181 protein-coding genes, 6 tRNA genes and 6 pseudogenes are annotated in these 189,139 nt (G+C 38.9%); 69 read left to right on the top strand and 124 right to left on the bottom strand.

Annotated elements, in window-relative coordinates:
* Nucleotides 1-161 precede the first annotated feature (161 nt).
* Both ACWIUO_RS02055 and ACWIUO_RS02050 read right to left on the bottom strand, forming a co-directional pair.
* Complete coding sequence (locus ACWIUO_RS02055) at nt 162-2,840, bottom strand: hypothetical protein (protein WP_454176280.1); 2,679 nt, start codon at nt 2,838-2,840, stop codon at nt 162-164.
* A 54-nt stretch (nt 2,841-2,894) separates the two neighbouring features.
* Nucleotides 2,895-4,253: an MFS transporter gene (locus ACWIUO_RS02050; protein ID WP_454176279.1), complete on the bottom strand. Its 1,359-nt coding sequence runs from the start codon at nt 4,251-4,253 to the stop codon at nt 2,895-2,897.
* Nucleotides 4,254-4,370: 117 nt separating this feature from the next.
* Between ACWIUO_RS02050 and rdgB the strand changes: the two genes are divergently transcribed.
* Together rdgB and cutA are read left to right on the top strand one after the other, a co-directional pair.
* Nucleotides 4,371-5,012, top strand: a complete 642-nt coding sequence (gene rdgB, locus ACWIUO_RS02045) for an RdgB/HAM1 family non-canonical purine NTP pyrophosphatase (RefSeq protein WP_454176278.1) — start codon at nt 4,371-4,373, stop codon at nt 5,010-5,012.
* 304 nt (nt 5,013-5,316) lie between these two features.
* Entirely contained in the window at nt 5,317-5,667 is a 351-nt protein-coding gene (gene cutA, locus ACWIUO_RS02040) for a divalent-cation tolerance protein CutA (RefSeq protein WP_454176277.1), read from the top strand.
* 63 nt (nt 5,668-5,730) lie between these two features.
* On the opposite strand, the gene ACWIUO_RS02035 is transcribed toward cutA, so the two are convergent.
* Nucleotides 5,731-7,446 (bottom strand): nicotinate phosphoribosyltransferase, encoded by a 1,716-nt coding sequence (locus ACWIUO_RS02035; protein WP_454176276.1) that lies wholly within the window; start codon nt 7,444-7,446, stop codon nt 5,731-5,733.
* Nucleotides 7,447-7,767: 321 nt separating this feature from the next.
* Here ACWIUO_RS02035 and ACWIUO_RS02030 point away from each other — a divergent pair, with 321 nt between their 5' ends.
* The 5 genes from ACWIUO_RS02030 (at nt 7,768) to nspC (ending at nt 12,885) form a co-directional block, all read left to right on the top strand.
* A complete protein-coding gene (locus tag ACWIUO_RS02030) occupies nt 7,768-8,373 on the top strand; it encodes a superoxide dismutase family protein (protein ID WP_454176275.1) in 606 nt (201 codons plus the stop codon).
* Between the two features lie 33 nt (nt 8,374-8,406).
* Entirely contained in the window at nt 8,407-8,889 is a 483-nt protein-coding gene (locus ACWIUO_RS02025) for a MerR family transcriptional regulator (protein WP_454176274.1), read from the top strand.
* Between the two features lie 189 nt (nt 8,890-9,078).
* Nucleotides 9,079-10,284, top strand: coding sequence for an LL-diaminopimelate aminotransferase (locus ACWIUO_RS02020; protein WP_454176273.1), 1,206 nt, complete (start codon nt 9,079-9,081; stop codon nt 10,282-10,284).
* Nucleotides 10,285-10,476: 192 nt separating this feature from the next.
* On the top strand, nt 10,477-11,433 hold the full coding sequence (locus ACWIUO_RS02015) for a chemotaxis protein CheW (RefSeq protein ID WP_454176272.1): 957 nt from the start codon (nt 10,477-10,479) through the stop codon (nt 11,431-11,433).
* A 138-nt stretch (nt 11,434-11,571) separates the two neighbouring features.
* The gene (nspC, locus tag ACWIUO_RS02010) at nt 11,572-12,885 is read left to right on the top strand and encodes a carboxynorspermidine decarboxylase (protein WP_454176271.1); all 1,314 of its coding nucleotides are present in this window, start codon (nt 11,572-11,574) and stop codon (nt 12,883-12,885) included.
* A 570-nt stretch (nt 12,886-13,455) separates the two neighbouring features.
* Here nspC and ACWIUO_RS02005 read toward each other — a convergent pair.
* From ACWIUO_RS02005 to ACWIUO_RS01995, 3 genes are all read right to left on the bottom strand, one after another.
* Entirely contained in the window at nt 13,456-13,830 is a 375-nt protein-coding gene (locus tag ACWIUO_RS02005; protein WP_454176270.1) for a hypothetical protein, read from the bottom strand.
* 328 nt (nt 13,831-14,158) lie between these two features.
* Nucleotides 14,159-14,386, bottom strand: coding sequence for a hypothetical protein (locus tag ACWIUO_RS02000; RefSeq protein WP_454176269.1), 228 nt, complete (start codon nt 14,384-14,386; stop codon nt 14,159-14,161).
* A gap of 240 nt (nt 14,387-14,626) precedes the next feature.
* Complete coding sequence (locus tag ACWIUO_RS01995; RefSeq protein ID WP_454176268.1) at nt 14,627-16,648, bottom strand: Na/Pi cotransporter family protein; 2,022 nt, start codon at nt 16,646-16,648, stop codon at nt 14,627-14,629.
* Nucleotides 16,649-17,296: 648 nt separating this feature from the next.
* On the opposite strand from ACWIUO_RS01995, the gene ACWIUO_RS01990 reads away from it, so the two are divergent.
* Together ACWIUO_RS01990 and ACWIUO_RS01985 are read left to right on the top strand one after the other, a co-directional pair.
* Nucleotides 17,297-17,464: a dihydroneopterin aldolase gene (locus tag ACWIUO_RS01990; protein WP_454151236.1), complete on the top strand. Its 168-nt coding sequence runs from the start codon at nt 17,297-17,299 to the stop codon at nt 17,462-17,464.
* Nucleotides 17,465-17,476: 12 nt separating this feature from the next.
* Nucleotides 17,477-19,132 (top strand): disulfide bond formation protein B, encoded by a 1,656-nt coding sequence (locus tag ACWIUO_RS01985; protein WP_454176267.1) that lies wholly within the window; start codon nt 17,477-17,479, stop codon nt 19,130-19,132.
* 105 nt (nt 19,133-19,237) lie between these two features.
* On the opposite strand, the gene ACWIUO_RS01980 is transcribed toward ACWIUO_RS01985, so the two are convergent.
* The gene (locus tag ACWIUO_RS01980) at nt 19,238-19,384 is read right to left on the bottom strand and encodes a hypothetical protein (RefSeq protein WP_454176266.1); all 147 of its coding nucleotides are present in this window, start codon (nt 19,382-19,384) and stop codon (nt 19,238-19,240) included.
* 314 nt (nt 19,385-19,698) lie between these two features.
* Here ACWIUO_RS01980 and ACWIUO_RS01975 point away from each other — a divergent pair, with 314 nt between their 5' ends.
* The 4 genes from ACWIUO_RS01975 to ACWIUO_RS01960 all read left to right on the top strand — a co-directional run bounded on the left by ACWIUO_RS01975 (nt 19,699) and on the right by ACWIUO_RS01960 (nt 22,502).
* Nucleotides 19,699-20,328: a class II aldolase/adducin family protein gene (locus ACWIUO_RS01975; protein WP_454176265.1), complete on the top strand. Its 630-nt coding sequence runs from the start codon at nt 19,699-19,701 to the stop codon at nt 20,326-20,328.
* Nucleotides 20,329-20,520: 192 nt separating this feature from the next.
* Nucleotides 20,521-21,282, top strand: a complete 762-nt coding sequence (locus tag ACWIUO_RS01970; RefSeq protein WP_454176264.1) for a ThiF family adenylyltransferase — start codon at nt 20,521-20,523, stop codon at nt 21,280-21,282.
* Complete coding sequence (locus ACWIUO_RS01965) at nt 21,246-21,548, top strand: hypothetical protein (protein WP_454176263.1); 303 nt, start codon at nt 21,246-21,248, stop codon at nt 21,546-21,548. Before ACWIUO_RS01970 ends, ACWIUO_RS01965 begins: the two co-directional genes overlap by 37 nt.
* 3 nt (nt 21,549-21,551) lie before the next feature.
* Nucleotides 21,552-22,502: a carbon-nitrogen hydrolase gene (locus ACWIUO_RS01960; RefSeq protein ID WP_454176262.1), complete on the top strand. Its 951-nt coding sequence runs from the start codon at nt 21,552-21,554 to the stop codon at nt 22,500-22,502.
* Nucleotides 22,503-22,675: 173 nt separating this feature from the next.
* On the opposite strand, the gene ACWIUO_RS01955 is transcribed toward ACWIUO_RS01960, so the two are convergent.
* The gene (locus ACWIUO_RS01955) at nt 22,676-25,639 is read right to left on the bottom strand and encodes a TonB-dependent receptor plug domain-containing protein (RefSeq protein ID WP_454176261.1); all 2,964 of its coding nucleotides are present in this window, start codon (nt 25,637-25,639) and stop codon (nt 22,676-22,678) included.
* 474 nt (nt 25,640-26,113) lie between these two features.
* On the opposite strand from ACWIUO_RS01955, the gene ACWIUO_RS01950 reads away from it, so the two are divergent.
* Nucleotides 26,114-27,394: a pyridoxal phosphate-dependent aminotransferase gene (locus tag ACWIUO_RS01950; RefSeq protein WP_454176260.1), complete on the top strand. Its 1,281-nt coding sequence runs from the start codon at nt 26,114-26,116 to the stop codon at nt 27,392-27,394.
* 183 nt (nt 27,395-27,577) lie between these two features.
* A complete protein-coding gene (locus ACWIUO_RS01945) occupies nt 27,578-27,883 on the top strand; it encodes a hypothetical protein (RefSeq protein WP_454176259.1) in 306 nt (101 codons plus the stop codon).
* Here ACWIUO_RS01945 and ACWIUO_RS01940 read toward each other — a convergent pair.
* A complete protein-coding gene (locus tag ACWIUO_RS01940) occupies nt 27,880-28,122 on the bottom strand; it encodes a hypothetical protein (RefSeq protein WP_454176258.1) in 243 nt (80 codons plus the stop codon). The two genes, ACWIUO_RS01945 and ACWIUO_RS01940, sit on opposite strands and share 4 nt — an antisense overlap.
* 259 nt (nt 28,123-28,381) lie before the next feature.
* Here ACWIUO_RS01940 and ACWIUO_RS01935 point away from each other — a divergent pair, with 259 nt between their 5' ends.
* Nucleotides 28,382-28,507, top strand: a complete 126-nt coding sequence (locus ACWIUO_RS01935) for a hypothetical protein (RefSeq protein ID WP_454176257.1) — start codon at nt 28,382-28,384, stop codon at nt 28,505-28,507.
* Between the two features lie 158 nt (nt 28,508-28,665).
* Here the strand turns inward: ACWIUO_RS01935 and flhB are convergent, their stop codons facing one another.
* From flhB to ACWIUO_RS01880, 11 genes and pseudogenes are all read right to left on the bottom strand, one after another.
* Complete coding sequence (flhB, locus tag ACWIUO_RS01930) at nt 28,666-29,751, bottom strand: flagellar biosynthesis protein FlhB (protein ID WP_454176256.1); 1,086 nt, start codon at nt 29,749-29,751, stop codon at nt 28,666-28,668.
* A gap of 157 nt (nt 29,752-29,908) precedes the next feature.
* The gene (locus ACWIUO_RS01925; RefSeq protein WP_454176255.1) at nt 29,909-30,766 is read right to left on the bottom strand and encodes a DUF1796 family putative cysteine peptidase; all 858 of its coding nucleotides are present in this window, start codon (nt 30,764-30,766) and stop codon (nt 29,909-29,911) included.
* 100 nt (nt 30,767-30,866) lie between these two features.
* Nucleotides 30,867-31,097 (bottom strand): hypothetical protein, encoded by a 231-nt coding sequence (locus ACWIUO_RS01920; RefSeq protein WP_454176254.1) that lies wholly within the window; start codon nt 31,095-31,097, stop codon nt 30,867-30,869.
* A gap of 33 nt (nt 31,098-31,130) precedes the next feature.
* The gene (mqnE, locus tag ACWIUO_RS01915; RefSeq protein ID WP_454176253.1) at nt 31,131-32,273 is read right to left on the bottom strand and encodes an aminofutalosine synthase MqnE; all 1,143 of its coding nucleotides are present in this window, start codon (nt 32,271-32,273) and stop codon (nt 31,131-31,133) included.
* Between the two features lie 119 nt (nt 32,274-32,392).
* Nucleotides 32,393-33,259, bottom strand: coding sequence for an ankyrin repeat domain-containing protein (locus ACWIUO_RS01910; RefSeq protein ID WP_454176252.1), 867 nt, complete (start codon nt 33,257-33,259; stop codon nt 32,393-32,395).
* The gene (locus ACWIUO_RS01905; protein WP_454176251.1) at nt 33,256-33,480 is read right to left on the bottom strand and encodes a hypothetical protein; all 225 of its coding nucleotides are present in this window, start codon (nt 33,478-33,480) and stop codon (nt 33,256-33,258) included. Before ACWIUO_RS01905 ends, ACWIUO_RS01910 begins: the two co-directional genes overlap by 4 nt.
* On the bottom strand, nt 33,477-33,965 hold the full coding sequence (locus tag ACWIUO_RS01900; RefSeq protein WP_454176250.1) for an HIT family protein: 489 nt from the start codon (nt 33,963-33,965) through the stop codon (nt 33,477-33,479). The genes ACWIUO_RS01905 and ACWIUO_RS01900 overlap by 4 nt, the downstream gene beginning before the upstream one ends.
* A gap of 84 nt (nt 33,966-34,049) precedes the next feature.
* Nucleotides 34,050-35,519: a Mur ligase family protein gene (locus ACWIUO_RS01895; RefSeq protein ID WP_454176249.1), complete on the bottom strand. Its 1,470-nt coding sequence runs from the start codon at nt 35,517-35,519 to the stop codon at nt 34,050-34,052.
* Nucleotides 35,520-35,538: 19 nt separating this feature from the next.
* Nucleotides 35,539-36,027: an acylphosphatase gene (locus ACWIUO_RS01890; protein WP_454176284.1), complete on the bottom strand. Its 489-nt coding sequence runs from the start codon at nt 36,025-36,027 to the stop codon at nt 35,539-35,541.
* Nucleotides 36,013-36,798 (bottom strand): annotated as a pseudogene (locus ACWIUO_RS01885) (alpha/beta fold hydrolase); the annotation flags it as partial. The gene ACWIUO_RS01890 and the pseudogene ACWIUO_RS01885, both read right to left, overlap by 15 nt.
* Nucleotides 36,799-36,849: 51 nt before the next feature.
* Nucleotides 36,850-37,953: a D-alanine--D-alanine ligase gene (locus ACWIUO_RS01880; RefSeq protein ID WP_454176248.1), complete on the bottom strand. Its 1,104-nt coding sequence runs from the start codon at nt 37,951-37,953 to the stop codon at nt 36,850-36,852.
* Between the two features lie 586 nt (nt 37,954-38,539).
* Between ACWIUO_RS01880 and flgL the strand changes: the two genes are divergently transcribed.
* Entirely contained in the window at nt 38,540-41,083 is a 2,544-nt protein-coding gene (flgL, locus tag ACWIUO_RS01875) for a flagellar hook-associated protein FlgL (RefSeq protein ID WP_454176247.1), read from the top strand.
* Between the two features lie 367 nt (nt 41,084-41,450).
* Here the strand turns inward: flgL and ACWIUO_RS01870 are convergent, their stop codons facing one another.
* The 6 genes from ACWIUO_RS01870 to ACWIUO_RS01845 form a co-directional block, all read right to left on the bottom strand.
* Nucleotides 41,451-42,089 (bottom strand): UPF0323 family lipoprotein, encoded by a 639-nt coding sequence (locus ACWIUO_RS01870; RefSeq protein ID WP_454176246.1) that lies wholly within the window; start codon nt 42,087-42,089, stop codon nt 41,451-41,453.
* A gap of 28 nt (nt 42,090-42,117) precedes the next feature.
* Nucleotides 42,118-42,846, bottom strand: coding sequence for a hypothetical protein (locus ACWIUO_RS01865; RefSeq protein ID WP_454176245.1), 729 nt, complete (start codon nt 42,844-42,846; stop codon nt 42,118-42,120).
* Between the two features lie 193 nt (nt 42,847-43,039).
* Nucleotides 43,040-43,117, bottom strand: a tRNA-Met gene (locus tag ACWIUO_RS01860).
* Between the two features lie 169 nt (nt 43,118-43,286).
* On the bottom strand, nt 43,287-44,081 hold the full coding sequence (locus tag ACWIUO_RS01855) for a hypothetical protein (protein WP_454176244.1): 795 nt from the start codon (nt 44,079-44,081) through the stop codon (nt 43,287-43,289).
* A gap of 96 nt (nt 44,082-44,177) precedes the next feature.
* Nucleotides 44,178-44,816: a phosphoserine phosphatase SerB gene (gene serB / locus ACWIUO_RS01850; protein ID WP_454176243.1), complete on the bottom strand. Its 639-nt coding sequence runs from the start codon at nt 44,814-44,816 to the stop codon at nt 44,178-44,180.
* A 72-nt stretch (nt 44,817-44,888) separates the two neighbouring features.
* Complete coding sequence (locus ACWIUO_RS01845) at nt 44,889-45,419, bottom strand: peroxiredoxin (protein WP_454176242.1); 531 nt, start codon at nt 45,417-45,419, stop codon at nt 44,889-44,891.
* Between the two features lie 348 nt (nt 45,420-45,767).
* Here ACWIUO_RS01845 and ACWIUO_RS01840 point away from each other — a divergent pair, with 348 nt between their 5' ends.
* Nucleotides 45,768-45,899 carry a hypothetical protein gene (locus ACWIUO_RS01840; protein WP_454176241.1) on the top strand — a complete coding sequence of 44 codons (132 nt, stop codon included), beginning with the start codon at nt 45,768-45,770 and terminating at the stop codon, nt 45,897-45,899.
* Nucleotides 45,887-48,523 carry a hypothetical protein gene (locus ACWIUO_RS01835; protein ID WP_454176240.1) on the top strand — a complete coding sequence of 879 codons (2,637 nt, stop codon included), beginning with the start codon at nt 45,887-45,889 and terminating at the stop codon, nt 48,521-48,523. The genes ACWIUO_RS01840 and ACWIUO_RS01835 overlap by 13 nt, the downstream gene beginning before the upstream one ends.
* 151 nt (nt 48,524-48,674) lie before the next feature.
* Here ACWIUO_RS01835 and ACWIUO_RS01830 read toward each other — a convergent pair whose 3' ends face one another.
* Nucleotides 48,675-48,806, bottom strand: a complete 132-nt coding sequence (locus tag ACWIUO_RS01830; protein WP_454176239.1) for a hypothetical protein — start codon at nt 48,804-48,806, stop codon at nt 48,675-48,677.
* A 73-nt stretch (nt 48,807-48,879) separates the two neighbouring features.
* On the opposite strand from ACWIUO_RS01830, the gene ACWIUO_RS01825 reads away from it, so the two are divergent.
* Nucleotides 48,880-49,071 (top strand): hypothetical protein, encoded by a 192-nt coding sequence (locus tag ACWIUO_RS01825; RefSeq protein WP_454176238.1) that lies wholly within the window; start codon nt 48,880-48,882, stop codon nt 49,069-49,071.
* Nucleotides 49,072-49,320: 249 nt separating this feature from the next.
* On the opposite strand, the gene ACWIUO_RS01820 is transcribed toward ACWIUO_RS01825, so the two are convergent.
* The 8 genes from ACWIUO_RS01820 to metK all read right to left on the bottom strand — a co-directional run bounded on the left by ACWIUO_RS01820 (nt 49,321) and on the right by metK (nt 55,595).
* On the bottom strand, nt 49,321-49,599 hold the full coding sequence (locus tag ACWIUO_RS01820) for a hypothetical protein (protein WP_454176237.1): 279 nt from the start codon (nt 49,597-49,599) through the stop codon (nt 49,321-49,323).
* 66 nt (nt 49,600-49,665) lie between these two features.
* Nucleotides 49,666-49,917 carry a hypothetical protein gene (locus ACWIUO_RS01815; RefSeq protein WP_454176236.1) on the bottom strand — a complete coding sequence of 84 codons (252 nt, stop codon included), beginning with the start codon at nt 49,915-49,917 and terminating at the stop codon, nt 49,666-49,668.
* Nucleotides 49,893-50,054 (bottom strand): hypothetical protein, encoded by a 162-nt coding sequence (locus ACWIUO_RS01810; RefSeq protein WP_454176235.1) that lies wholly within the window; start codon nt 50,052-50,054, stop codon nt 49,893-49,895. The genes ACWIUO_RS01815 and ACWIUO_RS01810 overlap by 25 nt, the downstream gene beginning before the upstream one ends.
* Before the next feature lie 177 nt (nt 50,055-50,231).
* On the bottom strand, nt 50,232-51,443 hold the full coding sequence (locus ACWIUO_RS01805; RefSeq protein ID WP_454176234.1) for a glycosyltransferase family 2 protein: 1,212 nt from the start codon (nt 51,441-51,443) through the stop codon (nt 50,232-50,234).
* 27 nt (nt 51,444-51,470) lie between these two features.
* Complete coding sequence (locus tag ACWIUO_RS01800; RefSeq protein WP_454176233.1) at nt 51,471-51,779, bottom strand: hypothetical protein; 309 nt, start codon at nt 51,777-51,779, stop codon at nt 51,471-51,473.
* Nucleotides 51,776-52,816, bottom strand: coding sequence for a hypothetical protein (locus ACWIUO_RS01795; protein ID WP_454176232.1), 1,041 nt, complete (start codon nt 52,814-52,816; stop codon nt 51,776-51,778). Before ACWIUO_RS01795 ends, ACWIUO_RS01800 begins: the two co-directional genes overlap by 4 nt.
* 118 nt (nt 52,817-52,934) lie before the next feature.
* Nucleotides 52,935-54,125, bottom strand: coding sequence for a glucosyltransferase domain-containing protein (locus ACWIUO_RS01790; protein WP_454176231.1), 1,191 nt, complete (start codon nt 54,123-54,125; stop codon nt 52,935-52,937).
* 306 nt (nt 54,126-54,431) lie between these two features.
* The gene (gene metK, locus ACWIUO_RS01785) at nt 54,432-55,595 is read right to left on the bottom strand and encodes a methionine adenosyltransferase (protein WP_454176230.1); all 1,164 of its coding nucleotides are present in this window, start codon (nt 55,593-55,595) and stop codon (nt 54,432-54,434) included.
* A 322-nt stretch (nt 55,596-55,917) separates the two neighbouring features.
* On the opposite strand from metK, the gene ACWIUO_RS01780 reads away from it, so the two are divergent.
* The 6 genes from ACWIUO_RS01780 to ACWIUO_RS01755 all read left to right on the top strand — a co-directional run bounded on the left by ACWIUO_RS01780 (nt 55,918) and on the right by ACWIUO_RS01755 (nt 59,068).
* A complete protein-coding gene (locus ACWIUO_RS01780) occupies nt 55,918-56,841 on the top strand; it encodes a menaquinone biosynthesis family protein (RefSeq protein WP_454176229.1) in 924 nt (307 codons plus the stop codon).
* A gap of 185 nt (nt 56,842-57,026) precedes the next feature.
* The gene (locus ACWIUO_RS01775; RefSeq protein WP_454176228.1) at nt 57,027-57,191 is read left to right on the top strand and encodes a hypothetical protein; all 165 of its coding nucleotides are present in this window, start codon (nt 57,027-57,029) and stop codon (nt 57,189-57,191) included.
* A gap of 127 nt (nt 57,192-57,318) precedes the next feature.
* Entirely contained in the window at nt 57,319-58,071 is a 753-nt protein-coding gene (locus ACWIUO_RS01770) for an outer membrane beta-barrel protein (protein WP_454176227.1), read from the top strand.
* Complete coding sequence (locus ACWIUO_RS01765) at nt 58,068-58,268, top strand: hypothetical protein (protein ID WP_454176226.1); 201 nt, start codon at nt 58,068-58,070, stop codon at nt 58,266-58,268. Before ACWIUO_RS01770 ends, ACWIUO_RS01765 begins: the two co-directional genes overlap by 4 nt.
* 30 nt (nt 58,269-58,298) lie before the next feature.
* A complete protein-coding gene (locus tag ACWIUO_RS01760) occupies nt 58,299-58,577 on the top strand; it encodes a hypothetical protein (protein WP_454176225.1) in 279 nt (92 codons plus the stop codon).
* Nucleotides 58,578-58,732: 155 nt separating this feature from the next.
* Nucleotides 58,733-59,068 carry a hypothetical protein gene (locus tag ACWIUO_RS01755; protein WP_454176224.1) on the top strand — a complete coding sequence of 112 codons (336 nt, stop codon included), beginning with the start codon at nt 58,733-58,735 and terminating at the stop codon, nt 59,066-59,068.
* A 192-nt stretch (nt 59,069-59,260) separates the two neighbouring features.
* Here the strand turns inward: ACWIUO_RS01755 and ACWIUO_RS01750 are convergent, their stop codons facing one another.
* Nucleotides 59,261-59,467, bottom strand: a complete 207-nt coding sequence (locus ACWIUO_RS01750) for a hypothetical protein (RefSeq protein ID WP_454176223.1) — start codon at nt 59,465-59,467, stop codon at nt 59,261-59,263.
* 141 nt (nt 59,468-59,608) lie between these two features.
* Here ACWIUO_RS01750 and ACWIUO_RS01745 point away from each other — a divergent pair, with 141 nt between their 5' ends.
* A complete protein-coding gene (locus ACWIUO_RS01745) occupies nt 59,609-59,743 on the top strand; it encodes a hypothetical protein (RefSeq protein WP_454176222.1) in 135 nt (44 codons plus the stop codon).
* A 115-nt stretch (nt 59,744-59,858) separates the two neighbouring features.
* On the opposite strand, the gene ACWIUO_RS01740 is transcribed toward ACWIUO_RS01745, so the two are convergent.
* The 18 genes from ACWIUO_RS01740 to ACWIUO_RS01655 form a co-directional block, all read right to left on the bottom strand.
* A complete protein-coding gene (locus tag ACWIUO_RS01740) occupies nt 59,859-61,019 on the bottom strand; it encodes a cell envelope integrity protein TolA (RefSeq protein ID WP_454176221.1) in 1,161 nt (386 codons plus the stop codon).
* Between the two features lie 203 nt (nt 61,020-61,222).
* Entirely contained in the window at nt 61,223-63,304 is a 2,082-nt protein-coding gene (fusA, locus tag ACWIUO_RS01735) for an elongation factor G (RefSeq protein WP_454176220.1), read from the bottom strand.
* A gap of 40 nt (nt 63,305-63,344) precedes the next feature.
* Nucleotides 63,345-63,812 carry a 30S ribosomal protein S7 gene (gene rpsG / locus ACWIUO_RS01730; protein WP_023928651.1) on the bottom strand — a complete coding sequence of 156 codons (468 nt, stop codon included), beginning with the start codon at nt 63,810-63,812 and terminating at the stop codon, nt 63,345-63,347.
* Nucleotides 63,813-63,846: 34 nt separating this feature from the next.
* A complete protein-coding gene (gene rpsL, locus ACWIUO_RS01725) occupies nt 63,847-64,236 on the bottom strand; it encodes a 30S ribosomal protein S12 (RefSeq protein WP_454172921.1) in 390 nt (129 codons plus the stop codon).
* 102 nt (nt 64,237-64,338) lie between these two features.
* A complete protein-coding gene (locus ACWIUO_RS01720; RefSeq protein ID WP_454176219.1) occupies nt 64,339-73,068 on the bottom strand; it encodes a DNA-directed RNA polymerase subunit beta/beta' in 8,730 nt (2,909 codons plus the stop codon).
* Between the two features lie 358 nt (nt 73,069-73,426).
* Entirely contained in the window at nt 73,427-73,807 is a 381-nt protein-coding gene (rplL, locus tag ACWIUO_RS01715) for a 50S ribosomal protein L7/L12 (protein WP_454176218.1), read from the bottom strand.
* 21 nt (nt 73,808-73,828) lie between these two features.
* Entirely contained in the window at nt 73,829-74,311 is a 483-nt protein-coding gene (gene rplJ, locus ACWIUO_RS01710; RefSeq protein WP_454176217.1) for a 50S ribosomal protein L10, read from the bottom strand.
* 353 nt (nt 74,312-74,664) lie between these two features.
* The gene (gene rplA, locus ACWIUO_RS01705; RefSeq protein ID WP_454176216.1) at nt 74,665-75,363 is read right to left on the bottom strand and encodes a 50S ribosomal protein L1; all 699 of its coding nucleotides are present in this window, start codon (nt 75,361-75,363) and stop codon (nt 74,665-74,667) included.
* 29 nt (nt 75,364-75,392) lie between these two features.
* Nucleotides 75,393-75,818, bottom strand: coding sequence for a 50S ribosomal protein L11 (rplK, locus tag ACWIUO_RS01700; RefSeq protein ID WP_454176215.1), 426 nt, complete (start codon nt 75,816-75,818; stop codon nt 75,393-75,395).
* Between the two features lie 41 nt (nt 75,819-75,859).
* Nucleotides 75,860-76,390 carry a transcription termination/antitermination protein NusG gene (nusG, locus tag ACWIUO_RS01695; protein WP_454176214.1) on the bottom strand — a complete coding sequence of 177 codons (531 nt, stop codon included), beginning with the start codon at nt 76,388-76,390 and terminating at the stop codon, nt 75,860-75,862.
* Nucleotides 76,391-76,408: 18 nt separating this feature from the next.
* A complete protein-coding gene (gene secE, locus ACWIUO_RS01690; RefSeq protein ID WP_454176213.1) occupies nt 76,409-76,588 on the bottom strand; it encodes a preprotein translocase subunit SecE in 180 nt (59 codons plus the stop codon).
* A gap of 49 nt (nt 76,589-76,637) precedes the next feature.
* Nucleotides 76,638-76,713, bottom strand: a tRNA-Trp gene (locus ACWIUO_RS01685).
* Between the two features lie 65 nt (nt 76,714-76,778).
* Nucleotides 76,779-76,949 (bottom strand): 50S ribosomal protein L33, encoded by a 171-nt coding sequence (gene rpmG / locus ACWIUO_RS01680; protein WP_034561604.1) that lies wholly within the window; start codon nt 76,947-76,949, stop codon nt 76,779-76,781.
* Nucleotides 76,950-76,958: 9 nt separating this feature from the next.
* On the bottom strand, nt 76,959-78,158 hold the full coding sequence (gene tuf, locus ACWIUO_RS01675; RefSeq protein WP_454176212.1) for an elongation factor Tu: 1,200 nt from the start codon (nt 78,156-78,158) through the stop codon (nt 76,959-76,961).
* Between the two features lie 109 nt (nt 78,159-78,267).
* A tRNA-Thr gene (locus ACWIUO_RS01670) sits at nt 78,268-78,342 on the bottom strand.
* Between the two features lie 57 nt (nt 78,343-78,399).
* Nucleotides 78,400-78,476, bottom strand: a tRNA-Gly gene (locus ACWIUO_RS01665).
* Between the two features lie 48 nt (nt 78,477-78,524).
* Nucleotides 78,525-78,609 (bottom strand) — tRNA-Tyr (locus ACWIUO_RS01660).
* Nucleotides 78,610-78,673: 64 nt separating this feature from the next.
* Nucleotides 78,674-78,749: transfer RNA gene (locus ACWIUO_RS01655), tRNA-Thr, on the bottom strand.
* A 621-nt stretch (nt 78,750-79,370) separates the two neighbouring features.
* Between ACWIUO_RS01655 and ACWIUO_RS01650 the strand changes: the two genes are divergently transcribed.
* The 5 genes from ACWIUO_RS01650 (at nt 79,371) to lpxC (ending at nt 84,410) form a co-directional block, all read left to right on the top strand.
* Complete coding sequence (locus ACWIUO_RS01650) at nt 79,371-80,708, top strand: 3-isopropylmalate dehydratase large subunit (RefSeq protein ID WP_454176211.1); 1,338 nt, start codon at nt 79,371-79,373, stop codon at nt 80,706-80,708.
* 199 nt (nt 80,709-80,907) lie between these two features.
* Nucleotides 80,908-81,111 (top strand): hypothetical protein, encoded by a 204-nt coding sequence (locus ACWIUO_RS01645; RefSeq protein ID WP_454176210.1) that lies wholly within the window; start codon nt 80,908-80,910, stop codon nt 81,109-81,111.
* Between the two features lie 32 nt (nt 81,112-81,143).
* The gene (locus ACWIUO_RS01640; RefSeq protein ID WP_454176209.1) at nt 81,144-82,577 is read left to right on the top strand and encodes a M23 family metallopeptidase; all 1,434 of its coding nucleotides are present in this window, start codon (nt 81,144-81,146) and stop codon (nt 82,575-82,577) included.
* An 88-nt stretch (nt 82,578-82,665) separates the two neighbouring features.
* The gene (locus tag ACWIUO_RS01635; protein ID WP_454176208.1) at nt 82,666-83,358 is read left to right on the top strand and encodes a hypothetical protein; all 693 of its coding nucleotides are present in this window, start codon (nt 82,666-82,668) and stop codon (nt 83,356-83,358) included.
* Between the two features lie 158 nt (nt 83,359-83,516).
* Nucleotides 83,517-84,410 (top strand): UDP-3-O-acyl-N-acetylglucosamine deacetylase, encoded by an 894-nt coding sequence (gene lpxC / locus ACWIUO_RS01630; protein ID WP_454176207.1) that lies wholly within the window; start codon nt 83,517-83,519, stop codon nt 84,408-84,410.
* Nucleotides 84,411-84,595: 185 nt separating this feature from the next.
* On the opposite strand, the gene ACWIUO_RS01625 is transcribed toward lpxC, so the two are convergent.
* The 16 genes and pseudogenes from ACWIUO_RS01625 to ACWIUO_RS01550 all read right to left on the bottom strand — a co-directional run bounded on the left by ACWIUO_RS01625 (nt 84,596) and on the right by ACWIUO_RS01550 (nt 101,231).
* The gene (locus tag ACWIUO_RS01625) at nt 84,596-85,291 is read right to left on the bottom strand and encodes a tetratricopeptide repeat protein (protein WP_454176206.1); all 696 of its coding nucleotides are present in this window, start codon (nt 85,289-85,291) and stop codon (nt 84,596-84,598) included.
* 770 nt (nt 85,292-86,061) lie between these two features.
* The gene (locus tag ACWIUO_RS01620) at nt 86,062-86,196 is read right to left on the bottom strand and encodes a hypothetical protein (protein ID WP_454176205.1); all 135 of its coding nucleotides are present in this window, start codon (nt 86,194-86,196) and stop codon (nt 86,062-86,064) included.
* 4 nt (nt 86,197-86,200) lie between these two features.
* Nucleotides 86,201-88,684, bottom strand: coding sequence for a type I DNA topoisomerase (gene topA / locus ACWIUO_RS01615; protein ID WP_454176204.1), 2,484 nt, complete (start codon nt 88,682-88,684; stop codon nt 86,201-86,203).
* A 759-nt stretch (nt 88,685-89,443) separates the two neighbouring features.
* On the bottom strand, nt 89,444-89,584 hold the full coding sequence (locus ACWIUO_RS01610; RefSeq protein ID WP_454176203.1) for a hypothetical protein: 141 nt from the start codon (nt 89,582-89,584) through the stop codon (nt 89,444-89,446).
* Nucleotides 89,585-89,781: 197 nt separating this feature from the next.
* Nucleotides 89,782-91,203 carry a DUF2972 domain-containing protein gene (locus tag ACWIUO_RS01605; RefSeq protein ID WP_454176202.1) on the bottom strand — a complete coding sequence of 474 codons (1,422 nt, stop codon included), beginning with the start codon at nt 91,201-91,203 and terminating at the stop codon, nt 89,782-89,784.
* A complete protein-coding gene (locus tag ACWIUO_RS01600) occupies nt 91,196-91,744 on the bottom strand; it encodes an adenylyl-sulfate kinase (RefSeq protein WP_454176201.1) in 549 nt (182 codons plus the stop codon). The genes ACWIUO_RS01605 and ACWIUO_RS01600 overlap by 8 nt, the downstream gene beginning before the upstream one ends.
* Nucleotides 91,741-92,526 (bottom strand): phosphocholine cytidylyltransferase family protein, encoded by a 786-nt coding sequence (locus ACWIUO_RS01595; protein ID WP_454176200.1) that lies wholly within the window; start codon nt 92,524-92,526, stop codon nt 91,741-91,743. Before ACWIUO_RS01595 ends, ACWIUO_RS01600 begins: the two co-directional genes overlap by 4 nt.
* Before the next feature lie 203 nt (nt 92,527-92,729).
* Nucleotides 92,730-93,311, bottom strand: a pseudogene (locus ACWIUO_RS01590) (gamma-glutamyl-CDP-amidate hydrolase); the annotation flags it as partial.
* Nucleotides 93,302-95,677, bottom strand: coding sequence for a PEP-utilizing enzyme (locus tag ACWIUO_RS01585; RefSeq protein ID WP_454176199.1), 2,376 nt, complete (start codon nt 95,675-95,677; stop codon nt 93,302-93,304). The gene ACWIUO_RS01585 and the pseudogene ACWIUO_RS01590, both read right to left, overlap by 10 nt.
* A gap of 11 nt (nt 95,678-95,688) precedes the next feature.
* Nucleotides 95,689-95,814: a hypothetical protein gene (locus ACWIUO_RS01580; protein WP_454176198.1), complete on the bottom strand. Its 126-nt coding sequence runs from the start codon at nt 95,812-95,814 to the stop codon at nt 95,689-95,691.
* 39 nt (nt 95,815-95,853) lie between these two features.
* Nucleotides 95,854-96,654: a class I SAM-dependent methyltransferase gene (locus ACWIUO_RS01575; RefSeq protein ID WP_454176197.1), complete on the bottom strand. Its 801-nt coding sequence runs from the start codon at nt 96,652-96,654 to the stop codon at nt 95,854-95,856.
* Nucleotides 96,655-96,732: 78 nt separating this feature from the next.
* Nucleotides 96,733-97,531 (bottom strand): annotated as a pseudogene (locus ACWIUO_RS01570) (class I SAM-dependent methyltransferase).
* Between the two features lie 90 nt (nt 97,532-97,621).
* Nucleotides 97,622-99,040 carry a DUF2972 domain-containing protein gene (locus ACWIUO_RS01565; RefSeq protein ID WP_454176196.1) on the bottom strand — a complete coding sequence of 473 codons (1,419 nt, stop codon included), beginning with the start codon at nt 99,038-99,040 and terminating at the stop codon, nt 97,622-97,624.
* A gap of 53 nt (nt 99,041-99,093) precedes the next feature.
* On the bottom strand, nt 99,094-99,276 hold the full coding sequence (locus ACWIUO_RS01560) for a hypothetical protein (protein ID WP_454176195.1): 183 nt from the start codon (nt 99,274-99,276) through the stop codon (nt 99,094-99,096).
* A gap of 364 nt (nt 99,277-99,640) precedes the next feature.
* On the bottom strand, nt 99,641-100,354 hold the full coding sequence (locus ACWIUO_RS01555) for a CheB methylesterase domain-containing protein (RefSeq protein WP_454176194.1): 714 nt from the start codon (nt 100,352-100,354) through the stop codon (nt 99,641-99,643).
* A gap of 31 nt (nt 100,355-100,385) precedes the next feature.
* Nucleotides 100,386-101,231: a CheR family methyltransferase gene (locus ACWIUO_RS01550; RefSeq protein ID WP_454176193.1), complete on the bottom strand. Its 846-nt coding sequence runs from the start codon at nt 101,229-101,231 to the stop codon at nt 100,386-100,388.
* A gap of 151 nt (nt 101,232-101,382) precedes the next feature.
* On the opposite strand from ACWIUO_RS01550, the gene luxS reads away from it, so the two are divergent.
* The 4 genes from luxS (at nt 101,383) to ACWIUO_RS01530 (ending at nt 108,158) form a co-directional block, all read left to right on the top strand.
* Nucleotides 101,383-101,871 (top strand): S-ribosylhomocysteine lyase, encoded by a 489-nt coding sequence (gene luxS / locus ACWIUO_RS01545; protein ID WP_454176192.1) that lies wholly within the window; start codon nt 101,383-101,385, stop codon nt 101,869-101,871.
* Nucleotides 101,872-102,005: 134 nt separating this feature from the next.
* Entirely contained in the window at nt 102,006-103,661 is a 1,656-nt protein-coding gene (locus ACWIUO_RS01540; protein ID WP_454176191.1) for a TolC family protein, read from the top strand.
* Nucleotides 103,662-103,819: 158 nt separating this feature from the next.
* Nucleotides 103,820-106,027 (top strand): NADP-dependent isocitrate dehydrogenase, encoded by a 2,208-nt coding sequence (locus tag ACWIUO_RS01535; RefSeq protein ID WP_454176190.1) that lies wholly within the window; start codon nt 103,820-103,822, stop codon nt 106,025-106,027.
* Between the two features lie 238 nt (nt 106,028-106,265).
* Nucleotides 106,266-108,158 (top strand): DUF262 domain-containing protein, encoded by a 1,893-nt coding sequence (locus tag ACWIUO_RS01530; RefSeq protein WP_454176189.1) that lies wholly within the window; start codon nt 106,266-106,268, stop codon nt 108,156-108,158.
* Nucleotides 108,159-108,282: 124 nt separating this feature from the next.
* Here the strand turns inward: ACWIUO_RS01530 and ACWIUO_RS01525 are convergent, their stop codons facing one another.
* Both ACWIUO_RS01525 and ACWIUO_RS01520 read right to left on the bottom strand, forming a co-directional pair.
* Complete coding sequence (locus ACWIUO_RS01525; protein WP_454176188.1) at nt 108,283-108,459, bottom strand: hypothetical protein; 177 nt, start codon at nt 108,457-108,459, stop codon at nt 108,283-108,285.
* A complete protein-coding gene (locus ACWIUO_RS01520) occupies nt 108,452-108,904 on the bottom strand; it encodes a CoA-binding protein (protein WP_454176187.1) in 453 nt (150 codons plus the stop codon). The genes ACWIUO_RS01525 and ACWIUO_RS01520 overlap by 8 nt, the downstream gene beginning before the upstream one ends.
* A gap of 598 nt (nt 108,905-109,502) precedes the next feature.
* Here ACWIUO_RS01520 and ACWIUO_RS01515 point away from each other — a divergent pair.
* From ACWIUO_RS01515 to ACWIUO_RS01480, 8 genes are all read left to right on the top strand, one after another.
* On the top strand, nt 109,503-109,811 hold the full coding sequence (locus tag ACWIUO_RS01515) for an AIR synthase-related protein (RefSeq protein ID WP_454176186.1): 309 nt from the start codon (nt 109,503-109,505) through the stop codon (nt 109,809-109,811).
* A 101-nt stretch (nt 109,812-109,912) separates the two neighbouring features.
* Complete coding sequence (locus tag ACWIUO_RS01510; RefSeq protein WP_454176185.1) at nt 109,913-110,044, top strand: hypothetical protein; 132 nt, start codon at nt 109,913-109,915, stop codon at nt 110,042-110,044.
* 21 nt (nt 110,045-110,065) lie between these two features.
* Entirely contained in the window at nt 110,066-110,296 is a 231-nt protein-coding gene (locus ACWIUO_RS01505; protein WP_454176184.1) for a glycosyltransferase, read from the top strand.
* Nucleotides 110,247-111,272: a glycosyltransferase family 2 protein gene (locus tag ACWIUO_RS01500; RefSeq protein ID WP_454176183.1), complete on the top strand. Its 1,026-nt coding sequence runs from the start codon at nt 110,247-110,249 to the stop codon at nt 111,270-111,272. Before ACWIUO_RS01505 ends, ACWIUO_RS01500 begins: the two co-directional genes overlap by 50 nt.
* 1 nt (nt 111,273) lies before the next feature.
* Nucleotides 111,274-111,747, top strand: a complete 474-nt coding sequence (locus ACWIUO_RS01495; RefSeq protein ID WP_454176182.1) for a GtrA family protein — start codon at nt 111,274-111,276, stop codon at nt 111,745-111,747.
* Entirely contained in the window at nt 111,740-113,800 is a 2,061-nt protein-coding gene (locus ACWIUO_RS01490) for a hypothetical protein (protein ID WP_454176181.1), read from the top strand. The genes ACWIUO_RS01495 and ACWIUO_RS01490 overlap by 8 nt, the downstream gene beginning before the upstream one ends.
* Nucleotides 113,801-113,885: 85 nt before the next feature.
* Nucleotides 113,886-114,500 carry an SLAC1 family transporter gene (locus tag ACWIUO_RS01485; RefSeq protein ID WP_454176283.1) on the top strand — a complete coding sequence of 205 codons (615 nt, stop codon included), beginning with the start codon at nt 113,886-113,888 and terminating at the stop codon, nt 114,498-114,500.
* A gap of 309 nt (nt 114,501-114,809) precedes the next feature.
* Complete coding sequence (locus ACWIUO_RS01480) at nt 114,810-115,262, top strand: hypothetical protein (RefSeq protein WP_454176180.1); 453 nt, start codon at nt 114,810-114,812, stop codon at nt 115,260-115,262.
* A 347-nt stretch (nt 115,263-115,609) separates the two neighbouring features.
* Here the strand turns inward: ACWIUO_RS01480 and ACWIUO_RS01475 are convergent, their stop codons facing one another.
* The 3 genes from ACWIUO_RS01475 to ACWIUO_RS01465 are packed head-to-tail and all read right to left on the bottom strand — an operon-like array spanning nt 115,610 to nt 117,415.
* Nucleotides 115,610-116,182, bottom strand: coding sequence for a hypothetical protein (locus ACWIUO_RS01475; protein ID WP_454176179.1), 573 nt, complete (start codon nt 116,180-116,182; stop codon nt 115,610-115,612).
* 22 nt (nt 116,183-116,204) lie between these two features.
* Nucleotides 116,205-117,002, bottom strand: coding sequence for a T6SS effector amidase Tae4 family protein (locus tag ACWIUO_RS01470; protein ID WP_454176178.1), 798 nt, complete (start codon nt 117,000-117,002; stop codon nt 116,205-116,207).
* A 2-nt stretch (nt 117,003-117,004) separates the two neighbouring features.
* Entirely contained in the window at nt 117,005-117,415 is a 411-nt protein-coding gene (locus ACWIUO_RS01465) for a hypothetical protein (protein ID WP_454176177.1), read from the bottom strand.
* Nucleotides 117,416-117,656: 241 nt separating this feature from the next.
* On the opposite strand from ACWIUO_RS01465, the gene ACWIUO_RS01460 reads away from it, so the two are divergent.
* The 3 genes from ACWIUO_RS01460 to ACWIUO_RS01450 all read left to right on the top strand — a co-directional run bounded on the left by ACWIUO_RS01460 (nt 117,657) and on the right by ACWIUO_RS01450 (nt 123,630).
* Nucleotides 117,657-118,502, top strand: coding sequence for a fumarate hydratase (locus tag ACWIUO_RS01460; protein WP_454176176.1), 846 nt, complete (start codon nt 117,657-117,659; stop codon nt 118,500-118,502).
* Between the two features lie 10 nt (nt 118,503-118,512).
* Complete coding sequence (locus ACWIUO_RS01455; RefSeq protein ID WP_454176175.1) at nt 118,513-119,064, top strand: Fe-S-containing hydro-lyase; 552 nt, start codon at nt 118,513-118,515, stop codon at nt 119,062-119,064.
* A 600-nt stretch (nt 119,065-119,664) separates the two neighbouring features.
* Nucleotides 119,665-123,630 carry a type IIG restriction enzyme/methyltransferase gene (locus ACWIUO_RS01450; RefSeq protein ID WP_454176174.1) on the top strand — a complete coding sequence of 1,322 codons (3,966 nt, stop codon included), beginning with the start codon at nt 119,665-119,667 and terminating at the stop codon, nt 123,628-123,630.
* A 37-nt stretch (nt 123,631-123,667) separates the two neighbouring features.
* Here the strand turns inward: ACWIUO_RS01450 and ACWIUO_RS01445 are convergent, their stop codons facing one another.
* Nucleotides 123,668-123,931 (bottom strand): hypothetical protein, encoded by a 264-nt coding sequence (locus tag ACWIUO_RS01445; protein WP_454176173.1) that lies wholly within the window; start codon nt 123,929-123,931, stop codon nt 123,668-123,670.
* Nucleotides 123,874-124,026 (bottom strand): hypothetical protein, encoded by a 153-nt coding sequence (locus tag ACWIUO_RS01440; RefSeq protein ID WP_454176172.1) that lies wholly within the window; start codon nt 124,024-124,026, stop codon nt 123,874-123,876. Before ACWIUO_RS01440 ends, ACWIUO_RS01445 begins: the two co-directional genes overlap by 58 nt.
* Nucleotides 124,027-124,192: 166 nt before the next feature.
* Here ACWIUO_RS01440 and ACWIUO_RS01435 point away from each other — a divergent pair, with 166 nt between their 5' ends.
* From ACWIUO_RS01435 to ACWIUO_RS01420, 4 genes are all read left to right on the top strand, one after another.
* Nucleotides 124,193-124,885, top strand: a complete 693-nt coding sequence (locus ACWIUO_RS01435) for a hypothetical protein (protein ID WP_454176171.1) — start codon at nt 124,193-124,195, stop codon at nt 124,883-124,885.
* Complete coding sequence (locus tag ACWIUO_RS01430) at nt 124,885-125,592, top strand: hypothetical protein (protein ID WP_454176170.1); 708 nt, start codon at nt 124,885-124,887, stop codon at nt 125,590-125,592. The genes ACWIUO_RS01435 and ACWIUO_RS01430 overlap by 1 nt, the downstream gene beginning before the upstream one ends.
* Nucleotides 125,592-126,461: a hypothetical protein gene (locus tag ACWIUO_RS01425; RefSeq protein WP_454176169.1), complete on the top strand. Its 870-nt coding sequence runs from the start codon at nt 125,592-125,594 to the stop codon at nt 126,459-126,461. Before ACWIUO_RS01430 ends, ACWIUO_RS01425 begins: the two co-directional genes overlap by 1 nt.
* A gap of 233 nt (nt 126,462-126,694) precedes the next feature.
* Nucleotides 126,695-127,045 (top strand): Fur family transcriptional regulator, encoded by a 351-nt coding sequence (locus ACWIUO_RS01420; RefSeq protein WP_454176282.1) that lies wholly within the window; start codon nt 126,695-126,697, stop codon nt 127,043-127,045.
* Nucleotides 127,046-127,411: 366 nt separating this feature from the next.
* Here the strand turns inward: ACWIUO_RS01420 and mnmA are convergent, their stop codons facing one another.
* Complete coding sequence (mnmA, locus tag ACWIUO_RS01415) at nt 127,412-128,440, bottom strand: tRNA 2-thiouridine(34) synthase MnmA (protein ID WP_454176168.1); 1,029 nt, start codon at nt 128,438-128,440, stop codon at nt 127,412-127,414.
* Nucleotides 128,441-128,776: 336 nt separating this feature from the next.
* Between mnmA and ACWIUO_RS01410 the strand changes: the two genes are divergently transcribed.
* The gene (locus ACWIUO_RS01410) at nt 128,777-129,514 is read left to right on the top strand and encodes a hypothetical protein (RefSeq protein ID WP_454176167.1); all 738 of its coding nucleotides are present in this window, start codon (nt 128,777-128,779) and stop codon (nt 129,512-129,514) included.
* A gap of 73 nt (nt 129,515-129,587) precedes the next feature.
* On the opposite strand, the gene ACWIUO_RS01405 is transcribed toward ACWIUO_RS01410, so the two are convergent.
* From ACWIUO_RS01405 to ACWIUO_RS01395, 3 genes are all read right to left on the bottom strand, one after another.
* A complete protein-coding gene (locus ACWIUO_RS01405; RefSeq protein ID WP_454176166.1) occupies nt 129,588-131,954 on the bottom strand; it encodes a hypothetical protein in 2,367 nt (788 codons plus the stop codon).
* Between the two features lie 60 nt (nt 131,955-132,014).
* The gene (locus ACWIUO_RS01400) at nt 132,015-132,602 is read right to left on the bottom strand and encodes an outer membrane lipoprotein carrier protein LolA (RefSeq protein WP_454176165.1); all 588 of its coding nucleotides are present in this window, start codon (nt 132,600-132,602) and stop codon (nt 132,015-132,017) included.
* Nucleotides 132,603-132,684: 82 nt separating this feature from the next.
* Entirely contained in the window at nt 132,685-133,362 is a 678-nt protein-coding gene (locus ACWIUO_RS01395; RefSeq protein ID WP_454176164.1) for a 4'-phosphopantetheinyl transferase family protein, read from the bottom strand.
* 121 nt (nt 133,363-133,483) lie between these two features.
* Between ACWIUO_RS01395 and ACWIUO_RS01390 the strand changes: the two genes are divergently transcribed.
* The 9 genes and pseudogenes from ACWIUO_RS01390 (at nt 133,484) to ACWIUO_RS01350 (ending at nt 141,571) form a co-directional block, all read left to right on the top strand.
* On the top strand, nt 133,484-134,710 hold the full coding sequence (locus ACWIUO_RS01390) for an NAD(P)/FAD-dependent oxidoreductase (protein ID WP_454176163.1): 1,227 nt from the start codon (nt 133,484-133,486) through the stop codon (nt 134,708-134,710).
* A complete protein-coding gene (locus tag ACWIUO_RS01385) occupies nt 134,710-135,300 on the top strand; it encodes a hypothetical protein (RefSeq protein WP_454176162.1) in 591 nt (196 codons plus the stop codon). The genes ACWIUO_RS01390 and ACWIUO_RS01385 overlap by 1 nt, the downstream gene beginning before the upstream one ends.
* Nucleotides 135,293-136,504 (top strand): beta-ketoacyl synthase N-terminal-like domain-containing protein, encoded by a 1,212-nt coding sequence (locus tag ACWIUO_RS01380; protein WP_454176161.1) that lies wholly within the window; start codon nt 135,293-135,295, stop codon nt 136,502-136,504. The genes ACWIUO_RS01385 and ACWIUO_RS01380 overlap by 8 nt, the downstream gene beginning before the upstream one ends.
* 74 nt (nt 136,505-136,578) lie before the next feature.
* Nucleotides 136,579-137,184 carry an ApeP family dehydratase gene (locus ACWIUO_RS01375; RefSeq protein WP_454176160.1) on the top strand — a complete coding sequence of 202 codons (606 nt, stop codon included), beginning with the start codon at nt 136,579-136,581 and terminating at the stop codon, nt 137,182-137,184.
* 56 nt (nt 137,185-137,240) lie between these two features.
* Nucleotides 137,241-137,966, top strand: a complete 726-nt coding sequence (fabG, locus tag ACWIUO_RS01370; protein WP_454176159.1) for a 3-oxoacyl-ACP reductase FabG — start codon at nt 137,241-137,243, stop codon at nt 137,964-137,966.
* Nucleotides 137,963-139,222 carry a beta-ketoacyl-ACP synthase gene (locus tag ACWIUO_RS01365; protein WP_454176158.1) on the top strand — a complete coding sequence of 420 codons (1,260 nt, stop codon included), beginning with the start codon at nt 137,963-137,965 and terminating at the stop codon, nt 139,220-139,222. The genes fabG and ACWIUO_RS01365 overlap by 4 nt, the downstream gene beginning before the upstream one ends.
* 206 nt (nt 139,223-139,428) lie before the next feature.
* A pseudogene (locus ACWIUO_RS01360) lies at nt 139,429-139,616 on the top strand (IS1595 family transposase); the annotation flags it as partial.
* Nucleotides 139,617-139,918: 302 nt separating this feature from the next.
* A complete protein-coding gene (locus ACWIUO_RS01355) occupies nt 139,919-140,710 on the top strand; it encodes a radical SAM/SPASM domain-containing protein (protein WP_454176157.1) in 792 nt (263 codons plus the stop codon).
* A gap of 21 nt (nt 140,711-140,731) precedes the next feature.
* On the top strand, nt 140,732-141,571 hold the full coding sequence (locus ACWIUO_RS01350; RefSeq protein ID WP_454176156.1) for an FkbM family methyltransferase: 840 nt from the start codon (nt 140,732-140,734) through the stop codon (nt 141,569-141,571).
* Nucleotides 141,572-141,574: 3 nt separating this feature from the next.
* Here ACWIUO_RS01350 and ACWIUO_RS01345 read toward each other — a convergent pair whose 3' ends face one another.
* The 31 genes and pseudogenes from ACWIUO_RS01345 to rpmH all read right to left on the bottom strand — a co-directional run bounded on the left by ACWIUO_RS01345 (nt 141,575) and on the right by rpmH (nt 170,623).
* Nucleotides 141,575-142,306, bottom strand: coding sequence for a PIG-L deacetylase family protein (locus ACWIUO_RS01345; RefSeq protein ID WP_454176155.1), 732 nt, complete (start codon nt 142,304-142,306; stop codon nt 141,575-141,577).
* A gap of 2 nt (nt 142,307-142,308) precedes the next feature.
* Complete coding sequence (locus tag ACWIUO_RS01340) at nt 142,309-142,779, bottom strand: hypothetical protein (protein WP_454176154.1); 471 nt, start codon at nt 142,777-142,779, stop codon at nt 142,309-142,311.
* Nucleotides 142,736-143,155 carry a capsular polysaccharide synthesis protein gene (locus tag ACWIUO_RS01335; RefSeq protein ID WP_454176153.1) on the bottom strand — a complete coding sequence of 140 codons (420 nt, stop codon included), beginning with the start codon at nt 143,153-143,155 and terminating at the stop codon, nt 142,736-142,738. The genes ACWIUO_RS01340 and ACWIUO_RS01335 overlap by 44 nt, the downstream gene beginning before the upstream one ends.
* Nucleotides 143,156-143,164: 9 nt before the next feature.
* Complete coding sequence (locus ACWIUO_RS01330) at nt 143,165-143,968, bottom strand: capsular polysaccharide synthesis protein (protein WP_454176152.1); 804 nt, start codon at nt 143,966-143,968, stop codon at nt 143,165-143,167.
* A 37-nt stretch (nt 143,969-144,005) separates the two neighbouring features.
* Complete coding sequence (locus ACWIUO_RS01325) at nt 144,006-144,599, bottom strand: hypothetical protein (protein WP_454176151.1); 594 nt, start codon at nt 144,597-144,599, stop codon at nt 144,006-144,008.
* 3 nt (nt 144,600-144,602) lie between these two features.
* Nucleotides 144,603-144,896: a hypothetical protein gene (locus ACWIUO_RS01320; RefSeq protein ID WP_454176150.1), complete on the bottom strand. Its 294-nt coding sequence runs from the start codon at nt 144,894-144,896 to the stop codon at nt 144,603-144,605.
* Entirely contained in the window at nt 144,871-145,611 is a 741-nt protein-coding gene (locus ACWIUO_RS01315) for a TIGR04255 family protein (protein WP_454176149.1), read from the bottom strand. The genes ACWIUO_RS01320 and ACWIUO_RS01315 overlap by 26 nt, the downstream gene beginning before the upstream one ends.
* Nucleotides 145,612-145,689: 78 nt before the next feature.
* Nucleotides 145,690-146,316, bottom strand: a complete 627-nt coding sequence (locus ACWIUO_RS01310; RefSeq protein ID WP_454176148.1) for a hypothetical protein — start codon at nt 146,314-146,316, stop codon at nt 145,690-145,692.
* Complete coding sequence (locus ACWIUO_RS01305; RefSeq protein WP_454176147.1) at nt 146,279-146,695, bottom strand: hypothetical protein; 417 nt, start codon at nt 146,693-146,695, stop codon at nt 146,279-146,281. Before ACWIUO_RS01305 ends, ACWIUO_RS01310 begins: the two co-directional genes overlap by 38 nt.
* A gap of 69 nt (nt 146,696-146,764) precedes the next feature.
* On the bottom strand, nt 146,765-147,661 hold the full coding sequence (locus ACWIUO_RS01300) for an FkbM family methyltransferase (protein ID WP_454176146.1): 897 nt from the start codon (nt 147,659-147,661) through the stop codon (nt 146,765-146,767).
* Nucleotides 147,662-147,672: 11 nt separating this feature from the next.
* A complete protein-coding gene (locus tag ACWIUO_RS01295) occupies nt 147,673-149,088 on the bottom strand; it encodes a glycosyltransferase family 2 protein (protein ID WP_454176145.1) in 1,416 nt (471 codons plus the stop codon).
* A gap of 91 nt (nt 149,089-149,179) precedes the next feature.
* A complete protein-coding gene (locus tag ACWIUO_RS01290) occupies nt 149,180-149,830 on the bottom strand; it encodes a methyltransferase domain-containing protein (protein WP_454176144.1) in 651 nt (216 codons plus the stop codon).
* A 75-nt stretch (nt 149,831-149,905) separates the two neighbouring features.
* On the bottom strand, nt 149,906-151,792 hold the full coding sequence (locus ACWIUO_RS01285) for an aldo/keto reductase (RefSeq protein WP_454176143.1): 1,887 nt from the start codon (nt 151,790-151,792) through the stop codon (nt 149,906-149,908).
* A gap of 2 nt (nt 151,793-151,794) precedes the next feature.
* The gene (locus tag ACWIUO_RS01280) at nt 151,795-152,856 is read right to left on the bottom strand and encodes an aldo/keto reductase (protein ID WP_454176142.1); all 1,062 of its coding nucleotides are present in this window, start codon (nt 152,854-152,856) and stop codon (nt 151,795-151,797) included.
* 120 nt (nt 152,857-152,976) lie between these two features.
* Nucleotides 152,977-154,947: a glycosyltransferase family 2 protein gene (locus tag ACWIUO_RS01275; protein WP_454176141.1), complete on the bottom strand. Its 1,971-nt coding sequence runs from the start codon at nt 154,945-154,947 to the stop codon at nt 152,977-152,979.
* Nucleotides 154,944-156,554 carry a glycosyltransferase gene (locus ACWIUO_RS01270; RefSeq protein WP_454176140.1) on the bottom strand — a complete coding sequence of 537 codons (1,611 nt, stop codon included), beginning with the start codon at nt 156,552-156,554 and terminating at the stop codon, nt 154,944-154,946. Before ACWIUO_RS01270 ends, ACWIUO_RS01275 begins: the two co-directional genes overlap by 4 nt.
* A 61-nt stretch (nt 156,555-156,615) precedes the next feature.
* On the bottom strand, nt 156,616-157,089 hold the full coding sequence (locus ACWIUO_RS01265; protein WP_454176139.1) for a hypothetical protein: 474 nt from the start codon (nt 157,087-157,089) through the stop codon (nt 156,616-156,618).
* On the bottom strand, nt 157,086-158,624 hold the full coding sequence (locus tag ACWIUO_RS01260) for a hypothetical protein (protein ID WP_454176138.1): 1,539 nt from the start codon (nt 158,622-158,624) through the stop codon (nt 157,086-157,088). Before ACWIUO_RS01260 ends, ACWIUO_RS01265 begins: the two co-directional genes overlap by 4 nt.
* Entirely contained in the window at nt 158,621-159,745 is a 1,125-nt protein-coding gene (locus tag ACWIUO_RS01255; RefSeq protein ID WP_454176137.1) for a nucleotidyltransferase family protein, read from the bottom strand. The genes ACWIUO_RS01260 and ACWIUO_RS01255 overlap by 4 nt, the downstream gene beginning before the upstream one ends.
* 515 nt (nt 159,746-160,260) lie before the next feature.
* Nucleotides 160,261-161,256: a glycosyltransferase family 2 protein gene (locus tag ACWIUO_RS01250; RefSeq protein ID WP_454176136.1), complete on the bottom strand. Its 996-nt coding sequence runs from the start codon at nt 161,254-161,256 to the stop codon at nt 160,261-160,263.
* A 1-nt stretch (nt 161,257) separates the two neighbouring features.
* A complete protein-coding gene (locus ACWIUO_RS01245; RefSeq protein WP_454176135.1) occupies nt 161,258-162,316 on the bottom strand; it encodes a glycosyltransferase in 1,059 nt (352 codons plus the stop codon).
* Nucleotides 162,313-163,425 (bottom strand): glycosyltransferase family 2 protein, encoded by a 1,113-nt coding sequence (locus ACWIUO_RS01240; RefSeq protein ID WP_454176134.1) that lies wholly within the window; start codon nt 163,423-163,425, stop codon nt 162,313-162,315. Before ACWIUO_RS01240 ends, ACWIUO_RS01245 begins: the two co-directional genes overlap by 4 nt.
* Nucleotides 163,422-164,531: a UDP-galactopyranose/dTDP-fucopyranose mutase family protein gene (locus ACWIUO_RS01235; RefSeq protein ID WP_454176133.1), complete on the bottom strand. Its 1,110-nt coding sequence runs from the start codon at nt 164,529-164,531 to the stop codon at nt 163,422-163,424. Before ACWIUO_RS01235 ends, ACWIUO_RS01240 begins: the two co-directional genes overlap by 4 nt.
* Nucleotides 164,527-164,637, bottom strand: a pseudogene (locus tag ACWIUO_RS01230) (UDP-galactopyranose mutase); the annotation flags it as partial. The gene ACWIUO_RS01235 and the pseudogene ACWIUO_RS01230, both read right to left, overlap by 5 nt.
* Before the next feature lie 48 nt (nt 164,638-164,685).
* Nucleotides 164,686-164,961: pseudogene (locus ACWIUO_RS01225) on the bottom strand (FAD-dependent oxidoreductase); the annotation flags it as partial.
* A gap of 159 nt (nt 164,962-165,120) precedes the next feature.
* The gene (locus ACWIUO_RS01220) at nt 165,121-166,383 is read right to left on the bottom strand and encodes a replication-associated recombination protein A (protein ID WP_454176132.1); all 1,263 of its coding nucleotides are present in this window, start codon (nt 166,381-166,383) and stop codon (nt 165,121-165,123) included.
* 61 nt (nt 166,384-166,444) lie between these two features.
* On the bottom strand, nt 166,445-167,503 hold the full coding sequence (locus tag ACWIUO_RS01215; protein WP_454176131.1) for a Jag N-terminal domain-containing protein: 1,059 nt from the start codon (nt 167,501-167,503) through the stop codon (nt 166,445-166,447).
* Nucleotides 167,500-169,263 carry a membrane protein insertase YidC gene (yidC, locus tag ACWIUO_RS01210; RefSeq protein ID WP_454176130.1) on the bottom strand — a complete coding sequence of 588 codons (1,764 nt, stop codon included), beginning with the start codon at nt 169,261-169,263 and terminating at the stop codon, nt 167,500-167,502. Before yidC ends, ACWIUO_RS01215 begins: the two co-directional genes overlap by 4 nt.
* Nucleotides 169,264-169,293: 30 nt before the next feature.
* Entirely contained in the window at nt 169,294-169,809 is a 516-nt protein-coding gene (yidD, locus tag ACWIUO_RS01205; RefSeq protein ID WP_454176129.1) for a membrane protein insertion efficiency factor YidD, read from the bottom strand.
* The gene (gene rnpA / locus ACWIUO_RS01200) at nt 169,775-170,383 is read right to left on the bottom strand and encodes a ribonuclease P protein component (protein ID WP_454176128.1); all 609 of its coding nucleotides are present in this window, start codon (nt 170,381-170,383) and stop codon (nt 169,775-169,777) included. The genes yidD and rnpA overlap by 35 nt, the downstream gene beginning before the upstream one ends.
* 105 nt (nt 170,384-170,488) lie before the next feature.
* Nucleotides 170,489-170,623: a 50S ribosomal protein L34 gene (rpmH, locus tag ACWIUO_RS01195; RefSeq protein WP_034560283.1), complete on the bottom strand. Its 135-nt coding sequence runs from the start codon at nt 170,621-170,623 to the stop codon at nt 170,489-170,491.
* Between the two features lie 160 nt (nt 170,624-170,783).
* Between rpmH and ACWIUO_RS01190 the strand changes: the two genes are divergently transcribed.
* The 5 genes from ACWIUO_RS01190 (at nt 170,784) to ACWIUO_RS01170 (ending at nt 175,023) form a co-directional block, all read left to right on the top strand.
* A complete protein-coding gene (locus tag ACWIUO_RS01190) occupies nt 170,784-170,930 on the top strand; it encodes a hypothetical protein (RefSeq protein WP_454176127.1) in 147 nt (48 codons plus the stop codon).
* A complete protein-coding gene (gene gdhA / locus ACWIUO_RS01185) occupies nt 170,890-172,242 on the top strand; it encodes an NADP-specific glutamate dehydrogenase (protein WP_454176126.1) in 1,353 nt (450 codons plus the stop codon). The genes ACWIUO_RS01190 and gdhA overlap by 41 nt, the downstream gene beginning before the upstream one ends.
* A 129-nt stretch (nt 172,243-172,371) precedes the next feature.
* Complete coding sequence (locus ACWIUO_RS01180) at nt 172,372-173,037, top strand: hypothetical protein (protein WP_454176125.1); 666 nt, start codon at nt 172,372-172,374, stop codon at nt 173,035-173,037.
* 192 nt (nt 173,038-173,229) lie between these two features.
* Nucleotides 173,230-174,015 carry a sulfite exporter TauE/SafE family protein gene (locus tag ACWIUO_RS01175; RefSeq protein ID WP_454176281.1) on the top strand — a complete coding sequence of 262 codons (786 nt, stop codon included), beginning with the start codon at nt 173,230-173,232 and terminating at the stop codon, nt 174,013-174,015.
* Between the two features lie 45 nt (nt 174,016-174,060).
* Nucleotides 174,061-175,023, top strand: a complete 963-nt coding sequence (locus ACWIUO_RS01170; RefSeq protein ID WP_454176124.1) for a DMT family transporter — start codon at nt 174,061-174,063, stop codon at nt 175,021-175,023.
* Nucleotides 175,024-175,209: 186 nt separating this feature from the next.
* Here ACWIUO_RS01170 and ACWIUO_RS01165 read toward each other — a convergent pair whose 3' ends face one another.
* The 8 genes from ACWIUO_RS01165 to ACWIUO_RS01130 form a co-directional block, all read right to left on the bottom strand.
* Complete coding sequence (locus tag ACWIUO_RS01165; RefSeq protein ID WP_454176123.1) at nt 175,210-177,012, bottom strand: hypothetical protein; 1,803 nt, start codon at nt 177,010-177,012, stop codon at nt 175,210-175,212.
* 9 nt (nt 177,013-177,021) lie between these two features.
* Complete coding sequence (locus ACWIUO_RS01160; protein ID WP_454176122.1) at nt 177,022-177,444, bottom strand: hypothetical protein; 423 nt, start codon at nt 177,442-177,444, stop codon at nt 177,022-177,024.
* Nucleotides 177,445-177,471: 27 nt separating this feature from the next.
* Nucleotides 177,472-178,482, bottom strand: a complete 1,011-nt coding sequence (locus tag ACWIUO_RS01155; RefSeq protein ID WP_454176121.1) for an AAA family ATPase — start codon at nt 178,480-178,482, stop codon at nt 177,472-177,474.
* 20 nt (nt 178,483-178,502) lie between these two features.
* The gene (locus ACWIUO_RS01150) at nt 178,503-179,066 is read right to left on the bottom strand and encodes a hypothetical protein (protein WP_454176120.1); all 564 of its coding nucleotides are present in this window, start codon (nt 179,064-179,066) and stop codon (nt 178,503-178,505) included.
* Between the two features lie 208 nt (nt 179,067-179,274).
* A complete protein-coding gene (locus ACWIUO_RS01145; RefSeq protein WP_454176119.1) occupies nt 179,275-180,222 on the bottom strand; it encodes an ABC transporter ATP-binding protein in 948 nt (315 codons plus the stop codon).
* Nucleotides 180,219-181,340 (bottom strand): FecCD family ABC transporter permease, encoded by a 1,122-nt coding sequence (locus ACWIUO_RS01140; RefSeq protein WP_454176118.1) that lies wholly within the window; start codon nt 181,338-181,340, stop codon nt 180,219-180,221. Before ACWIUO_RS01140 ends, ACWIUO_RS01145 begins: the two co-directional genes overlap by 4 nt.
* A complete protein-coding gene (locus tag ACWIUO_RS01135; protein ID WP_454176117.1) occupies nt 181,337-182,545 on the bottom strand; it encodes an ABC transporter substrate-binding protein in 1,209 nt (402 codons plus the stop codon). Before ACWIUO_RS01135 ends, ACWIUO_RS01140 begins: the two co-directional genes overlap by 4 nt.
* Nucleotides 182,546-182,644: 99 nt before the next feature.
* Entirely contained in the window at nt 182,645-182,959 is a 315-nt protein-coding gene (locus tag ACWIUO_RS01130) for a hypothetical protein (protein WP_454176116.1), read from the bottom strand.
* Between the two features lie 108 nt (nt 182,960-183,067).
* Here ACWIUO_RS01130 and ACWIUO_RS01125 point away from each other — a divergent pair, with 108 nt between their 5' ends.
* Nucleotides 183,068-183,334: a hypothetical protein gene (locus tag ACWIUO_RS01125; protein WP_454176115.1), complete on the top strand. Its 267-nt coding sequence runs from the start codon at nt 183,068-183,070 to the stop codon at nt 183,332-183,334.
* Nucleotides 183,335-183,464: 130 nt separating this feature from the next.
* On the opposite strand, the gene ACWIUO_RS01120 is transcribed toward ACWIUO_RS01125, so the two are convergent.
* Both ACWIUO_RS01120 and ACWIUO_RS01115 read right to left on the bottom strand, forming a co-directional pair.
* Nucleotides 183,465-183,647 carry a hypothetical protein gene (locus ACWIUO_RS01120; protein ID WP_454176114.1) on the bottom strand — a complete coding sequence of 61 codons (183 nt, stop codon included), beginning with the start codon at nt 183,645-183,647 and terminating at the stop codon, nt 183,465-183,467.
* A 75-nt stretch (nt 183,648-183,722) separates the two neighbouring features.
* Complete coding sequence (locus ACWIUO_RS01115; RefSeq protein WP_454176113.1) at nt 183,723-185,303, bottom strand: hypothetical protein; 1,581 nt, start codon at nt 185,301-185,303, stop codon at nt 183,723-183,725.
* Between the two features lie 368 nt (nt 185,304-185,671).
* On the opposite strand from ACWIUO_RS01115, the gene ACWIUO_RS01110 reads away from it, so the two are divergent.
* On the top strand, nt 185,672-188,134 hold the full coding sequence (locus ACWIUO_RS01110; RefSeq protein ID WP_454176112.1) for a TonB-dependent receptor: 2,463 nt from the start codon (nt 185,672-185,674) through the stop codon (nt 188,132-188,134).
* 341 nt (nt 188,135-188,475) lie between these two features.
* On the opposite strand, the gene ACWIUO_RS01105 is transcribed toward ACWIUO_RS01110, so the two are convergent.
* Together ACWIUO_RS01105 and ACWIUO_RS01100 are read right to left on the bottom strand one after the other, a co-directional pair.
* On the bottom strand, nt 188,476-188,727 hold the full coding sequence (locus ACWIUO_RS01105; protein WP_454176111.1) for a hypothetical protein: 252 nt from the start codon (nt 188,725-188,727) through the stop codon (nt 188,476-188,478).
* A gap of 29 nt (nt 188,728-188,756) precedes the next feature.
* Nucleotides 188,757-188,900 (bottom strand): hypothetical protein, encoded by a 144-nt coding sequence (locus ACWIUO_RS01100; protein WP_454176110.1) that lies wholly within the window; start codon nt 188,898-188,900, stop codon nt 188,757-188,759.
* Here ACWIUO_RS01100 and ACWIUO_RS01095 point away from each other — a divergent pair.
* A complete protein-coding gene (locus ACWIUO_RS01095; protein ID WP_454176109.1) occupies nt 188,883-189,080 on the top strand; it encodes a hypothetical protein in 198 nt (65 codons plus the stop codon). The genes ACWIUO_RS01100 and ACWIUO_RS01095 overlap by 18 nt on opposite strands.
* Nucleotides 189,081-189,139 lie beyond the last annotated feature (59 nt).

The raw sequence follows: 189,139 nt of genomic DNA, 5'->3' as shown, positions 1-189,139 counted from the left end.
GCCTAAATCTCGCCTAAAATCTGCGTGCAATCAAAATCACCAAAAAAGTCCTGTGCGACTTTGTTTTTTAGCTCTTCTTCGGGTATGGTTAAATCATACATTTTTGTCCTTTTGTTGGTTGGTTGTTTTGTAGTTTAGATTTTGCCAAAATCTAATTTAAGTCATTCTAGCAAAAATTCGTATTCATAGATTTTGGGCTGTATTTTTGTGGCTAAATCATTTAGGGCTAGGCGCAAGTTTGCTAGTAAATCGTTATAATGAGAATCCTCGCTTTTTGCGTTTAGCTTGCCCTGCTTGCCGTTTTTAGATTCTGCCCGTCCTTGAAAATACTCTTTTATGTCATACAAACTTGCGTCATTTAGGTATTTCTCGCTAGATTTTGCCTGCGCGTGATAATATCGCCATAGCTCTAATCCTGCTTTGAAAACTGCTTGTGCCTCGCTTGAAAATATGATTTTTTCATTTGGGACAAAGCAGTCAAGAAGTGTCCCATTTTTGACTTTGCCCTCCATAAATCGCACCATAAAATCGCTTCTAAATGCTTCTTTTGCGCCGACTTCTTGCTCGCTAAATGGGATAAAGTGGTTTATGGATTTTAACCCACCCCCTTTATCCCCCTCCGCAAGGGAGGGGGAATTTTTGGTAGAATCTACACGCGCAAGGGAGGGGGAGATAGAGAAAGCCCCTCCCCTTGCGGGAGGGGTTTGGGGTGGGGTATTTATCGCAAGGGAGGGGGAGAGATTTGCGCTAATGCGATTTTGGGAGTGAAAGAGTGCGTAGACTAGGCAATCGTTGTGAAATTCTGTGTCCTGTCGCCATTTATTTTTGGGAAACAAAAATTGGTCTCTGTCATTTATCCACGATGATTTTATGACTTTACGCACGGCGAAATATACACAAAATGGAATCAAATTGTATTTTGTCATCGCAAAGCAATATCGCTCTTGTTGTTTTGATAAAAATGCTAATTGCGTGTTGTGCTGAAAATCTGGCGAAGCACTAACCATCAAGCCTATCGTATCGCTGATACTTTCAAATTTCACTATCCATTTATTTATGCTTTTTGGTAGATTTGCATAAAAATTCTTTTTGCCGATGCGTTTATTATTTTCATCAAAAATATTCACTTTGACTTTTTTAAATTCGATTTTTTCGCTTAGATTCCACACCAAAAATCCGATAGGAAAATCGCCATTTACATTATCAAAAGTCCAAGCTGGAATAATAAAACCCTTTAAAAATTTTGCCCTAAAAGTTTGGCGAAATTTTATAAAATTTGTAGAATTGACATATTTTAGCGTAGAAAAACTCCCCAAAATGCAGTTTGGAATCTCTTTATAAATTCGCATAAAAAACTGCGCAAAAAGCTCATTATTTGCCTTGCCTAACTCATCTTTATATCGCTCACAAATCATATTTTCTCGTGCGACTTTTGCTTTATTTTTACCCGTTCCTGCGGGAGTTTTGCCCGAAGTCGCCTCCGCATAGGGCGGGTTGATAAAAATCACTAGCTTTTGTCTTTTTGACTCATCTAGCAAAATCTCTTGCAATCGCTTAGGGAGTTTAGATTCTGCTAAAATCTTGCCGTTTTTATCTATCGTGTCAAAAAACTCATCATTTAAAAAATCAAATTGAAAAATATGATTTTCTAGCAGGGCTAATCTATCATCTCTATGCGCGGTAGAATCGCTTTTGTTTAGCTCTTTTATTATCAGCACATCGCTTAAATCAATCGTGCTAGCAAAAATATTTCGCGCATTGCTTAATCCTGCAAGTAGATTCCCCGTCCCTGCGGCACAATCCCAAATATAATACTGCTCTTGCCAATCCTCACCAAGCGCATCTGCTAAATATTCCTGCGCCTTTGCTACCCACACACGCGGGGTAAAAAACGCCCCCTTGCGCTCTCTAATATCTTCAGGCGAGAGTTTATCGCGCCGCTCATAGATTTTGTCCCAAAATTCCTCTTTTGGCGGGCGTTTGTAGCGATTCCAAAACCTTGTGTGGATTTTGTTGTCATCATCGATAAATGTGATATTTTGCGTATTCCAATCAAAAAGCCCTTTATCGATTTTTATGTTGTAGTGGAGTTTTTCTTTGTTGTCCTCTAGCCGTTTGGTTAGCAAGATTCGCAGATTTTCATTTATCGTTGTGTTGTCTTTGCTTAGACAATCAGCCAAGAAAAAATCACTCTCAACAGCGATTAGATTTTCTCTAGCTTTTTTCCACACGCTTGAGTTTAGGTTTATGGTGGGCAAGACGATTCTAGCCCATTGCAAATACACAGAATCAAAGTTTTCCAAATCGATTTCGATTGGGTTGTGCTTGCCTTTTGCTACGGAGTTTTTGATAAAATCTTGCAATTCTTTTGTATCTTTTGCATACTCAAAAATCACGCTTTTTTCCTGCAAAATCCCCCCTGCAATGTCTTGCATTCTAGCAAAATCTAAGCTCGCATAATCGCTAGGCGTGATAGAAGTCCAATCAAAATCATTTCTAGCGATAAAATCTTTGACATATTTGTAGGGCAAAAACGCGATTTTCTCCGCATCAAATGCGCAGATAAATTCTGGGATATTGTGGATTCTATGGAGTTGGTTTGCACCGATGGTTAAAATAAGCTGGATAAGGCTTTTTATAATGTCGCTATCATTGCCCCTCTTTGCCTCTGCCCACAGCGCGTAGATTTTGGGGAAAAGCGTGTGATAATCCTCGCTATCTGGCTCTTTTAGCGTGATTGCAAAATCGATTCTATCTAATGGCTCATAATCAAAATCACTAAAAAAGTCATTTGCTACGCGCTGTTTTAGGGATTCTTCTTGCAAATCTAGCGGATACATTTTTGCCCTTTTTGTGTTTTTTGTGCGTTTTAGATTTTCAAAATCAATCTAGCATTATCGTATGGATTGTGAATACAAAATACTATCAGCAAGCCCTTTTGCGTGGGCTTCATCTAGTATCTTTGCATCGTATTTGACAATGATAATCCCCTCGCTTTTGTTTGCGTAAGTTTCTATGATGCCCTCTTGCGCGCTTAGCCTAGCTAGGCTATCTAGGGGGTAGGATTCTAATTGTAAGTAGAGATTTTTTTGCTTTGTTGGATTATCTAGCCAATAAAGCGCAAAAAGCCACAAAACACATATTATCGCCACAGCTAGCCCAAGCTCTATTATCCCAAGCGCGTGGTATAAAATCCCCCCTAGCACTCCCCCCACAAATGAACCTATGTAATTAAATGTCGTAAAAACCCCTAGCGCACTTCCGCGATTATAGGCTTTGGCATACTTGCTTGTGAGGGATTGCATTATAGGCTCTAATGTCGCAAATCCTAAAAAAAACAGCACGATTCCACCGATAAATAACGCTAAGATTTTGCTATGCGCTCCATACGCGATAGCCACATAAGAGAGGGCAAAAAATGCGATACCATAGCCCATCACTAGCTTTGCTCTGCCGTATTTCTCTGCCAAAATGCTAGCAGGTGCAAGCGCAAATATGGCTAAAATCGCAGCGGGCGTGTAGATTTTCCACAAATCCTCTTTGCCCATCTGCGCGATAGAGGCTAGCTCCTCCACAAACACAAGCGGAATCACTACAAAAATAAGCGTCATAAATGCTTTTTGCAAAAATGAACTAAGATTCATAATGGCTAGATTTTTGTTTGTGAGAATCCGCTTGCTTGGGGATTGCTCGTAGGAATATATGATTTTAGGCGTATTTGGCACGCAAAATCCCAAAAGTAGCATAGATACAAAAGTCAAAACCGCCGTAATCGCAAAAAGCCACTCACAGCCAAAATGCCCGCCAATAAGCGGACCCAAAAGCATAGCCAAAATAAAACTTGCAAAGATTCCGCCGCCCATTATCGCCATAGCCTGCGTGCGCTTCTCTTCGCGCACAAAATCCGTAATCTGCGCACTCACCACACCGCCAATCGCCCCAGCCCCCTGCACAAGCCTCCCTATGATAAGCATCTCTATACTATTAGCCAACGCACAAATCACGCTCCCCACCAAAAAAATAAAAAGCCCAGCCATAACGACTTTTTTTCTATCGATTTTATCGCTTAAGATTCCAAATGGAGTTTGGAACAAAATTTGCGTAAGGTAAGCACCGCCAACTGCTAGCCCCAGTAGCAAAGCAGAGGTATCGCCAAAATCTTGGACATACAGCGCAATCACGGGCAACACAATAAAAAGCCCAAAAAATCGCAAGCAAACAACAAGGCTTAATGGCAAAATCGCTTTTAGCATAAGTTATCCTTAAAATGTGAGTATAAAAGGGGTAGGCATAAAAACTGCTAATTGTAGCAAAAAACAAAAATCATCACGCAAAATCATTTACGATTTAGCACAAAATGGGAGCAAAAAATGTTTAAATTTATAATCGCTAGCAACAATGAAGGCAAAATCCGCGAACTCCGCACAATGCTAAGTGGCTTTGGCGAAGTGATGAGCCAAAAGCAAGCGCACATTTCCCTAGAGCCAGCCGAAAATGGCAACTCTTTCAAGCAAAACGCGCTCATCAAAGCAAAAAGCATTTACAACACATTGCCCCAAGAGAAAAAAAATACCTTTATCGTAGCCGATGATAGCGGAATCTGCGTGGAGGCATTAGATGGAAAACCCGGGATTTTTAGTGCTAGATATGCTAGCCCAAATAGCAAAAAAAATGCAAACGATGAAGCAAATCGCTACAAACTAATCTCTGAACTAAAAAAACAAAAACTAGCAGAATCTAGCGCGAAATTTGTCGCTTGCGTAGCACTTGTAGGCGAGGGAGCGCACGGAGAGAGGGTGGAGTTTTGCGCTATGGGCGAGTGTGAGGGCAAAGTAATCGCTCAAGAGAGGGGCAAAAATGGCTTTGGATATGATAGCGTGTTTATCCCAAAAGGCTTTGATACCACGCTAGCAGAAGTCGCCCCAGAAGTCAAAAACACGCTATCGCATAGACGCAAGGCATTGGAGCAAATCAAAGAATTTTTGGAGCTTTTTGAACCGATGATAACTTAAAAATCGCTTGAAATTGGCTTGAAATTGGCTTTGAAGGTAACTTGAAAATGGCTTGAAAATGGCTTGAGAATAACTTAAGATTGGCTTAAAAAATATTGCCGTCATTGCGAGATTCTGCGATTTTGTAAAAATCGCAAAATCTCGCAATCCAAAATCGTGGCAATCTATGTTTTTTATCGCGGCTTTTTTTGGGATACTTCGCTAACTTTTATTTGCTTAGTATGACAAGTATTTATCGTTGTGAGCGCGTTTTCCAAAATCTACAAAATTCCCCACGCTTGCATACAAAAAATAAGGAAAAACAATGCAAAAAACACCAAATCTACCAAAATCTAGCAAAACCCCACCATTCATCGCTATCCAAACCACAACCCCCACCAAAAAAGAAGCCATAAAAATCGCAAAATACCTGCTAAAAAAGCGACTTTGTGCCTGCATACAAATCCGCAAAATCACAAGCCTCTATCAATGGCAACAACGAATTTGCAAAGACAAAGAATACCTTTTGCAAATAAAAGCACGCAAAAAAGACTTTGATGCGCTAGCATTTTATATCCATAAAATCCACTCATACAATATCCCCCAAATCATAGCCCTGCCGATAGAATCCATAAGCGAGCCTTATCAAAAATGGCTAGATGATAGCATAAAATAAGATTTGATTTTATCGCTAGATTTTGCGGTTTGATTTTTTAATGTATTTTTGCAAGCACAAAATCTAATGAGATTTTTTTGCCAAAAGTGCTTCGCGCAATGTGCGGAGTTTTTGGCTTAGTCGCACTTCGTATATGGGAGTTTGCGAAGTTTGTGGATTTTGCAGATTTCGTATTTTTTGCTGATTTTTTGAAGTCTCAAAATCTTGCGTGGCTTTGGTGTCTTTGTTAGGCGTTTGATTTTGGTTGTTTGGTTGGCATTGTGGATTTTGGATTTGTTTTAGATTTTCATTTAGTTTGCCAACCTCATCTTTTGTATATGCGCGGATTTGGCTTAGAGTGGGCTTTTTATACACACATACGCCGTTTTTAAAATACGGGATATGAAGCTCTTTTGAAATTAGATTTTTGCTTGCTAGATTTTCATCACTTTTGTCTAAATCCTCATCATACAAATACAGCTTATCAAACGCCGCCTTGCCACTTTTAGCGTCAAAAAATCGATATAGTTTTTTAAAATGTGGGAGGCTTATTTTGCTTGCTTCTTCGCTGATTTTTATCGTGGGGATTATCTCTTTTTGTCCATTTTTGTCTTGCTCTTTTGCTACGAGTTTATACACACAGCCAAGCACAGGCGCGCTTTTTGCCGTGATAAGTCGCTCTCCTACGCCAAATGCGTCAATGCACGCGCCATCTTGCAAAATCTGTTTGATTTTGATTTCATCTAGCGCACCGCTAGCCACGATTTTTGCCTCTTTTAGCCCCGCGCTATCAAGCCTTTTTCGTATCTCTTTTGATAGCGCGCACAAATCACCAGAATCAATCCTAACGCCATAATTTTTCGCGCTATTTTTTGTGGATTTTAGTAGCTCTTTTAGCGCGATTATGGCGTTTTGTATCCCGCTATGGAGGCTATCATAAGTATCGATTAGCAAAATCGCGTTGTTTGGATACATTTTGCAATATTGCCTAAACGCTTCTAGCTCACTCTCATAAGCCTGCACCCAGCTATGTGCCATAGTCCCTGCGACTTTTATGCCATAGATTTTGCCTGCTAGCGTGCAAGCGGTGGCTTCTACACCGCCGATATATGCAGCCCTAGCACCATTTAGCGCAGCATCGATTCCCTGCGCCCTACGCGAGCCAAACTCCAAAATCGCCCTTTGTTTGATTGCACCTTGCAAGTGCTTATTTTGAGTGTTTGGAGTGGTTTGCGCGGCGCGGACAATACGATTTGTCTTAGTAGCGATAAGGCTTTGATGATTTAGGGCTAGCAAGATAAAAGTCTCTAAAATCTGTGCTTCACTAGCCTTTGCCCTCACGGTCAAAATCGGCTCATTTGCAAACACCACTTCCCCTTCCCTCACGCCATAAATATCCCCGCTAAATTTAAACTCCGATAAATACGCCAAAAAATCGGGGCTAAATAGATTTTGCACGCGCAAAAACTCCAAATCCTGCTGACTAAATTGCAAGTTATTGATAAAATCCACAATGCTATCTTGCCCGCTTGCAATCACAAATCCGCCATTATCAGGCACAGAGCGAAAAAACACATCAAAATAACAAATGGTATCTTTTAAGCTAGATTTTCGGTAGCCATTGCTCATCAAAAATTCATAAAAATCGCACATTAGCGCAAGATTTTTTTCTCTAAAAATGGTTTTTGTGTAGTGATTTTGCGTGCTTTGTGGCAAGTCTTGTGCGGTGTTTTTTGAAGTGTTATTTGTGGGAAAATCTAAAAAAGAAGTTTGGGAGGAATCTTGCATTGTTTGCCCCATTTTATGCCTTTAGCGTTTGTATGCAGATATTTTGTGCGATATTTTTGCGCAAAATCTAAAATCTAAAAATCTAAAGCTAGCTTAAAATCTATAATAAAAATCCATAAAAAATGTAAAAATTGGCGTGTATTATAGCTAGATTTTTGCAAATTATATTTGCAAATTAGATTTAGATTTTGCATTAAGCCCTGCTACACATTTACAACATAATTTGCGATAAAATCTATGCCAAAATAACAAAATGTAACCAAAATCTTATAAAATCTTACGCGCATTATGCGTTTAGGCATTTGTGCGAAAATCTTAAAAAAAGGACTTCAAATGAAAAACACTACAAAAAAACTTAGCAAATCCCTACCAAAAATCCCAAAAACTGCTCATATCTCAAAAATCGCTTGTGGGATTTTGGGTAGCTGTGCGCTTGCAGGCTCACTGCTTCTAGCACAAGAAGCGTTTGACCCAAAAGCACAAAAAAAGCATCTAGTCATCACAATGGAGATTTTGGATAATAAAGGCAACAAAAATGCTGGCGAAGTAGTCGCCGTGCAAACTCCCTATGGCGTGGCTTTTTACCCCAATCTAAAAGGACTAAAATCAGGGATTCACGGATTTCATATCCACGAAAATCCAAGCTGTGGTAGCAACGAAAAAGGGCTAGGTATGCTAGCAGGTGGGCATTATGACCCAAAGAAAACAAACAAACATTCTTTTGCGTGGGAGGACAAAGGGCATAAAGGCGATTTGCCCGCGCTATATGTCGATAAAGACGGCACTGCGACAAACCCCGTGCTAGCACCCAAAATCAAAAATTTAAATGAAATCAAAAACCGCTCGCTTATGATTCATCTAGGCGGGGACAATCATAGCGACCACCCTGCGCCACTTGGCGGTGGTGGGGCAAGAATAGCGTGCGGAGTAATCAAATAAAATCAAAAACGCAAAAATCTAAAAAGGGACAATATGGCATACACCATCAAAGAAGTAGAGGAAAAAACGGGGATTTCAAGCCATACGCTACGATTTTGGGCTAAAAATCAGCTGTTTCCTTTTGTGGAGAGAGATAATAATAATGTCCGCTACTTTAGCGAGAGTGATTTGGGCTGGGTAGCGGTGGTGCATTGCCTAAGGCAAAGCGGGCTAAGCGTGGGGCAAATCAAAGAATATGTGGATTTATGCTTGCTAGGGGAGCGCACTTTTGAATCTAGGCTTGCTATTATCCAAAAACAGCGAGATGAGACGCAAAAAATCATCGCGCAATATCAAAAAGCACTTGATAAGCTAGAATCTAAAGTGGCGTTTTATGAAGATGCGATATATAAACGCGACAAAGACAAAATCCAAAGGCTAAATCCAAATCGCTTAAAAGGCTATTTTGAAAATCCGCAAAATAAACACTACAAAGGCGTAGGCGAAAATGCCGCCAAAAAGCTAGCAAGACACTAGCCAAGAATCTAACAAAGACGATAGCAAGACGCTAGCAAAATAGATTTTTTGCAAACAAACATTTTGCAAAATCAACCATAAAATCCACAAAAAATCCGCAAAATCTAAGCCCAAACGCCACAAAACAAAAAGCCAAAAACAATGCAAAAACGCAAAATCCAAACACCAAAACAAAACTAAGGAGAGAAAATGTTTGAAGAAATTGAATTTGATAGAATCAAACGATTGCCAAAATATGTCTTTGCAGCGATAAATGAAATCAAGCTAAAAATGCGACAAAATGGCGAAGATGTGATTGATTTTAGTATGGGCAATCCTGATGGGGCGACCCCGCAGCATATCATTGACAAACTTTGTGAAGCAGCAAATAAACCCAAAAATCACGGCTACTCTGCAAGCAAAGGAATCTACAAACTTCGCCTTGCTATAAGCGACACCTATAAGCGCAAATACGGGGTGAGTCTAGACCCAGAATCCCAAGTCTGCATAGCAATGGGTAGCAAAGAAGGCTTTGTGCATTTGGTGCAAGCTATCACAAATGTAGGCGACACAGCGATAGTAGCCGAGCCAGCGTATCCTATCCATTACTACGCTTTTATGCTTTCAGGCGCAAATGTAGCGACATTTGGGCTAAAATGGAATGATGACTATGAGCTAGATGAGGACGCATTTTTTGCATCGCTAAAAAAAGCACTAAAAAACACAATGCCAAAACCTAAATTTGTCGTAACCAATTTCCCACACAATCCCACGACTATTGTCGTGTATAAGAGCTTTTATGAAAAACTTGTAAAGCTAGCCAAAAAAGAGCGATTTTATATTATCAATGACATTGCGTATGCGGATTTGAGCTTTGGGGGGTATGTAGCACCGAGCATTTTTGAGGCAAAAGGCGCGATAGATGTGGCAGTTGAGACTTATACGCTATCTAAAAGCTACAATATGGCAGGGTGGCGTATCGGCTGTGTGGTGGGCAATACGAGGCTTGTAGGGGCGTTGCAAAAGATTAAGAGTTGGCTTGATTATGGAATCTACACGCCTATGCAAATCGCAGCGACAATCGCGCTAAATGGCGAGCAAGAATGCGTAAAAGAAATCGCTAGAAAATATGAGGAACGAATGGAAGTACTAATCGATAGCTTTGGAGCGGCAGGCTGGGAGATGACAAAGCCTAAGGCAAGTATGTTTATATGGGCTAGGATTCCACAAAAAGCGAGGCATTTAGGGAGTTTGGAGTTTTCTAAGCGATTGTTACAAGAGGCAAAAATCGCGGTAAGTCCGGGCATAGGATTTGGCAATCACGGCGATGAATATGTCCGCATAGCACTAATCGAAAATCGCAACAGAATCCGCCAAGCTGGCAAGAATCTAAAAGCGTTTTTGAAACAATTTTAGAGCATATTTGCGTTATTTTATGTGCTTTATGCTATGATAACAAAATCTAAAAATAGCCAATGCTAGCACGCCAAAATAAAAAATCTAGCAAATTTTGGCGATAATAAACCTCACACAAAACCACTCAAAGTAGCTTAAATACAGCTTAAAGGTAGCTTAAAAAGCAGCCTACAATGAGGAAAGGAATCTACAATGTCCAATCTTGCAAATGTCGATAAAATCACCAACCTACACAAAAATAACGAACTTCAGTTGCTTTGCTTTCGTATCGAAAAAGGCAGGGATTTATACGCGGTAAATGTATTTAAAATCCGCGAAGTTGTGAAATATCGTGGCGTGGTTACTATTGTTAGCCACGAGCCTAGCTCGCTTGTGGAGGGTTTGATTACGATTAGGGAGCTTACTATCCCGCTTATTGATATGCGCAAATGGTTTTTTTATGACGCCACCAATAAAACCAAAGATTTGCGCCCATATCGTATCAAGCAAGATGGGCAAGATGATATTGTGATGATTTGTGAGTTTTCGCGCTGGACGATAGGCGTGCGCGTATATGAAGCAGATAGAATCCTAAGCAAAAAATGGACAGAAATCGAGCAAAGCACAGGTGGGACTGCGGGCAATCCTAGCAACAAGCTAGTTTCGCGCACGCGCTATTTTGATGGGCGATTAGTCCAAGTGGTGGATATTGAAAAAATGCTTGTTGATGTATTCCCGTGGATAGACAAAGAAAAAGAGCAAGATTTAGAAAAAGTCAAAAAACTTCGCACGCACAAAGAGATTTTGCTAGCTGATGATAGCCCAAGCGTGCTAAAAACAATGCAAATAATCCTAGACAAAGTAGGCGTAATCCACCACGATTTCCCAAATGGCAGAAGGCTTTTGGATTATTTATTTGACCCAAGCACAAATGTCGAAAATATTGGAATGATTATCACGGATTTGGAGATGCCAGAGGCTAGCGGGTTTGAAGTCATAAAGCAAGTCAAAGAAAACTCTGCTACTTCAAAAATCCCTATCGTGGTAAATTCATCTATGAGTGGCTCAAGCAACGAGGATATGGCAATGTCGCTCAAAGCAAATGCGTTTATCTCAAAATCAAATCCGCTAGAAATAGAGCGAGCGATACAGGATTTGATGATAAAGTAGCAAAATCATTGTGAAAATTTTTGAGCGCAAAAAAGTCGCAAAAATTTGCGCTTGCAAAATCAAAATCTGCAAAATCCAAAAATGAATAAATAACCAAAAATAGCCAAAATAAAATCTAAAAAAAAGAGAATCCAAAAAATGCTAGATGAAAATTTTGATTATTTTGCCCTGCCCTCACCCTGCTATGTGCTAGAAAATGACAAACTAGAATCAAATCTTGCGATATTAGATTTTATCCAAAAGCAAAGCGGTGCAAAAATCTTGCTAGCACTAAAAGGCTATGCGTTTTGGCGGAAGTTTGAAAAACTACGCAAAGTCCTAGCAGGAAGCACGGCAAGCGGGATACACGAAGCTACGCTAGGGTTTGAAGAAATCGGCGGGCGCGAGAGTGGCAAAGAAATCTGCGTGTTTTCGCCCGCATATAAACCAAGCGAGATAAACGCCCTTTTATCAATCGCTACGCATATTATTTTCAACTCATTTTCTCAATGGCAGCGATACAAATCCACCATACAATCCAAAAATACAAAACTACAAAATCTAGGCTTAAGCCCCATAAGTGTGGGATTGCGACTAAACCCGCTTTTTAGCGAAGTAGAGCCTAAGATTTACAATCCGTGTGCGAGATATTCTAGGCTTGGGATTACGCCTAGCGAATTTGCAAAAGGGCTAGCAGAATTTGGGATAGATGGCAAGCTAGATGGGATAGATGGTTTGCATTTTCACACGCATTGCGAGCAGGGCGCAGACGCGCTAGAGCGGACGCTAAGACATATCGATAAACATTTCTCAAACGCTATCAAACAAATGAAATGGATAAATCTAGGTGGCGGACATCATATCACCAAAAAAGGCTATGACACAGATTTGCTTATCTCACTTATCAAAGATATAAAAGCTAAGTATGAAAATATCGAGGTTTTTTTAGAGCCCGGAGAAGCTGTGGGCTGGGAGTGTGGATTTTTGCTAGGCGAAGTGGTGGATATAGTGCATAATGAAAAGCAAATCGCTATTTTAGATGTGAGTGCTAGCGCGCATATGCCTGACTGCTTAGAGATGCCATATCGCCCCGCCGTGATAAAAATCTCTCGCAACGCAGAATCAAAATCTAAAAAAGTGCTATGCGAAGCGGACAAAGGCGAATGCCTTAGCGATATTGCCACGCAAAATGTCGCAAAACAGCACAACCAAACACAACAAAATATCGGTGGAAAATATGCCTATCGACTTGGCGGTCCTACTTGCTTGGCAGGGGATATTATCGGGGATTTTAGCTTTGATACGCCATTGCAGATAGGCGATAGAATCGCGCTTTTGGATATGCTTCACTACACGATTGTCAAAAACACGACTTTTAATGGCGTGCCCCTCCCCTCTCTAGGCGTGATAGAAAATGGTAAATTTACCCTGCTAAAATCCTTTGACTACAAAGACTACAAAGAGCGAAATTAAGGCAAAAATAACGCAAAATCAAAGTGAAATCAAAACGAAATTAAAGCAAAGTTGCAACAGAATTTAGATTTTATGTTGTTGTTGTGTTTTTTGCTAAATACTTCACTCTTTATAAAATCTAAATTTGACAAAGTTAAGTTACTATTGCAAGCAACGACTCTACCTCTGTCTTTGCGAGCAATTAGATTCTGCGTTTTTTGCAGAATCTAATGCGTGGCATTTTTGATTCTTTTTTAATTTTTATGCATGTCAAGCAAGAAGTTTTTTCTTGCTTGATTTCAAAATTTTATAGCGTTGCTACATTGCCTCGCCACAATATCAAAACACTATTTATTTCGGTAGTAAAAATATGTGAATATACACATACTAATAGCCCAAAAAATTGCCACAACAAAACTTGAAAATAGCAATTCTTTTGGGTTAGATATTTGAGATTCCATATAGCTTGTAATGCTTGCTATCGGCACATAAAAAAGGATATATGGTGCGACTAGCAGAAAGCAAAACATACACAAGAAGTAAAATATAAATACTTTAAATAATCTCATTTTCATCAATTAAACAATAATATTAGCGAATGCCTAATTTGCTACCAAGACCGCCAAATACAGCACCTCCAGCCGCACCCCATAAGCCATTGTTTATGGCATTATCCCAATTGATTGGTTGCTTATTCCACCAATCTGTCGCAATGGATTGCCCAGAACCCCAAGCAAACCCAGTCCCCATACCCCAAAAAATAGCAGGCCAAAATTCGCCTTTGGTTTCTTTTAGCTCTTCTTGAGATAAGACTTGCACATTTAGATTCTTAGCATTTTCGCCAAAAAGAAAGTTAGAATCCGCTTGCGTAAATGTTGATTCTACTTTAGAACCAACGCCATTTGCTGATAGCCCGCTAATGCCTAAAAAGGCACTCAATGTTAGTGTTGAAATGATTTTATTCATCTCAATACCTCCTTATTAAAAGATTTAGATTTTGCCACCTTTTTGCCGACTTATGTGAGAATCTATCTCAAGGTGGCGAGTCGATTATACAAAAAAAAAACAAGTCAAGTAAGTTGATTATGTTTTTCATAATTTCTTATTTTTTTTTGTGTGGATTTTTAGGAATAATGATTAGCGATTGTGCGTTTGTCATTGGTAAAAGATGGAAATTTTGTCATTGCAAGCAGTTTGAATTTTTTAGAATCAAACTGCGTAGCAATCTATCGTTATAAAATGTCAAAAACACGATTTTGACAAAAACTAATAAATATAGATTGCCACGCTTGTTTCATTCGCTCGCAATGGCGGAATGGTTGTTGTCATTGCCACGATTTTGCAACTTTTGACAAAGTCGTAAAATCTCGCAATGAAGGAATGTTTGTCGTATGACAAGAGGATAGATTGCTACGCTTAGCATAGCCACGCTCACAATGACAGAAGCAGAATCATTGCTCGCAATGACGATAAAAAGTTGAATTACCGCGCAAGTCCTGCGACTCGCTCGCAATGATCGCAAGCTTTTGCTTGCAATGACAAAGAAAATTTCGTCATTGCGAGCGAACGCTAGTTAAGCGTTAGCAATCTATCGTTATAAAATGTCAAAAACACGATTTTGACAAAAACTAATAAAATAGACTGCTACGCGGATTTTACACAAAATCTGCGTGGCAATGACAAAATCTACCCCCTTAAATCATTTACAACAAAAATCCAAATTTTGCAAATCTTGCTTATTTGTCCTTCTTATTTACAATTCTTATTTGCCTCTTTTTGTAGGCTGTTTTTTGGGAGGTTGGCTAGGTTTTTTAGTATGGTTTTTTGTCGCGCTAGGCTTTTTAGGTTTGTCCGTAGCACTCTTTTTGGTAGCATTATTTTTGCTAGAATGCTTGCTAGATTCATCGATTGCTTCTTTATCCACAGAGAGTTTTTTTAGGTATTTTTCATCTTCTGCGGGTTGCAACTTTTTCTTATCTTTTTTGCGCTTTTTGCCTATGTCGGTGTTTTTGGATAGCCCATAGATATGGTTTATCGCGCCGATTAGCTCTTTTGCGACATTGTTGATGAAAGAGAGGTCATTTAGCAGTGAAGTCCCATCTGCTGCATTTACCGCTTTTTTTGCGATTAGGGATTCGACAATGTCAAACGCCTCTCTATCTTGCATTTTAAAAAACTTCTTTTGCTCTTTTAGAAGTTTTTTCATATCTTTTCTATCCTCTTTGGGGGCTTTTTTGATGTATTCTATCATACGAAGCAGTTTCCCCAAATCAAGCCTCATATCATCATATTCTTTTTTTAGCGCGACATTGCTACCTGTGGAGTGTTTGCGCATATTTCGCTCTAGCAGTCCCACATTTTTGGTGGCTTCAGCGATTTTGCGTGAAGCGATTTGTATAGCGACAACGCGCTCAATATGCTCTTTATTTGTCGTAAAAACCTGCAACTTTGTCGAAAAATCCATAATCGCGTTAAACAAACTTTTTATCTGCGTGTTGTATAGCTCGCTTACATTTATGTCCTCTTTTAGCAAGTCTTTTTTCTTTACTAGGCTAGAAAATGCCGCAGTAGAGGAAATATCCTGCCTATGAAATCCAATCGCACGCGAAATAATCATATAGGCATTGTCATAAAGGTGCTTTACTTCGTTATTTAGCGCGCCCATCGCAGTGTCTGGGTAGGATAGCAAAATCTCGCTGATAAAAAGCGGAGTAGATACGGTTTGGGTTTTGGTATTGCTTTTTAGCAGTTTGGTAAGCAGTTTTGCCATAGCGGGGATAAAGCCGATTAAAAGCACGACTCCAAATAGATTAAATAGCGTGTGAAAAATCGCTAATCTAAGCAAGTAAGAATTGCCCTCTTCTAGTGTCTTGGCAAAGCCCATCGCATCGCCTAAAAAGTCATTTAGATTTTGAAATTGAAAGAAAAATACTGCCACAATTAGCACGGTAGTGAAATTAAACATACAATTTGCTAATGCTAATCTGCGTCCATCGACATTCGCGCTTAGAGAGGCTACAAGCGCAGTTATCACCCCTCCCACGCTCGTGCCTAGTGTCGCACTTAGCGCACCTGTGTAGCTGATTTGCTGCTCTAAAAATGCTGTGATGATGATGGCTAGGGTGGCGTGAGAGCTTTGGACAATCGAAGTGATAAGCGCGCCTAAAAGCAAAAATCCAAACACTTCTGCATAGCCTTCAAGCGTGTATTTAGACAAATCCATAACCCCGTGAAAGCTCTCAAACCCAGCCTTAATGTAAAACACACCCAAAAAGAAAAATCCAAGCCCAGCAAGGACTTTTCCTATGCCTTTGTAAGTTTTGGAGGCTTGAAAATTAAACAAAAGTCCGCCTACAATCAGAGGCAGGGCTAACGCAGAAATATTGATAGAAGAAGCCCCTACGATTAGCCACGAGCCAGCGGTGTTTCCTAGATTTGCCCCAAACATCACGCCGATACCTTGCGTAAGCCCGATAAGCGAAGCACTCACAAACGAAATCGCAAGCACAGAAACAAGGCTAGAGCTTTGCATAATAGTCGTAGCAACCGTGCCAAAAATAATGCTTTTTACGGCGTTGTTTGTGTATTTGGCTAGCACGCGCTCCAAAAATCCGCCAGAAAAAGCGCGGAATCCCTCTCCCAAAAAAAGCATACCAAATAGCAAAATCGCCACGCCCGCGCAAAGTTTGCCCACCTGCTCATTTACCGCCAAAGCATATATCACAAGTATCACAATCACTGCGAAATAATACTGCTTTATTACCCCTTGAAATCGTGCCAACATTTTCTTTTTCTCCTTTTTTGTAGCTTTTTGTCGCTATTATCACCGCGCTTTTTTGCTTATTTTTTGCACAAAATCCGCTAGATTTATGTGCTAGATTTTACAAATACTTTGCATTATATCGACTTTTGTATAAAGTATTTCTAATAAAATGCCATAAAAACTAGATATTTTACAAAGCGTTTTTGGGGCATAATTTTTAGATTTTGGGTTGCAAATTTATGTGCAAAAATTTATATGCAAGTTTATGTGCTAGATTTTGCAAAGATTCTAAAATCTAAAAAATATTTTGCTTAGATTTTGCTTTAAAATTTGCAAATGATTTTTGGATTGGCGTTTTTGGTGATTTGGGCAAAAATATAGATTTTGTGGATATTTTGCGAGGTTTTTACTAAGATTTTGCTACAAGATTTTGCACCAAAAAACAAAAAAAAAAAAAACGACAAAAAGAATCAAAAAGTGTAAATAATATTGCTATTTTTAGCTTTTTGTTGGATATACTAAAAGTGCATTTGATTTGATATATCCAATCATTTCATTAGCTTGCTTGCATTCATTATTAAAATGTAGTTGTGGATTCTTGCGTTGCTATGTGAAAAATGGTTGATTTGGATTCAGATGCAAAATCTATCCTATAAAAAAGGAGTTTGTATGGAGTTCCTAGAGTATCTCTTGGCATTCATAGCGGTTTTGCTGATTTGGTTTAAACCGCAAAAAGAACGATTGGCGTTTGGCATCATCGCTGGGGTGATTGCCTTTGATGTAGTGTTGTGGCTTGTGGCGTCTGCGGCGTCTTGGGTCCCAGGTATTACGCTGTAGTAGGAGGCTGTTATGAAAGAGTTATTTGATAAACTTCTCACAGAGAAGAACTTTAACATCGTAATGGCAACTGCCGTGCTACTTATTTTGGTAGTCCCTGTGGGTATGGCAAACCTCTACTTAGGCTTTGTCAAAGGAGAATCGCCCTGCTTGCTATGCGGACACGAGCGATTTGGTATGATTATCGTTGGGATTTTGGGGCTATTTATGGTGCGCTATGGCGTGAAAATCAAGTATATGGTAGCGGTGTTCCTCACAGGCTTTTGGTTTTTGTTTGAGGGCTTGCGACATATCGGTAACCACGCAGGACGCGATATAGGACAAGGCTTTGGCGAAGCTATGTTTGGCTTGCATACTTACACTTGGGCGTTTGTGGTGTATTGGGTTGTGATTTTGGCTATGGCTGTGATGATGCTCTTTATCCGCAAAGACAACGCGCTTGGCAAAGAGCTTCTAGATTCTGAAATTAAGATTAAAGAATTTAGCCAATATGGCAAAGCAGTGTATGCGCTCTCTGTGTTTATCGTATTTACCAATGTCGTGCAGTTTTTCATCACTAATGGACCACCTCCATTTGGCGGTCGAGGCGCACCTGCGGCTACTCGATTTACTTGGGATATTGGTTTGGCTTCTAAGTTTTGGGACCCTGTGCATTGGCACGAGAATTTCCGCCCGGGCAAGCTAAGCCTACTTGGTGGCAATCAAGGACCTAAGCCGTGGATTCCGGGTGCAAACGAAAATGAGGACTCAAACTATCCGTTTGATACTAATCCTGCTAATTCACCGATTTTAAGCCAAAATCAAACTCCACTTTCTGTGGTAGGCACAAAAGAGATTGGCATAATCCCTGAAAACTTCGCAGGCAAAAAAGGCTATGTCGGCGGTTTGGCGTATGATAAGAAAAACAACGAATTTGCCGTAGTCGGCACAGGTGGCTCTGTGTATTTCACTGATGATAATTTCAGCGAGTATAAAGAGTTTGCCGCTATCGACCAGCCAAACGGCACAGATGTCCCTATCACCGTTGATGCGACATTTTATGCACCGGGCAAACTCGTAGCCACTGCGTATAACAAAGCGATTTGGGGTGTAGAGCGTGTGGAAAGCCTAGATGAGACAGATAAACTTATCCAATGGGAGTTTTTACCACGCGTAGAGGGCAATTTGCTTCCAGCATTTGGCAAGAAAAATGAACTGCTCTACAAAAACACCAAAGGTTCGAGAATCAACATTGGCACAACAAGAGCGAAGAAAAACTATATCTTAAGCCTTGCTAAAGACCCAGATTCTCGATATGCGTATATGGTAACAGTCGCTGCCAAAAAAGCTCCAAATGTTGTGTTGCTCAAATATGACACCAAAGACAACACAATCAGCGAAGAGACGATTTTGGAATTTGGTAAAGGCTTAGAGCTAAAAGAGGGTGCGAAAGTAAGCAACTTCTACATTACAGGTGCGGACATTGTAAATGGCAAAATGCTTGCCGTGTCTAAAAACTACAATGCACTACTTGTAATCGACCTCGCTAGCAAGAGCATTACCGATGCTTATACACTCCCAAGCGTGGGTGATATAGGCGACATAGCTATCAAAGGCGATGAGCTCTACCTCCTCACACGCGAGGGCGGAGCAGACAAAGTCGCAGTGGTGAGAAACCCTCTAAAATAAGCCTAAATAGACTTATTTTAGATTTTGTAGCCTTTTATAATGCGACCTTTGCAAAAAAAATAGCTGCAAAAAATAACGCTAGATTTTGCTAGGCTAAAATCTTAATTAGATTTTAGATTTTGTGAAAAATATGCGTTTCGCGCTTTTTAGCTTTTTTAAGCAATAAAAGCGCGGATTTTGTAGCGGATTTTGCATCGGTTGCATTTTTGTCATAAATGGATTTTGCAAAAAAGCATTTATGACAAAATCCATTTATGACAACCTAGCCATTATTTCTTATCTATCAAAATATTCTACAAAAGACAACTTCACATAGCGATTTTTCTAATCTTTATAAGCTATAATACGACTTCGCATAAAAATCTAAAATCCGCAAAAATCATAAAAATCCAACAACAAAAACCAAAAAAAACCAAAAACCACAAAATCTAAAACATTACAAAACAAAAATCAACAAACAACGCATTATAAAACAAAACCCAAAAACCAAAATCAAAGAACAAAAAAGAACAAAAAATAACAAAATCCACCAAACCCACGAACAAGACTAAAATCTAGGAGAATTTATGAATATCCACATAAAACACACCGATACCAAAATCATAAATACGCTTTGCAAAGTCTCTACTTCGCTGTTTCAAAATGGGGTGTTTGGGATTTTTTATGGGAGTATTTCTGCTAGGCTTAGCAAGGAAAATTTCCTCATAAACCGCAAAGACGCCCTGCTAGATTCTATGGATTTGGATTCGTTTATGCTTTTGCACGACAAAGAGGACTACCGCTGGAAAGAAGCAAGCCTAGATAGCTATATTCACGCAAGCATTTATCGCAATTTTTTGGACGCACAATTTGTGATTTGTGCTTATGCGCCATTTGCGATTGCGTATTCGCTCAAGCGAAGCTCACTTGTGCCAAATGACTATCTAGGATACAAAGTGCTAGGCAAGCAATGTGCGATTTTAGATAGCAAGGATTATGATACATTTTATGAGAGGGCAGATGCGGATATTATCCGCTATTTTAAAACCAACAAAAGCAATTTTGTGATTGTGAAGGGGATTGGGATTTATGCTTATGGGAGAGATATAGGAGCGGTAGCAAAGCTAGTCGCCACCGCTGAACATAGCTGCAAAGTCGCTACTTTTAGCGAGGGCATAAAAGAACTCTACACTGATGAATCGCAATTTGAAGTTTGATTTTGCGATAAATTTATGACATAAGATTAGATTTTGTATTAGATTTTTTTGCATTAGATTTTGCGCTGTGTTTGTCGCAAAAATAGGGCATTTTTGCGCTATATGTGCTATAATCGCTACTTTTGTTTGCAAACTGCTTTTTTTTAAATCAAACATTAGCTTACTAGCTTACTTTAATTTTAAGGGGATAATATGACTTGCCCGATACCATTGCCATTAGAAGAGCAAATCATCTTGCAGGGTAGCACGACAAATAGATTTTCTCGCTCTAAGATTTTGTTTGGACAATATTATGAAAAAATCATAAATTCTCGCGTGTTGCTGCTTGGCACAGGCGGAGTGGGGGGATTTGTCCTAGATGCGCTATATCGCACGGGGTTAAAACATATCACTATCGTAGATAAAGACTGCTTTGATATAAGCAACCAAAATCGCCAAATCGGCTCTGAACGCGTGGGAGAGCCAAAAGTGCGCGTTTTGGAGCAAATGTATGAGGGCATAAAAGGCATACAAGAAACGCTAGATGAAAATCTAATCGAAGTGCTAGGGCTAAATAAGCAAATTATTGATTATGATTATGTAGTCGATGCGATTGATGATATAGATGCCAAAATCTTGCTTGCTAAGGCGTGCGAAAGATTGCCCTATGGGCGATATATATCCTCTATGGGCAGTGGCAAAAGGATAAATCCGCTAAATATCCGCGTAGGCAATATTTGGGCTACTCACGGGGATAAATTTGCTAGAAAATTTCGCCTGCTTCTAAAAAAAGCTGATTTTAGTGGGAATTTTAAAGTCGTATTTAGTATTGAGCACGCAAATTGCAACTTGCTAGGGAGTTTTGAGGGGGTAACGGCTAGTTTTGGATTGCAAATTGCAAGCGAGATTATCCAAGACATCATTATAAGGGAGAATCGATGTGTATCACAGCAACAAACACAAGACAACATTTAGGCAATAATGTGGATTTAGGTATGCTAGCTAAAAACTTAGATTTTGTAGATTTTGTAGATAGCATTTGTAGCCACAACGCTAAGCAATATAACTACGCAAAATCAAAATCCATAAAAGCAAAAGCAGTCTTTGATGATGAGGAAGAGGGGGGAGAGTGGAGCGATGATGAGCAGTGGGGGGAGGATTTTGATGATGATGAAATGGGCGGGTATGAGCAATATGATGATGATGACTATCAAAACCCCGATAGCGAATATGAGGAATAATCTATGCAAAAATCCCCGCAAAATCCTAGCCAAAAAGTCCTAGTAAGCGCGATTCAGCATAGTTTCAAAGGTAGCTATAAAGCCACGCAAGATTTTCTAGCACAAGAGATTTGCAAAATCGCTGATAATGCCAAAAACGCCAAAATAGATTCTAGCAAACACCACTCACACCAAAAGATTCCCCATATCATCGCTTTGCAAGAGCTGCATTCAAATCATTATTTTTGTCAAAGCGAAAATGTGGATATATTTGATTTGGCAGAATCTTTTGATGATGAAGTGGCGTTTTTTAGCGCGCTTGCTAGGCAAAATGAAGTCATTATCATCACTTCGCTGTTTGAAAAACGCGCAAAAGGGCTATATCACAACACCGCTGTGGTTTTTGAAAAAGATGGGCAAATCGCAGGAAAATATCGCAAAATGCACATACCCGATGACCCTAGCTTTTATGAGAAATTTTACTTTACGCAGGGGGATTTGGGGTTTGAGCCTATCAAGACAAGTGCGGGCAGAGTAGGCGTGCTAGTGTGCTGGGACCAGTGGTATCCTGAAGCGGCGCGGATAATGGCACTAAAAGGGGCTGATATGCTTTTTTATCCCACTGCGATTGGATATACCCCTAGCGATGATGCGCAAGAAAAGGCTAGGCAACTAGGGGCGTGGCAGATGATTCAAAGAGCGCATAGCATAGCAAACGCTCTGCCGACAATCGCTATAAATCGCGTGGGTTTTGAGCCTGATACAAGCGGTGTGGGCGAGGGGATAGAATTTTGGGGGCATAGCTTTATAAGCGGTGCGCAAGGCGAGATATTAGCCGAGCTAGACGACAAAGAGGGGATTTTAGAATGCGAGGTGGATTTGTCGCGCACCCAAGATGTCCGCAGAATCTGGCCATTTTTGCGCGATAGGCGAATCGATGCGTATAAGCCGATTTTGAAGCGATTTTGTGATTAGAGTTATAAATCTTGTGTGAGTGATTTTATAAAAGATTTTGCGATTAGTTTGCAAGCTAAATTTGTGTTTGGTAAATTTTAGAATCTATTTAGATTTTGCGTTTCTAAATGTCAAGCACAAAAAACGCCAAACGCAAGCCCAAACACATATTGCAAACACGCATTTTGTAAAATCTAAAACTTATACCCCACTTGTAGCCAAAACTGCCTGCCGACTTCATACACAGGCACTGCCGTAGTCCCCGCACTCGCACTATAAGACGCCGAAGCAATAGCAAGATTTTTAGCATCTAGCACATTATAAATATCCACATTTGCATACAAGGTATTATCTTTCCACACATTGACTTCAAAACCTAGCCGAATATCCCAAGTAAATGCCCCTTTTATACGAAGCGGGCGAAATGTATCCACATACACGCCATCTACTTTATCAGGTTGCGGTCGGCTATTATTCCCACCATAGCTTGCGGGCGTGCTCGCCATAGCAAGGTAGCTACTTCTATACCGAAAGAAGTTATTAAGTAGCCACTTTGTGCGTCCAATGCTAAAGCTATGCGTGGTATTTAGCCGTATCGTGTAAGGGCGGATAAAGTTCTCCGCAGGTTTATCTGCGTAGCGGATTATTTGCCCATTCCAGCTTATCCATTGATTTGCTAGCTCCAAATTTGTAAGCGTATCGGTATAATCCGTGTAGTTTCGCCTCACATTTGTCCAATCAAAAGCAAATAACGCATTATGCTTTATGCCTAAAATCTCTAGCGGTGCGTTATTTTGCAAAGTAATTGTGATGACATTTGTCGTGGATTTGCCCTCATTTGTGTATATGTAATAATTGCTTTGATACGCAGAATCTGCAGGCAATCCACTCACATTGCTCGTGCTTCTGCGCACTTCATCTTTGCCTAGACGATAGATATATTTTACCCCTAGTGTGAAATGCTGTATTTGTTGAGCCACTCCAGCCATAAACTCATCGACATAGGGGACTTTGAGTTGGTTAAATTTGGTTTGGTTTTGCCCCACTTGATATACGCAGTTGTAGCTATAATCAGCTGTTGTGGGGTCGCATACATTGCCTGTGGCAAAATGCTCCGCCAAAATATCATCAAAACTTTTATCAGGTCCGCTTCTTGTGATATATTTTAGCAATGTATTCATACCATCAGCGAGCGCGTAAGCAAAGATATTGCGCCCATAGTAGCGATTTGCCCCCGCTGTGATTTGTGTTTTAAATTCTGAAAGTGCGGGGGTAATGTAGTTTAGACTAAAACGCGGAGCAAAGGTAACCTTTCCCATATAGCTATCTGTATCGGTGCGTATGCCAAACCTAGCATTTAGCTCGCCTAGATTCCCTATGGGTAGATTTATATCATCTTCTACAAACACCGCTCCCAACACATTATCTAATCCCACTCCCCCTTTTAATAATGCCCTAGAGCCTGTTACCCATTGCCCATATTCCCAAGTCTGCGTGTTGTAGCCATTGACTTGTATTGTGCCATCGCTTATGCCAAAATCTTGCAATGAACTTACGCGGTAACTATCATATTGACTCTCCCCTTTTGAAGCATCAGCTGCAGCATACTTCCTACTAGCATTTGTATAGACATAAGTTGTTTTTGTGGTATCACACCATTCCATATCTGTATTTAAGCAAGATTGTTGCATTTGCGCATTCATAGGGCGTGGGGAATGTGAGCTAGCATAATATAATCTAGGATTAGAGTTTTGGACATATTGATAAGCGATTTCTGCACCAAGTGAAAATCTATGCGTGGTTTTTAGCACTTCAAATTCTCTAAAATCTTGCACGATTTTATTGTTTAGTGTGTGCTGTGTAGAGTGATATGGAGCGTGTCCCCCCTGCCTTACGCTCCCCCAAGTATAATCCCAATTTTTTGCCTCACTCATATACCAAAACTGATGATTTGTATAGCCTATTGTCTCTGTGGAATTTTGCATATATGAGTAGCTTAGTGTGTTTGTAAGTGTGCCTAAAGCATTATCCCAAGTTGTTTTGAGCCCTGCTTGATGTCCTCCCAAAATGGAAGTATAAAAATTATCCCTTGTCCCTGATATAAAATATGTATTATTTTGTGGTGCGTAAGAATAAGTAAATTCTGCCCTAACATTTGGGCTAAAATCATAATAGGCTTTGAAAAAATAGTTGTATGATTGGCGATTTTGATTTTGCTTTTTTGGCGTTATGCCACCCGCCTCTAAGTAGCTAAGAGAATTATACCAAAGCGGGATAAAACTAAGCGTGCTAGAAAAACTTGCTAGCACACCAAATCGCTCATTTATTTTAGATTCTACGCTTGCACGGATTAGGTGCTTGGTAAAAATGGGCTGATTTGATTCGCTACTAGAATTGATAAAATTTGAGAGTTGCGTATCTGTGGTCGCGTTTATATGGTAATTGGTAAGAGAGAATTTGCTAGGGTCGGCGTTGCCCTGCGTGAATTGATAAGAAAAATTTGCGCCGTATTTTTTGCTAGGACGCCGTGTGTTTGCCTCCACTACACCACCTGTGAAACCACCATAAGAAGCAGAAATATTAGAATCTTGCACTGTGATAGATTCTAGCAAACTCGTGTCGATATTTAGCCCTTGAGATTGTCCCTTTGCCCCACCATAATAGCCCGTAGTCCCCATAGGATTTATATCATTATTCATATTCATTCCATCAAGTTGGAAGTTGTTTTGATAATGCAATCCACCGCTAATGCTGATTTTCGCAGGGTCGATTTCACCCGGCGTGGTGCTTCGTTGCTGTGCTATGTCGTATTGGACATTTGGCAATATTCTTAAAATGCTTGTAATATCCCCATTGCCACTAGGGTTAGAATCTAGCATTTCGCGATTGATTTTGCCCGCACTGCTTTGGTAAGCTTGCAATTCTTTGTCGTGCGGGTCGCTAAACCCCTTTGCCACCACCTTGCCTAAATCCTTAGATTCTAGCCCATCGATATAGTCTTTTTTGGATTTTGCTCGCTCGCTAGATTCTTGTATCTGCGCTTGCGTAAAATCACAAAATGCTAGAAAAATACTCGCGCCACTTGTTAGGATTTTGCCTGTTATAGACATTTTTGCGTTTTTTCGCACGCTAGTCAATCTTTGTCCCTTATCATTCATTTTTTTTACCTTTAAAATATAGTTGATTTGTAAAAATTTTACTTTTGGATAATACAAAAAAAAAACAACCTGCAAAAAAGATAATGAGAAATCATTTTATCATAATGGTTTATATTTTGATAAAAGCTCGGTAAAATCGTGCTTTTATAGATTTTGTTATTTTTATCGACTTATAAAAACACGCTCAAAATGCGCACAAATGCACAAAGCAAAAAATGTAAAGAATCGTAACAAAAACAAAAAATGCTTCAAAAAACCAAAAAATCTTGCGCAAAAATACTTCCAAAAATGCGAAAAATATTTTTGATTTATGGGGATTTTGCTTCTTTTTGTCTTGCTTTTGATACAATTTAGCCAAAATTTTAGCACTCAAGCCACGAGATAAAATCTAAAATCTAAAAATTTATCAAAATTTTGTTAGATTTTTGTTTTTAGATTTTATCCATTTGCAAAACTTCACCCTAAGGAGCAACTATGAATCCCACTTATTCACGCAAAATCCAACACCTCCAAGAATCCGCTACGATTGCGATTTCAACCCTTGCAAGAGAGCTAAAAGCACAGGGCAAAAATATCCTTAGTTTTTCAGCAGGCGAGCCAGATTTTGACACGCCAAACGCCATCAAAGAAGAGGCAAAAAAAGCCCTTGATAGCGGATTTACCAAATACACTGCGGTGGCGGGAATCCCAGAGCTAAAAGATGCGATTGTAAAAAAGCTAAAAAAAGATAATGGTTTAGACTACACTCCAAAAGAGATTTTGGTAAGCAATGGCGCAAAACAATCGCTTTTTAATGTATTTCAAGCAATCATTGATGAGGGCGATGAAGTGATAATCCCCGCACCTTATTGGGTAACCTACCCCGAGCTAGTCGCATACAGCGGGGGCAAAAGCGTGATAATCAACACTGATTCTGCAAGCGGGCTAAAAATCACCCCCACACAGCTAAAAAACGCAATCACACCTAAGACAAAAGCCCTCGTGCTTACCACGCCATCAAACCCCACAGGTATGGTGTATTCACGCCGTGAGCTAGAGGAAATAAACGCGGTTTTAAAAGGCACAAATATTTGGATAATCGCTGATGAAATCTATGAAAAACTTATCTATGATGGGGAGTTTTGCTCGGTGGGCGCGATAGATTCTGCTAGCCTAGAGCGCACTATCACTATAAATGGGCTTAGTAAATCTGTGGCGATGACAGGCTGGCGTATGGGCTATCTAGCCTGCAAAGACGCAAAGCTAGTAAAAATGATGGATAATTTGCAAAGCCAATGCACTTCAAATATCAACTCCATAACCCAAAAAGCCGCCATAGTCGCGCTAAATGGCTCGGTGGATAAAGACATAGAGACAATGAGGGGGGCTTTTAAAAATCGCAGGGATATAGCCTGCGCGCGGATAGAAAAAATCGCAGGCTTAAGCGTGCTAAAACCGCAGGGCTCATTTTATCTTTTTATCGATATAAACGGCGTGGGAGCGACAAAGCCAAATCTAAAAATTAGCGGGGATTCTAATGCGGATTTTGGTGGGGACTCTAGCGGTGGTTTTGACAAAATGGCTGGGGATTTTGGTGGCAGTTTTGGCAAAGTGGATTCTATGGAGTTTTGCAAACAACTGCTAGAATCACAGGGCGTAGCACTTGTGCCCGGAAGCGCGTTTGGTGCGGAAGGATTTGTGCGAATGAGCTTTGCTTGCAAAGAAGAGCAAATTTTAGAGGGCTTGGAGCGGATAGAGAGATTTATCAATAGCTAAATTAAAATCAACAATAGTTTGAAATCAAAATGGAGGGTATTTTTTGTGAGGTTTTGCAAAGATATTTGTAGAAAATTTCGCAAAAATCTTTGCAAAAGGCTCCGCAGACACCTTTGTATAAAATTTCACTAAAGCATCTCTATTGTTGTCATATTGTGGGCTTTTTTTAAAGCAAAAATATCTTTGTTGCCATTTTTATCATACTTAATTTTCGCAAGAAACCGAAATATCTCAAGGCGTTTTATTCGTCATTGCGAGCAAGTCGCAAGACTTGCGTGGCAATCCACAAAAGAATTTTGTCATACTGAGGGCGTAGCCCGAAGTATCTCAAAATCTAAAAATGTAAGTAGAGATATTTTGCTCTCACGCGCTCAATATGACAAAGAAAATTCTGTCATTGTGAGATTTTGCGACTTTGTTAAAAGTTGCAAAATCGTGGCATCTATTTTTGCAAAATACCAAAAAAACACACTTTTGACAAAAAACTAACAAATAGATTGCCACGCGTTGCGTTGCAACGCTCGCAATGACAGGATTTTCGTTGCTATATTGCGACTTTCCATTATTATCATATTTAGGTTTCGCAAGTCGCCGAAGTATCCAAATGATTTTTGTTTTGTGCAAAATCGCGTTATGTTACAAAACTGCGTTTGTTTGCAGATTTTGTTTTTTTTTTTTTTTTGATACTTCGCGCACGCGCCCTTAGTATGACAATGGGTTGTCGTCATTACGAGATTCTAGGCTTTTGTAAAAAAAGGCTAGAATTGTGGCAATCTATGGTTTTTTAGATACTTCACTTGCTCTTAAAATATGGCAATGTTTTTTTTTTTTTTGATTTATAGATTGCCACGCAAAAACTCGCTTACGCTCATTTTTGCTCGCAATGACGATGAGGGGGCAAATTGCCACGCGGATTTTATGCAAAATCCACTTAAAATGATAGAGTTATCCACAACTACATCGTGCTAAATGAGGAAAATCTAACGCGTGCAATCTAGTGCTCAAAATGACAAGATTTACCTTGCCATACTAAGCAGGGCGCATAGCCTAAATCAAAATATCTCTAAACCTCAAAATGGGCATAAAAGATTTTTTGACTCTTCAAAAATCTAAATACAATAATGCTGTAAATAACCGAAATATTTCACCAACACTAAATATGACAAGGTAAAATCTAAAATATGGCAAAAATAGCATAAATTGCCACGCGTTTTTTGCCTAAAAAAATCCTAGCGACAACAAAAAAATATTCAACAAAAACTTAAAAACCCCTAAAATAACGGCTTTTTGCCCTTGATGGTGCGGAGGCGATTTACCTCGTATAGCACAGAGATTACCACTTCAAAAAATTCGCTAGGGATTTCCATATCTAGTGGGGCGTCTTTATAGAGGCTTCTAGCCAAAGGTGGATTTTCGATGATTTCTATGTCGTTTTGTCTAGCGATGTCTTTTATGCGGATTGCTAGGTGGTCTATGCCTTTTGCCACTACGCGTGGGGCTCGTTTTTCACTCGCCTCAAAGGCAAGTGCTACGGCATAATGCGTAGGATTTGTAACGACTACTTGGGCTTTTGGAATCGCGCTCATCATTTTATTCATCGCGTTTTTGCGCATAAGCTGGCGGATTCGCCCTTTTATTTCTGGATTCCCTTCGTGCTGGATAAACTCATCTTTGACTTCTTGTTTGCTCATTCTTAGGGATTTTATGTATTGCCTGCGTTTGAGTGCGTAGTCTGCTGCTGCCATCACTGCAAATACCAAAATCATAGTGCCGATTAAAATAAGGCATTTATTGCGCCACCAAAAAATCTGCTCTATCGCACCCAAATGCGACACCCCCTCTATCTCGTGCAAAAATAATAATAAAATAATCCCCCCAACGCCCAATGCCACAAGCACTTTTAGCGTGATAAGCGCGCCATTTGCAAGATTATGCAAAGAAAAAATGCGTTTAAATCCATTTATGGGATTTATCTTGCTAAGTTTTGGATAAATCGCTTTTATGCTTATCAAAAATCCAAATTGTGCGACATTGCCCAAGACACTTGCCACAAGTAGCACCAAAAATATAGGCAAAAGCATAATCCCCGTAGCACTCACTAGATTCCAAAAAATATTTACCACATCAGCCTTGCTTAAATCCGCTCCATTTGCCGCGCTTGGAAAATGCAGGGCATAAACATAAATCCCCTTAATCTTATCAAGCCAAAAAGGAAATAGCAAAAATAGCACGCCAAGCCCCACTAGCATCACCACAACACCGCTAACTTCAGGGCTTTTAGCGACATTGCCTTCTTCTTTGGCGCGAGAGATTTTGTGCTGGGAGGGGGCTTCTGTTTTTTCTTGTTCATCTGCCATTTTGTGCCTTTATGGTGGGCTTTTGGTGTGTTTAGATTTTGTTTGATTTTTTAGATTTTGGCTAAGTTTTGAGGAATTTTTGGCGAATTTTTTACAAATTTTTGGCGAATTAAATTTTGGCAAAAATATAAGCGATTATAACATAAACCAAAAATATTTAAGATTCTAATCGCAGTTGGCACATTATCCTATGCCACGCTAAAGTATTGCCTAAAAAATATTTTTTGCCATTTATGCTTGTATCATCGCAGGCAAAATCCACCACGCTAATTCGCTCATTGATTTGATAAATTTGTTTTTGCAAAATCTGTTTTGATAGATTTTGATTATGTCGTGCATTGATAATCACCACGCGGATTTTACTCTCTCTCTCTGGTTTGTCTCTAGCGTGTCGCAAATCTATATTTGTTTGTTGGGTTTTATGCCACAAATCAAAAAGAATGATACATTTTTTGCCAAAATCGGCTAGATTTTCTACGCTATCATTTCTAGCGCATACAAACGCCACGCACGCACAATCTAAGATTTTAGATTTTAGCTTTGCAAATCGTTTTTGCATTTTCTCTCTAAATATTGGCAAATACGATTCTAGGGGAGTGGATTTGGGGAAGCCGTGTATGCTTATCATACCTGCATTGCTAGCAGATACTATCCACCGCTCCTTGCCGTTTTTGGTATCTTGCCCCCTGTCCTCATAGCAACTAGCAAAAAAATCGCTAAACTCCACCTCAAAGCACCGATACGCCTCATCTAAACCATAGCTCATTATCCAATCAAGCGGGCAAGACATTTTGCGAAGTCCATAATTTCTCAAATGCAACGCTGGCTTGCAGGCTTCCCCTAGTGAGATAAACATATCTGCGTTAATGGTGTTTTTGGGATTTGAAAAGCGATGAGAAAGCATAAAAGGGATATTTCGCACTTTTTCGCGCAGATTTTTACTCCACGCTAGGCAGGCAAAAATCCTTGCTATTTTTAAGCCAATCTCTAAATAAAGCGGATAAGGACGCATCATTTGTGGATATATCTATCAAACTATTCGTTGATAATTCTAACAATATAAAGCAAAGAGCCAACAAGCCCTAATAACGCAAGCATTGCTACGCAGATTCCCATCATTTCATTTTCTCCAATTTTTTAAGATTTTTTTTAAAATATGTCCCAAAAACACATAGCACGATAACAAGCAACAACACACTAAGCCCAACACTTATGCCAAGCACCAAATCAAAATCCTTGTAGTGAATCGCAGCATAACCAAATATCGCAAATAGTGCTGTTATCAAACATATTATAACCGCTTGTAAAAAACTTAGCGTAGCTTTCACTTTGTCTTTTTTACTCAAAAACACTCCTCTTATTTTCGTAATATAAAAATCCTAGTAGCTTTGCAATTCATTGTAGAGGCTATCGCGCTCCACAGGGACAAATCCCGCGTCTTTGATTTGTGCTATCATATTTTCTTTGCTTATGCCTTGTTTAGATTTTGCGCCTGCGGCGGATTGTATGCTTTCATTTTGTATCGTCCCATCCATATCATCTGCGCCAAATTCTTGTGCGACAAGGGCTAGATTTGCCCCCAATGTCGCCCAATACGCCTTGATATGCGGGATATTGTGTAGCAAAATCCTAGCAATCGCCAAAGTCTTTAAAATCTCTTGCCCGCTAAGTGCTTGTGGCAGTTTTAGATAGTTGTTTTCGCGCTGATAAAGCAGGGGGATAAAAGCGTTAAATCCGCCATTTTTAGATTCTACGATTTGCGTGTCGCATTGGGTGTTTTTTAGTCGCAAGATATGGTCTATGCGGTGGATTCGCTCCTCTATATGCCCAAAAAGCATTGTGGCATTGCTCATCTTGCCTAAGCTATGCCAATACGCGTGAATCTCTAGCCAACGCGTGCTAGATACTTTGCCACTACATAGTTTTTTGCGCGATCGTTCATCAAAGATTTCAGCCCCGCCACCGGGCATAGAATCCACTCCCGCCTTTATCATATCTTCTAGCACTTCTTGATAATTTTTAGAAAATTTGCGACTTAAAAAATCCACTTCAGCTGCCGTCATAGCCTTTAGATGGATACTAGGGGCGGCTTTTTTTACTTCGCTAAAACACTCCATATACCATTGGTATGAATAATGCGGGCTATGGGCTGAAACGATATGCACTTCTTTTGCCCCACGCGATTGGCTAGCTAGCGTTTGTGCGACTACTTCTTCTATGGTCATTTGGTATGGATTTGGATTTTTTTTGCTCGCAGAAAAAGCGCAAAATTTACACACATCAGCGCAAATATTTGTAGGATTTATGTGGCGATTCATATTAAAAAACACTTTGTTGCCGTATTTTTTGGCACGGATAGAATGCGCTGCCTCCCCTAGCGTAAATAAATCGCATTCATACAAAGACACCAACTCTTCTGCGCTAAATTCTTTGCCTAATAAAACCTGCTCTAAAATGCGTAGCGGATTTGTCGCTGTTTTTGCTGTGTTCGCCGTTTTTGCTGTATCGTTTGTCGCACTCATTTAGATTCTCCCTTTAGATTCTGCTTTTAGATTCTCTCATTTAGATTCTTAATTTACGCGTTTGTTGCTTGGGCGTTTTTTATTCCTTTGTTGTTTGTCGGTTGTTTTTGGTTGTTTTGTTACCACACTTGCATTTGGGCTTTTGCACTTTGATAAAAATTCCCAGCCCTCCCCTCTATCTCATACTCAAGTCCAAATCCATACTTCACGCTAGCTACCCCACCACGATTTACAGAGACATTTTCATAGGATTCTTGGGATATAGGCAAGCTACCTATGCTTACCATCGAGCGAGGTGGAATCTTGCGCGAAAAGCTTTGCTCAGAAATAAGATTGCCTTTCATATATAGCGCGCCATAAGTTATGGTGATAAAAAAATCTGTTAGATTTTGGACATTTAGCCCGACACTACCAGAGCCTACGCGAAAAGGCGTGGTGGTAAGCAAAATATGCTTATTTTGTGCCTGCATACTTGGCACACTCACATTTGATAGCACATATCTTGCGGGCGTATCCCCTACATTATTTTGTATTTTTATGTCCGCCCCATAGCTTAAAAGTAGCGAAATCATCTGTGAGTTGCGCGAAGCTACGGCGTAATGAAGCGCGGTATTGCCACGAATAGAATCCCTAATATTTGGATTTGCCCCTGCTTTTAGCAAAATCTGCGTGAAGTTGTAGTTGTTAAACTGCACGACTTTATGCAATGCTGTCTCGCCGTGTGAGATGGCATTTACCCTAGCTCCGCGCTTTAATAAAAGATACAAAATATCCGTGTTGTTTTTGCGCGAAGCATCATAAAGTGGCGTGCTACCTCGAAGCCTGCTATTGACATTTGCACCCAAATCCACCCCCTTTCGCACATCAGAATAGCTATTTGAAAACAGCAAATAATCATATCGATTTGCACTAGCTATGCTTAAAACCCCGCTACTTAATACAAAACTACCAAAAATCCCCACAAAAACAAATCTAAAAAAATTCATACATTCTCCTTTATCACTATATGCTTTAAGTATCTCTCATATCGGTTTTTTGGATTCTGCATTAAAGTAATGATTTGAAAGTAATGATTTGCAAGTAATGGACTTGAAAATAATAGCTTTGAAAGCCATAGATTTGCGGGCAATGATTTTGCAGAATTTGCATTTGTAAAATTCCCATTTGCAAGCACCATATTTACAAAATCTTTTTGATTCTTAGTCATTTAAAATGCTTTTGGCTAAGGGATTTTATCTGCTGAAATGTCGCCCTAAAATCCACCCCAAAAGTGCGACATTCACTAATAGTCGTAAAAAAATTTGTATCGCCCATAAAACGCGGGATAAGGTGGATATGCAGATGCTCAGGGATACCAGCCCCAGCACTTTTGTTGATATTTATGCCCATATTTACACCCTGTGCGCCAAAATCCTCCAAAAGCGCGATACCCTTTTGGGTTAGGTTTTGTAAATGTAGCCAATCGCTTGATTCTAGCTGTGTGGGGGAGGCTTTGTGCTCGTGGGGGATTATGAGAAAATGCGCAGGCGTGTAAGGATAGCGATTCATCACGCAGTAGCAAACCTCATCTCGAAAAAACACAAAATTTTCCTCATCATCGCTCGGATTTAGGCTAATCGCGCAAAAAGGACAGCCCTTTTCATCAAAACTCTCAAAATATTTTGCCCTCCAAGGCGCGTAAATATGTTGCATTGTAAAATCCTTTTTTGAAGTTGTTGTTTAATATCGCAAAAATACAAAAACAGCGCATCACAATCAATGCAAAATCACAATCCCTCACACATAGCTAGGGGCATCATTTGCAAAATACACCAAATCGCCCTCCCCTACCATTCCTTTTAGCACATTTTCTAGCTGTGTTTTTTCTCGTAGCTGGACTTTGCGCGTATGGTGCAGATATGAGGCAATCAGCCTAGAATTTTGCTCTCCCGTAACAATAGCCAAATCAAACACAGAATCTATCGCTTTTGCTAGCTTTATATTTGATTCCTCATCGCTTTCGATTAGCCCGGGCGTTACGATGACTTTGCGCCCTTTATACTGTGAGCAAAGATAGATTCCCTCCAAAATCCCATTTAGATTTCCATTAAACCCATCATCAATGATTGTCTTGCCATTTGACATAGATAGATTTAGCCTATGCTCCACAGGTCGCAATGTCTTTACAAGTTTTTTTAGCGATTCTACAGGGATAGATAGCTCTCTTGCTAGCAAAATCGCAACAGCGATATTATCCACATTAAACCGCCCTAAAATCTGCGTTTTAAAGCCTACCCACTGCCCATCGATTTCTAGCTCAAATTTTGTATGCTCCAAAGTCGCTTCGATATTTTTGACTTTTGGCGGGTAGGTTTGCACTACGCGCTTTAGCCTAGAATCTAGCTTTGGCAATTCATTTTTTTGATAGACAAAAACTTTGCGCAATCGCTCTGATTGTAGCAACTCAAATTTGGTTTTTGCCACTTGCTCTATGGTTTTAAAATACTCAATATGAGCATTGCCTATCTCGCCTATGATTCCATATTGCGGGTTTAGCAAATTTGTGATTTGGGCTATATCGCCTTTTTGCCTAGCCCCCGCTTCTGCGATATATATATCTGTGCCAAAGGCTAGATTTTGGTTAATATCCATAACAATGCCCTTAAATGTATTGACACTTCTAGGCGTGGCGTAGGTGTTGTATTGGGATTGCAAGATTTGAAAAAGAAAATTTTTGATACTTGTCTTGCCAAAGCTAGCGGTTACCATCACGATTTTTAGCCCGCTCATCATTGAGAGTTTTTCTTTTGCCAAAGCGACAAAATTGCGCATAAGCACCGCTTCATACACTTCGCAAATCACAAACGCAAACACAAGCGGCATAAGCCACAAAACATATAAATCATCATTATAAAGCGCGAACAGCACTTCATTTAGCCCGATAAAAGCCGCCATAATGATAAACGAACGCCACACTCTGCGTGTGAAAACCACGCGCTTATCAAGCCTACTAGCCCAATAAATCAATGAAGGCAAATACACCACATACAAATATACATAAAAAATATATTTTTGCCCAAAATAAAAGCACACAAAAAATGCCAAAATAGGCACGATGAAATATGTAAAATGCCAGCTAAATCTATGATGCTTTGTAACCACGCGCCAAGGGCTATAGTTATACCATTGAAGCAATGAAATACAATAATAAAACACAGCTAGGGCAAACACCACTCGCGAAATAAAATCTAGTGTATCAAAAAGCATTTATTCTCCTAATTTAGAGTTATCTTAAAATCACAAAATCTTGTAATGTCTCTTGCAAAGTATTTGGCTTTGTCATCTTTCTAGATTTGGCACTATTGCTAGATTCCCCATTCTTGCTAGATTCTACATTATTGCTAGATTTTGTATCGCTTATGTTTTGTGCCAAGTCAATCGCATTTTGACAAGCCAAAAAATCTAAAATCTTTTTTTCTTTCTCTTCCCACGCCACTATGTCTATGTGGTTTATGATTAGATTTTGCACTTCCCCTCTAGCAGGACCACTCCATAGCGTATTTATAAAATCTAGCATTATTTTTTCGCTTTTTTCTTCGCGCTTGCACATCGCATAGATTTCCACCTCGCCACTAGCTAGATTCTCCGTGCTACCGACTATGCCAAAAGTATCTGCGCTTGCTTTGGCAAATTTGCGATAGCCTACGCCTTGCACTTTTCCTTGTGCGATGATATGCGCGATGACAAAGGGATTTTGGACATTTCTTTCATTCATAAAATTATACACCATTTCAATAAGTTTGGCTTGGGTAACGCCCCCCTTGCGCTCCAAAAAAAAATAATGCCCGCCCTTGCAGGCAAAAAACTTGCTATTTTTGATAAGGCTATGGATTTGCTCTCCGCTCTCTAGCGGTGTCGCGCTATCTATCTCGCCCCAAAAAATGCTCGTTTTTTTCTCACATTTTGCAAAAATCTCTCTAAAATCCTCATTTACGATATTTTTAAACACCTCATACATCACAGGGCTTAGATTTTGCGCATCTTTGGCGCGCAAAAATGGCAATCGAATATGCAGGATTTTTGCTAGCTTTGCAAGGGTGATTTTTGCTTGCACTTTTAGGGGTTTTTTTGTGGGGATTCCAGCTGAACTTAGCAAGATTATCTCTTGTGCATCTTGCAATAAAACAGCGATTTTGCCACCATAGCTATGCCCCACAACGATATGCGGGACAATCTCAAGCGAGGCAAAAAAAGCGGATAAGATTTTAGCATAATCGTGCGTGTTTATTAGCATTTCATTTGGGCTTTTGCCAAATCCGGGCAAATCCACATAAAAATGATTATATTGCAAAAACACATTTTCAAATGCGCTTTGCATTAGTTCTTTGTTGCTCCCCCAGCCGTGCAAAAAAATCATATTTTTAGATTCTGCATTTTGTGCTTTTTGGGTGTTTTGCGCGTCTATGTTTGTGGCGATTTTAGCAGGGATTTTGGTATAGCTGATACCAAAATCTACCCCATTATACGCCACTTCACGCAATGCCATTTTTTGCCTTTTGTTGTTTTTTCTTTCTTTTTTTTTTTTTTTGGATTTTTGCTACTTGCCCTTTGTCTTGCGGATATGCTCGACATAGTTGTAAGTGATAGGGATATGCTTTTTGCGAGGGAGGGCTAGCAAATCTAGCGCATTTTCTAGGCTATCAAACAGATAATTTGCCATACTTCCGGGGATTGGGTTGATTTCATTTAGGTAGATTTCATTATCGATGACAAAAAAATCACAACGGATAATAGCCCCCACAAACACACTCCCATAAATGAGTTTAAACGCCTCTTGCAAGCGCGATTCTAGCGCAGAATCAATCTGTGCTTTTGCCGCATTTTCCGTCCTAGAAAAATCTAAATATTTATCATTAAAATCTAACAAATCTTTTTTGCTAGGCTCTTCGACTTGCGAAAACACAAATCCGCCATTTTCACTGCCATTTTTTGTATCTCGATTTTTTTCGCTTAAAAATCCCGCTAGATTATACTCTTTTACGCCTTTATAAAACGGCTCGATTATCACTTCATTATCTAGCTCAAATGCAGAATCTAGCGCATATTCTATCTCGCTTTGTTTATTGACTATGGCTATGCCGATAGAGCTACCAAGCCTTGCGGGCTTAATGATAAATGGATATGGATAGGGAATAGATTTTTTGCCCTCCAAAATCAAAGGCAATTCATCTTTATGATACTTGCAAAATGGCAGGGTTTTTATGATGTTTTTATCTAGGGAATCCACATAGATTTTGGTTAGGGCTTTATTGTAGCTTATGGCACTTGCTTCGATTCTAGGACCTACAAAAGCGATTTTATAAAAATCTAGCAATCCCGCTAGCGTGCCATCTTCGCCGTCTGCTCCGTGTATGAGGTTTATTGCGATTCCCAAATCGCTTATAGGTTTTGCGTTGCCTAAAAATCCCTTTTCATAAAAACCGCCGATTCCTAAAAACACCTTTTTGCACGATTTATACTCGCCACTAGCAAATGTCTTTGCCTGCATTTTCTCGCTAGGAATCATATAAAAACTATGCGTAGAATCCAAAAAAATAAAATGCCTAATCCGCTCTTTTAGCACCTTTTTTAGGCTAATCGCACTCACAATGCTAATCTCGTGCTCAAAACTCACTCCCCCAAAAATAACACTCCAGCTCAAAATAAACTCCTTAAATGTTGCTATGAAATGGCTAAATCTAAATCCATAACGCATTTTTAAACGATTTTTCACATTTAGCACAAATGCGTTGCATAAATCTCCATAAACCTGCATAAAGCCTAATAAAAATCCCCTCTAATAAAAATTCCTAATGAAAAATCCCTAACAAAAAGTCCCTAACAAAAAAACAAAGTATATCTAATAATTTTTGCTTTTGTCTTAACCACCACATAAAACCGACATAAACGCCTACAAATACTCTAAAAATCTATCTTAATAAATCCCTTTGCCCAAATCCCTTAAAATCTTTTGCCAAGACGCAAACAAATCTAACAAACAAATCTAAATGATTTTTGCCAAAAACGCCGATTTATTTTCATCGCTACTTATTGGATTTTGCTTTTTTGATAGTATTTGCAAAATCTAAAATTCAAAATCCAAAATTTAAGGTAAAAAGACAAAATCTAGCGCAAAATCTAGCAAAAACCTTTGGCATTATTTTTGCTTTTTTGCCTTGTAGATCATTGAAAATCTAGGGCTAGATTCTTTTGTTATTATCCAAAAAAGGGTTTTTTAAGGACACAAAATGCGTATTACATTTGGCACAAAATATAATCAAATGATGGGCGACCAAGGGCATTTGCAACGAAAACTAAACGACAAAAATGCCCAAATCGCCTCAGGACTAAAAATCCAATACGGCTACCAAGATGCAAGTGTCTATAACCAAAATCTAAAATTTGAAAAAGAAGTCAATAATCTAGCACAAGGCGTGGATTTAGCCCAGCACGCCCGCACCGCCACGCTAAACACCGACAAAACCCTATCAGATTTATCAGAGACAATGGTGCAGTTTAAAACCAAACTTATCCACGCTGCAAATGACATTCACAACACCGCTTCAAGAGAGGCTTTGGCAAATGATTTAGAAAGCCTAAAAAACCATTTTTTGCGACTTGCAAACACTTCTATCGGTGGGAAATTTATCTTTGGGGGAAGCAGGACGGATAGACCGCCTTTTGATGCGCAGGGAAATTATTATGGCAATGATGAAAAACTAAGCGTGCTAGTGAGCGCGGATAATCTAGTGCCTTTTAATATCACGGGGAGCGAGCTTTTTTATGGGAGGGATTCTGACAAGCACAAAACCATCACTACCAACATAAGAATGCTAAATCAATCCAAGCTAAACCCCGCAATGATGGATAGCCAAAATCGAAAAAACATAAGCGAGGAAGTCTATATCACGGCAAATGACACACTGCGGGATTTAATCGGCGATAATGACACAGACCCTAGCAATGATGCACAAGAGATTTTCTATATGCGTGGCGTGCGCTCTGATGGCTCGGTGTTTAAGGCAAAATTTGCGCTTGATAAAGCTTACTCAAACGATGAGAGAGCCACAAGAGTGCAAGATTTGCTAGATAGAATCGGCAAAGAATTTGGCAATAGTGCAATCAATAAAGTCGTAGAAGTCAGCATAAACCAATGGGGGCAAATCGAAATCAAAGACTTAGAGCCGGGAAAATCTAGCATAGATTTTCATCTAATCTCTAGCGATGTAGATGTGGATAATATCGATGAGCTAGCCGATATGGGCGCACGCGTAACCAAATATATCCAAAGCGATTTTATCACAGAGAGGGCGCATTCACATATTAGCGGTGTTACTAGCGATGCGGATTTTCGATTTACCACACTTCCTACGGCATTTATCACCAAAGACAACAAAGCCGCAGAAGCCACCACAAAGCTAGAGGATATTTTCCCGCCAAATGTCAGCTCCCTACTCATCAGTGGCACTCGCCCAAACAATCAAGACGGCACGATAAATAATGATGAGGAAAATCCGCTAGAGCCATTGCAGTTTAGCATTACAGGGGCGACTTCAGCGGATTTAGCCCGCGCTATCAAAAAGCACTTTGGCGGGGATATAGATGTGGGCATCTCTAAGGGGCGATTGTATGTGGTGGATAATAATGTGCGCAATAAATCTAGCGATTTTAAAGACCCGCCATTTGATGGAGAGCACGGATTTTCTATCGCACTTACCACGCTTGGCGCAAATGGCGAGGAAGTCAATGGAATCGCTAGTGATTTTGCAAGCGAATATGATAGGACATTTTTTAAAGTCGAGGGCTCAAAGCTCACTTCTAGCGTCCCGCAAATCCTAGCAGGCGTAGGAGGCTATGCCAACGCAGATACAAGGCTATCTCAAGTAAGCGGTGCTAGCATAGAGGGGCAAAGCTATGTGATGAAGCTAAATGACATAAATGGCGTGATGATAGAAGCTAGAGTGGTGTTTGACCCTGCGGGGGCGTATATGCTACTGCCTAGCCACACAGGCGGGAGGGATTATACGATTCCGCTTTTTGATGATGAAGCAGATGGCATAGTGGTAAGCAAGGCAGATGATGTTACTTATAGACAGCTAATGGACGCGATGAGTATCGCGCTAATGTATTCTAACTTAGATGAGGCTTCACTGCGCGCCATAGAGCCACCAAAAGGTGGCGTAGTGGAGGACACAAAGGAAGCCTACACCGAGCTACTAGAGAGGGCAAAAAATATGGTAGAGCTAAAAATGACGCCCGATGGCAAAATCCAAATCCAAGACAAACTCCGCTCTATCACGCGAATGAATATGTCATTTTATGATTCTAGTAGTAGTGATTTTAGCGAGGACAAAATCTATCGCGATGTGGATTCTATCCGCTTAAATGCCAACAACGCGCTAATTATTGATTCCCCTGAAGTAAATTATTTTAAAGAAATCGATGAAATCATAGACGCCGTGCGCAAGGGAATCTACCGCGCAGGCGCAAAAGACACTTACAATAGGGATTTGCGAAACAAGGGCATACAAAACGCCATAGAATCTTTTGACCACCTAAGCGAGCATATCGAAAAGCTAATCGCGCTAAATGGCTCGCGTGGCAGGACATTTGATAATGTAATCCATCGCCACGAAGTGCTAAAAACCCAAATCGAAGGGCTAAAAGGGCAAAATATCGGCACAGACATTGCAGAAACTTATAATAAATTTAGCAACCTTACCACAAATCTAAGCGCGGTTATGAACTCCACAAGTCGCATAAACCAAATGTCGCTTGTGAATTATCTATAAAATCTATAAAATCTAAATTTTGCGTTTTTTAGCTTTTTTGTGGTTTTTTGGTTTTTTATGGGATTTTTTTATGGATTTTGGGTTTTATGATTTTTTAGACTTTGTGCGCAAAATATAGAATCATAAAACCTAAAATCCAAAAAATCTAAAAACCCACTCAAAAATCCCCAAAATCTAAAATCCGCAAAATCTAAAAAACCCCCCTAAAAAAACCACTAAAAAACCCCAAAATCTTAGCCCCCAAAAATCTAGCCAAAATTTCACACCAAAATCCGCCATTACAAAATCATTGCAAAAAAAAACGCTACTTAACATTTACAATCATCAGCCAAAAAAGAATCTAGCAACAAAAGCACAAAAAAACCGACTATCCCCCAAACCCGCTACTTTTGCTTGGTGTGCCACCTTTTGCCCCCCCTTGAGAGTTGCCAAAAAATCCTCCCTTTGCATTGCTTGGCGTCCCACCTCTTGCCCCGCTTGTCGCACTTGAGTTATTAAAGCTATTTGCGCTTCGCTGATATGCTTGCGGGGATTTATAGTTGCGCTGTTTATTTTGCTGATAGTTTGGGTTGTTAAATAATTTATTGCCGATGTAGCTACCTAGCATCGCGCCCGCAGCACTTGCCAAAATCGCGCCTCCTAGCCCTAGCCCACCGCTTTCACTCCCTCCGCTAGCAGTAAGCGCGCTTGTGCCGTTGTCTATTTTTTGCTCTTCCTCTTTTAGTAGCTTTTGGATTTCCTCATCGCTTAGCACACGCTCATTGCCCGAAGTATCGCGCACGACAATGTGGGTTTTGCCACTTGGGTATTCCTCTAGCACCTTGTAGCTACCATCTGCTTGCTGTTCTAGCAGGACAAATGCGCCCTGTTTTATCGCTTGGCTTGCTTGTGGATTTTGCTCATTTGTAGCATTCATATCACAGCCCGCAAAAACCCCCACCACAAGCGCACTCACGCCACCTATCATCGCAAAATCTGAAACTTTACGCAAATATTTTTTACTCATCGTTGCTCCTTTAAATAAATGGATTTTACTATTTTAGAGGCTCATAGACAAAAGGCACAGCCTCTATAAGCCCAGAATCTGCTAGTTTTTTGGTGATTTCAGCGACTTTGGAAGTGTATGTTGTCGCTTGGGAAGTGGCTTTGTGCGTGGTGGCATAGACACTTCTTAGCAAAGAGATTTGCTCTTTTGGGGTTTTGGCAGATTTGATTTTTGAGAGGATTTCAGCGGATTTTTGCAAGGAATCTTGCCCCAAAAATGCCACAAGCACCATTACTACGCTACCTTTTGAGAGTTTGGATTCTATGTTGGATAGCTCTTGTTGGCAATGAGCGCACATAGGGTCTGATACGATATAAGTGATTTTGTTGCTAGCCCCTTGAATGCGGATAGCATAATCCTGCGGAATAGAAGCAAAAAGTTTATCAAGCGTGGCTGCGTTTTGTAATTTGAAATTATAAGCATTTACCCTCTCTAGCGTGCTTGCCACGAGCTTTGCATCTCCCCTATCGCCCAAAAACGCGCTAGGTGCTATCATAGATTTTTGCTTTTCATCAGTGATGATTGCGCTTTGGTAGCCGTTTTTGGTGTCTTGGACTACTATCAAAAACTGCTTGGTGGCTTTTAGTGGCTCAAAAGATATTGCTTCAAATTTCGCTCCTGTTTGCTCTTGGAGGGCTTTTATGGTGTCTTCTTTGACGCCCGCACAAAGTGGCGCAGCGCACAAGACGCATAAAAAGATTTTGGAAATTTTTGTCATTTGGACTCCTTTGAAGTGAAAAGATAATGCGACATATTGCCACAAAAAACAAAATATTTGCGCAATGAGAGCATAATGACAAATCGTGTAAAAATGCAAGCAATCGTTTTAAGTAGTTTTAAGTAATTTTAAGTAATGGTATCTAAGATATAAAATCCGCTTTGAATAAAAATATAAAAAGTATAAAGAAGTATGGTGTCAAGGGGGAGACTTGAACTCCCGACCTCCGGCTTATGAGACCAGCGCTCTAAACCAGCTGAGCTACCCTGACACAAGGGGGGAATTATAAGCAAAATAGGCTTAAAAGTCAAGTGTTTAACCTAGCTTAGCAAAAATCACAAAAACCATAGCAACAACGCTTAATGTCGCAAAAAATTTTCATAACCCCACGCATAACTAGATTTTCTACAAACTTGCACAACGCTTGCGCAACGGAATTTTCACAGCGCAAAATCTTGCAACACAAAATCCACCCTAGATAACACTTTGGAAACATTTTTGGCATTATGTTGCGCTAGATTTTGCACGCATTCAACATCTGCACAAATAATCTTGCGCTTTGGGATAAGGCTAGCTAGCTCGCCAAAGCATTTTTCTAGCAAGTAAAATCCGCTCACTTTAGCAAAAATGCCATTTTTTATGTCGGCTAGATTTTGGGATTCTAGCAGGCTTGCTAAACCCAAATGCGAAGCAAAATCCACTAGCTCTTTTAGCCTACTTTGCAAAGAAAAATGGCTAAAACACAGCGCGTCCGCGCCAAAAACCACCGCTTGCAAAATCTGATAACTATCCAAAAAACAATCTTTTAGCACGATAAGTGAATCGGTATAATGTCGCAAATAACTTATGCACTCCAAGCCCTCCCCACTAGGCTTTGCCACGCTATCTCTAGCAATGTCTAAAAATATGATTTTCACATTTTTAGCGTTTATGTGCGATTGCAAATGCGCAAAATCTGCAAAATCAAACGCCCTAATTTGCAATGCGCATAACTTGCCTAACAAAGTAGAATCTAAAAATGGCGAAGTGGAATCTAAAGAAGTGGAATCCAAAGAAGCAGAATCTAAAGAAACAGAATCCAAAAGCGTGGGGAAAATCTCAAAAAATCGCGGTGGATATGGATTGTAAGAAAGACTTCGCCCCAGCAAATCAAAAGGCAAAATCTCTTTTTGGGATTCTATCAAATCACACAAATACGGGATAGATTCTGCATTAAAAAGTTGTTTAGATTGCATTTTAAACCTTAATATTTTTTTACAAATTTGTAGATTTTCTAACATTAAACACATAGTCTTAAAAGGCACAAAAATCCCAAAAATCACAAAATGTGTTTATTTAAAATACCCCAAAATCTCTGTCAAATCTTTATTTTCCACAATGACATTTGCCTCTTTTTTTAGCACTTCTTTGGCGCAAAAAGCCACGCGCACAGCGGAGTTTGCAAACATACTTATATCATTTGCCCCATCGCCTACTGCCATTGTTTGTGCTTGTGATATGCTAAGTAGATTTTGGATTCTTTTTAGCATTGCCCCTTTTGAGTCGCCAAACATCATTTCCCCGCCTACTTGCCCGCTTAGCAGGGCATTTTTTGCGTGCAAGATATTGCTAAAATCCGCATCTAAACCCAAAATCTTAGCAAAATGCCTAGTCGCCAAGCTAAACCCACCGCTAAAACAAACCACGATGATTCCGCGCTTTTTTAGATTTTTTACGCATTCTTTTGCGCCATTCATCAATGGTAGATTCTCACAAATCTCTTTTGCGCGATTCTCACTCATACCGCCCAAAAGCCCCACCCTAGCTTGCAAACTCTCAAAAAAATCTAGCCCCCCTTCCATCGCTTTTTTGGTAATCCCACTTACCCTCTCCCCCACCCCAAAATCCTTTGCCAAAATATCAATCGTTTCGCCATCCATAAGCGTAGAATCAAAATCAAAAACAGCAAGTTTGATATTGCCAAAATCCATTTTATCCCCTTTGGCTTTGTTAGATTTGATTTTAGATTTTGCAGTCGTGTCGCAAATCTAAAATCTAAACATTTATAGCATTTCTAGCACGGCTTGTGCGTGCCCTTTTGCTTTGACATTGTATAGCGCGTTTAAGATTTTGCCATTTTGGATAACAAAAGTAGAGCGGATAATCCCCTGCACTTCCTTGCCATACATCATCTTTTTACCATAGGCAAAATACGCGCTAGCCACCACCCTATCGCTATCGCTTAGCAAGATATGGGCTAGCTTGTATTTGTCGATAAATTTTTGATGAGATTGCAAGCTATCAGGGCTTATGCCGATTACTACGGCATTTTTGGAGAGAAAATCGCTTAGCCTCTCACTAAAATCCTGCGCTTCTATCGTGCAACCTGAAGTGTTGTCTTTGGGGTAAAAATACAGCACCACGATTTTTGAGCCAAAATCTTTTAGGCTTACTTGCGCGCCTTGTGCGTTTGGCAGGCTAAAATCTGGGGCATTATCGCCCGTTTTTAGCTGCTTTGGCTGTGGCTTTGATTGCTGTGGTTTTTTTGTGGGATTTTGTTTATTTTGTGAAGTTGTAGTAGATTTTGTAGGCATTTTATCTCCTTTGATTGAAAAAGTAGCTTTGCATTTGGCATAAAAACGCGCATTATAACAAAACTTTGGTAACCCTTATAAATACCACAAATCCAATATTTTTGCAAATACAATACTTTACAAATCAAATCCTGCCCCAAAATATATGCCTAAAAATTCTAGTATTTAGATAAAATACCCAAGTTTTATTCAAAATTTCTTTTATCAATTTTTCTTTTAAATCTTAAAATTTAGCATTTGCCAATCCAAATAAAATCCTAAACTAAAATCCATAAATAAAAAAATCATAAAACCCAAAATCCGCTACAAAACTTCGTTTTAAAACCTTATTTTAAGGAATACAAAAAAATGCTTTATCTGCTCCCCACGCCATTAAAAAAAACGACAAAAAACACAAAATCTACACGAGCAACAAAAACGACAAAATCTACAAAATCCACAAAATCAAATATTCCTTTTCAAATAAAATGCGAAAAATAAGTCATATTTGGATTTTATTACTTTTGCTATCTCTAGGCTTTGAGTGCGCAAATGCCGCTGCGTGCAGGCATATCTATGACACTACAAAGCCTTCATTGCAGACCATTGCTTGCGATGGATACATTACCGCTCTTGATTTAAGCAAAGCCGCGTTTAATACCAACTTCACCCAGACAGAATCCTACACCACCACAGAATACCACATAGGTAGCACCACCACAAGTGCCACCATAGCTCCCGCTAGGATAGTCGCTTATTTTCGCAAGATAAATGAATCTAGCACAAGGCTTCATAATGTAAGATTTCGCAATGCGCTTGCGCCAAATACGACTTTTGATTTTAGAAACCAATTAAGCGGAAATGATAAGCCTGTGAGTCTAAATATGGAAGTAGCGGATTCTACGATAGGAGGGCTTATCATCACGGGGACTATGGATACTCTTAGCATATTTGGGGAAGGGTTTATAAGAAATTTAAGCGGTGGTATAGTCGATAATACTCATCAAAAAAAATATGGAGAATCCAACATAAAAACCCTCATCATAGGCGAGCGCACGACAATCAATGGCGTAGAGCAAGGCATAGGAATAATCCCTTTTGGTAGCAACACCATAGACATAAAAGTCAATCGACTTGAGATAAAAGGCATATCCCTTACCATCAATAGTGGCAACGAATGGAATGGGGACCCTGCTGATACCACCAAAAATACAATAAATATCGATAGCACCAAAGACCAACATTTAATCCTTGCCAAATCAGATTCTGCTACGATGACGCACAATGTCCGCCCTAGAAGTATAGTCATAAACATAGGCGATAAAGCCCAAAAAGGCGTGGAATACAAATATGAAAATCTAATCCTAACAGGCTCTAGCACCGATGCTAGCAAACTAGGTGGCAACTATCCATACAACATAAATAGCACTCATATCATCGGCGGGCAAGGCGTAAAGCTCGTAAAAAACACGCTAGGATTTAGCCTAGAAGCGGATATAAGCACTTCTCAAGGTGCTAGCCTATATCGCGCGCTAACCCTAAGCTATATGCGTAGAGGCGTGATGACGCAAAATATCCTAGATACGATGACGACAAAGACTTTTCATAGCGATGATTACTATGCCAAAGAGGAAGAGCTAAAAGCATTGCAACAAGATATGACTAGGCTTACCGCTCGCTCTTCGCGCTTCTCCAAACTCACTCGCGCCAAAAACCAAGACACGATAGATAAAGTGCGCCAAAAAGTCGCGCAAGTAACGCTAGAACAAAGCAAGGGGCAAAATCTAAAACCATACAACAACCTTGAGCTTATCGACCAGCTAGATGCGATATTTATCCCTTATCAAGGGAGGCGGGATTATCGCTTTTTTGCCCTGCCTTATAGCGCGTTTAGCCTTCTGGATATGGGGACTTCAAACGCCACAGAACTAGCAGGTGGCGCACTTTTTGGGATACAAAAAAACCTATCAAGACACGGAATCTATGGGGCTTATCTAGGATATGAGTTTGTAAATACCAATACAAAACTGCTAGGGCAAAATATGCGCGTGCAGACAAACGCCCTGCAAGCAGGAATGAATTATTTTAAAACCTTTGCTTTTTATACCAAAGCACAAGAAGGCTTTATCAAAGCAAATGTGCGAGCGGGCGTGGATTTTCCTAATATTTATATGAATGTAGCTGGACAAAGCGTAAATCTTGCTTCAAACTCTTCTTCTGTGTCTATCCCGCTTATGTGGAGCGTGGGCGCAGAGATACGCACGGGAATCACTTTTTATCAGTTTCGATTCAATAGCTACATATCCCCAGAAATCGCCCTAAGCTATGATATGCTATCTAGCATAGATTTGGTGCTACAAAAGCCCGCACAAATCGGGGCTAATGAAAGGCATAACGCGATTTTGTGGCATCTGCCTCAAGTGTCTTTTGCATTGCGCTACTACAAAATGTGGGGAAATATCTTTCGCACAAATTTCAAAGCAGGCGTGCGATACAATGTATTTCACACGCAAAAAGCGGCGTTTAAGATTGGGAATTTTGAAAATGAGGGAAATATCAACTTGCCATTGGCTTATGGCAATTTGGCGTTAGATTTTATATGGATATTGAAGCAAAATCACGAGCTAAGTTTGGGCTATGATGGGCTTTTTTATGCTAATTCGTTTGATAAAGAGGCAGATAGGTTTAATGGCATAACTACGACTCTAAATCTAAAATACGCATATTGGTTTGGCACAAAGCGACTTGCTAAGCCCGCCACAAAAAATGCAAACACCCAAAAGCAAGAAAAAGCAAGACAATCTCGCCTAGAAAAAGAGAGGGCAAAACAAGAAAAAGCTAGACAAAAAAAGGCACAGCAGACACAAGCAAAGCTAGAAAAAATCAAACAAAACCAAGCCAAAAAAGAACAAAAAAACGCTAACAAAACTAAAAACACAAAAGAATCTAGCAAGACCAAGCAAGACAAAAAACCAAAATCCACAAAGACACAATCCGCAAAGACACAGCCTACAAAGACGCAACCTGCAAAAACACAGCTTGCAAAAACAAAATCTACAAAATCACAGCCTAAAAAATCGCCACCCGCAAAATCAAAAAACACAAAATCACAAGACAAAAAATAAACAAAAACCAAAAAAGACTAAGATTCCAAACAAGCCAACTTTGACTGCCAAACTATATTTGATTTTTTCAAAAATATCAGTATGGCAAAAATGTCATTGTCAATATGGTAAAAAATGTCATTGCGAGCAAATGAGGTTTTTGTAAAAAGTCTCAATTTGCGCGACAATCCACATTTTTATCGCCATTGCGACAAGTAACGCTCTCCAATTTGTCATTGCGAGATTCTGCGGTAACAGAATCGTGGCAATCTATCCGCTTGTCATACAACAAACACTCTGTCATTGCGAGCGTTGCAACGCAACGCGCGGCAATCCACATTTTTGTTGTCATTGCGAGCAAATGCGCTAGCATTTGCGTGGCAATCTATTTGTTAGTTTTTGTCAAAAGTTTGTTTTTGGCATTTTATAGCGATAGATTGCCACGCATTATTTTTTCTGCTAAAACGCAAAAAAATAATGCTCGCAATGACAGCAATGCAAATTCTTGCAATAATAGAATTTCCCCCTCCCTTGCGGAGGGAGCTAGGGGGTGGGGTGGGTGTTTTTAGATTCCACCGCCGTCATTATAGGCAATGATTCCGCCTCCATCATTGCGACAAGTAACGCTCTCTAATTTGTCATTGCGAGATTCTGCGATAGCAGAATCGTGGCAATCCAAAAACAAAAAAACATTGTCATACTGAGGTTTCGCAAGAAACCGAAGTAACTCAAAACTTCAAAAAGTAAGTAGAGGTATTTCGCGCTTACGCACTCAATATGACAAAGAAATTTTTGTCATTGCGAGCGAGCAACGCCTGCTAGTTTGTCATTGCGAGCGAGCGAAACGAGCGTGGCACAAGCCCACAGCTACGAAGTAGCGATTCAGCGCGTAAGCGCGAGTGGGCGCAGTTGCGCAAGCAAAATCCATCGCCACAAAATGCAAAATGCGTTTTTGGCAAATCTAATGATATAGATTGCCACGCGTTGCAGGGCAACGCTCGCAATGACGAAAACCAACCACACCACCACAAAAAACCAACCACACAAACCCCCACGCAAAATCTAAATTCCAAAAAAACCCACCAAAAAAAACCCATAGATTTTCCACGATTTTGCAACTTTTGACAAAGTCGCAAAATCTCGCAATGACAAAATGTCTTTTTTTAAATAAAAACCCACCCCCTAGCCCCTCCGCAAGGGAGGGAGAACAACAAGGGAAAAATAAAAAAAATCCACCTCGTGCTAAGGTAGGGGGGAAATAACGCTGTCATTGCGAGCGAACGCAGTGAGCGTGGCAATCCACTCTGCGATAAAAACAAAATAGATTGCCACGCGGTTTTTGTCAAATCCGCTCGCAATGACGATAAGAGTGTGGATTGCCACGATTCTGCTACCGCAGAATCTCGCAATGACAATAAAAATGTAGATTGCCACGCAAGTCTTGCGACTTGCTCGCAATGACGGAAGTAGAATCAATGCTTACAATGACGGCGTGTGGTGCGGATTGCCACGCATTAGATTTTGCTAAAAGCACAAAAACTCGCGATGACAAAGCGGTGGCAAACTCTCACAATTACGCAAAAATTTTGCCGTACTAAGCGTTAGCAAATATCTCAAATCAACGCAAAAAAGATATTTTTAGCTTTTTCAAAACCTCAAATATCAAACATTCTAAATTCAAAAAAAAAACATTCACGCAAAAATCCAAAAAAATTCCTCCACAGCCCCCCTACAAAACTGCTTCGACAAAGTAGCGTGGGCGGTGTTTGACTTCGGCATAGATTTTGCCTATGTATTCGCCCATTATGCCAAGCCCCAAAAACTGCATTCCACCAAAAAATAGCAAAATCAAAATCGTAGAAGTCCAGCCCTCCAAAGTGCTTTCCGTAAAGAGTTTGACAAAAATCGCATAACCTCCATACGCCACACATAGCGCGCACAAAATCACACCCACCACGCTCATTATTCGCAAAGGCACGATAGAAAAGCTAGTGATTCCATTTAGCGCAAATCCTAGCATTTTGCCTAGCGGATATTTGGATTCCCCCGCAATTCTCGCACTCTGTTTATAATGCACCACCGCACTTTTATATCCTACTAAAGGCACGATTCCGCGCAAAAATAGATTCACTTCTCTAAATTCTAGCAAAGCCTCACAAGCCCTTGCGCTTAAAAGCCTGTAATCTGCGTGATTGTAAAGAATCTTAACGCCCATAATCTGCATAAATTTATAAAATCCAAACGAAGTATATTTTTTAAACGCACTCTCATTCGTATATGCTTTTCGCACACCATAGACTATTTCCGCACCGCCTTTAAATTTCAAAAGCATTTCATCAATGGCGTTTATATCATCTTGCAAATCACAATCCATACTTATGACACAATCGCATTTGTCTTTGACATATTCAAGCCCAGCCAAAAGGGCGTTTTGATGCCCGTAGTTTCGGGATAGTTTGATGATTTTATGCGGAGATTTGCACTCTTTGAGAGAAAGCAAAATTTCACAAGTCCTATCCACGCTCCCATCATCGACAAAGCACAAAAAGCTATCTTTGGCTATGAGATTTTTAGCGAGGAGCAAATCTAGCTTCTCACAAAGCGCGTTATAAGTCGTAGCGATGACGGCTTCTTCGTTGTAGCACGGGATAACTATGGCAAGTTTTGGGGCTAACTTTGTGGCAAGTTTTGTTTTGTCATTGCGAGAATTTTCCTTTTGTCCCCCCTCCCTTGCGGAGGGGGCTAGGGGGAGGGTAGAATCTGCGCTCATAAATTTCGCATCATTTGAATTTATCGAGTATTGATACCCGCCCCCTTTATCCCCCTCCGCAAGGGAGGGGGACATTCTGTCATTGCGAGACTTACTTGTAAGCCCTGCAAATCCGTTAGGATTTTCGTGGCAATCCACATTTTTATCGTCATTGCGAAAATTTGTTGCCACTTTGTCATTGCGACAAGTAACGCTATCTCATTTGTCATTGCGAGCGGATTTGACAAAATCCGCGTGGCAATCTACATTTTTATTGTCATTTTTATTGTCATTGCGAGATTCTGCGCGTAGCGTAGAATCGTGGCAATCTATTTTATTAGATTTGTCAAATTCGCGTTTGGCATTTTGTGGCAATGGATTTTGCTTGTGCAACTGCACCCACTCGCGCTGGCGCGCTGAATCGCTACTTCGTAGCTGTGGGCTTGTGCCACGCTCACTGCGTTCGCTAGCAATGATGCGTTTTTCTTGCTTTGTGTGATTTTTGGCAATGACGCTTTGATTTTTCATTGCCCAGCTCCGCTATCTTGCGCCTTGAGACTAGCGCGAACCTCATCTAAATTCCCCTTACTTGCAACAAATACGATAATATCCTCAAACACCACCACAGAATTTTTGTGCGGGTATGGCTCTAATTTATCCAAAATTCCAGCTTTGTGTAGGCGAGAGATGAGAGTTTGGGCTTTCTTATCTGTTTTATAATTATTTATATTAATATTAACACCGCAATCCTTTAAAATATTCCTAAGCATTACCGTATCAAAAACACCTAAATCGCTAAGCAATATTTGTCCTATGAGTTCAAAATTGTCTTTGGATTTACCATTATAAAATCTTTCACGAAAATTTGGAGTATTGCCAAATTTTATACTACAATACTTTTTATCATAGCTAAAATTTTCGTTTTGTTCTATCCTAGCAATCACGCGATTAAACAGTTTTAGTTCAGCATCAAAGGCGAGTTTTTGGACTCTTTGAGCGTATAAATCCTGCACTATACAAAACCAAATTAAAATAGTTGAGAGTATGAAAAGCAAATTTTGAGCTAATTTTTGCATACGGATAAAATCGAAGCAAATTTTAAATGCAAGTGTGACAATCAAAACACGCAAAAACATTAAGCCATAATACTCTATTCGTGGTGCTGAGTCAATAGTTTTTGAAAGAATAATGTGCATTTGACTTGCGAGTATCGCACCACAAAGCAAAATTAAAATGCTAAGTTTTGTGCTTTTGTTTAAATTTGCTTGCCAAAGAAAAATCAAAAAAGCCACTAAAAACAAAGCAAATAAAATCGTCATAGATAAAGGCATAAAAGCGGTATTGTAATTTACTAAATTGCTAAAACCAAGTTTTATGGCTAGTAAAATCCGTTCTGGCATTTCTACTAATGGCGTTAGCTGATTATTGTACATATTTTGGGCTATGTCTAGCTTTTTTAAAATATCTAACACGATTTTATATGAAATTGCCGATAAAGCGACTGAAATTATAATGAATCGAGTTTTATAAAGTGCGGTTTTTAGACTGCATTTTTTATCTAGCATAATGGCTATAATCCCACCACATAGCAAAATAAGCGCGGTATCGATAAATGACTGAAAACTAGCGATAGCCCAATGAATGCAGATGATAGATAAAAAGCAAAGAATATATGGCGTTGCGCTACGAGAGAGAGAGAGAGAGAGAGTTGCTCACGCCACTATTATTTAAATCATTTTGGTTAGATTCACCTGCTTTTTTAGCCAAAATAAAGCCTAAAATGCCTATGGCAACGGCAAAAAAATCACAAGTAATTTGATAAGCGTAATACATTTTTGCAAGTGTAAAAGGTTGCAAAGTTAGCAAAAGCCCAATACTTGCCCAAATCCATAATTTGCGCTGAATATTTAGATAAATACATAGCCATACACTAGCAAATGCAAGAAATGCAAATGATATAACATTATTTAGGATAGGAAGTAATTGTTCGCCTTGAATAATCTTAATAAGTCCTTGCGTATATCTACCCTCATACACATTTGAAAAAATTCCGTTATTATAAAGCATTCTATACCAATCGTGATTACCCCACAAAAACTGCACAGTATGAAACCCAAACACCACATTACACGCGACAAAGACTATCCAAAACGAATGGCGATAAAGCGGATTTATATTTTTGTAGCCACTCCAAATCGCGCTTGGCAAAGAGATTTCGCCAAAAGATAGCGTGATTTTGCCACTCTCATAAAGTATGATAAATCTATACAAATATATTGCGACTAAAAATAGGGCGATTATGGTTAGTGCGTATTTTACAATCACTTTTGGTAACGGACTAAAATCCATTTTATAGCTCATAGCACCAAGATTTGCACCCAAATCAAACGAATCTAACGCAAGATTTTGCGTGGTAGTGAAATCTAGTCGGCGATTGTGTGTTTCGATGGTTTTAATCGCATTTGAATCAATGCCTTTTGCCCAAGCCACACTTTGCAAATCGATATGCGAAATCGTCTTTGAGCGTAGCAAAAAATCCAAACGCGCAAAATGCACCTGCGCTTCATAAGCGTAGATTTGCGATTCTTCGCTAGATTTACCGCTTATAGATTCTAAACTAGATTTACTTATAGATTCTGCGCTAGATTTTTCACTTAGCTCCGCGTTTTTAGCTTTATCGATTTTTGTTAGTGTTAGATTCGCGCTCTCTAGTTGCGAATCCGCCCACTTTTGCAAAGCAAAACTCCCCGCCAAAAGCAAAGTCGCCACCGCACTAAACACCACCAAAGAAATCTTAGCCCATTTTGGAATCCTAAAAACTTCTTGCCATTTTCTAAATATTTCTTGCCATTGCGATTCTTGCCGTTTTGTCATTGTTTTTTCCTTTCATTTTTTTAGATAGATTTTGCGAGATTTTGCCTAAAAATTTTTAGCCCAAAATTTTTAGCCTACATTTTTAAGCCTACATTTTTTAGCCTAAATTTTGCAAAATCTTAGGCTAAATTTTATCAAAAACAAAAACCACGCATTATACAAAAAAACAATCACAACGAAACTAAAAGTGGATAAATGCAAATCAAAAGCCACCCCCCACATTCAAATGCAACGAAAAAAATGCAACAAATGCAACCCCCATACTTAAACGCTTTTTTAAAACGGCTAAACTAAGCCAATAAAGCCTTATTTGATTTTGCAAAAATCCTTTATTGCTTCGATTTTGTCTGTTTTTTCCCAGCTAAATTCGCTCAGTTCGCGTCCAAAGTGTCCATACGCTGCGGTTTTACGATAGATTGGGCGGAGCAAGTCAAGCGATTCGATTATGCCTTTTGGCGTTAGGCGAAAGGTGTTTTTCACGCATTCAGTTAGGACAGAATCTTCCACTTTGCCCGTGCCTTGCGTATCTACCAAAATCGATACAGGCTCTACCACGCCGATAGCATAGGCTAGCTGCACCACAGCTTTGTCGCACACGCCACTTGCCACGAGATTTTTCGCCACATAGCGAGCCGCATACGCCGCGCTTCTATCGACTTTGCTAGGGTCTTTACCGCTAAATGCACCGCCTCCGTGCGGACAGCTCCCGCCGTAAGTATCCACGATGATTTTGCGCCCTGTGAGTCCCGCATCGCCCTGCGGTCCGCCTATGACAAATTTGCCTGTGGGATTGACAAAGTAGCGGATATTATCGCTTAGATATTCCTTTGGCAGGACTTTTTGGACGATTTCTGCTATCACGGCGTCTTTTAGGTGGCTTTGTTGCGTTTCTGGGCTGTGTTGGGTGGAGATGACAATCGTATCAATCGCCTTTGGCACACCATTTTCATAGCGCACGGTTACTTGGGATTTGCCATCAGGGCGCAAAAATGGCAGAGTGCCGTCCTTGCGCTTGGCTGCTAAGCCCTCTGTCAAGCGGTGTGAGAGCCAAATAGGCAGTGGCATAAGGCTAGGCGTCTCCCTGCACGCATAGCCAAACATAAGCCCTTGGTCGCCAGCACCGATTTCGCCATCTTCTCTATCTACGCCTTGATTGATGTCAGGGCTTTGCTCGCCTATGCCATTTAGCACCGCGCAGGACTTGTAGTCAAAACCATACAGCGCGTCTGTGTAGCCGATGTCTTGCACCACTTCGCGCGCGATGTCTTGCATAGGCGCGTAAATGCTCGTCTTTAGCTCGCCAGCGATGACGCAAAAGCCATTGCTAAGTAGCGTTTCACACGCCACACGCGCACTTTTATCGCGCGCGATTATGTAGTCTAGCACTGCATCGCTGATTTGGTCAGCCATTTTGTCTGGGTGTCCCTCTGTAACGGATTCGCTTGTGAAAAGAAAAGATTTTGTCGCCATTTGGATTCTCCTTTTTATGTATTTGGTAAAGGCAGACTAAAAAACAATGTGCGTAAAACGCGCAAAAAATAACAAACTCATATTGTGTTTATCATTTTTTGCAAACTTTTGCCCGTAATGCTAACCAAAATTTCTAAATAAAATGCACAAACACAATATGAGTTTGCGCAAAAATACCGCAAAATATCGCTTTTAGATTTTGTATAAAAACTTATGCTAGAATCCAAGATTTTATGTGTTTGCAAAAATATGCGTTTGCAAAAATCAATACCAAAATCCACGCTACAAATCCACGCCAAAATCTACAAAAAGGAAAAACAAAATGATACAAATCGCCCATAGCCCCGATGCTGATGATATTTTTATGTATTATGCGATAAAGTTTGGGTGGGTGGATACAAATGTCAGATACGAAAATATCGCGCTAGATATTGAGAGCCTAAACCGCGCCACAATCGATGAAATCTATGATGTGAGCGCGATTTCTTTCGGGCTATATCCGCTTGTGAGAGAATCTTACGCGCTACTTCGCACGGCGGTTAGCTTTGGCAATGGCTATGGACCAAAGCTAGTAAGACGCAAAGGGGAGAATCTAAAACATAATTTTAAAGTCGCCCTAAGTGGCAAATACACCACAAACGCGCTACTTTTTGGCATAGCATACCCGCAAGCACGCGTAGTGTATAAAAATTTTTTAGAGATAGAATCAGCGGTGCTAAATGGCGAAGTCGATGCGGGCGTGCTAATCCACGAATCGATTTTAGATTTTAGCGATAGGCTAGAGGTGGAGTGCGAAATATGGGATATATGGCGCGAGCTATCAAGCAACATAGCAAAAGAATCGTTTGCGAAAGATTTGGAGGTGTTGTGGGAGCAAAAGGATTTGAGCGAAAATGAGTGTCTGCCACTGCCACTAGGCGGTATGGCTCTGCGCCGCTCCCTCCCGCTAAATCGCGCCATAGAGGTAGAATCTACCCTCACAAAAGCCGTGCAAATCGCCACAAATAATAAACTGCTTCTTTCATCTATGCTTTTAGGGCGCAATCTTATCCGCGTAAATGCCGAAAAACTAGACACTTACCTAAATCTTTATGCAAACACAGAATCTATCTCATTAAGCAAAAAACAGATTTTAGCACTAGATGTGCTTTTTGCGCTTGGATACAAGCACGGCAGATACGATAAAGCGATAAGGGCGGAGGAATTTTTTATCCCGCGCGAATATATGGATTTGCGAAATAGCTAAATGCCTTTGCTTGCGTAGATTTTACTTTTTTATAACTGCTTTGCATTTTTTACTTGCACAAACTTTTGCTTTTTGAATAATTGTTTTATTTTTTAATAAGTGCTTTTTTTTGCATAAACTTTTGATTTTTGCATAATTGTTTTATTTGCATAAGCACTTTTTTCATAACCACTTTGCATAACTATTTGACTTACAAAAGTAGCAAAATCAAATTCCCACGCGCTAGAATCAAAATCATTTTAGATTCTAGCCACTTTAGGATACTAAGAAACATTACAAAACTTCCCCCCTCTTATGCCTCAAATGCTTATAAAACCTCTTATGACTTCTCACAAAACAAGATTTTTTAAAAATTTTTAAAATTTTTTTTGCTTTTAAGCAAAATTTAAAAAGGGGGGGGGGTAAAATACGCGTTTGTTTTTTGAAAAATCCTCAAAAAAACAAAAAAATCAAAATCTAAAAAAAGGAGAAATGACAATGAATATGTCAAAAATTTCAAAAATAGCCATAATATCAAGCGTGGTAAGTGCGCTAACTAGCCAAAGCGTGCTAGCTGAGCAAAGCGGAGTCATCATAGGGGCTGAAGTAGGCTATGGCGGGGCTAGCGTGCGAGACTATAGCTCATATAGTGAGACAGATATAGCCACAGGTCAAATATCTGGCAACAGCTGGACTACCAAATATGACGGCGGTGGCGTAAGATATGGATTTATCGTTGGCTACAAACATTTTTTCACGCCCAAACTTGGCTTAAGGGCTTATGCAAATATAGCGGCTATGCACCCCTCTTTGACTACCAAAGAAGATGTAGCAAATCAGTGGAAAAAAGTAAGCGCGACAATGCTAAATTATGGCGTGAATGTGGATTTTTTGGGTAATTTTATCTCACTAGAGAGGCTAGATTTTGGTGGGTTTATCGGGCTTGGGCTTGGGGCAAATACTTGGCTAGGAAAAAGCATAGATGACTATCAAAAGTTTATCGATATAGATGGCTATGGCTGGAAGCTAAAAAAGACAGGGTTTGATGTCGCGCTAAATGTGGGACTAAGGGCAAATATCGCTAAATATCACGGGGTGGAGATAGTGGCGCGAGTGCCATTTGTCGCTACAACGATACTAAATAGCAATGCCACAGACGCGCAAGCAGGCTACAATCCAACGCAAGAATCGCGCAAAGACAACCTGCATAATCCATATAGCATTACCGTGCGTTATGTTGTTAGTTTTTGAATCACTTAAATCTTTGTCATTGGAAAAAATCGCAGGCAAAATGCAGGAAATCGCAAAGAAAAACGCAAGTAAAATCTTGGGGAAAAAACGCAAATTTTGGCGTGAAAACTCTTGCTAGTCAATATGACAAAATTGCCGTCATTGTGATTTTTTTAGATTTTGCAAAATCTAAAATGCGTGGCAATCTATTTTATTAGATTTTGTAAAAAATGCGTTTTTTTTGCTTTGTGGATATAGATTTTGCTTGCGCAACTGCGCCCACTCGCGCTTACGCGCTAAATCGCTACTTCGTAGCTGTGGGCTTGTGCCACGCGTGGCATAGCCACGCTCGCAATGACGGCATTGCAAAATCTCACAATGACAGAATTTTCCACTCTCTTGCGTATTCGCACACTTTTTGTCCCCCCTCCCTTGCGGAGGGGGATAAAGGGGGCGTGTTTGTCCTTGTCATTGCGAGCAAAATCGCTAGATTTTGCGTGGCAATCTACACTGCAATGCGCAAATAATAGATTGCCACGAATTTGCTAGCACAAATGCAGGGCTTGCAAGCAAGTCTCGCAATGACGAAAATCCTTATTGGGTTAAATATTGCACAAAAAATCGCAATGACGGCGGTAAAATCTGCGACAAAATCTAAAAAACCCCTCCCCCTTAGCTCATCGTGCTAAGGGGGAGGGGTTTTTATCATCATTGCGAGCAAACGCTAGTTAAGCGTGGCACAAGCTCACAGCTACGAAGTAGCGATTCAGCGCGTAAGCGCGAGTGGGCGCAGTTGCGCAAGCAAAATCTATCGTTACAAAAATGCCAAAAACGCGATTTTGGCAAATCTAATGAAATAGATTGCCACGATTCTGCTACCGCAGAATCTCGCAATGACAGAATGTCCCCCTCCCTTGCGGAGGGGGATAAAGGGGGTGGGTATCAATACGCGATAAATGCAAATGATGCGAAATTTATGAACGTAGATTCTACCCTCCCCCTAGCCCACTCGTGCTAAGGGAGGGAGGGGGGGGGGACAAAAAAATTTTTTCGCAATGACAAAACGGCTTGCAATCTTAAGCGTAGCGAAGTATCTTAAAATCAACGAAAACTCAATATGACAAAAATGGAGTTATTTCGCTTTGTGCTATGCACTCCGCTCAATATGACAAAGTTGTCGTCATTGCAAGCATTTTAGATTTTGCAAAATCTAAAATGCGTGGCAATCTATTTTATTAGATTTTGTAAAAAGCGCGTTTTTTTGCTTTGTGGATATAGATTGCCACGCGGATTTTGACTTGCCAAAATCCGCTCGCAATGACGAAGTGGCATTTTGGTGGAAATGGAATCTAAAAAACCCACCCCCTAGCCCCCTCCGCAAGGGAGGGGGAAATTCTATTATTGCAAGAATTTGCATTGCCCCGTCATTGCGAGCAATTATATTTTGCTTTTTTAGCAAAATATAATGCATGGCAATCTATCGCTATAAAATGCCAAAAACAAACTTTTGACAAAAACTAACAAATAGATTGCCACGCAAGGCAAAGCCTTGCTCGCAATGACGATAAAAATGTGGATTGCCACTAATCTGCGACTTCGTAAGAAGTTGCAAAATCGTGGCAATCTATTTTTGCAAAATACCAAAAAACACGCTTTTGAGATTTTAATATGGGTTGTTTTATTTTGTGTGTAGTTGTTGTGGGTTTGTTAGATTTTAGTGTTGTATTTTTGTGGTTTAGAAATCATCGTTTTTGACAAAATCTATGTTGATAATTTTTGTTTGTGGAAGTTACAAAAATAGATTTTGCTTAGAATCGATACGCTAGGCTTAGGTATTGCTCAAAAGAGCCTAGTATAGAAGCACCAAAAATGAAACGATTTTGACTTGTATAAAAACTTCCTTGTGCTTGTTGGTTAAGAAAACCAAGTAAAGATACGGCAAGATTTATCTTAGAGCCAATTTCTATGGAAAAATGTTCCTTTATATCAAAGATAAATCCAAGTCTTGTGCTAACTCCAATCCATAATATATGCGATATTGATTCGCTATGTAAATTATAATTATAATACGGAAACGACGGAGAGTCATAGGTATAATACTGCCTAGTTTCATATCCCTTATCAATCATATATGAAAAATATTTGCTAAATCCTAGCACGCCTCTCACCGATGAGCTACCAAGTCGTGGTGTCCAATCTAGTCCAACCGTATGTGTTATGGTGTGTAAATCATATAATTCATCTCGCTCATCGCGCTCAACGCTCCGCGCCCATTTATATCCTAGTCCAAAATGCACTCTCCATCTATCTGCACCCTTGCCAAAATTATATCCGCTTTCAAATGCAACGCCATATTCCCCCAATGCAAAATTCCAAAGAGTAGGGTAAGCAGCATTAAGCATTATTGCCATAGCACTAGCATTTGGCGTGATAGCTATAAACCACGCGTTTCTATCATTTGGGTTTGTGTTATATTGATAAGCAGGTAGATTTTGGTATTTGCGCCTTATGGGGTTAGGGTTTTGCGTGAAATTAGCTTGTGTTTCTTGTGAGGTGGTAAAATCTGTGAATGCGTTAGGCTTATACTTTCTTGCTTCTTTTTGTGCTTTTTTTGTTTGGGCTTGGATTTCTTTTTGGATTTTAGCTTCTATAGCTTGGGCTTCTTTTTGTGCTTTTCTTTCCTCTTTTAGAGCCTCTTTTTGTGCGCGTTTTTCTTTGGCTTTGGTTTGTTCTAGTTCTCTTGCTTCTTGGGCTTCGCGCTTTTTTTGTGCTTTTATTTCTTTGATTTGTGTTTCTTTTTGGATTTTGGCTTGCAGTGCCTCTCTTTGTCTCTCTAGCTTTTGCAATCGCTCATCTAGCTCATCACTCACTGCTAAAGATATGATTCCGCAAGCACAGGTTAGAATAATAAAGAATCTAAAAAATGCTTTTAAAGGGCTATTATTTACCCCCCCCCCCCCGCACGACATTTGATTTGAAAGAATCTTTTTTCATTTGTGATAAAGCGTTGGCAAACATAAATATCCTTTTTTAAGATTTTGTATTTTTGAGATAGATTTCACGCAAAGTTAGATTTTAAGACTTTTGTAAAAAAGTCAAAAAAGCAGGTTTTGTCAAAAATATAGATTTTGCCCCCTCCATTTTATTTTGACACAAAGTAGCGTTATAGATTCTAGCCTTTGCGTTTTTCGATGATTTCTTTTGCGGTGTTGTTTGGCACTTCGCCATAGTGGTCAAACTCCATACTATAAGTCCCACGCCCCTGCGTAGCCGAACGCAAATCCGTGGAGTAACCAAACATTTCAGCCAAAGGCACAAAAGCATTTACGATTTTTAGCCCCATTCTATCGTCCATTGAGTTGATTTGCCCGCGCCTACGATTCAAATCCCCAATCACATCGCCCATATATTCCTCTGGCACTTCGACTTCGACTTTCATCAGTGGCTCTAGTAGCACGGCATTTGCCTTGCGACACGCGTCTTTAAACGCCATAGAACCCGCGATTTTAAACGCCATTTCGCTAGAATCCACCTCGTGGTAGCTCCCATCATATAGCGTCACTTTGCAATCCACCACAGGATAGCCCGCTAACACGCCACTTTGCATCGCTTCTTGGATACCTTTGTCCACCGCTGGTATATATTCTTTGGGGATTACGCCACCGCTGATTTCATTTACAAACTCATAGCCCGTGCCCGCTTCTTTTGGCTCTAGTTTGATATGGACATGTCCATATTGTCCGCGTCCGCCTGATTGTTTGGCGTATTTGCACTCTTGGGTAACCTCTGTGCGTATCGTCTCCCTATACGCGACTTGTGGCTGTCCTACTTCGGCTTCTACTCTAAATTCTCTTTTTAGCCTATCTACGATGATTTCTAAATGTAGCTCGCCCATACCGCCGATGAGGGTTTGCCCTGTTTCTTCTTGGGTGCTGACACGGAAGCTTGGGTCTTCTTCGGCTAGCTTGCCTAGCGCGACTGCCATTTTTTCTTGGTCTGCTTTTGTTTTTGGCTCTACGGCGATATGTATCACAGGCTCTGGGAATTCCATTCGCTCCAAAATCACAGGGCGTTTTTCATCGCATAGCGTGTCGCCTGTGAGCGTGTCTTTTAGCCCTACAAATGCGCAGATTTCGCCCGCATAGACTTCTTTTATGTCCTCTCGTTTGTTTGAGTGCATTTTTAGCAGTCGCCCTACGCGCTCTTTTTTGCCTTTGGTAGAGTTTAGCACATAGCTACCTGATTCTAGTTTGCCTCGATACACGCGCACGAAAGTAAGCTGCCCTACAAATGGGTCAGTCATAATCTTAAACGCAAGCCCTGCAAACTCGCCATCATCGCTAGATTCTACAAAGATTTCTGCGTCATTGTTTTGTGGGTCTATGCCTTTTATGTTGGTTACTTCTGTGGGCGCAGGGAGAAAATCCACCACCGCATCTAATAGCGTTTGCACGCCTTTGTTTTTAAAGCTAGAGCCACAAAGCATAGGGATAAGACTCATAGAGTGGCAACCTAGCTTTATGCCTAACTTTATTTCATCTATGCTTAGTTCCTCGCCACCTAGATATTTTTCCATAAGCGTTTCATCTTGCTCGGCGGCGGCTTCGATTAGCTTTTCGCGGTATGAGTTTGCCTTTTCTTGCAAATCCGCAGGGATTTCCTCAATGTCATATTTTGCACCCATTGTCTCATCATTCCACACGATTGCTTTCATTTGAATCAAATCCACGACACCTTTGAAGTTTTCTTCCGCACCGATTGGAATATTGATAGGCACGGGGTTTGCCTTTAGTCGCTCTTTGATTTGGGATTCTACGCTATAAAAATTTGCGCCGATTCTATCCATTTTATTTACAAATACAAGTCTTGGCACGCCGTATTTGTTTGCCTGTCGCCACACGGTCTCGCTTTGTGGCTGCACGCCACCCACAGAGCAAAAAACCGCTACTGCGCCATCTAGCACGCGCATAGAACGCTCTACTTCAATGGTAAAATCCACATGCCCGGGGGTGTCGATAAGATTTACTTGATAATCTTTCCAAAAGCAAGTAGTCGCCGCGGAAGTAATCGTAATCCCGCGCTCTTTTTCTTGCTCCATCCAGTCCATTGTCGCAGCACCGTCATGCACCTCGCCGATTTTATGGCTAACACCTGTATAAAATAAGATTCTCTCACTTGTAGTGGTTTTTCCCGCGTCAATATGGGCAGCAATACCGATATTGCGGATTTTGTTTAGTGGGGTTTTTCTCGCCATTTTATTGTCCTTTTTGTGGCTTTAGTTTAGGTAGGTTTGCTTACCAGCGATAGTGTGCAAACGCTTTGTTTGCTTCTGCCATTTTATGCACATCTTCTTTTTTCTTAAACGCCGCACCTTTATCGCTTGCAGCGTCCATTAGCTCATTTGCTAGTCTATCTACCATTGTGCGTTCATTTCGCTTGCGAGTGGCTTCCAAAATCCAGCGAATGCAAAGCGACTGCTGTCGCACAGGACGGACTTCTACAGGCACTTGATAAGTAGCACCACCTACGCGTCTGCTTCGCACTTCTACAAGTGGTTTTACGCGTTCTAGGGCTTTTTCAAAGATTTCGATTCCTTTTTCGCCACTTTTTTCCTCTATTTTGGCAAATGCGGCGTAGATGATTTTCTCCGCTACGCTTTTTTTGCCATCATACATCATTTTATTGACAAACTTCGTTACGACTTTGTTGTCATAGATAGGGTCGCCTAGAATCTCTCTGCTAGGTGCTTTTCTTCGTCTCATTTAGATTCTCCTTATGTAGTTATGCGGTTGTGGGCTATTTTTTTTCAGCCCCAGCTTTTGCTTTTTTTGCTCCGTATTTAGAGCGAGATACGGTTCGCTTAGCCACACCAGCGGTATCAAGCGCACCACGCACGATATGATATTTCACGCCCGGTAAGTCTTTTACCCGTCCGCCTCGCACAAGCACGATAGAGTGCTCTTGGAGGTTGTGCCCCTCACCCGGAATGTAGCTAATAACTTCAAATTTGCTTGTCAAACGCACTTTTGCTACTTTGCGCAAAGCGGAGTTTGGTTTTTTGGGCGTAGTGGTATATACGCGTGTGCATACTCCTCGTCTTTGCGGGCATTCTACCAATGCTGGCGACTTTGTCTTTTTGGTTACTTTTTTTCGCTCTTTGCGAATGAGTTGGTTAATGGTTGGCAATGTGTGTCCTTTCTTTTTGGTTTATTTTGGATTTTGGATTGACAAAGATTAAACGCAGGATTTTACAACATTTAATCTTTGTTTTCTCTTAGTTTGCTTGTTTTATTGGGCTTTTTTGGAATCTTGTTCCTTAGGCTTTAAGATAAATCGTTTATCTTTGTATAAGCCTGTCCCAACAGGTATCATTCTACCTAGCACGACATTTTCTTTTAAATCCTCTAAGAAATCTGTCTTTTGAGCGATACTTGCTTCTGTTAGCACTTTTGTGGTTTCTTGGAAAGAAGCCGAAGAAATGATAGAATCGCTACTAATCGCCGCACGCGTGATACCAAGCAACACAAGCTCGGCTATGGCTGGCTCTCCGCCGTTTTTGATTGTGCGCTCATTTTCCTCTTTGAAATGCCGCTTGCTAACTAAGTCATTTTCGATGAAACTCGTATCGCCAGAATCTATCACGCGCACTTGTCGCAACATCTGCGAAACAATGACTTCGATATGTTTATCAGCGATATTTACGCCCTGCCCTCGATAGACTTGCTGGACTTCATTTACGATAAATCGTAGCAACTCTTTTTCTCCACCGATGCGCAAAATATCGTGGCTTGAAGTAACGCCCTCTGTGAGTGCCTCACCTGCGTGGACAAACTCATTTGCATAGGCAAGAATGCGTTTGTTTTTGTCGATTAAATATTCGCTAACCCTGCCATCTTGGGCTGTGATAATCACGCGCTCTTTATTTCTAATAGGCTTACCTATGGTAACTATGCCATCGATTTCGGCAAGCACGGCTGCATCTTTTGGTTTTCTTGCTTCAAATAGCTCTGATACGCGAGGCAAACCGCCCGTAATATCGCGCGATTTTACCGTGGCTTTTGGCGTTTTTGCAAGAATATCCGCACGAGACACACTGCCACCTTCTATGACTTCAGCAGATATAGAAGTGTTTGGCTCTAGCGCGTATCGCTTCACTTCTTTATCATTTGTAATAATGATAGATGGCTTTAACCCTGTGGGGATATAGTCATTGACTTTTAGCTTTTTCTTGCCATCAGTCTTGTCCTCTTGCTCGGTTACCGTTACGCTTGGGATAATATCTTCAAAACTTACAACCCCATCAATATCGCTAATAACAAGGGTATTATAAGAATCCCAAGTAGCGATTAGATTATCCGCTTTTTGCGCAGGTTCTGCGATTAGAGAATCAGGCTCGACTTTGCTATTATCATTTAGCAAGATTTTAGATTCTCTTGCGATATAGTGTCGTGTCGCCTCTCTGTCATTCTCATCAGCAATCACAGCAAAAATGCCTTTTTCTTTGATGATATCGCCTGCTTTGATTTCGTGTCTGCGCTCCAAATGGTCGCCCTCTAAAAGATAATATTTCACAATTCCTTTTTCTTTAGAGAATATTTTTTGTGAAATGGGCGCATTGTCTTTAGCGATGATTTCGCTAGCATAGGGGATACGATTTGGGACATTCCAGCCGTCTTTTACGATGTCTATGATAGAGCCACCTTTTGAGACTTTGTAGCCACTGCTATGAGCGATATATAGTTTGCCCTCTAGCCTTCCGCTAACGCCTGCAAGCTCATTTTGCTTAGCGACATCTCGTTTTCGCACGCTATATCTAGCCTCTTGTTTTCCATTTTTTACGGTTACTACGATTTCATCGTGCGCGCTTTCAATGTGCAAAGTCCCATCAAATGGAGCTTTTACTTTTGGCTCGACTACTAGCACGGCGGCATTTCTGCGATTTACTACGATATTTTTGCCCTCTTTGTTTTTGTAGGTTTTAAGGTTGTAATACCTTATAAAGCCCTCTTTTTCTGCGCGGATTTCTTTTTCCTCTTGGGTTCTGCTAGCAGTCCCGCCCACATGGAATGTGCGAAGTGTTAGCTGTGTGCCGGGCTCGCCGATTGATTGAGCGGCGATAACGCCCACTGCTTCGCCCGGTCGCACCATTTTGCCCTCTCCTAGATTTAGCCCATAACATTTTGCACACACTCCCTTAGGGGCTTTGCAAGTAACGGAATTTCGTATCGTTACAGATTTTACATTTGCCTCTATGATTCTGCGTGCGGCTTTTTCATCTATGAGAGTTTCAGCACTAAATAGCACTTCATTGGTGATAGGGTCTATCACATCAGCTGCTAGCACTCGCCCAAACACTCGCTCTTCTAATGATTCTAGCAATTCAGAGCCATCGATAATATCGCTAATCTCTATGCCCTCGTGCGTGCCACAATCCTCCATTGAGATTTTGACATTTTGGCTAACATCAATTAGTTTTCGCGTTAGATACCCTGCGTTTGCAGTTTTTAGCGCGGTATCAGCTAGCCCTTTTCTTGCGCCGTGAGTGGAGTTAAAATACTCAAGCACATTTAGCCCTTCTTTGAAGTTTGACACAATAGGCGTCTCAATAATCGTGCCATCAGGCTTAGCCATAAGCCCGCGCATAGCGGATAGCTGCCGAATCTGTGCTGTGCTACCACGCGCACCAGAATCTGCCATCATATAGATTGAGTTAAACCCATCTTTGTCTTTGGCAATGATAGTATTCATTTTTTCGCCAAGCTCTTTGCTAGCCTCTGTCCAAATATCAATGGTTTTATTGTATCGCTCCGCTTCGGTTAAGATTCCGTGCTCAAACTCATCTTGGAGTTTTCGCACTTTTTGCCTTGCAGCAGAAATGATAGATTCTTTATTATCAGGGATAATAATATCTGCTGCGGAGATAGAGATGCCCGCTTTTGTCGCATACGCAAAACCTAGATTTTTTAGATTATCAAGGAAATTTGCTGTCGCACCGATACCTGCTTCTTTATAGACATGGTCGATTAAGATACTAATGTCTTTTTTCTTTAGCACGCGATTCCATAGATTTGTAGGGACAAAATCAGGCAAAATCGAGCGCAAAATCATTCTACCTGTGGTAGTCGTAACGGGTTGTCGCTCTATTACGGTTTGGATTTTAGCATTTATATCTAGCTCGCCCGCATCAATAGCAACCATAATCTGGTCAATATCGCTAAATAATTTATGCTCGCCTTTCACGCCTTTGCGCTCTAAACTTAGATAATACAGCCCCAAAACCATATCTTGGCTAGGCACAGCCACAGCCTTACCACTTGCAGGAAGCAAGATATTCATAGAGCTTAGCATTAGCACTTTGCATTCTGTGATAGCCTCTTGGCTAAGAGGGACATGCACTGCCATTTGGTCGCCGTCAAAATCCGCATTAAACGCAGAGCAAACAAGCGGGTGAAGCTGTATGGCTTTACCATCGATTAGCTTGGGGTGAAATGCTTGGATAGACTGCTTATGTAATGTTGGAGCGCGGTTTAATAGCACGGGGTAGCCCTCTACGATTTCTTGGAGGCATTCCCACACTTCATTTACTTTTTGCTCTATCATCTTTTTTGCTTGTTTTAGCGTGCTAGCATAGCCCTTTTCTTCTAATCTAGCAAGCAAATGAGGCTTAAATAACTCTAACGCCATATTTTTGGGCAATCCGCATTGGTCCATTTTGAGATTTGGTCCCACGACAATAACGCTTCGTCCGCTGAAATCCACGCGTTTGCCGAGTAGATTTTGACGGAATCGCCCTTGTTTTCCTTTGATGATTTCGCTTAGGGATTTTAATGGGCGTTTGTTTGCTCCTTTTACCGCATTTGCATTGCGTCCATTATCAAACAGCGCATCAACAGCTTCTTGGAGCATTCTTTTTTCATTGCGCACAATGATTTCAGGTGCGTCTAGCTCAAGTAGCCGTTTTAGCCGTTGATTGCGATTTATCACGCGGCGATATAAGTCATTGACATCGCTTACGGCAAACTTCCCACCATCAAGGGCTACTAACGGACGCAAATCTGGTGGCAACACAGGAAGCACGGTTAGCATCATCCATTCTGGGCGATTGCCTGAATTTAGAAAACTCTCTACCACTTTTAATCGCTTAATGATAGTTTTCTTTTTTGCTTCAGAATTTGTCTCTTTTATGTCGTTTTTTAATGACTTCCCAAGCTCTGCTAAATCTAGTTGGGATAGCAACTCTTGCACCACTTCGCCACCCATTTGCGCGACAAATCCTCTATCTACAAATCGTTGGTTAATGTTTTGGAATTGCTCTTCATTTAGCACATCATATTTTAAAACAGGCTTTGTAGAAGCATCATCATAAAATGCTTCTCCGGGCTCTCTTACGATATATGCTTCATAATAAAGCACGCGCTCTAAGTCTTTCATTTTCACGCCCAAAAGCGTGCCGATACGACTAGGCAGGGAGCTAACATACCAAATATGTGCCACAGGAGTAACCAACTCTATATGCCCCATTCTAGAGCGGCGGACTTTGGAGCTTGTAACCTCTACGCCACATTTTTCGCACACCATTCCTTTGTAGCGAGGTTTTTTGTATTTGCCACATAGACATTCATAATCCCGCACAGGTCCAAAAATCTTGGTGCAAAATAGCCCATCTCTCTCGGGTTTTAGCGTGCGATAGTTTATCGTCTCTGGTTTTTTGACTTCACCACGACTCCAAGAGCGGATTTTCTCCGGGCTAGCAAGCGTGAGCTGAAAAGAGCTAAAATCTTTTGGTCGTTTATCCTCTTTGATTTCAAGCACTCTTGGCTTGCCATTATCATCAAGCACGCTTTCATCATAAGAATTAGATTTTATCGCTTCTGTTGTTTGCTCATCATAGACATTGACATCAAGTGCTAGGGATTGAAGTTCTTTTGTTAGCACATAGAATGTCTCTGGGATTTCAGATTCTCCCACAGGCTCGCTTCTAGTGATAGAGCGGTAGGCATTTTCGCGTCCATTTATGTCATCAGATTTTAGGGTTAGCATTTCTTTTAGCGTGTGTGCTGCACCATACGCCTCTAATGCCCATACTTCCATTTCCCCAAATCTTTGCCCACCAAAAAGTGCTTTACCGCCCACAGGTTGTTGCGTTACAAGGCTATAAGGTCCTGTGCTTCGTGCGTGGACTTTCTCATCGACTAAGTGGTGTAGCTTTAGCATATACATATAGCCGACATTGACTTTTTCGCGGATTTTCTCCCCTGTCTTGCCATCATATAGCTCGACTTTGCCGTCCATATCGATTTTTGCTAGCTCAAAGAGCGTGTCAAGTTTTTTCATTGTGCTATCTTCAAACACAGGCGTTGCAAACTTAACGCCCCTTGCCCAATCTTTCGCGCACTCTAGCAGGGTATTATCATCGCATTTTTTGATAAAATCTATGATTTTTGTGTCTTTTTCGTTGCTAGATTCTGCGATTTGTAGCATTTTTGCTCTTAGCTCATCTTTGAAGTTTGCTTTTTGATTTTCCAAAATCTCTTCAAGCTGTTTGCCTAGCCTCTTGCCTACAAGCCCCAAATGCGTCTCTAAAATCTGCCCGATATTCATACGACTTGGCACGCCTAGAGGATTTAGCACAATATCCACAGGCTCACCATCAGCAGTATAAGGCATATCTACCATTGGCACAATCGTGCTTACAATGCCTTTATTTCCGTGTCGTCCAGCCATTTTGTCGCCGACTTTTAGTTTGCGCTTAGTGGCGATGTAGATTTTGACTTGTTTTACCACACCGCTTGGCAAAATATCATCTTTTTCTAAGATGGAGAGTTTTTCCTCGTGCTCCTCACCAAGCGTCTTTTTTTGCTCTAAGAAACTTGATTTGATTTTTTCATACTTTGTTTGCACAGCTTTGGGGTAGTTTTTGATAAGCGTGGTTAGCGCAAAACGATTGATATTTGTTATCTCATTTTTGGGGATTTTTTGTCCCTTTTTGTATTTTTTACCATTCACTTCAGCTTCTCCGCTTAGCTCCTCTTTGCTTAGCATAAGCCCCACGCGCAAAAGCTCCTCTTTATTTAGCATCGTAAGTCTATCGTGATGCTCAATATCAAGGGCAGATTTTTCTTGCTCATACGCACTCACAGCCCTCGCATCGCGCTCATAGCCTTTTTTGGTAAAGATTTTGACATCAACAATCGTCCCTTCTAATGATGGAGGACAATATAGCGATTTATTTACCACATGCCCAGCTTTTTCGCCAAAAATCGCGCGAAGTAGTCGCTCTTCAGGGCTTGGCTTCACTTCGCCTTTTGGAGAGACTTTGCCTACTAGAATCATACCTGCGGTTACATAAGTGCCTATCCGCACGATACCGCTCTCATCAAGATGTGCTACTTCCTCCTCGCGCACACCGGGAATATCCGCAGTAATCTCCTCTGTCCCGTGCTTTAGCTCTCTAGCTTCGATTTCTTTTTCATAGATATGATTTGAAGTGAAAGCATCTTCTTTGATAAGTCGCTCACTTACGACAATAGCGTCCTCAAAATTATATCCATTCCACGGCATAAACGCCACGCGGATATTTTTGCCCAACGCTAGCTCGCCTCTATCCATACTTGCGCCATCTGCGATGATTTGCCCTGCTTGGACTTTGTCGCCTTTTTTGACAATGGGGCGTTGCGCAAAGCAGGTGTTTTGATTGGTTCGCAAGTTTTTTTGCAATGAATAATCATCGATATAGACGCTATCGCCCTCCTCGCCCAAAATATAAATATTGCGAGAATCCACACGCTCAACAACCCCGCTTCGTCTTGCTTTTACCGCTTCCCACGAATCTCTTGCGATAATTTGCTCAATCCCTGTGCCAACGATTGGGGCATCAGGTTTTAGCAATGGCACGGCTTGTCGTTGCATATTTGAGCCCATAAGTGCGCGGTTTGCATCATCGTGCTCCAAAAACGGAATCAGCGAAGCGGCTACACCCACAAGCATTCTAGGACTTAAGTCAATCAGCTCTACTTCTTCGGATTTTCGCAAAGTGATTTCGCCACCACAACGAGTCTCAATAAGAGAATCCACAATGTTGTTGTTAGCATCTAGTTTTGTGCTTGCGGGGGCTATGACTTTGCCATCTTCTTGCGTAGCGGTAAGATAGACGACTTCATCGGTAACCTTGCCATTTACAACCTCTCTATATGGTGCTTCGATAAAGCCCAAATCATTCACGCGCGTGAAAGTTGAGAGGGTATTGATAAGCCCGATATTTTGTCCTTCAGGGGTTTCGATAGGGCAGATTCTACCATAATGCGTAGGATGCACATCGCGCGCTTCAAACCCTACGCGCTCTTTTACCAAGCCTCCCTCACCAAGTGCTGATAGTCGGCGTTTGTGCGTGATTTCGCTAAGCGGGTTTGTCTGGTCCATAAATTGCGAAAGTTGTCCGCCTGTGAAAAACTCCATAATCGTGCTTGTGATAGTTTTTGCATTTATCAAATCCTGCGGCATTATGCTATCAAAGTTCCCACTCATCGTAGTTAGCTTATCTTTAATCGCCTTTTGCATTTTGACAAGCCCAGAGTGCATTTCATTTGCTAGCAACTCACCTATGGCACGGATTCTGCGATTGCCTAGATTATCTCTATCATCGATTCTAAATTTACCCTGCCTGCCCTCTTTGCAATTTCTAACGCCCATAAGGTAGCGAGCGGATTCTATGATGTCTTCGTGGGTTAGCACGGTTACATAATTTGGCACATTTAAGCCTAGCTTATGATTCATTTTCATTCGCCCTACGCGTGTCAAATCATACGCTTCAGGGTCAAAAAATAATCGCTTGACAAATTGCTTTGCAACTTCTTTTGTTACGGGCTCTCCCGGACGCATTACTTTATAGATTCTAATAGCGGCTAGCTCATTTTCATCATCGGTTTTTTCGCTTTGTTTAAGCAGTTTTAGAGAATCTGTCTCCGCAATAAATGCGTTTATTATGGAATTATCCACGCCACTTGCAATGTCATTTATGATGACAAAATCTTTTAGCTTAAGTTCGGTTATTTTTTTGAGCTTTGATTCATCGATTTGCGTAAGCGTATCAAGGATAACCTCCCCACTCTTGCTATCAATAATAGGCTCAAAAATATAGCGACCTAGCAGGGTTTTTGCGGGGTATTGTATGTATTCAAGCCCTTTTTCTTGCAACTCTTTTGCTTTTTTCGCGCTTAGTCTTTTGCCTGAAGGCACGATGATTTCGCCATTTATGTCTTTTATATCAAAATCTACCCTGCCCTCAAAATCTGCTGGGTTAAATTTGATAAGAAAATCATCGTTTTGGACTTTGATAACAAGGCTTGGATAAAAGATTTTTAAAATATCCATTTTGCTATACCCAAGCGCACGCAAAAAGATAGTCGCTGGGACTTTGCGCCGTTTGTTTATGCGGACAAACATCGTATCTTTTGCATCATATTCAAAATATAGCCACGAGCCTCTATCAGGGATAATCTGCCCCATATAAATGGGTTTATTGATAGTCGAAGCAGTGTCATCTTGCTTAAAAATTACGCCCGGACTTCTATGTAGCTGATTTACCACCACGCGCTCTACGCCGTTGATGATAAAACTCGTGCGGTCGGTCATAAGCGGAATCTCACGCACAAAAATACTTTGCTCTTTTCTATCTTTTGGCGCAAGTTTATCGCCTTTTTCGTCTTTTTCCCATTGGATAAGCTCAACTTTTAGCTTCAAAGGTATCGCATAAGTAATACCCCGCTCCATAGCCTCTCTAATGGTGTATTTTGGCTTGCCATACTCACAGCTTTTGTATTCAAGGGTAATGCGATTTTGAGCGTCTTGGATAGGGAAAATCGACTTAAATACTTTCTCTATCCCGCTCTCTTTGCCATCTCTTGGATACAAAAACGAATCATAACTATCGCGTTGCAAAAGCAAAAGATTTGGCACTTCTAAGCCCTGCTGTTTGGCAAAATCAATGCGAAGTCTATTTTTGGCTTGTGTTTTTGACATTTGGTAATCCTTAGAAAAAGTATTTAACTACACCCTAAGAGATTCTAGTTTTAGGCATTTGGGTAGAATCTAACGATTTTAGATAAATTTACAAATTTTACTTTACTTGAATTGCGTAAAATAGCGTGGTTTAAGCCATAATATTTACTTGTGCGATTTGAAACGCTAAGCATTTAAGTCATCGCAAAATCATAGATTTTAGCCAAACGCCACGCCTAATCTATAGTTTGCTATTTGCAAAATCTCTATCTAATGATTCTAAAAATCTAAAATCTCTTAGGGTGTATTTTCAAAGCCTAGAATGTATTAGATTCTAGGCATACAAACTCTTAATATCTAGCATTACGCGCTTTTGTGGTTATTTGATTTCCACTTTTGCGCCTGCTTCCTCGAGCTTTTTCTTAAACGCTTGGGCATCATCTTTATTGACGCCTTCTTTTATGGTGTGAGGGGTTTGCTCAGTAGCGTCTTTTGCCTCTTTTAGCCCAAGTCCTGTGATTTCACGCACAGCTTTGATGACAGCGATTTTGTTTGCACCTGCTTCGACTAGGACTACGGTAAATTCTGTTTTTTCCTCTGCACCACCGCCAGCACCGCCACCTGCTGCTACTGCCCCCGCCACGACTGTGGGTGCAGCACTCACGCCAAATTTTTCCTCAAATGCTTTTACAAGCTCTGATAACTCTAGGACAGATAGTCCGCCTATATAATCTAGGACTTCTTCTTTTGTGATAGCCATTTTTTCTCCTTTTTTAAATGGTTAGTTTTGTTCTTTTTGCTTTTTTAGATTGTCTAGTCCTGTAACAAAATATCGTGCAGGAGCAGTCCAAACTGACAAAAGCATACCGATGAGTTCTTCTCTGCTTGGTAGTTTAGAAACAGCGATAATATGGGATTTATCCACTTTTTCGCCATCAAAGCAACCAACTTTAATAGAAAAACTCGCTTCATTTGCGCTAGCAAATTTTACAACAATCTTTGATAGCGCAATTTGGTCTTCCCCCCAAATAAAGATATTTGTATCTTTAATATCTAAATCTGGGTAACTAGAATTTTTGAGCGCAATGCGTGCCAAAGTGTTTTTTATCACTTGGACTTTCGCACCCGCTTGCCTCGCTAAAGCGCGCAACTCTTCTAACGATTTAACGCTTGTGCCTTTGTAATCACATAGCAATAAAGCATTAGCGGTTTTGAATTCTTGGGTAAGAGCGTCAATTAGTTCTTGCTTTTGGGTTTTTGTCATCTTTCCTCCTTTCAGACGAGACTTATACAAGGCAACTAGAATCTAGCGATTAAGCACAAAGCCCTTGTAATCATCAGTCTAAGATAAATGAATTCTCCTCTTTTTTTGGTTTTTGTCAATCTAAATCGTATAATTGCCTACTCTTGCTTTAATCTATGTTTTGAATCTAGCTTCTTGCTTGCATTAAGCATTTGTCAATATTTTGAAATTTTATAACTTTAGGTTATCCTAGCCATATCCACCATATTGTGAAATCTCTAAGTAACATTAAGTCGCTTTTTTTAAACATTTAGATTTTAGGCTTGTTTTGCATTTTTGACAACGCCGTTGCTTTGTTGTCGATTTTATCCTGCCTATTTTACATCCATCAAAATCTGCGTATCAATCTTTACAGAAGGAGACATTGTCAAGGACAACGCACCACCACGGATAAATTTACCCTTTGCGCTAGATGGTTTTAAGCGATTTATGGTTTTTACAAGTTCTAGCATATTGTCGCGGATTTTATCCTGTGGGAAACTAGCCTTGCCTATGGGAGCGTGAATATTTCCTTTTTTATCTACGCGGAAATTTACTTGCCCGCTTTTGGCATTAGAAACTGCTTTGCTTATATCAGCAGTAACGGTGCCTGTTTTTGGGTTTGGCATAAGCCCTTTTGGTCCTAAGATTCTACCTACTTTGCCCACAAGTGCCATCATATCAGGGGTAGCGATAACCATATCAAAATCTGTGTTGCCATTTTTTATCTCTTCTGCCAAATCATCTGCACCCACAATATCCGCCCCTGCTGTTTTTGCTTCGTCTGCTTTCGCACCTTTGGCAAATACCGCTACGCGCACTTTTTTACCCGTGCCGTGTGGTAGCACAACAGCCCCGCGAATCATTTGGTCGGCGTGGCGAGGATCAACTCCCAATCGCAATGCAATCTCCACCGTCTCATCAAATTTTGCCGAAGCAAGAGATTTTACCGTGCTAATCCCAGAATCTATGTCATAAAACTTGCTTTCATCTATTTTTTGCAATAGATTTTGGATTCTCTTTGCTACTTTCATATCCTATGTCTCCTTAAAAATGTAGATTCCTAATCTATGATTTCAATACCCATAGAGCGAGCACTTCCAGCCACTATTTTTTTTGCCGCTTCTATGTCGTTAGCATTCAAATCTTCCATTTTGGTATTGGCGATTTCTTCAAGTTGCTTGGAGGTTAGCTTGCCTATTTTATTTTTTAGCGGATTATCAGAACCTTTGGTGATATTTGCAGTTTTTTTGATTAAATCCGTTACAGGAGGTTTTTTGGTAATAAATGAAAAACTCTTGTCTTGATATACGGTAATAATCACAGGGATATTAAAATTACCCATATCTTTGGTTTTTTCATTAAATGCCTTGCAAAATTCCATAATATTTATGCCTCTTTGTCCCAAAGCTGGACCTACGGGCGGAGATGGATTTGCCTTGCCTGCTGGGATTTGCAATTTTAATTCTCCAACTACTTTTTTTGCCATTTTTCTACCTTTCGTAATGAAGTTTTAATCGTTAAGAAACTTTAGATGATTTTCTCTACTTGTGAATATAGTATTTCTATCGGTGTGTTCCTACCAAAAATAGAAACATTCAACTTTAGCTTTTTATGCTCTATGTCATAGCCTTCAACAGTGCCTGTAAAATTTGCAAAAGGACCCTCATTTATGCGGACAACCTCGCCTTGCTCAAATGAAATTTTAGGTTTAGGTGCTGCACGATTTTGGACTTTTTCTAAAATATGAGCTATATCGCCCTCTCCAAGTGGTGTGGGTTTTTTGCTTTCGCCGATAAATCCACTCACTTTTGGCAACGACTGAATCGTATGCCACAACGAAGTGTCCAAATCAACATTGATAAATACATAGCCCGGATACAAGCTCCGCTCGCTTACCTTTTTGACACCATTTTTTATCTCATAAACATCTTCGGTAGGCACTATGATTTCTTTTAGTCTATCTTGGATTTGATATTGCTCGACTAAATTTTCAATAGCTCGTTTGACGGATTGTTCGCTACCAGAATAAGTCTGTATAGCATACCAGCTTAACGACATATAAGTCTCCTAAGGTTTCTATAAAATACTAGATACAGAAGCAGACAAAATCAAATCAACTAGTCCTAAAAACAATGCAATGACAAAGACAACCACCACAACAGAAATAAGCGCGTTGCGAATTTGCTCTTTGGTAGGAAATATCACCTTAAATAGCTCTTCTTTTGCTATTCTGTAATAAGAAACTATCTTTTTCATTATTGTTTAGCCTTAGTCTTTTTATTTTGTTTGATTAGCTCAATGCAAATGGCAGGTCAGGAGGGACTCGAACCCCCAACAGTCGGTTTTGGAGACCGATGCTCTACCATTGGAGCTACTGACCTTCAAAGCTAGAGAATCTACTTGAATCCTGCGTTCGACTTGCGCTCAAGTAGATTCTATAAAATTTCTAGCTTTTTAGCTTAACTTCTTTGTGAATAGTGTGTTTGTTAAGCCGAGGGCAGAATTTTTTAAGCTCCAGTTTTTCTGTCTTTGTCTTGGCATTTTTCGTTGTGCTGTAATTTATATCACCACACTCCGAACACTTCAAGCCAATCTTTACCACATTGCCTTTTGCCATTTTTTAGCCTTACTCGATAATTTTGCTTACAACGCCAGCACCAACAGTCCTACCACCTTCACGGATAGCAAATCGTGTCCCTTCTTCAAGTGCGATTGGGTTAATAAGCTCAACTGTGATTTTTACATTATCACCGGGCATAACCATCTCTACACCGCTAGGCAAAGTGATTGAGCCTGTTACATCGGTAGTGCGCACATAAAATTGTGGGCGATAGTTATTGACAAATGGCGTATGCCTTCCGCCTTCGTCTTTTGATAGAACATACACTTCGCCTTCAAATTTCTTATGCGGAGTGATAGAGCCCGGTTTGCAAAGCACCATACCACGCTCGACTTCCTCTTTTTTTGTTCCGCGCAAAAGGATTCCGACATTATCGCCAGCTTCACCTTTGTCAAGCTCTTTTCTAAACATTTCCACGCCTGTAACGGTAGTTTTTTGTGTGTCTCGGATTCCTACGATTTCTACTTCATCGCCCACCTTTACTACACCGCGCTCGATTCTCCCTGTAACGACCGTCCCACGACCTGCGATTGAAAATACATCTTCAACAGGCATTAGGAAAGTTTTTTCAGTGTCGCGCTCAGGTGTTGGGATATACGCATCGACTTCAGCCATAAGTTTTAGGACTTTTTCGCCCCACTCACCTATATTGCCAGATTTTGCTTCTTCAAGTGCTTTTAGCGCAGAGCCAGCCACGATAGGTGTAGCATCACCGGGGAATTCATATTGGCTTAGCAATTCGCGCACTTCCATTTCTACCAAATCAAGCAATTCTTGGTCATCCACCATATCTTGTTTATTTAAGAAAACAACGATATATGGAACGCCTACTTGGCGAGATAGCAAGATATGCTCTCTAGTTTGAGGCATAGGACCATCTGCTGCTGATACGACCAAAATCGCACCGTCCATTTGTGCCGCACCTGTAATCATATTTTTTACATAGTCAGCGTGCCCGGGACAATCCACATGTGCATAGTGGCGATTTTCTGTTTCATACTCTATGTGAGAAGTCGCGATGGTAATCCCTCTTTCGCGCTCTTCAGGTGCGTTATCAATCTTATCATAGTCTTTCATTTCTGCAAGACCTTTAGTTGATAAAACAGCTGAAATAGCCGCGCTTAGTGTTGTTTTGCCGTGGTCTACATGCCCAATAGTCCCAATATTTACATGGGGCTTATTTTTGACAAATTTTTCCTTTGCCATAAGAATCTCCTTAAAAAAATTTCAAAGTCTTGGATTTTATCTTAAAGTTCTTTATAAAAAGCTAAAAAACTTTAAAAAATATCACAAAAACTAAGATGACGAGAAAAACTGGAGCCCATAAGCGGGATTGAACCGCCGACCTCTTCCTTACCAAGGAAGTGCTCTGCCACTGAGCTATATGGGCTTTTAAAAACTTTGGGAGTGTGCGAGTAAATGAAAGCATTTATTCAGCTCCCAGAGGTGGAGCGGGAAACGGGGCTCGAACCCGCGACCCTCAGCTTGGAAGGCTGATGCTCTAGCCAACTGAGCTATTCCCGCAAATACCATTTTGGCTACCACACCTAGAATCCAAACAAGAATCTAAGATGGTGGTGAGTCGTGGATTCGAACCACGGAAGACATAGTCAGCAGATTTACAGTCTGCCCTCGTTGGCCACTTGAGTAACTCACCAAAACAGCAAAAACTGGTCAAACGCCAAATGAGATAGATTCTCTATTTGTTTGTGGTTGTAAAATGGAGCTGGTTAAGGGACTTGAACCCCCGACCCTCTGCTTACAAGGCAGATGCTCTACCAACTGAGCTAAACCAGCATAAAAAGCGCAAAATCTAAGTTTTATTTTAGAGATTCTAAAGTATCGTTTTTGCGTGTATGTTCCGTATTTTTGGCAATGTTTGGTGTGAGGTTTCATTAAAGAAAACTGCGATTATATACAAATTATGTCTTTTTTGTCAAGGGTAAAATACGGATTTTACGCAATATTTCTGCAAGTTGTTACATTTGGTAATATTTTTTTAAAAAACCACAATAACAACCAAACCAAACAATATCAAATCAATCATCAATAAAAAATGCAATCAAAAATGCAAAAACCACCACAATAAAACAACATTAGATTAAAAACAATTAAAAACTGCTAGATAAGCACATTTTAAGCATAATTTAATTTGTTTTTAATTATAGTTTTGTTTGCAAAAAATTTCCACTAGATTCTAAAGATTGGCATTTTGCATTTGCGCTATACTTGAAAAATGGCGTTAAAATAGCGTTGTTAGCGACACAAAGACGCTAAGTCGTTATTGCAAAATCCAAATGAGTTAAGACACAAATTTCCAAAAACATTCCAAAAACAAATGTTTGCCAAAATATCACAAAAACCCTCTAAAATCATCGAATTAAACTACAAAAAACACTAAAAAGGTGGAATCTGCAAATGTCAAAACCAAAATCCCCCCAAACTATCACAGAAAAAATTTTTTCTCATCATTGTGGCAAAAGCGTCTATGCCGATGAAATCATAGAAACAAACATTGATATGGTGATTGGCAATGACATCACCACGCCCATATCCATAAAAGCCTTTGAAGAATCAGGCGCAAAAAAACTTGCAAACCCCGATAATTTCTGTATCGTAATGGACCACTATATCCCCGCCAAAGACATTCTCTCTGCAAATCAAGCTAGAATCTCACGCGATTTTGCAAAAAAGCACAATTTGAAGCATTATTTTGATGAGCGAGATATGGGCATCGAGCACGCGCTTTTGCCTGAAAAAGGCTTGGTAGTGAGTGGCGATGTCATCATCGGTGCGGATTCTCACACCTGCACGCACGGGGCGTTAGGAGCGTTTAGCACGGGGCTTGGTAGCACAGATTTAGCATACGCAATGATAACGGGCAAAAATTGGTTTAGAGTGCCTCGCTCTATCAAGGTAAATTTCCACACAAAAAACACAACAAAAAACAAAAATAACGCACAAAAAACCACAATGCCAAAGGGAATCTATGGCAAAGATTTAATCTTAGAAGTTATCCGAAAATTAGGCGTAGATGGCGCACTTTATCAGGCGTTAGAATTTGGAGGCGAAGCCATAAGCCTGCTTAGTATGGACGATAGATTTTCGCTATGCAATATGGCGATAGAAGCGGGGGCAAAAAATGGCATAATCGCGCCTGATGAAATCACAAAAGAGTTTTTAGAATCTAGGGAGAGGGAAAATGGTAGTTTAAGGGCAAAGCCCGTATTTCACGCAAGCGATGATGGTGCAAGCTATGAAAAAACCTTAGAAATAGACATAGACGCACTAGAGCCACTTGTAGCATATCCATTTTTGCCAAGCAATGGCAAGCCTATCAGCCAAGCCACAAAAGATGACATAAAAATCGACCAAGCATTTATCGGTAGTTGCACGAATGGACGCTTAAGCGATTTGCAAATCGCAGCCTCTATCCTCAAAGGCAAAAAAATCCACCCCGATGTAAGGCTAATCATAACCCCCGGGACGCAAGCAATCTACAAAGCCGCGCACAAACTAGGCTTTATCGACATTTTACTAGAATCAGGCGCACTCATATCAAACCCCACTTGTGGGGCTTGTCTTGGCGGATATATGGGGATTTTGGGTGATAATGAAAAATGTATCAGCACGACAAATCGCAACTTTATCGGGCGAATGGGTTCGCGCAATTCTCAAGTATTTTTGGCAAATTCAGCCGTAGTAGCCTACTCCGCAATCAATGGCAAGATAGCCGACCCACGCGAAGTTTTGTAGATTTTATCGCGCTAAAATTGCAAAAAAAAAAAAATCGCATAAAATAAAATGCAAAAATCTACATTATTTGGTTTTGATTGATTTTGATTGATTTTGGATTTTGCAAATTTTAGATTCTCTTAAAAAATAAAAAAAACGAAGGAAAAAAGCACAAAAACAAAAAAACCAAACACAAAACACAAAAAAAAACGGAGTAACAATGAAAAAAGAAGCGTTAAAAAGCTGGGCGTATGGCAAGCGCAAAATCCAAACACCCGCAAGCAAAATCCAAAAAATGCAACACAAAATGCACAAAAAATTTTTTTTGATAGCCCCGAGTGCCGACAATGCAGAATCTATAAAGACTAAGCAAATATTACGGGGGGGGGGCAATAAACAATGGGGGAGAAAACAATGCGCCTAGAGAGAAGCAAAAGCCCAAATCAAGGGGCAAATATGAATAATTTTGCAAAGATTCTAACCACACTTGCCCTGCTACTTTTGGGATTTTATGTTTATTCGCTTGATTTGTTTAGCAATAATCCACCCCAAACCAAAGTCTATCTCTACTTAGACCCCACAAAAGCCGTCCCTATCGAAGACAAAAGCGTGTGGAATCCAAGCAAACAAATCGCCATTTTAGCCCAAAGTGCGAGCGGGATAAAATCCTACACCATAAAAGCGCGCACCCAAAGCGGACTTACCGTGCTTGACAAAAAAGAACCCGTAGTGGATAAACCAAAAAAACTAAAAATATGGCTGCCACAGCCTGAAGTAGCACTGCCTGATAAAACCACGATAAATTATGAGATTTGCATCACGGATTGGAGCAATGCAAATCTTTTTAGCGGAAGCACCACAAAGAAAAATCTACAACTAACCATAAACACCAAACAGCCCGTAATTACGATTATTTCTCATTCAAACAAAATCAGCTATGGTGGTAGCGCGCTTGTGGTTTTTCACATCGATAGCATAGACATAAAAGAGCTTATTATCAGCAATGGCACGCAAGAATTTACCCCCTACCCCTTTATGAAAAAAGGCTATTATGCCACGCTTATGGCTTGGGGGATAGAAAACAAAAATTTTAGCGCAAGTATTTTTGTGCGGGATTCTGGCTACAACTCACGCAAAATGACCGTGCCATTTATCAAAGATAACGCCCCACGATATTCAAAATCCACTATCATTCTAAAAGAGGATTTTCTAAATAATAAATTAGATTCGCTTATTAGCGACATTGGGCGGAGTTTCCCAGCCGATATGGAGGATAATTTTGAAAAATTTAAATACATAAATGAAACGATTCGCACCGAAGATGATAGCCTAATAACCAAAAGTTTGCAAGAAGCAGCGCAAGAGAGGGCAAAATCTATCTCATCTAAGCCTGCTTGGGAGCATTTCGCTCCGCTAAAAGGATATAGCACGGTTGGGAGATTTGGCGATGCTAGGACTTATATCGCGCCTGATAAACAAACAAGCCAATCATTGCATTTAGGAATCGATATGGCAAGCGTAAAAAATGACAAAATCCATTTGTCAAATGACGGCAAAATCGCCCTATCACGCCAGCTAGGCGTATATGGCAAAACCATTTTAGTAGAGCATAATTTTGGGCTAGTAAGCCTATATTCTCATTTGCAAGAATTGCAAAAAGCCGAAAAAGAGACGGCAAAAAAAGGGGAGATTTTGGGGCTTACAGGGCAGAGTGGCTGGGCATTTGGCGACCATTTGCATTTTGGGATTTTGGTAGGTGGGGTGGCTGTGAGAGTGGCTGAATGGGTGGATTCAAAATGGATAAAAAATAATATCTTAGATATTTTTGAAAACGCGGCATTAAGCATAGAGCGACAAGGCGAAAATCCTATGGATTTGGAACAAAATTAGCACTGCCAAATATAAACGCCAAATAGATTTTGCAAAAACATAACAAAATCTAGGCAAAATCTACCCAAAATCCGCATAAGGAGCTACATTGAAAACAAGGCAACACAACCAACGAGTGATTGTTTTAGAAGAGCAAGACGAAGAGGATATTATCAAATTTTTACAAAAAAACGAGATATTGCTAACTCGCTTTGTAATCAATTTTAAATCCCCCATTTCAGCACGCTTGCAATCCATTCTAAAAGAGCTAAATCTATGCTATTTCATAGGCGTAGTAGGCACAAAGCCTAACCAAGACGACATAGATTTGCTAAATGAGCAAAGCAAGCCAACCACGCAATCTAGCCCAAACACTGCCCAAAATCTAAGAGAAAATCCTTATTTAGCCACACCAAAAAATCTAACCCAAAAAAACCCCCCATCAAACAATGCCAACGATACCAACAATGCCAACGCCCCAATCGCTACAAAGATTCCAAAGATTATCCACAAAGTGCGAAGTGGGGAGGAAATCATAGAATCCAACTCTTTGCAGATTTTAGGAGATATCTCAAGCGGTGCAAAAATCAGCACAAAAGGTAGCGCAACGGTGTTTGGCGACTGCTATGGGGTGCTAGAAGTGGAGGGAGAATTTTTGATTTTGCGCAGGCTAAAATCAGGGTATATTTTGTTTAACGGAGAAAAGCTAAATGCCGATATGCTCGCTAGAATAAACGCAAATGACAAACTAAAAATCATCATCAAAAGTGGCTTAAATTTTTCCATAAAAGATATTTTTTAAAAAAGTAGATTCTAGCAAACCAAATATCACAAAGCGTATCAAAATAAGCCAAATCGCTTAAGAAATCGCGCAAGTTTGCGACAAACTTGAAAACTTGCAATACAATACAAGAAAAAACAACGAACAAAAATTATCATAAACTACCACAAAGGATATAAATGAAACAACGAACCATAAAGAAAAAAGTAGAATTAACAGGCATAGGACTTCACAAAGGCGTGCCTGTAAAGCTAGAGTTAGAGCCACTAAGCGCAAATAGCGGAATCGTATTTTATCGTAGCGATTTGGGCGTATCTATCCCGCTAAAACCAGAATCTATCATTGACACGACTATGGCAACGGTAATCGGCAAGGGGGAGGCAAAAATCTCTACGATTGAACATTTGATGAGCGCGATATATGCCTATGGGATTGACAACCTAAAAATCAATGTCGATAATGAAGAAATCCCCATAATGGACGGAAGCTCTATCGCGTGGTGTATGCTACTTGATGAAGCAGGGATTGCAGAATTTGATGAAGCTAGAGAACTTGTGATGATAAAAAAACCGCTTGAAGTGCGCGATGGGGATAAATTTGTCCGCTTAGAGCCCAGCGAAAAAACGATGTTTGATTTTGCGATAGATTTTAGCCACCCAGCCATAGGCAAACAGCAATACAAATTTGCATTTTCTCGCAAAACCTATCGCGAGGAAATCGCCAAAGCTAGGACTTTTGGCTTTTTGCAAGAGGTGAATTATCTGCGCTCCATAGGGCTTGGCAAAGGAGGAAATCTAAGCAACTGCATAGTCCTAGATGAAAGAGGGATAATGAATAAAGAAGGCTTGCGATATAGCGAAGAGTTTGTCCGCCATAAGATTTTAGATGCTATCGGCGATATGGCGATACTTGGGATTCCTCTGCTTGGTAGCTATGTATCTTTTGCAGGTAGCCACAAGCTAAACTCTATGCTTACCCAAAAGCTACTTAGCGATGAGAGCGCGTATGAAATCATCACTTCAGCCAAACATCAAAAAGCATTAGAATTTGAAAAAGCAGTGGCGTTGGATTAAGTATTTTTACATTGGCTTGATTTGGGGGATTAAAAAAAATATGGTGCGGGAATCTAGCCTAGATTTTCTCATTTTTGGCATTTTTCTTTGACAAAAATAGCATAAATAAAATGCGGATTTTAGGAATTTTTGTTAAGGTTGCTAAGAAAAAACCGCTTAAAGCGAGGCTTAGCCTAGATTTTATTTTATGGGTTATTATCATTGCTAGATTGCTTTCGTAATTGTATATATTTATCACAAGAGTCTTTAACCCCCAAATCACAGGCTTTTTCGTGGTATTCTAATGCAAGTAAATAATTGGGCGACACGCTTTTATCGTCTTGATATATATTTCCCAAAGTCTCGCAGGACTTGCTATATCCATAATCACAGGCTTTTTTATAGTATTGTATGCTCTCATTTATGTCCGTATCCCATAATAAATCGCCTACCCCTGCGCAACGCGCTAAAATTTTTTTCTCCATTTTCATTTTTTCTGATTGCCATTCTTTTGTTTGTTGTGTTTGATTTTTTAGAAATATTTCTAGTTCTAAGATGCCATAAGCCAAGTGTTTATGAATTTTTTGGCTATCAACGGAGTTAGGTATGAAGCTTTTTATCTCTTTTAAATCTTTTATAACTTTTTTAACAGAGTCGATAACAGAACCATTATAACTTAGACAAACTTTCTTCTCAAAGGTAACTTTATCAATAATATTACTATCATCTAAACCTGCGCAAGCCACAAGATTCCCCTTTTTACAAGAGGATTCATAAAAGCTAATACATTTTGATATGCCTATACCACCACACATCTCATCATATTTATTACATATTCCCATATTTAGCACACTTGCTAGGATTCCACATACTAAAACTACTTTACTACCAAATTTTCTCATCTTTGCTCCTTTTATTTTTAGTATTGGCAATAATTGTTCCCAAAAAACACTTGGTAAAATCTGCCATTGCTATCTTTGTATGTGCCGATATTTCCATACTCATAGCCGTATTGCCCCCACGAGCAATCAACAAGCACTGCATACGCTCCACCGATATACTACGCACTTGCCATACCCACGCTTAGCACAGCTAGCAACACAGGCGATGATTTTCTTTTTCATTTTTGCTCTTTTGTAGATTTTGCGCTTTATCAAAAAGCGTTTTTGCAAGAAAAAACGATACTACAAAAAAAGTGTTAATATGCGGATTTTGCGGGATAGTGATTTTGTGGTTTTTTTGTGAATTTTGTGGATTTTTGTATGTTTTCTATACTTTAATATTTGCCATACTTTATTTTTGACATATTTGGCAAAATGCGTAGCGTGAGGCAAGTAGTATGAAGTAAAATGTTTTTATTTGTGTTTTGAAGTTTAGAAAAATTTTGGCTTTTTCAAAAACCTCAATATGACAAGAAGTGCTGTCAAATGTTGCCATTGCAAGATTTTGCGATTTTGTCAAAAAGGCTAAAATCGTAGCAATCCAAATCACTGCTTTTTGTCATTGCGAAAAAATCCGCTAGGATTTTCGTGGCAATCTATCGCTATAAAATGCTAAAAACACGCTTTTGATAAAACTAATAAATAGATTGCCACGCGGATTTTTTCAAAATCCGCTCGCAATGACGAAAAAAACTAGATTGCCACGCGGACTTTATAAAATCCGCTTACAATTACAAAACCCACCACTTAAGCCCCCTTGTGCTAAGGGAGGGGGAACAAAAAGACAAAATCCTACGCAATGGAGAGTGGATTTTGGATACTTCGCTTCGTATGAGAGCATTTTGCCATTGCAGGCAAAATGTCAAAATCTTATGCTTCAATCCTGTTTTTGCATTTTATACATTCCAAAAATTCGCCACTTTTTAGGGATTTTTCGCCCATCATTCCTCCGCATTTTTCGCACTTAGCGTTTGTGGGTTTTAGCGGGGAAGTCCATTTGCATTTGGGATAATTTTTGCAACCATAAAACGCCCCACGCCTACTCATTCTCTGCACGATAGATTCTTTGCCACATTTTGGGCAGGCTATGCCCTCTATTATGGTGGCTTCTTTTTTTTCTCCGTTTAGGGATTTTGCGTTTTTGCATTGCGGATAGCCACTGCAGGCTAGAAACTCCCCTCTTTTGCCCATCTTTTTTACCATTGGTTTTCCGCATTTTTCGCACACGCCATTTGCCTCATCTATGCTAGATTCTTGGTTTGTTTCATTGCTAGATTCTTTTTTGATATATTTGCATTTTGGATAGCCACTGCACCCTGTAAATTCCCCATAGCGCGATTTTCGCACGATTAGCTCTTTGCCACATTCTGGGCAGGATTCGCCTGTGAGTTTTGCTATCTTTTGGCTAGCGATATTGCTTTTGCCCGACTCGATTTTAGCGATAAATGGCTCATAAAAATCCCATAGCACATCTTCCCACGAGGCTTGTTTTAGCGCGATAGAATCTAGCTTTTCTTCCATTCCCGCGCTAAATGCGCTATCTACGATTTCATTAAAATGCGCTTCTAGCATCTCTATCACGCTAAATGCGCTATCTTGCGGGATTAGTGCGCGATTTGTAATGGTAATGTATTCTCTATTTACTAGCAGGCTAACGGTCGGAGCATAAGTGCTAGGACGACCTATGCCTAGTGATTCTAGCGTCTTTATAAGGCTAGCTTCGCTATATCGCGCAGGTGGCTCGGTGGTGTGCTTGGTGGCTTTGATTTCATTTGGGCTGATTGCCTCGCCTTTTGTAAATTCTGGCAAAAGTTTGTCTTTGTCATCATTGCCTAAGATTTTATAAAATCCATCAAAGATTAGCTTCCTGCCGTTTGCGCGAAACTCGCTTGGCTCTCTAAAATCGCTCACAAAACTCACGCTTTGGGTTTCATAGATGGCATCTTGGCTTTGGGAGGCTAAAAAGCGATTGTAAATAAGAGTGTAAAGTTTTAGCTCATCTGGTTTTAGGTATTTTGCAGCGATTTGGGGGGGAAAATCGATATTTGTAGGGCGAATCGCTTCGTGTGCTTCTTGCGCACCTTTTGATTTGCTAGCATAGATTTTGGGCTTTTGTGGGACATATTTTTCCCCATAGATTTTGGCTATGTGTGTCCTAGCAGCCTCACTTGCTTCTTTGGCGATGTTTAGGCTATCGGTTCGCATATAAGTGATGATACCCATAGTGCCTTTGTCTGTTGGGACGCCTTCATATAGTCTTTGGGCGATGCCCATCGTGCGCGTGGGAGAGTAGCTTAGATTTGATGAGGCGGACTGCTGGAGGGTGGAAGTCATAAATGGTGGCGGGGTGGCTATTTTTTTTTCTTTGCTAGCGATTTGGGCTATGGTGTAGGTGGTGCTTTTTAGGTGGGTTAGCATTTCATCAGCCATTTTTTGTGAGCTAATGTCAAGTTTTTGTAGTTTTTTGCCTTGATAGATTATTAGCTCGGATTCTACCTCACTAGATTTTGCCTCGCTAGATTTTGCCCTGCCAAAATTCGCGCTAATAGTGAAAAAATCCTGCGGGACAAAGGCTTTGATTTCGCGCTCTTTGTCGATGATGATTTTTAGAGCGGCGGACTGGACTCGCCCTGCGGATAGCCCTTTTGAGATTTTGCTAGAGATTAGCCCGCTTAGCTTAAATCCTACGATTCTATCTAGCAGTCGCCTTGCTTGCTGGGCATTGACTTTGTCCATATCGATTTCTCTAGGATTGGCTAGGGCGTTGTCTATGGCTGTTTTTGTGATTTCGTGAAATACGATTCTAGGGTAGCTTGAGAGTGCCTTGCTAGAATCTATCGCCTGCGTGATATGGTAGCCGATAGCCTCGCCCTCTCTGTCCTCATCGGTTGCTATGTAAGTGGTTTTTGCATTTTTGGCAAGCGTTTTTATCTGTGCTACGATGTCTTTGTGCCCGTCATCTATGGTGTATTGGGGTGTGAAGTGTTTATGTTCTATTTTGATTCCAAAGGAAAATTTTGGCAAATCACGGATATGCCCCTTAGAAGCGATGACTTCATAGCCATTGCCTAAAAAATTTTTTATGGTTTTGGCTTTGGCTGGGGATTCTACGATGATGAGGTTTTTGTTTTGCTTGGCGTTGCTTTTTGAGGTGGAATTTTTTGCGGTGGTGTTTTGTGCTGTGGCAGGTTTTGAAGTGGATTTTGCAAAATCTTTTGTGCTAGATTTTGTGGTTTTTATGTTTTTTGTGGTTTTTGTTGTTGTGCTTTTTGTGGTGGATTCTGTGAGTGTTTTTGCGTTGTTTGCGGGTTTGTTGGTGGTTTTGTTTGCGGTGGAAGCGTGCGTTTTATTCATTTGGGATTCTCCGTATATATTTTGTCTAAGTTTTGCCGTGCAAAATATTGCACCAAAATATTGCGTAATAACGATAAATGGTGTTTATGCTTTGCAAGGTTTTTTATTTTTGGGTTTGCATTATAGCAAGATTTTTATAAATAGTCGTATTTGCTTACCTTATCCACAATGCAAAAACAAACACAAAACGCTTGGCACAATATTTAAGCCTTTGCTTTGTCGTATTTAGAATCTATTTGTTTAGCTAAACACAAGTTGGGAGATTAGTTTTTTATCATTTTTATTTAGCAAGATTTTATGCAAATCTTGCCCTTTAATTTAGTGATGACTATCTAAATTCTGCTTCTTTGAAATGCGGCAAAACACCCTTTTTAATGTCTCTAAATTTATTTAATCTAAACTTAGCATATTGCATTTTGCATATTACATTCTGCTTGCATTTGCAAACATAGCGAAACAAATTTTTTATACACTTTGCGACCAAAATCTATATCAAAAAATTGTGCTCATTTATTTCATTTTTGCCTTGCATTTTAGAAGTTTTCTCACATTCTTTACGATTAAGATTCTAATTTGCTTAAAGATTGTACATAAAATTACGGCTTAAATTTTGGTTGTAAAAGCTTTTTTAATATGATTTATATCAAAAATCCCGTTTTTTGCTCTGGCGTTTAGTGTGGCAAAAATCTCATTTATAAAAGTAGAATCTAACCCATAGTCTTTTTGGATTTGTAGAAATTTCTAGTTTGTCAAAAAGATTTAAAAGTCGCTTTTTAAAAGGCGATAAAAGCGTGAAAGCGTGGTATTCGTGGTATTTTTCTGCTGATGTTTGTTTGTATATCTTTGGTTTGATAAATGGCTAGATATGGGGGTAATGCAGAGATTACTAGCATTGATCATTATTTGCCCTTGCCGTTTGCACTAATTTATGTGACTATCAGCTTTGTGGCGTGATTGGCTCTAAAAAAATCTATGTGATTATACTACTTTGTGCGCTAGGATTTTGGGGATATATGTTAGTGCGATTTGTGTAAAATCATAAGTGCATTTAGCGACAAAAAAGGACACCACAAAACACAAATCTATTGATAAAAACTCTAATCTTTTGTGATATTACTTTCTGCACACATTTTTTCAAATTTGTTGTAATATTTCCACGATTTTACAACATCAGGGCGTAATTCTTTTACAAATTTTGCTTCTTTTTGTAAAATTTCACGCATAAAATTTAGTGCAGTTGATTCACATTCTAAAAGCATTATCAAATCATTTTCATTTATTTTGTGATATTTGTTTTCAATCTCTATCATCTCTATGAGTTTATCTACAAATTTTGCTAATTTTTCTTTTGCATATTGTGATATTTTCGCATTTTCTGCATAGATATAGATTCCGCTTTTTTTAATCCCCAAATCGATTTCACGCATAGAATCTTGTTTGTCTTGTGTGATTAGAAAAGTATCGCCTTGTATGCTGTATTTCAAAGGTAAAAATCCGCAAAATTCTTGGATATGAACGCGTGGCAAAAAATCTCTATTTTTCGGCGGTGCAAAGCCATATTGACAAGCAAGTTTGCAAAAAGTCTCAAATGCCTTGCTTGGCTCAATGCTTGATATATCTAACACATCGATTTTATCAAATCCAAATTTACATAAAAATTCATACAAAGTTGCGTAAGCAAAAGTATTAAACTTTACAGATTGCGCGATTCTGCCTACTATGCTTAAATCTAATGATATGTGATAATAAATGCGATTTTCTAGTGCATTGCAGGGTAGAGTGAAATCATCATAGCTATTTTGCAAATCGCATTTGCCCCAAGAGTTATTTAGGCTAGATTTTAGACGCGAAATAGGGTCGCGCACAAGCATTAAAATGGGTGTCCCTTTGTCAGTCATTAAAATCAGTTTTTCTAGCTCCCTAAAATACACGCTATTTGCGGTATAAGCAGTAATGTTGATTGCGACAAATTTACCTTGCAATAGATTTGTGTAGTTGTAAATATAATGATCTTTTATGTCGCCTATGTGGTCGCCCATAATGCAAACGCCACATTTTTTTAAGCCCAAAACCATAGCTGTATGTCCATTAAAACTTGCCATAATGCAAAGAAATTTATATCCGCGTGGCAATGGCAAATTCATATCCCACGCCAAATCGGCAGAGATAGATTCATAGTCGATTGAATCGGGATTTAGTAACGGCGGATATGGGTGATTTGTATCGATATATTTTTCTTTAAAATCGGAAGATTCTACCCACGCTGTTATTTGCTGGATAAGATTAAAAATGCGTATAGATTTGCGCAGATTTTGAGCGCGAATGGTATGTCGCTCACGCCATTTTTGCGCCTTTTGCTTACGCCCAAGCAAACTATACCCTAGCATTTTGATAAGCGGTTTGCCAAAATAACATCGCTTAAAGTCCTTTATAATTCGCGCCAAATATGCCTTGCGATAGGATTTTATGGTGCTAGAAAGTTTCTGCCCCCCCCCGTGCGTGATTTTTACATTATTCATTGTCTGCTCCTTTTTGATAAGATTTATCATAAAATTTCAAAAATTCATCGCACAAAAATTGTGCCTTTTTATCAAAATCCACTGCTTGGCTATTTTCAAGCACCAAATGTGGCGTGGGCGTATCATAAGCAATATCTACGCCCACGACATTTTGCACTTCGCCACGCAGAGCCTTTGTGTATAGTCCCTTTTGGTCGCGCTTTTTTAGCTCATCAAAATCACATTTGATAAACACTTCAAAGTAATTGTTTAGATTCGCTCGATTCCACGCATACACTTCGCCAAAAAGCGAAATTGTGCTAACGATGACAATCTGCCCTTGATTGCTAAGAAATTTTGCCATTTTTGCGCGTTTGAGAGCCATATCGATTCGCCCATTTTTATCATAAGAAAAATGCCCCAAAATCTCGCGCAACTCATCGCCATCTAAATACACAACATTGCTAAATTTTGCCATTAAAATTTGCGCTAACGCCGTTGCTAATGTGCTTTTGCCACTACCAGCAAGTCCGCAAATCCAAATCACACTGCCTTTTTTCATTGCACAATCTCCACTGCTAAATCACTCTTAAAATCTATTTCACACCACCCACCATTTATTAGCACCGCTTTTGCGTTGTGATATTTGTCGATTAATCCTTGCAAAAAGCTAGTCATATAGATATTGTGATATGGTTGCCCATCAAAAATCGCATTTTTATCTAGCGCGTCATAAAATGCGATAAATTTATCCAAAAAGCTATGCGAAATTTTAAAAAGTCCCATATATTGCGCTTCAATATCTGCTAAACTTTTGGGCTTTTTGCCTAGCTCGGTGATAAAAAACTCCCCATTAGATTCTCGCATTTTTAAGGTTTCTGCATCGCTTAAAATATCACTAAATCTAGCCTCCCAAAGTTTGCGCCACTGCTTATCTATGCAGATTGCAAGTTTGGCGCGTGAATCTAATAAAGCATTCACACAAGGCGCAAAATACACAATATCCGCATAAGAAATAATAATATCTTGTTTTTGTTTTTTGCATTCAAGCAAAAAATCCCGCGCGCAAAATAGCGAATGAAGCATATTTGTGCTTGCGTAGTTTTTGTTTTCAAAAAAGTGTTTTAAACCGAAATTTTGCTCTAAATACTTGCGCAAAATCTCTGCCTTATATCCGCCCACAACGGCGATATTTTGGGTTTTGATTCCTGAGTCTTGTAAGGCTTTTATTTCATATTCGATTAGTTTTTTGCCTTTATACTCCACCATTGTTTTTGGGACATTTGCGGTTAATGGCATAAGGCGTGAGCCAAAGCCTGCTGCTAGAATCAATGCTTTTGTCATTTTTTTACTCCTTGCGTTTGTCTCTTTGGCACTTTCGCGGGATTCTGCGCACTCAACTGCTCAATGGACGAATCAGTCCTATTTTCGCAGTTTCGTGCTTGACCCAGCGGGTTGCAAGGCAAAAAACCCACGAAATTATCCAAAGATACTTCCGCAATATTTTCATTGCACTTTGTTTGTGAATAGATAAAAATCTCTTTTTTAAAACTCTCCAAAATCGCCTTATTTTCTAGCCCATTTTCTCGCTCGATATGCCACATAAGCGCGAAAAATGGCAGAGTTTTATGCCTAAATGCTTCTATTGTGTTATCTTGCGCCCTTGCCAAGCATTCTAAATCCTTGCCTAAATTCACAATGGCATAATTATGAAACGAATTTACGCTAAATTCACACCCTTGATTATCACGCACCAAATGTGCTCCGATATGATTTTGGTAAGACAAAATCTCACTACCAAAAAAATGTGCCATAAACTGCGCCCCACGACAAATCGCCAAAACAGGTATGTTTAGATTCGCGCAATGCGTTAAAATCTGCGCTTCATAATTATCGCGAATCTGATTTTGTCGTAAATCATTAAACACACTTAAATCATTACCACCGCTTAAAATCACACCTTTTAGCACATTTTCATAGCGACTAAAAGGGATTTCTACACACAAAGGCAAAGGCAAAAAGCCCTTAAATTCGGCATTAAAAAGCGCACCCCACTCTATGCTTAACGCTTCACGCAATTCAGCATAAGATTCATTGCAAACTAATCTTTGAGAAATGCCTATAAACATAGTATTTGCTCGCTTCCGCATTCGATTCGCACACGCTTTGCCTTGCATAGCATAGCAAATCTTTCTTCGCCCACACCGATGACTGATGGCAGGGCTAACTCACTAGCGCGAATCGCCATATGTGAATTTGCCCCGCCATAGCAAGTGATTAGCCCTGCGATATGTTTAGTAAAGAGATAATCATATCCCGGGTCCGCAGATTTGATAAGCACGATTTTACCTTTTAGATTGCTATCATTTTCAAACGCCACTTGCGCGGTTACGCTTTTTTGCGTGATAAAATTTGGTAGCGAAGTTTGCGTAAAAAAGCTATAAATTTGGTGTGGAGAGTAGAGTAGGGGTGGGAGTTTGAGTGCCAAAGTGAGCTCGTATTCTGCCTTGTGCCTTGCGATTTCGTCTAAAAATCGCTCTTTTGGATTTTTAGAATAAAGCGATGAGTAAAGCGTAAAAATATTTTGAATATCTAAATGTGCCATATTTTCTTTGTCAATCCCATAATACTCGCCAAGTTCGCTAATTAGCTCAATAGCGTAGCTTAAAAGTTTGCTAAATTCAAATTTCACACGCTCTCTGCCCTCAATCGCATCTTTTAAAAATGCAAAAAATCCTTGCGAATCGATTTTTAACCCATTTTGCACTAAAAGTATGTCTAACTCTTGCATTTTGTGCGAATCTAGCGTGAAATCTTTATGTTTTGGGCTTTGTGGATTTTGGCAAAAAGCGAAATATTTTTCAAACGCACAATCATAGCGCGGGGACAAAATATTATAAGTCCCAGCGCGTAAATGCCCAAATTCACTTAAAAATTCATCAGCATTTTGCGCGTTTAGATTCGCGCTTTTGGTGGATAAAATCTTGCTAATGGTATTTAGCGAGTTTAGAAAATCATCTTTTTGTGCCACACTTAAAAAGCCAATTTCTACGAGCGAATTTAGCATTTGCATTGCGACAAATCCAGCCCTAGCCACCCCAGCAAAAGGCAAGGTGCCATAGCGTTTGCAAGATTCTAAAAGCCAATAGATTTTATCGATAGCCGAATAGTTTGAATCTTTGATTTGCGTAAAAACCGCATTTAATTTGTCTGCCTTTGCAATGTCTTTTTTAAATAGCGCGTTTTGTGGGTTTATAATGTCATTTGTGAGATTTAATAGCGCAAATTCAAGTCGTTTGATTTCATTTTCATTAAAATTAAAATTGAGCAAATTTTTTAGCTTTTTTGGAGCGTTAAAATCATAGCACGAATACACGATAGCAAACTCGATTTTATCGTGTAGCTGTGGCGAATCTATGAGCTTTTGCAAGTAAAAATTGATGAGTTTTTCAGCGATTTTGCTATCTAAATCCTTTGGCACAAACGAATTAAAACTAACGCGCACATCAATATATGGCATTCCCAAAAATGAGTGCATTAGCGGGTGGCTACGCAAATCCCTATATCCGTAATTATCGCGCTGATACGCCCAAATATTATCCGTGATGATGGCTTTATAAAGGCTTAATGCAAGGCGTTTTGGGCGAATGCCGATGATTTCAGCGGGATTCCAATCAGGCATAATCCCAAAGATAAATCGCTCCCCTAGCACACCACAGCGATTTTCTTGTAAATTTTCCAAACGGCGATAAAGTCTGCCTAATGCTTCTTTTGGTAATGCTTTGAAAAGATTGAGTTTGCCTTGCATTACAAGCGGACGGACTTGCAAACAAGAAAGAATTTCTTTGTCGCCACGCTTTACAAACGCAAACTCAATATCCAAAAACTCACAATCAAAAAGATTTTCACACTCTCTTATCATTGCGATTAGTTGCGACATTCGCTTATCACTGATAGATTCTGCCCCGCGATAAGCATAAAAATTTTTACTTACCTTGCTACTGCCATCGGTGATTGCATTGCTACTTCCACTCTCATCATAGGCTATACAAAAATACGGCGAAAAATTATCCTTATCCACGCTAAATGCCACACCACACGCGCTAATATTTTCTAAAAACGGCTGAATCAAAATCTCATCATTTTCATTTGGCATCGAATCTGCGACTTTTTGTAATGCGCTAAAAACGGCGTTTTCATCATCGCTTTTAATGTTTGCAATGCTTAAAAACGCCCCTGCGTTTGATTGACTCTCGCTATCTTCATTTAGTGAGCTTGAACGGATAATAATGCGTTTGGCTTGCAAATCTTTGATTTTAGCAAAAATGGCTTTTTTAGATTCGCTAGATTTACGCCCTTTTGATTCGCGCAAATCTTGCAAGTCGCTTTTGCTAAAAATAAGCAATGGCAACACTTCGCCATTTTGGATTCGCCCTTGCAATGCGAGTAAGTTTCGTGCTTTGCTTTGAAAAGTTAATATTTCGCGTTTTTTCATTTTGTCCTTTCTTATGGCGTTGTCTCTTTAGCGATTTTGCGGGATTCAGCGCACTCAAACACTCGATGAACTATCAGTTCTATCTCGTGCTTTCGTGCTTGAAAACCCACAAAATCGCCTAAAGATACTTCCGCCATTTTTACCTTTTTGCCTTACGCTCTATTTTATTTTTAATCTCACACCTTTTTCGCACTCCAACACCTTGTGGTATATTTGATACGAAATTCATTTGGCAATTTTTCTTTGAATCGCTCACAGATTCGCGCAAACAAATCTCTGCCTTCATCGCTATCTAAATCCCAATATGGATTTTTCACGCTCTGCCACGCCAAAATGTAGTTTTCCAAACTCTGCGTGAAATAAAAATCCTGCTCCAAATACGAAATCTCATCAAAAAGCTCTTTGTGCGCTTCGATTATAGGGCGTTGGTCTTCGCGCCTTACACCCCTTTCATAGCTAGGCACAAGCTCTTTTATGATAGATTCTGCCTTTGTCTGAATCTCATCATTTAAATCCCTGTGATTCCACATACACGAAAAATATCCGCCATTTTTTAGCAGTCTATGCGTTTGCTTTAGTGCCTTGCTTCTATCCATCACATTAAAGCTACTACCAAAGGTTACGAAATCAAACGCTTCGCCCTCCAAGCCATTTTCAATGCCTGTGGCGCGAATCCACTTGATATTTTGCCCATTTGTGCGATTTATGCCGATTTCTCTCATCGCGTCATTTGGCTCTACTGCTACCACTTGCGCACCTCTTTCTAAAAGCATAATGCTTAGATTCCCTGTCCCTGCGCCAATGTCAGCGACTTTAAGTTGCAAATCTTGCGAATCTTTACTCCCGCCCACAAGTGCCAAAAGCATATCAATCGCCTTTGGCGCGTAATTTGGGCGAAACTCATAAAATTTCGCGTGTTTGCTATAATCCCATACACTCTCAACTAATTTGTCCTTATTTGCTTTATTTTCTGTCATTTTCTTGTCCCTTTCGCTTAACTAAGCCACAAGCCCAAAAAGCAAAAGAGACAAGATTTACGCGCTTTGTAAAATCCCCTAATTGATTTTTCTTGCGCTCCAAGCGCGGATTTTATAAGGGATTTGTAGCGTTTTATAAGGCGCGATTTTAGATTCTATCATCGCTAAAATCTGCGCCCATCTCTTTTGCCCTGCTTGGGCTTGTATATCATTTACCGAGTGCCACGCTCCTATATAGCGTTCTTTACTCCAAGTCTCGCTATAAGCGCACTCCATAAAAAAGCAGTCCGTGAAATATCCGCTAGATTGCAGACACTCCGCCCAATCTTTTGTATTTTGCGCTCCGCTACTCACTCGATTAAGCTCTGGAACAATACCCTTAATCTCTTGCTTGATTTCATAGAAAATTGAGCCTTCTTTTATGTCGCGGGGATTGTATAGAATCGTAAAGTATGATTCCCCCCCCATTTGTAGCACGGGATTCGTGGCTTTTTAGAACCCTTGCAAATTCAGGCAAAGATTTACTTGAATCTGTCCAATGAAAAGAACTTGCCATTATGAGCCAATCCGCGCTATTATCTGGGAGATTTGTCGCCTCTCCACTGCCTTTGCGCCACTCTATGCTTAATCCTTGCGTGGCTTTCTCGCCCTCCGCTCTCATCGCATCATTTGGCTCAACGGCAATGACATTAAAACCAAAATCTTGCGCTAACATTGCGGTAAGTTTGCCCGTCCCTGCGCCTACTTCTACGACTTTTAAGTCTTTGTTGTTGCGCTTTTGGCTCACACACGCGATGAGTTTGTCAATTAAAAGTGGCGAATACGCAGGGCGATTGTGATAATGCTGTGCTAAATCCGTAAAATCAGCTTGTTTCATTTTTCTTAACTCTCCTTTGTATTTTTTAGGTTTTTTTCGATTTGTTTAAGATTCTCTCTTATGCGGAGAGGGTTAGTGGCGGGTAAATCACTAACCAGAATCCAACTCATCACACATTTTTTCAAACTCCAAATAATACTTCCATTTTTGGATAAAATCAGGGTGGTTGGTTTTGATGTAAGTTAATTCATTGTCTAAAATATTTTTTATCGTCTTTCTCACTTTATGGTTTTGTCTCAAAAAATCTAAGATTTGTTTTTCTGTTATTTTATCCTTGTTTCTACGATGTAGCTCTTTTCTAATCGCACTTATATAATCCATAAGAAATTTAATTGTTGTATTGTAAAGAATGTCATTATCTTTTAATTTTAAAAAATGTTCTTGCTCTATGATTATTAAAACCATTGTTTCATCTATGGTAAGATTACTTTCAAATATTGAGCCAATATCAATGAAATCTTTTTGTTTTTCAGTCAAATGAGATGGCAAAGTAATTATTATTGGGATACTGTCTCGTTTGTTTAAAGAATCGAAAATTTGGTTTTCTATTTCTAAATCATCTGGATGAACATATAAAGTGGTTGGAAGTAATGTGTATATTTCAGTCCATTGTTTATTAGCAAAAAAATCTTTATTTTTTGGTTTGTCAAAATCAAATATGTGAGCCATCTTAGAAAAAGTATCAAAAGCTTTGTCAGATTTTAAATCATTAAACTCCACACAATATACATAGCTAATATTATCTATAAAGGCTTCAAGCATAGAATCTTTAGCAAGCACAGATTCTATGCTTGCTAAATTACCGGGGTTATCAAGCAAAAAACCATAAGATGGTTTATAATCGTTGCTATACAAATATGTTGCCTTTGGAATCAAATCATCAACGCTATCTTTATAAGTAAGGTTAAAATTCTTTACATATTGTATTGCTCTACCATAGTCATTGTTATGATGATTTAAGCAAGTCTTGATTTGGCTTATGGGGCATCTAACAAGAAACAATAACGGCACTTTCTTTGTTATTATTTTTTGAAATTTGAGTGCATTTTTTTTATCCCAATGAAAAAACATTTGATAATAAAAGAAAATGCTTATGGTCGTTTTGTGGTATATTGTTTTACGACAAATATCAGAATTGTATATATTTTTATATATTTCTAAAAAGTTTTCGCCAGAATATGGTTTATTATTGCATTGTTTTAAAAATTCATATGTTGCAAGTGAAGCACAACATACATTTGCAATGGTTAATAACTCATAATGCGGCGGCAAGGGTAGATTCATCTCCCAAGCAAATTCAGCGGGGATTGAATCATAGTCGATTGAATCGGGATTTAGCAAAGGCGGATATGGGTGATTTGTATCGATATATTTTGCTTTAAATTCGCTTGTTTTAAGCCAATCTTTGCTTTGGGATTTTATTTTGTCAAATGCGCGATAATAGCGCAAGGACTGCCTAAAAGCGCGTTTAGATTCGCATATATTTTTGTAGCGATTTTTATGTCGCATTTTGTATTTTTGCACCTTTTGTGCGTTATTTAGTAGCATATAACAGCACATTTTTATTCTCGGCTTCCCAAGATAAAATCGCTTGTAGTGTTTAAGGATTTGCCAAAATGCCTTTGAAATCGCAAAAAGCAATTTGCGATGATATTTTGCAAAAAGTGCGTTAGGATTAGTAGAAGGTAATCCCCCCCCCCCCCGATTAGCACAGGTGTGGCGTTGTGGTTAGAAATGGTTTTCAAAATTTTGTCCTTTTGCGTTTGTGTTTTAAAAAATGCAGTCATACAAATATCAAAAATATAGAGCGTAACAATCCTTTGTATAGTCGCTAAACAAAATCCAAAACATAATTTTACCAAAAAAAAAAAAAAACAATCTATATTAACTTAATAAAGTTTTTTTGTAATGATTTTTGGCAAAGAGTTTTTGTGCATTTTTGTTTTGGTTATTGATAAAATCTATGTTTGTGAGTTTTTGTGTGAGTTTTTGTATTTGTTTATTTTGCAAAATTTTTGTGCTTTTTGTGTAGTGATATTCTTGTTTTTTATCGAAAAAATCATAACTTAAAGACTGCTTTGTTTGGGGTTAAGTCGGGGTAAATCCTATCTAAATATGATATTCCCCATCATCGATTTTCACGCCTCTTTTTTGGGGCAATCTATCCTCCGCGTAGGCTATGATTTTGTCTGCGATATTTTGCAGGGCTACGATTTCATCGATTGCGCCTGCTTCGATTGCTTGCTTTGGCATACCAAAAACCGTGCAAGTGGCTTCATCTTGTGCGATTGTATATGCGCCATTTTGGTGCATTTCTTTTATGCCGATAGAGCCATCATCGCCCATTCCCGTTAGTATTATGCCTAGTGCGCTTTTGCCTGCACAATTATTTGTCGCACGGAAAAGTATATCCACGCTTGGCAAGTGGCGAGAAATCCTAGGACCATCGATAGGGCAGGCGTAGTATCTCCCCGCTTCACAGCCGATTTTTAGCTGCATTCCCGCTTTGGCGATATAGGCGCAATCGTGCTTTAAAATCTCTTTTTTTTCTAGCTCCAAAACAGAGATTTTGGATTTAGAGTCTAGCCTAAGTGCTAAGGACTTAGAAAATCCCTCTTGTGTGTGCTGGACGATAAGTATGGGAGGTAGATTGGTATCTTGTGGCAATGCGCTAAGCACGGCTTCTAGGGCTTGAGGACCGCCCGTAGAAGAGCCTATGACTACGAGCTTTTCGCGCCCGATGGGACAGGGCTGGGATTTTAGAAATACATCGGGGTGGAGTTTTTCTTGCACTCCTTTGAAATCTTTATGTGCTTCTGCCATACTTTGTGCTACCTTTGTGGATTTTTTTGATTTATTCGCGGATTTTTATGTAGGTTTTGTTGCCTAGTCGCTCTACTTTGTCTTTTAGCCCTAGCAAATCCTCTGCGTGCCCTAGATAAAACACACCGCCGATTTTTAGATGTGTAAAAAGTCGTTTCAAAATCATCTCTTGGTCCTCGATTTTAAAATAAATCAAAATATTGCGACAAAAGATTATATCAAAGTCATTTTTGTTAAATGGATATTTTTCTGCAAAAAGATTTAGATTTTGAAATTTTAAAATCGATTTTAGTTCGGGCTTTGCTCGGATTTGCAAAGTGCCGTTTGGATTTTCGCTTATCGTGTCAAAATATTTATCCATATTTACCCAATTTGGTAGATGAAGTCTTGGGTTAAAGTTAAAAACGCCATCTTTTGCGGCTTGCAAGACTTTGGTGTCAATGTCTGTGGCTATGATTTCTATGTCGCTTGAAGAGCGATAAATCTCTTTGGCATATAGCGCGGTAGCCGCGATAGAGTATGGCTCTTCGCCTGTGGAGGACGCCGCACAATAGATTTTGATTTTGAAATGACTTTGAAAAAGGGTAGGCATAGCCCTATCAAGCATATCTTGGAAATGCACCCTCTCGCGGAAAAAATCTGTCTTATTTGTCGTAAAAGCATTGATAAAAAGCTGTCTTGCTTGGGCGTTTTGGCTAGCGATGTCTAAAATATCTTGCACGGTTTGCACCTCGCCAAACACGGCATTGCGCGTGAGAGAATCTAGCCGATTTTTCATCATTGTTTGCTTGGAGTTGTTTTCTAGGTGGATTCCTGTTAGCTCATAAAGATAGGCTTGGATTTTCTTAAAAGATTTTGCTACATCATCAAGTTGCAAGGCTTGTCCTTTTTGTCGTTATTTTTCAAAGATTTGAAATTGTAGCAAAAATTTTGGCAAATATTTTTCACATTGCTTTCACTTTAGCAAACTATAATCCAAATTTTACTAAGATTCTATCTTTAAATTTTGATTTCTTAAAGGAGAATCTATGCCATTACTTGATAGTTTTAAGGTGGATCATACCATTATGCCAGCCCCTGCGGTGCGACTTGCAAAGACAATGGAAACGCCAAAGGGCGATAAAGTGTGTGTGTTTGACTTGCGCTTTTGCAAGCCAAATGAGGAAATTTTAAGCGAAAAGGGAATCCACACGCTAGAGCACCTTTTTGCGGGATTTATGCGCGAGCATCTCAATGCCTCAAATGTCGAAATTATCGATATTTCGCCGATGGGCTGTCGCACGGGATTTTATATGAGTGTGATAGGCACTCCAAGCGAAGAGAGCGTCAAAGAAGCGTGGGAAGCGAGTATGAAAGATATTTTGCGCGTCAGCGAAATCCCAGAGGCAAATAAGTTTCAATGTGGCACTTATGCTATGCACTCGCTTAAAGAAGCCCAAGACATCGCTAATGACACGCTAAATAAGGGCATTGGCATAATGGATACGCAAAAACTGCTCCTCAAAGAGTTTGCCTAAAAAAGTCCTAAAATCATAGAATCAAACATTTGAAGGATTTTAGAACATCTTTTTTGCGCTTTCTTTGTTGGTTTGGATTTTGCGTAGCGATTTAAAAAAAAAGCAAGACAAGGCACGATAAGGAATAACGCCAAATGAGATTTATAAGATTCTTTAATGTTTGGAGTATGTGGGTTTTTGTGTCGCGCTTTTATGCGTGCGCGATATTTGCGTGCGAAAGAGTTTCGTGCGCAGGATTTGTGCGCATAATGTTTTTGCGTGCAATATTTATGCGTAGATTTTGCGCGGATTTTGCCCGCTTAGCAAATGTGCTTAGGATTTGTATAGGATTTGGATTTGCGCTTTGCGTGGGGGCATATCTAGGAGGCTGTGCCACGCCATATACAAATGAGCGCGTGGCAAAAGAAATATCACTAAAAGAAAATCTACGAAACTCCATAAAAGGCGAGCTAGCACTGCCAAAATCGCCTTTAGATTCTGCCTCAAATGCTACGAAAAATAGCGCAAAAAATAGCAAAAATGATGAGGTGGATTATCTTAAAAACTTGCTCTTTTTTATCAATGATAATCGACTAAAATCCCTGCTAGAAACCGCCCTGCAAAACAACACAAATATCCTAACCCTCACTTCACAAATCGCGCAATCAAGGGAATCTCTAGGGCTAGCAAATGCAAATATGCTACCCAAACTTTCTTTTAATATGGGGCATAATTTTTCAAGTGGCAATTACAGCAGATACCAAATAAACTACAATCAAAACACCGTAAATGCAAATCTTTCTTTGTCGTGGGAAATTGACTTATTTGGCAAGCTAAACTCTTTGCGAAAATCTCAAAAATATCAATACCTTGCCGCATTTTCTAATCTAGAATCCGCAAAAGTAATCCTAATAGGCGAGGTGGCGACAAATTATTACACACTGATAAAAACTCATAATGCAAGGATTAGAGCCGCTCAAATCCTAGAAAATAACGAAAAAATCTTATTTTTATCACGCGAAAAATACGCGCTAGGCTTGCTAGATATTTCCACTCTTAGCCCGCTTATCACCGCCCTATCAAGCGCAAAATCAAACCTAAACGCCCTAAAACTCCAAGAAGAGCAAACAAGAAACGCGCTTTTGGTGCTACTAAATAGCGTTGATTCTAGCGTGCTAGATGAGATTATCCAAAGCGAAGAGACAATAGATTTTAGCGAGGCAAAAATCCCTATCGTGCGCGAATTTCCACAAGATATTTTGCTAAATAGAGAGGATATAAAATCTAGCATTGCCACGCTAAATTCACAGATTATGCTGGGTAATTCTAAAAAAGCGGCACTTTTCCCGTCCATATCGCTTGGCGGGAGTTTGGGGCAGATTTTGTATTCGGCAAGGGGGGCTGGTAGCCTTATCTGGCAAATCACAAGTTCTCTTACCTCGCCACTGCTAAATCGCGCTAGCCTAACCAAAGACTACAAAATCCAAAAAGAAGCCACCAAACAAGCCTACTATGCGCTAGAAAATACCATACGCACGGCACTAGGCGAGGTAGAAAACGCGCTAATGCAGGTAAATACCACAAAAGATTCTCTAAAATTTCAAATCCAAAGTTTTGCTAGCTCACAAGAACTGCTAGAATCCGCGCAAACAAGCTACAAGCTAGGAACCCAAAACGAAGATACTTATTTGGCAAATGAAAATTCATTTCTAAACGCATATCAAAGCCTAGATGAAGCAAAATTTGCCCAAATAAATTCTATAATCGTGCTTTATAAGGCATTTGGCGGAAATCTAAGCGCACCAAAATAGCAAAATTTTGACAAAATGTTTTTAAGCCTTTTTTTAAAGTATTGCCAAAAATAATGCGAAATAAAATATATTTTGCTATACTTTTTCACATTTCTTGTTGGCATTTCTATTTTACTTTTTAGCATTTGCCTACCAAATCTCACACCAAAGGACACACAATGAAAATCACATACACACTAACTGACGAATCCCCAGCACTTGCGACTTATTCGTTTTTGCCCATCGCAAAAGCATTTTGCAACCACGCAGATATTGAGGTGGCTACGAGCGATATTTCACTCTCTGCGCGCGTTTTGGCGCAATTCCCAGAATCGCTCAAAGATTCCCAAAAAGTGCCAGACACCCTAGCTGAATTAGGCAAACTTGTGCAACAAAGCGATTGCAATCTCATCAAAACGCCCAATATTTCAGCGTCAATCCCACAGCTAAAAGCGACTATCAAAGAGCTTCAAAGCAAAGGCTATGCGCTCCCAGAATTCCCCGATGAGCCCAAAGATGACACCCAAAAAGCAATCAAAGAAAAATACCAAAAAGTGCTAGGAAGCGCGGTAAATCCCGTGCTAAGAGCGGGCAACTCCGATAGGCGAAGCACAAAGGCAGTCAAAGACTACGCACGAAAAAATCCTTATCGCGTGATTCCCTTTGATAAAATCTCCAAAACCATTGTGAGCTATATGAAAGATGGCGATTTTTTCGACAACGAAAAAGCAGCTCTCATCGATAAACCCACAAACGCAAAAATCGTATTTAAAGACGCAAATGGCACAACCACGACTTTAAAAGAAAATCTCAAATTAGAAAAAGATGAGATTTTGGACGCCACATTTATGGATAGCGCGAAGCTCTATGACTTCTACAAAGCACAAATTGAAGTCTGCAAAAAGCAAGATATTTTATTCTCCCTCCACCTCAAAGCCACGATGATGAAAGTAAGCGACCCCGTGCTATTTGGCTACGCGGTGAAGGCGTATTTCGCCGAGATTTTTGAGCGATTTGGCGATGAGTTAGCCGCGCTTGGTGTCAATGCAAATAACGGCGTGGCAGAGATTTTAAGCAAAATAGAATCTAGCCCTAAAAAAGATGAGATTCTCGCGCTGTATAACGAAATCCTTGCCAAATCCTCAAAAATCTCAATGGTAAATTCAGACAAAGGCATCACAAACTTGCATATCCCAAGCGATGTGATAGTCGATGCGTCAATGCCCGCTATGCTAAAAAACGGCGCGAAATTGTGGGACAAAGATGGCAAAGAGTGCGATACCAACGCGGTTATCCCTGATAAAACTTACGCTACGATTTATGAAGCCGTGATAGAGGATTTGCACGCTAATGGCACGCTAGAGCCTAGCAAACTAGGCAGTGTCAGCAATGTCGGACTAATGGCAAAAAAAGCGCAAGAATACGGCAGCCACGATAAAACTTTTATCGCGCAAAGCGATGGCGAGTTTAGCATAATCGATGAGAGTGGCAACGCGCTTTTGACCCACAAAGTCCGCAAGGGTGATATTTATCGCGCAAATCAAGCCAAAATTGACGCGGTGCTAAATTGGATAGATTTGGGAATCGAGCGAGCCGAGCTCACAGGTGATAGGGCGATTTTTTGGCTTGATGAGAAGCGAGCGAGCAACAAAATAATGGCTGATATTGTGCGACAAAGACTAAAACAAAAGGGCAAATCTATGGAGATTTTAGCCCCCAAAGAGGCGTGCTTAGAATCGCTAAAACTAATCCGCGCAGGCAAAAACGCTATAAGCATTACGGGCAATGTGTTGCGCGATTATCTCACTGATTTATTCCCCATTTTAGAGCTTGGCACAAGTGCCAAAATGCTATCCGTAGTGCCTATGCTAAATGGCGGGGCGATGTTTGAGACAGGTGCGGGAGGTAGCGCGCCAAAGCAAGTCGAGCAGCTAGTGGAGGAAAATCACTTGCGCTGGGATAGTTTGGGCGAGTTTTTGGCATTGCAAGCGAGTTTGGAGTTTTACGCACAGCGCAATAATAACGCCAAAGCAAAAGTCCTCTCACGCGCCCTAGATAGCGCGATAGGACAATGGCTAGATAACAACAAAGCCCCCTCACGCAAAGTAGGCGAGGACGACAACCGCACAAGCCATTTTTATTTGGCGATGTATTTCGCACGCGCATTGGCAAATCAAAGCGAAGATTCTGCGATTTCTAGCTTTTTTGGCGCGGTGGCAAGCGAACTAGAATCAAACGCGCAGTCTATCCGCGCAGAATTTAACTCCGCGCAAGGAGCGAAGGTGGATTTAGGCGGATACTACAAACTCAATGATGACAAATGCAACGCCATAATGCGCCCAAGCAAGGCATTTAACTCCATAATAGAAAAAATCGCTAAGAAATAAGCGCGACTTCTTTTAACTCGATTTTGACTACTTCGCAGAATCCTAATTTACAGGATTCTGCTTTGTGGGATTGCGTGCGTTAAATATTTAAATATCCTAATGTTTTTTTGTTTGATATAATGTGGGATAATTTTTGAGTTTTTATGATTTTTAGATTTTGGATATAATGGCAAAATCTAGAAATCATAAAAACAGCAATTAAATCAAAAGTGTTGCATTAAAAATCAAGGAGTGAAAAATGGCAGATACGCTAAAGCCTAAGGAAAAATCCATAGCAGATATTTTTAAGCAAGTGGATTACGGTATAGATTTTTATCAAAGAGAGTATAAATGGAGTGATAAAGATTCGCACAAACCCGTTTCATCGCTCTTGGAGGATATTTTTTATAGATTTGAGTTAGAATACAAAGATGATTCAGACCCAACACCAGAAAATATTACTACATTTGAGTGGTATTATCTAAATACTTACATAACAAACGAAAATAAAGGGAAAATATATATTGTAGATGGGCAACAAAGACTTACAACGCTAACTCTTATTCACATTGCGCTTTACCATTTAGCGAAAGAATATAAATTGCCAGAACATTTAATAAATACTTTAAAATCATCTATTTACGATTCCACAGACTATGGAACTTCGTATTGTATGGGAATCAACGATAGAAAAGATAGTATGGAATCTTTGTTTAATGAAGGTATTAAAGGCGTAAAAAGCGATGGGTTTAAAAATGTTTCAGAGAAAAATATCTATGAAAATTATAAAGTCATTACAAGTATATTAAATGAAAAACTTGTTACAAAAGATAATCTAACAGCAACAACACATAAATTACACTTTTTTACGCTTTATTTTAGACAAAGAATAAAGTTGATTGAGATTGAAATAACAAAAAGTAAAGATGTGCATATGGTATTTGAAGTTATCAACAACAGAGGATTTCCTCTTAAACCTTATGAGATTTTTAAAGGCAGTCTTTTGGGGCAAATTACCAAAAATGATTTAGATAAATATCTAAAAATTTGGGATGAGCAAACCAAAAAATTAGCCGAATATAACGAAAATGAAATAGATGAGTTTTTCAGTTACTATTTTAGAAGCAAGTCTATAGACAACTCAAAACAATACGATAATTTAGGGTTTGAAAAATACCATAAATCAATTTTTACGGAAATTTTCAATAACAGGTTTAAGTTAAAGCACAATGAAAAAGAAGTAAAAGATTTTATAACATCTAAATTTTTATATTTTTCTAATGAATATTTATTCACATTAGAAAAAGCCATTAATTATGATTTAAAATTTAAACATATTTATTTTAATAATCTTAATGGACAAAATGGGCAATTTCCTTTAATCCTGTCTGCATTAACACTTGATGATGCACACAATCAAGAAAAGCAAGAGATTATTGGAAAATTATATGATAGAAATTTTGTAATCCTAAACTTAACTCAAAGCTATGATTCTAACAAATTTAACGAATCTATGATTTCATTGCTTCAAATGATTAGAGAAAAAGACATTGGACAAATCAAGGAAGAATTTGATAATGAGTTATTGCGACTTATTGGAGATAGCAAAAATGACAAATCTATTAAAGAGTCATTTAAGTATGAATTTTTTAGAAATGTTGGATATGAACAATTAAATGTTAAATTTTTAAGATATTTCTTTGCAAGAATCGAACATTATATTGCAAAAAATGCAAACTTAGCAGTCAAGGATTATTACCAGCTTGTATCACAGGGGCGAGGCAATAATGCTCATCATATAGAACATATACTTGCCAATGATGAAAATAGAAAAAATTTATTTTTGTTTGACAACGAAGAGGATTTTAGAATTCAAAGAAATCGTTTAGGCGGATTGGTTTTATTGAAAGGTCCCGTGAATGAATCATCAAACAATGAATTATATCAGGACAAACTACAAACTTACAGCGGAAGTGGCTATTGGTTTGCTGAAACACTTACAGAAAATTTTTATAAAAGCAATCCAGAATTTAAAAAATTTATAGAGAAAGAACAACTTAATTTTCAATCATTTAATACCTTTGGTAAAGATGAAATAGAATCTAGGCACAGATTATTATTTGATATTGTAAAGAAAATTTGGGAAATATAAAATGTTGCAAAATCCACTTTTTTGTTATTACACAAAATGCTTGATAAATGAATTTTTTTTAAAATTTAAAGCCATATAAAAAGCAAAAACCAGAATCTAAGCGCACTTTTTTGCGTGGCAAATTTTACGCATTTAGATTCTGCGAAATCACAATTTTCACCCACAAAATCCTACATAACCCCTCCCCAAATCCCTCCCCACCAAATCCTCCCAAATCTACCAAAATCCCACAAATACATTCCAAAAATTTTGCCAAAGATTTTGCCAAAATTTTGCACAAATTCCACCCAAATCTACCCAAACAAGCGCCTATGCTCCAACTTTATACACGAATCTTCTTCATACGCAATCCCCGCGTTTTGCAATATCGCCTTTGCCTTTTCATTGTATAAATCTAACTGCACCCACACGCATTTTGGCTTATGCTTTAGGGCGATGATTTCATTTGCCACCGATTCCAATGCCTCGCTTTTGCGAAACACATTAAGAATATCGATTGCACCGCCCTGCCCGACACTATCACGCAATGTAAAATCGCTAAACGCCTCTTGCAAACTCGCATACGCCCTACACCCCAAAATCTCGCCACTACTTGGCAAACGCGGATAAATGGGGATAACATTATACCCCTGCGCGAGTAGGTAACGCGCCACGATATTACTAGCCTTACTCTCATCAGGGCTAAGCCCCAAAATTGCGATATTTTTGGCATTTTCTAAAATCTGCTTTTTCTTAATATCATTCATTTTTCACACCTTGCATTTTTTTAGCCTACATTTTTTTTGCCTTGCATTTTTTGCCTCACTCTTTGAAGTCTTGCATTTTTAAAACTCCGCATTTTTTCACGCCCTGCATTTTTTGCACCTTGAATTTTCTTAAAAAATCTCACACATTTTTTAGCACGATTTCGCCTCTTTTTGTGTCGATTTGCCCCTCATTTTTTAGCTCTTAGTGATTTTCTTGCCATTTGTCGCGATAGAAAACACATTGTCTTTTTGCATAATTTGTGATAATAGCACAAATTTTAAACTCTTTTAAGGTTTTAAAATTTAAAAACAAGGCGAGCGCAAAAGTCAAATGATTTTGCGCAAAAAAGCGGTAGCGATTTTGCGAAGCGCGATTTGAAGTGGCGATAGCGATTTACGCAATGCAGTTTTGATAGCCAAGCAATCTAAACAACAAATCTAACAACAAAGGACAAGACAATGCAAAGACGAAATTTTGTGAAATTTTTAGCCCTAAGTCCCGCGCTTTTAGCGACAAACGCAAGCGCAAATATAGATTTTAATGCAACCAAATCGTAGGCACACCCCCGCAAATCAATCTCTACAAAGAACTTGCCTTGTGGAATGTCCTTCAAAATGGCGCGAGATTCATCAATCCGCCAAAGCTGTGAAAGAAGGCGGAATCGCCATCGCTGTGGCAAAAATGGCGTTATTTGGCGGATATGGCGTGGCGGTTGACTTAAATGAAGGAAAGGACGCAATTTTTAGCGAATCCCAAAGCAACGCGATTATCGAAATCACGGAGAGCGATATGGACGCGCTAGACGCACTCTCACGGCAATCTGGATTGAATTATTGCGTAATTGGTAGCGCGGAGGGCAAGGTCGCGAATCTAAATATTGACACTATCACAATCACACAAAAATGAAGCAAAAGAGCTATTTTTGTGTGATTTGAAAAATATTTGAAGTATAGACTCTACGATTTTGTGCTAAAATAGCAATTTTAAATTGCCACAAAGGACGCCAAATGATTTTTCCACAATTTCCAAAGATTCGCGCTCCGTTACCCAAACAATATTCTAAAACTTATGAGAGTTTTTGTAAATCAAATCACAAAGCATTTTATACCACTAGTAAATTTGTAAAATCTTTGCTATAACCGCAATTTTTGGAGAGAAAGATGAAAAAAATCGCTGTGATTATCCCTTGCTACAATGAAGAAAAAAGCATTATTGCAGTCATCGATGAAATATTTGCGACTTTGCCAAATGCTAAAAGTTATGTTTTTGATAATAATTCTACGGACAAAAGCGCGGATTTGGTTAGAGCAAAAATAGCGCAAATCACGCAAACACAAACAGATGGGGGGGGGGAATCGCCCATTTCGTCATTGCGGGGCACACGAGCATAGCGAGTGCAACGAAGCAGTCCATAAAAACAAAATGGATTGCCACGAATCGCTACGCGATTCTCGCAATGACGGCATTTTAAACCTCCACTCCGTCTCCACGCAAGGCAAGGGCGCGGTTATCGCCGATGCGTTTGCGCTCATAGAAGCTGATATTTATATAATGATTGATGCGGATTTGCAGTATGACATAAGCATTTTGCCCCGCGCCTTGCAAATCTTTAAAGAGCAAAATTTAGATATGCTAAATATCGCTAGAATGCCGATAGATTCGACTATTCATCGCAAAGGGCACAGCTTTGGCAACGCACTTTTTACCAAAATCGCGCAAATACTCTTTGGCGTTAGCTTAAAGGACTTATTAAGTGGCTATCGCATTTTTTCACGCGCTTTTGTCAAAACATTCCCCGCCACAAGCAAGGGCTTTGAGATAGAGACAGAACTCAGCGTCTTTGCGCTTCAAAGCGGTTTGCGAATCGGCGAAATCACAGCACCTTATCGCTCACGAGTTGCAGGTAGCTTCTCAAAACTCCGCACATTTAGGGACGGATTTAAGATTTTATCGATGATAATGCAACTGCTTTTTACCGAACGCCCATTATTTGTCTTTGGAATCGCAAGTGCGCTGTGCTTTATAGTCGCATTTGCGCTTGGAGTGCCTTTGGTGGTGGAGTTTATACAGACTTCAAAAGTGCCACGCTTTCCTACGGCGTTTATCTGCGTAGGATTTGGCGTGGTTGGCGTAGTGCTTGGAATCGCGGGACTTTTGGCGCATTTGGTTGTGCGCGGGATTAGGGAAAATAGGCGATTTTTTTATTTGGCAAATAAGGGCGCAGATTCGTCATTGCGAGGCGATTTATCGCCGAAGCAATCCAAACCATTTTCGTCATTGCGAGGGCGACAGCCCGAAGCAATCCACGAATCAAACATAGATTGCCACGAATCGCTATGCGATTCTCGCAATGACAAGCAAAACTAAAATGCACTCCACAAAGCGACAATTTGCGTTGTATTTGATTTTGGGCGGAATCCTTACGCTTTGCGAGTGGGCGGGATTTTACGCGCTTACTTTTATCGCACAGATTCACTATCTAATATCAAGCATCATAATGTTTGTGGCAATCTCGCTACTTGGGCTTTTTTTGTATAAAAGGGCGATTTTTGGGCGTTCGCATTTGAGTTTGGGACGCGAAATAAGTGCGATTTATGCAATCAATATCTTTGGAATCGCGCTAAATAGCGTGATTTTGTGGCTTTGCGTGGAATTTTTTGGCGCAAATGCAATGCTTGGTAAAATCATCGCTTCGTTTTTGGTGGCGTTTTATAGCTTTTTTGCAAGAAAGCGATTCGTATATCGTAGTCAAAATCCCAAAAGCCCCCTCCCTTGCGGAGGGGGTTTGGGGGTGGGTAATAATTCACATCAAATCTCAAAAAAAGGACAAAAAAATGAGTAATTTTAGGACAAAAATGGCGAATCTAAAAGCACTTTTCGCGCTTCCAAAGTGGCTAAAAGTCTTTTTAATCGTTTTAAGTGCGATTTTTGCGGTGGGAATAATAGGCGCGTGTGCGCTAAATATCGCTACAAGTGGCAAGATTTATAATGCAAAAATGTCCTTGCACGAGCAAAAAACTGCGCTAGAGCGCAACGAAATTAAGGGCGAGTTTAGCTACACAGCACAGATACAATTTCAAAGCCTTGCGTCTTTGCTTCGCTCTCAATCTATTTCAAATGTCGTAGCACAGGGCTATAAATGGGATAGCGCAGTGGATACAAGCGCATTTAAGGGACTAAAACACAGCAAGCGCAATGTATTTTTTAACTCCACGCAGGATTTGGGAGCTTTGGGACTTGAATCGCTTGGCGTTGTAGAATACAAAGTGGATTTTTATCCTTTAATGCGAAGTTTGGTAAAGTATTTTGTCAATATTTTAGTTTTTGTAATGGTATTTTTTGCGCTGTGGCGTGTGTTTGTGAATTTATTGCACTCTTTGCCACCAAAACGCCTTGAATATATGCAAAAAATAGCACTAACGCGCAAAGACTACGCATTTTTAGGATTTGCTTTTGCGCTTTGCGCTGGGATTTGCTCTTTTAGCTTTTGGCTGGGGTTTCCGGGATTTCACCATTTTGGAGATATGCTTTCGCTAATAATGCTCGATAAAAGTGGTTGGCACCCAGTATTTTATATTTATATATTTCAACTTTTCCTTTCATTGTTTGGCGAACATATCTACTATTTCTTTTTATTTAATCTCATTCCATTTTATTTGGGGATTTGGTTTTTAATCGCTGGATTTTATTTGCGCTTTAAAAATCCATTTGCGTTAATCTTAATTTTCCCAACATTTATCGGCAATATCTATTTTCAAAATTTTATCCCATTAAGCAATTTTAATTTAGCAATGTTATTGTTTTGCTTATATTCTTTGCTTTTATTCATCGTGCTAGTGCCATTAGATTCGAGCAAAAAACAAAAGATTATTTCAAAAATCTTATGGATTTTGCTTTTTGTGCTAATGTTTTTTGCGATTCTTTGGCGGCATAATGCAATCTTTAGCGTATTTCCAGCGTTTTTTGTTTTATGTTATATATTTCTTAAGGATAGGCGACTTGCGCCAAAACTTTTCACAAAATATTATGTTTTGCTTATAGGTTTAAGCGCGATAGGAAGTTTAAGTGTCGTAATTGGAGTGCCAAAAATTTTACAAACACACAAGGGCTATCCAGCTAATCATCTATTTTTGCACCAAATCGCAGGGACTTGTGTCCCAGCAAATGATAGTTCTTGCTTTAATAGCGAGTGGTATTTACCAAATAAAAATTTTGATAATGTCAAAAAAACTTATAGTAAATTTCCATTTAATGCTGATGCCCTAATATTTGGAGATACTATTTACGATGATTATCGAACTTTTAGGGGTGGAAAATTATCCAAATTACAAACACAATGGGCAAAATCTATTTTAAAATATCCACTTAACTATATCAAATATCAATCAAAATGGTTTGAAAATATATGGTTTCAAAATCCGGGTTGGATATTTGATGCAAAGCAAATGCAAAGCACTAGGTTTGTAACACATTTTGAAATGTTTCCAAACAAAGAAAGAAGTATAAAATTTAGTTATTTACGAGAGCAAATTTATAACTTTTGTTACAATCACAAAATTTTGTTAAATTGTGCTTGGGGCGTGGGCGTGGGATTTGTAATTTTAATGCTTTCAAGTGCGATTTTGTGGAGACGGCGAAAAGTGGTGTTTGCGGATAGTCTTTGCCAAAATAATACTTTGCTTATATTTGCGTTTAGCGTGAGTTTTGCGACTTTTTGGAGTGCGTTTTTTATCGCTGCATTTTCGCCTGTAACAGATTCGCGCTATATGTCGCCCATTTTACCGATGGCAATAGTCGCACTTATAGGACTCGTGGCGTTTGTGATGGATTATTTAGCGCGAAAAAAAAACGCGAATTTAAACGCGTGGTTTTTGTATGCGAAGTTTGATGTGTGATTTTCGCGCTTTTGCTAGAAATCTATGGGCTAAAAATCGCCACGCATTTTGCGCAATTTAGAGCCGAAGCCACCCACCAAATAAAATCAACTTTCTCTCCGCAATCCCTATTGACGCGCTTATCATCATAACATTTTTAGTCGCGTTTAATGAGAGCAAATCCGTGCTTTTCGCGCTACAAATCGCCTTTTTTATAAGCGCGTTTTTGCAACTTTTTTTAAGCATTTATGTCATCAATTTTTGGTTTAGCAATGCGATGAAACGGCACTTGCTAAAACCCGCGTGGTTTATCCCCATCGTTGGCAATCTAATCGTGCCTTTGGCTGGACACTCTGCTAAAATCAACTCCGAATTTTCGCTTCTATTCTTTGCAATCGGGTGCTTTTTTTGGCTAATCTTAACCGCGCTTATCACTTCACGGCTAATCTTTGAAGAGAGTTTAGAATCAAAATTTTTGCCTACGCTTTTTATCTTTATCGCGCCACCGAGCATTTTTGTGGTGGATTTTGTCGCGCTCTTTTTTATGCTACTAATGCTAAGCCTTGCAAAAGCATTCACGCGCTTCGGCTTCGCACCCCACCATTTTACTTTATCTTGGTGGGCTTTCACATTCCCGCTGTGTGCGTTTAGCATAGCGAGTTTTGAAGTGTTTGTGGCATTTGGCACACCACTTTTATGCTATTTGGACTTTTTGGGCTAATATTAGCAACCCTTGCCGTGCTTTTTGTCTCTTATAAAACGCTTGTGGCGATGAGCAAAATCTGCGTAGCGGAGTGAAGCCAAAGATTTACGCAAAATAAAAGCAAAATATGTTTTGTTAAGACAAACTTTTATACAATTTGACATTTGATTTTGCTTTATAAGGAACAATGACTATGTCAAATTTGGCTTACAACTTTTCTAATCAACCCGCGCTTTTTGAGGTGGATTCTAGCGCGGATTTAAGTGAAGGTTTAGAATCTCGTAAAGCGCGGTAAGCCACGAGCTAATTATTATAAAGGAATAGAAAATGAAAAAATGCTTTTTCGCGCTTTGTCTTTTTGTTTGCCTAGTTTTTGCAGAAAATAAATGCGATTTTTCTACGCTTAATTATTGTCCGCAAAAATTAGAAATCAAAATCATAGAGATGAAAAATATCAAAGGCAAAGAGTGGTGCGATTTTAAGCCCAGCGCACCGCAAATAGAGCAGTGGCTAAAAAGCGACTATGTGCTTGAGTTTGAGGGCTATCCAGCGAGTTTGTTTTGTTATTATGATTGTGAGAAAATTCAAGGGAAATTAACGCTAAATAATGAAATTTGGGACTTTGAGTTAGAATCCTTTGGGATTTTAACCTTGCGCAAAGGCAAAAAAGAAAGATATTTTGGTTGCTCAGAGCCAACGACTGATTTAGATAGTGGTAAAGAGCTTTTTTATTCGCCTTGCGCTTGGTTTGCAGATAGTATTTATGACTGCGGGGTTTAGATTTTGGTTATTTAAATTTTAAAAACGAACACGCAGAAATCCAAAAGAATGCACAAAGTAGGGCAAAAAAGATAATAAGAAAAGAGGTGAAAAGATAATAGCCAAAGGCAAAATCTGCGTAGCGGAGTAAAATTTGGTGCAAAATGCGAATCTAAACCGCGCGTTTAGGTTTTAGATTCGCATAAATTTTGCGTGAATCTAAAAATGGATTTATATAAAGATTTGCGCAAATCTAAAAATAACTTCACGCAAAATTTATCCAAAAACCTTACGCCTTTGATAGCGACTCTAAGTCAAAGGCAAATGCAAAATCTTGTCAAAATTTGCATTTTAAAAACTTAGTATTTTTAAAGTCTAGGAAAAGATTTTTTTTCTCTACATAAGTTACCGCAGTATTTTTCTAATAGATTTTCTATGTTTTTGTGGTAAGTAGGGCTATCATACATAATAAGGCACGATTTTAACGACTTGATGTCGTTTGTATATGCGCGGATTTCATCAAAGATATTTTCATCTATGCCCTCAAAGAAAACATATTCTTCCACAAGGCAACCCCACTCTTTGCTATTGCCAGTCCCAAACTTATAATCCCAAAGCCAACCTTTAGTGCGTTTGACATATTTTTTACTATTACCAGCTTCATCGCCATTAAAATCCATAGGACATAATCTATTATTCACTATACATTTATCATTACCTTTGGTGACATATTCACCCTTATCCACATCAAAATAAGGAGGCTTAAAGCAATCCGTCCTCTCCTCTTTGGTGTATGCTTTTTGCTCTAGTGAAGCTATGCAATATGAAAGCCCGTATTGTTTAAGTTCTTTTACCCTAAAATCCCAATCCACATCCCACCACATCTTCCCATACACTACTCCTATGCACAGCGCACAGCATAAAATACATTTTTTCATCATTAGAGTATCCTTGTATTTAACTTTATTTAATGGAGCATTTTGGGTCAGTTTGCCAAAAATGAAATTCACTAAATATGATTTTTTCCTGCTCGATTAATTTAGTTGGTTTTAATTCATTATCTAAAAAACTATTACCTTTCCACAATGTCGTATGTCGATAGGTTGCTCCATTAGGTCTTATGCCTTTCATTGCTACGATTCCTTTTATGTTGAGTGCTTCAAATTCTGCGAGATATTCTCTTTGTTTATCGTTGTTTTTGATAAGAATATCCTCTGATTTGCCTTTGGCTAAATCGTCCTTTAATGTGCTAAATTCCTGTGTTTTTCCCCAATTATCATTTAAAAGGGTTATTATATCATCTACTGAGGTGTAATATCTATGATTATCGCTCCCTAGCCAATATGGTTTCCCATCTACCATTTTTTTCATACTCTTTATAGGCACAGGACTTTTATTTAGCGCATAGCATACGCGCATAGCGCAAGTATCTTTGTATCTCTCTTTATATTCAATATAATTGTATAGTAGATTTCCACCTACAAGGGCATATCTTGCGCCTATATAGTTCATTTCTTCAGGCTCTTCTTTTAGTTGTCGTGCAAATTTAGGATTTTGCAATAGATTGTGTTTTTTGCCATAGTTATAAAGCTCTTGATAGAATTTATCGCGTAATATTTTCTGTTTTGACAAATCTTCCTCAAATGTTTCTTCCGCAAGTGAAATATAGGTATATTGTTTTTCTAATCTCGATAAACTCGGTCTTTGCACTTCCATAGAGGCGCTTACTCCATTGCAAGTTGCAGTTACTATGTAGCCCATTTTTACTCCTTGCTTTTGTCATCTTTCTTAGGTTTTTCACAGGTGTTGCAATATTTTTTTAATACGCTTTCTATATCGTATCTGCCGTAATATTTGCCATTACCATCATAATATCTATTGAAACATACATTTGTAACCATATATGGTTCGTTAATTGTTTTATCAATGTCTGCCCTTATTTCATCAAAGATTCTCTTATCTAGCTTGCGCAAAAGTTTTTTATTTTGCACGAAGCAATCCTTTTTACATAATCTAGGCTCTTGCTGATACCTGTTTCGCTCTAGATTTGCTACACAATAAGAAAGCGCGTATCGCTTCAACTCCAGCACCGTAGAATCCCAATCTAGCGCACATACTTGCCCAAAGCAAAGCAAAGACATACTAATCATTAACGAAATCTTATAGCGTATCATCACAATCCTTTTAAAATCTCATTCTAACTTATTTTATGAACATTTTTCTTTAAGATTTTATTCTTTATTATAGTGTATATAGGACAAATATTAAAGAGAAGTTTTATGGATTTGTTGAGAGATATTGCTTGAAATATTCTCATTTTATACGCGTATTGATAAAATTTACAAGATTTAGCGTTTTTTACAAAAAAAATATGCTACCATTTGCTATTCCACAACAACTAATTAGGAGGCAAAAATGAGAGAAATTGATTGCGCTACAATCGCGCAAAGCGTGGAGAAACTCTGCATTCAGGCGTGCTGTGTGCAGACAGATGACATAAAGGTGGCGTTTAGAAAAGCCCAAGAGAGAGAGACTTCGCCACTAGGGCAAAGCATACTAGGCAAACTTGTCGAAAATGGCAAGATTTCAGAGCAAACGCTTGTGCCCATTTGCCAAGATACAGGTTTAGCAGTGGTGTTTGTCGAAATCGGGCAAGATGTGAGAATCACAGGCGGATATATCGAGGACGCTATCAATGAGGGCGTGAAAAATGGCTATGTCAATGGCTATTTGCGCAAAAGTGCCGTAGCTGAGCCACTCTTTGAGCGCAAAAACACCACAAACAACACCCCAGCAATAATCCACACGCGCATTGTCAAAGGCGATAAACTCAAACTAAAAATGGCTGCAAAGGGCTTTGGGAGTGAAAATAAAAGCATACTAAAAATGCTAGTCCCAGCCGATGGAATCGAGGGCGTGAAAAAAGTCTTTACCGAAGCGGTGAATCTCGCAGGACCAAATTCTTGTCCGCCTATGGTGATTGGCGTGGGAATCGGCGGGACTATGGAAAAAGCCGCAATGCTTGCCAAAGAAGCCGCCGTGCGCGAAGTGGGCAGCCACAATAAAGATGAACGCTACGCAAAGCTAGAGGACGAACTGCTAGAAATCGCAAATAGCTCAGGCGTGGGACCACAAGGGCTTGGAGGCAACACAACGGCGTTTGCCGTGAATGTCGAGTGGTATCCTACACACATAGCAGGGCTACCTGTGGCAATCAATATCAACTGCCACGCCGCAAGACACGCAGACATCGAACTATAAGGGGGATAATATGGAAATCAAAATCAAAGCACCATTTACCAAAGAAGAAGTAGCGCACTTAAAGGCGGGGGATAATGTCCTAATCACAGGGCAGATTCTCGTAGCGCGAGATGCCGCACATAAAAGGCTTTTTGAAGTAGTCCAAAATGGCGAGAAACCCCCTGTGGATTTGACAAACCAAACTATCTACTATATGGGACCTAGCCCTGCAAAGCCCGGCGAAGTCATCGGCGCAGCAGGACCCACCACAAGCGGACGAATGGATAAATACACACCGCTTACAATGGAGCTAGGCATAAGCGGAATGATAGGCAAAGGCTACCGCAACCAAGCCGTGATTGACGCTATCATCAAGCACAAAGTCGTATATATGGTGGCTATCGGTGGCGCGGGCGCACTCATCGCACAAAGTATCAAAAAATACGAGGTTTTGGCTTACCCAGAGCTAGGACCTGAAGCGATTGCGAGGCTTGAAGTGGTGGATTTCCCCGCTATCGTGGCAATCGATAGCAAGGGAGTGAATTTCTATGAAATAGGACAGGCACAATACAAAAGAGCGTAGTTTAAAAAAACGGCTTTAAAAGCTCTCAAAAAAAACTTGCAAATGCTTTTTGAAAAGTTTTTCAAAAAGCAAAATTTTGCTTGAAAAACGCTAGATTTTACGCCACACAAAAGTGGCGTAAAAAAGCAATTTGGGAGTGTAGATTTTGTCTTGTTTGATTTAGTGTGATTTGCCTACAAAATCTTACGCACTTTGTCATTATTAGAATTGACACAAAAAAACGCAAAATCCTAAAATCTCTAGTTTTTCTTTGTAAATATCGCTAGATTCCAAAATCTAAAAATATTTTGGACTTTTTGAACGATTTTTTACACCCCAATATCACAAAATCACAGATTATTGCATTAGCTTTGTAATGACAAAAAAGCATTATCCTATAATCCAACCACATATAAACAACAAAAATGATATTTTTGTCGATTCAAAAATTTTATCAATTTAAGCAAGCAAAAATGCAGGCAAAAATCTAATCTTTCACACTTTTTAAAGTTAGGCTACAAACCAAACACATTTACTAAACAATAACCAAACACTTATGCTAAAATTCAAAGATTTGAAAACAATGCCATTTTGCCAAATTTAGCGATTTCAGGGATACCGATGCTTAAAGTCCAACCTCTTAGCCCCAAAGACATTTTTATCCCACATTTTTACAAAACCCCCATTAGCGAAACAGAATTTATCGCATTTAAAAAGCATTTAAGCACATACAAAGACAAACTAGAGCAAAACAAGATGCAAAATGAGGATTTTCTCGTTGCAAATGCGCTCTCTCCGTTACTAGAAAATCTAGGCTTGAAAACACAAATCAAATACAAGCAAAAAGGCAAAAGCAAGATTGATTTGGTATTAAGCAAAGAAAATGAAATAGATGTCATCATCGAAGCAAAAAAATGGGATTCTAAAGATAGATTTAGCGCGACAAATCCAAGTGCTAAAGCATTGCTTGAAGCGATGTTGTATTATTTTCGTGCAAGAGAGGACAACCACACAGGCATTAAGGCAATTATTCTCACAGATTTTTATGAAATGTATGTTTTTAGCGCGCAATTTTTTGAAGAAGAGTTTTATAAACACCACGATTTAGCGAGCTTGTATGCAAATTTTACCGCTACTAATTCACTTTTTAAGGGCAATACACAAGAGTTTTACACCCAAGCAAAAAAAATTTTAGATTCTAGTGATATTGTGCTGCAATACCTGCATATTCACACCTCCATAGATTCTCACTTTTTAGCATTAAAGCCAGCGTTTAAGACGCTAAGTAGGGATTTTTTGTTTGGGGAGTTTAGCCCAAATGACGCAAATGTGCTAAATGAAAAATTTTACAAAGAGTTGCTCTATATTATGGGGCTTAGCGAAGTAAAGCAAAATGGCAGGATTTTGATTAAGCCAAATTCTAGCACGCAGGGCAATCTATATAACGCGATTTTAGATAAACTCCCCCAAGATTTGCGTGAGTTTGATGAAGCTATGTGCTTTGTCGTGCTATGGCTTAATCGCATTTTATTTTTGAAACTAATCGAGGCAAATTTAACGCGCTTCAACCAATCTAGCCAAGAAAATCACAATACTAAAAGTAGCGCAAATGCTAACAATTTAAAATTTTTAAACTTACACAAAATCCCTAATTTTAAATCCCTATCAGTATTGTTTTTTGAAATCTTAGCAAAAGAACCAAACAAGCGAAATCTTAACTCCCCGCTTAGCTTTTTGCCATATTTAAATTCTAGCTTGTTTGAAAAACACAAATGCGAGGAATCGCTTAGCATTGCCGAGCTAAGCGATAGTGCCAAGCTAGAGTATTTTGCCCAGACGCAAATCAAAGATAAAAATGGCAAACAAAAATGTGGAATGGTGGGGCTTTTGGCGTATTTGTTTGAGTTTTTGGATAGTTTTGATTTTGGTAGCGATGAGGAAGGGGAGCTGATAGAGCAAAAAGAGCTCATTAGCTCAAGTGTGCTAGGGCTTGTATTTGAGAAACTAAATGGCTATAAAGAGGGGAGTTTTTATACGCCTAGTTTTATTACTAGCTATATGTGCAAAGAGAGTTTAGGCAAAATTGTAGTGAGTAGATTTAATGAAAAGTTTAATTGGCAATGTGAAAATCTACAATCATTGCGCACTCAAGTAGATAGAAATTTTAATGCACTTAAATGTGGACTTTTAGAGACTTTGCGTGAGATAAAAATCTGCGACCCATCGGTAGGAAGCGGACATTTTCTTGTCGCAGCACTAAATGAAATGATAGCTATTTATGATGTGCTAGGACTAATAGAGCATATCCCATCGGGCAATATCATAATCCAAAATGATGAAATCATCGTGCGTGAGAGAAGTGGCAAAAACTTTAGCTATGCCAAGACGCACATAGACAATGAAAATCACAAAATCCAAAAAACATTATTTGGGCTTAAAAAATCTATCATTGAAAACAATCTCTACGGCGTGGATATAAATCCAAATTCTGTGGAAATCTGCAAACTAAGATTATGGATAGAGTTGCTAAAAAATAGCTATTATTTACTAGAAGGCGATGAGGGCTTTGATAAAAATCTAGACTCTACAATCCACCAAATGCAAACCCTCCCAAATATCGATATAAACATAAAATGTGGAAATAGTTTAATCTCATATTTTGATTTAGGGCAAGATTTAAGTCATTATCCAAATATCGCTAAAAAAATCAAAAACTATCAAGAGGCTGTATTAAACTACAAAGATGGGATTTTTGATAGTCGCAAACAAATCAACGACAAAATCTATGAACTACGCCAAAGTTTCCGCAATTTTTGTTTTAGCGATAAATTTAAAAAAGAGATAAAATCCTTTCGCGCCAAATGCGAAACTTATGCAAAAAAATATGGCAACTTTTTGGCAAAAGATGATGAGAATTTACGACTTTATGTAGCCCAAATGTTTGGGTATTTTACATTTGATGAAAAACAGGCAAAAAAAGTTTTTGCAAATCTCAAAAAAGAATACGAAAGCATTTTTTATTTAGAATCAAACAAGCCATTTGAATGGCGTCTTGAATTCCCCGAAGTTTTGGATAGCAACGGGGATTTTATGGGATTTGATTTAGTGATAGGAAATCCGCCCTATATCCGCCAAGAGGAAATCAAAGAGCTAAAACCGCATTTACAAAAAGCATTTAAGATTTTTGCAAACACGAGCGATATTTTCACATATTTTTATGAGAAGGGATTAGGACTGCTAAAATCGCGTGGCATTTTGCATCTAATCACTAGCAACAAATTCTGCCGTGCAGGGTATGGAGAAAATCTGCGCAAATTTTTGCTTGAATCTACTACGATTTTGGATTTTGTGGATTTAGGCGGCATAAAAGTCTTTGACAAAGCCACTGTGGATACTTGCATAGTAAATCTACTCAATGCAAAACCCACAAAATCACATATTATAAACTATGTCGATTCAAAGCAGATTCGCAAGGCAAATGAAATCCAAAGTGATGACGCAACCGAATCTAAAAGAGCAAAAAGAGAAATAAGCCTGCTAAATCTCACTTACACGCAAATCCCCCAAGATTCACTCAATGCCGAAGCATTTATCTTTGCAGATTCGCGCATTCACAATCTAAAAGCAAAGATTGAAAAAATCGGCACGCCTTTGAAAAAATGGGACATAGCCATAAATTATGGCATAAAAACAGGCTACAATGAAGCATTTATCATCGACACTGCGACAAAAGAAGCGATTTTAAAAGCGTGTGATAATAGCAACAAATCACGCAAGGCTTTCTCCGTCATTGCGAGCGAGCAAAGCGAGCGTGGCAATCCACAAAGAAAAAATATAGATTGCCACGAGCCTAACGACTCTCACAATGTCGCAATGCTAACAGAAAAAGAGCGCACCGAGCAAATCATAAAGCCCATTTTACGCGGACAAGACATTAAAAGATATAGCTATGAATGGGCAAATCTGTGGCTAATAAACACACATAATGGCTACACTATGCAAGACAGCAATAAGATTCCGCCCATTGATACAAACGACTATCCTGCATTAAAGGCGCATTTTGATAGACAAATAAAAGATACGAGAAAAAAAGGCAAAGGATTGTTTGAGAGGGACGACAAAGGCATAACGCCGTATAATTTGCGAAATTGCGCGTATTTGGAGGATTTTGAGAAAGAAAAGATTATTTATAAACAGATAATGGCAAAAGGTGCGGGATTTTGCTTGGATAATCAAAAATTTTTCACAGACACAACCGCAACCATAATCACAGGCGAGAATCTAAAATATCTTTTGGGATTGTTAAATTCTAAATTTATCTATTTTACAATGCGAAATTTTTATATGGGTGGCGGAATCGAGGGCGAATTTAAAATAAATAATTTAGAAAAAATCCCTATCCCAAAAATAGATTCCAAAAACCAAAAAATCGCTGATAATATTATCAATCTTGTAAATGAAATTTTAGAATCCAAGGCAAAAGATTCCACCGCAAACACCGCCAAACTAGAATCTAAAATCGATGATTTGGTTTATAAACTCTACGATTTAGATTCCACCGAGATTGAAATAGTGAAAGGGGGTTAAAAATGGCAAAGAAAAATCACAACGCGCTTTTGCTATCCTAGCCAAATTGTGATTTGCCCGCATATAGCGTGCTAATCTTTGTCATATCACCACCATAAATCTCAAGCCATAATTTTTTCATTTTACCCCCTTTGGTTTTTTGTGATTTTCTAGTTGTTTTATGATTTTCGCGGGATTGCCCCCTATATGATGACATTTGGACATTTGGCGGGACATTTTTAGTTATTAGCGCGCCCGCTGCGATTATGGAGTTTCCCCTATGCTTACGCCCGGACAGATAGTCGCGCCTATGCCTATCCACACACGATTGCCGATTTTGACAAGTTTGCAAAATGTGGTAGCGCGGTTGTGCGGGTCAAAATCGTGGTTTATCGTTATGATATTTACCTTTGACACGATAAATGATAGTAGCTATCTATCAAGCAATTCACAAGTGATTTGCAAGTGATTCGTAAGTGATTCGCAGTAAATAATCACAATTTTTATGTCAATATGATAAAATTTGGTGGCAAAGATTGTGATTATAATCGATAAAGGCATTAGAATTGATAAAGCAGGTTGAATGATGAATAATTACGACAAATTGCCCTATGGGGAAGTGATTTATGAGTTTAAATACGAATTTCCAAAGAAGTTTGGGAATCGATTATTTGAGTTTTGGGACATAACCATATTTGCCATAATTGCGCTATGTTTGCCGTTATTTTTCAATACAATAAATGATGATTTTTGTATTCCTATATTACAAACTTTACAATATAAAGCTATACACAATCCTCTTTTGTTGTTAAAATTTGATAACTTAATAAGTGTATTTGTTTTGATTTTGGCGTATGGATTTATGATTTTATATGCTTTGGTTGCTGTTAATGTGCTATTTATGTGGCGGAATAATCGCATTATTCTCACAGATAAAGGCATTTTTATCAAAGCAAACGGACTCTTGCTGTATAAAACAAATCGATTTTATCCCTATGGGACATTTTCATTTGTTGTGCATTCTTTTTCTAGTGTGGTAACACTTTGCGGTTTTTGGCAATTTCGCGTATGTGATGATATAGACAAAAAATTTAGTTTTTTTGATTTTAGACATTCGCGTTTTTATTGTATCGCTCAAAACAATGAAATCCAAGATATGAGAAAATTTTTAGCGATTTTGCGTGAGAGAAGCGCGGAGGTGTTGGAATCGCAAGGTAAAGCAGGGAAATATGATTTAAAAGATAAAATCAAACATTTACACAGAAAGGATTTGTGATGGATAGAAATTGGGATAATTTACCTTATGGGGAAGTGATTTATGAGTTTAAATACGAATTTCCAAAGAAGCCATTTAATCGCTTTGCAAGAATCTTAGATAGGGTTAGTTGGATAATAGCCACTTGCGTTTTTGTATATCTTGCCTATTTTTTAAACGAGGAGTTTTTACTCCCCACGCTTGATAATATATGGGCTATGATTACAAAGTATTCTTATCTTTTGACAAAAATTAGCAATATGTGCAACACACTTCTTTGGCTTATAATTGTATTTATGTCTTATGTTTGTATTATTATTTTTTCTTTTTGTGCCATCAATATATTGTTTATAATGCCACGCAATCAAATCTTTTTAACCAATAAAGGTATGTTTGTAATGGCTACTCATCTACTTGGATTGTGGCGTAAAAAAAGATTGTATCCCTATGGGAGCTTTTCTCTAGCAGCACACCTTATCGGTGGAAACGGGACTCTTGAAAATCATTGGCAATTTCGTGTATGTGATGATATAGACAAAAAATTTAGTTTTTTTGATTTTAGACATTCGCGTTTTTATTGTATCGCTCAAAACAATGAAATCCAAGATATGAGAAAATTTTTAGCGATTTTGCGTGAGAGAAGCGCGGAGGCGTTGGAATCGCAAGGCAAAGCAGGGAAATATGATTTAAAAGATAAAATCAAACATTTACACAGAAAGGATTTGTGATGGATAGAAATTGGGATAATTTACCTTATGCAAATGATGGAACATATTTGACACAAGAAAAAGCAAAGATTGAGGCAGAAGCGCAAAAGAGAATCTTTTTGCATAAGAATAGGTATGTGGAGTTTTATAAAGTTGAGAATGTGCTTGAGATACAGCTCAAAAATATCACTTTAGCAGATATTGGTATAGGCACTATTGGAGCTATATTTGCCTCAATAGCACAAGGGATAGAATGGCTATATAAAAATGCAAAAATTAGTGAAGTAGTAGGCAGATTTGCTAAATGGACTTTTATTGTTGAAGGTTGGTCAATAGTGTTTGTTTATAACAAGGGGACAGAAGAGTTTTATGGCGGATTATCTAGCGTTATGTATGATTTTATTGTTTTGGGAATAACTGCAATCGTAATAGAGCTTTTTATAACTACTTGGTGGGTGTCTATTATAGTAGCCGCCTTTATTGCCCTTATCGCAAGTATTTTTGCAAATACGCAATGGGGAAAAGATAAATTAGATTTATTAGCACAAACCATAGAATCAAATGTAAAAAAAGCAAAGAATTTTTTTGAGAAAAATAAGGAAAAATTTTTTGAGTATTTCAATGACGGCGGAAATCTATTGCAAAAACTAAGCGAAATTCTTACAAAGCCAGACTTTAGCGATAGTGATTTAGAAAATATCCTTACGCAATGTGGCTATTGTAGGGCAAATGGTAATGCGTGGCTAGATTTTATACATAACTATTCGCGCAATGAACCGCTTGAAAATATATGCAATCCCGATGGCACGCTAAAACAAAGCTACAAAGATGCGCAAGATAGGGCATTTTTGCAATCAGTGGAGTTTCGCAAAAGTCAAAAAAATACATAAGCGCAATTTTGACGCGCTCTTTGTAGAGAGACTTTTGCGTGAAAAAACGGATAGTTACATTGATAGCGTGAATGCTAGGGCGTGATGATTTTACGCAAAGTTTATGTGAAAATCAATGCCAAAATCGCATAAGCAAAATCCAAATTTGCTATAATGCGATTTATAAACGCCAAAAGCGTATCGCAAGCACGAAACGCGACAAACGCGCTAAAAATAAGCAAATAGGGGCAAAAATGGATTCTATCTCATTGCTAAAGCAAAATCATATCGCTATCACGGATTTGCGGCTAGAAATGCTAGAGATTTTACGCAAATCGGCTAAGCCAATGAGTTTTGATGAGTTTGACTTAAACGCAAATAAGACAACCTTTTATCGCAATATGGAGCTTTTTGAGGAAAGGGGCGTGGTGGTAAAGACAAACTTGGAGCGCAAAAGCTACTACGAGCTAGCACAAGATGCTAAGGCGCATTTTGTCTGTGATGTCTGCCATAAAATCACGGATTTTGACTTGCCAAAAGGCGTAAAAGCACAGGGCAAAGTAAAATCCGTAGTCGCACACGGAATCTGCAATGAATGTGAATAAGCTCACAAAAGCTATACCACGCCTATAAATCCCCGCTAATCTTGCAATAATCGCACATTAGATTTTGCAAACAAATCACAATCAAATCGCATAAACACAAATATGCGCAAAAACCCACAAATAAAATCAAAATCTATCCCCTCTAAAATCCATAACTTTTTTGGCTACCCCGCATATCCTTGCTTGTCAAGCCCTTGCTAAGATTTTGGCTTTGTAAGGATTTTGGCAAGATTTTGTTAAGACTTTGCTAAGACTTTGCCTTGATATTTGCGCAAAAAACATTATTAACTCAATTATGCAAAATCTCTTTTTGCTTTGTCTTGCTATCTTTTGCTACCTTTGATAATTTTTTTTCACAACATAACCCTACACGATTACGCCACCGCCTAGCACGCAGTCATCATCATACACCACAAGTGCCTGCCCTTTTGCCACGCCATAGACGGGCTCTTTTAGCTGGGCTAGGATTTTGCCATCGTTTATTTCAAGTCTAGCGAGTGTGGGCTCTGAGCGATAGCGGATTTTCACTTCGTATTCTTTGCCATCAAAATCTTTATCCAAGCTCACATTTTGTGCTTCTACTAGGATTTTTGCTAGTTCTTCTTTTTTGCCTACGATGATTTCATTTTGGCTAGGATTTATGCCTAGCACGAAATGTGGCTCGTGCGCGCCTTTGACGCTAAATCCTTTTCGCTTGCCTATGGTGTATTGCATATAGCCTTTATGCGTGCCTACGATTTGCCCTTGTGCATCGCGGACGATTCCCTCTTTTTCCACTTCAAAATGCTTTTTTAGTATGTCGATATAATCGCTCTCCACAAAGCAAATCTCTTGACTTTCTTTGTAGGTTTCAAGCGTGCCAAACCACGGCATAGCTTCAAATGCTTTGGGTTTGACTTCGCTTTTTAGCATATCGCCAAGCGGAAAAATAAGGCGATTTATCGCATCTTGTGAAATCGCATATAAAAAATAGCTTTGGTCTTTGCTCGCATCTTTTGCTTTGGCGATTTTTTTGATACCATTTACTTCTTTGATTCTTGCATAATGCCCTGTGGCTATCTTTTCACACCCTAGCTCCATCGCTTTTTGCAATGCTAAGCCAAATTTCATATTTGGGTTGCACATCGCGCAAGGGTTTGGCGTCTCGCCTTTTTTGTAAGATTCTATGAAATAGTTATAAACCACTTCTTTAAACTCTTTTTTGGCATCGATTACCATAAAATCTATATTTAGATTTTTGGCGACTTTTTCGCAGTTTGCGATAAAAACCTCGTGCTTTTTTTCTTTGTCGTGTAGTTTTAGGTAGATTCCTAGCACTTCATAGCCCGCTTTTTTTAGTAAATATGCCGAGTAGGAGCTATCCACTCCACCGCTCATTAGTAATGCAACTTTCATTAGTTGCTCCTTTCATTAGATTAAGATTTTTGCTTTATTTTTCTATGAAAATAAAGGGAGGGTATTATAGCTTAAATTTTGTTTTTATAAATGCTTTTTGCGCGTTGGTTAGATTTTGCAAATTGTGTATTGCTAGATTTTGCATAAAACTTAGCTTGAATAAATCTCCAAAAAAGCGATATATCTAAATGGATTTTAGATTTTGGTAAAATAGCAAAATATGGCGATTGACAAAGATTTGCAAGATGACATTTTTAAAATCATTGCAAAATCAGTGAAATCAGTGTAATCAGCAAAATCAGTGGAATCAATGCAAAAAAATCAAAGGCTGTGTTTATGGGATTATTTTTTAATATGTTTTGTGCTAGCGTTATAAAAATAGGCTTTGGGCTTGTTTTGTTGGTCGGGGTGGGATTGCAGTATGGGGTAGCAAAGCAGGATTTTGAGCTACAAATGCCAAAAGAGGTGGCTAAGATTTATTATGAGATGAAAGGCATATCGCCACAAGAAGCGCAAAATCCAAATGATAAAAATGCCAACAACGCCAACAAAGAAAATCCAAAAAAGAAAAAAGCACAAAAAAATGAGCAAAATCCTGCGCAAACAAATGATAAAAAATCAAAATCTATCCAATCATTTATAGAATCTAAAAAATCCCAAAAATCTGCCCAAACTACGCATTATTTCCCCCAAGATGTCCCGCCACCCATAGAGCCACCGCTATCATTTGAAGAAATCATCTCAAAAAGCGTCAATGAATACCCGCAAAATCGCCAACTCTGTCAAATGGGCGATAAAAAAGCGTGCTTTTTTGCTGGGCTTGCCCTGCTTTATACGGGCGGGGATTTAGCACAGGCACAGCAGTATTATTGGCTATCTTGCGCGCTGGGTATGAGGCTAGCTTGCGATGAATACTCCAAAATTTCAGCAAGCGTAGAAATGCTGTATTTGGCACATTTTAGGCGGTGGAAGCACAAAGTGTGGATAGGGGATTTTTTTACAAAAAGTGGCAAATATATCGAGCTACAAAAAGTGTCCCCTATCCCAAAAGTCCGCGATATGCAACCGCGATAGATTCTATTTTTGCAATAGATTTTGCAAAAATAGAATCTATTTTAGAGATTTGTGTAAAAAAAAGATTTTATGTCTAGGTTGTTTTGTCAATCTTTAGCGCGAGGGCGATAGCCCCAAGCGCGCAAAAAGCCATTCCTAGCGTGGCACTTAGCCCAAAGCTAACGACTGCTTGCGTGCCACTAAAGCTAAGCAGACAAAATGAAATGATACTTGTTAGGCTTGCTAGAGTGATACCAAATACGCGCTTTTGTGGGCTTAGATGCGGATTTGTCGCTAGTATGACATAGTCAATCCCAACCGCGCTAGAAATGACTAGCCCAAATACCACAAAAATATCAAAGCCATTGCCAAATGCTAGCATTATCGCAAGGCTTGCTAGCGTGGATAAAAGCACCACACTTATCATTATCGTTGATTTTTTGAGGGCTGATTTTTTGCCACCAAATGCGACAAAAAGTGCCACAAATGCGAGCATATAGCCCAAAATCTTTAGCCAAATAGCGTTATGCTTTATCGCATTTAGGCTAGAATTTATGCGTTGAGGGACATCGATTATCTCTGCTTGATATGTGGCTAAAATCTGTTGTGCTTTGTCATCATCGCCATTGCCCAAATCCACAAAATGCGGAAACGAAATCAAAGCGTATGGATTTTGTGCGTGATTTTGCATTTGATTTTGCTTTATGACAAATTTTTCAAAATCTGCGTTTATCGCTAAAATCTGCTCCAAACTATACGGACTCAAAGAAGCGATTTGCAAAAACGCTTCTTTAACCTCATTTTTTGCAAAACCTAGTTTTTCATAAATTCCTAAAATCTCATTATTGTTGCTATGTTTTTTAAAGGCATTTATGATTTGTGTCTGTTCATCTTGACTTAGCACAAAAGAGCTAAGCCCATCATATCTATCAATAATGTTTTTTGTCATAAGTTCTTGCATAAGTTTTCTCTCTTTTTCTATGTCATTTAGCAGGATAAATTTTTGCGTATTGCTATTTGTGAGACGAGCGAAATCTTGCAATTCATCTAATGCCTCTTTTGGTATGGTGGAGTATGTGGCGATATTTTCTTGCATATCTATGCGAAACAAAAGTAGCACAGAAAAAAGCACGATAAAGGGAGCAAAAATATATATGTATGTTCTAAAAAATGGCTTTAGGATTTTAAGCGTGATTAAAAATGGTTTTTTAAATGCCATTTTTGGTGCAAATATGCCACCTTGCAACAAATGTGGCAGTAAAAAATAGCTAGCAAAAAATGCCCCAATCAGCGTGAAAATCGACATAACAGCGATTTGGTGCAAAAAAGGCATAGGAGAAAATAAAAACAAACCATATCCACTAGCCGTGATAAAAAGCCCTAGCAAAAAGATATTTTTCATAGATTTTACACTGCTAGCTTGTAAATTTTTGCCCTGCTCTTTTGCAAGATAGTGCATAGCAAAATCCACTATCAGCCCCACAAGGCTTGTGCTAATGACAACAGTAAGGATATGCAAATCGCTAAACACCAAAAGCGAAGCACTCAACCCACACAAAAAGCTAAACAAAACCACCAACACTACACAAAAAATCCGCACACTTCCAAACGCCAAAAACAATAAAACGCTAACCAAAATAAATGATAATCCCCCCATAAATACACTCTCTTTGATTCCCTCCCGCTTGCCAATCGCGCCAAAAATCGCCCCCCCTTGAATGAGTAAATGCGCGCCTGCTTTTTGTGCCTTTGCCCTAGATTTAGCGATAAAATCTAGCAGTGCTTGCGTGTCAAAATTCTCCGCTAAATGTGCGCTAGCAAAATAGTATTTTTTTTGTGTGTTTGTATCTAGGGCGTATAGTCTCCCACTTGCTATATCAAGTTTTAGCCCATTTTCATTTGCCAGCAAACTAGAATGTCCTAAGAGGTTAAAAAAATCTTTGCTTGGGCTAAGAGGGCGCAGAGCAAAGCTATGCAAAAACTCATTTGCGTTGTTGGCAAAAAAATCATTTGGATTATTGATAATCGCTAAAAATGTCTTGTATTCAAGCAATGCTAGACGCAATGAATACAAATCTTCAAGCATAGTAGAATCATTTGAAGTAGGATTTTCAATGCTAAGTTTAACATTCTCAAAAAGATTGTTTGGAGTAGAAGTCAAAAAATCACCCAAAAACTCGCCCAAAATCTCGCTAAGCAGCCCCTCATCATCGCTTAAAAATGAAATATCTTTTGCAAAATTTTGCGCTACATTTTGTTGGACTTTTTGCAATGCGTTTTTTTGCGTGGAGTCAAAATCTATGAGCGCGTAAATATCGCTTTGCAAGCAATCTATACGACAAAACACAATCGCTATCATCACGCTAGCAAGCAACATAAAAATCGCATAGATTTTGTGTGAGGGTTGCAAAATGTGTGTGAGTTGCAAAAAATGTAAAAAGAAATTTTTAGGATTTTGCATTGTTTTTATTTCTTTAGTTTTATTGGATTTTGGTTGCTTAAAAATTGCTCAAAATCTGCGTTATTGCGACTTTGTCGCAACGGCATTTATACTAATAGCAGAAAAAATATTGGTTGTTTTATCACCATTTCGCTCAAGCAAGATGACTTTTTCTACTATGCTTGGATATTTTACAAATCCTTGCAAAGTGATAGAATCAAATATTTTTGCAAGGATAGCATTTTTTGGTTTTAGCTCTAAAATCCAAATGTCTTTATCCTCCCTCAAATCAAAATCAAAATACGCCCCTAATGCCCTAAAATCCATACTTAATATACTAAGCAACATTTCTTGGTGTTTGTTATTGCTAAGGGGAATCCATTTATCTTGCTTATTATCTTTGGTAAAAATGCCTTTTTTTGTGATTTTTATATGGGATTTGATAGGGGAGTGCGTATCCCAAAAAAGCGTTTTTTCCTCGACATTTTCTAGACGAAAAACGCCATAACTTTTGATTTTGTTGCTAAAGCCTTGTAGCTCTTTTTCTTGGGTAAATTTACCTTGCAAGATATGATTATGCAGGGATTTTTGTATATTTTTTTGTAGATTTTCTAAGCTAAACGCATTTGCAAAAGCGCACATTACAAATGTCATAACAATTTGTTTCATTTTGATTCCTTGTTTTAGGATTTATCGCAAGTGCCCAACTGCCAAACCAAAAGGCACAAAATGATATTTTGCCAAAAATAATCTAATAACATATCGTAATAATCGCCTTTTGAGATTTATAAAAACCTGTGATAAATGTATGATAGATTTGCCTCCCATCTTTTTTGACAAATGCACCTTTTTTGTCAAGCCCCACCGCTACCAAATCGCCAAATGTGAGGTTTTCTAGCTTGATTAGAGATTCTTTTAGAGTCCAGATGCGATAAAACTCACGCAAAGGATTTGTCGCAACGCTAAGCAATCTATGCTCAAAATCATTAAAACAAAAATCTAAATGCGGGCTAAAATCTCTATGCCTAACTATCTCTATATCCACGCCTATGGGAAATCTAGCAAATGCGATAATGGCAATATTTTGTTTATGTGATTGGCAAAAAAATATGTTGCTTTTGTCAAATCCTAGTGTGGCTACATAACTTTTTAGGGTGCGAGATAGAAGAAATGATTTATTTTTGGCTAGATTTGGGTGTAGCAAAAGGTGTTTTTTATCGTTTTTGCTAAGCGTTTTTTTGTCATAATATCGCGTTAAAGACTTTAAGCCAATGGCTAGAAAAATATGGGTTTTTGGGATTTTGCTGTGGCGTTGTTTGTTTGTGATTTTTGGCAGGGCATTGCCATAGCGTGGGGATTTTGTGCGCAAATCTAACGCACAAAACATTAAATCTTTTGGGGTTTTGCGTGTGGATTTTAATAAAAACAAGATTTTCCTTGATTCAAAGATTTGTAGCATAATGCCGTTTAGATTTTACTATAATTTTACTTTTGGATTTATTACAAGGATTTTGCAAAACCTAGCACAAAGCGTAAAAAAAGGAGTGAAAATGTCGCGTGCAACAAAGCAAAAAGAAGTAGAAGTCCTAGTCATAGGGGCTGGTCCTAGTGGGAGTATATCTAGCGCACTGCTACACAAGCAGGGGATAAAAACACTCGTAGTAGAAAAACAACGATTCCCGCGATTTGTCATAGGTGAGTCGCTTTTGCCATTTTGCAATGAGATTTTAAAAGAAGCGGGGTTTTTAGGCGCGGTAGAATCCTACGGATTTCAATACAAAAATGGCGCGGCATTTAGCCGCAATGAGCAATATCGCTATTTTGATTTTTGTGATAAAAGCTCTGTTGGCTCTGGCACGACTTTTCAAGTGCAAAGAGGGGATTTTGACAAAGTGCTAATCGATGAAGCGATAAAACAAGGCGTAGAAGTGCTTTTTGAAGTGGAGGTTTTAGATATAGTTTTTCATTCAGAGGGCGTCCGTGCGAATTTAAGCAATGGCGAAGTCATAGAGGCAAAATTTGTGCTTGATGCAAGCGGATATGGTAGGGTTTTGCCTAAGATTTTAGATTTAGAATCCCCGTCAAATCTAAGCGCAAAGAGGGCGTATTTCACGCATATTGAGGATAATATCAGCGAAGTGCTTTATGATAGAAACAAGATTTTAATCACTACTCACCCCCGCTTTAGAGATGTGTGGTTTTGGCTTATCCCTTTTTCTAATGGACGCGCTAGCATAGGCATAGTAGGCGAGCCACAAAGGCTAGAGATAGCAGGGAAAAATGATGAGGAAATCTTAAAATCCCACACCTATGAAGCTCCTATGCTAAAACGGCTACTAAATAACGCAAAATGGGATACGCCTGTGCGCACGATTAGCTCTTATTCTAAAGATGTAAAGACACTTTTTGGGGATAGATTTTTATTGCTTGGAAATGCAAGTGAGTTTTTAGACCCTGTGTTTAGCTCTGGGGTAAGTATCGCTATGCAGAGTGCTAGGCTTGCTTCACGCCTTGTGCCAAAAATCTTGCGGGGGGAAAAAGTGGATTTACAAAAAGAATATGCAGATGAGCTAATGATAGGCATAGACTGCTTTAGAGTGTATGTGGAGGGGTGGTATAATGGCAAGTTTCAAGATATAATCTATGCCAAAAATCCAAACTATCACATCAAGCGACAAATCTGCTCTATCTTGGCAGGGTATGCGTGGGATAAGCAAAATCCTTATGTCTTAAAAGCAAAAGAGGCATTAAACGCGCTTGAGGGGTATTGCAAATAATGATAGGTGCGAAAAAAGGCGTGGCAAAAATTGTGGCAGAGGATTTTGCAAAAATAGATTTTGCAGGGGGGTTTTTTGCAAGAGGGGGTTTTGTAAAATGGTTTTTTGTGAGGGGGTTTTTAGCAAGAGGATTTTTAGCAAAATTATCGGTAGTTTGTTTGGCATTTATGTGCTGTGGCTGTGGCTCATTTAGCGATTTTAATAATCCTAAAAAAGCACAAGATTTTAGCAACAAAACTAGCGATTTTGTAGCATTCCACCCAAAAATCTTTAGTCTAAAAACTCAAAATCAACAAATGGTGCTATATCTCTCAAGCCAACGCTCTAGCCAAAATCCTAGACATATTACTTATCATTTCGCCCTTTTTGACACGCTAGGTGCGCCACTGCTTAGCAAAAAGCTAGAAAATGGTAGATTTTGCAATACCAAATTTTTGCCACCCACAAAGCGATATGATAAGCTGTTTGTAAAACTGCTAGAATCCATAAACACACAAATGCTAAAATCTACCAACGCACAAAACGCGGATTTTATCGAATTTGTTTATAAAAATATAGAGGTAAAAGAACTTGAAAATACTAATGAGTAAGCCTATGATGATTTGCTCTGCGGGCAATGATAATGCTAGCATTATGCGCCACCTTGCAAATGGCGAAATACATTTGGCTAGCACAAAATCTATCAAAGAACATAGCAAAGATTTTGGCGATAAAGACTTTATGCTAGGTGTATGCAAGCATCTAGTCCCGCTTCCTAGCGACACGCCTGCGCGCTTTTGCTCGCGCACAAATACGATTTTGTATAACGCACTATTAAATGGGCAAAATCTAATCAAAGAGATTTTAGAGTCGTGCGAAAATATCGCTATCGTCATAGGCACGACTACCGCAGCGATAGAAGAAAACTACCAAAGAATCGCCAAAAATCAGTATTTGCAAGATTTTAGCGCGCTAGATAATCCTGCTTGCTTTGTGCGAAATCTTTATGATATTTGCGGGCTAAGTCTTGGCGTATCATCAGCCTGCACTTCGGGGGTAAAAGCTATCATACAAGGGGCTAGACTTATAAAATCTAATCTTTGTGAAGCTGTGATTTGCGGTGGGGTAGATAGCCTAAACACTTTGACAATCAATGGATTTGATAGCCTAGATATACTAAGCCCAAAGCAATCTAGGGCTTATGCAAGCGATAGAGAGGGGATAAATATCGGGGAAGGTGCGGGGGTATTTGTGCTTGTGGATTCTAAGAAGGTGGAGGCAAAGCCACATTTAGCTAGGGATTTTAGAGTAGAGCTAAAAGGCTATGCAAGCAATAATGACGCATTTCATATTACCCAGCCGCGAGATGATTTTGCGATGCAAGAGCGACTTTTGCAAGACGCGCTAAAATGCGCTAATCTATCCCCAAAAGACATTGATTATATCAACTTGCACGGCACAGGGACAAAGGCAAATGATGAGATGGAAGCAAATACCTTTGCCTACGCATTGCAAGGGGGGCTAAAATCTATCCCATCTAGCAGTATAAAGCCACTCATAGGACACACGCTTGGTGCGGCAGGCGCGATAGAAGCAGGGGTGTGCGCAGAGCTAGTGTTGCAAAGTTTGGAGGAAAATGGCGTAAAAAATGAAAGCACAAAAAGCAATCTTGTGCCTCATATTTATGAATTTGACAAAAATCTACCCAAAATCACCCTAGCAAAAAAAGGCACTAGCACAAAGGTGCGCAACGCCCTTAGCGTGTCATTTGCATTTGGCGGGGATAATAGCGCGATTATTTTAGGGCAGGCATAAACAAGTATGGCTTATGCTAAAATCTTAAACACACAAAATCTTAAAAACAACATTTAGACAAAGGAATCTTTACAATGCCAAATATGCGACAAACCACACAAAAAAAGCCACAAAGCACACCGCAAAAAACACCAAAAATAATGCCAAATGCACAACAAACGCAACAAACACCACAAAAAAACATAGCAAACTTTATCCCCCAATCCTTAGAAATGGTGCTAATTGATAGCTTGCTAGAAGTAAGCCAAGATTTTATCCGCACCCAAGCGCATATCAAAGCGGATAATGCGTTTTTGCACACAGATGAAAAAACGGGTAAAAGTAGATTTCCTAGCTATAATATTTTAGAGATTTTTGCTCAAAGCCTAGCACTATGGCGCACCAAAAAAGAGCAACAAAATCTAAGCAAAGATTCTAAGAAAAATCCAAACACCGCCCAAAACACCCAAAATGCCAACAAATTAGGATTTTTGCTAGGGGCTAGGGGGTTTGAAATCTTTACGCCATTTGTCGAAATAGGGCAAATCATACAAGTAAATCTAACGCTAAATATGCAAGATGAAAATGGGCTAGGAGTGTATGAGGGGGAAGCCTTTGTAAATGGCAAAATAGTGGCAAAAACCTCGCTTACCGCGCTAAATCCAAATGATGAATTTTTATCTAAAATTCTAGATGGATAAAATAAGATTCTATGAAAAAGATTCTAAAATCACATTTGATAAAAAGGAGAAAATCTATGAGCAACACCCAACCAACAAAACAAGTCCTTATCACAGGCTCTTCGCGTGGCATAGGAGCAGGCATAGCGCGAAATCTACATAAAGCAGGCTATGAGCTCATACTGCACGGCAGGACAAAATCAAACGCCCTAGATTCTATCGCAAAAGAGCTAGACGCAAAATCGCTTATTTTTGATATTGGCAATACGCAAGAATGCAAAGAAATCCTAGAATCTTATGCGAGTGAAAATCCTGCGCTGTGGGGAGTAGTGCTAAATGCGGGGGTTACTAATGATAATACTTTTGTGGGGCTTAGTGAAAATGAGTGGAAAAGCGTCATAGAGACAAACTTGCATAGCTTTTATAATGTGCTAAATCCCCTGCTAATGCCGATGGCTAGGGCAAGAAAAGGGCGAGTAGTAGTCATATCATCGGTATCAGGAATCATCGGCAACAGGGGGCAGAGCAACTATGCTGCAAGCAAAGCAGGGCTTATCGGTGCTGCAAAATCTCTTGCCATTGAGCTAGCGAGCAGAAATATCTGCGTAAATGTAGTCGCACCCGGGCTAATCCAAACCGATATGACAAGCGGGAATCTACCAAAAGAGCAGATTTTGCAAGCTATCCCTGCAGGGAGGTTTGGGCAGGTAGAAGATGTCGCGCCATTGGTAGAGTTTCTCTTAAGCGATGGGGCTAGCTATATCACGCGACAAGTCATCGGCGTAAATGGAGGGCTAGCGTGAATCTACATAATGATTTTAATGGCAAGACACAGCGGGTTTTTGTGAGCGGTTATGGGATTGTGAGTGCGTTTGGCAAGTCGTGGGCAGAGATGAGAGAAAATCTAGCAAAGGGCAAAAACGCCGTAAAATACATAAAAGAGTGGGAAATCCACAAAGAATTGCGCTCAAAACTAGCCGCCCCGATACAAAACTACGCTCCGCCAAGACATTGGAGCAGGAAACAAACGCGAAGCTGTGGCACAATATCTCTTTATGCCATAGAAGCCGCAGGGCTAGCCCTACAAAGCGCAGGACTAATGCAAAATGGCGAAATAAAACAAGAATGCCAAAATGGACAAATGGGCGTGGCAAGTGGCTCTAGCACAGGCAGCACGGATTCTACACTTCAGCTAGCAAAAATGTTTTTAGGATTGCCACATAACTGCAACGCAAACACTTACATAAAATGTATGCCTCACACCACCGCTGCAAATATCGCTATTTTTTATGGGCTAAGAGGGCGCGTTATCCCCACTTCGTGTGCGTGTGCTAGCGGGAGTGTCGCCATAGGGCAGGCGTATGAAGCGATAAAATTTGGGCTTATAGATTCTATGATAGCGGGGGGAGCTGAAGAGCTATGCCCTAGCCAAGCATACACTTTTGATTTTCTCTACGCTACTAGCCAAAAAAACGATACACCAGAGCTTACCCCAGCACCTTTTGATAGCACGCGAGATGGGCTAGTCATAGGTGAGGGGGCGGGATATGTCGTGCTAGAGAGTGAATCTAGCCTGCAAAAGCGCGCAGGATACCCCATCGCTGAAATCATAGGGTTTGGCAGCAACTGCGATGGGTCGCATAGCACCCACCCACAAAGTGAGACGATGAAGCAAGCGATGATAATGTCTCTAAAAAATGCAGGACTAAAATCTAGCCAAATAGGCTATGTAAATGCCCACGCCACCGCTACGCAATGGGGGGACATAGCCGAAGCAAAAGCGACAAATGAAGTCTTTGGGGATTCTATCCCTATTAGCTCGCTTAAAAGCTATCTAGGGCATACGCTAGGGGCGTGCGGAGGGATAGAGAGTATCGCTAGTATAGAAATGATGAGGGACAATCTTTTTTATCCTACGATAAATTTGAAAGAGGTTGATAAGTCTTGCGCTACTTTGGGATATTTGCGCGAGCCGACATTGATAAAAACGGATTTTGTGATGAATAATAATTTTGCATTTGGCGGGATAAATACTTCGCTGATTTTTAAAAGAGTGTGAGGAAAACTAAAAAAAATGCAAGACGGGGTTTAAATACATTAAGACAACCTTATGGTATGGATTTTGGGCGCAAAAAAAGAGCAAAGAAATGGTATGGAGCAGACAAACAAGCCCTGTGTTTTGCTTCTCTATACTCGTAATGTTAGTCGCGAAACAATGGCTCATTGCCTAGTCAAGTATTCTAAACATTAGTTTGCAAAAGTTAAAATCACATAAATGGTATTGAAATTTTTTGGGGATACGCTAAGCATAGGATTGTTAAATTTATGGGATTCAAAGAAAAAAATTTCTTTCTTTGCTTAAACGAAACAAAGTTTAGATACAATACTCAAATTAAACAACAAGATTTGCAATACAAATCTTGTTGAAATTGATAAGAAAGCAATCCGCTTAAGTAAAATTTAGCAAAGTTATTTTTAAGTTTTGGTATGTTGCAACTACATATTTCATTTTTGTGATTTTTGAAAGATGAAAGGGATATGGATATTATGGATATTGTTGAAAACGCACGAGACAAAGTCAAAAAATATGCAAGGTGGATACCTATAAGCAAATATAGACGCGATTTTAGGAATACATTATTAGATGCTTTGGATAAATCCCAATATTTAGCTTTGGCGCAATATGCTACCCTTATAACGCCCCCCCCCCCCCAATAATGATAGAGAACTAAAAAGGCAGATTTTAAAACAAAATGTGCGTATAATCGAAATAGAAATCGCCTCTTTTTGTAATCGTAAATGTTGGTTTTGTCCTAATTCTCTCATTGATAGGAAGTCTCAAAATATAGAATTGCCAGAGGCAACTTATCTCAAACTGATAAATAATCTAGCAGAAATTGATTATGATAAATTGCTTAATTTTCATCGCTTCAATGAGCCTTTGGCAAATAAAGAGTTAATTTTAAAACGCGTAAAACAGGCTAGAAGCGCACTGCCACACGCAAAGCTTGGCATTTATACCAATGGCGATTATTTAGATAGAGCATATTTAGACGCGCTACGAGATGCAGGTGTTACACTCATAGTAATGTCTTATTATTTTGAGAAAAATAAACAATTTGATATTAAGAGCGTAGAGACAGCAATGGATGCAAAAGCGCGTAAATTGGGGCTACAATATAAAATCAATCGCAATGATATAGCAAGATATGAATTAAAACTACTCTATAAAGGCATAGATATAATCTACCAATGCTGGAATCCAGACGCAGAGATGGTAAATCGCGCTGGGACATTGGAATCCAACAAAAAGAAACGGACATATCCTTGCTATGCGCCGTTACACGAAATTTATATCGATTACAATGGACTTGTGATGCCTTGTTGCAATATGCGTAGCGATGAAAAATCTCATCAAAATTTTGTGCTAGGAGATGCCAATGAAAGCGATATATTTGATTTATTTATGAATCAACGCTTTATAAAAATGCGCAAAGATTTGATGAGTAATGTGCCTAAATACGCACCTTGCGAATATTGCACATAAAATAAAATTTAAGGATAAATTATGTTTAAAAAAGTCAATCATAGTAATGGTAAGCGCGAGATTTTCTTTTGCAATAAGAAAATTTTTGAATATGTGAAAAGCATAAAATTTGCTAATTTTGTTGAGAGTAGATTCAATCAAACTATTTCAAAACAAGACTTAAATATATTTTATGATGTAATGAAAAAAAATCACAGATTAGATTCTAATCAAAGTTTCTATGCGTTTAGATTCTTATTAAGCCGAGCCCATATTGCCTATAAATACCACAAAATTTTCTATGATTTTTATTTGCGCTCCCAAAATGGCGAATCGCTAATTTTTATCGATGGCGGTTGTCATAATGGCGTTTTTAGCGACATTGCCCTTGCGTGTGGCGGAGTTGTCTATGCCTTTGAGCCAAATGTCTATCTTTGTGCGTTTTTGCGCAATCTCTATCAAAATAATCCGCGCTTTATTTTGAGCGAATCTGCGATTTCTACTAAAAATGCCAAAACGATTTTTTACAATTTGATTGATGATATGGTGAGCCAAGGTGCAAGTATTGTTGAGTTTGGGACAAATTATTGCGAAGAGACACAAGAGAGTAGTGGTTATGAAGTAGAAATGATTGATTTTTGTGCGTTTGTGCGTGAGATTGTCGCAAAGCACGGCAAGATTCACTTTATCAAGTTAGATATTGAGGGTGCAGAATTTGAAGTGTTGGAGGCGTTTATCGCGCAGGATTTATATAAAAATGTCGAGTATATTATGGTAGAAACGCACGAGCGATTGTTTGACAATCCAAATGCGAAAATCTCCGCATTAAAGGCACAAATCGTGGATAAAAATATCACAAATATTTATTTGGATTGGGAGTAAAATTTAACTTACGGGTAAAGTTGCGCTAAACTTCTTTACCCTAATCTTAATTCCAAGAAATCTCACAAATATTCTATTTTCAGTCTTTACAATCGCAAATCCAAACTTTTGCGCAAAAGTTTGCTCTATCAAAAATGCTTCTGCATATTCTAATCCAACGCGTAAGCCTCGATAATGATTTAGCGATATGGCTTTGTTTGCATAGTCGTTGTATTTTATTTGGCTTTTATAATGCGAAATTAACTCACGCTTTTTTTCTACAATATCACTAATATCTAAATACAAGTTTGGATTTGGCAATGGCGACCACACTTCATAGGCAATTATCTTTGTCTTTTGCCAAAATCTCAAAATCCGTTTTACGCGCGATAAAATAGGGTGATGGTCTATGTGCATCTCATATCCATTTGGCACAAAAACATAATCATATTGCTTTAAATTTAAAGTATCAATTTTGTCTAAATTCTTATGCACCCCTCTATCTTTTATCATCAAATTGCGATAGATTTTTATTTTGGCAAAAGTCATCGTTTCTTGCAACTCTTTAAGCCTTGTCGCAACGATAGATTCTTCACTATCATTTTTGCCCCCCCCCTTGCCACCATCTGTTAAAACTATGACTTCAAAATTATTTGGATATTTTAGCAATAATCCACCGCAACCTATACTCTCATCATCTGCGTGTGGGGCTAAAACTAAGCATTTGTCATTTGGTTTTATTGTTATAAAGTCCATTTTTAATCCTTGTTTAAGATGATTTTCAAAATGTTTGCAAGTGTATTGTCTTGTTCTAAAAATTCTTTTTCGCTCATTGTGAGAAATTTTTGTGGAGTCAAAGAATTATGTAGCAGGATTATGCCTTTTGTCTCATTCATCACTTCTAGCGAAAAATCATTTTCAAAATAAAAATGTTGATAATTTTTAACTAAATCCTGTGAATCACCAAGATGTTTATTCTCTGGCAAAGCGTTGATTTTATCTCGATTTATTTTTACATATCCATTTTTTGTTTTCAAATATCTATTTAATAAGCCATTGCCGATATAATCCCACTGCCCAAGTTTTTTTGCTATGCGGTGTTTTTTACGATTTGCTAAACGCCATAAAATTTTGTGAAATTTTGTTATTTTTAGCCTATGAATCTTTAATGCGATTTTAATGTCTCTAAGCCAAGATTTTAGTATGTAATTCCCCCCCCCCCCCCTCAATAGTTGCTTTGATAAATGCCAAATGCGATTCAATCATAACAACTTCTGCTTGAATCTCTAAAATCTTTCTTATATCATTTGAAGTAATAATAGTATCCGAATCTAGCCAAATCCCACCATATCGGTGCAAAAGAGCGCACCTTATCGCATCGGCTTGTTTTGGCAAAGAAAAATCGCTATACAAAATCTCATCAAAAAATCCCATTCCAAGCCATCTATCAAGCGTAGAATAATCCACAATGACGATTTCATATTCGGGCAAAAATTTGCGCCAAGTTTCTATACAAAGTTTGATATAAGGTGGCATATTTTGGGCTGGTTCCCAAAAGGTAAAAATCCTTTTGCTTCGATTTTGCTGTGTGCTTACTGCGTCCAAATCTGCTCCTTATATATTTTCAGATAATAATTTTGACAAAGTATTATTTTGTCGCAAAATCTCATCTCTTGTGAAAGTGGCGTATTTTCTAGGCATCCAAGAGTGATTTAAGATGATTAGTCCATTATTATTTGCTTTTGCGTAGTCGCTAAAATCATTTTTGATATAAAAATGATTAAATCCTTCGCTGGGATATTTTTCAAATTTTCTGCGATTGCATTGTCTATCCCACAAAATATCAGGGTGGGTTTTTGAATCTGCTATATTTGCATTGTTTAGCAATTTTTTGTTTTTTGTTTTGAGTAGTTTTCTTAGAATCCTATTGCTAAGATAGTCCCAATCAAGCATATCGCGCGTTTGGTAAGGAAAGTATTTGAAATAAAAGTCAAATAAATGCTTATATTTAAAAAGATTAAATCTAATCCCACGAATCCATTTTTTTAAGATTTTGGCGTGTTGTTTGGCTTTTATACAAGCTATCCTATACTCAAATATATTTAGCTCGGCTCTATCATCAAAAAGATTATCTATATTTGGGTTTGTAACGATAGTAGAAGCATCTAGCCAAATCCCTCCGTGCTTTTCAAGCACAGCAGCTCGAAACGCGCAAGTTTGCTGAAAAATGGTAAATTTTTCAAACAAAATCTTTTCATAAAAATCTTTGCCTATATATTCATCTAAATTTGAATACTCCAAAATGACAATCTCATAGTCTGGCAAGTGCTTTTTCCAGCTTTCAATGCACATTTTGATATACTCGGGCATTTTGTCTTTATCAGCCCAAAATGTGAAAATCTTATCTTGCATATTCATAATTTTACTCCTTATAGTTTATTTGTTCTTATAAATACTATCCTCTATTAATTTTTTCTAGTATTCTAGTGAAGTGAATTGAAAGTTTAAGTAAAAAAATATAGAAGCCGTAGTTACTTAAAGACATTAGTTTGTTTGATTTTTTATTAAATTGTTCCCTTTCTTCGCTAAAAGGTTTGTCAAAACAGGCTATATAATCATCGTCATTGTTATTTATTTTTGGGAAAAACAATAAATTTGAATATTTTTGAGATTTAACTTTCTTTTCAAAATCGATTATTTCATCTTCTTTTTTTTGATTTTTCCTTAAACAATTCAGTAATTTTTGAAATTTTATTAATGGAACACAAGCGATATTTAACGGAAAATCTCTTTTATTGTCCCCACTATTATCACAAGTGTTTGAAATAACTAAAACTCTTTTTGGCTTATTTAAACTTTCATCTTTATATTCAAATATATCAGATTGCAAAATACTATCTTGATTATTAAGATAATCTTGCTTATTCATATAAATTTTGTCCATATTATTTGGAAAATTAGCTAGATTACTAGCCAACATTTCCTTATAGTTATCATTTAAATATTGAGGCAAAAATTTTTCAATATAATTTTCTGATGTAAGTGTCATAATTTACCATAAATCCACAAAATTATCATTCAGTATTTTTGCTATTTCTCCATCTAATTGAATAGAGTCATTGGTTAGGGTGTTAGCAACCTTAACCATAGCATCGTAAAGATTTTGATTTGTATGATGCTCAATACTGCTATTTTGAATAAAATCGGAAGAAAATTGACAAAAGCTACTATTGTCATATTTATCTATTTGGTATGTATCCTCTAGTATAGGATAACCATTAAGTAAAAATAGCAACAAATGCGAAGTTGCTAGACAAAAACTAATATTCTGGTTTGAGTTGTTCATCAACATATCCTTTTTTTAAGATTTTGAAAAACAAATTCTTATTGATTGTGTGTATCAAATCAATATTATCAATTATTTGCATAAAATCTTTAACTTGTAGGGATGTCGATATTTCTAATATAGAACCATTATGCAAAGCATTATCTATAAAAGCATTCCCATTATTGTTTAAGGTTGCTTGATTTTCAAAATCTTTATCTTGTTCCCTAAAAACAAGTAAATTACTTTTAATGGGTTGTGAAGCATCAGAATAACAGACTGATATATTGATATTATCAAAAATATTTTCTTTTTCAAAAAAATTAACATTTTTATATTCAACAGCAACAATATTATTGATTATCTGTAACTTTTGAACAAATTTTAAAACAGATTCTATCTCTGATTTGAAATAGGAATCCCAACCCTCATATTTATAACCATATGCCTTGTCATAGACTATAGATAAAACCCTATGCCCTATTTGTATATTATATTTTTTATCATTACTAATTAGCATAAATTGCGGAGCAAATTTCAAAATAGGGTCTTGCTCTCTAATATCTAGCGGTATTTGTGATATTGGCAAATCTCGACTTACAAAAGAACCTATCTCTTTGATGTGTTGGTATATAACACTAAATATGGCATATAATTGGTCATTTTTCTCAAATTTTACATTGATGCCAGATGTCAGCAGAGGAGAAACCCCTAATTTGCTCGGAATATTATTCATTGCGATAACTCCAAAAATTTTACATAAAAAACAAAATGAACTAATTGTATTACTTTTTTTATTAAAATTTTCTTAAATCTAATTTTGCATTTCCGCAATATAATCATTTTTTTGAATCGCAGCCTGTATTTTCTCATCAGACAAAATACAATGCCCACACGCATCATAAATATCGTTTTTATAAAACTTTATCAAATCCTCTTTTAGATTCGTAGAATTTACTATATCGACAAAGTCTCTAAAATCAAAAAGCCCTAACTCTCTAGCCCCAGCACTTTTTGAGCAAATATCTAGCTTACCATTCATCACGCAGTTGCATTGTGAGCGAAAACACTCTTTTATCTTGTGTCTTGTTGCTTCATTGCTACTTTTTTGTTTGGCAAAGCCTTTTTCGCTTACCCATTCTTTGTTTTCAGCCATTTGAAACTTTATGTCATTTTGTTTTAGTGTCTCTTTTATCTCATCATATTTGAGTATCTTTTTTAGATTTTCGTTTATCGAATAATCACTCAAAGAAACATAGCATTTTTTATTATTTGCTTTTAGAGATTGTAGTAATTCATCTTTTAGCCTCATCGTGCCATTGCTTATCACTTGCACGATAAAGATTTTTTCTTGCTTACAAGCATAGTCTATCATTTGTGGTAAATGTGGATTTAGTAGTGTTTCACCGCCTAGTATGACAAAATGGCGGATTAGATTCACATTCCCCCCCCCCCCCCACATTATTGTCAAGAAGTTTGTCTAAATATAGCTTAAAATCCTCAAAAGACATATCTATATGACAAGATGAATTAAATGAAGGTATCAAAGCACAACAATCTTTGCATTTTAGTGTGCATTTTGTAGTGATGCAAAATTCCACTTGTGGGATATTTAAAATCCCTTTATTGTAGAAATTATCACATTCTTCCTTGCAATAGCTTTGCAAAATTTCATTTTTTTTCATAGGGTTGATGAATCTACCCTCTTTAAAAAACAAAAATTTATGCATCTCCATTCCAAGCCTTTGTCTCGCATTTTCTTGTATGTATCGCTTGAAAAATACATCATCTATGTTGTATTGCGCCATTAGTTTTTCCATAGCTTTATCCTTAAAATTTTAGTTGTTGCCACAAAAGCCAAAAATTATAACAAAATATTTGTTAATTGTCTATCTTGTCTCACATACTAGCAAAGTTTCGACCACTATGGAACCACTATTTTGCACACCTTGAAATAAGCTAAAATCATAGCCCAAATTCCAGCCCTCAATCATTGGCTTGATTTTGTAAAAATCATCATAATTATGATAAATGCTAATAAGCAAAATAGGGCGTTGTGATTTTATTGTTTGCTCTGCACCTTTTAAGAAGTTTTGCTCAAATCCCTCAATATCTACTTTGATGAGCCCTACTTGTATATTATTTTGCGCTACATATTTATCCAAAGTTATTATTTGGACTATCTCATTGCCATTTTGGCAGATAGTATTTTCGCAACTTTTCAAAAGATTATCGCTAGATTGGATTTTTAGCTCACATTCTTTGTCTCCAAGCCCTAGATTTTCTATCTTAACATTTTGTGTATTGTTTAGCTTGATAGTTTGCAAAGCCATTTCATAGTTGATTTTAGAAGGCTCAAAAGAATAAATAGGATTGTTTGGAAACTCTGCCCGAAACACTATCACACTATCAGCGATATGACAGCCGACATCGATTATGGCTTTATTTTGTAATGCGCTTTTAGATTTTAGCGTATCAATGCCGTGCTTGTAGTAAAATACCGAAGATTCAAAGAGATTTATAGGCAATTTAAAATGTTTGTAGTAAAAATAGTTTTCTCCCTTTTTGATAGATTTTTCAAATCCTTTGACTTTGTCAAGCTGGGCTAATTCATCTTTTGTATAGATTTCTTGCAAAGGAATCATTTTTTTGCCATAGCATTTTTCAACCTTTTGGACTATGCTAAATGGGTCATTTAGATTTTTGGTAAGATTTTTTACATTATTGTTATGCTCACTATTGCTGATGTGGGCGCGAGAAAAAGAAGCAGTGCGGAAGTGTAGCACAAAGCGAGAGATTAGATAGTATCTATTCCCCCCCCCCCAATAATATCAGCATTAGTAGAATTTGCTTTGCTTTTAATTCTATTTTTTAGCAATGCGGCATAGTCTTTAAACTCTTTTTGCTTATGCGTCTTGCCAAAGTTTGTAAGGTGAATCCTGCGAAGCGCAGAGACAAAATCTAACTTTTTTATTTTGAGATTATGGCTATCCATTTTTGACTGCCAATCGATGATTTCACCAGCCATTATAGATTCATCAAATAGTCCTATTATCTCAAAAACTTGTTTTTTGATAAGTGCGCAAGAGCCGAGACACCCAAAATATGGCTCTGGTTTTATGATAATTTTTTGTTTTTCGATTGTCGGGATTTCGGGTGAGATAAAATCTTTTGTTTTTGTCATCACAGCCATTAGCTCACTATCGATTTCAAATTCTTTTAACATTGTCTGCAAGGTATTTGGCGTAAGCAAATCATCGTGGTCGCAAAACATCACAAATTCACCACCACCATTGCTATCTATATATTTTAATGCGGTGTTTTTTGCTATGACTTGCCCTTTGTTGCGCTCGTGTTTGATAACTATACAGCCTAAATTTTGGGCTATATCAGCTGTATTGTCCGTAGAGCCGTCATCTACTACGATGATTTGTGTCACTACATTTTGATTTTTTATCGAATCTATGGCTTCTTTTATGTAGTTTGCCCCGTTTTTTACGGGGATTATTATGGATATGAGGGGATTATTTTGACTTTTTTGCCAAGAGTTTTGCGCGGAGGATTGCGGAGTAGTCTTTGTTTTCTTGGCTTTGCATTGTCCTGCCCATATTTGTGGTGTGGAGTCGGCGCATCGTTGTGATAAAATCAAGCTTTTTAGTCTTAAATCCCCCCCCCCATTAGCATTATCGCATCTTAGTAAAAAATCCACCCCCTGACCTGTTTGCAGAGATTCATCAAATCCGCCTATTGCTTCAAATATGGATTTTCTAAACAAAAAAGCACCTGGCAAAACCCCACCATAAGGCTCTTTTCGTGGTTTTAATTTTGCTTTTTCATCTTGCGGCAATTCAGGCGAGATAAAATCCACCAATTTACCCTGTGTATAGTCAAGCGCATCATCGCTTACTAGTTCATCATAGAGCGTTTTTAGTGCATTATCATTCATCACATCATCGTGGTCAAGGAATAATATAAAGCCACCTTTGGCATTTTTAAGCCCTACATTTCGCGCAACAGACAAGCCAGAATGTGCTATGCTATACACTCTAGCCCCACATTGCTTGGCAAGATGTGCAGTGCCATCAGTAGAGCCATCATCTATGACTATTATTTCGGTATTCATTTCTTGCCGTTTCACGCTATCAATAGCCTCTTTTAAATAATTTATCCCATTTTGACAAGGGATGATGACGGAGATTAGGTTTTCGTTCATTGTGCTAGTCCTTATTACTATTTGGTTACAACAAAATAAAAATCATCTTGGCTGGTGCATTTTGCTTCGATAGTTTCCAGCTCATCATTAGTCAATCCCCCCCCCCATAAGTAGCAGAATCAATCATTTTTATATTAAAAGATTTGCTATAAATATCTAAAAAATCTTTTCCAAATTTACGCAAATGGTCAGCTTGTCCGTAATATTTGATTCTATCCTCATCTGTCGTCTTGGATTCATCGCACAAGTCATTTGGATAATACGGAATCGAGGCTATAATTATGCCATCTTGCTTTAATATCCTTAAATTTTCTTGCAATAATTTTATGGGATTAGGCACATGCTCTAATATATGATTATGAATAATAATGTCAAATGAATTATTTTCATAAGTGAGATTGCAACCATCTTGCTTGTCGATATTTTTGATATATGGGTAGTTTTTGGGTTCTAAATCACAAGCGGTATAAGCTAAATTGGGATTTTTAGATATTCTGTCATATATACACTTTTCAGGCGCAAAATGCAATATCTTTAAAGGTTTATCCGTATTTAAAAAAAGATTTTCATATACAAAATATAAAAATCTTTGTCTCTCAAATGAAGCGCATATAGCGCACATTTTTATCCCAGCTTTGATATTTTTGGGAGAAATTGTCATTCGATTACAATATGGACAAAAAAACATATTTTTGTTTTTGCGATGCTTTTCAATCGCTTCTTTGGGTATAAGATTTATCATTTTTGCTCCTTAATACTATCAAAGTAGGTTTATTTTTGTATAAATCCGCTATATTAGTGAATTATATCATAGTTTTTATTTATTTATGCCACTGCGGATTTTGACTCTATAAAGCCCCCCCCCGATAGCAGAGTGCTCGTCCTTAAAAGTGGTAACATATAGATAATCCATATCTTTGCCACCAACACAAACAGAAGTGCATTTCGCAGGAAAGTGGATTTGCTCTATCTCTTTAAATGTTTTTGTATCCCATTTAGAAACCTTTTTGCCATCAAATTCGGCAACCCATAGATTGTCGTCTATATCAATACACATTCCATCAGGAGTATTGCCATCAAAATCGATAACATATCGTTCAAATATAGCATCGCCCGTCTCAAGATTGTAATTATATAATCCCACCTTTTGTGTCGATGAATCTGTATAATACATTTTGGTATTATCTTTTGAAAAAGCTATGCCATTAGAAATAGTAATGTTATGTTCTAATACCTTGTATGAATTGCCGTCATAGGAATATAATTTGTTGTTGTTATATGGACCAGCTGTCCCAACGATAAAACGCCCTTTTGCATCTAATTTGCCATCATTATAATTGAAATGCCCTTGTCCAAAATTATATTTCATTTCAGGTTTTAGCTGAATCAAAAATGTGCGTGTATTATTTTTTATATCTATTTTATATATGCCACTATCTTCAGCTACGATTAAACACCCATTTTTATCAATGTCAATGCAACCCACTACACCATTAGAAGTAGGTATCACTAGATATTCTTTGGTTTTTGGGTTGATTTGATAGACTTTGTTTTTATAGGAAGAGACACAATAAATAAGTTCATTTTCTTTATCCCAAACAGGGCATTCTAAAAATTCATCATTATAATTAAAAACACATTCTATTGTATATTTTTGCTTTGGCATTTTCTTCAAAGCCCTTTGTTTTAAGCTAATATATTTATATTTTGTTTTAGCGACAGGTATGTTTAGAAAATAATATTTTGTTTTATGCTTAGATTCATTACGAATTTTTAGTAAAGGTAAAAATCCAAATAGTTTTATAACTCTCTCATTTGGCACAAAATCATCAATATTTACGGTTTTTACTGCTGTTGGTATGGCATTTTCCCAGTCCACCAACATTGAGTCGTTATGACATTTTGTATAGTTCTCGTTGAGCATAAAAAGCTTGTCAAAATCATACTCATCAAATTGAATATCTTCATAGTTTTTTATCTCTTGCAATTCAAACTCATCACGCACACCCATAATAGGTATAATACCTTGTTTTTTATGAAAGTTTAAAACCAAATTCATAATGCTTGTATTGTATTTGTTAGCAAGTGATTTTATAAAAGGTGAGTAATAGCTCCGTCCGCATCCAAGCGGTCCCCACGCTTGAATTTGAATATTGTGCGCCTTGCAAAATTCAAGTGCTTGACTTTGAGTATGCTGTGGATGGAGTTCTATTTGGTTTATCATTGGATAAACCGTTGCGTTTTTAAGCAAAAAATCCAAATGATGAGGCAAAAAATTGCTTACACCTATTGCTCTTATTTTGCCTTGTTCGTATAGTTTTTCCATAGCATACCAAGTATCAAGCAATAAATCTTGCCAATTTGACTTATCTCTTTGCGGATAATGGATAAGATAGCTGTCCAAATAATCAGTTTGTATTTTATTGATAGACTCATCAAATCCTTTGAGCGTGGCACTATATCCCGCTTTTGTATGTGGGGCTTTTGACTGTATAAACAAATCTTGTCGTTTTATAATGCCCTCATTCATACATTGCTTGATAGCACTGCCTAATTTTGCCTCTGATAGATACATATATGCAGTATCAAAAAATTTAAATCCATACTTAATGGCACTATAAATACATAGTTGCATATCTTGTGCGCTCGAACCAATCCCAATGTTTGGGATATTGACACCATTAACCAACTTCATACAATCCATAATTACGCTACCTTTTGATATTTGTGGAAGCTGGAATTATTCATTCCCCCCCCACTTAACAATCTCTCAATTATGGGTAGTCCAAATATATAATATTTAGTCCTTAATTTATTTTTTTGGATGCTTTTTGCTATGGTCAAACCAAAAATTTTGTATCTTGTTATATGCGGAGTTTTTATTCCAAACCAATCAAAAAACCTATGAACTGGTATTTGTCCAATAGGTATAATTGCGTCCATATCATATCCAGAAAAATCTCCGCCATTAAGAGAATCTAACGATTTAATGTCTTCGTTTGATAATTGAATATCAAAAACATCAAAATTTTCTTCTATATGTTTAGGGTTTGCTGAACGCACAAGTGGTGCATAGCCTTTTTTGATATTCCAAGCAAGAGCAATTTGCCCCGCTGTTTTATTGTGTTTTTTGCAAAGGGGCTTTATGGTTTCTATTTCAAAGATTTTGCCTTTGTTTATTGCAGCCCAAGATTGTATAAATATGTTTCTACTCTTACAAAGTTTAACCAAATCACTTTGTTGATGTTGAGGATGAACTTCTATTTGATTAAAAGCAGGTTGGATTACCGCGCTTCCAGTTAAGAGCACTAAGTCTCGAAATGTAAAATTACAAACACCAATTATTTTTAGTTTGTTTGTTTTGTATAAATATTCAATTGCCCTCCAAGATGAAACGATATCTGATTGCCAACTAAAACTATCCAAATAAGAGTGATGAAGTGCGTATATGTCAATATCCAAACCAAGTTCTTTTTGACTCTGATTGTATGAATCTAAAACTTGTTCATAGCCAACATTAAACCAGTGGCATTTCGTTTGTATAAGTATATCGCTTCGTTTGATAATGCCTCTTTCTATGCACTTTTTTACCGCTATGCCAATTTCTTTTTCGTTGCCATAGATTCGAGCCGTGTCGATAAGTCTATATCCTACTTCTATCGCTTTTGTTACAGCGTCTATACACGCCTGCCCTTTTATATAGTCTGTTCCAAAACCTATTTTTGGTATTTGCACTCCATTGTTTAGTGTATAGCATTGTTGTGTCATTTGAGTCTCCTGTCTGTTATGATTAAATTCATTACGCTTTCATTTGTTTATATTGTCTTTTTATCGCATTCAATAGCTTTTGACATACTACCATACAAATCGTTGTATTGTGCAAATGATTTAACTTTTTGCTAAATTTGCTCTCAATCTAGCAATATCTACTTTTTTCAATGTAACTTCATAATCATCATTTAGCACAGCGTTAAAAAAATTTAGTTCTATTGCAGTATATAAATTGCGATTTGCAAATACTTTATCTTTGATTCTTAAAAAATATTTTTTTAGTTCTTTGATAAATGCTATTTTTTTATCTAAATTACCGCCAATCTGAAGCAAAACAAACAACTTAATATTTGCAGTTTTCAATAAATCTTTTTGCTCCAAATCATCTACTACTTTATGAAAAATTTTTAGCAAGGCATAGTTATGCGAAAGTAGATTTGCTTTAAAATTTCCCGCTATACTATTATCCCTTGCCACATAATGATATGTCCCCCCAACAATCACATAGACTTTGTCTAATTGTGCAAAAGTTATCGCCTGAAAATACATATCTTCTATGACATATCCTTGTGGAAATCTTGCGTTTATACTATCTAAAAATGATTTTTTCCACAAATACGCGCAAGCACTCCAAATCAAACTCCATATACATTCATTAGCAGGTAAAAAAACATTAGAAATGTTATTTTTTGTCAATTCTTGTGAAAATCTAAATTTTCTACCATTGTTTTCTGTGAGCATATTAGTGTTTAGGACGACTTTTGCATCATTTTTTACTGCTTCGCTTACCATTTTTTCTATATAGTCTAAATCTATCCAATCATCACTATCGATAAAATAAACATACTCTCCACTTGCCACTTCTAGCCCTGAGTTTCTAGCGGCGGATAGTCCGCCGTTTTGCTCTCTATTAATAATTCTTATACGATTATCCATTGAGGCATATTCTTGTAAAATCGCCAAGGAATTATCAGGTGAACAATCATTAACACAAATGATTTCTATATTTTCGAATGTTTGCGCACAAATATAATCAAGACATTTTGGCAAATATTTTGCCACATTATAAACAGGTATTATAACCGATACCTTTAAATGTCTTCTTCTTGTAATCCTATATCGTGTCATATAAGTAAAAAATATGTTTTTGCCTATAACTTTTCTCCATTCATCAAAAGAATTAATTTTTTTAATATGTTTAACCATAAACTTTTCAAAATCTGATGAAGCCATTCTTTCTTCTTCAAAGTCTTTTGATATGAGATTTATATGATTTTTAATTAGCAAAAATTCTTGCTCGTTTTTAATATTAGATAAATAATTGACTCTAAATATCTTAATCGAATTATTTTTATTTAAAAGATTGTTTTGTTTATAAAAATTATAAACAAAACTAAGCAATTTGATATGCCCATCTATTTTGTTTTTTCTACTAGACATTATAGAGTCGTTTCTTTGTAAATAATAATATGTTGGACCATAGAAAACAAAAAGTTTATCCAAATGTATCTTGCTTATATGATGAAAAATCTCATCTTCGTGTATATAACCCTCCAAGAAACGAAGTTTGTATTTTTCTAAAAATTGTTTTCTATATAGATGACAAGGTATCATAGTTTGATTGTTGTTTATAGCGGTTATCTTATCAACAAATTCTCCTTCAGGGTCTTTTTTTTGTGAATGCGGACAAATATGCTCAATAAAACCATTTCTAGTTACTTTGAAAACATTGACATTGCAAACCATATCTACGCTATGCTTTTGTATCATCGCCACCATTTTTTCTATATAGTCCAAGTCTATCCAATCATCGCTATCGATAAAATAAACATACTCTCCACTTGCCACTTCTAGCCCTGAGTTTCTAGCGGCGGATAGTCCGCCGTTTTGCTCTCTATCTACGATACGGATTCGGCTGTCTTTGGTGGCGTATCTTTGGCATATTTCTAGCGAATCATCAGGCGAACAATCATTTACGCAAATGATTTCTAAATCTTTGTAAGTTTGGTTGCAAACGCTATCTAGGCATTTTGGCAAGTATCGCTCGACATTATAGATGGGGATTATGATGGAGATTTTAGGATTCATTTTGCCACTCGCTCCCTTAAAGCAGAAAGAAGATGTTTTGAACGCAAAAAAGTCAAATTAGAAGAATTTACCCACGAAGCTCCCCACCAATGAATCGTATAAGTATTTGGTGTGATATATTGTGGCGAATAGCTCTCATTGTAATGAAATGGATAGAAAAATTCAGGTGGATACACGCATACATCATCAAAGTCATTGTCCTCATAGATTTTGGTAAGAATCCGTGGAATCGTGTATAACGGGCTTTTATATATTTCTTTTTGATAAAAATCTAACATAGCTTTTAAAAAAGGGTGTTTAGGGATTGCCCCAAAGATTCCTGCGTTTAAAACTCCCACTTCCTCTTCGCCTATAAAAAAGCTATGTGTAAGCAATGGTGCGAAATCTTTTTTTATCGTTATGTCCGTATCCAAATACACGCCACCATACTCATATAGCACTTTTACCCTAGCATAATCACTCGCAAAAGCCCAAAGTTTTCTGTCATAGACTTCTCTAAACCATTTGCAAGTTTTGTATTCGTTTGCAAAATCAAAATATGGAGAATCTTCATTTATCTCTATAATCTCAAAATCCTGTAATTTCTCTTGCCAATTATCTATGCAAATGTTTGCTAAAGTTGATTTTTTGTCGCCAAACCAAACATAAAAGATTTTTTTGGGGATTATATTATTTTTTGCAATATGTGAAGCTTTTCTTGATTTGACAATTTTTCTAAAAAAATTAAATTGACTTGTTTTATCAATCAATAATGGATATTTGAGCTGTTGTCTTAAAGTAAAAGTGAATTGTTCAAAACAATCTACTGCTTCTAAATTGTCGTTACATTTTTTAGTTAGAACATCAAAAATGGTGTCATATCTATCAGTAATTATTCGTTGATAAACATCTTTCTGCACATCTTGCAAATTTAAAAAAGCTACGATTTTTTGTAATGAAGAAAAAACATTTTTTATTTTTTTTAAAGAATATTTCGTAGTATTATTTAACGAAAACATATTGATTTGATAATGATAAAAAACATTTTCTACAACAACTATTTTATTTGCATACATTGCAACCATAATTTCAAAGACACTATCCTCTGCGTTTGTTAAATCTACTGGAAAACATACTTGATTTTTGTCTAAAAGATTTTTTTTTATAATAGTTGTTGGTATATGCTTTAAAGTAAGTTTATTGTATTCTACTACCTCTTTGATATTGTGGTATATGAAATTTTGATTTATTTGTGGATAATTTTCGCAAACTAAATTTGATTTGGCAATATCTGCGTTGTTTTCTGTGGCTTTTTTATACAACTTTTCATAAAAATCCAAGTCGATATAATCATCACTATCCACAAAGCCTATGTATTCGCCCTTTGCCTCATCTATGGCAGTGTTTCGCGCTATGGCTGCACCTTTGTTTTGCGTGAAATTTATGAGTTTGATTCGGCTATCTTTTTTAGCGTATTCTTGTAAGATTTGTAGTGAATCATCAGGCGAACAATCATTTACGCAAATGATTTCTATATCTTGCAAAGTTTGAGCGCAAACACTATCCAAACATTTGCGTAAATACTTTTCGGTGTTATACACGGGGATTACGACGGAGACTCTTACCATTTTATCGCATCTTATTTTATTTTGCTAATCATATCACTACAATACGATTGGCTTATATTTACTATTCTTCTATTTTCTTTTCGCGCTCTGCCGTTTGCTCTTTGGTATAGCCGATAGAGTCTTTTTCTGGTGTCCAGCCTGTGTCCTCTTTTACCTCGTGGATAGGGTCAGCCAAAAGTAGCTCTTGCGCATCATCATATTCTTTTAAGTCTAGCTCGTATTTGTCCTCTTTGGCGATAGCTTCATCTAGCTTGACTTCTGCGCTCGAATCTGCGCTAGTTTCTACCAAAATACCATAGCTTAGCATAGAATCTACGAATTTTTTGAGATTGCTTTCAAAGTCTGCGGGGATATTTGGGATTTTTTTGGCAGATTCTAGGATATTTGCTACACTTGCTCCTGCGACTAGATTTTCATATACTTGTGTGCCAAAGGCGTTTAGCCCATAGTAGATACCTGTTTCAGAGTTGATGATGATAGCGATACCATCGGTTACATCTGCAAACATTTTTTCGTCATTTAGCATATAGCTCATTTTGATTCTCCTTTATTTGTGGCGTTTGGAGCGATTAGCTCTATCGTGCCAAGATTTTCGTGTTTTAAAAAAGAGGCATTATAGTGATTTTCGGTTAAAAAGTCAAATTTGATATTTGGCTCGTTATTTGGGCTTGTTTGCGTGGCTTTACTATCAAGTAAGCCAATTGAGCGCAACTCGTGGGCTAATTTTTCCACTTGCCATTTGATATTGTGCTTTGTGTCGATTTTAGATTCTATCGCGCTTATGATTGCTTCTTTTGATACGCCTTTGATGAGATTTTCATAGATATTTGTGGCAGTTTGATTCATCGTGTAGATGATTCCATTCTCACTATCGATAATATTTGCTATATCAAAAGTAATATCTATGAGCCATTTTCCTAGCTTTATGTTTGACTTTTGGCGTTTGTATTGGGCGATAAAATCTCGCAAACACTGCGTATTTTGTGCTATGTCGCTACAAAGATTGATTTTGTAAAATTCAAAATCTTTTACCATATCGATGAGTTTGAGTATGGTGGTGTGGTCGTTAATATCTTGCACTTGGGATACGGTGGATTGGATAAGCTGGGTAATAGCGCGTCCTTTTTCTTGCGAATCGCATAGACAAATCGAAGGTTTTGAATCAGCAACTATCTCAGGGAATACGCAGACTTCTACGGGATATTTGCGCCGAAATTGTGGGTGAAAATTGGCAATATTGATGACATATTTGTCTTTTCTAGCGTTATTTGAGACAAAGCGAGTGCCTTCTAGTTTCTCATATAGCTCATTATACATTCTTGGGGAGAGTGTGATTATCGAGTATATGGGGTGTGTGTATAGAGATTCGCCTTCTTTTTCTAATGTGAGATAATCATCTGAAACATACTCAAAGCCCTCCATCATAGATAAAACCGCTAGCGTGGATTTGCCCCGTTGCCCTCTAGCACAAAGCAAAATGCCTTTGTCATCTATGCCGACAACTGCGCCGTGCGCTAGGTTTGAAGTCGAAGTGCGTAGGATTTTGTTAAACATTTGGACAAAGATATGTCCTTGCTTGATAAACTCTTCTGGCTCTAAATTTTGCGCTCCATAAAAGTATGTGTTTGCCTTTTTATCAAAAAGATTGACAAAGCCATCGTGTATATTCATAAGCGGAATCGTATGCGAATAGCTATCATCAAAAGCCGATACCATTATATGTTTTTGATTTGAGTAAAGCATATCTATGCGCAATCTCATATTTTTCTTTGGGTCAAATTCTTTATCTAGCATTTTGGCAAATTCATTGACATTGTTTTCTTGCCACAGCACTATGGTAGCGTCATAAATTGGCGCAGAACCTTTAAATTCGCTAGAATTTTTAAGCGTGTAAGTGAGTTGCTTTTGCATTAGCGGAGTAAAATCTTTTGCGTAGTTAAGTATTCGCACGATTTTAGTGCCCAAATCTACAAATCTTGTCTCAACTAGCGAAAAATTCGCTTCAATGTGCTTGTTTATGCGCTCAATCCATTCTTTTAGCTTTTCTTGGCTAGGGTTTTTGATAATCATCGCCTTTTCGTCCTTTCTCGTTGATTTAGTAAAAATTCCTTTGTTTTGATAAAATCTTTGTTTGCTATGTATTTGCAAAACTTGTAATATAGCTTTATTTTAGCATAAGAATATAATGATATTTTACCCTGAGCGATAAAACTAAATTTAATTTTGCGCACTACTTTTTGTAAAGCGCGAAAATATCTAGTAAATAAAATATTTATACAGAATTTTGTTATGCTCTCTTGATAAAATCCTTGTGGAATCAAATCTGGGATAATGGTATTGATAAATTTTGCCCCGAAACCAACAAAATCTTCTGTTTTAGTGATTTTGGCATTTTGAAACACTATGTCAAAATCAAAATTTGGCTGTTCTAATAAGTATTTGCAGTCAAATAGCGCATATAGAGTGCTTGCCCTGCTTGTGTTATCTCGCAGATTTTTAGAGAGATTGACAAGAGATAAAAAAAACAAATCTTCATTGCTGGGGATTAAAATATCTAATCCATTTATTTTTCCTTGTCTGGCTCTTTTTAGCAAATATTTGTTTAAGCGTTCTCCTCTACCATTGTCTATATTTACCCACCTATGTATATCCAAAACCCCCGCTTCTGAATCTGGCTCGTGTATATCGATAGAATGTGGCTCTAAGGACATTCTATACCCCATTTTTTGGATAATCTCATAAGATTTGATAAAATCTTGCCCAAATGTAAGAATATCTATATCGCCCATCGCTCTTGACAAATCTGGTCTTAAACACTTCATTGCAAAGCCTTTTAAAACCATCATTTCAATATTGTTGTCTCGAAAAACTTTACCGATTTTGATAAAATCCGCAATTAACTTCATATTTTGAAATCTATAAAAATTCAATAAGCCTTTTAGCCTCGGTGTTTCATAAGCGGTAAATTTAAGATAAGGGTGCATTTTTGCAAAATATGCCAACAACAATGCCTTGTAACTACCAGCTACTTCAATGTCATAAGTGGGCAAGAATTTATCAACTTGTTCTTGGGTAGGATTTTGAGAAAAAATCAAATGGAGTAAATCTAAATCATTCTTAGATAGTCTGCCAGATATATAAAACTCAATTAAGTCGATTTCTGCCTGTCTAATTCGAGTAACATTTGTCATATCGCACTTGCCTCACTTTTTTCAAACATTAAAAACAATTTAGAAAGCGGAAATTTTACCATATTTTGTCAAAGATTTTAGTTATATAACCGTATTACATAACGACAATACACCTAAAAAATATTTTTGTAGAATAATTTTTATTACTTGGGTATAAAACGCAATAGTTATGTTTTGACATACCACTGCTTATATTTCCTAGATTAGCGAAAACAAATGCGCGGGTGTTTTTGCTAGCTACTCTGCCTCTTTTTTCTCTCACTTGCCTAGCACCAAACATATATCAAAAAGTTGTTTTTGCCTATTTTTTATCTCACTTTGTGTTCTTGAAGTTTTTTCGTATTTTTTGGCGATTAAGATTCTAATTTGCTTAAAAATTTTGCACAAAGAATTTTTATGAAGAGTCGCAAAGTTTTGATATTCTTTGTGGTCTCAATATTTAAATTTGCATCTTGCAAGCCACAACATAAGATTGTTTGTTTGATATTATAAGGTGAATTGAGCATTAAAAATACCTAAATATGTTGAAACACTCCCTTATTTTCGTTGATAAATTTACGCAGATTTTTTTCTTTTTGCTGTGCTCCAAATCGCCTTTTTTGCAGACTCCAAATTAGCCTTGCTATAAACTTTGGATAGCCATTTTCTATACGCTTGTGATATGCGCTTATATAATTACTTGCGATATGAGTTTCTAGTGTTTTGCTTACGCCTTGCACAAAAACTTCATATTCTTTATCTTTTTTGGTGGCAAATTCTGCTAGTTTTTTAATGACAAAAGATATATTTTTGATTCGTGTTTGTATTTTATGTAAGTCAAGCGAACGAGTCGCCGAATCAGCATTATACCAATAGTAATATAGCCCAATATCAAGCAACGCGATTTTCTTGCTAACTCCTAAAATTGCCATAGACATAAGCGTATCCTCTGCTACGGTAACTTTGCTTGTGATATTAGCAAAATCTATGGCTTTTAGATATATTTCTCGCCTTATGCACTTAATAACCAAAAAACAAAAATTTGTATCTTTGCCAAAATATATCGATTCAAAAATATGGTCGTCAATAATTTTCGTTTGACGGACAACTTTGCGCAATTTTATCCCCTCGCCTTTTTCATATTCGCCAAATAAATTAAACATTATAAAGTCAATTTGTTCTTTATTTGCATTTTCTAAAACTTCATAGCATTTTTGGCAAGTGTCAGGGTGCAGATAATCATCGCCATCTAAAAATAGCAAATACTCACCCCTTGCATTTATAGCGCCATTATTTCGCGTGGCAAAAGTGCCTAGATTTTGCGGATTTTGCAATGTTTTCACACGCTTATCGCTCAAAGTAAACTCTTTGGCAATCTCCACACTTCTATCGCCTCCGCAATCATCAACGCAAATGATTTCAATATTTTCATAGCTTTGATTTATCGCGCTCTCTATCGCACGAGCGACAAACTTTTCTACATTATACATTGGGATAATTATAGAAAATTTAGGGGTTTGAAAATCCGTCATTTTATGCCTTTTTGTAATATTTTTTAAACTCAAAATTACCTAGCTTTATGTGAATCTCGCCTTTTTTGATACGCATTCTAAATACGCGTCTGCGGAGTTCTTTAAATGGTATTTTTGGTGTCTTGCCACTCATTATGGTTTGTGTCCATTCTTTTAGTTTTGGCTCAAAATGTGTGAATTGTGGATTGTCATAGAGCACAAAAACTTCGCGCATTTTATCCGCGTAGATTTTGCGATTTTTAGCATTTTGCTTTTTGAAAAATGCACAATTCCCAAGCGAAGCATTGTAGAAAAATTCCTCTTTGACTTTATCTAGCATAGAATATTTTGCTAGCGCATCTCTTGCTTGAAGTGTGGCATCAATATGTCGCATTAGCTTTTTAGGCTTTACCTGCATAGAGTTGCCCTGCCCAAACTCCGTGCGATAGTGATAAAAAGCCTCTTTTACCACAGCGATTTTACTAGCCCTTGCCAAAATCTCCATCGCAAAAGGAAAATCTTGATAGGCTGCCCCCGCTGTCTCTAAAACTTTGATTTGTTTGATAAAATCTGCCTTGTAGATTCCCGCCCAAATACTTGCGTGGAGATAAAAAATCGCCTTAAAATCAATAGGGCTAAAAACGCCATTTGGCGCAATGTCTAAATTATGCTTTTTTAGTTGGTAGATTTCATTTTGGATTTTTGCATAAGAATCATACATATAAAAATTACACTTCACTACTTGTGCGTCTCTCTCTTTTGCTTTTGCATAGAGTTTTTCATACATTGCGGGGTTTATGAAGTCATCAGATTCGACTATGCCGATATATTCGCCACGCGCTGTTGCTATGCCTTTATTTACCGCTACGCCATAGCCACCGTTTTCTTGCTCGATTAAAATCACTCGCTTATCTTTGTCGGCAAATTCGCGTAAGATTTTGCCCGTGCCATCGGTGCTCCCGTCATTTATGATGATGATTTCGATTTCGCGTAGGGTTTGATTTAGCACGGATTGGACGCATTTGCGGACATATCGCTCTACATTGTAGCAGGGGATTATGATTGAGACTTTTGGTGTCATTTTTTACCTTCCTTTTTTATGTAATGTTTGAAATAATGCTTGATTTTGGCAACTATGCCTTTTGGTTTTGGCTCTATGATTTCAGCAAAGTAGGATTGTGGCGAATCTAAGATTTTGGCTAGTTTGCGCCGTTGATGCCATTTAAAGCCACTAGATTTGATTTGCTTTTTGCTTAGCGGTGCAAATTCGCTCTTAAATCGCTCTAAAAAATCTAGCTTATATTGCGTGGCGATTCGCTCGACATTCCATTTGTAGCCACAAAATTTGAGGTAGAAAAATAGCCCTTGATACGCGCTAAAAAGATTTTCGCGCTTCAAAAATGCCTCGATAAAGTCGTATTCATCACAAATGCAATAAACTTTTGACTTGCTATTGCTAGATGAGCTTTCATTGTCCGTGCGGTAGCAGTAAAATGCGTCATTTAGCAAATACATTGATTTTGCTAAAATCGTGGTGATAAAAGAAAATCCCGTGTCTTGGTAGCTAGCTCCCGCGCTCTCGTTAAACGCGATTTTGTGCCGTGCTAAAAAGTCGCGTTTGAAAATGGAGCTTTGGTTCATTTTCCACGCGGATTTTATAAATGCGGTTTTTTGCTTTATGATTTTTGGGTTTTGGCAGTCCGCGCCAAAATCTAACTTTTTGCCATAAAAATGCTTGTGTTTGACTATGGGCGTGTGGGTAAATCTACGACTTTTTGTGCTTTGTGAATCTAGCGTGTGGAAGCATAAAATATCACTTTTGATAATGTCGCAATTTGTCTGCTTTGCGACTTTGTAGAGTGTCTCATACATTTGGGGTTTTATGAAATCATCGCTCTCCACTATGCCGATATACTCGCCTTTTGCTTTTGCAATGCCTAGATTCATTTGGTAGCCATAAGACTTTTTCTCGCTTAATATGACTTGCAAGCGTGAATCTTGCTTTGCGTAATCTTGCAAAATCTCTAATGTGCCGTCCGTGGAATTTGCATCAATGCAGAGAATCTCAATGTCTTTTAATCGTTGGCAAAGCACAGAATCCACGCACTCTTTGATATATTTCGCAGAATCTAGCGTGGGGATAATGATGGAGATTTTGGCTTTGTGTGTCTTGGTCATATTTGTGCTCATTTTAGCTCCCTTTCTACTAGATTTAACGCTGATTCTATGACTTTGTCCATATCATAATATTTATAGCCACCAAGCCGTCCGCCAAAGATTAGATTTTTCTCTTTGTCCGCTAGGGCTTTGTATTTTTCATAAAGGGCGTTATTTTTGGAGTCATTTATGGGATAAAACGGCTCTTTTTCTATGTCCCAATTTTGCGGATATTCTATGCTTAAAATCGTGCGTGGCGAAGTTATAAACTCAAAATGCTTATGCTCGATAATGCGCGTATAAGGCGTTTGGCTGTCTGTGAAATTCATAACCGCCACGCCTTGATAATTCTCACACTCCAAAATCCGCTCTTCAAAGCGCAAACTTCGATACTCTAACGCACCATAAATATAGTCAAAATAGCTATCGATTGCCCCTGTGAAAATAATCTTTTTTGCGATTTTTGATAGTCGCGCCCTATCGCTTAAAAAATCCGTGTTTAGCCACACTTCGCAATTTTGTAGTAATTTCTCAAAAATTTGCGTGTAGCCACCTTTTGGGATTCCTTGATATGGGTCGCTAAAATAGTTATTGTCATACGAAAAGCGCACGGGGATTCGGCGGATAATGTCTGCGGGGAGTTTGGTGCAGGGTTTGCCCCACTGCTTTTGTGTGTAGCCTTTGATTAGCTTTTCGTAAATGTCTTTGCCAACTAACGAGATGGCTTGCTCTTCTAAATTGCGTGGGGTGTGCTTTATCGCGCTTTTTTGTGAATCGATGATTTGCTTTGCAAGGGTGGGGGTTAGGAAATTGGGAGTTAGTGGCGTTTGTTTGATATTGCGAGAATCGCGTAGCGATTCGTGGCAATCTACATTTGCGCTGTCATTGCGAGATTCTGCGGTAGCAGAATCGTGGCAATCCACGCCGTCATTGCGAGAAAAATCGCTAGATTTTTCGTGGCAATCTATGATTTTCTTTGTGGTGTTTTTGTGGATTGCTTCGGCTTTTTCAAAGCCTCGCAATGACGAAATGGGGTATTTTTGATTCGCATTTGGTGAATACAAATAGCTAGAATCTAGCGCGTGGGCAAATCTCTCTCTCTCTCTCGTGGCGTGCTTGTGTCGTGCTAGCGTTGCCAAAAATCTGCGCAAAGGTATTCATATTAAATGGCAGGTTATAAATCTCGCCCTTGAAATTAGCAAGTGGCGAATTTATAAAGTGATTAAACTCGCAAAATTGATTGATATAGTGCCAAATTTTCGCATTTGAAGTGTGAAAAATATGTGCGCCGTATTTGTGGATATTTATAATTTTGGCGTTTGGATTTGTGCCTTGTGGATTCGCGTTTTTGGGATTTGCGCCAAAAACCAAATTAGAATTTGCGTTTGATTTGCTAGAATCTACGCTAGAATCTATAAAGCTCTCCGTGTAGCAATTCCCACCGATATGGCTTCGCTTGTCAATCACTAAGCATTTTTTGCCTCTTTTGCTTGCCTCATAAGCAAACACAGAGCCAAAAAGCCCCGCCCCTACGATAAGATAGTCATAAATCACGCTAGATTTTTTCATCGATACTTTTCCTTATATTTTTTTGTAGTTAAAAATTATGCTAAAAATTGCGCATAAAAATCGCAGAATCAAAACCCCTTAAAAACCAAAAAAACAAAGCCCAAATTATAGCCGTTTTTTTTTTTTTTTGGTTTAGAGACTTCACTTTTTGCGCGTTTATTACTTGCTTTGTTTGATTTTTTCTAGCCATTCATTTAGCGTTTTTTCATAGCCCTTAGCCGTGGATTCTACGAAATGCAAATCTTTGGTAAGGTATTTTTGCTCTACCCACCCACCAAAATTATGCGGGTATTTGTAGGATTTGGAATGAGGCAAAATATGTGGCGAAATAGGCAAAATCTCTCCATCATTTATCGCTTCTATGGCTTTGTCTATGGCTTTGTAAGCGGTGTTTGATTTGGGACAGGAAGCTAGGAAAATCACACATTGAGAGAGGATAATGCGTGCTTCTGGGTAGCCGATTTTGCCTACGGCTATGAGGGTGGAGGTGGCTAGATTTAGCGCGTTTGGATTGGCATTGCCTATGTCTTCACTTGCCAAAATCACAAGCCTTCTAGCGATAAATTCTGGGTTTTCCCCCCCTGTGATAAGCCTAGCTAGGTAGTAAATGCTAGCATTTACATCGCTTCCGCGAATGGATTTTATAAGGGCTGAAGCTAGGTTGTAATGCGTGTCATCTTCGCTTGCGCCATCATTTAGGCTAAAAGGTCGCAGGGCTTTGGCATTTTCTAGCGTGATTTTGGGGCTTAGGGCTAGGACTTCTAGTAGGTTTAGCATAGCGCGGGCGTCCCCTGCACTGCTTGAGATGATATAGCTAAAGGCGTCTTTGTCGATGGATTTGGCATATTTTAGGCTAGAGTTTGCGTTTGATTTTGGGCTAGGTTTAGAATCATTTGTTTGGCTAGATTCTGCTATGTAAATCTCTAAGGTTTCTAACGCCTTTGTGAGAATGTGCTCTAGCTCAAAATTTTTCAACGGCTTAAACTCAAAAAGCATACTGCGAGAGCGAATCGCATTGGTAAGGGTATAAAATGGATTTTGCGTGCTAGCCCCTAGCACGATAGCCCTACGCTCCTCCATAATAGGCAAAAGAGCCTCTTGTTGTGTCTTGCTTAGGCGATGAACCTCATCGATAAAAATTAGCGGGATAATAAGCGCGTCTTTGTAAGGTTTTAGCCTTACGCGCAGGGATTCTAGCTTGAAATCTGTCGCGTTAAATTCTAAAAAATCGCTTCCTAGCTCGCTAGCGATGATTCTAGCTAGAGTGGTTTTGCCACTGCCCGGCGTGCCATAAAAAAAGCAATGAGGCAATTTTTTTGATTTTAGGGCTTCATAGAGGGGTTTGCCACTGCCAAAAATATGGCTTTGTCCGACAAAATCTTGTAGATTTTTAGGACGCAAAGATAGGGCTAGATTTGTCATTTGGCTAGCTTTTGGCGTTGTGGCGATTAGCCTATTTACGCGGTTTTAAGGGATAAAACGCTTAGTGATAAAAATCATTGATGATGATGTATCGCTCATTTTGTGGATTTTCCCTAAAAGAAATGTATTTATCGGGGAATTGCTCTCGCAATTTTTTAAGCGCGATAAATGCCAAAATCCCATCTAATGGCTTAGTCTGTGCTCTGCCCTCTCTGCGGACTTCATTTATGATTCCCACCAAGTAGGCATCAATAGCGTCTTCTTGATTTTGCAAAAATTGTGCGATTTCTAGGCGGATATTGTATCCATAAGTAGGCTGAATCCAATTAAACAGCAAATACGAAATCGCTTTGTAGCGATAGCCCCTCTCACCGATAAGCAAAGCAGAATCCTCGCCATCAATGTAGATTGAAAGCGTTTGGTTGTCATAAAAACTGACTTTGACATTATCAATCTTATAAGGCGTGTAGCTAAGCATTTCTTGGATAAGTTTTGTGATTTCATCTGCTACTTCTTCTTTGGTTTGAAATTTTTCGGTGGTGGGCGTGCTAGTGTTTATCTCATAGCCTCCATTGGTATAGTAGCTAGCGGTATTTGGCTTGCTAGGCTTAGAATCATTGATAAACTCTGAAGCGTCAAAAAAGCTTGATTCTTGCTCGTTTTTGCTTTCCATTTGCTTGTCGTCTTGGTAGTTTTGATGTTCGTAGTGTTTGTGGGTGGGGTTGTTTTGTGGATTTTGGTTTTGGGATTGTCTTGGTGGCGCGTAGGGATTTTGGGCAGGATTTTGGTAAGGATTTTGGGCAAGATTTTGAGCGGGATTTTTAGCAAAATCATTTGTGTTTGGCTGTGGATTTTGCGTGAATTGTGTGCTAGATTGCGTGCCATTTTGGGTATTTGAAGTGGGCATATTTGGGGTTTGAGAATTTGATGGGGTCGCATTTTTAGAGGCTTGTGCGTGTTTTACATTTGCGATGATTATGGCGTCTTTTTTGCCTAGCCCTAGCACGCCTTTTGATTCGTATTGGACTACTTCATAGTCTAGCTCGGTTACAGAGCATTCTAGCTCTAGGGCTGCTTTTGAGAGGGCTTCTTGCAGGGTGCTTGCGCTTACTTTTGTCATTTCTTTTCTCCTTGTGTAGATTTTGGTGTAGATTTTGTGCTCTTGTGCTCTTTATGCTCTAAGATAGCTTGTGCTTTTTGTTTGTCGATGATTTTGTTTATAGCGATTTGCATAAGGATTGCAAAAATATTATTTACCGTCCAATAAAGCACAAGCCCCGCAGGAAATGTGATAAGAAAAATGGTAAAAATCACGGGCAAAAGTTTAAAGATTCTAGCCTGCATAGGGTCTAGGGTGTTTGGTGTCAAAATCTGCTGTATATACATACTCACGCCCATCAAAATCGGCAGGATAAAATACGGGTCCATAACCGATAAATCGTATATCCAAAAAATCCATTCGCTATTTTTTAGCTCTACGGCATTATACAGCACACGATAAATCGCAAAAAACACAGGGATTTGCAAGATAATGGGCAAACAGCCACCTAGCGGATTTGCTCCGTGCTTTTTGTAGAGCTGCATTAGCTGGGCTTGCATTTTTTGCGGGTCGCCTTTATACTGCTCTTGGATTTCTTTCATTTTGGGGGTTAAATCTTTTAGCCGTTGCATACTCATAATGCCCTTGTAGCTAAGCGGGAATAAAATGATTCTAACCACAAGCGTAACGCCAATAATCGCCCAACCCCAATTCCCTAGCAAAACATAAAGCCAATCAAGCAACAAAAACACAGGTTTTGCAAAAAATGTGATAAGCCCGTATTCTACCACATCAGTTAGCACGGGGTAGATTTTTGCCAAATCCCTATAATCTTTTGGTCCTACATAGCCCTCTAGCGCGGTATCAGAAGCTAAAATAATGTAGGGGATAGGATTTTTGGTATCGCTTGTGCCTAGCACTTGCACCGCTAGCCCGCTATCCTCACGGCTAAAAAGTAGTGTAGTGAAATATCTATCCGAAGCGGACACAAAGGGGACTTGAGAGAAATTTTGCCCTTCGATTTTGGCGTCTTTGTCCTCGATTTTTTCGATTACGCCATTTATGCCGCCTTGTTTTAGCACCACGCCGTGAAAGGCATAGCCATCATCATCGGCTATGGGGCGAGAACCACTTGATAAAAAATACACTTTTGGCGTGCTTAGGGCTATGTGTAGTTTGTATTTTAGCCCATCTTCATCGTAGATAAATTCTATGGTTTTGGTGATGGTTAGGGTGGAGAGTTTTTGGATTAGTGTTAGGGTTTGATTTTGTGTAGAATCTAGGGAAATGGATTTTAGCGAAGCGGTGTATGGAGTCTGCGTAGCCTCGATATTAAGCGTGGCGTCTTCAAAGCGCATCTCTAGCGGAAAAACAGCGTTTGGCGATAAAAGTGGCAATTTTTCTAACGGCGCATTTGGCGTGCTAGCAAGCCCAAACAAACGCCCTAAATGCGTAAAAATCCCCTCTTGTTTGGGAGCGGTAAATTTTTTGTCTTTTAGATAGACTTGGGCTATCCTGCCTAAATCATCGATTTGCACCTCCACGCCATTTGAAGTGATGGTAGAAATGATGTCTCGCTTTGTGGCTGGAGCGGTGCTTTGAGCTGTGTGGGTAGCTGGGGCAAGATTTGGCTGTGGGGATTGTGGATTTTGCGCTAGATTTTGTGCATTTGGAGTGGTGCTATCTGTGGTGGATAGCGCGGGATTTGGAGTCGCGGGATTTGAAGCATTTGAGGTTTTTTGCTTTTGTGGGTCTTGAAATATCAAACTATACACAATAATAAATACAAATGAAATAAGCACGGCTAAAAGCACTCGTTGATTCATATCATCTTTTCTCATTTAGATTCTCCTTATTTATGGTGGGTTGTTTTATGCTAGGCTTGGGATTAGCAAGTAAGGTTGTTTTGATATTTTAGCGTGTATTTGAAAATCGATTTTGTTTGGAGCTGTATTTTGGGATAATGATTTGGGATTTAGCGGGATAAACCACGCAGAGATTTTAAGATTTTTGGCAAATGTAGGATTTCTAAAATCCCTAAAACTATCCAAACTAGCATAAATCACAGGATAATCAAACCCCCCCTCACAAAAAGGCTGGCAACGCACAATGCGAAAAACAACCGCGACAAACGCGCTAAAAGGATTTGAATGCCTAAAAGACAAATACGCAAAATGCGAGCAAGTAGGATAAAAACGGCAACTTCTAGGAAATAATGGCGAAACACATATTTTATAGCCCCTAAATAGCATTTTTAACGCGCTAAAAAAAATAGATTTTGCTTTTGGCACAGATGCGCGCACAAAGCCTATAATACTATCTTGCACGATAAAATCTAATCTAAAATCTTTTTTATTTGTCATTTGTTTTGTCATATTTTTTGTCATAGATTTTTTTAAACTCCGTTTTGTTGCTTATTTGTTGTGTTTGTTGTGTGCGCTGTGTGTGGCGTTTGTAGCCAAATTTATTGCTACTAAGTCTATCTAGGCTAAATCTAAGCGTGGATTCAAAGCTATGTTTTAGCTCTGCAAAACTTAGCGCGCTTATCCCCACTTTTGCTACAAATATAATCCTAAATCCATTTTCAATCTCTCTAAAATCCCTGCATTCTCTTAAAATCGCTCTTACACGGCGTTTGATTTTGTTTCTAGTAACCGCATTGCCGATTTTTTTGCTAACGCTTAAGCCGATTTTGGATTCCATAGATTTTGAAATCGCTTTGGATTCTCTAAAATCATTAGTTTCCTCTAGCTTGTCATATTCGCTACGCTCGCTATTTTCTTTAGAAAAAGTCGCATTTTGGGAATCTAACGCTTGTTTTGGCAAAGTATTTTTGGCATTTTTGGATTGCAAATGCTGTGGATTTTCTTTATACACATATATAGCAAAATCCCTGCCATAGCGCAAAAATCCATTTTTATACACAAAGTCAAACTCTTTTTTGGTTTTTAGGGTTTGCATTTTGTATATTTTCTCTGCTCATTTTTGGCTATTTTCGCGCTCTATCCACAAAATCTAGCCAAAATCTAATGCCACTTTGACGACCAAATGATTTTTAGTCAAATCCTACACGGCAAGTCGTTTGCGTCCTTTTGCCCTTCTAGCATTTATCACACGGCGTCCGTTTTTGGTTTTCATTCGCTCTCTAAATCCGTGAGTGCGCTTGCGTGGTGTGTTGTGAGGCTGATAAGTTCGTTTCATAGAAGTCCTTTGTCCCTGATTTGTCCCTAAAATGATTAGGAAATAAAATAAAACTGCGATTGTAGCAAACCTTATCTTATATAAACCTTGTGTTTGCGTTTTTATATTATTTTTTGTTGCGTTTGTGTTTTTAGCTCAAAATCTTAGGCATTATATTTGTGTGCCAACATTTATTGTGTATAATGCACCTAGCTTTCAAGCAAATGCAAAGCAAAAACGCAAGCGCAAATGCAAAAAAGCAAAACCAAAATCCATAAGGAGTTACTATGTCGTATTCATCACGCATTATCAAGGCATTGCAGGATAAAAACCCTGCCCAAAGTGAGTTTCATCAAGCCGTAAGCGAAGCTCTAAGCTCGCTCCAACCGCTACTTGACAAAGAGTCAAAATACCAAAAACACAAGATTTTGGAGCGACTAACCGTGCCAGAGCGTTCGCTTATTTTTCGTGTCGCTTGGGTAGATGACAGGGGCGAAGTGCAGATAAATTATGGCTACCGTGTGGAGTTTAATTCTGCGATTGGACCTTATAAAGGCGGGCTTAGATTCCACCCTAGCGTTACGCTTGGAATGTTAAAATTTCTAGGATTTGAGCAAGTGCTTAAAAATTCGCTAACCACGCTTGCTATGGGCGGTGGCAAGGGAGGAAGTGATTTTGACCCACACGGCAAAAGCGATGGCGAAGTGATGAGATTTTGTCAAAGTTTTATGAATGAGCTATTTCGCCATATCGGAGCGCACACTGATGTCCCTGCGGGCGATATAGGCGTAGGCGGGAGGGAAATCGGCTATCTTTTTGGGCAGTATAAAAAGCTAGTAAATCGCTTTGATGGTGTGCTAACAGGCAAAGGGCTAAATTGGGGTGGAAGCCTTGTGCGCCCTGAGGCTACGGGCTATGGCTGTGTATATTTCGCACAAGAAATGCTACAAGAGAGGGGCGAAAATCTAGAGGGCAAAATCTGCACCGTTTCAGGCGCAGGAAATGTGGCAACCTACACCATAGAAAAACTCTATCAAGTAGGCGCAAAGCCCGTAACTGCAAGCGATTCTAAAGGAATGATATATGACAAAGATGGCATTGATTTAGCATTGCTAAAAGAAATCAAAGAAGTCAAAAGAGAATCCCTAGAATCCTACGCCAAAGCCAAAAAAAGCGCGCAATACACCCCTGCAAATCGCTATGAGAGTGGGTGCAATGGCGTGTGGAGTATCCCTTGCTTTGCGGCATTTCCAAGTGCTACGCAAAATGAGCTAAGCGCAAAAGATGCCAAAATCTTGCTAGAAAATGGCTGTAAATGTGTAAGTGAGGGCGCAAATATGCCCTCTACCAATGAAGCCATCGATTTGTTTTTAAAAGCAAAAATCGCTTATGGACCGGGCAAAGCGGCAAATGCTGGCGGAGTAGCGGTAAGCGGGCTAGAAATGGCACAAAATGCAAGTATGAATCGCTGGACTTTTGACAATGTCGATGGGCATTTGCACCGAATTATGAAAGATATTTATCAAAACGCTTCAAACACAGCAAAAGAGTTTGGAGAGCCTACAAACCTCGTAATGGGCGCAAATATCGCAGGATTTCGCAAGGTAGCCGATGCGATGATAGACCAAGGCGTGGTATAAGCACCAAAAAGGCTAAAATCATACTTTTTTTACTCTTGATTTTATTTTTTGCGCGTTTTGCACATCGTGGCAAACGCGCAAACACTATTTGATAGCACTAGCAAACAAAATTGAGCAAAAAAAAAAAAAATGAACAAAAAATTACTCAAAATCAATCTTTGCGGGATTTTGCTTGCGTTAGTTTTTATATTGCCAAATATACAAAATCTATGTGCATTTGACTTATTGAATTATGGCAAAATAAATGCGCGAAGTGCGAGAAGTTTGGCACTTCTTAATGCAGTAAGTTTTGATGTGGGCAGTAGCTTTGATGTATCGCCTGCTAGTGCAAACAAATCAAACGGTTATCTGCATTTGGGCGTAAGTGGTGGAGTAAATTCTTTTTGTAACATTTTTTTTTATGGAGATTGGTGCGCAAAAAGTCCTGTGGATTTTGGTCTGCGACTAAAATATACTAATATCAAAATGACAAAACAAGATAGAAAACATTTGCTAGGTGTAAATTTGTATCTGCAACATAGTGATTTTTCATTTGTTTCTTTGGCGATAGGTGGCGGTGGGATTTTGAATAAAAATCCTGCTTTTGGCGGTGGCTATGTAGAATCTGGCATAGGGATACTTAAAAGCCACTCTTTCATCAATGCAGATATTTTATACCGAGCAGATTTTTATCATAATGGCATTACAAACCATAGCGTAAATCTTGTGTTTAATATCGGTGGTGTGGGGCATATTCTAGTCTTGGCTACATTTCCTATTAGCGTGCCTGCGATTATGTGGTTTGGTAGCCCTTAGTAGCCAAAAAGAATCATCAAAAATGGCAAGTCAATAACACAAAAAATACAAAAAACCACATTAAAAATATATTTGTAAATTTCGCGCTTTATAATGCTAGAATCTTAACAAATCAAAACACTACGAATAAAACTATGGGAGAAAAACAAAATGGATTTTAGCAATGACATAGCACAAAATCTTTTTGGCAGTATGGATTTTGCGGATTTGGCAAAATTTATCATCGTAGGGCTTATCGCGGGCATTGCGGCGGGGAGCTTTGGGATTGGCGGGGGGATTATCATCGTGCCTAGTATGATATTTTTGGGGCTTCCTATCACGCACGCGATTGGAATGTCGATAATGCAGATGATTTTTTCCTCTCTTTTTGGCTCTTTTATCAACTACAAAAAGCGCAATTTTGACATAAAAGACGGCGTTTTTATCGGTATCGGCGGGCTTATCGGGGCTAGCTTTAGCGGGATTTTGCTAAGCGTGCTTAGCGAAGTAGTCATTAGCGCGCTTTTTTTGTGTCTAAACCTCATCGCTTTTTATCGCTTCGCTTTTAAAATCAAACCACAGCTAAGCCCTACCCCACCCACTCTCACGCCATTTAGAAAAAATATGATTTTAGTTTGTGCAGGAATGATAACAGGCGTATTTGCCATCTCGCTAGGGATTGGAGGGGGGCTACTTATCGCGCCGATTTTGGCGTATTATCTAGGGTATGATTCTAAAAAAGTCGTCCCTTTATCGCTATTTTTTGTGATATTTTCCTCGATTTCTGGGAGTATCTCGCTATATCGCGCAGGGGTTTTAAGCGATGAAGTGATACAAGGTGGGCTTAGCATAGGGCTAGCCTCGCTAGTAGGCGTGGCAGTTGGGATTTATATCGTTAGCAAAATCTCTAGTATGCTTCATAGAAACACGCTTATTTGCATTTATATTTATGCGATTTGCGTGATGAGCTACAAAGTCGGCGAAAAGATTTTGGCTTAGATTTTGCAAAAAACCTAAAGCGCAAATTTTAGTTAAGAGAAACCTTTGAGCGAAAATTTCACTAAGCATAATGTTGCCAAACGCCATTTTTTCAAACACAACCATAATTTCTTTAAAAACGCCTTAGGGCATTTTTTAGCCATTTTTACCATTGTCGTGTGGGGGAGCACTTTTAGCTCGACAAAGGCGTTATTGAGCGATTTTGCGCCTGCGGAGATTCTCTTTATCCGCTTCTTTTTGGCGTATATATTCCTCGCACTTTTGTGTCGCAAAGTCATCGCCTTTCGTGGTGTGAAAAATGAGCTATTATTCGCAGGGGCTGGGCTTAGTGGCTCGTGCTTGTATTTTTTACTAGAAAATATCGCGCTTAACTACACAAGCGCGTCAAACGCCTCACTTTTAGTCGCGTTTAACCCCATTACCACCGCGCTTCTCTCTTGGATTCTCTTTGGCGAAAGGCTTGGGCGATTTTATACGCTTGGCTTTGGCTTGTGCTTTGTGGGCATTGTGCTTGTGGTGCTCAATGGCAAAAATAGCGTTGAAATCTCGCCATTTGGGGATTTTCTCTGCATTTTAGCAGGGCTTACTTGGTCGGTTTATACGATTATTTTGGAGCGACTTTTTGGCGTGTATCGCGAGGAGAATGCTATCGCAATGACGCGCAAAATCTTTTTTTATGGGATTATTTTCACGCTTCCTTTTGCGCTGTGGCAAAGCGTGGAGTTAAGCGGTGGGGATTTTAGCAAGGTTATAGAATCTTCACGCTTTAGCAATCCCGCAAACGCGCTAAACTTGCTCTTTTTGGGGCTTGTGGCAAGCGCGCTATGCTACCTAAGCTGGAATGCCTGTCTAAAGCGACTTGGCACATTGCAAGCAAGCGCGTATATCTATGCGATTCCTGTGGTGGGCGTGTTTATCGCCACGCTCACTTTGGGCGAGTCTCTCACGCCATATCTCATATTTGGCGGGATTCTCACTTTGCTTGGGCTTTTTGTCAGCCAAAAGTAAGCAAATTTACAGAATCTAAAAGGCTAAAAACAAAATCCCCCACAAATCACAAAAACTTCACACAAAATCTAGCAAGTAAAAATACGAAAATTAAGATTCCCTAAAACACCTAAAATCTATCAACCCCAAATCCGCTTGATAAATCACCGCTTATAAAAATCTAAGCTATGTAGCCAATCACGCCAATCAAATTCGCTCTTTCATCTCGCTCAAAGTCCCGATGCTATTATCAATGTTGTTATAATAAAATTCCTTATCAAAAAATGTTGATTTTTTAGCATTTCTGCTATCAAAATCCCCCACATATAGCGCGTAGCATTTGTTTGTAGCTCCCTTTTGCCCTGCTAAATTACCAAAGCTATAATCACTAAACATAAAATCACTTATCATCAGCAAATCCGCTTTTTTGTAGTTCTCTTCACGCATTTTTTTAAGCCCCGCCCTCAAAGCAGGAAGCGCGTCTGTCCCACCACTAAAGCTCATTTCCAAAAAATCCATAAGCTCAAAAAGTCCATTTGGCGGTGTCAAATCCAGCGTGTGAATCCCTACGCTAAAATTTATCAAAAAGCATTTGCGCTTGGTATCCATAGCCCTTTTTGCCATAAAAAGTGCTATGGCTTTGGCGATAGTCTCGGGCGTCCCGCTCATAGAGCCACTTGTATCGATGCACAAAATAATAGGTCCTTTTTTATCCTCGACTTCTTTTTGTCGCTCGTGCGTGGTGGTTTTTGATTCTACATTGTCTATGTAGCCTTGTTTTTCAAAGCAAAATAGGCGATTTTCGGCAAATTTTAAATCAAACAAAATGCTAAAATCTTTGTCATCTAGCAGTGCAAGCTCTTGAGGCAGGACATTTTCCAAATCCCTCCCAAGCGTAACTCCGCTAATTTCCTCTTTGGCATAGGGCGTGGGGATTTTGGTATGGAAAATCTCTTCTTTAGTATATTTTTCCATCTCGTGCTTTTTTTGGGCTTTGTGGATTTTGCCTAGCATATCGCAGAGCTTTTTTACAGAGTCCCGCTCCAAAATCTTGCTCCATTTTTGAAAATCTAGCATTTTTCTACTAAGTTTTTCTATGTTATTTGAGACGCCACTTTTGTTTTTATCGTTGTCATCGCCACCGCCATCATTGTCTTTGTCTTTGGATTTGCCTTTGCCATCGGCATTTTTACCAAATAAGTTTTTGATAAAATCCTCCATTTGATTTGATTGGTTTTTTAAGTCGTTTGGATTTACGCATTGAGAGACTTGTTTGCCAGAGGCTAGTCCATTTTTTAGGCTTTGCATCACATAGTCTTTAAACAATTCAGAGCCTTCCCCCATTTGATTAAAATTCCTATCAAATTTTTTCATCAATTCTATCCATTCTTTTGTCCTATCTTGCAAGTCCTTTTTGGCTTTGTCGATTTCTGCTTGCTCCCATTGCTTTATTTTGTGGTTGAAATTTTGCTTCCATTTCTCAAGCGCGTTTTGGTAGATTGATGAGAGTAGCTCTTTATAGCCTGCTTCATCGTGTTGCTGTTCTTGCAATTTTTGTGTATAAAAATCCTTATACTCACCAAAATCATCATATTTTGTGATAGTTTTTAGCAAATCCTCAAAATCTTGTTGCGTGATTTGTGAGATATGTTCATACTTTTTTAGGGTTTTTTCTAGCTCTTTTTGCTCATCTTTGAGTTTTTTGGGTTTGTTTTTTAGGGTAGATTCTAGTTTGTTTTGTGTTTTATCGATATTGCTTTGCAGCTCTTGGGCGATATTTAGCGGGTCTTTTTGCAAATCATAGCTACAATGCGTAGCCAGCTCACTAGCACTAATGCCAAAATCTCTCCCCGCCACTTCCAAATCTCCCAACGCAGAATCTGCTCCGTTAGATTTTGTAGATTTTGCCAAAGCAGATTCCACCTCACTAGATTTTAGCGCAGATTTTGGTATAGATTGTTGTGCCTGTGATATTTGAGGCTTACTATCTGCCACATCATTTTTTTGCATAAGTCAATCTTAAGATTTTATATTGGCATTTTGCAGTTCGTGCTGAAGTTTTTGCGCATCTAAAATCATTTGTTTTAGATTCTCATATTTTTCTTGCAATGATTGCATCACCACATCATCATCTTGCGCAAACGCATTATTGTCTTTGAGCTTTTCTATCTCTGCGCGACATTGCTCTTGCCGCTTTTGTAGCCCCTCAAGCAAAGAAGCGCAATCTTGCATATACGATTCTTGTTGCTCTTTAGAGATTGATTTTTTGTTTTGTGTGGGCTTTTTTGTGCTTTGTTCTTGCGAAGTGGTGTTTTCTTGACTTGAAGTGTCTTGTGGATTTTGTCGTGATGAGTTAAACCAGCTATTCACATTAAAACCACTAAACATTTTATCCAATTCTTTCATTTGCTTTTGTGAAAGTGTGATTTTTATGCCATCCATTGTATTTCTCCTTTTATTAGATATTGTTTAAGATTTTGGCTTTTGCCCAAGCGCGCTTTGTATGCTATTTTGCAATCCCGCGTAAATATCTTTATATGAGCTATCTTGCGAGTTTGTGATACATTCTTTGAGCATTTTTACAATGTCCTCTTTGTGATTCTCATCACTCCATAGGCAATATTTCAAAAGCCCCAAATCTGTCAATTCCACAAACTCCCTATCATTTAGCAATGCAGAAAATTTGAGCAACTCCACAATCGCTAGCCACCGCCTATCGCTTACATAGATTGGCTCTATTTCTTGTGGTTTTTTGTCGTTATACATTGCGATACTAGCGCGTAGTAGCTCTATCACACTCATTACTTCATCATTGATTTTGATGGTTTTTGCTTGATTTTTGATTTGCAATAATTCATCATTGTCAAATCGCAAATGAGATGGTATATCTACTTTTTCGCTTAGTGGCGCACCTTGCAACAGCACAGCAAAATTTTGCTTTTTTTGCAAAGGCGGGACAACCACGCGCATTATAAACCTATCATACAATGCCTCCAAACTTTGCCCTTTTTGTGGCAGTTCATTACTAGCAGCTACAAGCCCACGAAGCGGGACATCGATATTTTCCTCACCATTTCTAAACTTCTTTTCATTGATGATAGTTAGCAGGGCGTTTAAAATCGCTGGCGAGCTTTTCCATATCTCATCTAAAAACGCAAAATCCGCACTTGGCAAAAATCCATCGATATTTCGCACCAGCCTATCTTGTCGCAACTCACTTAATTTCAGCGGTCCAAACACCTCTTCAGGCGTGCTAAAACGATTCATCAAATAATCAAAAAATTTGTTGCTTGTAAAAGCACACGATACGCGCCGTGAGATGAGGCTTTTTGCCGTCCCGGGCGGTCCGTAGAGAAATATAGATTTCCCCGCCACCATACACAATAAAACCAACCCTATGATTTCCTCTTTTTCTAAAAGCCCTTGAGAGAGAATCTCTTTTAGATTTTGGATTTTTGCTTTGTAGGATATTTTAGACATTTGCACCTCTTTATGATTTATCATCTATTCAAATGATGCCCGCCAACGCTTACTAATACCAATAAAGCAATGGCTGCTTCCAAACCTTTTTTAAGGGTTGTTGTGATTTTTTCTAGCAAGTCATTTTCTATCTCATTTGTGGAGCTATCTAGCCATTCTTTGATAGCTCTAAACTCCTTGCCAGTAAGAAAAAATTTCATAATCGCAATGGCGTTATTTTCACTGCTTTCTTCATCACTCTCATCATTACAGTTCCCACCGGGCACTTTGGCTTGCTCTACTTGGCATATCTCTCGTATATCATCAGCACTCAATCCATCTGCTTGCTCTAGTAAAATCTCCTTTGATTTTTCTATCAATGCTTTAATAGCTTCTACTTCATCGGTGAAAAACCCACTAGCTTCGTCTTTTAGCATAGTAGATATTTTATTTTCTAAATAATTTAATGCGACATTAAAATGGGAATGTTCTAGCACATTCTCAAGTTTGCTAAATTCCGCGCCCGTTAGCTCATCTTGCAAAGTTTGCTTTATCCACACATTTAGTCCATCATCTTGGTCGATAGTAAAGTTTAAGTTTGCCATTTTGTCTCCTTTTTTATGTTTTCATTTGCCATTATTGATTTTGGCGATTTTTGGCATTTTTGGCATTTTTTGCAATGAATTTTTCCAAAAAAAGTATTAGACAAAAAAAAAAAAAAACAATTTATAAATAAAACATAAAAAATAGCAAAATCCAACCCCAAAATCCAAAAAATGCTAAAAATCCTAAACACGCCTAAAATCTAAAATCCTATATCCGCACCACAAATCCATTTTCTTTATCCCCCATAGAGTAAATCTCTAAAGGCACGCTATAAAGCTTGCTTAAATGCGATTTGTCAAGCAAATCCGCACTTGTGCCAAAGAGCGCGTTGCAATCCACTTCGCTATCATTGCGAAGTTTTGAGAGCAACAAAACTTTGTGCGATAAAAATAGCGCGTGGGCTGGGAAATGCGTGTTTAGCACGATAGATACGCCCTGTTTGCTTAAATCTTTTAGCGTGTCTAAAATCATTTTTTGATTCGCAAAATCTAAGTTTGATTCTGGTTCATCAAGGATTAAAATCTGTGGCTGTTTGGCTAAAGCACGGGCAAAAAGCACCATTTGTAGCTCCCCTCCGCTTAGTAAAGCGCAGTTTTTATCGGCTAGATGGGCTACTCCTAGCTCGCTTAATACCTCTCTTGCGCGGGAAAAATGCTCCTCTTTTGGCTGAAATTTAATAGCATTATTTAGCCCTAGCACCACCATTTCAAGCGCGCTTATAGGCAGGATTGCGCCCTTAGCCTGCGCGACATAGGACACTTTATCCCACATAGAGCGTCCAAGCTCTGTGATATGAACCCCTTGCAATGAAATATGCCCACTGCTTTTTAAAAATCCCAAAAGGCATTTTAACAATGTCGTTTTCCCCGCGCCATTGCGCCCCAACACACTTAAAATCTCGCCCTTCTCAAGGCAAAAACTAATGTTTTTTAAAATGTGCATTTTTTGCAATCCCACAAAACGCCAAAAGCATAAATCTCTAACTTCTAGCAGGGGTGTTTTAGAATCTCCCTCTGTTTTAGAATCTAGCCCTGTTTTAAAATCTCCGCTTGCTTTAGAATCTCCCCCCGCTTTTTGTGAAAAATCTTGCGCAAAATTTTGATTAGATTTTTGCCTAGATTTTGGCAAAGATTTTGAGTTTATCATCTTATTCATAGCTTTATGCCTCCTTTGTTTTTATGCAAAATGTAGATAAAAAATGGCGCGCCAATGAGTGCTGTAAGGATAGAGATGGGAATCTCACTTGCGCTAAATGAGCGCGAAATCGTGTCTATGATGATGACAAAGCCCGCGCCAAGTATCCCGCTAAGTGGCAAAAGCCGTGAGCTCTCACTCCCCACAAGCAACCTTGCGATATGTGGCACAAGCAATCCCACCCAGCCGATAATCCCACACAAACTCACGCTCACACTTACAATAAGCGTGCAAGAGAGGATTACCACCGCCCTTAAAGCGTTTAGATTTACCCCTAGAGATTTTGCCTCCTCTTCGCTTAGAGAGAGGATATTTAGCTTCCAGCGCGCTAAAAACAGCACCGCACAGCCAAGACACACCACGACTACGCCTAATGCTAGCTCGCCACTCCACACACGCGAAAGAGAGCCAAGAAGCCAATAAGTAATGCTAGGGAGCGTATCTTGCGGGTCTGCAAGGTATTTCACTAACGAGACAAGGCTAGAAAACAGCGCGGAGATAATAATCCCGCTCAAAATCATACTAATGGTGCTAAGCGGGACAAAGCGCGAGTAGCTAACCGCCACGACAAGCAGCAAAGAGGCAATCCCAAACGCAAATCCAAACGCAAAAACGCCAAGCATACTCAACCCAAACATAAGCCCTAGCACCGCTCCGAAGCTAGACGCGCTTGTAACGCCCAAAATATCAGGCGTTGCCAAAGGATTGCTAAAAAGGCTTTGAAACGCACAGCCTGCCATACTTAGCCCCGCTCCCATAACGATAGCAAGTAGCACTCGCGGTGCGCGAAAATCTAGCAGGACAAATTCTTTTATGTAAAATTGCGTGTCATAATTTTGGACATTTTGGGCTTGCGTAGCTAGATTTTGCACTTCGTTGCCAATGCACGCGCTAGCCCACCTTGAAACCATAGCCAAAATCTCATCTAGCCCGATATAAAACCTCCCCACACCTAGCGCGACAAACGCGATACATAGCACGGCTACAATGCTTGCGATATACACAAATGCCGTTTTTTTGGCAATGCTAGCAATCGTTGTTTGATTTGATTTTTGATGTTTTGCTTGTTGATTTTTCATTGCAAAATCCCCGCTTTGCTTGAGGGGTTAAAGATTTTGTCAATTTGCGTTTCATCTAAATCTAGCCCAAAAATTTCTTTGTAATACCATTTCGCATACGCCTTGTAGTCCTCTTTTATCACCGATTTTGCGCTGTCTAAATGTGCTTTGCTAGATTCTATAAATCCCTCATTATGCGCCCCTAGCCACGCAAGAAGCAATGGCAAATCAACACCCGGCGCAAATGGACGATAACTCCCAAGAGGGAGTTTATACACGCGCTTATGTTGCACCGCTTTTATGCCCTGCCACCGCTTAGATTCTAAAATCTGCTTTGGCAAAAGTGGCGTAAAGTTGTTGATATAAATAATATCAGGGTTTAGCTTGTAGATTTCCTCGATAGAGGTAGTCGCGCTCCGCAGGGAATCTAGCGCGTGAATCCCACCGCTAAAATCTAGCAAATACTTGCCAAAAATGCCCGCGATTACGAGCTTTTCATCGCTTGCATAAGTGTGGATAAAAATCGCTTTTGGAAGCGCGTTTGATTCTAGCGTGGAGTGTGGTTTGTTTGCGCTAGAGTTTTGCGTGTTTTTTGCGCTAGGATTTTGTTGATTTTGTGGATTTTGTGGATTTTGCAGTTTTTGCAAAGACAGATTTTGTGCGCGTAATTGTTGCTTTGCTAGCCCCTCTTGTTTTTTGATTTCTTGCAAAATACGCTCTGCTTTAGATTCTTTATCTAGCAGGGGTGCGACTAGCCTAAACCACCCCTCCAAAGTCTTGTGTGAGTTATACCCCCATTTTGCCACGCTTATGGCAAGGGTTGGCACGCCACTTTTTCGCATAAGCGCGCAAATAGCCTTATTTGCGCTATGGCAGATAAAGACATCGGGCTTGTAGTTTAGCAATTCCTCGATATTTTCGCTATTGCCTGTGGGGATTTGGGCGATTTGCGGATAAAAATCTATCATAAAGGAATGCAAAAGCGCGTTTTTAGAGGCTTGTGGCATATATGCGATTCTTTTCGCGCTATTATCAAGCATTATCATCACAGATGGCAGGGGCCAAATCCCTGCTATTGCGATTTTTTGTGGCTCTTTTGTGATAGTTACTTTTTCGCCATCATCATCGATGAGCGTGAGCGGGAAGCTCGCACCAAACGCGTGCGCGATAAATGCAAGATGTGTAAACATTGCAAAAATCATAAGTTTTTTTGTAGGTTTTTTCATTTTGTTTTCCTTTGTTTTGATTTTGTTTTTAGTTTGTTTTTTCTCACTTGCAAGCAAGGCTTTTTGCCCCGTTTGTCATTGTGAGATGTTGCGATTTTGTTAAAAATTACAAAATCGTAGCAATCTATACATTCCCCCTCCCTTGCGGAGGGGGTTAGGGGGTGGGTATTTTTCGTCATTGCAAGCGGATTTGAAAAATCCGCGTGGCACAAGCCCACAGCTACGAAGTAGCGATTTAGCGCGTAAGCGCAAGTGGGCACAAGTTGCGCAAGCAAAATCCATAATTACACCGCTTTCGTCATTGCGAGAATCTAGGCTTTTGTTAAAAAGGCTAGATTCGTGGCAATCTATAACCAAAAAGCTACAAAAAGCGTTATTTGGCAATTTGGAATTGTGGATTGCCACGCATTGCATAAAAATGCAATGCTCGCAATGACGAACATTTCTTTGTCATATTGAGCGCAAGCGAAATATCTCTATTTTTGTTGCTTATTTTGAGATACTTCGGGCTACGCCCTCAGTATGACAAATGTTTTTAATATGGTAAATTATCTAGTCATTGCGCACATTGACTTCCCCCTCCCTTTGCGGATTTGCAAACCTCTTGTCCCCCCTCCCTTGCGGAGGGGGTTAGGGGGTGGGTTTGTCATTGCGAGCAGATTTGATAAAATCCGAGTGGCAATCCATATTACACCGCTTTCGTCATTGCGAGAATCTAGGCTTTTGTTAAAAAGGCTAGATTCGTGGCAATCCATAACCAAAAAGCTACAAAAAGCGTTATTTTGGTAATTTGTGATTGTGGATTGCCACGCATTGCATAAAAATGCAATGCTCGCAATGACGAACATTTCTTTGTCATATTGAGCGATAGCGAAATATCTCTTTTTTGCGAAGTTTAGAGATACTTCTGGCTACGCCCTCAGTATGACAAGAAACCCTCCCTAGCCCCCTCCGCCACAATTTTATAATTTTGTGGAGGGGAATCTTTTTTCGTCATTGCCACGCCCACCTCACTCGCAACGACAAAAAAATAAGCACATTTACAAAACCTAAATTCTAGTATTTTGCGGTAATGCTTGTGGAGTTTTTGGGAGTTTGACACAGGGTTAGCGCACTACGCGTGCGTGCCTTGTGGCAAACTCCCAAATCTCTGCAATGACTACCCAAAGACGAATTTTTACATTCTAGAGCGTAAAATATCCTCCTCAACCCACCCCATAAAAGTATCAAAAAACCCCTCCGTCTTTGGCATAAAGCCCTGCCCCAAATGAAAATCTGGGTCAAGAGAGGTTACATACAGCCCGCCTTTGAAGCTCGTATCTTTGTAGATTATCGCTTCATTTAGCTCATTTGCCAAAATCATTTGCGAATCTTTAGGTGGATAAAACGCCCCGTGATAGTGCCATTTGGCAGCAAAAAGCTCCATTTTGCTAAAAAGACCTTTGCCATACTCGCCCACCTCAAAGGACATATCCGCGCCTTGAGAGAGCCACCACCAAAAATTCACCCCGTATTCTTTCCACGCGATATTTGGCAGGTAGCCCTGCGTAACCTCGCCAAAACTCACAATGCTCCCGCCATTTTTTAGAAACTCTAAAAACTTCTCTTTGCAAGGCAGTAAAAAGCGCGGATTTGCCCTAGAAGCGATGACGATATAATCAAACTCGCTAAAATCTGTGTTTTGCGCGTCTTTGTGATAGATTCGCTTGTCAAAAAAGTGCGCGTATTTGGCGTCTTTGTTGTAGAAAAAGTTGCGCTCATAGCTCGCCCCACCTGTGATGATGGCGTTTTTTAGCGTAGGATTTTTGCGTAGTGGGTTTTTGGGATTTTGGGCTTTTATGGTGTTAGCGTCAAAGTGAAACCGCCCGCTTTGGCTTGCATTAGTGTTTGTCATATTGAGCGGTAGCGAAATATCTCTATTTTGGTTATTTTGAGATACTTCGGCTAAAGCCTCAGTATGACAATTTGTAGCGTGCGGATTGCCACGCTCACGCGGTGTGTTCGCTCGCTGCGTTGCCCTAGCTATCAATGACGGATTGGATTCCCGCGCTTTTAGCTCACGCCCTAGCCAGCTTAGCAGATTTAGCCCTAGCCTCCTAGCACTATTGTTTTCAAACACGCCAAATGTCAGCAAATCCGCGCCCGCCGTAGCGACAATCACGCCATTTGTGGATATTCTATCGATATAGCCCACGCATTTCCCCTCACTATCACGCAAAAAGACTTCGCACTCGCTTTCGTGCTCCCCTAGCTCAAAATACCCGCGATTAAAAAACCCTTTCACGCCTCTGCGGAAGTTTATATCATATTCGCGCACGCCATCTGTGAGAGCGTGTCCCACTAGCCTTACTTCTCTATCGCGGATTTCTACTTCGCTTTTTATATAGCCCGCATTATTTGGCAAAATCCCCGTGTAGTTATGACAAAAGCTAATCACCACCCCGCCTTTATCCAAAAACTCATATAGCTTCTCTCTATGTCGCCACAGCTCCACCTCATCGATACTCATTCCTAGCACCATAGCGCAGTATTTTCCTAGCTCCAATTTCTCAAAATCGCTATACAAATCCACAAAATCTAGCGCGTTTTTATACAAAAAATGCTCATAGATTCCATCGCTCTCATAGCCATAAGAATCGATATACGCTATCTTGCCAAAAGCTAAAATCTCTTTATGACTATACGCCTCATTTAGTCGCTTAGCTAGATTTTCGCTTATGCTCTCTTGTGCCTCACAGACGCAGTTTTGCACACTCATTTTTTCTCCTTAATGTGTGATTTTGGTTTTGGCTAGATTTTTATCGCTTTTTGTAGCCAAAAATCAAAAAGCGATAAAACTACTCAAATTTTTATCAAAAATTCTCAAAATATCTTGCTTTTTAAGTCTTAAAAATACGCTTATTTTGAGAATAGATATACTTTTTGAGTAATCTCGTTACAACGCTACCAAAAAATTGATAAAAATTTGCAAATTTAAGCTGTTTTTTTTTTTTTTTTTTGATTAGTATTGCGTTGATTGGTAACAATTTTCACTATACATCAACGAAACTTGAGCAAAAATTGAGCAAAAATTGAGTGAAAATTGATTGCCAAATCATCAAAATCTATCTCGTAAGGAGTTTTACAATGAAGCCTTTAAGTCTTTTTTCAGTATCACTTATCACAAGTGCAAGCCTTTTTAGTTCTCTAAATGCAGAGCCTAACGCAAGTATGAAAGCACAGCAACTATATCGCTATGCAGAGATACTTCGCTACGCTCAATATGACAATAGCGACAAAAATGGCAAGAACGACAAGGAAAACAAGAACGACAAAAACGATTTGTCATTGCGAGAATCTGCGTTAGCGGATTCGTGGCAATCCACACCAAACGCCACAAATCCCCAAAATGCAGAATCTAAAGATTCTAACCAAGATATACAGCAGGAACAAGCACAATCTATGCGTAATGACACGCTAAAATCTAGCAATGAAAACTATGATGGCATAAAAGCAAAAGAGCTAGAAAAAGTAAGCGTAACCGCCCAAGTATCCCAAAGCGAGCTACCTCTAGAGCTTCAAAGCAAGCAAATCTCTATCGTAGAAAAAGCTACCCTACTAGAAAAGCCCACTTTAGGTGGCGCACAAAGCGCGCTAGAGAGTGTGCCAGGGATTTTGTATTCTCGTAGCGGGGGAATCAATGGGCAAATCACATTTCGTGGGCAAAACTCCACTTCGCAACGCTCCATAGTAATGATAGATGGCGTGAGGTTTGCAGGACGAAGCCTACTAGAATTTAATGTGCTAGACCCCTATCAATTTGAATCTATCGAAGTCATTCGCGGTGCGGCTAGTGCATTGTGGGGGAGCGAAGCGATGAATGGCGTGGTAAATTTTCGCTCCCGCAGAAGCAACTACAACTTAGGAGGCGATAGCTTTAAAGCCACCGCAAGAGTGCGCGCCCTAGAGTATAACTCCGTAAATAACGGCGTAGCAGGCAGGGCAGAGATACTAGGTGGAGGTGCAGGCTGGGATTTGCTAATCGGTGCAAGTGCTAGAAATGGCGGGGATTATCTAACGCCTATCCAAGAAAATGGACATTACTTAAAAGCAAAAAATTCCTACTACACCACTTATAATGCGGATTTTAACATAGGCTACACGACAAAAAACAATACAAGATATTACGCGCAAGGACGCTACTCACACATAGAGACTTCACGCGCAGGCGGGCTAGCAGCCGCACCGGGCGCAGACTATGGAATCTATTTTAGAGAAAATCCTATGGGGGAGTATTACTTGCGACTTGGAGCAAGCACGACAAGCCTAAAATACGCGGATAATATGGACGCTTATGTGTATTATCGATATTGGGATACAGACTTGTGGAATGATAGACGAACATACGGTAATTCAAATACTTTTATCCACCAAGAAGTCTATGCAAATCAATATGTAGGGGGTAGAATCGCTTTTGACACGCGCTATAAAAACAACTATTTTAGCTATGGCGCAGAGATTTTAAGTAGCATAAATCTAACTCCGTATAAGCAAAATTTTTTAGGCTCTAACAAAGGCGAGTGCGAAGCGGATAGCTGCACGACTATTCGCCCAAATACAAATACCAATTTCGCGCTATTTCTAAAAGATGATTGGAAAGTGTTTGATAATTGGATTTTATCAGGTGCGATTCGCGGGGACTATGTGCTAACTACGATTTCTAAAAAACGAAGTGATATAGAAAACAACCGAATAAACAACAATGGACAACTAGCACAAGTGGAAGCTCAAAGCGCAAAACTACTAGATGAAAATCCGCTTATCCACACAGGTGCGCTTACAGGCTCTATTGGTAGCGTTTGGTTTATCACAGACTATATCAGCAATGTCATCAATGTAAGCCACAACTTCGTAGATCCAGGTGCTTCTGCACGACTTAGCTCTACGCCATCTGCTTCTAGCACGCCTACTTTTGCAAATCCGCAAATAAAACCCGAATACTCCCAAACCGCAGAATTTGGATTTCGATTTACTAGCGAAAATCACTTCGCTTCAATCGTGGGATTTTATACCAACTATCAAGATATGGTTTTAGGCATATTGTTTCAAGACGGGCGCAATCGCTACGAAAATATCGGGCGAGCGTTTATCGCAGGAGCGGAGCTAGAGGGGAGGCATAATTTTTTGGATTCTATGATAATGCTAAACTACGCACTTAGCTACAACTATGGGCAGGATTTGACAGCAAACAAGCCTATCGCATATCTTGCTCCACTTTATGGGAATTTAAGTTTGAAATTTAACTTTGATAAGGTGTATTTCGTGCTTACAGAGCGATTTTATGGTGGCAAAAATCGCACAAGCGGTGCGACAGAATACAAGACAAAAGAATATGCAATGACTGATATTTACGCAGGGCTAAAGCTAGGTGCGTTTAAATCATATATGAAAGATATGGAGCTAATCTTTGGCGTGTCCAATCTTTTTAACACCATAGGGCGAAATCCCGTAACTGTGGGGGCAGTAAATGCTACTTATGGTTTAAGCATCACAAACCCCCTAGTCGAACCCGCTAGAAACTTTAGCATAAAATATGTGTGGAAATACTAGGCATTTATTTTCTCATTGCGAGCATTGCTTTCCCCCTCCCTTGCGGAGGGGGATAAAAGGGGGTGGGTTTGTCATTGCGAGCGGATTTGAAAAATCCGCGTGGCACAAGCCCACAGCTACGAAGTAGCGATTTAGCGCGTAAGCGCGATTTGTCGCAAGTTGTGTAAGCAAAATCTGTATTACACCGCTTTCGTCATTGCAAGCATTGCTTTCCCCCTCCCTTTGCGGATTTGCAAACCTCTTGTCCCCCCTCCCTTGCGGAGGGGGTTAGGGGGTGGGTATTTTAGATTCTACCACCGCCATTGTAGGCAATGATTCTGCCTCCGCCATTGCCACGCATACTATTTGTCATTGTGAGAATTTTCGACTTCGTCATTGCGAGAATCTAGGCTTTTGTTAAAAAGACTAGATTCGTGGCAATCCATAACCAAAAAACTATAAAAAGCGTCATTTTTGGCAATTTGGGATTGTGGATTGCCACGCATTGCATAAAAATGCAATGCTCCCAATGACGGAGTGTTTATCATACTTAAACATAAGCAAAGTATTTCAAAAATATAGATTGCCACGCGTGGCATAAGCCACGCTCGCAATGACGATTCATTAGGATTTGCCCACCCCCCTAGACCCCCTCCGCAACAATTTTATAATTTGCGGAGGGGGAACAAAACGCAGAATATTCTGCGATGAAGGAGGAATCTTTTTCGTCATTGCGAGAATCTAGGCTTTTGTTAAAAAGACTAGATTCGTGGCAATCTATAACCAAAAAGCTACAAAAAGCGTTATTTTTGGCAATTTGGGATTGTGGATTGCCACGAATTTGCTAACGCAAATTCGTGGCAATGACGATTCATTAGGATTTGCCCACCCCCTTAATCCCCCTCCGCAAGGGAGGGGGAAATCCTTGCGATTTACCTACAATGATAATAGATTTCAACTTCGCTAAACATAAAAACTAAACATAAAAACTAAACATAAAAACTAAACATAAAAACTAAACATAAA

The organism is Helicobacter sp. T3_23-1056, assembly GCF_053654535.1.
Note: the sequence above shows the minus strand (reverse complement) of the source record. Positions and strands in the feature narration are given on the sequence as shown.

Bases quoted from the DNA above. Each gene is read 5' to 3' on its own strand.
- ACWIUO_RS01130 (WP_454176116.1), bottom strand. From the start codon at position 182,959: ATGCAATGCGTGGCAATCCACAATTCCAAATTGCCAAATAACGCTTTT.
- ACWIUO_RS01645 (WP_454176210.1), top strand. From the start codon at position 80,908: ATGAAAAAAGAAGCGTTAAAAAGCTGGGCGTATGGCAAGCGCAAAATC.
- ACWIUO_RS01980 (WP_454176266.1), bottom strand. From the start codon at position 19,384: ATGGATTTTGTCATAAATGCTTTTTTGCAAAATCCATTTATGACAAAA.
- ACWIUO_RS01950 (WP_454176260.1), top strand. From the start codon at position 26,114: ATGAATCCCACTTATTCACGCAAAATCCAACACCTCCAAGAATCCGCT.
- ACWIUO_RS01430 (WP_454176170.1), top strand. From the start codon at position 124,885: ATGGATAGAAATTGGGATAATTTACCTTATGGGGAAGTGATTTATGAG.
- ACWIUO_RS01180 (WP_454176125.1), top strand. From the start codon at position 172,372: ATGAACAAAAAATTACTCAAAATCAATCTTTGCGGGATTTTGCTTGCG.
- rpmH (WP_034560283.1), bottom strand. From the start codon at position 170,623: ATGAAACGAACTTATCAGCCTCACAACACACCACGCAAGCGCACTCAC.
- ACWIUO_RS01175 (WP_454176281.1), top strand. From the start codon at position 173,230: ATGGATTTTGCGGATTTGGCAAAATTTATCATCGTAGGGCTTATCGCG.
- ACWIUO_RS01745 (WP_454176222.1), top strand. From the start codon at position 59,609: ATGACGATAAAAATGTGGATTGCCACTAATCTGCGACTTCGTAAGAAG.
- ACWIUO_RS01270 (WP_454176140.1), bottom strand. From the start codon at position 156,554: ATGGTAAGAGTCTCCGTCGTAATCCCCGTGTATAACACCGAAAAGTAT.
- ACWIUO_RS01865 (WP_454176245.1), bottom strand. From the start codon at position 42,846: ATGACAAAAATTTCCAAAATCTTTTTATGCGTCTTGTGCGCTGCGCCA.
- ACWIUO_RS01380 (WP_454176161.1), top strand. From the start codon at position 135,293: ATGAGTAAGCCTATGATGATTTGCTCTGCGGGCAATGATAATGCTAGC.
- ACWIUO_RS02020 (WP_454176273.1), top strand. From the start codon at position 9,079: ATGTTTGAAGAAATTGAATTTGATAGAATCAAACGATTGCCAAAATAT.
- ACWIUO_RS01470 (WP_454176178.1), bottom strand. From the start codon at position 117,002: ATGGGCTACATAGTAACTGCAACTTGCAATGGAGTAAGCGCCTCTATG.
- ACWIUO_RS01840 (WP_454176241.1), top strand. From the start codon at position 45,768: ATGCTTTATCTGCTCCCCACGCCATTAAAAAAAACGACAAAAAACACA.
- ACWIUO_RS01540 (WP_454176191.1), top strand. From the start codon at position 102,006: ATGAGATTTATAAGATTCTTTAATGTTTGGAGTATGTGGGTTTTTGTG.
- rnpA (WP_454176128.1), bottom strand. From the start codon at position 170,383: ATGCAAACCCTAAAAACCAAAAAAGAGTTTGACTTTGTGTATAAAAAT.
- ACWIUO_RS01220 (WP_454176132.1), bottom strand. From the start codon at position 166,383: ATGACAAATCTAGCCCTATCTTTGCGTCCTAAAAATCTACAAGATTTT.
- fabG (WP_454176159.1), top strand. From the start codon at position 137,241: ATGAGCAACACCCAACCAACAAAACAAGTCCTTATCACAGGCTCTTCG.
- ACWIUO_RS01640 (WP_454176209.1), top strand. From the start codon at position 81,144: ATGAATAATTTTGCAAAGATTCTAACCACACTTGCCCTGCTACTTTTG.
- ACWIUO_RS01165 (WP_454176123.1), bottom strand. From the start codon at position 177,012: ATGCAAAAAAATGATGTGGCAGATAGTAAGCCTCAAATATCACAGGCA.
- ACWIUO_RS01345 (WP_454176155.1), bottom strand. From the start codon at position 142,306: ATGGACTTTATAACAATAAAACCAAATGACAAATGCTTAGTTTTAGCC.
- ACWIUO_RS01495 (WP_454176182.1), top strand. From the start codon at position 111,274: ATGCACTCCACAAAGCGACAATTTGCGTTGTATTTGATTTTGGGCGGA.
- ACWIUO_RS01970 (WP_454176264.1), top strand. From the start codon at position 20,521: ATGACTTGCCCGATACCATTGCCATTAGAAGAGCAAATCATCTTGCAG.
- ACWIUO_RS01240 (WP_454176134.1), bottom strand. From the start codon at position 163,425: ATGAGCACAAATATGACCAAGACACACAAAGCCAAAATCTCCATCATT.
- rplL (WP_454176218.1), bottom strand. From the start codon at position 73,807: ATGGCTATCACAAAAGAAGAAGTCCTAGATTATATAGGCGGACTATCT.
- ACWIUO_RS01110 (WP_454176112.1), top strand. From the start codon at position 185,672: ATGAAGCCTTTAAGTCTTTTTTCAGTATCACTTATCACAAGTGCAAGC.
- ACWIUO_RS01650 (WP_454176211.1), top strand. From the start codon at position 79,371: ATGTCAAAACCAAAATCCCCCCAAACTATCACAGAAAAAATTTTTTCT.
- ACWIUO_RS01940 (WP_454176258.1), bottom strand. From the start codon at position 28,122: ATGACGACAACCCATTGTCATACTAAGGGCGCGTGCGCGAAGTATCAA.
- ACWIUO_RS01975 (WP_454176265.1), top strand. From the start codon at position 19,699: ATGAATATCCACATAAAACACACCGATACCAAAATCATAAATACGCTT.
- ACWIUO_RS01505 (WP_454176184.1), top strand. From the start codon at position 110,066: ATGAAAAAAATCGCTGTGATTATCCCTTGCTACAATGAAGAAAAAAGC.
- ACWIUO_RS01390 (WP_454176163.1), top strand. From the start codon at position 133,484: ATGTCGCGTGCAACAAAGCAAAAAGAAGTAGAAGTCCTAGTCATAGGG.
- ACWIUO_RS01605 (WP_454176202.1), bottom strand. From the start codon at position 91,203: ATGAATAATGTAAAAATCACGCACGGGGGGGGGCAGAAACTTTCTAGC.
- ACWIUO_RS01500 (WP_454176183.1), top strand. From the start codon at position 110,247: ATGGGGGGGGGGAATCGCCCATTTCGTCATTGCGGGGCACACGAGCAT.
- rdgB (WP_454176278.1), top strand. From the start codon at position 4,371: ATGTTTAAATTTATAATCGCTAGCAACAATGAAGGCAAAATCCGCGAA.
- ACWIUO_RS01595 (WP_454176200.1), bottom strand. From the start codon at position 92,526: ATGACAAAAGCATTGATTCTAGCAGCAGGCTTTGGCTCACGCCTTATG.
- ACWIUO_RS01990 (WP_454151236.1), top strand. From the start codon at position 17,297: ATGGAGTTCCTAGAGTATCTCTTGGCATTCATAGCGGTTTTGCTGATT.
- nspC (WP_454176271.1), top strand. From the start codon at position 11,572: ATGCTAGATGAAAATTTTGATTATTTTGCCCTGCCCTCACCCTGCTAT.
- ACWIUO_RS01305 (WP_454176147.1), bottom strand. From the start codon at position 146,695: ATGGAAAAACTAATGGCGCAATACAACATAGATGATGTATTTTTCAAG.
- ACWIUO_RS01780 (WP_454176229.1), top strand. From the start codon at position 55,918: ATGATACAAATCGCCCATAGCCCCGATGCTGATGATATTTTTATGTAT.
- ACWIUO_RS02050 (WP_454176279.1), bottom strand. From the start codon at position 4,253: ATGCTAAAAGCGATTTTGCCATTAAGCCTTGTTGTTTGCTTGCGATTT.
- ACWIUO_RS01465 (WP_454176177.1), bottom strand. From the start codon at position 117,415: ATGATACGCTATAAGATTTCGTTAATGATTAGTATGTCTTTGCTTTGC.
- ACWIUO_RS01480 (WP_454176180.1), top strand. From the start codon at position 114,810: ATGAAAAAATGCTTTTTCGCGCTTTGTCTTTTTGTTTGCCTAGTTTTT.
- ACWIUO_RS01140 (WP_454176118.1), bottom strand. From the start codon at position 181,340: ATGAAAAATCAACAAGCAAAACATCAAAAATCAAATCAAACAACGATT.
- metK (WP_454176230.1), bottom strand. From the start codon at position 55,595: ATGGCGACAAAATCTTTTCTTTTCACAAGCGAATCCGTTACAGAGGGA.
- fusA (WP_454176220.1), bottom strand. From the start codon at position 63,304: ATGGCGAGAAAAACCCCACTAAACAAAATCCGCAATATCGGTATTGCT.
- ACWIUO_RS01910 (WP_454176252.1), bottom strand. From the start codon at position 33,259: ATGAATTTTTTTAGATTTGTTTTTGTGGGGATTTTTGGTAGTTTTGTA.
- ACWIUO_RS01870 (WP_454176246.1), bottom strand. From the start codon at position 42,089: ATGAGTAAAAAATATTTGCGTAAAGTTTCAGATTTTGCGATGATAGGT.
- ACWIUO_RS01460 (WP_454176176.1), top strand. From the start codon at position 117,657: ATGAGAGAAATTGATTGCGCTACAATCGCGCAAAGCGTGGAGAAACTC.
- ACWIUO_RS01535 (WP_454176190.1), top strand. From the start codon at position 103,820: ATGAAAATCACATACACACTAACTGACGAATCCCCAGCACTTGCGACT.
- ACWIUO_RS01330 (WP_454176152.1), bottom strand. From the start codon at position 143,968: ATGAATATGCAAGATAAGATTTTCACATTTTGGGCTGATAAAGACAAA.
- ACWIUO_RS01420 (WP_454176282.1), top strand. From the start codon at position 126,695: ATGGATTCTATCTCATTGCTAAAGCAAAATCATATCGCTATCACGGAT.
- serB (WP_454176243.1), bottom strand. From the start codon at position 44,816: ATGGATTTTGGCAATATCAAACTTGCTGTTTTTGATTTTGATTCTACG.
- rplA (WP_454176216.1), bottom strand. From the start codon at position 75,363: ATGAAAGTAGCAAAGAGAATCCAAAATCTATTGCAAAAAATAGATGAA.
- ACWIUO_RS01320 (WP_454176150.1), bottom strand. From the start codon at position 144,896: ATGAACAACTCAAACCAGAATATTAGTTTTTGTCTAGCAACTTCGCAT.
- ACWIUO_RS01900 (WP_454176250.1), bottom strand. From the start codon at position 33,965: ATGCAACATATTTACGCGCCTTGGAGGGCAAAATATTTTGAGAGTTTT.
- ACWIUO_RS01955 (WP_454176261.1), bottom strand. From the start codon at position 25,639: ATGAATGATAAGGGACAAAGATTGACTAGCGTGCGAAAAAACGCAAAA.
- cutA (WP_454176277.1), top strand. From the start codon at position 5,317: ATGCAAAAAACACCAAATCTACCAAAATCTAGCAAAACCCCACCATTC.
- ACWIUO_RS01265 (WP_454176139.1), bottom strand. From the start codon at position 157,089: ATGAGCTATATGCTAAATGACGAAAAAATGTTTGCAGATGTAACCGAT.
- ACWIUO_RS01740 (WP_454176221.1), bottom strand. From the start codon at position 61,019: ATGTCGTGCGGGGGGGGGGGGGTAAATAATAGCCCTTTAAAAGCATTT.
- ACWIUO_RS01750 (WP_454176223.1), bottom strand. From the start codon at position 59,467: ATGCAAATTCTTGCAATAATAGAATTTCCCCCTCCCTTGCGGAGGGGG.
- ACWIUO_RS02015 (WP_454176272.1), top strand. From the start codon at position 10,477: ATGTCCAATCTTGCAAATGTCGATAAAATCACCAACCTACACAAAAAT.
- ACWIUO_RS01155 (WP_454176121.1), bottom strand. From the start codon at position 178,482: ATGTCTAAAATATCCTACAAAGCAAAAATCCAAAATCTAAAAGAGATT.
- ACWIUO_RS01385 (WP_454176162.1), top strand. From the start codon at position 134,710: ATGATAGGTGCGAAAAAAGGCGTGGCAAAAATTGTGGCAGAGGATTTT.
- ACWIUO_RS02035 (WP_454176276.1), bottom strand. From the start codon at position 7,446: ATGGGGCAAACAATGCAAGATTCCTCCCAAACTTCTTTTTTAGATTTT.
- ACWIUO_RS01150 (WP_454176120.1), bottom strand. From the start codon at position 179,066: ATGGCAAACTTAAACTTTACTATCGACCAAGATGATGGACTAAATGTG.
- ACWIUO_RS01410 (WP_454176167.1), top strand. From the start codon at position 128,777: ATGGGATTATTTTTTAATATGTTTTGTGCTAGCGTTATAAAAATAGGC.
- ACWIUO_RS01530 (WP_454176189.1), top strand. From the start codon at position 106,266: ATGGCAGATACGCTAAAGCCTAAGGAAAAATCCATAGCAGATATTTTT.
- lpxC (WP_454176207.1), top strand. From the start codon at position 83,517: ATGAAACAACGAACCATAAAGAAAAAAGTAGAATTAACAGGCATAGGA.
- ACWIUO_RS01555 (WP_454176194.1), bottom strand. From the start codon at position 100,354: ATGGCAGAAGCACATAAAGATTTCAAAGGAGTGCAAGAAAAACTCCAC.
- ACWIUO_RS02055 (WP_454176280.1), bottom strand. From the start codon at position 2,840: ATGTATCCGCTAGATTTGCAAGAAGAATCCCTAAAACAGCGCGTAGCA.
- flgL (WP_454176247.1), top strand. From the start codon at position 38,540: ATGCGTATTACATTTGGCACAAAATATAATCAAATGATGGGCGACCAA.
- ACWIUO_RS01830 (WP_454176239.1), bottom strand. From the start codon at position 48,806: ATGACAGAGTGTTTGTTGTATGACAAGCGGATAGATTGCCACGATTCT.
- ACWIUO_RS01575 (WP_454176197.1), bottom strand. From the start codon at position 96,654: ATGACAGAAAATAAAGCAAATAAGGACAAATTAGTTGAGAGTGTATGG.
- rpmG (WP_034561604.1), bottom strand. From the start codon at position 76,949: ATGGCAAAAGGCAATGTGGTAAAGATTGGCTTGAAGTGTTCGGAGTGT.
- rpsG (WP_023928651.1), bottom strand. From the start codon at position 63,812: ATGAGACGAAGAAAAGCACCTAGCAGAGAGATTCTAGGCGACCCTATC.
- ACWIUO_RS01585 (WP_454176199.1), bottom strand. From the start codon at position 95,677: ATGAAAAAACGCGAAATATTAACTTTTCAAAGCAAAGCACGAAACTTA.
- ACWIUO_RS01925 (WP_454176255.1), bottom strand. From the start codon at position 30,766: ATGATGCGTCCTTATCCGCTTTATTTAGAGATTGGCTTAAAAATAGCA.
- yidD (WP_454176129.1), bottom strand. From the start codon at position 169,809: ATGACAAAAAATATGACAAAACAAATGACAAATAAAAAAGATTTTAGA.
- ACWIUO_RS01985 (WP_454176267.1), top strand. From the start codon at position 17,477: ATGAAAGAGTTATTTGATAAACTTCTCACAGAGAAGAACTTTAACATC.
- ACWIUO_RS01905 (WP_454176251.1), bottom strand. From the start codon at position 33,480: ATGACTAAGAATCAAAAAGATTTTGTAAATATGGTGCTTGCAAATGGG.
- secE (WP_454176213.1), bottom strand. From the start codon at position 76,588: ATGAAAAAGATAGTTTCTTATTACAGAATAGCAAAAGAAGAGCTATTT.
- ACWIUO_RS01435 (WP_454176171.1), top strand. From the start codon at position 124,193: ATGATGAATAATTACGACAAATTGCCCTATGGGGAAGTGATTTATGAG.
- gdhA (WP_454176126.1), top strand. From the start codon at position 170,890: ATGTCGTATTCATCACGCATTATCAAGGCATTGCAGGATAAAAACCCT.
- nusG (WP_454176214.1), bottom strand. From the start codon at position 76,390: ATGTCGTTAAGCTGGTATGCTATACAGACTTATTCTGGTAGCGAACAA.
- ACWIUO_RS01890 (WP_454176284.1), bottom strand. From the start codon at position 36,027: ATGAATGAAAGAAATGTCCAAAATCCCTTTGTCATCGCGCATATCATC.
- ACWIUO_RS02025 (WP_454176274.1), top strand. From the start codon at position 8,407: ATGGCATACACCATCAAAGAAGTAGAGGAAAAAACGGGGATTTCAAGC.
- ACWIUO_RS01160 (WP_454176122.1), bottom strand. From the start codon at position 177,444: ATGGATGGCATAAAAATCACACTTTCACAAAAGCAAATGAAAGAATTG.
- ACWIUO_RS01820 (WP_454176237.1), bottom strand. From the start codon at position 49,599: ATGGGTTTTTTTTGGTGGGTTTTTTTGGAATTTAGATTTTGCGTGGGG.
- ACWIUO_RS01580 (WP_454176198.1), bottom strand. From the start codon at position 95,814: ATGGCGGAAGTATCTTTAGGCGATTTTGTGGGTTTTCAAGCACGAAAG.
- ACWIUO_RS01490 (WP_454176181.1), top strand. From the start codon at position 111,740: ATGAGTAATTTTAGGACAAAAATGGCGAATCTAAAAGCACTTTTCGCG.
- ACWIUO_RS01260 (WP_454176138.1), bottom strand. From the start codon at position 158,624: ATGATTATCAAAAACCCTAGCCAAGAAAAGCTAAAAGAATGGATTGAG.
- ACWIUO_RS01895 (WP_454176249.1), bottom strand. From the start codon at position 35,519: ATGCTTTTTGATACACTAGATTTTATTTCGCGAGTGGTGTTTGCCCTA.
- ACWIUO_RS01215 (WP_454176131.1), bottom strand. From the start codon at position 167,503: ATGACAAAAGTAAGCGCAAGCACCCTGCAAGAAGCCCTCTCAAAAGCA.
- ACWIUO_RS01405 (WP_454176166.1), bottom strand. From the start codon at position 131,954: ATGCAAAATCCTAAAAATTTCTTTTTACATTTTTTGCAACTCACACAC.
- ACWIUO_RS01965 (WP_454176263.1), top strand. From the start codon at position 21,246: ATGTGTATCACAGCAACAAACACAAGACAACATTTAGGCAATAATGTG.
- ACWIUO_RS01295 (WP_454176145.1), bottom strand. From the start codon at position 149,088: ATGAACGAAAACCTAATCTCCGTCATCATCCCTTGTCAAAATGGGATA.
- rplJ (WP_454176217.1), bottom strand. From the start codon at position 74,311: ATGACAAAAACCCAAAAGCAAGAACTAATTGACGCTCTTACCCAAGAA.
- ACWIUO_RS01285 (WP_454176143.1), bottom strand. From the start codon at position 151,792: ATGGATTGTATGAAGTTGGTTAATGGTGTCAATATCCCAAACATTGGG.
- ACWIUO_RS01400 (WP_454176165.1), bottom strand. From the start codon at position 132,602: ATGAAACAAATTGTTATGACATTTGTAATGTGCGCTTTTGCAAATGCG.
- ACWIUO_RS01135 (WP_454176117.1), bottom strand. From the start codon at position 182,545: ATGAAAAAACCTACAAAAAAACTTATGATTTTTGCAATGTTTACACAT.
- ACWIUO_RS01520 (WP_454176187.1), bottom strand. From the start codon at position 108,904: ATGAATGATATTAAGAAAAAGCAGATTTTAGAAAATGCCAAAAATATC.
- ACWIUO_RS01250 (WP_454176136.1), bottom strand. From the start codon at position 161,256: ATGACGGATTTTCAAACCCCTAAATTTTCTATAATTATCCCAATGTAT.
- ACWIUO_RS01245 (WP_454176135.1), bottom strand. From the start codon at position 162,316: ATGACACCAAAAGTCTCAATCATAATCCCCTGCTACAATGTAGAGCGA.
- mnmA (WP_454176168.1), bottom strand. From the start codon at position 128,440: ATGAAAGTTGCATTACTAATGAGCGGTGGAGTGGATAGCTCCTACTCG.
- ACWIUO_RS02030 (WP_454176275.1), top strand. From the start codon at position 7,768: ATGAAAAACACTACAAAAAAACTTAGCAAATCCCTACCAAAAATCCCA.
- ACWIUO_RS01475 (WP_454176179.1), bottom strand. From the start codon at position 116,182: ATGATGAAAAAATGTATTTTATGCTGTGCGCTGTGCATAGGAGTAGTG.
- ACWIUO_RS01720 (WP_454176219.1), bottom strand. From the start codon at position 73,068: ATGTCAAAAACACAAGCCAAAAATAGACTTCGCATTGATTTTGCCAAA.
- rplK (WP_454176215.1), bottom strand. From the start codon at position 75,818: ATGGCAAAAAAAGTAGTTGGAGAATTAAAATTGCAAATCCCAGCAGGC.
- ACWIUO_RS01800 (WP_454176233.1), bottom strand. From the start codon at position 51,779: ATGAAAAATCAAAGCGTCATTGCCAAAAATCACACAAAGCAAGAAAAA.
- ACWIUO_RS01375 (WP_454176160.1), top strand. From the start codon at position 136,579: ATGCCAAATATGCGACAAACCACACAAAAAAAGCCACAAAGCACACCG.
- mqnE (WP_454176253.1), bottom strand. From the start codon at position 32,273: ATGAGTGCGACAAACGATACAGCAAAAACGGCGAACACAGCAAAAACA.
- ACWIUO_RS01280 (WP_454176142.1), bottom strand. From the start codon at position 152,856: ATGACACAACAATGCTATACACTAAACAATGGAGTGCAAATACCAAAA.
- ACWIUO_RS01790 (WP_454176231.1), bottom strand. From the start codon at position 54,125: ATGACAAAACGGCAAGAATCGCAATGGCAAGAAATATTTAGAAAATGG.
- ACWIUO_RS01995 (WP_454176268.1), bottom strand. From the start codon at position 16,648: ATGTTGGCACGATTTCAAGGGGTAATAAAGCAGTATTATTTCGCAGTG.
- ACWIUO_RS01325 (WP_454176151.1), bottom strand. From the start codon at position 144,599: ATGACACTTACATCAGAAAATTATATTGAAAAATTTTTGCCTCAATAT.
- ACWIUO_RS01770 (WP_454176227.1), top strand. From the start codon at position 57,319: ATGAATATGTCAAAAATTTCAAAAATAGCCATAATATCAAGCGTGGTA.
- ACWIUO_RS01600 (WP_454176201.1), bottom strand. From the start codon at position 91,744: ATGAAAAAAGGCAGTGTGATTTGGATTTGCGGACTTGCTGGTAGTGGC.
- ACWIUO_RS01625 (WP_454176206.1), bottom strand. From the start codon at position 85,291: ATGAGAAAATTTGGTAGTAAAGTAGTTTTAGTATGTGGAATCCTAGCA.
- ACWIUO_RS01255 (WP_454176137.1), bottom strand. From the start codon at position 159,745: ATGACAAATGTTACTCGAATTAGACAGGCAGAAATCGACTTAATTGAG.
- ACWIUO_RS01960 (WP_454176262.1), top strand. From the start codon at position 21,552: ATGCAAAAATCCCCGCAAAATCCTAGCCAAAAAGTCCTAGTAAGCGCG.
- ACWIUO_RS01315 (WP_454176149.1), bottom strand. From the start codon at position 145,611: ATGAATAATATTCCGAGCAAATTAGGGGTTTCTCCTCTGCTGACATCT.
- ACWIUO_RS01845 (WP_454176242.1), bottom strand. From the start codon at position 45,419: ATGCCTACAAAATCTACTACAACTTCACAAAATAAACAAAATCCCACA.
- ACWIUO_RS01350 (WP_454176156.1), top strand. From the start codon at position 140,732: ATGTTTAAAAAAGTCAATCATAGTAATGGTAAGCGCGAGATTTTCTTT.
- ACWIUO_RS01455 (WP_454176175.1), top strand. From the start codon at position 118,513: ATGGAAATCAAAATCAAAGCACCATTTACCAAAGAAGAAGTAGCGCAC.
- ACWIUO_RS01610 (WP_454176203.1), bottom strand. From the start codon at position 89,584: ATGATCAATGCTAGTAATCTCTGCATTACCCCCATATCTAGCCATTTA.
- ACWIUO_RS01450 (WP_454176174.1), top strand. From the start codon at position 119,665: ATGCTTAAAGTCCAACCTCTTAGCCCCAAAGACATTTTTATCCCACAT.
- ACWIUO_RS01125 (WP_454176115.1), top strand. From the start codon at position 183,068: ATGACAAATGTTTTTAATATGGTAAATTATCTAGTCATTGCGCACATT.
- flhB (WP_454176256.1), bottom strand. From the start codon at position 29,751: ATGGCAGATGAACAAGAAAAAACAGAAGCCCCCTCCCAGCACAAAATC.
- yidC (WP_454176130.1), bottom strand. From the start codon at position 169,263: ATGAGAAAAGATGATATGAATCAACGAGTGCTTTTAGCCGTGCTTATT.
- ACWIUO_RS01275 (WP_454176141.1), bottom strand. From the start codon at position 154,947: ATGAATCCTAAAATCTCCATCATAATCCCCATCTATAATGTCGAGCGA.
- ACWIUO_RS01425 (WP_454176169.1), top strand. From the start codon at position 125,592: ATGGATAGAAATTGGGATAATTTACCTTATGCAAATGATGGAACATAT.
- ACWIUO_RS01835 (WP_454176240.1), top strand. From the start codon at position 45,887: ATGCGAAAAATAAGTCATATTTGGATTTTATTACTTTTGCTATCTCTA.
- ACWIUO_RS01145 (WP_454176119.1), bottom strand. From the start codon at position 180,222: ATGAATAAGATGATAAACTCAAAATCTTTGCCAAAATCTAGGCAAAAA.
- luxS (WP_454176192.1), top strand. From the start codon at position 101,383: ATGCCATTACTTGATAGTTTTAAGGTGGATCATACCATTATGCCAGCC.
- ACWIUO_RS01855 (WP_454176244.1), bottom strand. From the start codon at position 44,081: ATGCAATCTAAACAACTTTTTAATGCAGAATCTATCCCGTATTTGTGT.
- ACWIUO_RS01510 (WP_454176185.1), top strand. From the start codon at position 109,913: ATGATTTTTCCACAATTTCCAAAGATTCGCGCTCCGTTACCCAAACAA.
- ACWIUO_RS01795 (WP_454176232.1), bottom strand. From the start codon at position 52,816: ATGCTAGATAAAAAATGCAGTCTAAAAACCGCACTTTATAAAACTCGA.
- topA (WP_454176204.1), bottom strand. From the start codon at position 88,684: ATGAATAAAACGCACGCTTCCACCGCAAACAAAACCACCAACAAACCC.
- tuf (WP_454176212.1), bottom strand. From the start codon at position 78,158: ATGGCAAAGGAAAAATTTGTCAAAAATAAGCCCCATGTAAATATTGGG.
- ACWIUO_RS02005 (WP_454176270.1), bottom strand. From the start codon at position 13,830: ATGAATAAAATCATTTCAACACTAACATTGAGTGCCTTTTTAGGCATT.
- ACWIUO_RS01115 (WP_454176113.1), bottom strand. From the start codon at position 185,303: ATGAGTGTGCAAAACTGCGTCTGTGAGGCACAAGAGAGCATAAGCGAA.
- ACWIUO_RS01290 (WP_454176144.1), bottom strand. From the start codon at position 149,830: ATGATAAATCTTATACCCAAAGAAGCGATTGAAAAGCATCGCAAAAAC.
- ACWIUO_RS01565 (WP_454176196.1), bottom strand. From the start codon at position 99,040: ATGCGACATAAAAATCGCTACAAAAATATATGCGAATCTAAACGCGCT.